At 69.2% G+C, this 227653-nt stretch carries 211 protein-coding genes, 2 tRNA genes and 4 pseudogenes (1 of these 217 cut by a window edge); 117 read left to right on the top strand and 100 right to left on the bottom strand.

Translation table 11 applies throughout. The features are described 5' to 3' along the window. Both ACHAAC_RS14130 and ACHAAC_RS14125 read right to left on the bottom strand, forming a co-directional pair. Positions 1-829, bottom strand: the 5' portion of a protein-coding gene (locus ACHAAC_RS14130) for a transketolase family protein (protein WP_435716921.1). Its footprint begins 236 nt before the window's first position; 829 of the gene's 1065 nt are visible here — the first part of the coding sequence; it begins with the start codon at positions 827-829; its stop codon lies off the left edge, out of view. A gap of 8 nt (positions 830-837) precedes the next feature. Then, on the bottom strand, positions 838-1680 hold the full coding sequence (locus ACHAAC_RS14125) for a transketolase (RefSeq protein ID WP_435716920.1): 843 nt from the start codon (positions 1678-1680) through the stop codon (positions 838-840). A gap of 108 nt (positions 1681-1788) precedes the next feature. On the opposite strand from ACHAAC_RS14125, the gene ACHAAC_RS14120 reads away from it, so the two are divergent. Next, a complete protein-coding gene (locus tag ACHAAC_RS14120; RefSeq protein ID WP_435716919.1) occupies positions 1789-2901 on the top strand; it encodes a glycerol dehydrogenase in 1113 nt (370 codons plus the stop codon). A gap of 162 nt (positions 2902-3063) precedes the next feature. Here ACHAAC_RS14120 and ACHAAC_RS14115 read toward each other — a convergent pair. Continuing rightward, a pseudogene (locus ACHAAC_RS14115) lies at positions 3064-3411 on the bottom strand (transposase); the annotation flags it as partial. Between the two features lie 116 nt (positions 3412-3527). After that, positions 3528-5039, bottom strand: coding sequence for a toll/interleukin-1 receptor domain-containing protein (locus tag ACHAAC_RS14110; RefSeq protein WP_435716918.1), 1512 nt, complete (start codon positions 5037-5039; stop codon positions 3528-3530). 474 nt (positions 5040-5513) lie between these two features. Between ACHAAC_RS14110 and ACHAAC_RS14105 the strand changes: the two genes are divergently transcribed. Both ACHAAC_RS14105 and ACHAAC_RS14100 read left to right on the top strand, forming a co-directional pair. Beyond that, complete coding sequence (locus ACHAAC_RS14105; RefSeq protein WP_435716917.1) at positions 5514-6557, top strand: GNAT family N-acetyltransferase; 1044 nt, start codon at positions 5514-5516, stop codon at positions 6555-6557. Positions 6558-6583: 26 nt separating this feature from the next. Next, complete coding sequence (locus tag ACHAAC_RS14100) at positions 6584-6910, top strand: hypothetical protein (protein ID WP_435716916.1); 327 nt, start codon at positions 6584-6586, stop codon at positions 6908-6910. A 7-nt stretch (positions 6911-6917) separates the two neighbouring features. Here ACHAAC_RS14100 and ACHAAC_RS14095 read toward each other — a convergent pair whose 3' ends face one another. Next, positions 6918-7397, bottom strand: coding sequence for a DUF4188 domain-containing protein (locus ACHAAC_RS14095; RefSeq protein WP_435716915.1), 480 nt, complete (start codon positions 7395-7397; stop codon positions 6918-6920). Positions 7398-7483: 86 nt separating this feature from the next. Here ACHAAC_RS14095 and ACHAAC_RS14090 point away from each other — a divergent pair, with 86 nt between their 5' ends. The 5 genes from ACHAAC_RS14090 to ACHAAC_RS14070 all read left to right on the top strand — a co-directional run bounded on the left by ACHAAC_RS14090 (position 7484) and on the right by ACHAAC_RS14070 (position 14208). Next, positions 7484-8158 (top strand): MerR family transcriptional regulator, encoded by a 675-nt coding sequence (locus ACHAAC_RS14090; protein ID WP_435716914.1) that lies wholly within the window; start codon positions 7484-7486, stop codon positions 8156-8158. 4 nt (positions 8159-8162) lie between these two features. Then, positions 8163-9371, top strand: a complete 1209-nt coding sequence (gene purT / locus ACHAAC_RS14085) for a formate-dependent phosphoribosylglycinamide formyltransferase (protein WP_435716913.1) — start codon at positions 8163-8165, stop codon at positions 9369-9371. A 90-nt stretch (positions 9372-9461) separates the two neighbouring features. Further along, positions 9462-9908: an OsmC family peroxiredoxin gene (locus ACHAAC_RS14080; RefSeq protein WP_435716912.1), complete on the top strand. Its 447-nt coding sequence runs from the start codon at positions 9462-9464 to the stop codon at positions 9906-9908. 371 nt (positions 9909-10279) lie between these two features. After that, positions 10280-13993, top strand: coding sequence for a multifunctional oxoglutarate decarboxylase/oxoglutarate dehydrogenase thiamine pyrophosphate-binding subunit/dihydrolipoyllysine-residue succinyltransferase subunit (locus tag ACHAAC_RS14075; protein ID WP_435716938.1), 3714 nt, complete (start codon positions 10280-10282; stop codon positions 13991-13993). Between the two features lie 41 nt (positions 13994-14034). After that, entirely contained in the window at positions 14035-14208 is a 174-nt protein-coding gene (locus ACHAAC_RS14070; RefSeq protein ID WP_435716911.1) for a DUF6104 family protein, read from the top strand. A 72-nt stretch (positions 14209-14280) separates the two neighbouring features. On the opposite strand, the gene ACHAAC_RS14065 is transcribed toward ACHAAC_RS14070, so the two are convergent. The 4 genes from ACHAAC_RS14065 to ACHAAC_RS14050 form a co-directional block, all read right to left on the bottom strand. Continuing rightward, positions 14281-15285 carry a hypothetical protein gene (locus ACHAAC_RS14065; protein ID WP_435716910.1) on the bottom strand — a complete coding sequence of 335 codons (1005 nt, stop codon included), beginning with the start codon at positions 15283-15285 and terminating at the stop codon, positions 14281-14283. 226 nt (positions 15286-15511) lie between these two features. Further along, complete coding sequence (locus ACHAAC_RS14060) at positions 15512-16480, bottom strand: zinc-binding dehydrogenase (protein WP_435716909.1); 969 nt, start codon at positions 16478-16480, stop codon at positions 15512-15514. Positions 16481-16501: 21 nt separating this feature from the next. Continuing rightward, positions 16502-17713 (bottom strand): NAD(P)-dependent malic enzyme, encoded by a 1212-nt coding sequence (locus ACHAAC_RS14055; RefSeq protein WP_435716908.1) that lies wholly within the window; start codon positions 17711-17713, stop codon positions 16502-16504. Between the two features lie 108 nt (positions 17714-17821). Beyond that, positions 17822-18256: a hypothetical protein gene (locus ACHAAC_RS14050; protein WP_435716907.1), complete on the bottom strand. Its 435-nt coding sequence runs from the start codon at positions 18254-18256 to the stop codon at positions 17822-17824. Positions 18257-18455: 199 nt separating this feature from the next. On the opposite strand from ACHAAC_RS14050, the gene ACHAAC_RS14045 reads away from it, so the two are divergent. Next, positions 18456-18707 carry a WhiB family transcriptional regulator gene (locus tag ACHAAC_RS14045; protein ID WP_435716906.1) on the top strand — a complete coding sequence of 84 codons (252 nt, stop codon included), beginning with the start codon at positions 18456-18458 and terminating at the stop codon, positions 18705-18707. Between the two features lie 75 nt (positions 18708-18782). Here the strand turns inward: ACHAAC_RS14045 and ACHAAC_RS14040 are convergent, their stop codons facing one another. Then, complete coding sequence (locus ACHAAC_RS14040) at positions 18783-20225, bottom strand: sensor histidine kinase (protein ID WP_435716905.1); 1443 nt, start codon at positions 20223-20225, stop codon at positions 18783-18785. 58 nt (positions 20226-20283) lie between these two features. Here ACHAAC_RS14040 and ACHAAC_RS14035 point away from each other — a divergent pair, with 58 nt between their 5' ends. The 6 genes from ACHAAC_RS14035 to ACHAAC_RS14010 are packed head-to-tail and all read left to right on the top strand — an operon-like array spanning position 20284 to position 27057. Then, on the top strand, positions 20284-21201 hold the full coding sequence (locus ACHAAC_RS14035; RefSeq protein WP_435716904.1) for a DUF2785 domain-containing protein: 918 nt from the start codon (positions 20284-20286) through the stop codon (positions 21199-21201). A gap of 55 nt (positions 21202-21256) precedes the next feature. Next, complete coding sequence (locus ACHAAC_RS14030; protein ID WP_435716903.1) at positions 21257-22960, top strand: acetolactate synthase; 1704 nt, start codon at positions 21257-21259, stop codon at positions 22958-22960. Positions 22961-23013: 53 nt separating this feature from the next. Next, positions 23014-24777, top strand: coding sequence for an ABC transporter ATP-binding protein (locus tag ACHAAC_RS14025; protein WP_435716902.1), 1764 nt, complete (start codon positions 23014-23016; stop codon positions 24775-24777). Then, a complete protein-coding gene (locus tag ACHAAC_RS14020) occupies positions 24774-26537 on the top strand; it encodes an ABC transporter ATP-binding protein (RefSeq protein ID WP_435716901.1) in 1764 nt (587 codons plus the stop codon). Before ACHAAC_RS14025 ends, ACHAAC_RS14020 begins: the two co-directional genes overlap by 4 nt. Before the next feature lie 36 nt (positions 26538-26573). Next, complete coding sequence (locus ACHAAC_RS14015) at positions 26574-26954, top strand: thioesterase family protein (RefSeq protein WP_435716900.1); 381 nt, start codon at positions 26574-26576, stop codon at positions 26952-26954. Positions 26955-26982: 28 nt separating this feature from the next. Beyond that, positions 26983-27057 carry a 50S ribosomal protein bL37 gene (locus ACHAAC_RS14010; protein WP_407921984.1) on the top strand — a complete coding sequence of 25 codons (75 nt, stop codon included), beginning with the start codon at positions 26983-26985 and terminating at the stop codon, positions 27055-27057. Between the two features lie 78 nt (positions 27058-27135). On the opposite strand, the gene rsrA is transcribed toward ACHAAC_RS14010, so the two are convergent. The 3 genes from rsrA to ACHAAC_RS13995 form a co-directional block, all read right to left on the bottom strand. Next, complete coding sequence (rsrA, locus tag ACHAAC_RS14005) at positions 27136-27399, bottom strand: mycothiol system anti-sigma-R factor (RefSeq protein WP_435716899.1); 264 nt, start codon at positions 27397-27399, stop codon at positions 27136-27138. Next, the gene (locus ACHAAC_RS14000) at positions 27396-28076 is read right to left on the bottom strand and encodes a sigma-70 family RNA polymerase sigma factor (protein ID WP_435716898.1); all 681 of its coding nucleotides are present in this window, start codon (positions 28074-28076) and stop codon (positions 27396-27398) included. Before ACHAAC_RS14000 ends, rsrA begins: the two co-directional genes overlap by 4 nt. Before the next feature lie 147 nt (positions 28077-28223). Then, entirely contained in the window at positions 28224-28943 is a 720-nt protein-coding gene (locus ACHAAC_RS13995; protein ID WP_435716897.1) for an SOS response-associated peptidase, read from the bottom strand. Positions 28944-29081: 138 nt separating this feature from the next. On the opposite strand from ACHAAC_RS13995, the gene ACHAAC_RS13990 reads away from it, so the two are divergent. Genes ACHAAC_RS13990 through arfB form a run of 6 tightly spaced genes read left to right on the top strand, consistent with a single transcriptional unit; the run spans position 29082 to position 33823 of the window. Then, positions 29082-29567 carry a DoxX family protein gene (locus tag ACHAAC_RS13990; protein WP_435716896.1) on the top strand — a complete coding sequence of 162 codons (486 nt, stop codon included), beginning with the start codon at positions 29082-29084 and terminating at the stop codon, positions 29565-29567. Between the two features lie 50 nt (positions 29568-29617). Continuing rightward, positions 29618-30907 carry a 3-phosphoshikimate 1-carboxyvinyltransferase gene (gene aroA, locus ACHAAC_RS13985; protein WP_435716895.1) on the top strand — a complete coding sequence of 430 codons (1290 nt, stop codon included), beginning with the start codon at positions 29618-29620 and terminating at the stop codon, positions 30905-30907. A gap of 26 nt (positions 30908-30933) precedes the next feature. Beyond that, positions 30934-31932, top strand: a complete 999-nt coding sequence (gene rsgA / locus ACHAAC_RS13980) for a ribosome small subunit-dependent GTPase A (protein ID WP_435716937.1) — start codon at positions 30934-30936, stop codon at positions 31930-31932. Positions 31933-31963: 31 nt separating this feature from the next. Continuing rightward, positions 31964-32908: an inositol monophosphatase family protein gene (locus ACHAAC_RS13975; protein ID WP_435716894.1), complete on the top strand. Its 945-nt coding sequence runs from the start codon at positions 31964-31966 to the stop codon at positions 32906-32908. Between the two features lie 52 nt (positions 32909-32960). Then, positions 32961-33395 (top strand): CBS domain-containing protein, encoded by a 435-nt coding sequence (locus ACHAAC_RS13970; protein WP_435716893.1) that lies wholly within the window; start codon positions 32961-32963, stop codon positions 33393-33395. 26 nt (positions 33396-33421) lie between these two features. Next, positions 33422-33823, top strand: coding sequence for an alternative ribosome rescue aminoacyl-tRNA hydrolase ArfB (arfB, locus tag ACHAAC_RS13965; RefSeq protein ID WP_435716892.1), 402 nt, complete (start codon positions 33422-33424; stop codon positions 33821-33823). Between the two features lie 12 nt (positions 33824-33835). Here the strand turns inward: arfB and ACHAAC_RS13960 are convergent, their stop codons facing one another. Further along, the gene (locus tag ACHAAC_RS13960) at positions 33836-34171 is read right to left on the bottom strand and encodes a hypothetical protein (protein WP_435716891.1); all 336 of its coding nucleotides are present in this window, start codon (positions 34169-34171) and stop codon (positions 33836-33838) included. Positions 34172-34266: 95 nt separating this feature from the next. Next, the gene (locus ACHAAC_RS13955) at positions 34267-34677 is read right to left on the bottom strand and encodes a cyclic nucleotide-binding domain-containing protein (protein WP_435716890.1); all 411 of its coding nucleotides are present in this window, start codon (positions 34675-34677) and stop codon (positions 34267-34269) included. A 173-nt stretch (positions 34678-34850) separates the two neighbouring features. On the opposite strand from ACHAAC_RS13955, the gene ACHAAC_RS13950 reads away from it, so the two are divergent. After that, positions 34851-36443: an adenylate/guanylate cyclase domain-containing protein gene (locus tag ACHAAC_RS13950; RefSeq protein WP_435716889.1), complete on the top strand. Its 1593-nt coding sequence runs from the start codon at positions 34851-34853 to the stop codon at positions 36441-36443. Positions 36444-36567: 124 nt separating this feature from the next. Beyond that, positions 36568-37032, top strand: a complete 465-nt coding sequence (locus tag ACHAAC_RS13945; protein ID WP_435716888.1) for an SRPBCC family protein — start codon at positions 36568-36570, stop codon at positions 37030-37032. 30 nt (positions 37033-37062) lie between these two features. Here the strand turns inward: ACHAAC_RS13945 and ACHAAC_RS13940 are convergent, their stop codons facing one another. The 4 genes from ACHAAC_RS13940 to ACHAAC_RS13925 form a co-directional block, all read right to left on the bottom strand. Continuing rightward, the gene (locus ACHAAC_RS13940) at positions 37063-38211 is read right to left on the bottom strand and encodes a YihY/virulence factor BrkB family protein (RefSeq protein WP_435716887.1); all 1149 of its coding nucleotides are present in this window, start codon (positions 38209-38211) and stop codon (positions 37063-37065) included. A 122-nt stretch (positions 38212-38333) separates the two neighbouring features. Then, positions 38334-39107 (bottom strand): cyclase family protein, encoded by a 774-nt coding sequence (locus tag ACHAAC_RS13935; RefSeq protein ID WP_435716886.1) that lies wholly within the window; start codon positions 39105-39107, stop codon positions 38334-38336. A gap of 29 nt (positions 39108-39136) precedes the next feature. Then, on the bottom strand, positions 39137-40315 hold the full coding sequence (locus tag ACHAAC_RS13930) for a glycerate kinase (protein ID WP_435716885.1): 1179 nt from the start codon (positions 40313-40315) through the stop codon (positions 39137-39139). Beyond that, entirely contained in the window at positions 40312-41343 is a 1032-nt protein-coding gene (locus ACHAAC_RS13925) for a LacI family DNA-binding transcriptional regulator (protein WP_435716884.1), read from the bottom strand. Before ACHAAC_RS13925 ends, ACHAAC_RS13930 begins: the two co-directional genes overlap by 4 nt. Positions 41344-41543: 200 nt before the next feature. On the opposite strand from ACHAAC_RS13925, the gene ACHAAC_RS13920 reads away from it, so the two are divergent. From ACHAAC_RS13920 to ACHAAC_RS13855, 14 genes are all read left to right on the top strand, one after another. Continuing rightward, entirely contained in the window at positions 41544-42812 is a 1269-nt protein-coding gene (locus ACHAAC_RS13920) for an amino acid ABC transporter substrate-binding protein (protein WP_435716883.1), read from the top strand. Between the two features lie 84 nt (positions 42813-42896). Beyond that, on the top strand, positions 42897-43781 hold the full coding sequence (locus tag ACHAAC_RS13915; RefSeq protein ID WP_435716882.1) for a branched-chain amino acid ABC transporter permease: 885 nt from the start codon (positions 42897-42899) through the stop codon (positions 43779-43781). Beyond that, on the top strand, positions 43765-44901 hold the full coding sequence (locus ACHAAC_RS13910) for a branched-chain amino acid ABC transporter permease (protein WP_435716881.1): 1137 nt from the start codon (positions 43765-43767) through the stop codon (positions 44899-44901). The genes ACHAAC_RS13915 and ACHAAC_RS13910 overlap by 17 nt, the downstream gene beginning before the upstream one ends. After that, a complete protein-coding gene (locus tag ACHAAC_RS13905; RefSeq protein WP_435716880.1) occupies positions 44898-45674 on the top strand; it encodes an ABC transporter ATP-binding protein in 777 nt (258 codons plus the stop codon). Before ACHAAC_RS13910 ends, ACHAAC_RS13905 begins: the two co-directional genes overlap by 4 nt. Continuing rightward, on the top strand, positions 45664-46485 hold the full coding sequence (locus ACHAAC_RS13900; RefSeq protein WP_435716879.1) for an ABC transporter ATP-binding protein: 822 nt from the start codon (positions 45664-45666) through the stop codon (positions 46483-46485). The genes ACHAAC_RS13905 and ACHAAC_RS13900 overlap by 11 nt, the downstream gene beginning before the upstream one ends. Further along, positions 46478-47632 (top strand): Gfo/Idh/MocA family protein, encoded by a 1155-nt coding sequence (locus tag ACHAAC_RS13895; protein ID WP_435716878.1) that lies wholly within the window; start codon positions 46478-46480, stop codon positions 47630-47632. The genes ACHAAC_RS13900 and ACHAAC_RS13895 overlap by 8 nt, the downstream gene beginning before the upstream one ends. Then, positions 47629-48786, top strand: coding sequence for a dihydrodipicolinate synthase family protein (locus tag ACHAAC_RS13890; RefSeq protein WP_435716877.1), 1158 nt, complete (start codon positions 47629-47631; stop codon positions 48784-48786). Before ACHAAC_RS13895 ends, ACHAAC_RS13890 begins: the two co-directional genes overlap by 4 nt. Then, positions 48783-49709, top strand: a complete 927-nt coding sequence (locus tag ACHAAC_RS13885; RefSeq protein ID WP_435716876.1) for a sugar phosphate isomerase/epimerase family protein — start codon at positions 48783-48785, stop codon at positions 49707-49709. Before ACHAAC_RS13890 ends, ACHAAC_RS13885 begins: the two co-directional genes overlap by 4 nt. 57 nt (positions 49710-49766) lie before the next feature. Beyond that, positions 49767-52712, top strand: coding sequence for a PQQ-dependent sugar dehydrogenase (locus ACHAAC_RS13880; RefSeq protein WP_435716875.1), 2946 nt, complete (start codon positions 49767-49769; stop codon positions 52710-52712). A gap of 70 nt (positions 52713-52782) precedes the next feature. After that, positions 52783-53526 carry a SurA N-terminal domain-containing protein gene (locus ACHAAC_RS13875; RefSeq protein ID WP_435716874.1) on the top strand — a complete coding sequence of 248 codons (744 nt, stop codon included), beginning with the start codon at positions 52783-52785 and terminating at the stop codon, positions 53524-53526. A 48-nt stretch (positions 53527-53574) separates the two neighbouring features. Then, positions 53575-54591, top strand: coding sequence for an LLM class flavin-dependent oxidoreductase (locus ACHAAC_RS13870; protein ID WP_435716873.1), 1017 nt, complete (start codon positions 53575-53577; stop codon positions 54589-54591). A 135-nt stretch (positions 54592-54726) separates the two neighbouring features. After that, positions 54727-55641, top strand: a complete 915-nt coding sequence (kdgD, locus tag ACHAAC_RS13865) for a 5-dehydro-4-deoxyglucarate dehydratase (protein WP_435716872.1) — start codon at positions 54727-54729, stop codon at positions 55639-55641. A gap of 1 nt (position 55642) precedes the next feature. After that, entirely contained in the window at positions 55643-57238 is a 1596-nt protein-coding gene (locus ACHAAC_RS13860) for an aldehyde dehydrogenase (NADP(+)) (RefSeq protein WP_435716871.1), read from the top strand. Positions 57239-57240: 2 nt separating this feature from the next. Beyond that, complete coding sequence (locus ACHAAC_RS13855) at positions 57241-58449, top strand: L-talarate/galactarate dehydratase (RefSeq protein ID WP_435716870.1); 1209 nt, start codon at positions 57241-57243, stop codon at positions 58447-58449. Positions 58450-58458: 9 nt separating this feature from the next. Here ACHAAC_RS13855 and ACHAAC_RS13850 read toward each other — a convergent pair whose 3' ends face one another. The 5 genes from ACHAAC_RS13850 to ACHAAC_RS13830 are packed head-to-tail and all read right to left on the bottom strand — an operon-like array spanning position 58459 to position 62926. Next, positions 58459-59439 (bottom strand): zinc-dependent alcohol dehydrogenase, encoded by a 981-nt coding sequence (locus tag ACHAAC_RS13850; RefSeq protein ID WP_435716869.1) that lies wholly within the window; start codon positions 59437-59439, stop codon positions 58459-58461. Further along, positions 59439-59828, bottom strand: a complete 390-nt coding sequence (locus ACHAAC_RS13845) for a universal stress protein (RefSeq protein WP_435716868.1) — start codon at positions 59826-59828, stop codon at positions 59439-59441. Before ACHAAC_RS13845 ends, ACHAAC_RS13850 begins: the two co-directional genes overlap by 1 nt. Continuing rightward, complete coding sequence (locus ACHAAC_RS13840) at positions 59825-61327, bottom strand: tripartite tricarboxylate transporter permease (RefSeq protein ID WP_435716867.1); 1503 nt, start codon at positions 61325-61327, stop codon at positions 59825-59827. The genes ACHAAC_RS13845 and ACHAAC_RS13840 overlap by 4 nt, the downstream gene beginning before the upstream one ends. 10 nt (positions 61328-61337) lie before the next feature. After that, on the bottom strand, positions 61338-61919 hold the full coding sequence (locus ACHAAC_RS13835; RefSeq protein WP_435716866.1) for a tripartite tricarboxylate transporter TctB family protein: 582 nt from the start codon (positions 61917-61919) through the stop codon (positions 61338-61340). Continuing rightward, positions 61916-62926: a Bug family tripartite tricarboxylate transporter substrate binding protein gene (locus ACHAAC_RS13830; protein WP_435716865.1), complete on the bottom strand. Its 1011-nt coding sequence runs from the start codon at positions 62924-62926 to the stop codon at positions 61916-61918. The genes ACHAAC_RS13835 and ACHAAC_RS13830 overlap by 4 nt, the downstream gene beginning before the upstream one ends. 133 nt (positions 62927-63059) lie before the next feature. On the opposite strand from ACHAAC_RS13830, the gene ACHAAC_RS13825 reads away from it, so the two are divergent. Together ACHAAC_RS13825 and ACHAAC_RS13820 are read left to right on the top strand one after the other, a co-directional pair. Further along, the gene (locus tag ACHAAC_RS13825) at positions 63060-63932 is read left to right on the top strand and encodes a LysR substrate-binding domain-containing protein (protein WP_435716864.1); all 873 of its coding nucleotides are present in this window, start codon (positions 63060-63062) and stop codon (positions 63930-63932) included. A 101-nt stretch (positions 63933-64033) separates the two neighbouring features. Further along, positions 64034-65371, top strand: coding sequence for an enolase C-terminal domain-like protein (locus ACHAAC_RS13820; protein ID WP_435716863.1), 1338 nt, complete (start codon positions 64034-64036; stop codon positions 65369-65371). 10 nt (positions 65372-65381) lie between these two features. Here the strand turns inward: ACHAAC_RS13820 and ACHAAC_RS13815 are convergent, their stop codons facing one another. Both ACHAAC_RS13815 and ACHAAC_RS13810 read right to left on the bottom strand, forming a co-directional pair. Next, the gene (locus ACHAAC_RS13815) at positions 65382-66128 is read right to left on the bottom strand and encodes a sulfite exporter TauE/SafE family protein (RefSeq protein WP_435716862.1); all 747 of its coding nucleotides are present in this window, start codon (positions 66126-66128) and stop codon (positions 65382-65384) included. Beyond that, positions 66125-67069, bottom strand: coding sequence for a 2-hydroxyacid dehydrogenase (locus ACHAAC_RS13810; RefSeq protein WP_435716861.1), 945 nt, complete (start codon positions 67067-67069; stop codon positions 66125-66127). The genes ACHAAC_RS13815 and ACHAAC_RS13810 overlap by 4 nt, the downstream gene beginning before the upstream one ends. A gap of 163 nt (positions 67070-67232) precedes the next feature. On the opposite strand from ACHAAC_RS13810, the gene ACHAAC_RS13805 reads away from it, so the two are divergent. The 3 genes from ACHAAC_RS13805 to ACHAAC_RS13795 all read left to right on the top strand — a co-directional run bounded on the left by ACHAAC_RS13805 (position 67233) and on the right by ACHAAC_RS13795 (position 70515). Next, positions 67233-68156: an AEC family transporter gene (locus tag ACHAAC_RS13805; RefSeq protein ID WP_435716860.1), complete on the top strand. Its 924-nt coding sequence runs from the start codon at positions 67233-67235 to the stop codon at positions 68154-68156. Positions 68157-68224: 68 nt separating this feature from the next. Next, the gene (locus tag ACHAAC_RS13800) at positions 68225-69772 is read left to right on the top strand and encodes an ABC1 kinase family protein (RefSeq protein WP_435716859.1); all 1548 of its coding nucleotides are present in this window, start codon (positions 68225-68227) and stop codon (positions 69770-69772) included. 50 nt (positions 69773-69822) lie between these two features. Further along, on the top strand, positions 69823-70515 hold the full coding sequence (locus tag ACHAAC_RS13795; RefSeq protein ID WP_435716858.1) for a histidine phosphatase family protein: 693 nt from the start codon (positions 69823-69825) through the stop codon (positions 70513-70515). Positions 70516-70572: 57 nt separating this feature from the next. Here ACHAAC_RS13795 and ACHAAC_RS13790 read toward each other — a convergent pair whose 3' ends face one another. Beyond that, complete coding sequence (locus tag ACHAAC_RS13790; protein ID WP_435716857.1) at positions 70573-71946, bottom strand: DUF222 domain-containing protein; 1374 nt, start codon at positions 71944-71946, stop codon at positions 70573-70575. A gap of 172 nt (positions 71947-72118) precedes the next feature. On the opposite strand from ACHAAC_RS13790, the gene ACHAAC_RS13785 reads away from it, so the two are divergent. From ACHAAC_RS13785 to ACHAAC_RS13750, 8 genes are all read left to right on the top strand, one after another. Continuing rightward, positions 72119-72667 carry a DUF3090 domain-containing protein gene (locus ACHAAC_RS13785; protein ID WP_435716856.1) on the top strand — a complete coding sequence of 183 codons (549 nt, stop codon included), beginning with the start codon at positions 72119-72121 and terminating at the stop codon, positions 72665-72667. After that, entirely contained in the window at positions 72664-73431 is a 768-nt protein-coding gene (locus ACHAAC_RS13780) for an SCO1664 family protein (RefSeq protein WP_435716855.1), read from the top strand. Before ACHAAC_RS13785 ends, ACHAAC_RS13780 begins: the two co-directional genes overlap by 4 nt. 52 nt (positions 73432-73483) lie before the next feature. Beyond that, positions 73484-74308, top strand: a complete 825-nt coding sequence (locus ACHAAC_RS13775; protein WP_435716854.1) for a hypothetical protein — start codon at positions 73484-73486, stop codon at positions 74306-74308. Between the two features lie 148 nt (positions 74309-74456). Further along, a complete protein-coding gene (locus tag ACHAAC_RS13770) occupies positions 74457-75542 on the top strand; it encodes an alkene reductase (RefSeq protein WP_435716853.1) in 1086 nt (361 codons plus the stop codon). Positions 75543-75596: 54 nt separating this feature from the next. Next, positions 75597-76025 (top strand): hypothetical protein, encoded by a 429-nt coding sequence (locus tag ACHAAC_RS13765; RefSeq protein ID WP_435716852.1) that lies wholly within the window; start codon positions 75597-75599, stop codon positions 76023-76025. Between the two features lie 215 nt (positions 76026-76240). After that, entirely contained in the window at positions 76241-76537 is a 297-nt protein-coding gene (locus ACHAAC_RS13760) for a WhiB family transcriptional regulator (RefSeq protein WP_435716851.1), read from the top strand. 20 nt (positions 76538-76557) lie between these two features. After that, on the top strand, positions 76558-76860 hold the full coding sequence (locus ACHAAC_RS13755; RefSeq protein WP_435716850.1) for a hypothetical protein: 303 nt from the start codon (positions 76558-76560) through the stop codon (positions 76858-76860). 82 nt (positions 76861-76942) lie between these two features. Then, positions 76943-77365 carry a pyridoxamine 5'-phosphate oxidase family protein gene (locus ACHAAC_RS13750; protein WP_435716849.1) on the top strand — a complete coding sequence of 141 codons (423 nt, stop codon included), beginning with the start codon at positions 76943-76945 and terminating at the stop codon, positions 77363-77365. A gap of 11 nt (positions 77366-77376) precedes the next feature. Here ACHAAC_RS13750 and ACHAAC_RS13745 read toward each other — a convergent pair whose 3' ends face one another. Further along, positions 77377-78102, bottom strand: a complete 726-nt coding sequence (locus ACHAAC_RS13745; RefSeq protein ID WP_435716848.1) for an ANTAR domain-containing protein — start codon at positions 78100-78102, stop codon at positions 77377-77379. A 717-nt stretch (positions 78103-78819) separates the two neighbouring features. On the opposite strand from ACHAAC_RS13745, the gene ACHAAC_RS13740 reads away from it, so the two are divergent. Both ACHAAC_RS13740 and ACHAAC_RS13735 read left to right on the top strand, forming a co-directional pair. Beyond that, positions 78820-79764 (top strand): iron-containing redox enzyme family protein, encoded by a 945-nt coding sequence (locus ACHAAC_RS13740; protein WP_435716847.1) that lies wholly within the window; start codon positions 78820-78822, stop codon positions 79762-79764. Continuing rightward, positions 79761-79943, top strand: a complete 183-nt coding sequence (locus ACHAAC_RS13735; protein ID WP_435716846.1) for a CDGSH iron-sulfur domain-containing protein — start codon at positions 79761-79763, stop codon at positions 79941-79943. The genes ACHAAC_RS13740 and ACHAAC_RS13735 overlap by 4 nt, the downstream gene beginning before the upstream one ends. A 40-nt stretch (positions 79944-79983) precedes the next feature. Here the strand turns inward: ACHAAC_RS13735 and ACHAAC_RS13730 are convergent, their stop codons facing one another. Further along, positions 79984-80604, bottom strand: a complete 621-nt coding sequence (locus ACHAAC_RS13730; RefSeq protein ID WP_435716845.1) for a methyltransferase — start codon at positions 80602-80604, stop codon at positions 79984-79986. A gap of 290 nt (positions 80605-80894) precedes the next feature. On the opposite strand from ACHAAC_RS13730, the gene ACHAAC_RS13725 reads away from it, so the two are divergent. Both ACHAAC_RS13725 and ACHAAC_RS13720 read left to right on the top strand, forming a co-directional pair. After that, positions 80895-81545: a sigma-70 family RNA polymerase sigma factor gene (locus ACHAAC_RS13725; RefSeq protein WP_435716844.1), complete on the top strand. Its 651-nt coding sequence runs from the start codon at positions 80895-80897 to the stop codon at positions 81543-81545. Between the two features lie 68 nt (positions 81546-81613). Beyond that, positions 81614-82063 carry an SRPBCC family protein gene (locus ACHAAC_RS13720; protein WP_435716843.1) on the top strand — a complete coding sequence of 150 codons (450 nt, stop codon included), beginning with the start codon at positions 81614-81616 and terminating at the stop codon, positions 82061-82063. Between the two features lie 67 nt (positions 82064-82130). Here ACHAAC_RS13720 and ACHAAC_RS13715 read toward each other — a convergent pair whose 3' ends face one another. The 7 genes from ACHAAC_RS13715 to ACHAAC_RS13685 form a co-directional block, all read right to left on the bottom strand. Next, a complete protein-coding gene (locus ACHAAC_RS13715) occupies positions 82131-83318 on the bottom strand; it encodes an alcohol dehydrogenase catalytic domain-containing protein (protein ID WP_435716842.1) in 1188 nt (395 codons plus the stop codon). Then, positions 83315-84841, bottom strand: a complete 1527-nt coding sequence (locus ACHAAC_RS13710; protein ID WP_435716841.1) for an FAD-dependent oxidoreductase — start codon at positions 84839-84841, stop codon at positions 83315-83317. Before ACHAAC_RS13710 ends, ACHAAC_RS13715 begins: the two co-directional genes overlap by 4 nt. 158 nt (positions 84842-84999) lie before the next feature. Continuing rightward, positions 85000-85185, bottom strand: a complete 186-nt coding sequence (locus ACHAAC_RS13705) for a hypothetical protein (protein WP_435716840.1) — start codon at positions 85183-85185, stop codon at positions 85000-85002. Between the two features lie 305 nt (positions 85186-85490). Next, positions 85491-86093, bottom strand: a complete 603-nt coding sequence (locus tag ACHAAC_RS13700; RefSeq protein WP_435716839.1) for a cation diffusion facilitator family transporter — start codon at positions 86091-86093, stop codon at positions 85491-85493. An 86-nt stretch (positions 86094-86179) separates the two neighbouring features. After that, on the bottom strand, positions 86180-86620 hold the full coding sequence (locus tag ACHAAC_RS13695) for a methyltransferase family protein (RefSeq protein WP_435716838.1): 441 nt from the start codon (positions 86618-86620) through the stop codon (positions 86180-86182). Continuing rightward, the gene (locus tag ACHAAC_RS13690; RefSeq protein WP_435716837.1) at positions 86617-86985 is read right to left on the bottom strand and encodes an ArsR/SmtB family transcription factor; all 369 of its coding nucleotides are present in this window, start codon (positions 86983-86985) and stop codon (positions 86617-86619) included. The genes ACHAAC_RS13695 and ACHAAC_RS13690 overlap by 4 nt, the downstream gene beginning before the upstream one ends. Before the next feature lie 113 nt (positions 86986-87098). Continuing rightward, positions 87099-87530, bottom strand: a complete 432-nt coding sequence (locus ACHAAC_RS13685) for an SRPBCC family protein (RefSeq protein ID WP_435716836.1) — start codon at positions 87528-87530, stop codon at positions 87099-87101. A gap of 251 nt (positions 87531-87781) precedes the next feature. Here ACHAAC_RS13685 and ACHAAC_RS13680 point away from each other — a divergent pair, with 251 nt between their 5' ends. After that, positions 87782-88093 (top strand): hypothetical protein, encoded by a 312-nt coding sequence (locus ACHAAC_RS13680; protein WP_435716835.1) that lies wholly within the window; start codon positions 87782-87784, stop codon positions 88091-88093. Between the two features lie 34 nt (positions 88094-88127). On the opposite strand, the gene ACHAAC_RS13675 is transcribed toward ACHAAC_RS13680, so the two are convergent. Both ACHAAC_RS13675 and ACHAAC_RS13670 read right to left on the bottom strand, forming a co-directional pair. Then, positions 88128-88799 (bottom strand): DedA family protein, encoded by a 672-nt coding sequence (locus ACHAAC_RS13675; RefSeq protein ID WP_435716834.1) that lies wholly within the window; start codon positions 88797-88799, stop codon positions 88128-88130. Between the two features lie 170 nt (positions 88800-88969). Then, positions 88970-89887, bottom strand: a complete 918-nt coding sequence (locus ACHAAC_RS13670) for a DUF368 domain-containing protein (protein WP_435716833.1) — start codon at positions 89885-89887, stop codon at positions 88970-88972. A 247-nt stretch (positions 89888-90134) separates the two neighbouring features. On the opposite strand from ACHAAC_RS13670, the gene ACHAAC_RS13665 reads away from it, so the two are divergent. From ACHAAC_RS13665 to ACHAAC_RS13655, 3 genes are read left to right on the top strand one after another with little or no spacing between them, the layout of a single operon-like run. Next, positions 90135-90767, top strand: coding sequence for a TetR/AcrR family transcriptional regulator (locus ACHAAC_RS13665; protein ID WP_435716832.1), 633 nt, complete (start codon positions 90135-90137; stop codon positions 90765-90767). A 3-nt stretch (positions 90768-90770) separates the two neighbouring features. Then, on the top strand, positions 90771-91565 hold the full coding sequence (locus tag ACHAAC_RS13660; protein WP_435716831.1) for an SDR family NAD(P)-dependent oxidoreductase: 795 nt from the start codon (positions 90771-90773) through the stop codon (positions 91563-91565). Between the two features lie 60 nt (positions 91566-91625). Beyond that, on the top strand, positions 91626-92201 hold the full coding sequence (locus tag ACHAAC_RS13655; protein WP_435716830.1) for a hypothetical protein: 576 nt from the start codon (positions 91626-91628) through the stop codon (positions 92199-92201). 24 nt (positions 92202-92225) lie between these two features. Here ACHAAC_RS13655 and ACHAAC_RS13650 read toward each other — a convergent pair whose 3' ends face one another. Further along, positions 92226-93077, bottom strand: coding sequence for an alpha/beta fold hydrolase (locus ACHAAC_RS13650; RefSeq protein ID WP_435716829.1), 852 nt, complete (start codon positions 93075-93077; stop codon positions 92226-92228). Between the two features lie 298 nt (positions 93078-93375). Here ACHAAC_RS13650 and ACHAAC_RS13645 point away from each other — a divergent pair, with 298 nt between their 5' ends. Genes ACHAAC_RS13645 through ACHAAC_RS13635 form a run of 3 tightly spaced genes read left to right on the top strand, consistent with a single transcriptional unit; the run spans position 93376 to position 95057 of the window. Next, complete coding sequence (locus tag ACHAAC_RS13645) at positions 93376-94119, top strand: Ltp family lipoprotein (RefSeq protein ID WP_435716828.1); 744 nt, start codon at positions 93376-93378, stop codon at positions 94117-94119. A 51-nt stretch (positions 94120-94170) separates the two neighbouring features. Continuing rightward, complete coding sequence (locus ACHAAC_RS13640) at positions 94171-94809, top strand: RNA polymerase sigma factor (protein ID WP_435716827.1); 639 nt, start codon at positions 94171-94173, stop codon at positions 94807-94809. A gap of 5 nt (positions 94810-94814) precedes the next feature. Then, a complete protein-coding gene (locus ACHAAC_RS13635; protein ID WP_435716936.1) occupies positions 94815-95057 on the top strand; it encodes an anti-sigma factor family protein in 243 nt (80 codons plus the stop codon). Here ACHAAC_RS13635 and ACHAAC_RS13630 read toward each other — a convergent pair. The 3 genes from ACHAAC_RS13630 to ACHAAC_RS13620 form a co-directional block, all read right to left on the bottom strand. Next, on the bottom strand, positions 95014-95439 hold the full coding sequence (locus tag ACHAAC_RS13630) for a hypothetical protein (RefSeq protein WP_435716826.1): 426 nt from the start codon (positions 95437-95439) through the stop codon (positions 95014-95016). The two genes, ACHAAC_RS13635 and ACHAAC_RS13630, sit on opposite strands and share 44 nt — an antisense overlap. Further along, positions 95439-96587, bottom strand: a complete 1149-nt coding sequence (locus ACHAAC_RS13625) for a molybdopterin-dependent oxidoreductase (RefSeq protein WP_435716825.1) — start codon at positions 96585-96587, stop codon at positions 95439-95441. Before ACHAAC_RS13625 ends, ACHAAC_RS13630 begins: the two co-directional genes overlap by 1 nt. A gap of 165 nt (positions 96588-96752) precedes the next feature. Continuing rightward, the gene (locus ACHAAC_RS13620) at positions 96753-97181 is read right to left on the bottom strand and encodes a winged helix-turn-helix transcriptional regulator (RefSeq protein ID WP_435716824.1); all 429 of its coding nucleotides are present in this window, start codon (positions 97179-97181) and stop codon (positions 96753-96755) included. 132 nt (positions 97182-97313) lie between these two features. Between ACHAAC_RS13620 and ACHAAC_RS13615 the strand changes: the two genes are divergently transcribed. Then, positions 97314-98186 (top strand): oxidoreductase, encoded by an 873-nt coding sequence (locus tag ACHAAC_RS13615; protein ID WP_435716823.1) that lies wholly within the window; start codon positions 97314-97316, stop codon positions 98184-98186. Positions 98187-98626: 440 nt separating this feature from the next. After that, on the top strand, positions 98627-99136 hold the full coding sequence (locus tag ACHAAC_RS13610) for a SanA/YdcF family protein (protein ID WP_435716822.1): 510 nt from the start codon (positions 98627-98629) through the stop codon (positions 99134-99136). A 66-nt stretch (positions 99137-99202) separates the two neighbouring features. Here ACHAAC_RS13610 and ACHAAC_RS13605 read toward each other — a convergent pair whose 3' ends face one another. Further along, positions 99203-100057 carry a fumarylacetoacetate hydrolase family protein gene (locus ACHAAC_RS13605; RefSeq protein WP_435716821.1) on the bottom strand — a complete coding sequence of 285 codons (855 nt, stop codon included), beginning with the start codon at positions 100055-100057 and terminating at the stop codon, positions 99203-99205. Positions 100058-100118: 61 nt separating this feature from the next. Between ACHAAC_RS13605 and ACHAAC_RS13600 the strand changes: the two genes are divergently transcribed. Beyond that, complete coding sequence (locus ACHAAC_RS13600) at positions 100119-100817, top strand: FadR/GntR family transcriptional regulator (RefSeq protein WP_435716820.1); 699 nt, start codon at positions 100119-100121, stop codon at positions 100815-100817. Further along, positions 100814-101203 carry a nuclear transport factor 2 family protein gene (locus ACHAAC_RS13595; protein WP_435716819.1) on the top strand — a complete coding sequence of 130 codons (390 nt, stop codon included), beginning with the start codon at positions 100814-100816 and terminating at the stop codon, positions 101201-101203. The genes ACHAAC_RS13600 and ACHAAC_RS13595 overlap by 4 nt, the downstream gene beginning before the upstream one ends. An 18-nt stretch (positions 101204-101221) precedes the next feature. On the opposite strand, the gene ACHAAC_RS13590 is transcribed toward ACHAAC_RS13595, so the two are convergent. Both ACHAAC_RS13590 and ACHAAC_RS13585 read right to left on the bottom strand, forming a co-directional pair. Continuing rightward, positions 101222-101677, bottom strand: a complete 456-nt coding sequence (locus ACHAAC_RS13590) for a DedA family protein (RefSeq protein ID WP_435716818.1) — start codon at positions 101675-101677, stop codon at positions 101222-101224. Between the two features lie 52 nt (positions 101678-101729). Beyond that, complete coding sequence (locus ACHAAC_RS13585) at positions 101730-102932, bottom strand: glycosyltransferase family 4 protein (protein WP_435716817.1); 1203 nt, start codon at positions 102930-102932, stop codon at positions 101730-101732. 164 nt (positions 102933-103096) lie between these two features. Between ACHAAC_RS13585 and ACHAAC_RS13580 the strand changes: the two genes are divergently transcribed. Genes ACHAAC_RS13580 through ACHAAC_RS13570 form a run of 3 tightly spaced genes read left to right on the top strand, consistent with a single transcriptional unit; the run spans position 103097 to position 106402 of the window. Beyond that, a complete protein-coding gene (locus tag ACHAAC_RS13580) occupies positions 103097-104506 on the top strand; it encodes a VTT domain-containing protein (protein WP_435716816.1) in 1410 nt (469 codons plus the stop codon). Between the two features lie 13 nt (positions 104507-104519). Further along, positions 104520-105767, top strand: a complete 1248-nt coding sequence (locus tag ACHAAC_RS13575; protein WP_435716815.1) for a histidine kinase — start codon at positions 104520-104522, stop codon at positions 105765-105767. Then, positions 105764-106402, top strand: a complete 639-nt coding sequence (locus ACHAAC_RS13570; protein WP_435716935.1) for a response regulator transcription factor — start codon at positions 105764-105766, stop codon at positions 106400-106402. The genes ACHAAC_RS13575 and ACHAAC_RS13570 overlap by 4 nt, the downstream gene beginning before the upstream one ends. A 58-nt stretch (positions 106403-106460) precedes the next feature. Here ACHAAC_RS13570 and ACHAAC_RS13565 read toward each other — a convergent pair whose 3' ends face one another. Further along, positions 106461-107117: a TetR/AcrR family transcriptional regulator gene (locus ACHAAC_RS13565; protein WP_435716814.1), complete on the bottom strand. Its 657-nt coding sequence runs from the start codon at positions 107115-107117 to the stop codon at positions 106461-106463. 260 nt (positions 107118-107377) lie between these two features. Between ACHAAC_RS13565 and ACHAAC_RS13560 the strand changes: the two genes are divergently transcribed. Next, positions 107378-108853, top strand: a complete 1476-nt coding sequence (locus tag ACHAAC_RS13560; protein ID WP_435716813.1) for an MFS transporter — start codon at positions 107378-107380, stop codon at positions 108851-108853. A 376-nt stretch (positions 108854-109229) separates the two neighbouring features. Here ACHAAC_RS13560 and ACHAAC_RS13555 read toward each other — a convergent pair whose 3' ends face one another. Further along, positions 109230-110840 (bottom strand): SLC13 family permease, encoded by a 1611-nt coding sequence (locus ACHAAC_RS13555; protein ID WP_435716812.1) that lies wholly within the window; start codon positions 110838-110840, stop codon positions 109230-109232. 34 nt (positions 110841-110874) lie between these two features. After that, positions 110875-110988 (bottom strand): annotated as a pseudogene (locus tag ACHAAC_RS13550) (hypothetical protein); the annotation flags it as partial. Positions 110989-111416: 428 nt separating this feature from the next. Between ACHAAC_RS13550 and ACHAAC_RS13545 the strand changes: the two are divergent. Further along, positions 111417-112508, top strand: coding sequence for a mandelate racemase/muconate lactonizing enzyme family protein (locus tag ACHAAC_RS13545; RefSeq protein ID WP_435716811.1), 1092 nt, complete (start codon positions 111417-111419; stop codon positions 112506-112508). 141 nt (positions 112509-112649) lie between these two features. On the opposite strand, the gene ACHAAC_RS13540 is transcribed toward ACHAAC_RS13545, so the two are convergent. From ACHAAC_RS13540 to ACHAAC_RS13530, 3 genes are all read right to left on the bottom strand, one after another. After that, positions 112650-114389, bottom strand: a complete 1740-nt coding sequence (locus ACHAAC_RS13540) for a CocE/NonD family hydrolase (protein ID WP_435716810.1) — start codon at positions 114387-114389, stop codon at positions 112650-112652. A gap of 7 nt (positions 114390-114396) precedes the next feature. Continuing rightward, complete coding sequence (locus ACHAAC_RS13535; RefSeq protein ID WP_435716809.1) at positions 114397-115929, bottom strand: long-chain-fatty-acid--CoA ligase; 1533 nt, start codon at positions 115927-115929, stop codon at positions 114397-114399. A 151-nt stretch (positions 115930-116080) separates the two neighbouring features. Further along, positions 116081-117247: an alpha-hydroxy-acid oxidizing protein gene (locus tag ACHAAC_RS13530; RefSeq protein ID WP_435716808.1), complete on the bottom strand. Its 1167-nt coding sequence runs from the start codon at positions 117245-117247 to the stop codon at positions 116081-116083. Positions 117248-117600: 353 nt separating this feature from the next. On the opposite strand from ACHAAC_RS13530, the gene ACHAAC_RS13525 reads away from it, so the two are divergent. From ACHAAC_RS13525 to ACHAAC_RS13515, 3 genes are all read left to right on the top strand, one after another. Then, positions 117601-118422, top strand: a complete 822-nt coding sequence (locus ACHAAC_RS13525; RefSeq protein WP_435716807.1) for a class II aldolase/adducin family protein — start codon at positions 117601-117603, stop codon at positions 118420-118422. Between the two features lie 163 nt (positions 118423-118585). Further along, positions 118586-119302: a FadR/GntR family transcriptional regulator gene (locus tag ACHAAC_RS13520; protein ID WP_435716806.1), complete on the top strand. Its 717-nt coding sequence runs from the start codon at positions 118586-118588 to the stop codon at positions 119300-119302. Positions 119303-119349: 47 nt separating this feature from the next. Further along, positions 119350-120552 (top strand): CaiB/BaiF CoA transferase family protein, encoded by a 1203-nt coding sequence (locus tag ACHAAC_RS13515; protein ID WP_435716805.1) that lies wholly within the window; start codon positions 119350-119352, stop codon positions 120550-120552. 435 nt (positions 120553-120987) lie between these two features. Here ACHAAC_RS13515 and ACHAAC_RS13510 read toward each other — a convergent pair whose 3' ends face one another. The 9 genes from ACHAAC_RS13510 to ACHAAC_RS13470 form a co-directional block, all read right to left on the bottom strand. After that, on the bottom strand, positions 120988-121764 hold the full coding sequence (locus ACHAAC_RS13510; RefSeq protein ID WP_435716804.1) for an amino acid ABC transporter permease: 777 nt from the start codon (positions 121762-121764) through the stop codon (positions 120988-120990). Between the two features lie 59 nt (positions 121765-121823). Continuing rightward, positions 121824-122480 carry an amino acid ABC transporter permease gene (locus ACHAAC_RS13505; protein ID WP_435716803.1) on the bottom strand — a complete coding sequence of 219 codons (657 nt, stop codon included), beginning with the start codon at positions 122478-122480 and terminating at the stop codon, positions 121824-121826. 66 nt (positions 122481-122546) lie between these two features. Beyond that, the gene (locus ACHAAC_RS13500) at positions 122547-123416 is read right to left on the bottom strand and encodes a glutamate ABC transporter substrate-binding protein (RefSeq protein WP_435716802.1); all 870 of its coding nucleotides are present in this window, start codon (positions 123414-123416) and stop codon (positions 122547-122549) included. Between the two features lie 60 nt (positions 123417-123476). After that, positions 123477-124286, bottom strand: coding sequence for an amino acid ABC transporter ATP-binding protein (locus tag ACHAAC_RS13495; protein ID WP_435716801.1), 810 nt, complete (start codon positions 124284-124286; stop codon positions 123477-123479). 560 nt (positions 124287-124846) lie between these two features. After that, positions 124847-126820 carry a 3-hydroxyacyl-CoA dehydrogenase NAD-binding domain-containing protein gene (locus ACHAAC_RS13490; protein WP_435716800.1) on the bottom strand — a complete coding sequence of 658 codons (1974 nt, stop codon included), beginning with the start codon at positions 126818-126820 and terminating at the stop codon, positions 124847-124849. Positions 126821-126881: 61 nt separating this feature from the next. Then, positions 126882-128945, bottom strand: coding sequence for an acetate--CoA ligase family protein (locus ACHAAC_RS13485; RefSeq protein WP_435716799.1), 2064 nt, complete (start codon positions 128943-128945; stop codon positions 126882-126884). 104 nt (positions 128946-129049) lie between these two features. Further along, positions 129050-130204, bottom strand: a complete 1155-nt coding sequence (locus tag ACHAAC_RS13480; protein ID WP_435716798.1) for an acyl-CoA dehydrogenase family protein — start codon at positions 130202-130204, stop codon at positions 129050-129052. Between the two features lie 148 nt (positions 130205-130352). Further along, positions 130353-131747 (bottom strand): MmgE/PrpD family protein, encoded by a 1395-nt coding sequence (locus ACHAAC_RS13475; RefSeq protein ID WP_435716797.1) that lies wholly within the window; start codon positions 131745-131747, stop codon positions 130353-130355. Between the two features lie 144 nt (positions 131748-131891). Next, positions 131892-132908: a carbon-nitrogen hydrolase family protein gene (locus tag ACHAAC_RS13470; protein WP_435716796.1), complete on the bottom strand. Its 1017-nt coding sequence runs from the start codon at positions 132906-132908 to the stop codon at positions 131892-131894. Between the two features lie 528 nt (positions 132909-133436). Between ACHAAC_RS13470 and ACHAAC_RS13465 the strand changes: the two genes are divergently transcribed. Next, the gene (locus ACHAAC_RS13465) at positions 133437-134069 is read left to right on the top strand and encodes a GntR family transcriptional regulator (RefSeq protein WP_435716795.1); all 633 of its coding nucleotides are present in this window, start codon (positions 133437-133439) and stop codon (positions 134067-134069) included. Between the two features lie 239 nt (positions 134070-134308). On the opposite strand, the gene ACHAAC_RS13460 is transcribed toward ACHAAC_RS13465, so the two are convergent. The 7 genes from ACHAAC_RS13460 to ACHAAC_RS13430 all read right to left on the bottom strand — a co-directional run bounded on the left by ACHAAC_RS13460 (position 134309) and on the right by ACHAAC_RS13430 (position 142113). Next, positions 134309-135793 carry an aldehyde dehydrogenase gene (locus ACHAAC_RS13460; RefSeq protein WP_435716794.1) on the bottom strand — a complete coding sequence of 495 codons (1485 nt, stop codon included), beginning with the start codon at positions 135791-135793 and terminating at the stop codon, positions 134309-134311. 5 nt (positions 135794-135798) lie between these two features. Beyond that, on the bottom strand, positions 135799-136227 hold the full coding sequence (locus tag ACHAAC_RS13455) for a thiamine pyrophosphate-dependent enzyme (RefSeq protein ID WP_435716793.1): 429 nt from the start codon (positions 136225-136227) through the stop codon (positions 135799-135801). A 202-nt stretch (positions 136228-136429) separates the two neighbouring features. Beyond that, positions 136430-136963 carry a hypothetical protein gene (locus tag ACHAAC_RS13450; RefSeq protein WP_435716792.1) on the bottom strand — a complete coding sequence of 178 codons (534 nt, stop codon included), beginning with the start codon at positions 136961-136963 and terminating at the stop codon, positions 136430-136432. 99 nt (positions 136964-137062) lie between these two features. Further along, positions 137063-138214 (bottom strand): pyridoxal phosphate-dependent aminotransferase, encoded by a 1152-nt coding sequence (locus ACHAAC_RS13445; RefSeq protein ID WP_435716791.1) that lies wholly within the window; start codon positions 138212-138214, stop codon positions 137063-137065. A 792-nt stretch (positions 138215-139006) separates the two neighbouring features. Next, a complete protein-coding gene (locus ACHAAC_RS13440; RefSeq protein ID WP_435716790.1) occupies positions 139007-140554 on the bottom strand; it encodes a tripartite tricarboxylate transporter permease in 1548 nt (515 codons plus the stop codon). Positions 140555-140567: 13 nt separating this feature from the next. After that, entirely contained in the window at positions 140568-141044 is a 477-nt protein-coding gene (locus ACHAAC_RS13435; RefSeq protein ID WP_435716789.1) for a tripartite tricarboxylate transporter TctB family protein, read from the bottom strand. A 40-nt stretch (positions 141045-141084) separates the two neighbouring features. Next, positions 141085-142113, bottom strand: a complete 1029-nt coding sequence (locus ACHAAC_RS13430) for a Bug family tripartite tricarboxylate transporter substrate binding protein (RefSeq protein ID WP_435716788.1) — start codon at positions 142111-142113, stop codon at positions 141085-141087. Between the two features lie 109 nt (positions 142114-142222). Between ACHAAC_RS13430 and ACHAAC_RS13425 the strand changes: the two genes are divergently transcribed. The 4 genes and pseudogenes from ACHAAC_RS13425 to ACHAAC_RS13410 form a co-directional block, all read left to right on the top strand. Next, entirely contained in the window at positions 142223-142615 is a 393-nt protein-coding gene (locus ACHAAC_RS13425) for a universal stress protein (protein ID WP_435716787.1), read from the top strand. Between the two features lie 349 nt (positions 142616-142964). Beyond that, positions 142965-143633, top strand: a complete 669-nt coding sequence (locus tag ACHAAC_RS13420) for a GntR family transcriptional regulator (RefSeq protein ID WP_435716786.1) — start codon at positions 142965-142967, stop codon at positions 143631-143633. A 356-nt stretch (positions 143634-143989) separates the two neighbouring features. Continuing rightward, positions 143990-144265: a hypothetical protein gene (locus tag ACHAAC_RS13415; protein ID WP_435716785.1), complete on the top strand. Its 276-nt coding sequence runs from the start codon at positions 143990-143992 to the stop codon at positions 144263-144265. A 131-nt stretch (positions 144266-144396) separates the two neighbouring features. Further along, a pseudogene (locus tag ACHAAC_RS13410) lies at positions 144397-144714 on the top strand (integrase core domain-containing protein); the annotation flags it as partial. Positions 144715-145077: 363 nt separating this feature from the next. Here the strand turns inward: ACHAAC_RS13410 and ACHAAC_RS13405 are convergent. From ACHAAC_RS13405 to ACHAAC_RS13380, 6 genes are read right to left on the bottom strand one after another with little or no spacing between them, the layout of a single operon-like run. After that, on the bottom strand, positions 145078-146049 hold the full coding sequence (locus tag ACHAAC_RS13405; protein WP_435716784.1) for a zinc-dependent alcohol dehydrogenase: 972 nt from the start codon (positions 146047-146049) through the stop codon (positions 145078-145080). Continuing rightward, entirely contained in the window at positions 146049-147974 is a 1926-nt protein-coding gene (gene iolC, locus ACHAAC_RS13400) for a 5-dehydro-2-deoxygluconokinase (protein WP_435716783.1), read from the bottom strand. Before iolC ends, ACHAAC_RS13405 begins: the two co-directional genes overlap by 1 nt. Before the next feature lie 40 nt (positions 147975-148014). Further along, the gene (locus tag ACHAAC_RS13395) at positions 148015-149025 is read right to left on the bottom strand and encodes an ABC transporter substrate-binding protein (protein WP_435716782.1); all 1011 of its coding nucleotides are present in this window, start codon (positions 149023-149025) and stop codon (positions 148015-148017) included. 26 nt (positions 149026-149051) lie between these two features. After that, positions 149052-149906 carry an ABC transporter ATP-binding protein gene (locus ACHAAC_RS13390; protein WP_435716781.1) on the bottom strand — a complete coding sequence of 285 codons (855 nt, stop codon included), beginning with the start codon at positions 149904-149906 and terminating at the stop codon, positions 149052-149054. A gap of 2 nt (positions 149907-149908) precedes the next feature. Then, complete coding sequence (locus tag ACHAAC_RS13385; RefSeq protein WP_435716780.1) at positions 149909-150739, bottom strand: ABC transporter permease; 831 nt, start codon at positions 150737-150739, stop codon at positions 149909-149911. Beyond that, positions 150736-151551 carry an ABC transporter permease gene (locus ACHAAC_RS13380; RefSeq protein WP_435716779.1) on the bottom strand — a complete coding sequence of 272 codons (816 nt, stop codon included), beginning with the start codon at positions 151549-151551 and terminating at the stop codon, positions 150736-150738. Before ACHAAC_RS13380 ends, ACHAAC_RS13385 begins: the two co-directional genes overlap by 4 nt. 212 nt (positions 151552-151763) lie before the next feature. Between ACHAAC_RS13380 and ACHAAC_RS13375 the strand changes: the two genes are divergently transcribed. The 3 genes from ACHAAC_RS13375 to ACHAAC_RS13365 are packed head-to-tail and all read left to right on the top strand — an operon-like array spanning position 151764 to position 154233. Then, the gene (locus ACHAAC_RS13375; RefSeq protein WP_435716778.1) at positions 151764-152564 is read left to right on the top strand and encodes a GntR family transcriptional regulator; all 801 of its coding nucleotides are present in this window, start codon (positions 151764-151766) and stop codon (positions 152562-152564) included. Next, positions 152561-153361: an SDR family NAD(P)-dependent oxidoreductase gene (locus ACHAAC_RS13370; protein ID WP_435716777.1), complete on the top strand. Its 801-nt coding sequence runs from the start codon at positions 152561-152563 to the stop codon at positions 153359-153361. Before ACHAAC_RS13375 ends, ACHAAC_RS13370 begins: the two co-directional genes overlap by 4 nt. Next, complete coding sequence (locus ACHAAC_RS13365; protein WP_435716776.1) at positions 153358-154233, top strand: sugar phosphate isomerase/epimerase family protein; 876 nt, start codon at positions 153358-153360, stop codon at positions 154231-154233. Before ACHAAC_RS13370 ends, ACHAAC_RS13365 begins: the two co-directional genes overlap by 4 nt. A gap of 261 nt (positions 154234-154494) precedes the next feature. On the opposite strand, the gene ACHAAC_RS13360 is transcribed toward ACHAAC_RS13365, so the two are convergent. Beyond that, a tRNA-Val gene (locus ACHAAC_RS13360) sits at positions 154495-154605 on the bottom strand. A 318-nt stretch (positions 154606-154923) separates the two neighbouring features. Here ACHAAC_RS13360 and ACHAAC_RS13355 point away from each other — a divergent pair. From ACHAAC_RS13355 to bla, 3 genes are all read left to right on the top strand, one after another. Then, positions 154924-155529 (top strand): TetR/AcrR family transcriptional regulator, encoded by a 606-nt coding sequence (locus tag ACHAAC_RS13355; RefSeq protein ID WP_435716775.1) that lies wholly within the window; start codon positions 154924-154926, stop codon positions 155527-155529. Then, complete coding sequence (locus ACHAAC_RS13350; RefSeq protein WP_435716774.1) at positions 155526-156695, top strand: SGNH/GDSL hydrolase family protein; 1170 nt, start codon at positions 155526-155528, stop codon at positions 156693-156695. Before ACHAAC_RS13355 ends, ACHAAC_RS13350 begins: the two co-directional genes overlap by 4 nt. Positions 156696-156979: 284 nt before the next feature. Continuing rightward, complete coding sequence (gene bla, locus ACHAAC_RS13345; RefSeq protein ID WP_435716773.1) at positions 156980-157846, top strand: class A beta-lactamase; 867 nt, start codon at positions 156980-156982, stop codon at positions 157844-157846. Between the two features lie 33 nt (positions 157847-157879). Here bla and ACHAAC_RS13340 read toward each other — a convergent pair whose 3' ends face one another. Beyond that, positions 157880-158899: an aldo/keto reductase gene (locus ACHAAC_RS13340; RefSeq protein ID WP_435716772.1), complete on the bottom strand. Its 1020-nt coding sequence runs from the start codon at positions 158897-158899 to the stop codon at positions 157880-157882. A 146-nt stretch (positions 158900-159045) separates the two neighbouring features. On the opposite strand from ACHAAC_RS13340, the gene ACHAAC_RS13335 reads away from it, so the two are divergent. Further along, the gene (locus tag ACHAAC_RS13335; RefSeq protein ID WP_435716771.1) at positions 159046-159657 is read left to right on the top strand and encodes a TetR/AcrR family transcriptional regulator; all 612 of its coding nucleotides are present in this window, start codon (positions 159046-159048) and stop codon (positions 159655-159657) included. Positions 159658-159779: 122 nt separating this feature from the next. Here ACHAAC_RS13335 and ACHAAC_RS13330 read toward each other — a convergent pair whose 3' ends face one another. The 3 genes from ACHAAC_RS13330 to ACHAAC_RS13320 all read right to left on the bottom strand — a co-directional run bounded on the left by ACHAAC_RS13330 (position 159780) and on the right by ACHAAC_RS13320 (position 163522). After that, complete coding sequence (locus tag ACHAAC_RS13330; protein WP_435716770.1) at positions 159780-161300, bottom strand: flavin-containing monooxygenase; 1521 nt, start codon at positions 161298-161300, stop codon at positions 159780-159782. Positions 161301-161421: 121 nt separating this feature from the next. Beyond that, complete coding sequence (locus ACHAAC_RS13325) at positions 161422-162990, bottom strand: alpha/beta hydrolase (RefSeq protein ID WP_435716769.1); 1569 nt, start codon at positions 162988-162990, stop codon at positions 161422-161424. A gap of 106 nt (positions 162991-163096) precedes the next feature. Next, complete coding sequence (locus ACHAAC_RS13320; RefSeq protein WP_435716768.1) at positions 163097-163522, bottom strand: hypothetical protein; 426 nt, start codon at positions 163520-163522, stop codon at positions 163097-163099. 408 nt (positions 163523-163930) lie between these two features. On the opposite strand from ACHAAC_RS13320, the gene ACHAAC_RS13315 reads away from it, so the two are divergent. Beyond that, the gene (locus ACHAAC_RS13315; protein WP_435716767.1) at positions 163931-164548 is read left to right on the top strand and encodes a TetR/AcrR family transcriptional regulator; all 618 of its coding nucleotides are present in this window, start codon (positions 163931-163933) and stop codon (positions 164546-164548) included. A 150-nt stretch (positions 164549-164698) separates the two neighbouring features. Further along, positions 164699-166111 carry an FAD-binding oxidoreductase gene (locus ACHAAC_RS13310; protein WP_435716766.1) on the top strand — a complete coding sequence of 471 codons (1413 nt, stop codon included), beginning with the start codon at positions 164699-164701 and terminating at the stop codon, positions 166109-166111. A 243-nt stretch (positions 166112-166354) separates the two neighbouring features. Here the strand turns inward: ACHAAC_RS13310 and ACHAAC_RS13305 are convergent, their stop codons facing one another. From ACHAAC_RS13305 to ACHAAC_RS13295, 3 genes are all read right to left on the bottom strand, one after another. Next, on the bottom strand, positions 166355-167725 hold the full coding sequence (locus ACHAAC_RS13305) for a sodium:solute symporter family protein (RefSeq protein ID WP_435716765.1): 1371 nt from the start codon (positions 167723-167725) through the stop codon (positions 166355-166357). A gap of 173 nt (positions 167726-167898) precedes the next feature. Further along, complete coding sequence (locus ACHAAC_RS13300) at positions 167899-169545, bottom strand: AMP-binding protein (protein ID WP_435716764.1); 1647 nt, start codon at positions 169543-169545, stop codon at positions 167899-167901. Then, positions 169542-170327 (bottom strand): enoyl-CoA hydratase/isomerase family protein, encoded by a 786-nt coding sequence (locus tag ACHAAC_RS13295; protein WP_435716934.1) that lies wholly within the window; start codon positions 170325-170327, stop codon positions 169542-169544. The genes ACHAAC_RS13300 and ACHAAC_RS13295 overlap by 4 nt, the downstream gene beginning before the upstream one ends. Before the next feature lie 119 nt (positions 170328-170446). Here ACHAAC_RS13295 and ACHAAC_RS13290 point away from each other — a divergent pair. From ACHAAC_RS13290 to ACHAAC_RS13275, 4 genes and pseudogenes are all read left to right on the top strand, one after another. Beyond that, positions 170447-170866: pseudogene (locus ACHAAC_RS13290) on the top strand (PucR family transcriptional regulator ligand-binding domain-containing protein); the annotation flags it as partial. A 42-nt stretch (positions 170867-170908) separates the two neighbouring features. Further along, entirely contained in the window at positions 170909-172111 is a 1203-nt protein-coding gene (locus tag ACHAAC_RS13285) for a PucR family transcriptional regulator (RefSeq protein ID WP_435716933.1), read from the top strand. Positions 172112-172495: 384 nt separating this feature from the next. After that, positions 172496-173407 carry a phosphotriesterase family protein gene (locus tag ACHAAC_RS13280; protein ID WP_435716763.1) on the top strand — a complete coding sequence of 304 codons (912 nt, stop codon included), beginning with the start codon at positions 172496-172498 and terminating at the stop codon, positions 173405-173407. A gap of 429 nt (positions 173408-173836) precedes the next feature. Next, positions 173837-175090, top strand: a complete 1254-nt coding sequence (locus tag ACHAAC_RS13275) for an amidohydrolase family protein (protein ID WP_435716762.1) — start codon at positions 173837-173839, stop codon at positions 175088-175090. Positions 175091-175224: 134 nt separating this feature from the next. On the opposite strand, the gene ACHAAC_RS13270 is transcribed toward ACHAAC_RS13275, so the two are convergent. Next, positions 175225-178638 (bottom strand): proline dehydrogenase family protein, encoded by a 3414-nt coding sequence (locus ACHAAC_RS13270; RefSeq protein ID WP_435716761.1) that lies wholly within the window; start codon positions 178636-178638, stop codon positions 175225-175227. 114 nt (positions 178639-178752) lie between these two features. Between ACHAAC_RS13270 and ACHAAC_RS13265 the strand changes: the two genes are divergently transcribed. From ACHAAC_RS13265 to ACHAAC_RS13245, 5 genes are all read left to right on the top strand, one after another. Next, positions 178753-179652: a LysR substrate-binding domain-containing protein gene (locus ACHAAC_RS13265; RefSeq protein WP_435716760.1), complete on the top strand. Its 900-nt coding sequence runs from the start codon at positions 178753-178755 to the stop codon at positions 179650-179652. Positions 179653-179980: 328 nt separating this feature from the next. Then, entirely contained in the window at positions 179981-180412 is a 432-nt protein-coding gene (locus ACHAAC_RS13260; RefSeq protein WP_435716759.1) for an Rrf2 family transcriptional regulator, read from the top strand. Between the two features lie 102 nt (positions 180413-180514). Beyond that, positions 180515-181126, top strand: a complete 612-nt coding sequence (locus tag ACHAAC_RS13255; RefSeq protein WP_435716758.1) for an NADPH-dependent F420 reductase — start codon at positions 180515-180517, stop codon at positions 181124-181126. A gap of 71 nt (positions 181127-181197) precedes the next feature. Further along, positions 181198-181614: a nuclear transport factor 2 family protein gene (locus ACHAAC_RS13250; RefSeq protein ID WP_435716757.1), complete on the top strand. Its 417-nt coding sequence runs from the start codon at positions 181198-181200 to the stop codon at positions 181612-181614. 204 nt (positions 181615-181818) lie between these two features. Next, complete coding sequence (locus ACHAAC_RS13245; RefSeq protein WP_435716756.1) at positions 181819-182280, top strand: nuclear transport factor 2 family protein; 462 nt, start codon at positions 181819-181821, stop codon at positions 182278-182280. A gap of 403 nt (positions 182281-182683) precedes the next feature. On the opposite strand, the gene ACHAAC_RS13240 is transcribed toward ACHAAC_RS13245, so the two are convergent. The 4 genes from ACHAAC_RS13240 to ACHAAC_RS13225 form a co-directional block, all read right to left on the bottom strand. After that, positions 182684-182760, bottom strand: a tRNA-Met gene (locus ACHAAC_RS13240). A gap of 50 nt (positions 182761-182810) precedes the next feature. Then, positions 182811-183194, bottom strand: a complete 384-nt coding sequence (locus tag ACHAAC_RS13235; protein WP_435716755.1) for a hypothetical protein — start codon at positions 183192-183194, stop codon at positions 182811-182813. A gap of 2 nt (positions 183195-183196) precedes the next feature. Further along, a complete protein-coding gene (locus ACHAAC_RS13230; protein WP_435716754.1) occupies positions 183197-184384 on the bottom strand; it encodes a fatty acid desaturase family protein in 1188 nt (395 codons plus the stop codon). Positions 184385-184424: 40 nt separating this feature from the next. After that, positions 184425-185510, bottom strand: a complete 1086-nt coding sequence (locus tag ACHAAC_RS13225; protein ID WP_435716753.1) for a ferredoxin reductase — start codon at positions 185508-185510, stop codon at positions 184425-184427. Between the two features lie 291 nt (positions 185511-185801). Here ACHAAC_RS13225 and ACHAAC_RS13220 point away from each other — a divergent pair, with 291 nt between their 5' ends. Then, entirely contained in the window at positions 185802-189206 is a 3405-nt protein-coding gene (locus ACHAAC_RS13220) for a S8 family serine peptidase (RefSeq protein WP_435716752.1), read from the top strand. An 81-nt stretch (positions 189207-189287) separates the two neighbouring features. On the opposite strand, the gene ACHAAC_RS13215 is transcribed toward ACHAAC_RS13220, so the two are convergent. The 5 genes from ACHAAC_RS13215 to ACHAAC_RS13195 all read right to left on the bottom strand — a co-directional run bounded on the left by ACHAAC_RS13215 (position 189288) and on the right by ACHAAC_RS13195 (position 194947). Next, on the bottom strand, positions 189288-189701 hold the full coding sequence (locus ACHAAC_RS13215) for a hypothetical protein (RefSeq protein ID WP_435716751.1): 414 nt from the start codon (positions 189699-189701) through the stop codon (positions 189288-189290). Positions 189702-189711: 10 nt separating this feature from the next. Further along, complete coding sequence (locus ACHAAC_RS13210) at positions 189712-192759, bottom strand: UPF0182 family membrane protein (protein WP_435716750.1); 3048 nt, start codon at positions 192757-192759, stop codon at positions 189712-189714. 75 nt (positions 192760-192834) lie between these two features. Further along, on the bottom strand, positions 192835-193380 hold the full coding sequence (locus ACHAAC_RS13205) for a PPA1309 family protein (RefSeq protein ID WP_435716749.1): 546 nt from the start codon (positions 193378-193380) through the stop codon (positions 192835-192837). Beyond that, positions 193371-194471, bottom strand: coding sequence for a YlbL family protein (locus tag ACHAAC_RS13200; RefSeq protein ID WP_435716748.1), 1101 nt, complete (start codon positions 194469-194471; stop codon positions 193371-193373). Before ACHAAC_RS13200 ends, ACHAAC_RS13205 begins: the two co-directional genes overlap by 10 nt. Before the next feature lie 50 nt (positions 194472-194521). Beyond that, entirely contained in the window at positions 194522-194947 is a 426-nt protein-coding gene (locus ACHAAC_RS13195; protein WP_435716747.1) for a molybdenum cofactor biosynthesis protein MoaE, read from the bottom strand. Between the two features lie 67 nt (positions 194948-195014). On the opposite strand from ACHAAC_RS13195, the gene ACHAAC_RS13190 reads away from it, so the two are divergent. Together ACHAAC_RS13190 and ACHAAC_RS13185 are read left to right on the top strand one after the other, a co-directional pair. Then, a complete protein-coding gene (locus tag ACHAAC_RS13190) occupies positions 195015-196361 on the top strand; it encodes a zinc-dependent metalloprotease (RefSeq protein WP_435716746.1) in 1347 nt (448 codons plus the stop codon). Between the two features lie 4 nt (positions 196362-196365). Then, a complete protein-coding gene (locus tag ACHAAC_RS13185) occupies positions 196366-196941 on the top strand; it encodes an NUDIX hydrolase (protein WP_435716745.1) in 576 nt (191 codons plus the stop codon). On the opposite strand, the gene ACHAAC_RS13180 is transcribed toward ACHAAC_RS13185, so the two are convergent. After that, positions 196898-197383, bottom strand: coding sequence for a M48 metallopeptidase family protein (locus ACHAAC_RS13180; protein WP_435716744.1), 486 nt, complete (start codon positions 197381-197383; stop codon positions 196898-196900). The genes ACHAAC_RS13185 and ACHAAC_RS13180 overlap by 44 nt on opposite strands. A gap of 408 nt (positions 197384-197791) precedes the next feature. Between ACHAAC_RS13180 and ACHAAC_RS13175 the strand changes: the two genes are divergently transcribed. The 3 genes from ACHAAC_RS13175 (at position 197792) to ACHAAC_RS13165 (ending at position 200202) form a co-directional block, all read left to right on the top strand. Continuing rightward, positions 197792-197950 carry a DUF5679 domain-containing protein gene (locus ACHAAC_RS13175; protein ID WP_435716743.1) on the top strand — a complete coding sequence of 53 codons (159 nt, stop codon included), beginning with the start codon at positions 197792-197794 and terminating at the stop codon, positions 197948-197950. Positions 197951-198025: 75 nt separating this feature from the next. Then, positions 198026-198832: a hypothetical protein gene (locus ACHAAC_RS13170; protein WP_435716742.1), complete on the top strand. Its 807-nt coding sequence runs from the start codon at positions 198026-198028 to the stop codon at positions 198830-198832. 23 nt (positions 198833-198855) lie between these two features. Next, positions 198856-200202: an ABC1 kinase family protein gene (locus ACHAAC_RS13165; protein ID WP_435716741.1), complete on the top strand. Its 1347-nt coding sequence runs from the start codon at positions 198856-198858 to the stop codon at positions 200200-200202. Between the two features lie 126 nt (positions 200203-200328). Here ACHAAC_RS13165 and ACHAAC_RS13160 read toward each other — a convergent pair whose 3' ends face one another. Beyond that, positions 200329-201723: an MFS transporter gene (locus tag ACHAAC_RS13160; protein ID WP_435716740.1), complete on the bottom strand. Its 1395-nt coding sequence runs from the start codon at positions 201721-201723 to the stop codon at positions 200329-200331. Beyond that, positions 201723-202988, bottom strand: a complete 1266-nt coding sequence (locus tag ACHAAC_RS13155) for a hydroxyacid-oxoacid transhydrogenase (protein ID WP_435716739.1) — start codon at positions 202986-202988, stop codon at positions 201723-201725. Before ACHAAC_RS13155 ends, ACHAAC_RS13160 begins: the two co-directional genes overlap by 1 nt. 183 nt (positions 202989-203171) lie before the next feature. Here ACHAAC_RS13155 and ACHAAC_RS13150 point away from each other — a divergent pair, with 183 nt between their 5' ends. The 12 genes from ACHAAC_RS13150 (at position 203172) to ACHAAC_RS13095 (ending at position 217170) form a co-directional block, all read left to right on the top strand. Beyond that, positions 203172-204149, top strand: a complete 978-nt coding sequence (locus tag ACHAAC_RS13150) for a phosphate acyltransferase (protein ID WP_435716738.1) — start codon at positions 203172-203174, stop codon at positions 204147-204149. Then, a complete protein-coding gene (locus tag ACHAAC_RS13145; protein ID WP_435716737.1) occupies positions 204146-204940 on the top strand; it encodes an IclR family transcriptional regulator in 795 nt (264 codons plus the stop codon). Before ACHAAC_RS13150 ends, ACHAAC_RS13145 begins: the two co-directional genes overlap by 4 nt. A gap of 20 nt (positions 204941-204960) precedes the next feature. After that, positions 204961-206430 (top strand): PLP-dependent aminotransferase family protein, encoded by a 1470-nt coding sequence (locus ACHAAC_RS13140; protein ID WP_435716736.1) that lies wholly within the window; start codon positions 204961-204963, stop codon positions 206428-206430. Between the two features lie 90 nt (positions 206431-206520). After that, positions 206521-207891, top strand: a complete 1371-nt coding sequence (locus ACHAAC_RS13135) for an aspartate aminotransferase family protein (protein WP_435716735.1) — start codon at positions 206521-206523, stop codon at positions 207889-207891. 28 nt (positions 207892-207919) lie between these two features. Continuing rightward, entirely contained in the window at positions 207920-209047 is a 1128-nt protein-coding gene (ald, locus tag ACHAAC_RS13130; RefSeq protein WP_435716734.1) for an alanine dehydrogenase, read from the top strand. Between the two features lies 1 nt (position 209048). Beyond that, complete coding sequence (locus ACHAAC_RS13125; RefSeq protein ID WP_435716733.1) at positions 209049-210104, top strand: phosphate acyltransferase; 1056 nt, start codon at positions 209049-209051, stop codon at positions 210102-210104. After that, the gene (locus ACHAAC_RS13120; protein ID WP_435716732.1) at positions 210097-211026 is read left to right on the top strand and encodes an ABC transporter permease; all 930 of its coding nucleotides are present in this window, start codon (positions 210097-210099) and stop codon (positions 211024-211026) included. Before ACHAAC_RS13125 ends, ACHAAC_RS13120 begins: the two co-directional genes overlap by 8 nt. A gap of 43 nt (positions 211027-211069) precedes the next feature. Continuing rightward, positions 211070-212140: a taurine ABC transporter substrate-binding protein gene (locus ACHAAC_RS13115; protein ID WP_435716731.1), complete on the top strand. Its 1071-nt coding sequence runs from the start codon at positions 211070-211072 to the stop codon at positions 212138-212140. Further along, complete coding sequence (locus ACHAAC_RS13110) at positions 212137-212961, top strand: ABC transporter ATP-binding protein (protein WP_435716730.1); 825 nt, start codon at positions 212137-212139, stop codon at positions 212959-212961. The genes ACHAAC_RS13115 and ACHAAC_RS13110 overlap by 4 nt, the downstream gene beginning before the upstream one ends. A gap of 128 nt (positions 212962-213089) precedes the next feature. After that, the gene (locus tag ACHAAC_RS13105) at positions 213090-214529 is read left to right on the top strand and encodes a sodium:solute symporter family protein (protein ID WP_435716729.1); all 1440 of its coding nucleotides are present in this window, start codon (positions 213090-213092) and stop codon (positions 214527-214529) included. Positions 214530-214558: 29 nt separating this feature from the next. Then, on the top strand, positions 214559-216238 hold the full coding sequence (locus ACHAAC_RS13100; RefSeq protein ID WP_435716728.1) for an amidohydrolase: 1680 nt from the start codon (positions 214559-214561) through the stop codon (positions 216236-216238). Continuing rightward, positions 216235-217170, top strand: a complete 936-nt coding sequence (locus tag ACHAAC_RS13095) for a CobW family GTP-binding protein (RefSeq protein WP_435716727.1) — start codon at positions 216235-216237, stop codon at positions 217168-217170. The genes ACHAAC_RS13100 and ACHAAC_RS13095 overlap by 4 nt, the downstream gene beginning before the upstream one ends. Before the next feature lie 6 nt (positions 217171-217176). On the opposite strand, the gene ACHAAC_RS13090 is transcribed toward ACHAAC_RS13095, so the two are convergent. The 4 genes from ACHAAC_RS13090 to ACHAAC_RS13075 are packed head-to-tail and all read right to left on the bottom strand — an operon-like array spanning position 217177 to position 221316. Beyond that, entirely contained in the window at positions 217177-217905 is a 729-nt protein-coding gene (locus ACHAAC_RS13090; protein WP_435716726.1) for a sulfite exporter TauE/SafE family protein, read from the bottom strand. Beyond that, complete coding sequence (locus tag ACHAAC_RS13085; protein ID WP_435716725.1) at positions 217902-219554, bottom strand: cobaltochelatase CobT-related protein; 1653 nt, start codon at positions 219552-219554, stop codon at positions 217902-217904. Before ACHAAC_RS13085 ends, ACHAAC_RS13090 begins: the two co-directional genes overlap by 4 nt. 5 nt (positions 219555-219559) lie before the next feature. Next, positions 219560-220537, bottom strand: coding sequence for an AAA family ATPase (locus ACHAAC_RS13080; RefSeq protein ID WP_435716724.1), 978 nt, complete (start codon positions 220535-220537; stop codon positions 219560-219562). After that, positions 220534-221316 (bottom strand): IclR family transcriptional regulator, encoded by a 783-nt coding sequence (locus ACHAAC_RS13075; RefSeq protein WP_435716723.1) that lies wholly within the window; start codon positions 221314-221316, stop codon positions 220534-220536. The genes ACHAAC_RS13080 and ACHAAC_RS13075 overlap by 4 nt, the downstream gene beginning before the upstream one ends. Positions 221317-221453: 137 nt before the next feature. On the opposite strand from ACHAAC_RS13075, the gene xsc reads away from it, so the two are divergent. Then, a complete protein-coding gene (xsc, locus tag ACHAAC_RS13070; RefSeq protein WP_435716722.1) occupies positions 221454-223262 on the top strand; it encodes a sulfoacetaldehyde acetyltransferase in 1809 nt (602 codons plus the stop codon). Here xsc and ACHAAC_RS13065 read toward each other — a convergent pair. Further along, positions 223253-224176 (bottom strand): LysR family transcriptional regulator, encoded by a 924-nt coding sequence (locus ACHAAC_RS13065; RefSeq protein WP_435716721.1) that lies wholly within the window; start codon positions 224174-224176, stop codon positions 223253-223255. The genes xsc and ACHAAC_RS13065 overlap by 10 nt on opposite strands. Positions 224177-224246: 70 nt before the next feature. On the opposite strand from ACHAAC_RS13065, the gene ACHAAC_RS13060 reads away from it, so the two are divergent. Further along, the gene (locus ACHAAC_RS13060; RefSeq protein WP_435716720.1) at positions 224247-225296 is read left to right on the top strand and encodes a YeiH family protein; all 1050 of its coding nucleotides are present in this window, start codon (positions 224247-224249) and stop codon (positions 225294-225296) included. Between the two features lie 16 nt (positions 225297-225312). Here ACHAAC_RS13060 and ACHAAC_RS13055 read toward each other — a convergent pair whose 3' ends face one another. After that, the gene (locus ACHAAC_RS13055; protein WP_435716719.1) at positions 225313-227322 is read right to left on the bottom strand and encodes an ATP-dependent helicase; all 2010 of its coding nucleotides are present in this window, start codon (positions 227320-227322) and stop codon (positions 225313-225315) included. 77 nt (positions 227323-227399) lie between these two features. Between ACHAAC_RS13055 and ACHAAC_RS13050 the strand changes: the two genes are divergently transcribed. Beyond that, positions 227400-227642, top strand: a complete 243-nt coding sequence (locus ACHAAC_RS13050) for a mycoredoxin (RefSeq protein ID WP_435716718.1) — start codon at positions 227400-227402, stop codon at positions 227640-227642. The last annotated feature ends 11 nt before the right edge of the window (positions 227643-227653 follow it).

Here is a 227653-nt window from a genome sequence, read left to right as displayed (position 1 = left end):
TCGCGGACTGCTCGGCGGCAGTGAGCACCGCGTCGATGTCGATCGGCTTCACTGTGTGCATGTCCACGACACCGACGTCGACGCCGTCCGCTCGCAGCCTTTCCGCCGCTTGCAACGTCGGGTGCAGCGACGTCCCGCCGGTGATGATCGCGAGGTCCGCACCGGTTGAGTGGACGATCGCACGGTCGGGGGTAAAATCTGAGTCCTCCTCGTAGACGATCGGCTCGCGGCCGCGGCCCATACGGAAGTAGACCGGCAGTGGGTGGTCGGCGTAGGCGAGAAGAGCTTGGCGCATCTGCACCGAGTCCGCGGGCGTCACGACGGTGAGGTTGGCGATCGTGCGCAGGATGCCGACGTCCTCCGTCGCGTGGTGCGAGGTGCCGTAGAAGCCGAAGGAGATGCCGGCGTGATGCCCGATGATTTTCACCGGCAACTGGGTGTAGGCGATGTCGGTGCGGATCTGTTCGATGCAGAGGAGAGCCGTGAAGCAGGAAAAGCCCGCCACATAGGGCTCGACGCCGGTGGTCGCGAGACCAGCTGCGACCGAAACCATGTTCTGCTCGCTAATGCCCATCTGCAGGAAGCGCTCCGGATACTTGTCCCGGAAACCCCACAGGCCGTTTGAGAAGGCGAGGTCGGGCGTCGTGACGACAAGCGGTCGACCGTCCTCGATCATCTGCCCGAGATCACGCCCGAGCTCGAGCAGACCACTCGACTGGGTGAGCATGCTCGGAATGTGCCACGAACCGCCGGTCATGGGGGTGCCATCCCCGCGACGGGCCGTCATCCGCTCCCGCAACTCCGGGGACAACGAGGTGTCGTCGGTCATCCGGTTGCTCATCGGTTCTTCTCCAACTCCGCGTAGACCGCGGCCTCGTCCTCTTCCGACAGCCAGCCCAGATGCCAACCGAAGTCACGCTCCATGAATCCCACTCCCTTGCCCTTCATCGTCTTCGCGATGACGACGGCCGGCTTGGATCGTTCGCAGTCGTCGCGAATCGTGCGGAAGGTGCCGACAACCTGCTCAACGTCATGACCGTCGATCTCCCACACGTCCCAGCCGAACGACTCCCACCGGTCACGCAGCGGCTCGATCGAAATGACGTCCTCGACCTTCCCGTCGAGGCAGTACCCGTTGCGGTCAATGACCGCGACCAGATTGGACACGTCGTAGTGGCTTGCCACCGCGGCTGCCTCCCAGACCTGGCCTTCCATCTGCTCCCCATCTCCGAGTAGCACCCAGGTGAGGAAGTCCCGGTTTGTGTATCGGCCGCCCAAGGCGATGCCAAGACCCACCGACAGATTGTGTCCGAGCGACCCGCTGCTGAAGTCGATGCCGGGCACTTTGGTCATGTCGGGGTGGTCTCCGAGCGGGTTCCCGAGGCGCGTGTAGTTGTTCAGCACTTCGCTGTCGAGGTATCCACGTTCGGCCAAAAGCGGGTACTGCCCCACCGCAGCGTGGCCCTTGCCCATCAGGAATCGATCGCGATCAGGGTCTCGCGGGTCGGTCGGATGGAGTCGGAGCGTGTCGTGGTAGAGCGCAGCCAGGATCTCAGCGCACGAGAAGGTCGACGAGTAGTGACCCGTCTTCGCGATGGAGATCAGGCGTACCGTCTCAGTCCTCACGAAGTGCGCGCGATCCCTGACCTTCGCGATGGTCTCTTCATCGACCTTCAACACGCGACCTGGTGTGACAGGCACTTGGCCACCCTCTTTCAACTCTGTGCCATTCAATGGACATATGTCAGTATGATGGCACAAACCTACCCTGATGTGAAGGAGCTGACCGTGACCACCTCCACCTCCGCCAGAATTGCGGGCTTTCCGCACCGCTACGTACAGGGCTCGGGCGTCCTCGACGCGATCGGGGAGCATGTGAGTCGAGCCTTGATCGGAGGTGTCACCGACGCGGCGATCGTCATCGATTCCGAGCTCCGCCCCCGTCTCGAAGCACGCATCACGACATCACTCATGTCTCATGGCGTCGCACCTCTGGTGCTGGACTCCACCGACGAAGTGACCCACCAATCGGTGAACATCCTGGCTGACGCGATTCGTTCCCACATTTCCCCGCGTTCCGTAGTGGTCGGGATAGGAGGAGGCAAGACCATTGATCGCGCACGTGCCGCCGCACACATGTGCGACGCGCCCTTGGTGACGGTTCCCACGATCGCATCGAACGACAGTCCCGCCGCCATGGCCGTGGCCCTTTACGGGGAGGATCACCAACTGGTAGAGGTCCTTCAGACCGGCCACAATCCGTCACTCGTCTTGGTCGACACAGCTCTGGTCGCCAGCGCACCGGCTCGTCTTCTGTCTGCTGGGATCGGAGACGCCATCTCGAAGAAGTTCGAGGCGGCCGCATGTGCCACGGTGGGTGGTCTCAACTCTCACGGCACAACGCCGCTCATCACCGGCCTCGCGATCGCGAACGCTTGCTACGACACTCTCCGTGAACACGGCGCCGAGGCGGTCAGAGACGTCACGCGCGGCACCAACACCACCGATGCAATCGAGGCCACGGTCGAAGCCACCGTGTTGATGTCCGGGTTGGCCTTCGAGAACGGCGGCCTGTCGATCGCGCATTCCATGACGAGAGGGCTCCAGGCCATCCCGCCCAGCGCGGAAGGCATGCACGGCGAGCATGTCGCATACGGGCTACTTGTACAGCGCGCCCATGAGCGTGTTGACGACGATGAACTCGAGGATCTACGACGCTTCCTCACATCGGTGAACCTGCCGATTCGTCTCGGCCACTACTCGGGCACGGAGCCGACCGCGGATGACATATCAGAGCTGGTCGATCGGACCATGAACGCGCCCCACACGCACAAGTCACTCCACCCCGTCTCCCCGAAGACGCTGCGGGAGGCCGTCGATCGCGTCGAGCGCCGCGAATAGAGCTCACCGCTCCAAAGCGCCGGAGTGTCGATCGTTGGCCAACGACAAGTACAGCAACACACCATCGCTTCTGCGCTCGTCGGAGGACGACGACGAGGACTGCCAGGGTTTGGTTGACACTCTGACCTGCCCCATGGTCGTTTCCAGATTTGCTGTGAAGTCTCAAGCGGGGATGGGGTTCTTCTCGGAGAGTAGTTCGTGCTCGATGGGCGTGCGGTAGTCCAACGAGGAATGGCGGCGTTGTCGGTTGTAGAAGATCTCGATGTAGTCGAAGATCGCGTTCGACAGCTCGAGGCGGGTCTTCCACTTCCTGCGGTTGAGGAGTTCGATCTGCATCGATGACCAGAACGATTCCATCATCGCGTTGTCGAGACCGTCACCGACGCTGCCGAATGACGGCATGAGTCTTGCTTTGCGGATCGCGTCGCCGAAGGCCCAGGACGTGAACTGGACGCCGTGGTCGGCGTGGACGATCCCGCCCGGCTCGGGTCGGCGGTTGCGGATGGCCAGTCCCCGATAGGCGAGAGGCGCCGTGATGATCCTGGCCAGAGAGAACGTCTAAGGGTCCGCCTGTTTGCAACAACGCCGCCGCCGAAGCTTGGGTAGCGTCGTTGCATCTGAGCGCCCTACCAACGCCGCGACGCAACCTCATTGAAGGTCGTTGCGTAGGACTCGACTGCTGCCTTCGCACGCTCTAAGTTCCCGCCGAACAGACCCGCCTTGAGCGGACCCCACTCTGAACCGTCGCGCTCGAGCTCGTACGCCCACGCTGTGACAGGACCGTTTTCCATCCGGAGCCCGTCGCGGGCGGCGCGGCCGAACCAATGACTGCTGCGGTGGCGGCGGCCACCCTCAGCCACCGGACTAGTCAGGTAGGCGTCATCAGCGAGGATGCCCACGAACACCTCGGCGCGTTCGAACTCGGCCTCCCAAGCCTGGTCATCGGCATGCTGGTCCACGAACTGCGGCTTCAAAACTTTAAACATCCAGTTGAACTCGGCCGCGTATCCGGCCCGCATGTGCTTGTTGTCACCGAGCTCGACGAGCACGTCGTCGATGGTTCGACCGTCGTCTGCGGCGTAGGAGAGCATTGCCGCGACTGCACTGCCCTGCCTAAACGCCTGGTACGGGTCGGTGAGGTCGAGCAGCCCCATCGGACTTCCGCCATAGCGTGAGTGAACGACGGTGGGGTCGACCACCAGCGCGCGCAGGTTGTCCCAGCGTCGGTCAGAGACAGTGGCGATGGCGGCTGTCATGACGGCGAAGCTTCCTGGAAGGCGGCGCTGGTCGGTGAACACGTCGTATCCGCCCATAACGGCGGTCGACGCCTCGACCATGCGGCGGATGCCGGTCACCCACGGTGTGAGAGCAGGGGGCTCAGCCCAACGAGCCGCAACGCGCAGGGACGCACAGAAGGGTTCGGCCAGGAGCCATGTGTTGTGGGCGTGCTTGGCGACGATGCCGGCCTGCTCGTTGTTGGTTCCCGAGATGTTCCCGGTGCCGAACGCGTCATCGCGCAGGGTCGCGACGACGCGGTTGGACTCCTGTGTGATGAGGTCATCGAGGGCGATGCGTCGGCTTGAGTCGGGCAGCATCTCCTTGGTCAAGGAACGGAGCATGTCGGACCGGGCAGCCTCGGTGGCCTCGGCGACGGCGGCCATGGTGGCGGTCGGGCTGAGCGTCCGCTCCCCCATGAGCCGAGTGATGGTGGTGACGAGCGAGGCGGCCTCGGCGGCGAGGCCGGACCCGAACAGGTCGACGTAGTTGAGGTGGTCGAGGCCACGGCCGGCGCCGAGGTCCCACTCGGGCAGGTCGCCGTTGTCGAACCGGACGGGAATGAGCCACTTGTGGCCGGGCGGGAGCTGGCGGAACTCGTCGACGGCCAAGGTCAGCTCTTCGTTCATGTGGGACTTCCCCTTGGTGCGCGACTCCCCGGAGAAGCAGGCAAGGAAGACTAGGGATCCGTTGCGAATCGCGCGCCTGATCTCGGCTCGCCAGTCGTCACCGGGGGCGAGGTCCTTCCGATCGCGCCAGTATGGGATCTGCGCAGCTTCAAGGACGGCGCACAGCTGGTCGACTTGGTCGTTGTTCTCGTGCACGTAGGAGATGAACACATGCTTTTCGCTCGCGGGGGCCACGAGTTCAGCCTAAATCTGACCACTGACACGGGTGCGACAGCGAAGGTCGCGGGTCGGCGCGTTCTTACGCCTGCTCGCCGACTGACCTTCCACCGTCGGCGCACACCGTCACTCTGGCGCCTCACCACGGCGCAGTGGTCTTACGCACTGCCGTTCCAAGGTTTTCCTTACGCATGGACTGAGATCGGTAGGTTACATGGACTGGGGTCGACGGGGCGCCAGCGTCGCTGCAGGCCAGGGGGTTTCGCAAACACCCCACCGTGTGATCTCTCAAGAGATCGGAGACACCTGAACCTGCAGCGGCGGGTTCGGGTGTTCTCGTTCCTGGAGTTGTTCGTCTCGCTCTGGGTCGATGGTCGGCCCGCAAGGAGCCCACCGCAGCGGCGTCGACGACGCTGGTGTGGGCGGTCATGTCGTGGGGTGCCGACCTACTGCCGGACCCGCCTGAGCCCTGGGATGGAAAGGTTGGGGTCGATGAACCCGACCGATCCCGTCACTCCCCAGGCCGACCCGAGCATCCCGGAGCTCCCGGCACCGTGGGTCGCGCGCGTGCCCACCTACGGTGACGTCGAGGCCCTGGTGCAGCTGCGCCACCTCGATGAGCTGCAGGGCACCGGTGAGGCCCACGTCGATCCCGAGGGCATCGAGAACGAGGTGGCCGGGCAGGCCTCCTGGACGAGACGCCAGCTGATCGCCGTCGGCCCCGACGACGTCCCCCGCGCCTGGATCACGGTGCACGACCGGGCGGCCGGCCGTGCCCTCGTCTGGGGCTACTTCGACCGGGACGTCGAGGAGGTCGACGAGATCGCCGACGTCCTCTACGCCTGGGCCGAGCAGGCCGCCGTCGTCATGGCACGCCTGCGTGCCGTCACTGAGACCCGGCTCGACGAGAGCCCGTTCGGCGGCGACGAGCGCCAGGTCGGCTGGCTGCGACGGACGGGGTACTCCAAGCGCCGCACCTGGCTGCACATGGAGCGCCCCGTGCACCCCGAGGACGCCGAGCTCGAGCCCCGCGCGGGTGTGTTCGTGCGGACGGTGGACAAGCACGAGAACGGACAGCCCGTCGCTGCGGAGCTGCAGGTCGTGCACCAGATGCTCGAGTCCTCCTTCGAGGACCACTTCAACAACTACCGGGAGTCCTTCCCCGAGTTCGTGCAGCGCATGCGCGAGGAGACCGGCCACCGGTGGGACGGGTGGTGGCTGGCCTACGTCACCGACGAGCAGGATGAGTGGGTTCCCGCCGGCGCCGTCGTCTGCTCGGTCCTGCCCGGCAAGGACGGCGGCCCGGAGGGCTCCTACATCGAGTACATCGGGGTCAACCGGCACGCCCGCGGCCGGGGCGTGGCCAAGTCGCTGCTGGCGGCCGTCATGGCCGACGCCGCAGAGCGCGGCCGCAACCGCATCGGCCTGGAGGTCGACGACGACTCCCCCACCAGCGCCGACCAGCTGTACCGGTCCCTGGGTTGGGAGACCGACTACGTCACCGACTCCTGGTTCAAGGACCTCGTCGTCGACTGACCAGGTCCGTCGGGAAGGACACGGGAATGACGAGCGGTCGCAGCGGGGACGAGACCACCGACGACGAGCGATGGATGGTCATCAAGGGTCGCCGGTGGCGGCGCACGGACCCGTCCCTGCCGTCGGAGGTCGTGGAACGGCTCACCTCCCACCTCGGCCGCGGTCGCTCTGCCGTCGGGCCGGCGCGCAAGGCCGGCGACGAGGAGCGGCTGGCTGGCGCGCGGACGCGGGTCGGGCTCGCGAAGCTCGGCCTCGGCGAGCGCGGACCGTACTGGTGGGAGGTCGATGAGTCCGACCGGCTCGCCCAGGCCGAGCAGGCCCTGCGCGACCTGGACCGCCTGGACGACGCCTGAGCGGAATTCACCCGGAGCCGAACCGTGCCCGGGCCGTCTCGCTGTTCCGGCCGATCGGCTCGGACCGACCCGCCGCGGCGAGACCCGTCACCGGCATGTTCCCGTAGAGCGACTCGTGCCGCCCGGGGCCGACGAGATAGGTCTCGTGGTAGATGCCGACGTCGCCGTTGCCGCCGGTTCGTCGGTTGAAGCGTCGCCAGGCCGGCAGGTGCGGGTCATCGGGGTTCTTGGCGAACCGTTCGAGCTGATCGACGCTGCGCCAGTACTGCACGAGCGTGATCGAGCGCCACCCGATCAGCAGCTGGCTGGCGAGAAGGCCACGCTCGGGATCCCTCGTGAGCTCGATGAGCATGCGCGGCATGGCCACGAAGACCGGGAGCCACTGATGGACCTTCCAGATCTTGTTGAACCGCATCCCGATCAGGAAGACCACGAACTCGCCGTCGATGCGGGCCGTGTACCTGCCGGGCTGAACCTGTGTCGCCATCGTGGACCTCCGTCGCCGTTCATGGATAGTGCGTTGATCCATAATGGATACTGCTACTATCCATCCATGATGTCAACGGCGGCCGCGTGAAGGTCTCCGAGCTCGCCAAGCGCAGCGGAGTCTCGATCCCGACGATCAAGTACTACCTGCGCGAGGGACTGCTCCCGACCGGGACACCCACGGCGACCAACCAGTCCAGCTATGACGACGAACACCTGCGGCGTCTGCGCCTGGTCCGTGCCCTCATCGACATCGGCGGGCTGCAGATCGCCCAGGTGCGCGCGACGCTCGGCGTGGTCGACGACGACTCCGCACCCCTGCACGAAGCCTTCGGCGCGGTGATGACCGGGCTCGCCGAGCTGCCGTCGTCCCCTCCACCTGACGACGTCGCGGTCGCCGAGGTCGACGTGGACACGTGGCTCGAGTCTCGGAGCTGGACGGTCGCGCCGGGCGCCCCGGCGCGACGACGCCTGGCCGAGGCTCTGACGACCCTGCAGCGGTTCGGCATCGCGATGGGGGCGGCTGACCTCGACCAGCACGCCGACTTCGCCGAGCAGGTGGCACGCCTGGAGGTCGACTTCGCTCTCGCCGCGCCCGATCGCGTTGCCGCCGTGGAGACGATGCTCGTCGGCACCGTCGTGCTGGAGCGCGCACACGCGGAGGTCCGACGGCTCGCGCTCGAGGCGGTGAGCGCCGCGGCGCGCCCCGACCCCAGCCCGCCGCCGACCTCGAGCCGGAGCCCCTCACCTCCCCCAGGGTGACGCCGTGACGATCTTCGGAACCCCCTCGACCGACGGGGCGACCCGTGTCCTCGTGCTCGGCTCCGGCGAGCTCGGCAAGGAGCTCGTCATCGAGCTGCAGCGCCTCGGCGTCGAGACGATCGCCGTCGACCGCTACCCGAACGCCCCCGCGATGCAGGTCGCGCACCGCAGCCACGTCATCGACATGCTCGACCCGGCCGAGGTCCGCCGCGTCGTCGAGCTCGAGCAGCCGCACTGGGTGGTGCCGGAGATCGAGGCGATCCACACCCCGACCCTGCAGGAGCTGGAGGCCGAGGGGGTCACCGTCGTGCCCACCGCCCGGGCCGCGCGCCTGACGATGGATCGCGAGGGCATCCGCCGGCTGGCCGCCGAGGACCTGGGCCTTCCGACGTCGCCCTACCGCTTCGCTGGGACGTTCGAGGAGGTCTCCGCCGCCATCGAGGAGATCGGGACGCCGTGCGTGGTCAAGCCCGTCATGTCCTCCTCCGGCAAGGGCCAGTCCGTCGTCCGCGGCCCCGGCGACATCGAGCCGTCGTGGGCCTACGCGCAGGAGGGCGGTCGCGCCGGGGCCGGTCGGGTGATCGTCGAGGGCTTCGTGCCCTTCGACGTCGAGATCACGCTCCTGACGATCAAGCACGCCGCGACCGACGGCGGGCCCGACGTCGTCTCCTTCTGCCCGCCCATCGGCCACGTGCAGGTGGACGGCGACTACCGCGAGTCCTGGCAGCCACAGGCGCTGCCCGACGGCGTGCTGGAGCGCGCCCAGGAGGTGGCCGCCGCCGTGGTCGGCGATCTGTGCGGGGAGTCCGGACGTGGCCTGTTCGGCGTCGAGCTGTTCGTCCACGGCGAGGAGGTCATCTTCTCCGAGCTCTCCCCCCGCCCGCACGACACCGGCCTCGTCACGCTCGTCTCCCAGGACCTTTCGGAGTTCGCCCTGCACGCGCGCGCAGTGCTGGGGCTGCCGATCCCCAACGTCCGCACCCGCGGCGCGGCGGCGTCGTGCGCCGTGCTGCTCGAGGGCGAGATCGACGCACCTCGGTTCACCGGCGTCGAAGCGGCCCTCGTCGACCCCGACACGAGCCTCCGGCTGTTCGGGAAGCCGGCGGTGTCCGGACGCCGCCGGATGGCCGTCACCCTGGCCCTCGGCGACGACGTCGAGGCCGCCCGCGACCGGGCTCGACGAGCCGCCGAGCACCTGCACGTCGTGGACTGAGCCGGTCACCCGTCGTTCATCGTCCTGCGGTTGCGCCCGACCACAGGCTCAGTAGCGTCGGATTCAACCACCCCCGACGGAAGGCTCACCATGCCCACACGCTCCGCACGCACTGCCTGGGACGGCGGCTTCGAGGACGGCTCCGGCCAGGTCGAGCTGTCCAGCTCCGGACTCGGCACGTTCGAGATGTCCTTCCCCAAGCGCTCCTCCGAGGACGGTGGGGGCGCCACCAACCCCGAGGAGCTGCTCGGCGCCGCGCACTCGGCGTGCTTCACGATGCAGCTGACCGCCGTGCTCGGCCAGAAGGGCGGCACCGTGCAGTCCATCGAGACGAAGGCCGACGTGTCCCTGGGTGAGGACCCGGCCGGTGGCTTCAAGATCCACACCATCGCCCTGACCGTGCGCGGCCAGGTGGACGGCGTCGACGAGGCAGGGTTCATGGAGGCGGCCGAGGAGGCGAAGACGAGCTGTCCCCTCAGCAAGGCTCTCGCCGGCGTGGACACCATCACGCTGGACGCGACCTTCGAGAGCGCCTGACTCCAGCTCCACCGATCACCACGACGACGCCGGCGCCCGCGCGCCGGCGTCGTCGTGCGTGCCCGGTCGAGACCGGGGGCGGACGAACGCGACCAGAGGGCCCGATCGCTCCCAGCGGGAGTGCGTCCGGGCCGCGATGCCGGTCAGCTCCCCGGCCCCGACACCCGGGTTCCGGTGGCCGCCTGAAGAGTCGAGACCACCGTCCACCGACAGGCCGAAGCCCAGCCCGGATCGGCGAGGTCGTCGCGCTAGGATTGTGGTGCACCGCGTCCGGGTGCGCAGGCGAAACGACGGAAGAGGCGATTCAGGCCGTGGCCGAGTCCTCACAGTCATCCCCCGACTTCGGCACGAACCAGTGGCTGGTCGAGGAGATGCGCGACCGATACAAGTCCGACCCCGAGTCGGTCGACACCTCCTGGCAGGAGTTCTTCCAGGACGGTGCCGGCTCCTCGACCAACGGCTCGGCCCCGCCCTCGGCCACCGAGCCGGAGGCTGCGAAGGACACCGAGCCCGCGGGCACGTCGACCGAGGCCGGCAAGGCCACGGCCCAGCGGACCGAGTCCGAGAAGACCGAGGAGCGCAAGGAGCCCGAGGCCGAGAAGCCTGCGGACGTCAAGCCACCGGCAGCCAAGAAGGACCCGGCGCCCGAGCCCAAGAAGCCCGAGCCGAAGAAGTCCGAGGCCAAGAAGCCCGGATCCACCGGCGACCAGCCCACGGGTCCCGGCGAGGTCGAGCGCAAGCCCATGCGCGGTGCCGCCGCCCGCACTGCGGCCAACATGGACGCCAGCCTGGAGGTCCCCACCGCCACCAGCGTGCGCTCCGTCCCGGTCAAGCTCCTGTTCGACAACCGGGTCGTCATCAACAACCATCTGGCTCGGGCCCGAGGCGGCAAGGTCTCCTTCACCCACCTGATCGGCTACGCCGTCGTCAAGGCACTCTCGGCGATGCCGGAGATGAACACCGGCTACGACGTCGACGAGAAGGGCAAGCCGGTCCAGCTCAAGCCCGAGAACGTCAACTTCGGGCTCGCGATCGACCTGCCCAAGTCCGACGGCACCCGCCAGCTTCTCGTGCCGTCCATCAAGGCGGCCCAGACGCTCGGCTTCGCGGAGTTCTGGCAGGCCTATGAGGCCATGGTCAAGAAGGCCCGCGACGGCAAGCTCCAGGTCTCGGACTTCCTCGGCACCACCGCCAGCCTCACCAACCCCGGCGGCATCGGCACCAACCACTCGGTGCCGCGCCTCATGGCCGGCCAGGGCGTCATCATCGGCGTGGGCTCGATGGAGTTCCCACCGGAGTTCCAGGGTGCGTCGGACCACACCCTCGCCCAGATGGCGATCTCCAAGATGATGACCCTCACCTCCACCTACGACCACCGCGTCATCCAGGGCGCCCAGTCCGGTGAGTTCCTGCGTCGCATCCACCAGCTCCTGCTCGGCGACGAGGAGTTCTACGACGAGATCTTCCGCGCGCTGCGCATCCCCTACGAGCCCATTCGTTGGGCCCGCGACATCCCCGTCAGCCACGACGACGAGGTGCACCGCCAGGCCCGCGTCCTGGAGCTCATCCACGCCTACCGCGTCCGCGGTCACCTGATGGCCGACACCAACCCGTTGGAGTACCGCCAGCGCAGCCACCCCGACCTGGACGTCGCCCAGCACGGCCTGACGCTGTGGGACCTGGACCGCGAGTTCGCCACCGGCTCCTTCGCGAGCGGCTCGGGCAAGCGCTTCATGAAGCTGCGCGAGATCCTCGGCGTCCTGCGCGACTCGTACTGCCGCACCATCGGCCTGGAGTACATGCACATCCAGGACCCCGACGAGCGCCAGTGGCTGCAGGACCGCATCGAGATCGGTCACACCAAGCCTCCCCGCGAGGAGCAGCTGCGGATCCTGCTGAAGCTGAACCAGGCCGAGGCCTTCGAGACGTTCCTGCAGACCAAGTTCGTGGGGCAGAAGCGCTTCAGCCTCGAGGGCGGCGAGACGACAGTCCCGCTGCTGGACGAGATCTGCGAGGAGGCCGCCGGCGACGGCCTCGACGAGGTCTGCATCGGCATGGCCCACCGCGGCCGCCTCAACGTGCTGGTCAACATCGCCGGCAAGAGCGCCGGCCAGGTGTTCCGCGAGTTCGAGGGGAACATCGACCCCCGGACCGTGCAAGGCTCCGGCGACGTCAAGTACCACCTCGGCGTCGAGGGTGAGTACTCCTCCGAGCACGGCGACACGATCAAGGTGTCCGTCGCGGCCAACCCCTCGCACCTGGAGGTCGTCGACCCCGTCCTCGAGGGAATCACCCGCGCCAAGCAGGACCGGCTCGACCAGGGCGAGGCCTTCCCCGTCCTGCCGGTGCTCGTGCACGGCGACGCGGCCTTCGCCGGGCAGGGCGTGGTGGCCGAGACGCTCAACCTCAGCCAGCTGCGCGGCTACCGCACCGGCGGCACCATCCACGTGATCGTCAACAACCAGGTCGGCTTCACGACGAGCCCGTCCTCGTCGCGCTCCTCCACGTACTGCACCGACGTCGCCCGGATGGTCCAGGCGCCGATCTTCCACGTGAACGGCGACGACCCCGAGGCGTGCATCCGTGTGGCGGAGCTGGCCTACGCCTACCGCAAGACCTTCAAGAAGGACGTCATCATCGACCTCGTCTGCTACCGCCGACGCGGTCACAACGAGGGCGACGACCCCAGCTTCACGCAGCCCCTGATGTACGACACGATCAACGCGAAGAAGTCGGTGCGCAAGCTCTACACCGAGGCGCTCGTCGGACGTGGCGACATCACGCTCGAGGAGGCCGAGGAGGCGCTGTCGGACTACCAGGCCCAGCTCGAGCGCAACTTCGCCGACGTCAAGGAAGCCGCGGCCGACCACTCCTACACCCGTGCGCCGGACTACCCGGAGAAGCCCGAGGAGCCCGAGGCCGGTCTGCAGACCGCGGTCACCCCGGAGATGCTCAAGGCCGTCGCGGAGTCCTACACCGCGGTGCCGGAGGGCTTCGCGGTGCACCCCAAGGTGCTGCCACAGCTGCAGCGACGTGCCGCGTCGATCACCAGCGGCCCGATCGACTGGGGCACCGGCGAGATCATCGCGATGGGCTCCCTGCTGCTCGAGGGGCGCCCCGTGCGCCTGGCGGGGCAGGACTCACGCCGCGGCACGTTCTCCTCGCGGTTCGCCACGATCATCGACCGCGTCAACGGCAGCGAGTGGACTCCGCTCGCCCACGTCGGCGAGGAGCAGGCGACGTTCTACGTCTACGACTCGCTGCTGAGCGAGTACGCCGCGCTCGGCTTCGAGTACGGCTACTCCGTGGCCCGTCCCGAGGCCCTGACGATGTGGGAGGCGCAGTTCGGCGACTTCATCAACGGTGCCCAGATGGTCATCGATGAGTACATCAGCGCCGGCGAGACCAAGTGGGGCCAGAAGTCCGGCGTGGTGCTGCTGCTGCCACACGGCTACGAGGGGCAGGGCCCGGACCACTCCTCAGGTCGGATCGAGCGCTTCCTGACGCTCGCCGCCAACGACGAGATGACCATCGCCCAGCCGTCCAGTCCGGCGTCGTACTTCCACCTGCTGCGCAAGCAGACGTTGGAGGCCGAGCACCGTCCGCTCATCGTCTTCACGCCGAAGTCGATGCTGCGCAGCAAGGCCGCGGCCTCCCAGCCCGAGGACTTCACCGCCGGCACGTGGGAGCCCGTGATCGGCGACACCTCGGTGGACCCGGAGTCCGTCGACCGCGTCCTGCTGTGCTCGGGCAAGATCGGCTGGGAGCTCTTCGCCGACCGAGCCACGCGCGAGGGCGACGACCCCCGTACCGCCATCGTGCGGGTGGAGCAGCTCTACCCACGGCCGATCGAGCAGATCAAGGCCGAGCTCGCACGCTACTCCGGCCTCAAGGAGGTCCGGTGGGTGCAGGACGAGCCGGCCAACCAAGGCCCCTGGCCGCACGTGTCGCAGCACTACCAAGGTGAGCTGGGCGGTCAGTCCATCGTGCCGATCACGCGTCCGGAGTCCTCCACGACCGCGGTGGGATCCAAGTCCCGCCACGACGAGGAGAACAAGGCGCTCATGGATGCGGCCTTCGGCTGACGGTCACGTCGACGCCGGCCCTTCGAGAGGCGCTGAGGAACATGTACTTCACGGACCGCGGCATCGAGGAGCTGCAGACCAGGCGGGGTGACGAGGAGGTCTCCCTCGCCTGGCTGGGCGAGCGCATGATCGAGTTCGTCGACCTCAACCCTGATCTGGAGGCCCCGGTCGAGCGCTTCGCCACCTGGCTCGCCCGCCTGGACGACGAGGACTGATCACCTCCCCGGTTCCGCCGAGTGGCGCAGATCTGCGATTTCGAGACGGCGTGTCGCGCAGATTCGCGCCGCTCAGGGTCGGTTTTGCGCCACTCGAGAGGTGGGCTCACCGGGACGCCGCGGTGGGCTCTCGCGGACGAAACGCGCCAGCCTTCGGTCCAGGGCTCGACGACCCGACGGGGACAGGCTCGATGCCGCCACCTCCCGCCGCCACGACTCCACCCGCGTGGGGTCGTGCCGCCTCTCCAGGGCCTCGTCGGCGTCGCGAAGGATGCGGTCGGGGTCGCGCAGGATCTCTGCGGCGATGTAGCCGTATCGTTCGAAACCCCGCCTGATCAGCTCCTTGTCCCGGGTCAGATCCCGCTCGTGCTGCCGTCGGTCTCGGTGGTCTGACCCGTCGTACTCAGCCAGGCGACGAGTTCCCCTGATCCGCAGGTCGGCGCGCGCGATGACGACCCCCATCTCGTTCGTGATGACGGCCTGCGGCTGCACCGCGACGCCACCCAGCACGTGCAGCAGCCGCAGGAAGGTCTCCCACGGGGACTCGCTGCGCTCGTCGACGATGTCGAGGGCTCGCCGGAGAACTCGAACGCCGCGCCGCCCGGGGACCATCGTGCTTCGAAGCTCGGTGACCGTGAGGTCGCCGTGATGCAGGGCCCCGTCGATCACCGCGACCAGATCGATCAGCCTCAGGTGCTCGGCGAGCTCGACGACCGTCCAGGCCGGGGAGGCGACCGGCACGCCGTCGACGTTCTGTCGGTGGGTCCGTGGGATGCGACACCGACGGACGTAGACGCCGCGCCGGTCGTGGTGCGGCGCCTTGCCGTCGCTGCACGCGATGATCAGGGGCAGGTCAATCTGCGGCAGCCACCAGCCCCGGAGGCGTGCACTCGTGAGGTGGGTGAAGACCGCGTCGTCCGGAAGAACGAGCCTGACGGCGCGGCAACGACTGGCGAGGTCGTCCACCTGCGACCGGAGCATCGCGACGCCGTCGACGGGGCGGGCGAAGTCATCGGTGCGCAGCAGGGCCGCGCTCCAACCGTGCGCCGTGGCCTCGCGGCTGAGAAAGGGTTCCATCCCCCGATGGTGTGGCCGCGAGCCGTCTCAACGGCACTGTCGGGCGCGTACCTGTGGACGAGGCCGGCACGCCGACGTCGATGTGGACGAACCCTGATCGGTGCGAGCACACGACACCCCACACGACGATCTCGCCGACTGGCGCAAACTCGTCCCCCACTGGCGCAGATTCGTGCGACGCGCCGTCTCAGAATCGCGAATCTGCGCCACTCGGCGAGAACCGGGGTCAGAGGGTGAGGACGATCTTGCCGAAGACGTCGCCGGAGGCGACGGCGCCGATGGCCTCGGCGGCCCGGTCCATCGGGATCTCGCGGTCGATGAGCGGGCGCGTGCCGGTGACGTCGAGGAACTCGACGAGTCGGCGCAGCTCCTCGCGCGTGCCCATCGTGGAGCCGTGCACCCGCATCTGCTGGAAGAAGATCCGGGTCAGCTCGGCCGCCTTCGGGGCGTCGCCCGACGTCGCGCCGGCGATGACGATCGTGCCGCCGGGACGCATGGACTTCACCGAGTGCGACCACGTGGCGGCGCCGACGGTCTCGATGACGGCGTCGACCTTCTGCGGCAGCCGCTCCCCCGAGTCCAGCGCCTCATGGGCACCGAGCTCGAGCGCCCGCCGGCGCTTCGCCTCCTCTCGACTCGTGGCGAAGACGCGGAAGCCGGCGGCCCTGGCCAGGGTGATCGCGGCCGTGGCCACACCGCCTCCGGCGCCCTGCACCAGGACGGCGTCGCCCTGCTTGAGGTCGGACTGGGTGAACAGCATGCGGTAGGCCGTCAGCCACGCCGTCGGCAGGCACGCCGCCTCGGAGAAGGACAGGCCCTCGGGCTTGGGGACGACGTTGCGGCGCGGGACGGCGACCTTCTCGGCGAAGGTGCCCGGATGCTTCTCCGAGAGCAGCGAGCGCTTGGGGTCCAGCGTCTCGTCGCCGGACCAGGACGGCTGGCTGATGACCGCGTGGACGACCACCTCGTTGCCGTCCTCGTCCAGGCCGGCGGCGTCGCAGCCCAGGATCATCGGCAGCGACTCCTCGCGCAGGCCGACGCCTCGCAGGCTCCAGACGTCGTGGTGGTTGACCGAGGCCGCCTTGACGGTGACCGTCGTCCAGCCGTCCGGCACCTCAGGATCGGGCTGCTCCCCCACGACCAGGCCCTTGATCGGGTCCTCGGGGTTGATCTCACCGGCATAGACAGCGAACATCGGCACTCCTGGGTGTGGGGGTCAGTAGGGTCTGCGCGCCAGGCCCTCTCGGCGGGCCGTGTCGGTCACGGCCCTCGCGACGGCCGTCGCGACCCTGGGGTCGAACGGCGAGGGGATGACGTAGGTCTCGGTGAGGTCGTCCCCCACCAGGTCGGCGATGGCGTGGGCCGCGGCGAGCTTCATGCTCTCGGAGATCGTGGTGGCCCGCACGTCCAGAGCACCACGGAAGATGCCGGGGAAGACCAGCACGTTGTTGATCTGGTTCGGGAAGTCCGAGCGGCCCGTGGCGACGACCCGCGCGTGACGCTGCGCGACGTCGGGGTGGACCTCGGGGTTGGGGTTGGCCATGGCGAACACGATGGCGTCCGGTGCCATCGCGGCCACAGCCGACTCCTCGACGGTGCCGCCGGAGACGCCGATGAACACGTCGGCATCCACGAGGGCGTCGTCGATGGTGCCCGGTTCGGCCCACGGGGCACACTGCTCGGCGAGCAGCTCCTTGACCGGGTTCATCCCCTCGCGCCCGGGCACGAGGACGCCCGTGCGGTCGACGACGCTGATCTTGTGCACTCCCGCCGAGCGCAGGATCGCGCAGATGGCCACGCCGGCCGCCCCGGCCCCGGAGATGACGACCTTGAGGTCCTGCAGGTCCCGGTCGGTCAGTCGCGCGGCGTTGACGAGCGCGGCGAGCGTCACGACGGCGGTGCCGTGCTGGTCGTCGTGGAAGACGGGGATGTCGAGCCGCTCGATCAGGCGGCGCTCGATCTCGAAGCACCGCGGGCTGGAGATGTCCTCCAGGTTGATGCCGCCGAAGGTGGGGGCGAGCCGCACCACGGTCTCGACGATCTCGTCGATGTCGGTGGTGTCAAGCGCCACGGGGATGGCGTCGACCCCGCCGAACTGCTTGAAGAGGACCGCCTTGCCCTCCATGACCGGCATGGCGGCCGAGGGGCCGATGTCCCCCAGCCCCAGCACCGCCGTGCCGTCGGTGACCACGGCGACGGTGTTGGAGACCCACGTGTAGTGGTGCGCCATCTCCGGGTCGGTGGCGATGGCCTCGCACACACGGGCGACCCCCGGCGTGTAGGAGAGGGAGAGGTCGTGGGCGTCCCGCAGGGGCACCGTCGCGGCGACCTCCATCTTCCCCCCGCGGTGCAGGGCGAAGACGGGATCATCGGGATCGGGCGCGGTGACGTCAGGGGGGACGTGCGCGCCGCTGTCAGTGGCAACCATGAGCGTGAAGAAGGTCCTCGGGGGCGGTCCGGGAGTGGCGCTCGGTGGGACCGGTCTGGTCCGACGGCGCCAAGGGGATGGAACGGGTCGTGCCCATCGAGGAGTCTTTCACATGCCCGGATCCGCGTTCAGGGCGCGGGTGACCGGCGGCGAGAGCAGGCAGCCGAGCGCGAGGAGGGCGCTCACCGCGAGGGTGGTCGGGATCCACCAGACGTCGCCGCGGAAGTTGTAGGAGAGCAGCAGCTGGATGAGCTGGGAGAACACGAGCAGCCCTCGCGCCCACGCCTCGCCCTTGAGCACCCGCGCCACGCCCACGAGGAGCAGGACGCCGAAGAACCCGAGGAAGATCGCCGTGCTGATGCCCAGCCCGGCGCGGCCGGGGTCGATGAGCGTGGCCTCGGTGACCCCGAGCGCGATGAGTCCGAGCGCCTCGGCGCTGATCACCACGGCGGCCACGAGCAGCAGCCGACGGGCCGCGCCCCGCGGAGGCGTCGGCGCGGCCGAGGGGTCGTGGCCGATGGGGTCGTCGGGCTGCGCATCCACACCCACCAGCGTACGGGCCACCGTGGGGCCGGCGTTCACACCGACGTCACCTCCGTGTGACACAACAGACAACCCTGCAGGCCTCGACAAGCCTTGTGTTCACGGTGCTTTGTTGAAAACATGAGCAGTGCGCCTCGGAGCGTCCTGCCACAGCGGGCCGACCGGGTTTGCATTCACCACACGGGAAGGAGACATCGTCATGGACTGGCGCCATCACAGCGCATGCCTCGACGAGGACCCTGAGCTCTTCTTCCCCATCGGCAACACCGGCCCGGCCATCATGCAGATCGAAGAGGCCAAGGTCGTGTGTCGCCGTTGTGACGTCCGTGATCAGTGCCTGCAGTGGGCACTGGAGTCCGGTCAGGACCATGGCGTCTGGGGAGGCATGAGCGAGGACGAACGTCGTGCGCTCAAGCGCCGCAACGCCCGGGCACGCATCCGCACCGCCTGAGCTTGCCACGCAGCGATCGAACCCCGTACCCCGAGTGGGTACGGGGTTCTTTGGCGCCAGGGCACGTCTCCCGATTCAGGCCCCGACGGTGATGGACACGGTCGTCCCTCCCCGAGGGCCGCGCTGGAAGGCGAGGGTGCCGCCGAGCTCGGCCTCCACGAGCGTGCTGACGATCGACAGGCCCAGGCTGGCCGTCGGGTCGAAGTCCACAGGCAGGCCGATGCCGTCATCACTCACCCGCATGCGGATGCGGCCGCGGATGCGGTTGACGGCGACGGTGACACGGCCCGCGCCCTCGGGATAGGCGTGCTCGGCGGCGTTCTGCACCAGCTCCGTCAGCGCCATGGCCAGCGGGGTCGCACGCTCTCCGGCGACCAGACCGAAGGTCCCGATGCGCTCGCCGCGGACTCCCGGGCTGCCGACGTCCAGGACGGTGCGCAGGAGCCTGTCGGCGATGGTGTCGAACTCCACCTGCTCGTCGAAGGACTGGCTGAGCGTCTCGTGGACGAGGGCGATGGAGCCGACGCGCCGCACCGCCTCCTCCAGCGCCTCTCGCGCCTCGGGGACGTCGAGGCGCCGACCCTGCAGCCGCAGGAGTGCTGCGACGGTCTGCAGGTTGTTCTTCACCCGATGGTGGATCTCGCGGATCGTGGCCTCCTTGGAGACCAGCTCCCGTTCCCGCAGCCGCAGCTCGGTGACGTCGCGCAGCAGCACCACGGCGCCGTCGGGGCGCGGACCGCGGCGCAAGGGGATCACCCGAAGCAGCACGGCCGCCGAGGCGTTCTCGACCTCCATCTCCCCCGACACCGCTCCGCTGAGCACCGCATGACCGCCGCGGTGCGTCGGACGACGATCCAGGGTCGCGGTCAGGCCGCCGAGGTCGGAGCCGACGAGGTCGCCGGTGATCCCCAGCCGTCGGTAGGCCGACATCGCGTTCGGGCTGCCGTAGCGAGCGACCCCGGAGGCATCGACCCGGATGAAGCCGTCGCCCACCCGCAGGGAGTCCGCGAGGTCGCTGCGGGTTCCCGGCACGGGGAAGTCACCCTGCCCGATCATGGCGACCAGGCGGGCGGCGCACTCGCGATAGGTCAGCTCCAGGTCGCTCCCGGAGCGTCGACCACCGCCGGGAGCGCGCAGGGCGAGCGCAGCCACCACCTTCTCGCCCCGACGCACCGGGGCGATCTCGACGACGACGGCGCCACGGTCGGTGGACCCCGCCTTCCCCGGCGCGGCGGAGACCCGGCTGCCCGTGGCCAGGACCCGCTCGAGCTCCGGCTCCCCTCCGGACGGCACGAAGGTCCCGACGACGTCCTCCAGGAGCGTCGTGGGGCCTGTCGTCGGGCGGATCTGGGCCGCGGCCCACGTCCCCTTGGACTCCGCGTCGCCCACCCACAGCACGACGTCGCAGAAGGACAGGTCGGCGATGATCTGCCAGTCCGAGACCAGCGCGTGCAGCCAGTCGAGGTCGGCCGGCGTGAGCGCTGTCTGGAACCGGGCGATGTCGTCGAGGCTCGGCACGGGACCAGCCTACGGCCGGGCCGCACCGTCGCTGGGTTGCTCTGGCACGATGGGAGGGATGTCCGAGGCGTACTGGCAGTCCGTGATGCAGACCGGCAAGCGGGTGCCACCTGACCGCTCGCTCGATGAGTCGACCGTGGAGCTCGTGGAGATGCTGGGCCATCCCAACCCCCGCATGCGCGAGGACATCGCGTACCCGCTGCTGACGACGTGGCTCTCCCAGGGCGTCTACGACGAGCTGCTGTCCGGCCTGGGCAACGGCATCGTCCCTGGACTGCGCTACGGCCTCGGGCACGACGGCGACGTCTCGGTGATCCGGCGCTCCTACAGTGCGCTGATGCTGGCCGAGATCCTCGGGCGGGACAACAACGAGCACCTGATGAGCTCCGCGACCGTGCTGGAGTGGGGCGACCTCGCCACGAGCTGGTACGTCCGCGAGCTGGATCACCGGGGCTGGGTCCCCGAGCAGGGTTGGGCGCACGCCATCGCGCACGGCGCCGACCTGCTCGCCGCGCTTGCCCGCTCCCGGCACTTCGGCCGCCTGGAGCTCACGGTGCTGCTCGACGTGATCGCCGACCGGGTCCTCACGCCCACGGCCTACGTCTGGCGCCACGGCGAGGACGACCGGCTCGCCTACGCGGTCATGACGCTGCTGCACCGCAACGCCCTCGACCCCGGCATCGTCGAGCCGTGGCTGGCCCGGCTCGGTGACGGCATCCAGCCGCCACGCACCAGAGGTCACCTGGAGACCGAGTGGCCCTCCCCCGCAGCCGGCAACACCTCGGCGTTCCTGCGGGCGCTGCACCTGCAGCTCGCGCTCGGCGTCCAGGGACGCGCCGATCTGCGCAGCGACGCCGAGCTGTTCGCGGAGCAGCCCGCGCACCGTGCGGACATGCTGCTCGCAGTCCTGGACCAGATCCGTGGCGAGAGCCCGTGGCTGTACCGCCCCACCACGCGGGCCAAGCCGGTCCAGTAGTTGGCTCGGTCTTCGTCCCCTCGGGGTGACTCCCCCCACGGTTAGGCTGCCGTCCATGAGCGACGAGCCCACGACCGAGGCCACCCCAGATCCCGCCGCCGATGCCGGACGCACCGGCCATGGTGGTGTCCACGCCGTCGACGTGGCCCGCGCCCACGGCGTGGAGACGATGTTCACCCTCTCCGGCGCGCACGTCTTCCCGATGTACGACGGTGCCGTCACGGCCGATCCGGCGATGCCCATCATCGACGTCCGGCACGAGCCCACCGCCGTCTTCGCGGCCGAGGCCGTCGGCAAGCTCACCCGCACGCCCGGTCTGGCGGTCCTGACGGCCGGTCCCGGCGTCACCAACGGCGTCAGCCCGGTGGCCCAGGCGCACTTCTCCGGCTCGCCCCTGGTGGTGGTCGGCGGCCGTGCCCCTGCCGGTCGCTGGGGCACCGGCAGCCTGCAGGAGCTGGACCACCCGCCGATCTTCCAGACGGTCTCCAAGTCCGCGACCACGGCGCACGGTGTCGACGACATCGCCCCGACGCTCGACGAGGCGTTCACGCTGGCCGGCTCCTCGCACCGGGGCCCGACGTTCGTCGACGTGCCGATGGACCAGTTCTTCAGCCACACGACCGTGTCCTCGCCCTCGGCCGGCAACACCACCGAACGGATCGAGCCGGACCCCGACGCCCTCGGCGCCGTCGCCCGACTGCTGGCCGATGCGCAGCGGCCCGTCGTCGTGCTGGGCACCGACGTGTGGGCCGACCGGGCGGAGGAGGCGGCGCTGCGCTTCGTCACCGAGACGGGCCTGCCCGCGATCGCCAACGGCATGGGTCGCGGCATCATCCCCGGCGGCCACCCCCAGCTGGTCACCAAGGCCCGCTCCAAGGCGCTCGGTCAGGCCGACCTCGTGGTGGTCGTCGGCACGCCCCTGGACTTCCGCCTCGGCTACGGGGTCTTCGGCGGCAAGGACGAGGCACCGCAGGCCCGCGTGGTGCACCTCGCGGACTCCCCCGGCCAGGTCTCGGCCCACGCCGACCTCGCAGCCAGCGCCGCAGGCGACCTGACCACCTGCCTCGACCACGTCCTCGCGGCGCTGCAGTCGACACCGGGCTCCCGCCCGGACTGGAGCGGCTGGCTCGGCGGGCTGCAGGAGGCCGTCGCCGCCGCGGCCCAGCGTGACACCGAGCTGTTCAGCGCCGAGGCCGACCCGATCCACCCGGCACGCATCTACGGCGAGCTGCTCCCCCGCCTGGCCGACGACGCCGTCGTCATCGGCGACGGAGGTGACTTCGTCTCGTTCGCCGGCAAGTACGTCGAGCCGCAGCGGCCCGGCGGCTGGCTCGATCCGGGCCCGTACGGCTGCCTGGGTGCCGGCATGGGCGCCGCGATGGCCGCGCGCATCACCCGGCCCTCCAGCCAGGTCGTCCTGCTCTACGGCGACGGCGCCGCGGGCATGTCCCTCATCGACGTCGACACCCTCGTGCGCCACGGCCTGCCCGTGGTCATGGTCGTGGGCAACAACTCCGCGTGGGGCCTGGAGAAGGGACCGATGCAGTTCCTCTACGGCTACGACGTCGCTGCCGACCTCGCGCCCAGCACCCGGTACGACCAGGTCGTGACGGCGCTCGGCGGCGGTGGCGAGATGGTCACCGACCCGCGACAGATCGGGCCGGCCCTGGATCGCGCCTTCGCCTCCGGCGTGCCGTACCTCGTCAACGTCATCACCGACGTTGAGGCGATGTACCCGCGCAACACCACGGGTGTCTGACCGGGACAGGTCCCGACTGTCGCGGTGACGTCGAGTGAGGTTACCCTCACTCGGTGTCTGAACCCGCTTCCCCCGACCCCCGGTCCGCAGAGGCCCGGCCGCCGGAGGCAGAGCCCGCCGGCTCGGACTCCACCTCCCCGACCTCCGGGATGCGGCTGATCGGGCGCGCACTCGGCCGGCACCGCCGGCGTCTGCTGGTCGGGTACCCGCTCATCATCCTGTGGCAGCTGAGCGAGACCCTCGTACCGGTCGTCATCGGGCTCGTGGTCGACCGGGCGATCGACGGCGGGAGCTGGGTCGACCTCGCCTGGACGCTCGGCGTCATGGTGGCGCTGTTCCTCGTGCTCAGCAACGGCTACCGGTTCGGCAGCCGCTTCGTCGTGCGCGGCATGGAGACCGAGTCCCACCTGCTGCGGATGGAGATCTCCTCGCACGTGCTGCACCCGCGCGGTGCGCGCACCGACCGGCTGGCGGGCGAGACGCTCTCGATCGCCACCTCCGACGCCGGGCTCGCCCCCCTCGTGATGCGTCAGCTCGGGTTCGCCGTCGCGTCGCTCGCGAGCATCCTCGTGGTCGCCGGGTACGTCCTGCAGGTCGACGTGCTGCTCGGCCTGGTGATCCTGCTGGGTGTGCCCCTCGTCCTGGCGCTCATCCAGGCCCTGGCCCCGATGGTGGCGGATCGCACCCGCCGCCAGCAGGAGAGCACCGCCCGGGTGGCAGGGCTGGCCGATGACCTCCTGCAGGGCCTGCGCCCCCTCAAGGGCATCGGCGGTGAGGACGTCGGCCTGCGCCGCTACCGCACCGCGAGCGGACAGGCTCGCGACGACACCATCGGGGTCGCCCGGTCATGGGGCTACCTCTCCGGCCTGACGACACTGCTCGGTGGTGTGCTGCTGGCCGTCGTGGCCCTGCTCGCCGGGCGCCGCGCCCTCGACGGGGAGATCAGCCTGGGTGAGCTGATCGCCCTGATCGGCCTCACCCAGTTCCTCGCCGAGCCGATGCGCATCCTCGGTGACCTCAGCGCGCAGTTCGCCGCCTGCCGCGCCTCCGCCGGCCGCATCGCGGAGTTCCTGCGTACCCCCCACGTGCTCGGCCCCGGGTCCCGCGCGCCTGATGAGGCCGCCCCGCCCCTGGTCCTGGAGTCCGTCGCCACCGGCCCCCTGCGTGAGGTCAGCCTGCAGCTGCGTCCCGGCGAGCTCCTCGCGGTCACCGTCGACGACCCGGCGACCTCCGACGCCCTCGTCGCGCTGCTGTCCGGCGAGCGCCCCCCGGAGTCCGGCCGGGCGCGGCTCGGCGACGTCGACCTCACCGACCTCACCGTCGAAGCACGCCGCCGCCACCTGCTCACCGTCTCCCACCTCACGGACGTCTTCGAGGGCTCGTTGCGCACCACCGTCGACCCGCGCGGCACCCGCAGCGACGACGAGCTCGCCGCCGTCCTGGCCGCCTCCGCCGCCGACGAGGTCGTCGCCCTGCACCCCGACGGGCTCGACCGCTCCGTCCGCGCGGGTGGTGCCAGCCTCTCGGGTGGTCAGCGTCAACGCCTCACCCTCGCCCGTGCGCTGGCGGCCGATGCCCCGACCCTCGTCCTGCAGGACCCCACCAGCGCCGTCGACGCCGTGACCGAGCAGTCCATCGCCGAGGGCCTGCGGACGGTCCGCGCCGGCGGGCGGAGCACCCTGGTGATCACCTCCAGCCCGGCACTGCTGCAGCGCGCGCACCGCGTGGTCGTCGTCCGCGCCGGTCGCTCGGTGGCCGAAGGCGACCACGCCACGCTGCTGGCGGACCCGGCCTACCGAGAGGCGGTCCTGCGGTGAGTGGCCACGACGTCGCCGTCCACCGGCTCCTGCCCGTGGCCTCGGGCCGCGACACCACGAGGCTCGCCTGGCGTCTCGTGCGGACCCGCACGGCGAGCCTGGCCCTCACGGTGCTCACCTTCGGCGTGGCCGGTCTCGCCGGCATCATCCCGGTCCTGATGATCGGCCGCATCGTCGACGTCGTCCGCGATGGTGGGGACGCCGGCGAGATCACCACCGCCGTGCTCGTCATGCTCGTGAGCGCCCTCGTGGCCGGCCTCTCGACGACGTTCTCCTACGCCGCGCTGTCCATGACCGTCGCACCAGCCCTCGCCGAGCTGCGCGAGGACGTCCTCGACCGTGCCCTGCACCTGGACTCAGAGCGGGTGGAGGCCGCCGGAGCCGGTGACGTCCTGGGGCGGGTGGGCGACGACGTCCGCCGGATCACCGAGGCGCTCGACGAGGCCATCCCGATGCTGCTCACCTCTGTCGCGGCCATCGGCTTCACGGTGGGTGGCCTGTTCTCGCTGGACTGGCGGCTCGGGCTTGCCGGACTCGGCGCCGCTCCCCTGTACGTCATGAGCCTGCGGTGGTACCTGCCGCGCTCCGCTCCCTACTACCGGGACGAGCGCACGGCGGAGGGCGAGCGCGCCGACGCCCTCGTCACCGGGATCCGTGGGGCACCGACCCTGCGCGCCTTCGGTGCGGAGCAACCCGCGCTGGACCGCATCGAGCGCCGCTCGAGCGATGCCCTGGAGATCACGCTCGGCGTCTTCCGCCTGTTCACACGGTTCGGGGCCCGGATGAACTGGACGGAGTGCGTCGGGCTCCTGCTCGTGCTGGGAGCGGGCTTCGCCCTCGTCCGATCCGGTCTCGGCAGCGTCGGCGACGCCACCGCGGCCGCTCTGTTCTTCCACCGGTTGTTCAACCCGATCGGCGCGGTGCTGTTCGTCTTCGACGCCGTCCAGGCCAGCGGTGCCGCCCTCGCCAGGCTTGCCGGCATCGCGCTCCTGCCGTCGACCGCCGCCACCCAGGGTGCCGTGGGCGAGGCCCCCACCCTGCGGCTCGACGGCGTCGCCCACGCGTACGAACCGGACCGACTGGTCCTCTCCGGCATCGACCTGCAGGTCATCCCCGGCGAACGTGTCGCCGTCGTGGGGGCGACGGGGGCCGGCAAGACCACCCTCGGGGGCATCGCCGCCGGCTCCATCACCCCCACCAGCGGCGCCGTCCGACTCGGTGGCCTGGACGTCGTCGGGGCGTCCGAGCCGGTGATCCGCCGCCACGTCGCGCTGGTCTCGCAGGAGGTGCACGTCTTCGCCGGCAGCGTCCGCGACAACCTCCTCCTCGCCCGCGGGGACGCGAGCGACGAGGAGCTCTGGGCCGCCCTGGCCCAGACGTCGTCCGCACCGTGGGTGCGTGGCCTCCCCGAGGGGCTCGACACCCGGATCGGCGACCTCGGCCACCCGATCACCCCGGCACAGGCCCAACAGCTCGCCCTCACCCGCGTCCTCGTGCTGGACCCGGTGGTCGTCGTGCTGGACGAGGCCACCGCCGAGGCCGGCTCGTCCGGTGCCCGTGAGCTCGAGCAGGCGGCCGCCGCGGTCACGGCTGGCCGCACCGCGATCGTCATCGCGCACCGACTCACCCAGGCGATGACGGCCGATCGGGTGCTCGTCATGGAGGCGGGCCGCGTCATCGAGCACGGGACGCACGACCAGCTCGTCGCCGCCGACGGCCGCTACGCGGAGCTGTGGGGCGCGTGGAACGCCGGACGGTGAGCAACGCCTCCGCAGACCGCGTGAGAGGCTGCTGGGATGGACGAGCCCGCCAGCGCCAGCATCCGCCACGTGGTCACCGAGGCCGACACCGCGGCCGCTCTCGGCAGCGGTGACCTCGCCGTCCTCGGCACGCCTCGCCTGCTCGCCTGGTGCGAGGAGGCGACGTGCGCGGCGCTCGAGCTGCCGCAAGGGCGCACGAGCGTCGGGACCCGGGTCGAGGTCGAGCACCTCCTCCCCTCGCCCGTGGGAGCGACCATCTCCGCTCGTGCAGAGCTGGTGCGCAGCGACGGGCGCATGGTCACGTTCCGCGTCGTGGCGCTCGACCAGCACGAGGCAGTCGTCGGCACCGGCGAGATCCGACGGGTGGTCGTGGACCGAGCGCGATTCCTCGACCGGTTGCGACCTGTGGAAGACTAGGGCGTCGACCGTCGTCCGAGGAGGAACCATGGGCAAGACCGGCCGCAAGCGCCGCTCGCGTCGCAAGAAGAACGCGAACCACGGCAAGCGCCCCAACGCGTGAACACACCGAAGCCCCCGCCGCTGGCGGGGGCTTCGTCGTGCTGGGTCCTCGTGCTGGGTCCTCGTGCTGGGCCGGGAGCTAGCGCTGCTCGGTGATCTGCACCTGCACGGTGCGGATGGAGTACAGCACCTTGTCGCGCAGCGGCTGCGGTGCCACCTCGCTGCACGAGCGCGAGACCAGCGTCTTCACGAGCCGCTCGAGGTCGTAGGCGCTGAGGCAGTCCGAGCAGCTGTCCACGTGCGCCTGGATCTCCTCGCAGCTGGCATCGTCGATCTCGCGGTCGAGGAAGAGGTAAAGACCCTCGAGCACCTGCTCGCAGTCCGTTCCGTCGTCGCAGCTCACGAGGTCTCACCCGCCCCGCTGACAGCCGCCATCCCCCGGTCACGGGCGTAGTCGGAGAGGAGCTCGCGCAGCTGACGCCGGCCGCGGTGCAGGCGCGACATCACGGTGCCGATGGGAGTGTCCATGATCTCCGCAATCTCCTTGTACGGGAAGCCCTCGACATCGGCGAGGTAGACCGCGTACCGGAAGTCCTCGGGCAGCTTCTGCAGCGCATCCTTGACGTCGCTGTCGGGCAGGTGCTCCAGCGCCTCCATCTCCGCGGACTTGAGCCCGCTGGAGGAGTGCGCCTCCGCCGCCGCGATCTGCCAGTCCTCGATCTCGTCGGTGATCTGCTGCGGCTGGCGCTGCTTCTTGCGGTAGGAGTTGATGTAGGTGTTCGTGAGGATCCGGTACAGCCAGGCCTTGAGGTTGGTGCCGGGCTTGAACTGGTGGAACGCCGTGAACGCCTTGGCGAACGTCTCCTGGACGAGGTCCTCGGCGTCCTGCGGACTGCGGGTCATGCGCAGCCCGGCGGAGTACAGCTGGTCCAGGAAGGGCAGGGCGTCAGCCTCGAAGCGAGCCTGGCGCTCGGCGGTCGTCTCGGTCTCGAGGTCGACGACGGGCGCGTCGTCGGCCGACGGGCCGTCGACGGGAGTGTCCCCGGGGTTGGAACTTGCGGGGTCGGGAGAGTCGGTCATCGTGGACCAGCCTACCGTTGACGTCTGACCCCCGCGGGTGGTCGACCCGGTGACGGATCGTTCTGCAGTGACGAGCATGTGTACCTCCTCTGCGCAGGTTCAACGAGGCGGCCGGTCCCGGTATTCCGCGGGGCCGTCGCAGAGGCTCTACTGCTGCAACGGCAGGGGCTCGATGAGCTCCGGTCCGTTGTTGCGCACGTTGCCCACCGCCCGGTCGACCGGGTAGGCCGTGAGCGGACCCGGCGTGGCCGGCGTGAGCATCTCGCGCAGCTCCTCCCCGGGCCGGCGGACCGGCTCCAACCAGGCGTCGACGGCGTCGGCGTGCACGAGCATGGGCGCCCGGTCGTGCAGCCGGCCCTGCGCGTCCTCCGCGCTGGTGGTGAGGATCGTGAAGGTGATCAGCCACTCCTGCTCCGGTGAGGCCCGCCAGAACTCATAGAGCCCGGCCAGGGCCAGCACCGAGCGGTCCGGCGCGGTGATGAAGAACGGCTGCTTGGGCTGCTTGGGCGCGTCCTGCGGCCCGGCGTACCACTCGTAGTAGCCATCCGCCGGGACGAGAGCGCGCCGGCTGGCGAAGGCCCGGCGGAAGGCCGGCTTCTCCGCGACGGTCTCCGAGCGTGCGTTGATCATCTTGCTGCCGATGGCCGGGTCCTTGGCCCAGCTGGGGACCAGGCCCCACGTGGCCGCAAGGAGCTCGCGCTGCACCCCGGGGGCACCGTCCTCGGTCCGCCCGACCACGAGCGGCGCCAGCTTGGTGGGCGCGACGTTGTAGTCGGCCTCCAGCCGCGCCGTGGAGTCGGGCAGGCGGAGCCCGAAGGCGTCGTCGAGCTCAGCCGGGGTCCGGGTGGTGGCGTAACGACCGCACATGGGCCCAGCCTGCCACGAGCATCGGACGCCGGGGGTCGGAAGCCGGGTGGTCGGATGCTGGGCTGTCGGATGCTGGGTCGTCGGATGGTGGCCCGCCCTCGCGTTGTGCGAGCCGCCCATGCTTGCTTTGATGAGGCCATGACTCTCCTGCGCACCGTGGCCCGTCCGTTGCTCGCGTCGATGTTCGTCTACGGCGGTGTCAGCTCCCTGCGTCACGCCAAGGCGATGGGCCCGAAGGCCGAGCCGGTCGCCAACGCCCTCGGCTCCGTGGCTCCGCAGGCCAAGACCTCCCCGACGAACCTCGTCCGCATCAACGGAGCGATCCACGTCGTCGCCGGCACCGCCCTCGCCACCGGCCACCTGCCGCGACTGAGCTCCTTCGTCCTGGCCGGGACCCTCGTGCCCACCACGGCGGTCGGCCACCAGTTCTGGAACGAGTCCGACCCGCAGTCCCGCCAGAACCAGGCGATCCACTTCACCAAGAACCTCTCGCTCATCGGTGGCCTGCTGATGGCGACGCTCGACCCGGACCCGCACAAGAAGTTCATCGGCCGCCGCGCCAAGGACAAGGTCGCCGACGGCGCCCACGCCGTCACCGAGCGCATCGACGACCTGCGCGGCTGAGTCCTCGGGCCGGGCACGCACCGGGCCGTCCGCCGATACAGTGGGCCCCGATGGATGCTCCGCTGCCCTGGCTCGCGCCGTACCGCGACGCGCCGCTCGACGCCCGGGTGCTGGTGCCGAGCTCGAAGTCACTGACCAACCGCGCCCTCGTGCTCGCCGCCCTCGCCGACGGTCCCTCGGTGGTGAGCCGGCCCCTGGGCTCACGTGACACCACCCTCATGGCCGACGGGCTGACCGCGCTCGGCGCCACGGTCGAGCGAACGCCCGGCGCCTGGACGGTGAGCCCGGGCCTGCGCACGAGCCCGAGTCCCGTCACGGTGGACTGCGGGCTGGCCGGCACGGTCATGCGCTTCCTCCCGGCCGTCGCGGCGCTCGGGTCCGGCGCCGTCGTCTTCGACGGTGACGAGCGGGCCCGCGAGCGCCCCATGGGCACCACCATCAGCTCCCTGCGGGCCCTCGGCGTCCACGTCGAGGACGAGGAGCGGAGCAGGCTGCCCTTCACCGTCCACGGCACCGGCGGGGTGGACGGCGGCGTGCTGGAGGTCGACGCCTCGGCCTCCAGCCAGTTCGTCTCCGCGCTGCTGCTCGCCGCCCCGAGGTTCGCCGCGGGGCTGGACCTGCGCCACGTGGGGGCCTCGCTGCCCTCCCTGCCCCACGTCGACATGACCGTGGCCGAGCTGCGCCGTCGCGGCGTCGCGGTGGACGACTCCGAGCCGGACCGCTGGCACGTGCTCCCCGGCCCCGTCGAGTCGCTCGACATGGAGATCGAGCCCGACCTCTCCAACGCCGGCGTGTTCATCGGTGCGGCACTGGTCACCGGCGGCCGGGTCGCCGTCCGTCGCTGGCCCGAGCGGACCCAGCAAGCCGGTGACGCCTGGCACCGGATCGTCGAGGCCTTCGGCGGCTCCTCTGCCCGCGACGACTCCACGTCCGACGGGGACATGGTGTTCACGGCCGGGCCCGAGCTGCGGGGCGTCGACCTCGACCTGCACGACGTCGGCGAGCTCACGCCCGTGGTCGCCGCCGTCGCGGCGCTTGCCCAGGGCCCCTCCCACCTGCACGGCATCGCCCACCTGCGGGGCCACGAGACGGATCGTCTCGCCGCTCTCGCCACCGAGATCAACCGCCTCGGTGGTGAGGTCACCGAGACCGACGACGGCCTGCACGTCGTGCCCCGCCCCCTGCACGGGGAGGTCTTCCGCACCTACCACGACCACCGGATGGCCCATGCCGCCGTCGTGCTGGGCCTGCGCGTGCCCGAGCTGTTCGTCGAGAACGTCAAGACCACGGTCAAGACCTACCCCAACTTCGCCCCGGTCTGGGAGCGTCTGGTCGCGTGAGCCGGGGATCCACGGGTGGTGGTGCGATGGGACGTCGGGACGAGCATGCCGCGTTCGAGCGCCCGGGACGCCGCAGTCGCCCCCGCACCAAGGAGAGACCCGACCACGCCGACGCCCGGCTGGCCCGGGTCGTCACGATCGATCGGGGTCGCTACACCCTGGCCCTGGACGGACGCCCCCTCACGGCGGTGAAGGCGCGGGCGATCGGTCGCACCGGCGTGGTCGTCGGCGACGAGGCGCACGTGGTCGGTGACGTCAGCGGCGAGGAGGGCACCCTCGCCCGCATCGTCGACGTCACCGAGCGCCGGACCGTGCTGCGGCGCACCGCCGACGACGACGACCCGATCGAGCGGATCATCGTCGCCAACGCCGACCAGCTCGTCATCGTCACCGCTTTGGCCGACCCGCCCCCGCGGGCCGGGCTCGTCGACCGCTGCCTCGTGGCCGCCTACGACGCGGGGATGGACCCGCTCGTCGTGCTCACCAAGGCCGACCTCGCCTCACCGCAGGAGATGCTCGGCCTGCTGGAGCCGCTGGAGGTCCGCACCGTCGTCACCGAGCGCGGCGCCGACCTCACCCCCGTGCGCGACGCCCTGCGCGACCGCACGAGCGTCCTCATCGGCCACAGCGGCGTCGGCAAGTCCACCCTGGTCAACGCCCTCGTCCCCGACGCCGACCGCTCCACCAGCCACGTCAACGAGGTCACCGGCCGGGGACGCCACACCTCCACGTCGGCGATGGCGCTGAAGCTGGACAGTGTCGAAGGCAGGGGCGGGGGCGGCTGGATCATCGACACCCCCGGCATCCGCTCCTTCGGGCTCGCCCACGTCGAGTCCGAGGACATCGTGCGCGCCTTCCCCGACCTCAACGAGCTGAGCATCACCTGCCCCCGCGGATGCACGCACGCCGCGAGCGAGCCGGAGTGCGCGTGGGACCGTGCCGTCGCCGCCGGCTCGCTGGGCGCAGCCCGGGTCGCATCGGTGCGGCGGATCCTGACCGCGAAGGACTCGGCCGCCTCGTGGTGAGCCGCGCCGCGGCGTCGATACCCTGAACGGCATGGCCCACTCCTGGAACGACGACGTGCGTCTGGCCCACGTCCTGGCCGACAACGCCGACAACCTCTCGATGGACCGATTCGGCGCGATCGACCTGGCCATCGCCACCAAGCCGGACCTGTCCTACGTGACCGAGTCCGACGAGGCCGTCGAGGACGCGATCCGCCGCCACCTGAGGACGGCCCGCACCCGCGACGACGTCCTCGGCGAGGAGCACGGGTCCGTGCAGAGCGCCTCCGGCCCCCACGAGCGACGCTGGATCGTCGACCCGATCGACGGCACGTCCAACTTCGTCCGGGGCGTCCCCGTCTGGGCCACCCTCATCGCCCTGGAGGAGGCCGGCGAGATCGTCGTCGGATGCGTCTCCGCCCCTGCCCTGGGGCGTCGCTGGTGGGCGTCCAAGGGTGGCGGAGCGTTCACCGGCAAGTCCTTCATGCACGCTCGGGAGATCCGCTGCTCGCGCGTGGCCGACCTCGCCGACGCGTCACTGTCGTACAGCTCGGCCGCCAGCTGGGAGGACATCGGGCAGGCCTCGGCGTTCGCCGCCCTCGCACGACGGTGCTGGCGCACCCGCGGCTACGGCGACTTCTGGTCCTACATGCTGGTGGCCGAGGGGGCGGTGGACATCGCCGCCGAGCCCGAGCTCAAGGTCTGGGACATGGCGGCGCTCGACGTCATCGTCCGTGAGGCCGGCGGGCGGTTCACGAGCCTCGCCGGCGAGGACGGGCCGTGGGGCGCGAACGCACTGGCCTCCAACGGGCGCCTGCACGAGGCGGCGATGGCCTACCTCGGTCACTTCCCCGACGACGGCGAGACACCGGCGGACTGGCGCGACGAGGACCACGACGCCGAGGCCGGCCCGACGCCGGGTCCGCCGGGCGAGCCCAGCAACGTCCGCACGCTCGACTTCGGCCGCACCGTCGGCCCGCAGGACGACCCCTCGTAGAACGACTGTGACCTGGCCTACACTGCGGGGCATCGAACCCCCAGGAGGAGTCATGCGCGTCAGCGACGTCCTGTCGTCCAAGGGCAGCACCCACGTCCACACCATCGCCCCCGAGGCCACCGTCGCCGAGCTGCTGGACGCCATGGCCGAGCACAACATCGGGGCCCTGGTCGTGAGCGACAACGGCACGACGATGCTGGGGATCGTCTCCGAGCGCGACGTGGTGCGCAAGCTCCGAGCAGTGGAGCAGGCCCGCTCCGCCACGGTCGAGAGCATCATGACCACCGACGTCCACCAGTGCCGTCCCGACGATGAGTTCAACACCCTGATGGTGACCATGACCGAGCAGCGTGTCCGTCACGTGCCCGTGGTCAGCGACGACGGCCGCCTGATCGGGGTGCTGAGCATCGGCGACGCCGTCAAGCACCGCATGGAGCAGCTGGAGTTCGAGCGCGACCAGCTCAACAGCTACGTCTCCGGCGGCTGACCGGCCCTGCCGGGTACCGTCACGGGGTGTCCCGGTTCCACCTGCCCGACGACGAGCTCTCGTGGCGGTTCAGCCGCTCCTCCGGCCCGGGTGGCCAGCACGTCAACACCACCGACTCCCGCGTCGAGCTGAGCTGGAGCCCGGCGCGGACGAACGCCCTCACCGAGGACCAACGCGCCCGGGTGCTGCACGTGCTGAGCCCGCGGCTGCGCGACGGCGTGCTGACCATCAGCTCCTCGCGCTACCGCTCCCAGCACCGCAACCGCGAAGCCGCCCGGGCTCGCCTGGAGGAGCTCGTCGCCGCTGCGACGGTGCCTCCGCGACGGCGCAGGCCCACCCGCGCGAGCACGTCCTCCCGGTCACGTCGACGTGACCGGGAGGAACGGCGCTCGGCCGTCAAGCGCGATCGGCGAGCCGACTGGTCCTGAGCGCTGTCGGGATCAGCTGGCGGGCTCGGCGGGCTTGGTCGGGGCGCCGATGTCAGCCGGCCCCTCCCCGGACGTGGCCGGGTCCTCGGACTCGTCACCGGAGTCGCTGGAGTCGTCGGAGCTCTCGACGTCACCGACCTGGGCGATGCCCTCGTCGGTGGAGTCGTCACCGGACTCCTCCTCGCCCTTGTCCACGCCCTCCGGCTGGTCCTCGGTGGGGTGCCCGGGGACGTCCGTGGACTCACCGCCCCGAGACTCCTGGGGCACGTCCGGGCCGGGCGGGTCGTTCGGGACGCCGGCGTCCTCGGAGCGGACCTCTTCGCCGGGTACTGGCTCGTTCTCGGACATGAAAACCTCCATCCCGGGGCGCGGCGCCCCGACCCCTCCATCGTGCGACGGGCTCCGGGCACGCGCGAGCCGAAGTGGTGGTCCCGCCGCGGGGGTCAGTCCTGGGTCCGGCTCTCTGCGGCGTGCTTGAAGAGCTCGGAGAAGGCCGGCACGTTCTTGACGAGGTCCTCGATGGCCTCGGCGGTGAAGTGGATGGCCTCGATGGGCGTGGCGGCGACGACGGAGGCGCTGCGCAGCTTGCGATTCAGCAGACCGATCTCGCCGACGACACCACCGGGCCCGACCGTGGCGATGGTCTCGCCGGACTTGCGCACGTCGACCTCGCCGTCCAGCAGGATGTAGGCCTTGTCCGAGGGCGTCGTCTCGAAGATGATCGACCAGCCCTCGGGCACCCGGACGCTCTGTCCCGCCTTGGCGAGCGTGTTGGCGTCCTTGCTGCTCAGCCCGGTGAGCTCCGCGAGCCGGGCGACGAGCTCCTTGTCGACCTTGTCGGACTTGAATGGCATGGGTGGTCCTCTCTGCGTCCCGCGACGGGCATGGATACCGCTCGGGTCGGATCTTCCCACGTGCGTGCGGGGGTGTCCACGCGCCACTTCCGGGTTCGGACGATCATCGGGTCCCCGTCCGCGCGGCCTGCACGGACTACGATCGGCACGTCCCACACCGAAACGAGCCCGCCATGAGTCATGGACAGATCCGCGGCGCCCGCCTGCTGGGCCCACCGGAGCAGTCGACGCGCCGCCTTCGGGTGCGCATCCAGCTCCTGCTCACCGTTCTGCTCGTCATCACCAACCTCATCGGCGCGGCGATCGTGCTGGTGCTGCGGTTGTGGGTCCTGCCCGGCGGGAGCCCCAACGATGCCTACGCACTCAGCCTGGCCATCGCGACTCCGGTGTACGTCGGGGTCGCGGTGCTCGTCGGGGCCACCGTCGGCACCATCGCCTGCGTCCGTCCGCTGCGCTGGGCCCTGCAGGACCGCCAGCCGACGGAGAAGGAGCGACGCACCGCACTGCGGCTCTCGATCCGGCTGACCGCGATCCAGGTGGTGCTCTGGGGCGCGGCCGTCGTCGTGTTCACGGTGCTGTCCACCGTCCTGCAGCCGGCCGCCGCACTGAGCGCCGGCCTGTCCGTGGCGATCGCCGGCACCGTGGTGTGCACCATCGCCTACCTCATCAGCGAGTACGCCTTCCGCCCCATCGCGGCGCGCGCACTCACCGACGGACCACTGGAGAACGTGCACGGCACGGGACTGCTGCGTCGCATGGTCGTCTTCTGGATCCTGGGCACGGCCGTGCCCGTGGGCGGGATCGTCGCCAGCTGCATCGCCGCCATGACGTGGCAGCCGATGACCGTCGAGCGGCTCGGCCTGGTCGTGCTGTGCCTCACCGCCGTGATCCTCGTCTTCGGCCTGCTGGTGACGGTCCTGGACGGGCGAGCCGTCGTCGGGCCGGTCACCGCCCTGCGCGAGGGCGTGGACCGCGTGCGCGACGGCGACTACGACATCGACGTGCCGGTCGACGACAGCACCGAGCTGGGTCTGCTCCAGGCGGGGTTCAACCAGATGGCCGACGGTCTGCGCGAGCGCGAGAGGATCCGGGACCTCTTCGGACGCCATGTGGGCCGGGACGTCGCCGCGAGCGCCACCGAGGACGTCGCGCTCGGCGGCGGGGCGAGCACCGTCACGACGCTCATGGTCGACCTCGTGGGATCCACCACGTATGCCGCCCGGCGCGAACCCGCCGAGGTCGTCGAGGTCCTCAACCGGTTCTTCGCGGTGATCGTCGAGGAGGTGGACGCCCAGGACGGGCTGGTCAACAAGTTCATGGGCGATGCCGTGCTCGCCGTCTTCGGCGCGCCCACGGTGCTCGAGGACCATGCGGGCGCGGGCCTGCGCGCCGCCCGCAGCATCATCGACCGATTGACACGGGAGGTGCCTGAGATCCGGGCCGGGATCGGTGTGTCGACCGGCGACGTCGTCGCGGGGAACGTGGGCCATGAGTCCCGCTTCGAGTACACGGTGATCGGCGACGCGGTGAACGCGGCGGCGCGTCTCACCGAGCTGGCCAAGGACGTGCCCGGTGGTGTCCTCGCGACGTGGCGAACGGTGGAGGAGGCTCTCGGCGACGAGTGGCGCGAGTGGCAGCAGGAGGGCGAGCCCACGCTGCGGGGTCGTGAGGAGCCCACCCCGGTGGGACGGCTCACTGACCCGCCCGGAGCTGCGGCGACGGCTCCCTCGCAGGCCGCCACGGCCGACCAGCCGGCCTCGACCTGATCCCTCGGGTGGCCCCGTCACCATCACCGCGTCACGGTGGAGGCAGTGAAGGAGCGCCAGCGAGTGAAAAGGAGACAGTCATGCGAGCACAGTCCTACGGTGGTTCTTCTGAGGATGTGGTCGCATGACCGACACACGCAGGCTCACCGTCCAGCGCACGATCGACGCACCCCCGGCGGCGGTGTTCGACGTCCTCTCCAACCCGCACCGCCACCCCGAGCTGGACGGCTCGGGCTTCGTCCGGAGCCTGGACCAGGGCGACCGGCTGCAGGAGACCGGCCAGGTCTTCCGGATGAACATGGCCGGCGACCACATGGGCGGGGACTACCAGACCGACAACGTCGTCACCGGGCTGGACCCGAACCACCTGATCGCCTGGCAGACCGCGCCCGCCGGTCAGGAGCCCCCCGGCTGGGAGTGGCTCTGGGAGCTGGAGGCCAAGGGCACCGACGCCACCACGGCCACACTCACCTACGACTGGTCGAAGGTGAGCGACCCCGAGCTGCTCGCGAAGATCAGCTTCCCCCTCGTGCCCCAGTCGGCACTGGAGGAGTCCCTCGGGGCGCTCGCGGCGGCCGTCGCCCGCTGAGCCGCCCCCGCACGTCGAGGGCGTCGGCGCTCAGGCGTCGGCGTCCTCGTGCTGCTCTCGCAGCGCCCGGGCCTGGGCAACCTCCTCGCGATCCTTCTCGGCCTGCTTGTCGATGCCTCGGGTGTCGCGCGGAGGCAGGAGGATGTCCTCCTCCGCCGCCATCCCGGCCTGGAGCTCGCGGCTGCGCTCGATCTCGGCGTCCAGCTCGGCGCCCAGCAGCAGGGCGATGTTGGTGATCCACAGCCAGAGCAGGAACACGATGATGCTGGCGAGCGAGCCGTACGTCGCGTTGTAGTTGCCCGCCATGGACACGTAGAGGCCGAACAGTGCCGAGGCGAGGATCCAGGTCACCACGGCGACCGCCGCCCCGATGCTGACCCAGCGGAACCGCGGCTGCTGCACGTTGGGCGTGGCGTAGTAGAGGATCGCCACGATCGCCATGACGATGAGCAGCAGGACGGGCCACTTGGCGATGCCCCACACCTGCACGGCGGTGTCGCCGAGCCCGACCACGTCTCCGACGGACTGGGCGACGGGTCCGGTCAGGACGAGCGAGAGACCGGCGACGGCGCACAGGACCACGGCCACGAGCGTCACCAGCAGCATCGTGGGGCGGAGCTTCCAGATCGGCCTCCCCTCCTCGACGTCGTAGATCCGGTTCATGGCACGACCGAACGCACCCACGTAGCCCGAGGCGGACCACAGCGCACCGAGCAGACCCACCAGCAGGCCCAGGCCCGCGGCCGGCGTCTCGGTCATCGAGGTCACGACCGGCTCGATCGTGTCGAGCGTCGCGGCGGGGACGAAGTCACCGGCGATGTCCAGGACGGCGTCGACGGTGCTGGCGCCCTGCCCGACGACGCCCAGCAAGGAGACGAGGGCGATGAGCGCCGGGAACAGTGCCAGCACCGAGTAGTAGGTCAGGGCAGCGGCGAGGTCGGTGCACTGGTCCCTGGAGAACCCGCGCAGCGCCTTGGTGAACGCGAACTTCCACGTCGCTCGCCGCATGTCGGTCGGCTCCGCGACGTCGTCGTCGGGGACGGCGCCCGGCACCGCCTCCGGAGCCTCGAGCTCACGCTCTGCCCGCCGGCGACGTGACAGCACGGCAAGATAGCCCGCCGAGGCCCCCGCCACGATCCAGGCGACGGCGGTGGGGACCGGGTCACGCGACGACGACATGGCACTGCCTTTCCTCGGGCTGACGACCCTCGCACTGTGTCAAAGTCCCGGATGTCGCGCACTCCCGGACGCCCGCGCCGCATCGCCGCGGGGCCGGTACGACGACGGCCGGGTCGATGGCCTCAGGCCGGGTGGATGGCGAAGACCCGGGCCGGGAAGCCCGATCCACCGCGCGGCTTGGGCCACGTCGCCACGATGATGGCGCCGACCTCGGGCACGAGGTGCAGGTTGGTCATGAGCTCGACCTGCCACTTGTCCTGCTGCAGGAGATAGAGCTCCAGCCCGTAGTCCCCTGCCGACGTCGCGCTGCCGGGGTCGGTGTCGGTGGTCTCGTGGCCGATCGCCTGGACGCCGACCCGCTCCACGAGGTCCTGGACCACCTCACGGGACCAGCCCGGGTAGTGGGCGACGCCCTCGTCGTCGTGGTTGGCCACGGCGTCACCGTCAGGCCAGCGGTGGCTCCAGTCCGTGCGCAGGGCGACGAAGGAGCCGGCAGGCATCGGGCCGTTGCGCTGCTCCCAGGCCTGGACGTCCTGGACGGTGGGCGTGGCGTCGGGGTCCACGCGGACCCGCTCGGAGATGTCCAGCACGACGAGCGGCAGGATCATCTGCTCGACGGGGATGTCATCGAGCGTGCGTGCACCGTCGACGAAGTGCGAGGGCGGGTCCACGTGGGTGCCCCACTGCCCCACGATCGTGTGCCGGTGGACGGCGAAGCCGTTCGCCTCGACCTCGAAGTACTGCTCGCGCTCCTCGTCCGGGAAGGCCGGGAAGTGCGGCATCCCGGGGAAGAAGGCATGGGTGAGGTCGGTGAACACGTGGTCGCTGACCAGCTCTCGCTGGAGCTCCCACAACGGGTGGCGAGGCGAGCTCGCATCGTCGGACGGTGTCGGCATGGTGGTCCCCCTTCGTCGACAACACCCTGTCACGGGCGGGGGTCGCCGGCCGCTCGGCCACGGTGGGAGAGGAAGCCGTGCTGCAGCAGGAGCGGGGCGACCTGCTCGAGCAGGCGTCCGGCCTCGGCGATGCTCCGCTCCGGGTCGGGCTCGAGCTCGCTGAGGGCGTGAGCCGCGAGGATGCCCGCGGCGCGGAGCTGCTCGTCGGTGACCTGCCGGCGACCGCAGACCGCGACCACGGGGACCCCGGCTCGTCCGGCGGCCGTGGCCACGCCGACCGGGGCCTTGCCCCGCAGGCTCTGCTCGTCGAGCGACCCCTCCCCCACGACGACGAGGTCCGCTCCCGCGACGTGCGCGCCGAAGTCGACGAGGTCCAGCACCAGCTCGACCCCGGGCCGCAGCACCGCCCCGAGCACCGCGACGGCCGCCAGGCCGACCCCTCCGGCCGCCCCTGCGCCCGCGAGGTCACGATGATCCGTCCCCACCGTGGCCGCCACGACGTCCGCCCATGACGCGAGGGCCGCGTCGAGCACCTCCACCTCAGCGGGCGTGGCACCCTTCTGCGGGCCGTAGACCGCTGCTGCACCCTCCGGGCCGGTGAGCGGGTTGTCCACGTCGCACGCCACCAGCACCTCGACCTCCCCGAGTCGCTGCGGCAGGCCGGAGAGGTCCAGCGCGACGACGTCGGCCAGCGCACCACCGCCGTCGGTGACCACCCGGCCGTCCCGATCCAGCAGACGGGCGCCCAGGGCTGCGAGCATGCCCGCTCCGCCGTCGGTGCTCGCACTGCCACCGATGCCCACGACGACGCGGTCGACGTCGCTGCGCAGGACGTCGTGCAGCACGTCACCCAGACCTCGGCTCGAGGCCGCCAGCGGCGCCGGGGCCCCGGGGAGCCGCTCCAGCCCGCAGGCGTCCGCGAGCTCGACGACGGCGGTGGCACCTTCTCGCGCCCAGCAGGTCGACACCTGCTCGCCGGTCGGTCCCGTCACGGTCACGGGCACGCGCTCGAAACCTGCGGCCAGAGCGGCGGACACGGTGCCGTCGCCTCCATCGGCCACGGGAACCGAGCGGACGACGACTGTGGGGTCGGCGGCGCGCAGGCCCGTCTCCAGCGCCACCACGACCTCACGGGCGGACAGGGATCCCTTGAACTTGTCGGGCGCCAGCAGGACGGTGGCGGGTCCGGCCGGCCGCGAGGGGCTCATGCCCCGAGCCCCTCGGTGGAGCCCCGCACGACCAGCTCGTGGCCGGTCGTGCGTCGACGGGGCCGTGACGAGGGCTCCAGCAGCGCCAGGGAGAGCGCGATCTCGCCCATCTCGACCATGGGCAGGCGCACGGTCGTCAGCGACGGAGCGAGGTCCTCCGCGACGTCGATGTCGTCGAATCCGGTCACCGAGACGTCCTCGGGCACCCGCACCCCGCGCGAGCGCAGCGCCGAGAGCACCCCGATCGCCATGTCGTCGTTGAGCGCGAGGATCGCCGTGGTGCGCGGGTGCTCGTCCATGAGGCGATGGGTGGCCTCCTTGCCACCTTCCCGGGTGAAGGCGGCCTCCAGCACCGGCAGGTCGTCCAGGCCGGTGCCGTGGGCCTGCAGGGCCTGCGCCGCCCCGGCCAGGCGGTCGGCGACCGTCGTCAGCTGTCGTGAGCCCGTCACGAACGCGAGCTCACGGTGACCGAGCGAGAGAATGTGCTCGACGATCGAGCGACCTCCGCCGACGTTGTCGGGCAGGACGGCGTCGACCCCGAGGTGGTGCCGTCCGATGACCGACACACGGCCACCCAGCGTGCGGAAGGCGCTCAGGTCGCGCTTGGCCTCGGCCTGCATGCCCGGGTCCACGAACCCTGATCCGGCGATGATGATCCCGCCGACGCGGTGGGCGATGAGGGACCTGATCTGGGTCAGCTCTTCGTGCGGGTCGCGCCCGGTGTGGCAGACCTGCACCGTGAGGCCCTTCTGGGAGCCGACGCGCATGACCCCGGAAGCGATCTCGGCGAAGTACGGGTCCCCGATCTCGTGGACGACCAGCCCGATCGAGGTCGTCGGACCCCCCGCGAGGGACCGGGCGTGCACGTTGGCGACGTAGCCCAGCTCCTCGGCCACGGTCCGGACCCGCGCGGCCACCGTGTCACTGACGCCGGAACGCCCGGCCAGGGATCGCGACGCCGTCGCGATGGAGACCCCTGCGCGCTCCGCCACGTCCTGCAATCGCAGGACGCCCGACGCTCCACTCATCCGTGCTCCTTCGACTCGAGTTCGCTGTGACGCTTGACACATGCCCGGGGCAGGGGTCTACGGTAGCGCAAGCGCTTACGCAAGCGCTTACGTCCCACCGGGCACCACGCTCGGACCGGGACCGGGAGAGCGGCTTCGGACCGCCACCCCGACGGTGGCCCCCCGCCCACCGCACACGCAGCAGAGCCCGAGGAGCACTGATGTCCCACCCCCAGCGAATCCAGCCCACCACGCGCCGAGCGCGGTCGGTACGACGACGCCTGCGGGCGATCGCCGCGACCGGTGTCGCCGCCCTCACCCTGACCGGGTGCCTCAGCGGCGGGTCCTCCGGCGGTGGCGGAGGCGACGACGACCCGATCGTCATCGGCATCTCCCTGCCCCTGACCGGAGACTTCTCCGAGCCGGGCAAGGGTGTCCAGCGCGGCTATGAGGCCTGGGCCTCCTACGTGAACGAGAACGGCGGCCTGCTCGGCCGCGAGGTCGAGCTGGAGATCCTGGACGACCAGTCCAACGCCGACCGCGTCGCGTCCGACTACGAGAAGCTCATCAACCAGGACGGTGTCGACCTCGTCTTCGGTCCGTTCTCCACGCGTCTCGTCGTGCCCGCGGCCCAGGTCGCGAAGGACTACGGCTACCTCTTCGTGGAGCCGGCCGGCGCTGCGGAGGAGATCTTCACGCAGGGCTTCGACAACCTCTTCTACGCCGCCCCCGCCGTCGCGCAGGACCACTACGCCTACCTCGCCGACCACATCGAGGCGATGCCCGAGGACGAGCGCCCCGAGACCGCTGCCTACGCCGCCATGGACGACCCGTTCGCCCAGGGCACCGCCTACGGCCTGAAGGACCGGCTGGAGGAGATGGGCGTCGAGACCGTCGTCGACGAGGTCTACCCGCCCAACACCACCGACTTCGGCTCGATCGCCAACAAGATCTCCGACTCCGAGGCGGACATCGTCGTGGGCGGAACGCAGTACCAGGACGCGGTCAACCTGATCGTCGCGCTGCGCCAGCTCGACTACCAGCCCGACATGGCCACGTTCTCCACCGCGCCGACCAACCCGGAGTTCCCCGAGGCCATCGGCGACCAGACCGAGGGCATCCTGTCCCCCACCGGGTACACGCCGGAGGCCGAGTGGGAGACCAACGCCGAGTTCGTCGAGTACTACACCGAGCTCAACGACAGCGAGCCGAACGAGGACGAGGCCAACGCCTGGACGACCGGCCAGGTGGTCGCCGCGGCCGTCGAGGCCGTCGGCTGCGCCGAGGCGGACCCCGAGTGCCAGCAGCAGCTCATCGACTGGCTGCGTGACAACGAGGTCCAGACCGTCGTCGGGCCGCTGACGTGGGACGGCGAGGGCCGCCCCCAGGGCGCCCACCTGATCCAGCAGTACGTGGACGGCGAGATCCAGATCGTGCTGCCCGAGGACGCCGCCGAGGCCGAACTCATCACCGAGAAGCCGGAGTGGTGACTCAATGAGTGAGCGCCAGCGAACGAACGATCGACACCTCATCGCGGGACCGACGTACCCTGCCCTTCCCACGGGGGTTCCGCGATGAGCGCATCCCTCATCCTGCAGAGCGTCGTGCTCGGGCTGCTCCTCGGCGGCCTGTATGCACTGCTCGCTGCCGGCCTGACGCTGTACTTCGGCGTCATGCGGGTGGTGATGATCGCCCACTCGGCCTTCCTGATCCTGGCCGCCTACCTCGCGTGGTACTTCACCTCGCAGACCGGTCTGGACCCGCTGCTGTCCCTCGTGGTCACCGTGCCCCTGTTCTTCGGGATCGGGGTCCTGCTCCAACGGGGACTGATCGCCCGACTGCGCCCGGCGACGCTCACGATGATGTCGGTGCTGCTGACCTTCTCCATCGCCCTCATCATCGAGGGGATGCTGGGGTTCGTCTTCACCGGCACGCAACGGCGCGTCCAGCTGCCGTACTCGGGCTCGAGCTTCGAGGTCTTCGGCGCCAACATCGCCGCGGTGAAGCTCATCGCCTTCGGGCTGGCCGCCGTGTCGCTCCTGGCGCTCTTCGCGATCATGAAGCTGACCCGCTTCGGGCAGGCGCTGCGGGCGACCATCCAGCACCCCGAGGCGGCCCGGCTCGTCGGCATCAACACCGAGCGCATCGCCGGCTACGGGTTCGGCCTGGGGCTCGCGACGGCTGCCGTCGGCGGCACCGCGCTCGCGCTGGACTCGACGATCTACCCGTCCCTGCACTGGCACTGGATCGGTCCTCTGATGGCGATCATCGTCGTCGGCGGGCTCGGCTCGATCCCCGGTGCCGCCATCGCCGCGATGGTGCTCGGCATGGGGCAGTCCCTGCTCCAGCTGCCGCTGGGCACCACGTGGGCCCAGACGCTCTTCTACGTCGCGCTCTTCGCGACGCTGATGCTGCGTCCCCAAGGATTCTTCGGAGGCCGCCTTGCGCAACGTTTCTGACCCCACCGGGGTCGCCGACCATCCGTCCCCCCGAGACCCCGCCGGGTCGAGGGCGACGACCGTCGCCAAGGGAGTGGGCCTCGTGGCGCTCGTCGCGCTCGCGGTGGCCTTCCCGCAGATGGCGGCCGACCCGTTCATCCTGTCCGTCGGTGTCGTCATCATGAGCTACGCCGTCCTCGCGACGTCGTGGAACTTCGTCGGCGGATTCACCGGCTACATCTCCCTGGGCCACGCCGCCTACTCAGGGTTCGGCGGCTACGCCACCGGGCTGCTCATCCTCGAGACGGGGATGAACCCCTGGGTGGCGCTGATCGCCGGCGCGCTCGTCGTCGCGGTGCTCGCCGTGCCGATCGGCATCGCCAGCCTGCGCGTCCGCGGCGCGTCCTTCGTGATCGTCTCCATCGCCCTCGTGCTCATCATGCTGCTGGTCTTCCAGAGCTGGGGCTCGGTGTCCGGCGGCTCGAACGGCCTGCGCATCCCGCGCCCGTTCGGTGAGGACGTCCTTCGACCCGAGCAGCACGAACGCTTCTTCTACCTGCACGCCGTGCTGCTGGCCATCGCCCTGTTCACCTGGTGGGCGATCGACCGCTCCCGGTTCGGCATGGGCCTGAAGGCGATCCGTGAGGACGAGGACAAGGCCCAGGCGCTGGGCGTCCCGACCTTCAGCTACAAGCTCGTGGTCTTCGTCATCTCGGCGTTCTTCACCGCGCTCGGTGGCGGCATGTACGCCCTGTGGTTCGGCTTCCTGGACCCGATCTTCCAGTTCTCGATCCTCATCGGCTCCTACATGGTGCTGATGAGCCTGCTGGGCGGGATCCGCAGCCTGTTCGGTCCGTTGCTCGGCGCCGTGATCGTCGGCTACGCCCTGGAGTTCTTCAAGGCGCAGTACGGCGACACCCAGTTCCACCTCGTGGCGCTGGGGATCCTGCTCGCCCTCGTGGTGCTGTTCATGCCCGACGGGATCATCCCGGCGGTCGGCTCCCTGCTGGCCAGGTTCAGGCCCCAGGCCACGTCCATCCGCGAGCAGACCCAGGCCGAGATGGCCGACGAGCGTCGCAAGACGTCGCCGGCGAGCGCGGACGACCACGACTCCCACGACCCTGAGGAGGCACTGCGATGACCGCGCCCACCACGGACGTCGGCACCGAGGCCGGGACCACGGTCCGCAGCCTGGAGACCGTCGAGCTCAAGAAGGCCTACGGGGGCGTCAAGGCGCTCGACGGGGCGTCGGTGACCTTCCAGCACGGCAAGGTCAACGCCCTGATCGGTCCCAACGGCTCCGGCAAGACGACGTTCTTCAACTGCGTCACCGGCATGATCAAGGCCGACTCCGGCAGCACCACGTACCGCGGCAAGGACATCACCGGTCACGCACCGCACCGCATCGCCCGAGCCGGGGTGGGGCGCAGCTTCCAGCTGTGCCGGATCTTCCCGCGCCTGACGGTGCTGGAGAACCTGCTGGTCGCCGTCCGGCCGGGAGGCCTGGCGCGGATGATCCTGCCGTCGCGCGACGCGACGGACATCGACCGGGCGCGCGGCCTGCTCGCGCGGGTCGGCATCGAGCACCTCGAGGGGACCGAGGCCCGCGACCTCTCCTACGGGCAGCAGAAGCTGCTCGAGCTCGCGGGCGTCCTGATGGCCGACCCCGAGACGATCATGCTCGACGAGCCCGCCGGAGGCGTGAATCCCGCGCTCATCGACCGGATCGCCGACCTCGTCCGATCGCTCAACGCCGAGGGCAAGACCTTCATCGTCGTCGAGCACAACATGGAGCTGGTGATGAGCCTCTCCGACCACGTCGTGGTCTTCGACCGCGGCCGCCCGATCTGCGAGGGCACCCCTTCGGTCGTGCAGAACGACCCCCGAGTCCTGGAGGCCTACCTTGGCATCTGACGCCCCCCACGCCAACGAGCCCTCCGTCCCGGAGACGGAGAACCTGCTCGAGCTCAACGACATCGAGGCCGGGTACGGCCGGGCGGCACTGGTGCTGCGCGGCCTGACCGTCAAGGTCCCGCCGGCCAGCGTCGTCTGCCTCGTGGGCCCCAACGGGGCCGGCAAGTCCACGGTCCTCAAGGTGGCCAGCGGCATGCTGACGCCACGATCCGGGACCATCCGGGTCGCCGGGCAGGACGCCACGCGCAAGGGCCCCCAGGCCATGCTGGAGTCCGGCCTCTCCCACGTCCTGCAGGGACACAGCGTCTTCCGCGAGATGACGGTGGAGGAGAACGTCCGCCTCGGCGCCTACACGGTCCGCGACAAGGCCCACATCGCCGATCGGATCGACTTCGTCAAGACGCTGTTCCCGGTCGTCGGCGACCGCTGGGACGCCCTCGCCGGCGCCCTGTCCGGTGGCCAGCAGAAGCAGGTCGAGTTCGCCCGGTCACTGATGGTGAACCCGCGCGTCGTGCTGCTGGACGAGCCGTCCATGGGGCTGGACCCCAAGGCGACGTCGACCGTCTTCGAGCAGGTCGTGCGGATGCGCGACGCCGGGCTCGCCGTCCTCATGGTGGAGCAGAACGCCCGCCGTGCGCTGGAGACGGCCGACCTCGGCTGCGTCCTGGACCTCGGCCGCGTCCACATCTCCGGCCCGGCCGCCGACCTGCTCGCCGATCCGCAGCTGGCCGAGCTCTACCTCGGCGGCCGCCCCCGACCGAGCTCGGGCGACGACGCCCCGACCACCTCCGAGGAGCACACCCATGCCTGAGACCACCTACCGCATCATCATGAACGGCGTCACCGGCCGGATGGGCTATCGCCAGCACCTGCTGCGCTCGATCCTCGCGATCCGCGACGCCGGTGGTGTCGTGCTCGACAACGGTGACCGCATCCAGGTCGAGCCGATCCTGGTGGGCCGCAACGAGGACAAGCTCTCCCGCCTGGCCAAGGAACACGGCATCGCGGAGTGGACGACGAACCTCGCCGAGGCGCTGGCCGACCCGACCGCGCCGATCTACTTCGACGCCCAGGTCACCAGCGAGCGCACGAGCGCGATCCTCGCCGCGATCGCTGCCGGCAAGCACGTCTACACCGAGAAGCCGACCGCGGAGTCGGTGGCCGACGGGCAGTCCCTCGTGGACGCCGCCGAGGCCGCCGGCATCGTGCACGGGGTCGTGCACGACAAGCTCTACCTGCCCGGTCTGGTCAAGCTCAAGCGGCTCATCGACAGCGGCTTCTTCGGCCGGATCCTGTCGGTCCGTGGCGAGTTCGGCTACTGGGTCTTCGAGGGTGACTACCTGCCCGCGCAGCGCCCCAGCTGGAACTACCGGGCCGAGGACGGCGGCGGGATGGTGCTCGACATGTTCTGCCACTGGAACTACGTCCTGGAGAACCTGTTCGGCCGGGTCGAGGCCGTCACGGCCAAGGCCGTCACCCACATCCCCGAGCGCTGGGACGAGCAGGGCCGCTCCTACACCGCGACGGCCGACGACGCCGCCTACGCGATCTTCGAGCTCACCGGCGACGTCATCGCCCAGGTGAACTCCTCCTGGGCCGTGCGGGTCGAGCGCAAGGAGCTCGTGGAGTTCCAGGTCGACGGCACCCACGGCTCGGCCGTGGCCGGGTTGTTCGACTGCCGGGTGCAGCCGCGTGTGCGCACCCCCATGCCGGTGTGGAACCCCGACCTGCCGACGACCGAGGACTTCCGCGGGCAGTGGGACGAGGTGCCCGACAACACCGAGTTCGGCAACGGGTTCCGGGCCCAGTGGGAGCAGTTCCTGGCCGACGTGCACCACGGCCGTCCCCATGCCTACGACTTCTCGGCCGGTGTCCGTGGCCTGGAGCTCGTCGATGCCGGGTACGCCTCCTCCCGCGAGGGTCGTCGGGTCGAGATGGGTGGCGAGGGACGCTCATGACGACGATCCACCTGCCCTCGGCCGACGGCACGTGGCGCGAGCGGACGCTCGCCGAGCCACGCGCCTGGGCCCAGCATCCCGAGCCCTTCGCGTCGCGGGTCGCCTTCGCCGCAGCCCACGTCGTGGCCGACCCGCTGGGTGAGAACGTCCCCGGCTCGGCAGCCGCGATCGACTGGGACTCCACGCTCGCCTTCCGCCGCCACCTGTTCCGCCACGGCATGGGCGTCGCCGAGGCGATGGACACCGCCCAGCGCAACATGGGCCTGGACTGGCCGGCCGTGCAGGAGCTGATCCGACGCAGCGCAGAGCAGGCCCGTGACGCCGGCGCACGGATCGCCTCCGGCGCAGGCACGGACCACCACGACGAGCTCCACGACGTCGCGGCCGTCACCGCCGCCTACGAGGAGCAGGTCGGCTTCGTGGAGTCGACCGGCTCGCAGGTCATCGTCATGGCCTCGCGCCACCTGGCTGCGGTGGCCCGCGACGCCGACGACTACCGCACGGTCTACGACGCCGTGCTGCGTCAGGTGCGCGAGCCGGTGGTCCTGCACTGGCTGGGAGAGGCCTTCGACCCCCACCTGCGCGGCTACTGGGGGTCGAACGACGTCGCGAAGGCGACGGCCACCTTCCTGGAGCTCGTGCGCGACCACGCCGACCGCATCGACGGCGTCAAGGTCTCCCTGCTCTCCGCCGAGCACGAGACGCAGCTGCGAGCCGTCCTCCCCGAAGGGGTGCGGCTCTACACCGGCGACGACTTCCACTACCCGGACCTGATCCGTGGCGACGGACGTCATCACTCCGACGCCCTGCTCGGCGCGTTCGCGGCCATCGCCCCCGCTGCAGCCGCAGCCCTCGCGGCCCTGGACGCCGGCGACACAGAGACCTACGACGCCGAGATGGCACCCACCCTGGCGTTGTCTCGGCACGTCTTCGAGACCCCGACCTGGTTCTACAAGACCGGCATCTCCTTCCTGTCCTGGCTCAGCGGGTACCAGCCCGGCTTCACGATGGTGGGTGGCCTGCAGTCCGGCCGCAGCGTCGTGCACCTGGCGCGCGTGCTGGAGCTGGCCGACGACGCACAGCTGCTGCCGGACCCGGCGCTGGCGGCGCACCGGATGCGGCTGTGGCTGGAGAGCGCGGGGCTGCGTCGATGAGCACGGGACCGGACCACACCACGCTGGAGGACACGGGGCACGACGTCCCGTCCGGGCAGCCGGCGCGGATGCCCACCCCGCGTCCCGGCGACCCTCGCCTGGCCCGGCTCTCGCTCAACCAGCGCACCACGGCGCACTGGTCGCTGCGCGAGGCCATCGACGGCTGCGTCGAGGCGGGGCTGCCGGCCATCGGCCCCTGGCGAGAGCCCGTCGCCGAGGTCGGGGTCGAGACGGCCGCCGGCTGGCTGCGCGACGCCGGGCTGCGCGTCTCCTCGCTGTGCCGGGGCGGCTTCTTCACCGTCCGTGAGCCCACCGAGCGCCGAGCCGCTCACGAGGAGAACCTGCGCGCGCTGGACGAGGCGGCGGCCCTGGGGGCCGCCACCCTCGTGCTGGTCCCTGGCGGACTGCCCGACGGGGACCGCGACATCGACGCCGCCCGGGAGCGTGCCGCCGAGGCGATCGCCGACCTCGTCCCGCACGCCCTCGATCGTGGAGTCGTGCTCGGGATCGAGCCGATGCACCCGATCTTCGCCGCCGACCGCGGCGTCGTCTCCACGCTCGAGCAGGCACTCGACCTGGCCGAGCAGCACCCGGCCGATGCCGTCGGGGTCGTCGTGGACACCTTCCACGTCTGGTGGGAGCCCGGCGTGCTGGGGCAGGTCGCACGGGCCGCGGGTCGGATCGCGTCCTACCAGGTGTGCGAGTGGATCACCCCGCTGCCACCGGACGCCCTGCTCTCGCGCGGGATGATGGGCGACGGCCACATCGACTACACGTCCTTCACCCGCGCCGTCTCCGCCGCCGGCTACACCGGCGACGTCGAGGTCGAGATCTTCAACGCCGACGTGTGGGCTGCGCCCGGCGCGCAGACCGTCGCGACGCTGACCCGCCGCTTCGCCGAGCTCGTGGAGCCGCACCTGTAGACCCATCCATCACCATCAACACCCCGTGCCGAAATTTCGGGGGGAAGGAACGGCACCATGAGGAAGAACCGAGCACGAACACGCCTGATCGCAGGACTGGGCGCCCTGGCCGTGGGGCTCGCCCTCGTCCCTGGCGTGGCAACGGCCGATCGGGACGAGGAGGCGAAGAAGCCTCGTCCCGTGACCGTCGTCCCGGGGCCCACGGCCCAGCACTGGGACCCGCTCACGCCCGAGAAGTGGGCCTTCGAGAAGGGGCAGGTCGTCCAGACGGAGCGGGGCGAGCAGCCCGAGGGTCCACGCCGGCCGTTCGAGTACGCCACCGTGAGCAAGGGGCCGGACCTCGCGTCGTTGGACCTCTCCGCGCAGGTGCGCATCGACGAGCCCGTCTCGCGCGACGACCGTGACGTCGTGCTGATCTGGAACTACCAGTCCCCCACGCGCTTCTACTACGCGCACCTGTCGCAGGACAACGGGATCTACGCGCACAACGGGATCTTCGTCGTGGATGACGAGGACCGGCGGCGCATCGATGACCAGTGGGACGGCGAGCGTGGCGCGGAACCGGCCATCGACGACCTGGACTGGCACGACGTCCGCCTCACCTACGACGCCCCCAGCGGGGAGGTCGCCGTGCGGATGGACGGTGAGCGTGAGCCGCTCATGACTGCCACGGACACCACCTTCAGCGGTGGTCGCATGGGCTTCGGCTCCTTCGACAACCACGGCCGCATCAAGGGCCTGAAGGCCAAGGGCGTGAGTGCCGCCGACCAACCGGACCCGGACGCGCCGATCACCGACCCGGTGCCCGAGGACCCGGCCCCGGCCGACCTGGCGCTGGAGCTGGAGGAGGTCGCGCAGCTGCCCGAGAGCGAGCCGACCCCCGAGCCCACGGACCCGCGGATCATGCGGCACAACCGCATCAACTTCATCGGCGAGGTCCCCGACGACTCGGGGCGTCGCTACGTGCCCGACCTGAACGGGCCGATGTACCTGCTCGACGAGGAGGGTCGGGAGACCGAGTACCTGGACGTGCGCGAGCACGACGAGCACTTCTTCTCCGGGCGCGGCATGGGCAGCGGGTTCGGCTTCGTGACGTTCCATCCGGAGTTCGCCGAGAACGGGAAGTTCTACACGACCCACACGGTGAGCACCGAGGGCATCGAGGCGAACGAGCCGACCTACCCCAACCAGCCGGACGCCTTCGTGCAGTCGGTCGTGACCGAGTGGACGGCCGACGACCCGGCGGCGCAGAGGTTCTCCGGCACGACCCGTGAGGTCTTCCGGTTCGGTTTCACCCAGCAGATCCACGCGATCCAGCAGATCGACTTCAACCCCACCGCCACGAAGGGTGATGAGGACTACGGCCTGCTCTACCTGGCCGTCGGCGACGGCGGCATCGGGGTCGGTTCCGACGTCCCCCAGGACATGGGGACCCCGGCCGGCAAGCTGCTGCGCATCGACCCGCTCGGCGACGACGGGCCGAACGGGCAGTACGGCATCCCGGACTCCAACCCGTTCGTCGGCGACGAGGGCGCCCTGGGCGAGATCTATGCCCTCGGCTTCCGCGATCCGCACCGCTTCAGCTGGGACCCAGCGAACGGACGGATGTTCCTGGGCCACATCGGCCAGCACGCCATCGAGGCGGTCTACGAGATCGACAAGGGCGACAACGCCGGATGGAGCGAGATCGAGGGTCGGCTGCGCTACGACAACGACACGCAGTGCCACCTGTTCCCGCTCACCGAGGAGCTGCAGGACGCCGGGTACATCTACCCCGTGGCCTCCTACGACCACGACGTCCCCGCCAACTGGGACTGCAACGCCGACTCCGGACATGCGATCAGTGGCGGGCAGGCCTACCGCGGCCCGGTCAAGGAGCTGCGGGGGCGCTACGTCTTCGGTGACCTGGTCAACGGCTCGGTGTACTCCACCGAGGTCAAGCGGATGCGTCAGGGCTCGACCACGGAGGCCCCGATCACCGAGCTGGCGCTGCAGGACACCGACGGCAACCGGATGCGCATGACGGACTTCGTGGACGACGTCCGCGTCGACCTGCGCTTCGGCACGGACGCCGAGGGTGACCTGTACCTTCTGGCCAAGTCCAGCGGCACCATCTGGAAGGTCACCGACGCCGAGCGCGTGAAGCAGCGCGAGGAGGTCGACCCGAGGATCGCCGATCATCTCGTCTCCTTCTACGACTTCGAGCGTGGGTTCGCCCAGGACGCTGCCAAGGAGGAGGACCGCGGCTCGGCCAACCTGCTGCTCGACCTGGTGAACGGCGCCGGGGACATGCGGGTGCGCGACGCGGCCTACCCGGGCAGCGTCAACGCCCTGCAGACCCGACAGGTCTCCCCCACGGAGAACGGCAATGACGACTGGAAGGCCGGGCTCTGGGACGAGGACGGCATCGAGGCGCTCGACCGGTTCTCCGGCGCGAAGGGCATCTCGGTGATGGGCTGGTTCAAGATGACCGGCGACCACCCCGCCCCCGACAGCACCACGCCGGACACCGGCGACCGGTACAACGCCGTCGGGCTCGCCGGCTTGCTGTCCGGTGACAGCGACGGCCACGGCGTGCGTGCCCTGCTGGAGCTCATCGACGTCGACGGCGAGCTGCGCCTCGTCGCCCTCGGCCGGCGCCTGGACGAGGGGGCGTCACGAACGTTCGCCGCGGCCCAGGACTGGCAGGAGATCCTCCCGAAGGACGAGTGGGTCCACCTGGCCGCGACGTTCGACTACACCAGCGGCGAGATGGCCCTGTACCGCAACGGCAAGCCGCTGGAGGGCTTCTACACCGACGGCGGGGAGGGCGACCCCTGGGAGCTCGACGGCACCGGCACCTCGCCGACGTTGCCCAAGGGGATCAAGATCGGCGGCTCCTACCCGCAGAACTCCCAGGAGAAGAGCCCCTGCGACTGCCGGATGGACGCCCTGATGCTGCTCGACGACGCCCTCGACCGCGGGGACGTCGCCCGTCAGTACCGGCGGTTCGTCCGGCCCTGACCGGGTCTCTCCACGGCTCAGGTGCCGGTTGCTAGCGTCGGTCCGGTACCTGAGCCGAGAGGGGTCCCCTGTGTCCACTGCACTGAAGTCCATCGCCGCCGTCCTGGCCGCACTGCTGATGCTGGGCGGCCTCGCCGCCTGCAGCGACGACGACGGCGAGAGCGAGGACGACGCGGCGCCCGCAGCCGGCGAGCCGGACCTGCGGGGCATCCCCGACGTCGTCGCCACCGTCAACGAGGAGGAGATCTCCAAGGACGAGTTCGTCACCGCCTACACCGCGCAGTTCCAGCAGACCCAGCTCCAGGCGCAGCAGGGCGGCGAGCCCGTCGACCAGGACGCGCTCAAGGAGCAGACCGCTGAGGGTCTGGTGAGCAACGAGCTCCTGCTGCAGGAAGCCGACCGCCGCGAGTTCACCTCCAACGACGAGGAGGTCGACGAGCTGCTCACCGAGTTCGCCGAGCAGAGTGGTGCAGAGACGCCGGACGCCTACCTCGAGACGCTCGCGGAGCAGGGCCTGGACGAGGAGGAGGTCCGCTCGCAGCTGGCCGACCAGGGCCAGCTCGAGCAGCTGTTCGCCGACGAGGGCGCCGACGAGGAGCCCTCCGACGAGGAGCTCCGCGAGCTCTACGACACAGCGGTCGAGCAGCAGGAGGCGGCACCGCAGGCCGAGGGCCAGCCCGAGCAGGAGATCCCCTCCTTCGAGGACTCCCGCGAGCAGCTGGTGGAGCAGGCGCGCACGCAGCAGCAGAACGAGGTCGCCGAGGCGCTCCTGGGCGACCTGCGCGAGGACGCCGACGTCGAGATCGCTCTCTGAGGAACCACTCGAGGGAATGGTGAGCGCGGCCAGTGCCTTGAACCCGACATGAAGCACATCGGTTTCCTGTCCTTCGGGCACTGGTCGCCCTCGCCGCACTCGGCGACCCGCTCGGCCTCGGACGTGCTCCTGCAGTCCATCGAGCTCGCGGAGGCCGCCGAGGAGCTGGGCGCTGACGGTGCCTACTTCCGCGTGCACCACTTCGCGCAGCAGCTGGCCTCCCCGTTCCCGCTGCTCGCGGCCGTGGGTGCGCGCACGAGCCGGATCGAGATCGGCACGGGCGTCATCGACATGCGGTACGAGAACCCGCTGTACATGATCGAGGACGCCGGGTCGGCCGACCTCATCGCCGGTGGTCGCCTGCAGCTGGGCATCAGCCGGGGATCACCGGAGCAGGTCATCGAGGGGTACCGCCACTTCGGGCACGTCCCGGCGGACGGCGAGGACGACGCAGCGATGGCACGACGCCACACGGCGATCTTCCTGGACCTGCTGCGCGGTGACGGGTTCGCCGAGCCCAACCCGCGACCGATGTTCCCCAACCCACCGGGCCTGCTGCGCCTCGAGCCGCACGCCCCCGGACTGCGCGAGCGCATCTGGTGGGGTGCCGGGAGCCGGGCGACGGCTGAGTGGACCGCCGAGCAGGGGATGAACCTGATGAGCTCGACGCTGCTCACCGAAGACACCGGCGTGCCGTTCCACCAGCTCCAGGCCGAGCAGATCCAGCGCTTCCACGACGCCTGGCGCGAGGCCGGCCACGCGTGGGAGCCGCGGACCTCGGTCAGCCGCAGCATCTTTCCGATCGTCGACGACCGCGACCGCGCCTACTTCGGGGGCTCGGGCGGCGAGGACCAGGTCGGCTTCCTCGACGGTGGCAAGGCACGGTTCGGCAAGACGTACGCTGCCGAGCCGGAGGCACTGGTCGAGCAGCTGGCGCAGGACGAGGCGGTGGCCGCCGCCGACACGCTGCTCCTGACGGTGCCCAACCAGCTCGGCGTGGAGTACAACGCCCATGTCATGGAGAGCATCGTCAAGCACGTCGCTCCCGCGCTCGGCTGGCGCTGAGCACGAGGTGGGCCCGGTCTCGCAGCCGATGCACTGTGGGTATCAATTCATCCAGAAGTAGTGTTGGACGTGGATGACCGATGCTTCCTAGGGTCGTGGCACACGCCACATCCACCGCTCGAGGGAGCCACACCGATGACCACGCTGACGCCGCAGGAGCTCGCCGCCCGTCTGGGCCAGGGCCTGCTGTCGTTCCCTGTCACCCACTTCGCCGCCGACCTCAGCGTCGACGAGAGCGCCTACCGCGAGAACATCGCGTGGCTCGGTCAGTACGAGGTGGCGGGACTGTTCGCCGCGGGTGGCACCGGGGAGTTCTTCTCCCTCACGCCCGCGGAGGTCGAGCAGGTCGTGGCCGCGGCGGTGCAGAGTGCACCAGAGAGCACCCCGGTCCTCGCTCCTGTCGGCTACGGCACCGCCACCGCGATCCAGCTCGCCCAGGCGGCCGAGCGCGCCGGAGCCGCCGGCATCCTGCTGTTTCCGCCCTACCTCACCGAGACCAGCCAGGACGGCTTGTTCCACCACGTCAAGGCGGTCTGCGACGCGACCTCGCTCGGCGTCATCGTGTACAACCGCGCCAACGCCATCTACGCCGACACGACGGTCGCCCGTCTGGCCGAGGCGTGCCCCACGTTCGTCGGCTTCAAGGACGGCGCCGGTGACATCGACCAGATGACCCGCATCTTCTCCCAGGTCGGCGACCGACTCCTCTACGTCGGTGGCCTGCCGACCGCCGAGATGTACGCCCTGCCCTACATCAGCCTTGGCCTGACGACCTACTCGTCGGCGATCTTCAACTTCGTGCCGCAGTTCGCGCTGGACTTCTACGGTGCCGTCCGCGCCGGCGACCACGAGCACATCCGCACCGCGCTCAACGACTTCGTGATCCCCTACTGCAACCTGCGCAACCAGGGCACGGGGTATGCCGTCAGCATCGTCAAGGCGGGCATGACGGCCGTCGGACGCACTGCCGGCCCCGTCCGCCCGCCGATCACCGACCTGACCGAGAGCCAGCTGGCCGACCTCACCGACCTCGTGAAGAAGGTGTCCTGACATGACCCTCCAAGGAACATCCATCCTCGGCGCCAACGACCTGCGCCCCGAGGGCGCCACGTTCCGTGCCGTCGACCCCGCCACGGCGAGCCCGATCGAGCCGCCGTTCGGCGAGTGCGGTGCCACCGAGGTGGCCGAGGCCGCCGCCCTGGCGTGGACCGCCTTCGCGACGTTCCGCGAGACGCCACCCGACGTGCGTGCCGCGTTCCTGGAGAGCATCGCCGCCAACATCGAGGCGTCCACCGACGAGCTGTGGCCGCGCGTGCAGGCCGAGACCGGTCTGCCGCTGGGCCGCGTCCAGGGGGAGACGGGGCGCACCTGCGGACAGCTCCGCCTGTTCGCCCGTGTCGTGCGCGACGGCGGCTGGCGCGGTGTCCGCATCGATCCGGCGCTGCCCGACCGCTCCCCGCTCCCCCGTCCGGATCTGCGCCAGCGAGCAGTGCCGCTCGGACCGGTGGCCGTCTTCGGTGCCAGCAACTTCCCGCTCGCGTTCTCCGTCGCGGGCGGGGACACCGCCTCGGCGCTCGCCGCCGGGTGCCCCGTCGTCGTCAAGGCCCATCCCGCGCACCCCGGCACGTCCGAGATCGTCGGCCGGGCCATCCGCGACGCCGTGGCCGAGCACGGACTGCCCGAGGGCACGTTCTCGCTGCTGCAGGGCACCACGCACGAGCTCGGCACCGCCCTGGTGACCGATCACCGGATCCGGGCCGTGGGCTTCACCGGCTCCCGTCGCGGCGGGCTCGCGCTCGTGGCCGCCGCCCAGTCCCGCCCGGTTCCGATCCCCGTGTTCGCCGAGATGTCGGCCGTCAACCCGGTCTTCGTCCTGCCCGGCGCCCTGGCCGAGCGCGCCGAGGACGTCGCACGCGGCTTCGTCACCTCGCTCACGGGAAGCGCTGGCCAGCTGTGCACCAAGCCCGGCCTGGTCTTCGTCGCCGACGGTGAGCCCGTGGACACCTTCGTCCGAGCCGCCTCGCAGGCGCTGCAGGACGTCGCGGCCGGACCGATGCTGACCGAGGGCATCGCCGGAGCGTACCGGGACGCCAGCGAGCGCACGAGCACGACGCCGGGCGTCCGGACCGCCGGCGACGGCACGGCCCCCGACGATGCCGCCGTCTCCGCCACGCCGCGCCTGTTCGAGACCACCGAGGAGGTGCTCGCCGAGCAGCCGCACCTGCACGAGGAGATGTTCGGCCCGGCCGCCCTCGTCGTCCGCGTCAAGGATCCCGCCCGGCTTGCCCAGATCGCCTCCGGGCTCGAGGGCCAGCTCACGGCCACCGTCCACCTCGGCACCGACGACGACGCCGTCGCCGGCCCCCTGCTCGGCGAGCTCGAGCTCGTGGCCGGCCGGGTGCTGGTCAACGGCTGGCCGACGGGTGTCGACGTCGGTCACACCATGGTGCACGGCGGCCCGTTCCCGGCCACCTCGGCACCGTCGACGACGTCGGTGGGCAGCCGGGCGATCGAGCGCTTCCTGCGTCCCGTCGCCTACCAGGACGTCCCGCCCGCGCTGCTGCCACCGGAGCTGCGCGACGAGAACCCCTACCGCCTCCCCCGCACCGTCGACGGCCACCTCGAGCCGTCGCCGACCCAGGAGTGACCATGACCAGCCAGCCGACCCCCACCAGCAGCGCGCTCTCCGGCCCCGAGGCGGCGCTGGTCGCCGCATCGGCCGGGCCCGCCACGATCGACCGCATCGCGCACGTCGCCCTGTCCAGCGTCGTCCTGCCGCTCGCGACCCCGATCAGCGACGCCAAGGTGCTCACGGGGCGCCAGAAGCCGATGACCGAGGTCGTGTTCCTGGTCGTGGAGATCACGACCACGGGCGGTCACAGCGGCGTGGGCTTCTCCTACTCCAAGCGCGCCGGCGGCCCCGGCCAGTTCGCGCACGCCAAGGAGATCGCCGACGTCCTCGTCGGCGAGGACCCCAACGACATCTCCAAGCTGTGGGTCAAGCTGTCCTGGGCCGGTGCGTCCGTCGGGCGCAGCGGACTGGCGACCCAGGCCATCGCCGCCTTCGACGTCGCGCTGTGGGACCTCAAGGCCAAGCGGGCCGGCCTGCCGCTCGCCAAGCTCATCGGATCGCACCGTGACTCCGTCCGCACCTACAACACCTCCGGCGGGTTCCTGCACACCCCGATCGAGCAGGTCAAGGAGAACGCGGCGGGATCGCTCGAGGCCGGCATCGGGGCCATCAAGCTCAAGGTCGGGCAGCCGGACTGGCGTGCCGACGTCGCCCGGGTGACGGCCGTCCGTGAGTTCCTCGATGACGACGTGCCGCTCATGGTCGACGCCAACCAGCAGTGGGACCGGGCCACCGCCATGCGGATGGGCCGCATCTTCGAGGAGTTCAACCTGGTCTGGATCGAGGAGCCGCTGGACGCCTACGACGCCGAGGGCCACGCGAACCTCGCCCGCGCCCTCGACACCCCGATCGCGACAGGCGAGATGCTGGCGAGCGTCGATGAGCACCTGCGACTCATCGAGGCCGGTGCCCAGGACATCGTGCAGCCGGACGCCCCGCGCATCGGCGGCATCACCCAGTTCCTGCGGCTGACCACCATCATGGAGTCCAAGCAGCTCGAGCTCGCACCGCACTTCGCGATGGAGATCCACGTGCACCTTGCCGCCGCGTACTCCATCGAGCCGTGGGTGGAGCACTTCGACTGGCTGGACCCGCTGTTCAACGAGACCCTCGAGACCCGCGACGGCCGGATGTGGGTCTCGGACCGCCCCGGGCTCGGCTTCACCCTCAGCGACCAGGCGCGGGCATGGACGGTGGCCACCTCCGAGCACGGCGCCCGCCCCTGAGCCTGCGGCTCAGCGGCCGGCGGGCAGCACGAGGTTGACCTTCGTGGCGCCGCCGCCGTGCGCCCGGGCCACGGTGATGGCCCGTGCCGCGTCCTCCAGGTCGAGCCGGAGTCCCAGGCACTGGCCGACCTCGATCGCGTCGGCCTCGATGAGACCCATGGCCTCGTGGAAGGAGGCGAGTCCGGGCTCCAGCTGGGCGCCGTTGATCCATGCGAGGGTCGCGTTGCGCCGGAAGGCCAGGAATGCCGGGTAGGCCGCGTCGCCGTACCGCTCGGGGTACCCGAAGAAGCCCGCCGTGCCGCCGTGGCGCAGCGCCTCGATGGCGTCGGCGCGGCACGCGTCGTACCCGGCGGCCTCGATCACCAGTCCGGCACCGGCCCCGCCGCTGAGGTCTCGGACGGCTTCCACGACGGACGCGTCGCGTGCGTCCACCGTGGTCGTCGCTCCCAGGGCTGCCGCGGTGGCGAGCCGGTTCGGATCGAGGTCGGAGACGACGACGTGCTCGTAGCCGAGCCGGCGCAGGTGCTGGACGAAGTACGAGCCCGCGGACCCCGCCCCGATGACGGCTGCGACGTCGCCGGGCGGACGCCCGAAGCGCTTCATCGCGAAGACGGTCGTGCCCAGCTGCTGAGCCATGAGGCCACGCTCCAGCGTGACTGCGTCGGGCACCGGCACGAGGTACTGCTCCGGGACGACCTGCAGCTCGGCGTAGCAGGCACCGAGCCAGCCCGGCGGCACGGTCAGCACGCGCTCACCCTCGCTGAAGTGCGTCGACCGGGAGACCTCCACGACGCCCACCCCCTCGTGCCCGGGATAGCCGGGGACGCCCAGGCGTTCGGGGCGGTGGAAGCCGTCGTGCACGACGTGCGTGTCCGACCCGCAGATCGAGGCGTGGTGCATCCGCACCAGGACCTCGCCCTCGGCGGGAGCCGGGTCCGTGAAGTCACCGACCTCGACGACGCCCGCGGCCGGCATGAAGGCCGCGCGCATCAGGGCTTGACGGCGAGCACCGGTCGGGACGAGTCGAGCAGGATGCGCTGGGCGGTGCTGCCCATCAGCAGCTTGCCGACGGCGCTGCGGTGCCTCAGCCCGATGACGATCACGGACGCGTCGACCTCGTCGGCCACCGTGAGCACCATGTCCACGAGGTCGTCGGCATGGGCGTCCTGGCGGACCTGGAGCGTGACCCCCGCCTCCAGGCCTTGGCGCTCCAGCCCCGCGACGTCGTCCTCGTCGGCCCGGGTGGCCGTCATGGGCGACCCCGACCGTGGGGAGTTCAGCACGAGGAGGTCCTCGCCCCGGCGACGCGCCTCGGACAGTCCCGCGAGGAACGCGGCGGCTCCCTCGGCTCCCGGCAGGTACCCCACGAGGACGGTCATATGAGCTCCTTGCTCTTGGACGTGCGGCCGCGGACGATCCGCAGCACGAAGGGAAGAATGATCACCGTGAGCAGGATGGCGACGAGGGTGCCCGAGACCGGCCTGGTCATGAAGCCCGTGGGGTCGCCGTCGAAGAGGATCAGCGAACGACGCATCGAGCTCTCCAGCAACGACCCGAGCACGAAGGCCAGCACGAGCGGCCCCGGCTCGAAGCCGAACTTCTTCATCAGGTACCCGATGCCGCCGAAGATGCAGACCAGGAGGATGTCGAACACGCTGTTGGCCACCGTGTAGACGCCGATGAGGGTGATGAGCACCGTGATCGGCGCCAGGATCGAGGCCCGCACCTGCAGGATCCGCACGAAGACGCCGATCAGCGGGATGCTCATGACCAGCAGCAGGAGGTTGCCGATGTACATCGAGTTGACGATGCCCCAGAAGAGCTCCGGATCCTCGGTGACCAGCTGCGGGCCGGGCGTGACGCCCTGGATGAGCAAGGCACCGAAGATCACCGCGATGGTCGCGTTCGCCGGGATGCCCAGGGTCAGCAGCGGGATGAAGGAGGAGGTCGCCGCGGCGTTGTTGGCGGTCTCCGGGGCGGCCACTCCCTCGATCGCACCCTTCCCGAAGCGCTCGGGGTGCTTGGACCGCTTCTTCTCATAGGCGTAGGCCGCCATGGACGACAGGACGGCGCCGCCGCCGGGCAGGATGCCGAGGAAGAAGCCGATCACCGAACCACGGCCGATGGCCCCGGAGGAGTCGCGCATGTCCTGACCGGTCGGCAGCACCCGCTTGGGTCGCTTCACCGAGCGGGTCAGGTTGGTGCGGTCCTCGAGGTTGTAGAGGATCTCGCCGAGGCCGAAGATGCCCATGGCGATCGGCACGAAGTCGATGCCGTCGCTGAGGGCGAGGTTGTCGAAGGTGAACCGCTCGGCGCCGGTGAACCCGTCGCGGCCCACGGTCGCCAGGAGCAGGCCGACCGCGGCGGCGGCGATCGCCTTGCCGCGATGGCCGCTGCCGACCGTGGAGACCAGCAGGATGCCCAGCAGCGCCAGGATGGTGTACTCCGGCGGTCCGAAGTCGAGCGCGAAGCTCGCCACGAACGGGGCGAAGAAGGTGAGCCCGATGATCGCGACCGTGCCGCCGATGAAGGAGCCGAGCGCCGCGATGCCGAGTGCCGCACCCGCACGTCCTTGTCTGGCCATGGCGTAGCCGTCGAAGACCGTCACGACCGATGACGCCTCCCCCGGCAGCCGCAGCAGGACGGAGGTGATCGTGCCGCCGTACTGGGCGCCGTAGAAGATGCCGGCGAGCAGGATGATGGCGGTGACGGGCTCGACGTTGAACGTGAGCGGCAGCAGGATCGCGACCGTGGCGGCGGGACCGAGCCCCGGCAGGACGCCGACCAGCATGCCGACCGTGACACCGATCAGGCAGTAGAGCAGGTTCTCCGGCTGCAGGACGACCGCGAAGCCGTCGAGCACGGGGGCGAAGTCCATGACAGGTCCTTTAGAAGAGGTGGGGGATCGGCGTGCCGAGCGCCAAGACGAAGATCAGGTAGAAGGCCACGGTGACGAGCAGGCTCGTGACGACCGACGTCCGCCAGCCCTCTCGACCGAGCACCTTCAGCCACACGAAGGCCAGCAGCGCCGCGGGGATCTCGAAGCCGACCGTGCCGACCGTCATCGCGAAACCGACCATCGTCGCCAGGCCGAGGACGACCAGCCAGCTCGTGCCGCTGAACTTCTCCGCGTCGTGGTTGCGGGGGGCGGTGATCGCCAGGCCCACGGCGAGCAGCACCATCGCGGCGCTGACCAGCGCAGGCCACGTGCCGGCTCCGGGGGCCGAGGCCGCGCCGACGCCGAGGTCGAGCGAGCCGAGCAGCCCGAGGACGCCGAGCAGGCCGACCACGACGGCCGCCGCGACGTTGCTCGCCGTGCCGGCGGCGGGCGGCTTCTCGGCCTCCCACTGCTCGACGAGCTCGTCGACCGTCGCGGCCTCGTCGGCCTCCGAGTCGTCGGGAGCCTGCGCCCCGGAGGCGTCGGTGGGGACCGACGCCTCCGGGGACTGCGAGGACCCGGCAGAGGTCACTGCTCGCCGCCGAGGTCGATGTCGTACTCCTCGATCAGCGAGCGGTAGCTCTCCAGGGCCTCGCTCCAGGTCTGCTGGACCTCGTCACCGGTGATCTCGGTCGGGGTGAGCAGGTTCTGCTCGTTGAAGTCCTGGTAGGCCTCGGTCTCGTAGGCCGCCTCGAAGGAGGTGCGGAGCTTCTCGATGATGTCCTCCGGCGTGCCCTTCGGCGCGGCGATGGCGCGAGCCTGGGAGACGAGCACGTCGTAGCCGCCCTCGACCGCGGTCGGCACGTCGGGCATGAACTCGTTGCGCTCCTCGGAGAACGTCACGACGGGCGTGATCTCTCCGGCCTCGATCTGCGGCATGGCCTCGCCGAGCTGGACCGTGGCCACGTCGACCTGGTCGCCCAGGACGGCGGTCAGCGCGGGTGCGCCGCCGTCGAACGGCACCGAGCGACCGGGGATCTCAGCGAGCTGGAACAGCAGCTCAGAGGCCAGCTGGCTGCCGGTGCCGACGCCCGTCGTGGCGTAGTCGAGCGTGTCACCGGCCTCCACGAGGTCGTCGACGGATGCAAGGTCGCTGGAGGCGTTGGAGACCATCACGTAGTCGTCCTGGGAGATCCCGGTGACGATGTCGTAGTCAGCGATGTCGATGGCCTGGTCCTCGGGCACGGCGAGCGGCGTGATCGCGGCCAGGGAGAGGTTGATGACCATGAGCTCCTGGCCGTTCGGCTCCTGGCCGTCCAGCTCCTGGGCGGCGAGCCCGCCGTTGGCGCCCGGGACGTTGACGACCGGCATGGGCACGCCGAGGTCGTCGGAGACGGGCTCGGCCAGGGCGCGGGCGATGAGGTCGGTGCTGCCGCCGGGGTCCTGGCCGACGCTCAGGTTGATCGCGCCGGAGGGAAAGTTCTCCGAGGCCTCGTCCGAGCTCTCGCTGCCGAGGTTGCCGCCGCACGCTGACAGGCCGAGGGCGAGCGTGGCGACGCCGACCAGGGCGCGGGTGCGACGGGGGTGGGTGGACGTCATGGTGACTCCTTCGGGGGACAGGTGGCGATCGCGCTGTGAGCGGGGTCACGCCTGGGGGATGCGTTGCACTTTAGGAGCCGCAATCATGCGTGTCCAAGCCCGGTTCGATATCAGGTGATACCTTGCCTGCATCATGTTCTCACTGGACCAGCTGCGTGGCTTCGTCGCCGTCGCCGAGGAGCTGCACTTCGGCCGGGCAGCCGAGCGTCTGCAGATGACCCAGCCACCACTCAGTCGGCAGATCCAGAAGCTCGAGCGCTCGGTGGGGGTGCGCCTGCTGGACCGCGACAACCGCCGGGTCTCGCTCACCCCCGGCGGGACGGTCTTCCTGGACGAGGCCCGCCGCCTGCTCGCCCTGGCCGACGTGGCACCGGATCGTGCCCGCCGGATCCAGGCCGGCTCGGCCGGCACGGTACGCATCGGGTTCACCGCCGCCTCCACGTACGGCACGCTCACCCGGCTGCTCAACGAGATCGGCGCCGCCCTCCCGGACATCGACCTGGACCTGTACGAGATGGTCACCGGGCAGCAGGTCGCCGGGCTGGCCTCCGGCGAGCTCGACCTCGGCCTGGCCCGCCCTCCCTTCGACACCGAGCAGTTCGCCTCGCGCCTGCTGCACCGCGAGGAGATGGTCCTCGCCGTCCCGGTGGACCACTGGATGACCATGCTGGATCGTGACGTCGTGGCGACCGACCTCGTGCAGGAGCCGATCATCATGCACTCACCGACGAAGGCGCGGTACTTCTACGACCTCGTCGTGCGGATGGTGCCGATCGCGCACCAGAACGTCGTGCACACCGTCAGCCAGATCCTCACCATGACCTGGCTCGTCGCCGGAGGTCGAGGTATCGCCTTCGTGCCGGAGTCGGCGATGGGACTGCACGTGGACGGTGTCACCCACCTCTCCTTGCGCGCCATCTCCGACCAGCCGGCCGAGCTGCACCTGCTGTGGGGCCGCGGGACCGACAACCCGGCCCTGCAGTCCGTGCTCGACGTGCTCAAGTGATGCTCCGGACGCATCACACCATCCGTGATGGGTCTTGGACGAGAATCGTTCACAGCCTCTAGCGTGGAACGGTCAGCCACCCCGCAGGCCAGGAGACCGTCATGCCAGGACCCACCATCGCCTCCGTGCGCGCCGTCCCGGTCGCCGGTCACGACAGCATGCTGCTGAACCTCAGCGGGGCACACGGGCCCTTCTTCACCCGCAACCTGGCCATCGTGACCGACAGCGAGGGTCGCACCGGCGTGGGCGAGGTGCCCGGCGGGGAGGCCATCCGTCGCACGATCGACGATGCCGGGGCCGTGCTGCGGGGGCGGCCGGTGGCCGAGCTGGGCAGCCTCCTGCGTGAGGTCGCCCGGCGCTTCGCCGATCGCGACGCCGGTGGTCGGGGCCTGCAGACCTTCGACCAGCGCACCACCATCCACGCCGTGACGGCCCTGGAGTCCGGGCTGCTCGACCTGCAGGGCCAGCACCTGGGGGTGCCCGTCGCCGAGCTGCTGGGTGAGGGCGTGCAGCGGCACAGCATCCCGATGCTCGGCTACCTGTTCTACGTCGGCGACCACGCCCGCACCGATCTGCCCTACGTCGTGGAGGACACCGGGCAGGAGTCCGGGGCCGATGACTGGGAACGGCTCCGACGTCGCGAGGCCATGGACCCTGACGGGATCGTCGAGCTCGCCCGCGCCGCGGCACAGCGGTACGGCTTCACCGACTTCAAGCTCAAGGGTGGAGTCCTTCCCGGGCACGAGGAGGCCGAGAGCGTCCGCGCGCTGAAGCAGGCCTTCCCCGACGCCCGGATCACGCTCGACCCCAACGGCGGGTGGCTGCTGGCCGACGCCATCGAGATCGTCAGCGGTCTGCGCGACGTGCTGGCCTACGCCGAGGACCCGTGCGGCGCCGAGGGACGCTTCTCCGGTCGCGAGACGATGGCCGAGCTGCGTCGCGCCACGGGCCTGCCCACCGCCACCAACATGATCGCCACCGACTGGCGCGAGATGGCCCATGCCGTTCGAGAGCAGGCCGTCGACATCCCCCTCGCCGACCCGCACTTCTGGACGATGCGGGGCTCGGTCCGGGTCGCGCAGATGTGCCAGGACTTCGGCCTCACGTGGGGCTCGCACTCCAACAACCACTTCGACGTCTCCCTGGCGATGTTCACCCAGGTGGGTGCCGCGGCGCCGGGCGAGATCACCGCGCTGGACACCCACTGGATCTGGCAGGACGGCCAGCACCTCACCACCGACCCGCTGCGCATCGAGGCCGGCGCGATCGCGCTGCCCGACGTCCCCGGGCTCGGCGTCACCCTCGACGACGACGCCGTGGCCGCCGCCCACGAGCTCTACCTCGAGCACGGACTGGGCGCGCGGGACGACGCCGCCGCCATGGCGCACCTCGTCCCCGGATGGTCCTTCGACCCGAAGCGCCCGGCGCTCGTCCGCTAGCGGGCAGCCCCTACCGGGCGAGGGAGATCGCCAGCCCGAAGCCGGCCAGCGCGATCGCCCACCGCAACGGTCGCTCGGGGAGACGTCGCACGACCTTCGGCCCGATCCACGCCCCCACCACGGCGCCGGACCCCAGCAGCAGGGCGGCCCGCCAGTCGACGTCCGCGACGAGCACGAACAGCAGGACCGCGGCCGCGTTGGAGGTCCCGGTGGCGACGTTCTTGACGGCGTTGGTGACGGCCAGCGGCTCGACGTGTCGCACCGCGAGCGCGGCGAGGGCGATCACGCCGACACCGGCGCCGAAGTATCCGCCGTAGGCGCCCACGACGACCATCACGACGGGCCAGACCCAGCCGGGCCCGGGGCGCCCCCGCCGAGCCACCACCCGCTGCGCCCACCGGCGCAGGCCGTCGCGTGCCAGCAGCAGCACCGAGCCGAGGGCGACGAGCCACGGGACCACGGCCTCGAAGGCCTCGGCCGGCATGGTGAGCAGCAGACCGGCGCCGAGCAGCCCACCGACCGAGGTCTGCGCGACGAGCGCCGCGATGCGACGCCCCTGCCCGCGCAGCTCGGGCCGCGAGCCCGCCACCGAGCCCGCGGCCGTGCCGACCATCGCCGTGGTGTTGGTGACGTTGGCGACCAGTGGCGGGAGGCCCGACGCCAGCAGGGCCGGGTAGCTGACGAGCGAGGCGAGCCCTGCCACCGACCCGCAGAAGCCGGCGCCGACGCCCGCGACGACGAGAAGGAGGCCGCTCACCGTCGCACAGGGGTGAGGAGCTCGCCGCGCTCGAGCCACGAGGCGACGTTGTCCAGCACGAGCTCGCTCATCGCGGCCCGCGTCTCGTGCGTCGCCGAGCCGGCATGCGGGGCCAGCACGACGTTCTCCATCGTCAGCAGCGGCTCGGGGACGTGCGGCTCGGCGGCGAAGACGTCGAGCCCCGCACCGGCGATCGTCCCGTCCACGAGCGCCGCCACGAGGGCCGGTTCGTCGACGACGCTCCCCCGTCCCACGTTGACGAGCACACCGTCCGGGCCCAGGAGCCGCAGCTCCTCGGCACCCACCAGTGCCGCGACCCCGCCTGGCGCCGTGAGCACGAGCACCTCGGCCCACTGCGCGAGCTCGGCGACCGACGGCCACCACTGCAGCTCGACCCCCTGCGCAGGACGCCGGTTGTGGTAGCCGATCTCGCAGCGGAACCCGGTCAGCCGCTCGGCGACGGCCGTGCCGATGCGACCGAGGCCGACGACACCCACGCGACGCCCCGTGACCTGACGGGTCAGGGGCGGCGCTCCGTCTCGCGCCCATCGTCCCGATCGCACATGACGATCCCCGGCACTGACGCCGCGCAGCACGTCGACCAGCAGCCCGACTGCCTGGTCCGCGACGGCGTCGGTGAGGACGTCGGGTGTGGTGCTGACGACGATCCCGCGGTCAGCGAGGGCGTCGAGGTCGAGCGCATCCGTCCCGACACCGAAGCTCACGACCGCTCGCAGCTCGGGAAGCGCCGCCAGGTCGGCGCCGTCCAGGCCGTACCGGGCGGTGGTCACGGCCACCTGGGTCGAGGAGCCGAGGGCGGCCAGGGCGCGGGGGCGTTGCGGGTCTCCCGGCGGTGGCACGGTGACGGCGGCGTGCCGCAGGGCGAGTGCGGACGCGAGGTCGGGCTGCAGGGGCGCTGCCACGAGCACGGCGGACGACATCGCTCTCCTCCTCGACGGGCGACTGACGCTAGCAGCGGCCACGCACCGAGGGAGGCTCACGCCAGAGCGTTGAGACGGTGATGACCAGACGGCATCACGTCATGCGCAGATGGTTGCGCCAAGCACCCGGTACCCACGGCACGAACCTGTGAGGATGTCGGTGATGACAGGAGTCCTGGAGGGGTTCGCGACGATCGGCGTGCTCATCGCCCTCGGCGCCCTGCTGGCGCACCTGGGCCTCTTCGACCTCACCGCCCAGCAGGTGCTCTCCCGGCTGGCGTTCTACGTCGCGAGCCCTGCTCTCCTGATCACGGTGCTGCAGGACACCGACGTCGACTCGGTGATCTCGACGAACCTGGTGGCCACTGGCGTCGCGGTGCTCGTCGCGGCCCTCCTGTACGTCGGCGCTGCGGTCCTGGTGTTCCGTCAGCCCGTGGCGGAGTCGACGATCGGAGCGCTGTGCGCCTCCTACGTCAACGCGGGCAACCTGGGCCTGCCGATCGCCGCCTACGTGCTCGGCGATGCGGCTCTCGTGGCCCCGACCCTCCTGCTGCAGATGCTCGTGCTGCAGCCGATCGCCCTGACGGTGCTGGACCTGGCGGTGGCGGAGGGGCGTCCCACCTGGCGTCGCGTCGTGGCCAGGCCGTTCCGCACCCCGCTCACCGTGGCGTCCCTGCTCGGCCTCGCGCTCGCCGTGACCGACACGACCGTGCCACCGCCCGTCGAGGACCCGCTGACCCTCATCGGCGCCATGGCGGTCCCCGGGATGCTGCTCGCGTACGGCATCTCGCTGAGGCTGGGGCCGCGACCGGGGTCCGGGGGTGGGCCCGCCGTCCTGACGACCATCGTGCTGCTCAAGCTCGTGGTGCAGCCGGCGGTCGCCTACCTCGTCGCCCGCTTCGCCCTCGGCGCGCAGGACGAGACCCTGCTCGCCGTGACGGTGCTCGCCGCCCTGCCGACCGCGCAGAACATCTTCGTGCACGCCACCCGCTACGGGCGGGGCGAGGTGCTCGCGCGCGACGCCGTCTTCGTCACGACGGTGCTCTCCGTCCCCGCCGTCGTGGTCGTCACCGCCCTGCTCACGTAGACGCTCGTGACGAGACGCACGCGGCCGAACGCTCGCGTCATACCCGGAGTATGTGACATTCTCTCGGTATGTCCGCGCCCGAGAGCACGACGCAGAGCACGACGCAGTGCACGACTCCCCCGCCCCTGCCGAGCACCACGGCGCTCATCCGCGCCTCGCAGCGACTGTCCGGACTGCCCGGCCTGACCGAGCAGTCCCTGCACTGGACGCACGAGGCGCAGGCGCGGCGCGCCACGGTGGCGCGCGACGCCCAGCGCCTGGCCAGCCCCCGGGTCTGGCCGGACACGATCGTCGGCCTGCTGAGCACCGGCCTGCGGGTCCTCACGACGGCGGCGCCGGGCGCTCCCTTCCACCTCGTCGCAGCGGTGGCCTCGGCCGCCGGGCTACGCGTCGAGCCGCCCAACGCCAGCGCCGGCACCCTCGCGCGCGCCCAGAGCCTGGTGCGCGCGGGCGGGCCTGCCTACGTGAAGCTGGGCCAGTTCATCGCGACGGCCGAGGGGCTGCTCCCCCAGGAATGGGTGCAGGCGTTCGCGTGGTGCCGGGACGAGGCACCACCGCTGGAGCCCGGGGTCGCGCAGCAGGTCGTCGAGCGCGAGCTCGGCGACCTGACCGATCGGTTCTCCTGGTTCGACGCCGAGCCTCTCGCCGCCGGCTCGATCGGGCAGGTGCATCGCGCCCGGCTCCTGGACGGGACCGAGGTCGTCGTCAAGGTGCGACGCCCCGGGCTGCGGGCCCGCTTCCGGGCCGACATCGAGACCCTCGCCCTGGCCACCGCGGCAGCCGAGCGGCTGCACGGAGCCGCCCGCTCGGCCAACCTCACCGGCTTCGTGGAGCTGTTCGCGCAGCTGTCGCTGGAAGAGCTGGACTTCCGGCTCGAGGCGGCCAACCTCGTGGACTCCGCCGCCGTGCTGGAGTCCCTCGGCGCGGACCACATGATCACGCCGCGGCCGTTCCCGGGCATGGTCACCGAGCGCGTCCTCGTCATGGAGCACCTGCCGGGCATCTCCTACACCCGACTCGGACCGGTCCAGGAGGTCGACGGGGCCGAGCTGCTGCACCTGGGCATCAAGGGTGTCGTCGAGGCGACGATCAGGAACGGCGTCTTCCACGGCGACCTGCACGCCGGCAACGTCCTCATCGACGCGCCGAGCGGCACGTTCTCCCTGGTCGACTTCGGCATCGCCGGGCGTCTCGATGCTCGCCAACGTGCCGGCCTCGTGCAGTACCTCGCGGCCTGGGCCGGGGGCGACGCCGCAGGCCAGATCGCAGCCATGCAGTCCTTCGGTGCCATCGACCACGACGCCGACGTCACCCAGGTGGTCGCCGAGCTGCAGGTCGAGCTTGACCTGCTGGCCGACCGGGCCCGCGGCGAGGTCACGTTCGACCAGCTCGGGATCACGCTCGGTCGCCTGCTGCAGGTGCTGGCCCGCAACGGGTTCCGCATGCCCAAGGACCTCGTCCTCTTCTTCAAGAACCTCCTCTATCTCTCCGGGTTCGCCGCCAGCGTCGCCCCCGAGGCCGACGTGCTGGCCGTCGTGCAGGAGATCCTGATGGACCTGCTGGCCGACCCGAGCACGGGATTCGGCCAGATCCTCGGCCTGGAGGCCAGCGCGTAGCGACCCGCGGACGACCGACCCTCGCTGGCACCCACGACTAGGCTCACGGCATGGCCACCGTCATCCTCCTTCGTCACGGCCGCACGACCGCCAATGCCAGTGGCGTCCTCGCCGGCCGCACCCCCGGCGTCGTGCTCGACGAGACCGGGCGGGAGCAGGTCGCCCGCGCGGGCGAGCGGCTGGCCTCCGTACCGCTCGTCGGTGTCGTCTCCAGCCCGCTGGAGCGCTGCCGCGAGACGGCGCAGGCCGTGCTCGAGCGTCAGTCCGGGCCGACGCCGTTGTCGATCGAGAACGGCGTCAACGAGTGTGACTACGGCGACTGGCAGGACCGGTCCCTCGCCGACCTCGCCAAGGAGGACCTCTGGTCCGTCGTGCAGAACCAGCCGTCTGCCGTGACCTTTCCCGGCGGAGAGTCGATGCCCGCGATGCAGGCTCGTGCCGTGGCTGCCGTCCGCGAGAACGATGCCGCCTTCGAGGCCGAGCACGGGTCCGGCGCGGTCTGGGCTGCGGTGAGTCACGGCGACATCATCAAGGCGGTCCTCGCCGACGCCCTCGGCATGCACCTGGACCTGTTCCAGCGCATCAGCGTCAACCCTGCCTCGGTCTCGATCGTGCACTACTCGAGCGCCCGCCCCACGGTCGTCCTGATGAACACGGACGCCGGCGACCTCTCCTGGCTGGCCGCGGCCGCACCCACCACGGACGCCGCCGTCGGCGGTGGCGCCGGCCACGCCACCACCTGACCGGCCCACCGGCGCACCCGGACGACGCCCGAGGCCCCGGGCAGAGCTCTCCTGCGGTCAGACCGTGACGGGCCTGAAGCGGTCGTGCAGTCTCGGTCGTCGTCGGGAGTCGAGCGTGGGTGGCGGGACGAGGGCGGGGTGTCCGCGTTCGTTGAAGGTGATGTCCCAGCCGTCGGCGTGCAGGATGCGGTGGTGGTGGGGGCAGAGGAGGACGCCGTCCTGAAGGTCGGTGCCGCCGCCGTCGGCCCAGGTGCGTCTTGCGTGGTGGGCGACGCACCAGCCGGGTGGTCTGTCGCAGCCGGGAAAGACGCAGCCGCGGTCGCGCAGGGCGAGGCCTTGGCGCTGGTGGAGGGTGAAGAGTCGCTTGTCGCGTCCCAGGTCCAGCGGGAGCGACTCACCGCCGAGGACCGCGGGAAGCAACCGGTGCTCACACGCCATCCGCCTGGCTTGGCCGGCGGAGATCCTCTCGCCGGTCGACAGCGTCGCCACCTTCATCTTCTCGATGAGCGTCTGGTGGTCGAGGTTGATGGTCAGGATCGGTCCGAGGTTGTTGGTCTCGGGCAGCTTCTCGGTGGGCAGGAGCTCGCACAGGTAGGTGAAGGCCCAGCCTTGCCGGGTCCGGTAGCTCGGTCGCTCGTCGAGGAGGACCTCGCCGGACCTTCGGGAGAGTCGCGTGGGGCTGGCGATCTCGACCTGGGGTGCGCACAGGGCGTCCATCGCGACCCGAAGGTGGGCGGCTTGGGCTTCCGGGATGGTGAATCCGCCCTTGACCAGCCCGTCCACGGCCGGGCCCATCCAGAAGTCGGCGTTGTCCCAGGCTCGCTTCTCACGCGCCGCAACGAGATTGTTCTCCGCTGCATCCAGGTCGGACTTGTCCCCGGTCTCGTCCTCGGTGGTGGTGAGGAAGTGGCCCACGACCCGGTCGGCGTGGCGCTCGAACAGCTTGAGGTCCATCCGGGGTGCGTCCTCGACCAGCTGCGTCTCACACGCCTCACGTTGCACAGGGGTGACGGTCTTGGGGAGCTGGTCCAGGGCCCGGCTGATCGACCTCACCTGCCGCGCACTCAAGCATCCGTTGGCCATCGCCTGATGGGTCTGGGGCGTCGTGGTGATCTGCTTGGCCTGTCGCACCACGGCATCGGCACCACGACGGTCCCGGCCGAAGTCACCAGCCAACAGGGAGCCGGTGCTGCTCGCGCCCTCGCGACGGGCCGCTCCGGAGGACTCCACCGCGGCCACGGCCGCCAGCTCATGAGCAGTCACTCGGGCCTTGAGCCTCGCCAGCGAGCCAGCCGCCTCACGCTGCTCCCGGCCCGCCAGACCCGAGTACACCTGAGTGGGAAGCGCATCGAGCAGGGCATGCACCCGCGCGAGCGTCGCCACCACGTCACCAGCGGTGACGGGCTGCTGCTCCAGCAGGGGTGCGGCCATCGGGCTCTGCCTCCGAACATCCGTTATCGAGTGGATGTTCCCATCATAGAACCCACCACCGACACCCACCACAGCCATGAAACCGACCTGTGGGCCACAATCCCAGCCCCCGGCACAGCGACGGTGCCCCCGGCGCACGGTGGAGGTCGGCACCTCGTCCTAGCATGGAGGCATGGCCACCACCGTCCACGGATTCGACTGGCCCGACCGCTTCGTCGTCGGCACCGTCGGCAACCCCGGGGAGCGAACGTTCTACCTCCAGGCCCGGGCGGGTGAGGAGATGATGTCGATCGCCTTGGAGAAGGAGCAGGCGGCCGCCCTGGCCGAGCGCCTGGAGGAGGTGCTCGACTCGCTCATGGCCGAGGACGGCAACCCCTTCAGCATCCCGGCCCTCACTCCCGACGGCCTCGTGGACAACGATCCGCTCGACCAGCCGGTCGTCGAGCACTTCCGTACCGGGGTCATGAGCCTGGGGTGGGACCCCACCACCGCTCAGGTCGTGATCGAGGCGTTCCCCCTTCCGGTCGTGGACGACGAGGCGATCGACGCCGACGAGTCCGAGCCCGCGGAGGTCTTCGTCGTGCGCATCCCCGTCGGAGCGGCCCGAGCCTTCGCCAAGCGCACCCGTGAGGTGGTCGGCGCCGGCCGCCCCATCTGCTCGCTGTGCAAGGTGCCGATGGACCCCGACCACGTCTGCACGCTGCCCGACGAGTTCCAGTGAGCGGTGGCCTGGACCTGCCGGACGGAGAGCTCGCGCTGACCGGTCGGATCATGCCGGCGTCCAACGCCACCTTCGTCGGGGAGATCGACGGGGTCACCGTCGTCTACAAGCCGGTGGCGGGAGAGCGCCCACTCTGGGACTTTCCCGACGGCAACCTGGCGCGTCGCGAGGTCGCGGCCTTCGTCGTGTCGGAGGCGTTCGGCTGGGACGTCGTGCCACCCACCTGGCTGCGCGAGGGGCCGCACGGCGTCGGCATGGTTCAGCTGTGGCGTGAGCCCGACGTGGAGCAGGAGGCCGTGACGATCGTCCCGGAGGGGACGGTGCCCTCGGGATGGAAGCACGTCTTCGACGGCGTCGACGGCCACAACACCGCCGTCTCCCTCGTCCACGAGGACTCCCCCGCCCTGCGTCGCATGGCAGTGCTGGACGTCGTCACCAACAACGCCGACCGCAAGGGTGGGCACGTGCTGGAGATGACCGACGGTCACCGGCACGGCATCGACCACGGCCTGACCTTCCACACCGACCACAAGCTGCGCACGGTGCTCTGGGGCTGGCTCGGCGAGCCGCTGACCGACGACGAGGTGGACGGCGTGCAACGCGTCCGCGACCTGCTGGACGGGCCCCTCGGCAAGGCCCTTCGAGCGCTGCTCACCGAGACCGAGGTGACGGCGCTCGTCGCACGCTGCGACCACCTGCTCGCCCTTCGAGCCTTCCCCGAGCCCGCCGGGGAGATGCCCGCCGTCCCCTGGCCGCCGTTCTGACGAAGCCCTCGCCCGACGAGCCGCCTCCCGGTCCCCCACGTAGCCTCCTGCCATGACCTCGGACGTGCTGCTCGTCGGTTGCGGAGAGCTCGGGTCCGACATCGGGCTGCGGCTGGTCGACCTCGGGCACGAGGTCGCGGCCATTCGCCGCGACGTCGCACGGGTCCCGGCCCCGCTGCACGGACTGGCGGTCGACCTGACGCGCGAGGCCCCGCGCCTGCCCGACCTCGACCTCGGGCTCCTCGTCGTGGCCCTCACCGCACGGCCCCGCACGGAGGACTCCTACCGGGCGACCTACGTCGAGGGGATGGGCCGAGCCCTCGACGCCCTCGATCGAGCCGGACAGGTGCCGCGCCGCGCCGTGCTGGTCTCCTCCACCGCAGTCCTCGGCTCCCAGGACGGCGACGCCCCCACGGACGAGCACACACCACCTCGTCCGGCCGACGGCCCGGGCCGCATGCTGCTGGAGGCCGAGCGGCACTTCGTGCAGCGTGTCCCGACGGGCACCGTCCTGCGGCTCTCCGGTCTGTACGGCCACGGCAGCCGGAACCTGCAGGACCGTGTGCGCGAGGGCCGCATCCAGGACCCCCACCGCTGGACCAACCGCATCCACCGCGACGACGCCGCGGCTGCCGTCGTCCACCTCCTGACCCGCGAGGAGCAGCCCGCCCGTCTCTACCTCGGCACCGACGACGAACCGGCACAGCTCGGCGAGGTCGCCGCGTTCCTGGCCGAGCGGCTCGGAGCGCCGACTCCCCCACCGGCCGACCCGGCCCGCGGGCACGGCAAGCGGTTGTCCAACGCCCTGCTCCGCTCGAGCGGCTGGGAACCGGCGTTCCCGACCTTCCGCCAGGGCTACGCCCACGGCGAGGCGTAGCGCGACCACGCCAACACGCCGGAAGCCGGACATGTTCCGCTCCCAGGGTGTCGCGAGGACCACAGCCGTGGATGGAATCGTGGCCCGATGAGGTTGTTGAACCTTCACGGTGTCCACCGCCGCGGCACCAGGACGTGAGGAGCAATCGATGAGTGACGTGTTCGAGCCGATCAAGGTCGGGACGTGGGACCTGCCGCAGCGCTTCGTGATGGCCCCGCTGACCCGCAACCGCGCGGGCGAGGGCCAGGTGCCGGGCGATCTCGCCGCCACCCACTACGCGCAGCGCGCCGGTGCCGGTCTCGTCATCAGCGAGGGCACCCAGCCCAGCGCCGTCGGTCAGGGCTACCTGGACACCCCCGGCATCCACACGCCCGAGCAGGTCGAGGGCTGGCGGGCCGTGGCCGACGCGGTCCATGCCGAGGGCGGCCACATCGTCGTGCAGCTGATGCACGCCGGACGCATCGCCCACCCGGCCAACAAGGGCGGCCTCGAGACCGTCGCCCCCAGCGCCATCCAGACCCCGGGCGTGATCGTGACTGCCGAGGGCAAGGTCGAGCATGCCGTGCCCCGCGCCCTGGAGACCAACGAGCTTGCGAGCATCGTCCAGGAGTTCGTCCACGCCGCCCGCTGCGCCGTCGCGGCAGGCCTGGACGGGGTGGAGCTGCACGCGGCCAACGGCTACCTGCTGCACCAGTTCCTCGCCCCCTCGGCCAACGAGCGCACCGACACCCACGGCGGCTCGCCGGAGAAGCGCGCCCGCCTGGTCATCGAGGTCGCCGAGGCCGTCGCCGACGCCATCGGCGGCGACCGCGTCGGCATCCGGATCTCCCCGGCGCACAACGTCCAGGGCGCCATCGAGGAGGACCCGACGGACGTGGCGGACACGTACGGGCACCTCGTCGACGCTCTCGCACCGCTCGGGCTCGCCTACCTCAGCGTCCTGGCCGACCCGGCGTCGGACCTGGTCAAGGACCTGCGCACCCGCTTCGGTGGCACGCTCATCGCGAACACCGGGTTCGCCGACGTGACCGACCTGGCCGAGGTGCAGCAGGTCATCGACGGCGACCTGGCCGACCTGGTGGCCGTCGGACGGCCGTTCCTGGCCAATCCCGACCTGGCTGCGCGCTGGAAGTCCGGTGCCGAGCTCAACGAGCCGGATCCCGCGTCCTTCTACGGCGGCGGCGCGAAGGGCTACACCGACTACCCGTTCCTGGACGGGGCCTCGACCGCCTGACCAGGGCGTCCCGCACGACGTGCGACGGCCTCGTCGCGCGACTACCGTCGAGTGATGCTCATCTCCGGCCACGAGATCATCTCGGGCCTGACGTGCGAACAGCTCTGGGCCGAGCTGGTCGTCCTGGAGAGCCTGGACCAGTGGAGCCCGCTCGGCAGCTGCATCTCGACCCAGGGTGACCAGCTCCAGCCGGCGGCGTCCTACCTCTGCGTGCACGACGCCGGGCAGGAACCGATCGAGGCCAACGTCATCGTCACGACCTTCGAGCCGTCTGAGCTGCTCTCGCTGACCACCTGCACGACGATGGCCACGCTGGAGGAGCACCTCCTGCTCGCCGAGCATCCACAGGGCTGCCTGGTCACCTACTCAGCCGACGCGACCTCGGGCGCGTTCGGCCCTGCGGCCACGTTCTGGCTGCGACACCACGTGAACACGGTGTGCATGAGGTTGCAGGCGTTCGCCCGCGGCCGGCTCGTCGAGTGACGCACCCCAGCCAGCTCGATCCTGCGGAGTCGGGCGGCCTCTCCGAGCCCGCGAGCACGGTCTCCCTGGACGCCGAGGTCCTGCACCACCTTCGCCCGAGACATGCGTCACCTCGACCCGTGGGAAAAAACTTGTTCATTGTGTTGTCCAGTTGAACAAGTTTGTCTAGGTTGGTCTCAGGCACCCCCGCCTCCCTGCGCGAAGGACTGATCTCGATGGCGAACCTCTCCCGACTCCCCAAGGTCCTGCAGTCCTCCTACGAGTGGCAGTACGAGGGCGCCTGCATGGGCCTGGACTCGGCCCGCTTCTTCTCCCCCGACGCCGAGCGCGGCACCGCCCGCAGCGACAGGGAGGGTGCGGCCAAGGCCATCTGCGCGACGTGCCCCGTGATCGATCAGTGCCGTCAACATGCCCTGGAGGCCCGGGAGCCCTACGGCGTGTGGGGCGGGCTCACCGAGCGCGAGCGCACGGAGATCCTGAAGGAGTCCGACCGACAGCGAGTCGCCTCGTGAGCGCGGCGCACAGGTCGTCGATGGACTGCGACGCGTGGTCGATCCAGATCTTCTCCACCACCGACCCGGCCGGCTTCGGGCCAGCGCGGGCGATGCTGGAGGTGGCCCTGCTGGGAGAGCACCAGCACGTGGTGGAGTCCGGGGACGGCCTCCGCAGCTACCTCATCGTCGAGACCCGGGACGACCCGACGCTGATGCGTTCGGTACGCCTGGCCGTCGAGACGGTCGGCATCGACGCTCGTCTCGACCAGGTGCACGGGTCAGGTGCCGATCGGCGCGACGCCACCGCCGTGCCACGGCCCACGGGAGAACGAGCAGCCTGATCGGCCCGACCCCCGGACCGAGTTGTCCTCCGGGCGGCGCAGGAGGAGCATCGACAGTGCCACCCGACGCCGAGGAGACACCATGCCGAGCCAGGCCGACCACCACGACGGACTCCACGAGCTGGACGGCGTGGAGTGTCGCGAGCTGCTCGGCACGACCACCGTCGGTCGCGTGGCCTTCGTCGACGACTCCGGCCAGCAGCTCCTCCCCCTCAACTTCGTCGTCAAGGACGACGTCGTCTACTTCCGCACGAGCGAGCACGGCCCCCTCGCGAACCTGGTGGACGCGCCGGACGTCGCCTTCGAGGTCGACCACCACGGAACCGTCTCTCGAGACGGATGGAGCGTCGTCGTGAAGGGCTCCGCTGCCACCGTGCAGGACCCCGCGGTGCGCGAGGAGGTCCTTGCCGACCCCAGGCTGCGCCCCTGGGCCGGTGGCGAGAGAGAGCTGTTGATCGCGCTGACGCCCCGGACGATCCAGGGGCGACGCGTCCACGACCGCTGACTCCTGACGGGTCAGTCGCCGGCCGGGGAGCCTGAGTCACCAGGCGGGGACGACGGCTCGGTCGGCAGGTCCGAGGACCGGATGAGGCCCTTGGCCACCTCGATGAGCTTGATGTTGTGGTCCTGGGAGTAGCGGCGCAGGATCGCGAACGCGCGGTCACCGTCGACGCCGTAGCGCTCCATCAGGATGCCTTGGGCCTGACCGATGACGTTGCGGGAGTCCAGCGCGATGGTCAGGCCCTCGATCTCCCGAGCCGCTCGGAGCGCGGCGGACGCGTGGTAGGCGAGCAGCTGGGCGAGCTCCATCTCCTCGCGGGTGAACTCGCGAGGCCGCAGGTCGAAGATGTTCAGGGCCCCGATCCGCCGACCGCCGGCGTGCAGCTCGGTCGACAGGACGCTCCGGATCCCGAGATCCACGACCGCGGAGGCCCAGCGGGGCCAGCGCGGGTCCTCGGAGAGATCGTTCGCCACCACCATGCGGCTCTCGACGGCCGCATCGACGCAAGGCCCCTCGTGCAAGGAGGTCTGGAGAGCGTCGACCGCCTTCGCGACGGGCGTGCTGGTGCCGCTCGACTCGAACGTCTTCCCCTCCTCGCGGATCAGGAGGATCGCGGCGTGATCGGTACCGAACGTCTCGGCCGCGAAGTCGACGATGTGCTTGACGGACGCCCCGAAGGTCCTCGTCTCTGCCAGCTCGGCCGCGAGCCGCGCCAACGACAGGTCGTTCGGTGAGATCAAGGGTCCTCCACAGGTCGGGCAGCACCCACCACACGTCTGGACCGCAGGGTGGGATCCTGAGTATCGCAGACCTTCACGAATGCACCGAAAGGCTCGTCACCCCGGGGACGGGTGACGTCACGCTCGGACCGGTGCCCAGCAGCCTTGCAGCGGCGGCTGTGAACGCCTCGTCCACGACTGAACCCACCATCCGTGGGCTGCGTGCACGTGTCGCGGACGCCCCCGCCCGCGCCGGGGTGCGCACCACGACGAGGACGCACTGCACGTCCGGCTTCCGTGCGGGCGGGTCGAACCAGTCAGGTGGTTCGGCGTCGCTCGCGAGCAGGCACACGACCACGGCCGGCAGGACCGATGCGGGGTTCCGGAGGTAGGCACGGTCCTGTGCGTCGTGGAGATCGATGACAAGACCGGTCCTGTCGGACGGGAGGGGTGCAGCGCTCGCGACGACATCACCGGACGTGGCCTTCATGTCCTTCTCCTTCGGCATGACCTCTTCGGCGCGGTCGGGCCGGCGCCAATGGTGGAAGGACGACGATGCCGCCGACTGCGCAAGCCTTGGCAGCACCGCGTCCTTCCAGCGTTCTCGTACCCGCGGCGAACGACGTCAAACGCCATGCATCGTGGGGGAGCTTCTGGGTACTCCCGGGACATGATGATCTCCACCTCCCCCGCCGGGGCGGACCACCCGGCCCCGTGCACCGCTGAGGGTCTTGACGCATGAGGCTCCCCGAGCCCAGGGGGCCTCTGAGCCGCTCCGTGCGCGACCGACTGGCATCCGGGGACACGCAGTCGAGCGTCCTGACGTCGACGGTGCACCCGGACATCCGGGCCGACGACGAGGCGTTGGCGCTGTGGATGCTGTTCGAGCTCTTCTACCGGGGTTTCGACGAGGTCGACGACGACATGGAGTGGGACCCCGACCTCCTGCGCCTGCGTGGCCGGCTGGAGCGCACGCTGGAGGGCCGCCTGCGAGCGGACTTCGAGTCCTGGACCGGTCCCGCCACCGTCCAAGCACTGCTGGACCATCACGCGCAAGGCCCGGGGGTGGCCGGCTTCGTGCGCGATCACGCCACCGTCGACGACGTCCGGGAGATCCTGGTGCAGAAGAGCATCAACCACCTCAAGGAGGCGGATCCGCACTGCTTCGTGCTGCCCCGCCTGAGCGCCGGGCCCAAGGCGGCACTCGCCGAGCTGCAGTACGACGAGCTGGGCAACGGGCACCCCGAGCGCGTCCACTCCCAGCTGTTCGCCGACGCCCTGGAGGCCGCCGGCCTGGATCCGTCCTACGGCGCCCACATCGACCGGGCGACCACCAGCACCCTCGAGATCAGCAACGCCCTCTCGATGTTCTGCCTGCGCCGCCGGCTGCGCCACGCCGCGATGGGCCACCTGGCCGCGTTCGAGGCCTCGAGCTCCCTGCCGTGCGCCGACATCGTGCGCGGCCTGCGCCGGCTGGACCTCGACGAGGCCGTGGTGCGCTACTACGACGAGCACGTCGAGGCCGACGCCGTCCACGAGCTCTTGGCGATGGACGACATCTGTGGGCGCATGATCGCCGAGGAGCCCGAGGCCGAGCGGGAGGTCCTCTTCGGCGCCTTCGTCTGCCTCGAGCTCGAGGCGCGGGCCGGGAACGACCTGCTCGCAGCGATGAGTCCGGCATGAGCGTCCCGGGACCGCGTCTCGTGCGAGGCGTCGGATTCGTGGTGGACGCCGCGGGCGCGACCACGCGCGCCCAACGTCCCGTCGTGGCGATCTGCCGCTGCGAGGCCAGCGCACGGGCGCCGTGGTGCGACGGGACGCACAAGGTCCTCGCGGAGCGCGAGCGCAGGTCACGGTCCTGAGACGACCGGCGGCCCGGCCTCGCCGGGCCGCCGCGTCCGCCTAGTCGGAGATGTTGCGTCGTTCGATCAGGACGAGCACACCGCGGTCGAACGCGGCCCGCCGGCAGATCGCCAGGTCGGCCGAGTCCAGATCGAGCTCCAGGGCATCGGCCTGCTCCGACGTGCCGAGCTGCAGCAGGGCATGGCCGTCAGGGAGCAGGTGACGCCCGATGACGTCGACGCACTCCCTGGCGATGTCCAGGCCGTCAGGGCCACCGTCAATGGCCCACACCGGGTCCTCCCGGAACTGCCCCGTGCCGGCGGACGGCACCCACGGCGGATCCGCGATCACCAGGGCGAAGCGCTCGTCATCGGCCATGACGGTGGCTGCCGTGCCGTGACGGACCTCGACCGGGTGGTCGGCCCCCTCGGCGTTGACCCGTGCCAGCTCGCAGGCGTGCTCGTCACGGTCGACGAGCACGAGAGCGCGACCGGTGCCGTGCACCGCAGCGAGTCCGATGTGCCCGACGCCGGCGCAGAGCTCCAGCACCGATCCGGAGGGCAGCTCATCGAGCAGGCGCCGCGCCCACTCCGACTGGGCGAGGGTCCAGGGCCTGGGTGTCAGGACCGAGGCGTCGTGGACCACGCGCAGTGGGCCGAAGTCCATCGTCTCGAGGGGCATGTGGGTGGGGTACCCAGAGCCCTCGTCCTCATGCGCGGTCGCGATGAGTGGACGCGATGAGTGAGCGCGGCCCTGCTGTGGTCTCAACAGGGCCGCTGCAGGAGGTGTACCCCGCAACCCTGCGGGCTCACGTCCCGGCGCCCACCGATTCGGCCGGGGCCCGCGCAGCCGCCCGTGGGGACGGTGCCCACCGGGTCGCCGGCTCGACTTGCCTGGTCGCCGGTTCGGGAGCATGGTGGGAAGTGGTTGAGCCACAGCCATCCGGCACCACCCACCCTTCGGGAGTCCTGATGGCTCATGCCCTCGAGCACGACGATCTCATCCTCGACCACCTCACGATGGCGTCCCGCCTGGCCCGCGTCTTCCGCGGCCGCGGCGTCGAGTCCGAGGATCTGGAGCAGGTCGCCCGCCTCGCCCTGGTGAAGGCGGCCCAGAGCTACGACGAGGAGCGCGGTGCGTTCGCGCCGTTCGCCGCTGCCACCATCCGCGGTGAGCTCAAGCGGCACTTCCGCGACAAGGCCTGGGACGTCCGTCCGCCCCGCCGCCTGCAGGAGCTCCAGGCGCAGATCAACGCCGAGTGGGAGGTCCACCCCCGCGACGACGACTACCGCAGCGTGGCCCTGCGGCTCGGCGAACCGGCCCACGAGGTCCGCGAGGCCATGGGGGCGAGGGGGTGCTTCACCTGCGACTCGACCGAGGCCGCGCAGGAGGCCGGGCATCCGTTCGCCCTCGAGGAGCCCGGATTCCAGCGGGCCGATGAGTGGGTGACGTTCCGGGCACTGTGCCGCGACCTGACCGACGACGAGCGCCGGCTCCTGCAGTGGCGGTTCATGGACGAGATGACCCAGAAGGAGATGGGGATGCGGCTCGGCATCAGCCAGATGCAGGTCTCGCGCCGTCTGTCGACCCTGCTCGGTCGGCTCCAGCGCGCTGCCGCGTGAGCAGCACCGGTTCGCGCGTCATCCTTGCACCATCGGGCACACCGCCCGCACCCACGAGAGGAGTCACGATGAGCACCATCACCCAGTCGGTCGACGTCGCCGTCGGCCTGCGCAGCGTGTACGACCAGTGGACGCAGTTCGCGTCGTTCCCGGAGTTCATGGACGGCGTGGACGAGGTCCGCCAGGTCGACGACGTCCACCTGCGATGGAAGATCTCCGTCGGGCCGGTCAGCCGTGAGTTCGACGCCACGATCACCGACCAGCAGCCCGACCGCCTCGTGTCCTGGCGGTCCGACGACGGTCCGCAGCACGACGGGACCATCACCTTCGAACCGATCGACGGCGACCACACCCGCGTCACGGCCCACATGACGATCGACCCCGAGGGGCTCGTGGAGAAGGTCGGGGACGCGAGCGGCTTGCTCGAGGCGAGGATCGAGGGCGACCTGCTCCGCTTCAAGGACTTCATCGAGGCCCGCGACGGGCACGAGACGGGCGCTTGGCGCGGCGACGTGTGACTGGCTGCCCGGGACGACGACGGCGCCGTGACCCTCCGGTCGCGGCGCCGTCGTCATGTCCGGCCGCTCAGCCGCCGGCAGGCTTGAAGACGACCTTCACCGCCCCGTCGGCCTTGCGCTGGAAGATGTCGTAGGCGTGGGCCGCGTCCGCCAGCGGGAGCCGGTGCGTCGCGAACGACTCCAGGCCGAGGGGGTCGTCGGAGCGCTCGACCAGCGGGACGAGGTCCTCCACCCATCGGCGAACGTTGGCCTGCCCCATCCGCAGCGTGACCTGGTGGTCGAAGAGGTACTGCAGCGACATCGGGTCCATCGTGCCGGCGTAGACACCGGAGATGGACACCGTCCCACCGCGGCGGACCAGGCTCGTGGCGAGGTGGAGCGCCGACAGGGGGTCCACGCTGCCGGTGCGCATCGCCATTCGAGCGACCGGGCCGGGAAGCAGCCCCACGGCCTTCTGCAGCACGGACGGTCCTGGCGAGCCGTGGGCCTCCATGCCGACGGCGTCGATGACTCCGTCGGCGCCGCGGCCCGACGTCAGGGCCTGCACGGCCTCCACCGGGTCGCCCTCCTGCACGTTCACCACGTCGGCGCCGCGAGCCTGGACCCGGGCGAGCCGCTCGGGGACGAGGTCGAGGCCGATCACGCGGATCCCCTGGTGCAGGGCGAGGCGGGCGGCCATGTCGCCGATGGGTCCGAGCCCGACGATGGCGAGCGTGTCGCCCTCGTGGACGTCGGCGTAACGCACTCCCTGCCAGGCGGTCGGCAGCACGTCGGACAGGTAGACGTAGCGCTCGTCAGGCAGGTCCTCGGTGACGCGGATGGCGCCGTAGTTCGCGTGTGGCACGCGCAGGTACTCCGCCTGCCCACCGGGAACGCTGCCGTAGAGCGAGCTGAACCCGAAGAGCGCGGCACCCATCCCGCTGGAGCGGACCTGCGTGGTCTCGCACTGCGTCTGCAGGCCGCGCTCGCACATGAAGCAGTGCCCACACGCGATCTGGAACGGGATGACGACCCGGTCCCCGATCTCCAGCGAGTCGACGGCGCTGCCCTTCTCGACCACCTCGCCCATCGTCTCGTGACCCATGACGTCGCCCTGGTGCATGAACGGGCCGAGCACCTCGTACAGGTGCAGGTCCGAGCCGCACAGGCCGGTCGTCGTCACTCGGATCACGATGTCGTCGGCGTCCTGGACCTGCGGGTCGGGCACCTCCAGCACCTGGACGTCGCGCTTTCCTTGCCATGTTGCTGCCTTCATCGAGATTCTCCTTCCGTCGTCGGCGCCACGTCGTCGGGCGTCGGGTGGTCGGGGGTCAGGCCCCGGGTCGCGGGGCCTTCGAGCACACGGCCGTCCGCGGCGAAGCGGGAGCCGTGCAGTGGGCAGTCCCACGACTGCTCCACGTCGTTCCAACGGACGATGCCGCCCAGGTGTGGACAGACCGCCGACACCGTCCGTCGGCACCCGTCGACGGTCGAGGTGGCGTCGGGACGCAGCCCCCGGCTGACGACTCCCTGCCCCTCCCCCGGCGGCGCGGCGGCGCGCGTCTGCGCGCCGGCCCAGCCGGACGTGAGGTGGGCTCCGACCTCGGCGTTCCACCCGGCGACGGCGAGCATCGACCCGGGCCGCAGGAGGCGACCGGAGGGGACCGAGGGCACGTCCGCACCGTCGGCGATGGCCGTGGCGAGGCGGCGTGCCACGCCGATCCCGGCGAGCAGACCCCACTTGCCGAACCCGGTCACCGCGTGCACCGGCGCCGGTCCCGGGACCCGGCCCGCGAGGGGCTGGGAGTCGGGGCTCATGTAGTCCTGAGCCGACCAGGCGGCGAGCTCCGCGCCCACGTCCAGGTAGGTGTGGGTCCACTGCCGCAGTGACTCCAGGTGCTGTCCGGCCGGGTGCTCGCGCCCGACGGGGTGACCGTGGCCACCCACCAGCACGACGTGCGACTGCGTCCCGTCCCCCGGAGCGCCGCGCAACGAGAGGCCCGGCGCGCCCGCGGAGAGCGTCATCGGCTCGAAGTCCGACGCTCGCTCGAAGGCCAGGATGTAGGACCGCTGCGCCTTGGTGGTGGCGAAGGCGACGCTGCGATCCAGGATGGGGGCACCGGTGGCGAGCAGCACCTGGGCGGCCACGAGCTCGAGGCCGTCCTCGCACGTCACCGTCACAGGGCTCCCCTTGCCGACGGACCGCACTCGACGGCCGAGGAGGACGTGGGCTCCCGCGGAGACCGCCTCACGACACAGTCCCTCCGTGTACTGCAGCGCGTCGACCTGCCACTGGTCCTCCAGCACGACCGCTCCGTGACCGGGCAGGCCTCCGGGGACCTCCCGCTGCCACCGGGTCGTCAGTCCCGCTCGGCGCGCCGCCTCGTCCTCGGCACGCGTCGACGGGATCTGGCTCTGCTCGACGGCCCAGGTGGCCGCGGGCCGGCGTTGCACCGGGACGTCCCACCGGTCGAGCACGCCCTCGACCCAGTCGACGCCCTCGCGACAGGTCGTCAGGTAGGCACGAGCCGCATCCGGTCCGCCGGCCTTCTCGATCGAGGAGAAGCGGGTGCCCTGCAACAGGCTGAGCTTGCCGGTGGAGCGGGCGGTGTTGCCGTCCCCCAGGGTCTCGTGTGCCTCCAGGACCACGACGCGTCGGCCCCGGGCGGCAAGCTCGGCCGCGGCCGCCAGGCCCACGGCACCGGCGCCCACGACGACGTCGTCATAGCTGTCCAGGGGCTCGACGGCCGGCGGGTGGAAGCGAGCGTGGCGCTGCTCCCAGAACGTCGCTCTCGCCATCAGGTCTCACCTCGAGGGATCAGGATCGTGCTGGTCCGGTGACCGGTGCTGCGCATGGAGATTCCGTCCTGTCTGGTGGGGATGAGGTACCCCTTCGCGCCGGGCGCATGCAGCACGGGGACGAGCGCCCCGGCGACGTGAGCCCGGGCGGTCCGGGATCAGCTGTTCGAGGGTCCGGCGCCGTCGTCCTCTGAGTCGGCGGGCGCGTTCGCGTCTGCGTTCGCGGACGGTTCGACCGGCGGCTCGTCGGTGTCGGGCTCGGTGTCGGGCGATGTGGCCGGGTTGACCGGGGCACTCTCGTCGGCCCCGGGTCCGGACTTCGTGCGCTTGGAGAAGAACTTCATGCATCCGGTGTACCCCGTGCCACCGCGAACATGCACGGAGGCGACGTCGAGGCGGGCCGGCGCCGTCGAGGGGCCCGCCCGAGGGGAACGCCGCGCCGGCAGAGGACGCTGGCGCGCGGGTGACCGGCAGGACCGGCGAGGAGGACGTGACGATGATCTGGGGTGGTCGCTGTGGGACTTGCCGACGAGCCGAAGGGCCTCTACCGAGCGTTCCGGTCAAGAGTCTCCCCGCACCGAAGGCTGGACCACCGCTCATGCTTCGGGCATCTCGGACGTCGAACGTGGATGTGTCGAAGCGGGCTGGTTCAACAGCGTCTCGAGGCGCACGTCGACTCCGAGCTCTCTACGGTGAACAGCGGCGGTGTGCAGCAGTGCTTGCCGCGCCAGGCGTCCACACCCTCCTTGGCTGCGACGCCCGCGATGATGAGGGCCGCGAGCGGATCGGCCCATCCCCATCCGAGCGCGGAGTTGAGCACCAGCCCCACGAGGAGCACTGCTGACAGGTAGGTGCACAACAGGGTCTGCTTGGAGTCGGCCACGGCGGAGGACGAGCCAAGCTCACGGCCGGTGCGGCGTTCGAACCAGGACAGGAACGGCATGATCGCCAGGCTCACGGCGGCCAGGACGACGCCGATCGTCGAGTGGTCGGGGTCGGGGGCGCCGAGCAGTGCGCGCATCGCGTCGATGCCGACGAAGACCGCGAGTCCGAAGAAGGACAGTGCGATCAGACGGAGCGCGATACGTTCTCGGGCCTCGGGGTCGGGTCCTGCGAACTGCCATGCCACCGCGGCCGCTGACATGACTTCGACGATCGAGTCCAGACCGAAGGCGATCAGCGCACTGGAGGAGACCATGTGTCCAGCGGTGATCGCGATGACGGCCTCGATGACGTTGTACGTGATCGTCACCGCCACGATCCACCGCACGCGACGTTGGAGGAGAGCCTGACGTGCGGTGGTGAGCCCCCGGTCTACGGTCGCGTCGGGTCGGGAGCTCAGAGCCATCGCCGAGTGCTCTGCTCGTACTGCTCGTACTGGGTACCGAAGTGCGTGCGCAGGAAGGCTTCCTCACCGGGGATCTGCACGGCATCGATCCAGGCCACGAAGGCGACCGTCGGTATGAGGGCCCGGGGTGAGCGTCGCCCGAGGGCGTGAGCGATGAGCACTCCGGCCATCCCGAGGTACATCGGATTGCGGCTCCGTCGATGGACGCCGGTGGTGACCAGCTCTGAAGGAACGGCTCCCGGTCGAGGATCAACCGTCGTCGATCGGCGACGAAAGGTTGTCACGGCTGCGACGAGCGTGATCGACGAGGCCGTGGCCAACGCTGTCGCGCCGACACGAGAGAGAGCGGTCGAACGCCGGCCTCGGGAAAGGGCTGCCTGCCCCAGAGCGCATGTCACCGCCACGAGGCCGGGAGGCGCTTGGGGCCTCATCGAGGCCCCGAGTCGAGCTGCAGGTCCGCCTCGATGCCGCAGGTGCAGCCGCCGGGTGAGCAGCAGTCGGGCTCGACCTCGAGGACGAGCTCCAGCATCGACCCCAAGACCTCCGCGAGGACGGGGTCGGCCAGGCGGTACCAGCTGTTCCGACCGTCCTGCACCTTCTCGACCAAGCCACACCCCCGAAGGCAGGCCAGCTGGTTCGACATCACCTGTCGACTCACGCCCAGCGACTCAGCCAGGTCCGACGGAACCGCCGGAGCCTCGCGCAAGCACATCAGGATCCTCGTGCGGGTCTGGTCCGACAGTGCGTTCCCCAGGCGCGTCATCGCGGCGGCATGGCTCAAGGTCACGGAAGGCATGACGAGCACGATACATGATGTGCTGTATCAATTTGGGCGAGAGAGCGTCCGCGACCTTTGACCGGGAGATCCTCCGGAGGTGAAAGGCCCTTCCTCGGTTCGAGCTCGCGCTGTCACAGCCGGTTGAGGACCGTGGTCATGTCCTCCTCGGTGTCCGTGCCGATCTTCTCGAAGAGGAGCTTGACGCCCGGGGTCGCCAGCTTGGCCGCGCCCTTCATCTCGATCACGGCCTCGTAGGTGATCTCGCTGCCGCCCTCGTGGGGCAGGACGGTGATGTCGTCGATCGTCGAGGCGGTCTCGTTCTCGCCCTTGAAGACCACCTTGGCGTCGGTCAGCTCCAGGAGCTCGTACACCAGCTCGGTGGAGACCCCGGCGATCTTGGAGGTGTTGTCCCACGAGCTGCCCACGACGACCGGGCCGGAGTCGCGGCGTGTGCAGGACTCCGTTCCCGGGTCCCACTCCGTCGCGTGGGAGAAGTCCTTCAGGTAGTCCAGGACCACCTGGGGCTGGGGCGTCACGGTGAAGGTTCTGCTGATGGTTGTCATGCCTCCAGCCTGCGTGCGACCTGCCCCCGGCGCGAGTCGAGCATCGTCGCGCCACGACGCGGCGCACGAGCACTGCTTGGCAGGATGCCGATGGATCGAGACGCTCATGCCTCTGGTCGTCCGGGCGCCGGGTCAGCACGCTGGGGACGTGACACCAATCCCCTGAGCCGCTGCGTGCACAGCGCCGTCGGAAGCCTCATGCCGTGGAGCACGGCCCACACCCACACCCACACCTCTGACTGGAGTCCAGCATGCAGTTCTTCGACGCCCGCACGTACACCGCCGACCGCGCCTGGGACGCCCTCGACATCGCCTCCATCCAGGACGCGACGATCCGCATGCACTGGACCGACGAGCCCTACGTGTGGCACGTCAACGACGGGCCCGAGGTCTTCGTCGTCCTCGACGGCGCCGTCGACATGCACTACCGGCACGCTGGTGACGAGGTGGTCCGGCGACTCGTGCCCGGGCTCGTCTGCTTCGCCGAGCCGGGCGACGAGCACGTCGCCCATCCCACCCCGCAGGCGCGTGTCCTCGTCATCGAGCGCAGGGGCAGCATCTGACGGCTGGGGCCTCGTCGACCTCGCCCGAGGGACATCAGCTCGAGCCGGCGAGGGCCGCCGCACGATCGGCCTGGTCTCGATGCTCACGGGTGGGCACTGCCACGGAGGACCGCCTGCGCAGGACCCGGACGGCCAGGCCGACGCCGGCGACAGCCGAGAGGACGACCCAGGCGACGGGGCTGTCCAGGAGGCCGGTGGTCGCGGCCGACACCCCCACGCCGACCCAGAGGGTCGCCCAGAGGATAGCGCCGAGGACCGAGGCCAGCAGGAAGATCGGGTATCGCAGCCGTCCTGCCCCCGCCACCACCGGAGTGACCGTCCTCACGACAGGGAGGACCCGGCTCACGAGCACGGCCCAGAAGCCACGGCGTCGGATGAACGAGGACGCCCGGTCCCACCGATCGACGCCCAAGCGTGCCACCATCCGGGAGCCGCGCACCCTGACTCCCGCGAAGCGACCCAGACCGTATCCGAGGTGGTCCCCCACGACGGCTCCCGAGGCGACCGCGACGACGAGCGCGACCGCGGCGACCGGTCCACGATCGAGGGCAGCGAGGCCAGATATCGCCACTTCGCCCGGCAGGACGGCGCCCAGCCCGATCCCAGACTCCGCGAGGGCGAACGCGAACCCCAGCAGCGGTGCGAGGCCCATCAGGACGCTCCCGGGCGCACGCCGGCAGCCCGTGCCGGATCGATCATCGTCCATGCAGCAGTCATGGCTCCACCGTCGCCGTCTCGGCGGGCCCGCCGGTAGTGCGAAGTGTCAAGAGTCGAGGCCCGAGACCTCACGCCATCTCGATGACAAACGTCATTTCACGCCGGACGCACACTGAGAGGCGCGACGTCGAGTCCTGCGGACGCTGTCCCCGACAGCACCTACGCGGGTGGGTCGGCGAGCTCCTCGATGCGCCGGCGCGAGACGGCGTCGACCAGCAGCAGGGTCAGGACCAGGGCTCCCCCGACCAGGAAGACCAGCCCCACGCGGACGGCATCGTCCGCGGGACCCATCAGGTCGCCGCCGTCGTCCTGCCAGGGCCAGAGGGCCCGCAGCGATCCCACCATCACCCCGGTCATGACCACCAGCGTGGTGCGACGGTGTCGGTGCAGCAGCCAGCGCAGCACCTGCACGAAGGCCCCCAGGCCGACGACGGCGCCGAGCGCGAAGACCGCGATGTAGGTGAGGTCGCGCTCGTTGAGTGCGTCGAGCGTCGGTGCGTAGACCCCCAGGACCAGCAGGATGAAGGAGCCGGACAACCCGGGGAGCACCAGGGCGCAGATCGCCACCGCAGCAGCCACCCCGACGAACCACAGGGACGGCTCCGGCGTGGTGGCCGCCGGCAGGCTGGTGACCAGGAAGGCCGCGACCGCCACGACGAGCGCGAGGACCAGCTCCGGGACACGCCAGCGTCCCCCGACCATGCGGGCCGGCACGGCGATCGAGACGAGGATCAGCCCGGCGAAGAAGGCGCGCGACTCGTTCGGATGCTCCTCGATCAGAGGAGCCACGACTCGGGCACCGGCCAGCACGGCGACCACCATGCCGATCCCCACCGGGACCAGCAGGTTCCAGCGCACCGCACGCAGCTCCGCCACGCCGTCGGAGACCCCCCGGCCGCGCAGCGGGCCGACGAGAAGACCCAGAAGGCCACGCACCGTGTGTCCCGCAGAGTCGATCAGGTCCTCATAGATCCCGACGATGAGGGCGATCGTCCCGCCGCTGACGCCGGGGATGATCTCCACCACGCCGATGAGCGCGCCGCGGCCGACGTCGAGCACGGTCCTGCCTGGTTTCACGTTGCGTCCTCACGATCGGGGTGGCGGCGCCACCGGGTCGGCAAGGCGTCGGGGCACCCGGCCCTCGGTGCACCATCGGCTCTGCGCCGCGCCACGCTCGGCCCCGACCCTAGCCAAGCACCGCCAGAGCGACGCGCGGCGCTCCCGTGACTCGGCGGGCGATCCATCGAACGCTCTCCGCCCACCGGACACGGTGATCGTGCTATCGTCATTACGTACCGATCGATACGAAATAGAGAGGCACTCCATGGCACCCGTCGGACGACCTCGCGGATTCGACCCGGACGCCGTGCTTGACGCAGCCATCGACACGTTCTGGCAGCACGGCTACGAGAGCACCGGTCTGGCGGAGCTCACCGCCGCGATGGACATCAGCCGGCCGGCTCTCTACCGAGCGTTCGGCGACAAGGGGCAGCTGTTCCGCACCGCGCTGGAGCGCTACATCGCCCAGAACATGGCCTACGTCGATGCCGCCCTCGCCATGCCCACCGCGCTCGCAGCCGCGGAGGCGTTCCTGACCGGCAACGCACGAGCGGTGACGACGCCGGGCCGGCCTCCCGGGTGCCTGTCGGTGCAGGCCATGGTGACTGACGAGGCGGATGCCTTCTCCCTGCTCGCGGAGAACCGTTGGCTCATCCAGGAACGGCTCGCCCACCGCTTCACCCAGGCACTCTCCGACGGAGACCTTCCCGCGGATGAGGACCCGGACGAGCTCGCCCGGTTCCTCATCACCCTCACCACCGGCTTCGCCATCCGCGCCGCCGACGGCGAGCCACGACAGGCCCTCCTCGCCCTGGCGCACCGCGCACTCGCCGTGTTCACCATGTCCGATCGCACCCCGTCGGAACCGGACTCGACTCCTTCGACCCGAAAGCACTGACCCATGACCGCATCCATGAACCTCACGACCGATCAGCAGGGCGTCACGGACGGCCGGGAGCACCGCCACGCAGGAAAGACCGCACTCGTCACCGGAGGCGCCCGCGGCATCGGATCGGGCATCGTGCGCCGACTCGCCGCCGAGGGCGCCCAGGTGACGTTCACCTACGCATCCGCGAAGCCCGAGGCAGACGCTCTCGAGGCCACCGTCAGCGCAGCGGGCGGTGACGCCATGGGGATCCAGGTCGACAGTGCCGATCGGGCGGAGATCCGTGACGCCATCTCCAGCATCGTCGCTCGTGAGGGACGCCTGGACGTCGTGGTCTCCAACGCCGGCGGCGGGACCCTGAAGCCGGTCCAGGAACTGTCCGACGAGGAGATCGACCGGATGATCGCGGTGAACATCCGCGGCACCCTGGACACCATCCGCTTCGCAGCCCCGCACCTGCAGGACGGTGGTCGGATCATCACGATCGGCAGCGTCACCTCGACCCACTTCCCCAACGACATCTCGTCGCTGTACGGCATGACCAAGGGTGCGATCGCCAGCCTCGTCCGCGGCATGTCCCGCGAGCTGGGCCCACGAGGGATCACGATCAACAACGTCCAACCGGGACCGGTGGACACCCCGGCGAACCCCGCCAGCGGACCGGCGGGCGACGCGTTGCGCGCCACCATCCCCGTCGGCCGGTTCGGCACCGTGGAGGAGGTCGCTGCACTCGTCTCGCACCTGGCCGGCGAGGAGGGCGCCTACATCAACGGCGCATCACTGGACATCGACGGCGGCTACAGCGCCTGAGCGCTCCCCCATCGGCGGGCTCCACCCTGCCGACGGCCACACCACGAAAGGCACGAAGCCATGGCAACCACACCTCACCTCCACGCATCGGATGCCCCCGAGCACGTCCGCGCCCCGGCCACGACGTACGCGTCGATCCTCGGATCCGGGTCACCAGGGACCGATGAGTTCTACCGCAAGAAGACGGTCATCGGTGACCTCGCCCGGCAGATCAACGACGGCGCGGAACCGGCCATCGAGATCCAGTACTGGTACCCCGCCGGGTCGATTCCTGTGGAGATCGCCGACTTCTACACCGTCAACCCGATCCCGTCGCTGCAGTACCGCGTCCTCGCCGTCGTTCCCGACGGCACCACCTCCGAGGAGCTGACCGAGGCACGCGCCCGCGTCGCCAGCGCCTCAGATCGCAGCAGCGAGACCATCGAGCTGCACACCACGCAGGAGCAGGACGTCGTGCAGGTCATGCACCACGGACCGTTCGCGGAGGAGCTTGCCACGCTCGGACGACTGGGCTCCTTCGCCCAGGAGCGAGGCCTGCACCGATGCGGGCCCCACCACGAGCTCCACCTCGACGGGTTCACCCGCGAGACCCCGCAGCACACCCTGCGCACGATCCTGCGCGACCCCGTGGCCTGACCGGCAGGGCCTCGCCGCCCACTGCTAGCCGCGCAGGAACGACGCGACCGTCGGCGTGACGGCGGTGCGGAGCTCGTCGAAGTAGCCGTGCCGGCCACCCTCGACCAGCTCGATCTCGGCACCGGGGATCCGGTCGGCGATGTTCTCGGCGTTGACCTTCGGCGTCATCAGGTCCTCGGTGCCGTGCATGACGAGCGTGGGGCACACGATCTGGTCGAGCCGCTCCCACGCATCGTGTCGCCGACTGATGCGCAGGTGGCGGCGCGCGTCCGCGCTGCTCATTCCCGGGTCGCCGAACAGGTGGCGCGGAACGGCCTCCACTCCGCCGAAGGACTCCACGTACTCCGGCGTGTAGAAGAGGTCGACGGTCGTGCGCAGACGCTCCTCGGGGTCGGGATCGGCGAGCGCGCGGCGCACCGACTTCTCGCTCCTCACCGCCCCCGCGCCGCCAGGCGCGGTGCACCCGAGGACCATCCGGCGCACCATGTCGGGGCGAGCGATGGCCAGCTCCTGGGCCACCCGACCACCCATCGACGTCGCGTACACGTCGGCACGCTCGTGGCCCAGCGACTCCACCACGGCGGCAGCGTCCGCAGCGAAGGACGTCGACGACCACGCCCTGCGTCGCGGAGGCGCGGGGGCTGTCGTGGTGCCCGCTCCCCGGTAGTCGAAGGTGACGGTCAGCCAGTCCCTGGCGAAGTCGTCGCGCAGCCGGTCCCACCAGTGGTGGCTGTTGCGCTGCCCCGGCAGAAGCAGGAGCAGCGGCGCCGTCCGCGGCCCGTCCAGCTGGACCGCGAGCCGCGCACCGTCGGGTCGGGTCGTCCACGCTCGGAGCTCACCGTCACCCGCTCGGCCAGGCTTGCCACGTTCATCCACGCCCCCACTGTGCCAGCGCGACCCCCGAGGGGCCGACATCTTCGACACCGACCAGCAAGAAGCCACCTTTGACTCTGGTCAGCATCTCTCCTGATCGGGACTCTTCGGTGACCGGGCAGGGCTCGAACGGACGACACGGCGACCGTCACGGAGTCTCGCCGCACATGGTTCGAACGAGCCATCTTCGATGGTTCTGAGTACGGCCACCTGCCGCACGATTCAGGGTGGCCAGGTACAGACAACGTCGGGGCGATCATCATGACGCGGGCTCGCCCTCCTGGCAATGAGGGAGCGCGCCATGACCGATCAGAAGACACCTCCCGGGTACTACCCGGACAACGCTGGAACGATGCGCTGGTTCGACGGGACACAGTGGACCGAGCACACCCAGGCAGCGGAGGCGACGGGAACGGTCGTCCAGGAGACACCCGCCGCGTACTACCCCGACAACACTGGAACGATGCGCTGGTTCGACGGGACACAATGGACCGAGCACACCCAGTCTTCTGCCGCGACGGCGACCGGCACGACTCAGACCGAGCGGGCGTGGTTCAAGAAGAAGCGCTTCATCATCCCTGGTGCTCTTGTTGCGCTCATCATCTTCGGTGCCGCCCTCAGCGGAGGCGCCGACGACAGCGCGCCAGTCGCGTCGCCGGACACCTCTTCCTCGGACGAGAGCGACGCCGCCGTCGAGGAAGAGCCTGAGCCGGAGCCCGAGCCGGAGGAACCGTCCATGACGTCGGGCCAGGAGAACGCTCTGAAGGCCGGCGAGAACTACCTCAGCTTCGCGCCCTTCTCCTACAAAGGGTTGATCCGTCAGCTGTCGTCCGACGCCGGGGACGGCTACTCCGTGGAGGATGCGACGTTCGCTGCCGACAATGTCGGTGCCGATTGGAAGGAACAGGCCGCGAAGGCGGCGGAGAACTACCTCGACATCTCCCCCTTCTCGCGGGCAGGCATGATCCAGCAGCTGTCATCCGATGCAGGCGACGGCTACACGCAGGAGGAGGCCGAGTACGGCGCCACCCAGGCCGGTCTCTGACCACGCGTCCGTCGAGCTCTGGCTGGCGGCGCCCGCTCGTAGACTGGATCCGTGACCGACGCCGACCCCGATCTCCACGCACTGCGGTGTGGCGACGAGACGGCCTTCGTCCACCTGGTGCACCGGTGGTCGGGTCCGATGCGATCGGTCGCTCGAGGTTTCGTGACCACCGAGGCGTCGGCCGAGGAAGTGGTGCAGGAGACGTGGCTCGCCGTCGTCCGTGGACTTGACGACTTCGAGGGTCGTTCGACGCTGCGCACCTGGGTCTTCCGGATCCTGGTCAACACGGCCAAACGACGTGGGGCCCGCGAGCAGCGGGTGCTGCTGTGGTCGGACCTGTCCGACGAGCACGGCCCCACGGTCGATCCGAGCGCCTTCCAGGGGGTCGACGACCAGTACCCGGGCGGGTGGAGGACCTTCCCCCAGACGTGGCGTCCGGTCGACGAGGCCGTCCTGGACGCAGAAGTGCGCGAGCAGCTGGGGCAGGCCGTGTCGCGACTGCCGGATCGGCAGAGGATCGTGGTGACGTTGCGTGACGTCCTCGGGCACAGCTCCCGCGAGGTGTGCGACCTGCTGGACATCTCGGCCGCGAACCAACGCGTGCTGCTGCACCGGGCTCGCGCCTCCCTCCGCACGACCTTGGCGTCGTACCTCGCTCCAGAACCGGTCACGAAGGGAGGTCACCCGTGAGCCACATGTCCTGCCAACAGCTCGTCGAGCTCGTCACCGAGTATCTCGAGAACGAGCTCGACCCGGAGACCCGACGCCGCTTCGACGAGCACCTCGAGCTGTGCCCCGGATGCGTCGTCTACGTCGAGCAGATGCGCGAGACATCACGCCGACTCGGCTCGGTCCCCGTCGACTCCGTCTCGCCGGAGGCCGAGCACGTGCTGCTCACCGCCTTTCGCGACTTTCACCGCCGACCCGGCGACGACTGACGAGAGCCGCCGCCACGACGGCCACCACCACCGTCACCGCGAGCCACCACCAGCTGTTCACGTAGTCACGCGGCAGGAGCGTCGGGTTGTCGGAGCGTGCGCCGAAGCGGCCCAGCACCGGGATCGCGACGATCGAGACGGAACCGAGCACGACGAACCCGGTCGCTGCGGCCGGGCGAGACCAGCCCGGCAGCGCGCGAGCGGCCAGCCACATGACGGCCAGCACGACGGGTGCGAGCACGGCGTCGTGGAGGAGAACACCGGCCGCCAGCCAGATCCCGGCGCTCACCAGCTGGTCGACGTCCTGACGGCTCAGCAGGAGGTAGGCGCCGTAGAGGCCCACCCCGACACCTGTGGTGCCCAACGCCAGACGCGTGCGCATCACGCCACCTCCAGTCGGCTCAACCACTTGGTCTGCAGGACCCCGGGCCGGTTCGGGGCGATCAACCGGGCGGGCTCCCCGTGGTCGCGTGACAACGGCTCGCCATGCAGCGCGAGCGCGACCAACGTCCGCTCGTCGTCGGCGAAGTTGCCCTGCAGCACCGTGCGCCGAAACGGTCCTGACGGCTGGAGCGACAGCACCTCGACGTCGCGTCCCTGCGGTGCGTCGACGAGGTCGAGCAGGTCACGAACCCGCACACCGGTCCAGTCGGCGGTGGCGCTCCATCCCTCCACGCAGGCGATCGGCAGCCGCTCGGTGCGCTGCGACATCCCCGCGAGGTCGGCGCGAGTGAGCGTGACCGTGCGTCCCCCGTGGACGACCTCGAGCCGGTAGGCGTCGCCGACCATCTCGCCGGTGACTCCCGCAGCCGCGGCGCTCTTGTTGACCGGGACGCCCTGCGGGCCCTCCCCGTCACGCACGGCGAAGACCGAGATCCGGCGGAAGGCGGGGACCGTGTTGCCCACCGTCGCCACGACGACGGCGGCAGCGGCCAGCGCCGCGACGCCCAGCAACCCCCGGCGCGAGACCGGCCCGGGCTCGGTGGCCGCCGGCCGATCGTGCGTGGTGTCGTCGATGTCGTGGGTCAGGGCGTGCCTGATGATCGGCAGCTTGACCGCGATGTGCACGACGAGCGCGCCGATCGTGATCCATGCGAGCGCGAAGTGGGTGGTGCGGAAGGAGAAGTCCCACGGGTACCACTGCGCCGCGTTGGCCACGCCGCTCGCGAGCAGGAAGATGGCTCCGGCCACCAGCACGCCGATGGACGCACGTTCGAGCCCGTCGACGACGAAGGCCCGCCGGCCGCGCGGCGGTCGCTTGAGCAGCTTCGGATAGACGGTCCACAGCTTGACGAGAAGCAGCGGGATCGACGCGTACCCGGTGACGACATGCACTCCCTGCGTCAGCCGATACCCCCACGACGGGCTGGTGGGGAACGGGACCGGCTGGACGACGTTCTGCGCGTAGTGGCTGATCAGCCCGGTGATGAGGGCGATGGTGAAGCAGATGCCGAGCCAGCTGCCGACCCGGGCCGCAACAGCGGCGCTGCGCAGCCGCGAGGTGAACGAGGCTTCCGAGGGAGGGTGCATGGCCGTCAGTGTCATCTCGTGGCCGGATCGTTGCACCGCCGAGCCGATCCGATCAGCGGCCGACCCGTTCCAGTGCCTCACCCGGCTCGCGGGAGGCTCGAGGTGCAGGGGCACTTCGCGGTCGCGGGGCTGCTCCGGAAGGTGGGCGCCCGTGAGTGCAAGTCGTCACGTCGTGCGAGCGTCGTACGTCTCGCGGTGGGCGAGCACCTCGCTCATGTGCGTCTGGGCCCAGCTCCTGAGGCCACGCGTCATGTCATGGAGAGAGAGGCCGAGATCGGTCAGCTCGTAGGTGACGGTGACCGGGACGGTCGGCGTGACGGTGCGGGTGAGCATGCCGTCGCGCTCCAATGACCGCAATGTCTGGGTCAGCATCTTCTGACTGACCCCGCCCAGGAGGCGGGAGAGCTCGGAGTAGCGCATCGCCCTGGGGGCGTTCGTCGATGCGGTTTCGCCAGAATCGTCGCCGCCCAGTGCGCAGAGGATGAGGACCACCCACTTGTCCGAGATCCGGTCGAGCAGCTGGCGGCTGGGGCACACCGCCAGGAACGCGTTGTACTCCACCGCGGCCTGTGCCTTCTTCTGGGCCGACGTCATCGCGGACCCCGTCCTACTTTTGGGTGGGTTACGCACTTCAAGGTGCCTACTTCCTCTCAGAGGGTTTGCTGCTGATACTGGTGCACGACGCTGGAAAGCGCCACCCCGACCACACACGACGAAGGGCACACGTTGAGCACCTCCTCTGCATCACTTCCCGGCGGCACCCGGAACCTCGGCGACCTGACCATCACCCGATTCGGTTTCGGCGCGATGCAGCTCGCCGGCCCATGGGTGATGGGCCCGCCTGCCGATCGGGGCGGTGCGCTGGCGGTGCTGCGCGCCGCCGTCGACCTGGGGATCACCCACATCGACACCAGCGATGCCTACGGGCCACGCATCACCAACGAGCTGATTCGCGAGGCGCTGCGCCCCTACCCAGGATCGCTGCACATCGTCACGAAGGTGGGCGCCAACCGTGACGCACAGGGTGGCTGGCCCACGGCTCGGCGACCCGAGGACCTGCGCCAGCAGGTCCAGGAGAACCTCCAGACGCTCGGGGTCGAGGCGCTCGACCTGGTCAACCTGCGGATGGGCAACGCCGAGGGGCCGCAGCAGGGTTCCCTCTCCCAGGCGTTCGAGACCCTCGTCGAGATGCAGCAAGCAGGTCTCATCCGCCACCTCGGGGTCAGCAACGTCACCGCCGAGCAGGTCACCGAGGCACAGGGCGTCGCCCCGATCGCGTGCGTCCAGAACATGTACAACCTCGCCCACCGCCACGACGACGACCTCATCGACCGGCTCGACGCCGAAGGTGTCGCCTACGCGCCGTTCTTCCCCCTCGGAGGCTTCAGCCCCCTGCAGTCCTCGGCACTCTCGGCAGTCGCCGGCCGCCTGGAGGCGACTCCGATGTCGGTCGCGCTGGCCTGGCTGCTCCAGCGTTCACCCAACATCCTGCTCATCCCCGGCACGTCGAAGACGGCGCACCTGCGGGAGAACGTCGCAGGCGCCGGCCTCACCCTCTCCTCCACGGATGTGGCGGAGCTGGACGCCATCAGCAGCTGAGCACCTCGGGACCGTAGCCGATGTCGCTCACCCAGCGCATTCGCAGGACGACCTGATCCGAGGATCGTCCGCCGAGGCCGACCCACCCGGCGCGGCCCGGCCCGTTCGGCGCCGGCGTCACCACGCACACAGAGTGGGTGGGAGCGAGAGTCCCTGAACAGCGCGATCTGTTTCGGCCATCCTTGGATGCACACCCAAGACTTCGAGCGCGACCGGCGCGGACATCATCGACCTGCAGGAGACCACCGCCATGCCAGAGGCCAACCATCGCTCATGCCGTCCCCTCGCCGGATGAGGCGGCGGTGGATCCGTCGCGCCATGCTCCTGGGTGCCGTCGGCGCCTTGCTCGGCGCAGCTCTCGTCGTCAGCGCCAACGTCATCGTGGTGACGCGTACCGCGATGACCTGACGAGCGACATCGACGACGTCGACGACGCCCAGGTGGTCATCGTGCCGGGCGCAGGGGTGCGCAGCGACGGCTCGCTCGGTCAGCCCGTCGGTGAACGTGTCGCGGCCGCGGTCGCGCTCCACGAGGCCGGTGTCGTGGAGAAGATCCTCCTGTCCGGCGACAACGGCTCCGAGACCTACAACGAGCCCGACGCGATGCGTGAGGCCGTGCTCGAGGCCGGAGTGCCCGCAGCCGACGTGTTCACCGACTACGCCGGCTTCAGCACCTGGCACACCATGCGGCGGGCCCGCGACGTGTTCGGCGTCGACACCGCCGTGGTCGTCACCCAGGGCGTCTACGCCGCCCGCACGGTCGACCTCGGACACGCTGCAGACATCGACGTCCAGGGGTACGTCGTCCGCGACGGCGGACGCCGGGGCCGCGAGTGGCTGGCGCGCGTCCGCGGCCTCGGCGAGGCAACCTGGCGCCCCACGGTCACCTCTGGCCCACCGATCCCGATCACGGGCGACGGTCGGACCTCGTGGTCCGAACCTGTCGACTGAACCCACGCGCGCGAGTCAAGAGACTCGAGCACCACACCACCGAACGCCGCCACGCAGAGTGACGCCCTATCTTCCTGTTGATCTGGCAACCACCGTGTTGCGCAGGACGCCGAGTCGCTCGACCTCGACCTCGACGACGTCGCCGGGTTGCATCAGCCAGGGCGGGGTGCGTGAGTAACCCACGCCCGACGGCGTCCCCGTTGCCAGGAGATCGCCGGGATGGAGAGTGAAGGTGCGACTGATCAGCGACAGGGTGTCGCCGACGGTGTACACCATCTGATCTGTGCTGCCCGCCTGCACCAGCTCGCCGTTGACCCGGGTCCTGAGCTCCAACCCGTCTCGCAGGTCCCCCACGTCCTCCGCGGGGACGAGTGGCCCCAACGGTCCCGAACGGTCAGCATTCTTGCCGAGGGTCCACTGGGACGTCAGCTTCTGCGCCCGCCGTGCCGTGACATCGTTGAACGTCGAGTAGCCCACCACCGCCGAGAGTGCCTCGTCCGGTGTCGCGTCGGAAAGGGTGGTCCCGACGTAGGCCATCACTTCGCCCTCCCAGTCGAGCCCGTCCTCGTCCATGGGTACCGGGATCTCGGCCTCACCGACGGTGAGCGAGGCCGGCCATCGCGCGAACAGCGTCGGATGCGGCGGCACCCCCTCCGCAGCATATGAACCCTCCGCCACGTGCTTGAGATAGTTCAGACCGACGCAGATCACGCGCGCACCGGGCAGGACCGGCGGCACCAGCAGGACCTCGGTCGTCGGCACGGCCCACTGGTCGACCACGCGCTGCTTCATGAAGCGACGCGGATCGGACCAGAACTCGGCCACCCCGGCCAAGGGGACGACCTCCGTGCCGTCCTGCGTGAGGCTGCCGATCATCGTGACGTCATCAGCACCGCGGAAGCCGACCAGACCGACGCTCATCGCGTTCTCCTTGAACTTGAACCCTAAACGTTCTATATGGTTACAGATGTATCATGTCGACGTGATCTCTCGCGCGCCGATGTCCCGATCCGAGCACCTGGCTGCCAGCATCGAGGAGCAGATCCGACTCGATCGACTCTCCCCCGGAGACGCGATCGGCACGCTGGACGAGCTGCGGACAGCCAGCGGCTACTCCAAGCCGACGGTCAGCGAAGCGGTCCGGCTGCTGCGCGACCGTGGGATCCTGACCATCAGGCCCGGTCGCGGTGGAGGGCTGTTCGTCACGGACCGGGGCCCGGTGGTACGACTGCGGCACACGCTCCTGTCGGTTGCTGAGGCCCCGACCACCGTGGGCGACGCGGTCGAGCTGCGCGAGCACCTCGAGCTGCTGGTCGACCAAGGTGCTGCCCGGTGCCGGACCGACTCCGACGTGCGCGAGCTCCGAGACCTGGTCGAGACGATGGGAGACGCACCCGACTGGGCGGGGTTCATGGCGGCGAACTGGGCGCTGCACGAACGGATCGCCCTGATCTGCCCCAACGAGATGGCTCGCGCTGTCTACATCTCGACCCTCGGCCACCTGACCCCGACCACCCCGTCCTTCGACGGCGAGACCGACGTCGACGGATATCGCGAGATGCGGCAGCGAGCACACGTCGACCTGGTCGAGGCGATCTCCTCCGGGGAGGTCGATCGTGTCGCCGGCGCTGTCGCCGCACACGCGGACACGGCGAACGCACCGACGGAGCCGCAGTCGTGAACCCCGCCGAGGCCCGGCACCTGGGCGCGAACCTGCTGCACACCTACACCGAGATCGCCGACACCCAGGACGTCGACGCCGCTGTGGCACTTCTCGGCGACGCCGAGGTGCGCTTCCCGTCAGGTGGCTTCGACCGACCGGAGGACGCACGTCCCTTCTTCGAGCGGATCTGGTCCGCCCGCACGACCCACAGGCACGACGTCACGAACCTCGTCGTGCAGCCTGAGGGACATGACTGGCACGCCCGTGCGCACTACGTGCGATGGATGTACGAGGACGAGCCTGCCGTGCACACCCTCGGTCGCTACGACCTGCTGCTCGCGACCACCCGTGACACTCTCGCCGTCCGTCGCTTCACGGTGGCGAGGGAATGGTCCCGAGCCTGAGGCACGCAGCTCCGACGATCAGGCGAGGAGGGTGAGTGCGCCGCCGGCGAGTGCGGATCCGCCGCCGGTCCATACCCCGGCCCACAGAAGTGATCCGGCGCCGGCGACCACGCAGAAGTGCGTGCGGGTCATCCGGAGCTCACGAGCCATGAGCGCCGTCGGGGTACGCCCTCCGGGGACGAAACGCAGACCAGCAACGCCGACGTCGCGCCACAGCGGCTTCGCGACGAGCGCGCTCAACATCGCAGCGACGCGTGGTCGGTTGGCCCAGCGAGGTCGAGCGCGGTCCAGCATCGGGCCGGCGGCCGCGTAGACCAGGTAGTCGCCGAGGAGCATGCCGATGGCCACGGGGAGGACCGCCACCCACAGTGGCACCAGGCCGGTGTGGGCGAGTGTGCCCGCGGTGACGGCAGCGGCCTCCACCGGGCCGAAGGGGATGATCGTGACGAGGCCGATGAGAAGGAGCGCGGTCATCACGGGAGCATGGGTGTCCAACCTCGTGACATCGGGAGGCAGGCTGAGGAGATCAGCTGGCCAGGTCATAGGGAGTGTCGGCGGTCTCGACAGTGGTCGAACCCGACAGGACGTCTCGATAGTGGTCCAGGAGACGGTCGTTGACGTCCTCCCAGGTTCGGCCCGCGACTGATGCGTGTGCTGCAGCTCCGAGACGTCGGCGAAGGGAGCCGTCGCCGACCAGACGTCGGACGGCGGACCTGAGGAGGTCGGGGTCCCCCGCGGCATATCGGAGTCCGTTGATGCCGTGGTCGATCCGGTCGATCAACCCCCCGGCATCGGGACCGACGACCGGGACCGCGCTCGCCTGCGCCTCCTGCACCGCCTGGCAGAAGGTCTCGTCTGCGCCAGGGTGGACGAAGATGTCGAGGGAGGCGACGATCTCGGCGAGCTCGACCCCTTCCTTGAGCCCGAGGAAGGACGCTTGAGGAAGGGTCTTGCGCAACGCCGCCTCCTCGGGGCCGGCACCGACGAGCACCAGCCTGACTCCCGGCAGGTCCTGGATCGCCCGCAGCTGGTGCAGACCCTTCTCCTTGGACAACCGGCCCACGTACCCGACGAGCACGTCGGCACGAGTGCCTGCCTGCCCCTCCGGCGACTGGAGCAGGTCTCGCCGCAGCTGCTCGTCGCGACGATCGGGGGTGAACCGCACGGCATCGACTCCGCGCGGCCAGTAGTGGACCCGCGGGACACCGAGGGAGTGGAGCTGCTCGAGGCTGGCCGACGAGGGGGCGAGCGTGCGGTCGGTCAACCTGTGGATGCGACGTACGTGGCGCTCGATGGCCGGCGCGACGGCACCTCCGAGGAAGTACCGGCGGACGAACCCGACCAGGTCGGTCTGGTAGATGCTGACCGTTGGGATCCCGAGCGTGCGCGCGGCGCGTATCGCGGCTGCGCCGAGCAGGAAGGGGCCCGCCACGTGCACCACGTCGGGCCGAAGCTCCACCATGACCTCCTGGAGCCGGCGTCGGGTGGCCAGGCCCACCGTGAAGCCGCGGTTCATCGGCAGCTCGACGCCGGCAACGTGATGCACCTGGGCACCCGCGTACGTCGCCGGTCCCGTGGGAGCCACCACGGCGGCGGTGTGCCCCCGCTCGGCGAGGTGCTCGAGAAGCCGGCGCACCGAGTTGGTGACGCCATTGACCTGGGGGAGGAAGGATTCGGTGACGACCAGCACCCGGAGCGGCTGGTGGGGTCGAAGCGCTGTCTTGATCATGCTTTCCACCCTCGCCCTGAGCGGGTCGGCGGAGAATCCGGCTACGGCCCTTCCTGGGGTGGGGTTTTCCCCACCCCAGACGGGAGCTCAACACGATTCCGGGCGCCCCGGGACCTACCTAGGCTCGACATCATGAATCAGATCCAGCCCTGCCAGGAGATGTCATGGACGCGTTGAGCCAGATCGGCGAGGCGCTGTCGGGCCTCGAGACCGCTGTCGTCACGCTCGGCACCTCGCCCCTGATGTTGTTGGTGGTCATCCTGCTGTGCTGGGTGGACGGCTTCTTCCCGCCGTTCCCGAGCGAGTCCGTCGTCATCGCCGTCGCCTCGGCGCTCATCGGCTCCGGCGGATCCCCAGTGGACGTCGCACTGCTCGCTGCGGCAGCGGCCCTCGGCGCCTTCATCGGAGACGTGACCGCCTACGCACTCGGCTCACGCTTCGGGGTCGAGCGGTGGCGGCTGTTTCGCACCACGCGGGGCCGAACGGCGCTGACCGGGGCACGCGCCTCGCTGGACCGGCACGGCAGCTCGTACGTCCTGGCCGGTCGGTTCGTCCCGGTCGGGCGGGTGGTCATCAACATGGCCGCGGGAGCAACCGGCTTCTCCAGGGCGCGGTTCACGGCCCTCGCCGCGGTGGGGTCCGTGCTGTGGGGCGCGTGGGCGACCTTGCTCGGCGTCGCGGCAGGTCAGGTCCTCGGCGACCAGCCGCTCGTGGCAGCGACCGTGGGCGTGGTGTTCGGCGTGCTGATGGGTCTGCTCATCGATCGGCTCCTGCGCGCATTCCAGGCTCTGAGGCGCATCGGTCCGCCCGACGTGGGCTCGCGCCCTCGGGCGATGCTCTCCGCTCACCGCGGCGCCGCGCAGCAGTCGGGATCCCGGGACAACTCGTGGGAGTCGCTGAGGGCGGCCGTCCGCATGCCCGTCGAGTACGTCGAGCTCGATCTCCATCGCACCGCCGACGGAGAGTTCGTCCTTCATCACGGCGGCAGGGTGCTCGGTCTCGATGGACGCCACCGCCGGATCCGGGCGACGACCTACGCCGACCTGCTAGCCACCGGGACCTACCCGCTACCGCGCTACCGCGATGCCCTGGCGCTGCTCCGGGCCCACGGGAAGCGTGCCCACATCGACCTCAAGCTCGTCGACTCGGGAGGACGTGAGGCTGATGAGATCACGGCGGCCGAGATCGCCCTGGACGCCATGGAGGACAGCTCTGCCTTCCTCATCACCACGCTGGCCGACCGGTCCGTCCGGGTGCTGCGGGCATGGGCCGAACGTAGGTCCCCTGGCACCCTGGTGGGGCTCTCGCTCGGACCGCACCGATGGCTGACGGCGCTCTTCCCGGGCGGACGACTCGATCGCTGCGGTGCCACCCTGGTCGCTGCCGACCACCGCATCGGTGGCACCCGTCTGCTGGCCTGGGCACGCCGTCGCAACGTGCCGGTCATGCTGTGGTCCGTCGACGACGTCCCCACGTTGCGTCGGCTGCTCGACGATCCTTGGGTGTGGATGGTGGTGACCAACCACCCGGGGAGAGCGATCCCAGCCGTGACGCCTGTGGACCTGGCGGCGTAGAGGACAGCGGCCGATGAGAGACACTGGTGTGGTGGTGATCGACTGGACCAGGCCTGTCGGACCGCTGCGTCCGCAGCCGGTCAGCGCCGAGGGGATGGTCGAGCGGCTGCGCTTGACCGGCATCTCGGCGGGGTTCGCCGTCATGGCGGTGCCATCCCTGCTCCTCGGCGCGCTGGCCGTCCTCTCCGTGCTTGCGGCTCCGATCGGGCTCGGGCTTGCCGTGGCGCTGGGTGTCGTTCCGGCAGCGCAGAAGATCGCGGCAGCGCATCGGGCCGTGTCCGCGATGTTGCTGGGCGAGCAGATCCCCGCCGCCTCCTACCGCGACGTCGGGGAGCTCTCGCCGATGAGGCGGCCGCTCACGTGGGCGCGTGAGCGCGCCAGGTGGCGCGACGTCGCCGGACTGTGGTTCCGCGCCACCGGCGGGTTCGTGCTGTCCCTTCTGCCCGTGGCACTCCTCGCGGTGCCCACGACCTTCCTGCTCATGGGCGTGACCGCCGATGCCTCAGGCCTCGTGCTCGCCGTCGTCCTGGGTGGGCCGGCGGCGGTCGTGTGGTGGTTGAGCACGCCGGCGCTCGTCAAGGCCCGCGCGCTGGCCGAGCGCAGGATCCTCATCGACCCGTCCGCTCGACTCGCGGCGCGCGTGAGCGAGGTCGAGGAGACCAGGGCGGAGACGTTGGACCACTCGGCCGCGGAGATCCGCCGGATCGAGCGTGACCTGCACGACGGTGCACAGGCCAGGATCGCCGCGGTCGGGATGAGCGTCGGCCTGGCCGAGAAGCTGATGGGAACGGACCCCGACGCTGCCGCGACCCTCCTGCGCGAGGCGCGCCAGAGCACCGTCTCGGCGTTGGAGGACCTGCGTGGAGTCGTCCGTGGCATCATGCCTCCGGTGCTCGCCGACAAGGGTCTGTCCGAGGCGATCGAGGCGCTGGTCGCCAGCCTGCCCCTCCACGTCACGGTCGACCTTCCGCTACCGCGGCTGCCCCAGCCGATCGAGTCGGCGGCCTACTTCGCGGTGGCCGAGTGCCTGGCCAATGCCGTCAAGCATGCCGAGGCCTCCACCGCGTTCGTGCACGGGTCCCACGACGGCACCCGGCTGCGGTTGGTCGTCGGTGACGACGGGCGAGGGGGCGCGGTGGCCGACGGGGGCGGACTGACCGGTCTCGCCCGCAGGTTGGCCGCCTTCGACGGAACGGTCGCGGTCAACAGCCCGCTGGGCGGTCCGACCGAGATCACCATGGAGCTGCCGTGCCAAGTCTGAGAGCCGTGCTGGCCGAAGACCAGGCCCTGCTCCGCGTCGGACTCACCCGAATCCTCGAGAGCGGAGGCGTCGAGGTGGTCGAGTCGGTCGACAACGCTCCTGCGCTCGTTCGCGCGCTCGCACGCGACGACATCGACATCGCGGTGGTCGACGTCCGCCTGCCACCGACCTTCACCACCGAGGGACTCGAGTCCGTCATCGCCGCCCGAGCCCACCGCCCACTCCCCGTCCTCGTGCTGAGCCAGTACGTCGAGCCTCTCTACGCCCGGAACCTGCTGGCCGATGGAGAGGGTGCGGTGGGCTACCTCCTCAAGGACCGGGTCTCCGACGTCGACTCGTTCCTCGCCGCGGTCGACCAGGTGGCCGGCGGAGGGACGGTACTGGATCCCGAGGTGGTCGCACGCCTTCTCACCCGGCGGCAGCAGCCCCTGGACCGCCTCTCCGAGAGAGAGCGCGACGTGATGACGCTCATCGCCGAGGGCCGCTCCAATGCCGCGATCGCGGCCCGTCTCTACGTCTCAGAGGGCGCGGTCGGCAAGCACATCAACTCGATCTTCGGCAAGCTCGACCTGCCCACCGCACCTGACGCAAATCGTCGAGTGCTCGCTGTCCTGGCGTGGCTCGACCACGGTTGACGTGGAGAAGCTGCCACGCGACGTGGCGCGGCGCCCGTTGCGGCCGTGCCCGCGCAGATCACCTTGCAGTGCCGAGATCCTCGGGCGTCCGAAGGTAGGCCAGGACCATGTCGGTCAGCTGGTCGGCGTAGCGGATCCAGTCCTCGGCAGCGAGCCTCCCCGGTGCTCCCTGCGCTCGCATGGCGCGGTGGACGAACGACGCCATGATCGTCTCAGCGACGGCGCGCACGGCATAGCTCACGTCGGACCGTTCGATCGTGGACCAGTACGGCTCGGTGACACTCGCGAAGTAGGCATACGCAGTCTCCAGGGCGGCCTGCCCGCGGTCACTGAGGTTGCGACGGTCCCGACGGCCGAAGAGGTCCGGGAGCACGGCCGAGTCGTTGGAGAAGGCGACCGCGAGTGCGTGGACATAGGCTCGGGTGATGTCGTCCAGGTTCTTGGGAGCGGCGTCGACAGCGGCCACGATGCGGGCCTCGAGATCGCTCAACATGCGCTCCTTCAGGACCGCCAGCAGCTGGTCTCGTCCTTCGAAGCGTCGGTAGATCGAGCCGACCGAGACACCGGCTCGTTCAGCCACGGCCACCATCGTGCACTCCTCGTACCCGACCTCTGCGAGAACTTCCTCGGCGGCGGTCAAGAGCTTGCGGAGCGCTTCGCGACTGCGGGCCTGCTGCGGTGGCCGAAAGCCAACGGCGTCGATGTCGCGGTCCATGCGGGAATTCTAACGTTCGGCCGCCGCATCGTGGCCCCCCAGCCACCGGCTCGCGCCAGGACTTCAGAAAAGGTGCTCGCTGGTGATTGACGTCACATGGTGACACCCCACATACTGACGGCAACGCGAACGCGAATGTCGGTTCGCGTCAGCGATCAGCCACAGGCCTCCCCCACTCGCGTGGTTCGCGTCACGCGGCCGGGCGCTCGCGCTGAGCCCGTGTCGTCATGACCCGACCACTATCGGAAGGTTTCACCCTGATGGAAACTGACACCCAGTCAGCCGCCACGCCACCGCCGTCCAGCCAGGTCGTCCCGCGACTGGCGAAGGTGATCGGGTTCCTCGTCTTCACCGAGATCGTCTACGGCATCCTGCGGGGCTTCTATGGCCCGCTTGTCAGCGACATCTCCGTCCGTCTCGGCATCTCCGACGGCGCATTCAACTGGTTCGAGACGGCCCAGCACACCATGGCGGTGCTCATGGTGATCGTCTTCGCGCGCCTCGGTGACGTGCGGGGGCTCAAGCGGGTGCTGCTCTGGACGACGACAGTCACGGCGGCGGGGGCCTGGATCCTGGTGTTTGCCCCGTCGTTCACCACGTTCCTCGTCGGCTACGTCCTGATGGGCGCATGCGCCGTCTGGCTTCCGCTCGAGATCGCGATCGTCTACAAGCGGACCGCGGGATCAGAGCACCAGCACCGCCTGAGCCGACGTGCGGCAGGCATCCTGGTCAGCGCGTTCTACCTCTCGATCGTCCTGGGGGCCGTCTTCGGCGGCGCCCTGGCGGACGCCGTGCCCCTTCCGGTCGTCCTGTCAATCCCAGCTGTCCTGGCCACCGCCGCCACCGTCGTCGTCTGGTTCGGCATCGAGAACGACGAGCCGACTGCCACTGCGACGAACCTGGACTGGGTGGGGCTCGGGCTCCTGATGGCGTCGCTGGGATCGTTCCTGGCAGGAATGGTCGCCATCCACCTCCAGGGTGTGACGAGTCCGCTCGCCTGGGCGCTCGTCGTCGTCGGCCTCGCCATCCAGATCCCGTTCGCACGCTACGAGTCGCGCCAGAGCGAGCCGATCATCGACGTGCAGCTCCTCAAGATCCGGGCGCAGTGGCCCGTGCAGGTAGCAGGGTTCTTGTACGGGCTCGCTCTCATCGGTGGCGAGATCCCGAACATCACCTACTTCGGGACCGACCCGGACGCCGTGGGATACGGGTTGGGCGTCGGCGCGGGATTCGTGTCCCTCGGGATCGCGAGCCAAGTCGTCTGCATCGCGATCGGCGCGCTCAGCTTCCCGACGATGGCCAATCTGCTCGGAGCACGTCGCGCGGTCGTCCTCGCAGCTTTCGTCGGAGCGCTGGGAGCGGGTCTTTGGCTGCCCTTCCACGACTCGCCGGGCATGGCACTGGTCAACCTGGGCATCACCGGCCTGGGAGCCGGCGCCGTCATGGCAGCTCTCCCCGTCCTGGCAGCCACGGCTGCACCACCGGATCGGACGGGCTTCGCCACGGGCATGAACAGCGTGGTCAAGAATCTCGGCGGCACCATCGCGACAGCCATCTTCGCCATCGTGCTGTCGGCGACCGGCTCACTCGACGCAGCCGCCGACAGGTTCGCGCCCTTCTCGGGATACGTCACCGTGTGGTCGACCTGCGCCGCTGCAGCGCTTCTCGCCGGCTTCGTGCTGATGCTGCTGCCGCGTTCGATCGACCGAGAGCCCGTGGCATCGAAGGCGGACTGATCCGTCGCGCACCCGGGACGTCGCTGATCCCATGGGCCGTGTGCTGCGGAACCACGGCCATGGTCGCCAGTAGAGCTTGGTAGCGGTCACGAAGATGTCGTGCCCGGTCTTCAAGGCATCTTGCCCAGGGTCCCTGAAGTGGCGTCACTCCCGTAGGCCGAAGACGTCCGGGTGAACGGCCGAGCCGCTCGAGAAGGCGACCGCACGTGCATGGGCACAGGCGCGGATGGCCCCCTCCGGGTTCTCGGGAGCGGCATCATCGACGGCGACCACGATGCGGGCCTCCAGCTCGTCAACATCGCTCCTTCAGGGCCAGCAACTGATCTCGCCCTTCGAAGCTTCGGCGTGACGATGCGGGCCGGTCACGGCGGCTCCGTTAGTAGGCGAGTGTCAGCAGGATGACGAAGGCGAGAGCCGCGACCGAGGCCACCGAGCTAGTCAGGGTGACGATCTTCAGAGCACCGCTGGTGCTCAACCCCAACAGCGAACGGACGAGCCAGAAGGCGTTGCTGCTCACGTGGATGGCGAAGAGCGATCCAGCGCCCACGGCCAAGGCGACGACAACGGCAGCTACCTCGCTTGCTGAGATCAACGGCGACACGATCCCGGCCGCAGTGATCGCCGCGACGGTGATCGATCCGATACCGAGGTGGGCGAGGGCAGCGACCGTCCAGGCAAGCAGGACGATGGCAACGGCGCTCGTCGTGCTGGCACCGGTGAACCAGCTGCCGAGCGCACTGGCGATGTCGGTGCTCGCGATGACGGACCCGTAGACGCCACCAGCGCCGGTGACCAGCAGGATGCTGCCAGCCCGACTGAAGGCCTCGTTCACTACCTTCCCGACCTCGACCCTTCCCAGGCGCCGACGCGCGAACACATAGGCGACGAGAGCACCGATGAGGAGCGCAACGGTCGGACTGGACAGAAGATCCATGACGGGCGGGGTGGGCAGGCTGGTGACCTGCAACACCGTGCCGGCGATCATCAGGGTGACCGGCAGAAGGATTGCGACGAGGACGATGCTCTGCGAGAACTGTGTACGAGCCCCGACCGCGACCGTCGAGACGAAATCCACGTCCGACTTCTCTTCCGCAAGGCCGATGACGTCGTTCGGCTCCAGGTCTCGTTCAACGCGCCACATCTTTCCTGTGAGCCACGCCGCCACGAACGTCGTCACGATCACGGTGAGGGGTGCGAGCACGATGCCATGCAGAAGCATCGTCCCCAACGGGACGTCGAAGATCCCCGCAATTGCGACGCACGCCACGCCAGGCACCATCAGGCCTAGACCGACGACTGCGCCGGCCACCATCGCCGTGGCCGTCCTGGGCAGAGCGCGGTCGCCACCGTTCTTGGCGGCCTCGCGGACCACAGGCGAGGCGAGGACGTAGAGCACGTCGGAGAAGACCGAGGGAAACACCGTGCCCAGGGCCGTCCCGAATGCGTACGGGAATCGGCGGATTCCCGTGAGCCTCAGCAATGATCGAACCATCCGTTGGAGCTCGCCGGTGGACACGAGTAGCGACCCCAGCAGGGTTCCGAAACCGATGAGTAGTCCGAGGTCGGCCATGGTCGATCCGAAGCCCGACGTGATCGACTCGACTGTCCCTGAGGCACCGAGGCCTCCCGTGAATCCGAGATAGATCGATCCGAGGATCAGCGAGATGGTCGGGTCCAGATGTGCAACCAGAATCAGTGCGATCACTATCGCCGCGGAGATCGTCACGTGGAGGACGATGAGGTTGTCGAACATAGAAATGAGCTCCTTGATGGACGAGTTGCTAGAGAAGGTGCTGGTCTCGAGATCGGCGATCTCGACAAGTGGCAGGCTCAGCTCTTCCAGCACCTCGTCGGTGTGCTGCCCAAGGGCTGGAACCAGATGATCGACACCGTCGTCTGAGGCGTCGGCGATGCGAGGAACTGGGATCTCTACACGCAGCGAGCCCGGTTCGTGATCCTTCGCATCCACGAAGACTTCGCGCGACATGAACCACCACCTCGCCTTCCCAGTCGAGCGTGTCCTCGTCCGCGGCTACCGGAATGTCGGCCTCGCCGACGGTGAGCGAGGCCGGCCATCGCGCAAGACGCATCGGATGCGGCGGAACGCCCTCGGCAGCGCCGGAGCCCTCTGCCACGTGCTTGAGGTAGTTCAGGCCGATGCAGATCACGCGTGCACCGGGCAGGGCCGACGGCACCAGCACGACCTCGGTCAGGCGGACGCCCACAGCTTCTCCTCTCGCCCGACGGGAACACCCTCAACGTTCTATATGGTTATAGATGTATCATGGCGACGTGATCTTCCGCACACCCAATTTCCCTGGCCGGGCATCTGGCTGCCGGCATCAAGCCGTGGTGCGCGGGCAGGTCGTCGGCTCCGGACTTGGTGCGTTGACAGGCGTGCCGCAAGTCCACGAAACTGAACACGATTTTCGGTTCGCGTTTGCTGAACCCCAGCGGCAGATCGCACTGAGAGCGCAGGGACGCCACCCGGTCACGCGCTCGCCGAACAGCTCGCCCCAGCGCCTCCACAGGCGCACCAGTCCAAAAGAAACAGGAGCCCCCCGTGGCCGTCATCACCCATGCCGAGGTGCATCACCTCGCCGTCCCCCAGCCCCACCCGATCCGGAACCAGTACGGGTTCGCCCTGGACGTTCTGGGTGTGGTGGTGGTGCGAGTCACCGACACCGAGGGACGGGTCGGTGAGGGGTGGACCAACGTCATCGGCGGCGGCGGCGCCTCCGTGGCATCCTTCCTCAGCACCGAGCTGGTCCCGCTCGTGATCGGGACGGACACGGCACAGGTCCGCGACCTGTGGCAACGCATGTTCATGCACTCGGCGAGCCGCGGCCGCAAGGGGGTGGCCATGTACGCCCTCTCGGCGGTTGACATCGCCGTGTGGGACCTGCGCGCCAAGACGGCCGACCAACCGATCCATGCCCACCTCGGCAGCGTGACCACCGAGGTCCCGGTCTACGGGGACGGCTGCTGGGTCTCCTTCACTCACGACGAGCTACGGGCGGCCGCCGAGGCCTACGTCGACCGCGACTTCTGGGGCGTCAAGGTGAAGGTCGGCGCGGACCTCGACGACGCGGTCCGGCGCGTCGAGATCGTCCGCGACGTCGTCGGGCCTTCCGGTCGGGTCATGGTGGACACCAACCAGCGCTACGACCTGCTCACCACGCGTCGGTTCGCCGCGGCCGTCGCAGACCTGGACGTCACCTGGCTCGAGGAGCCGATCCTCGCCGACTCGATCCACGACTACGCCCGGCTCCGTGGCACGGTCGACGTGCCGATCGCCGCCGGGGAGAACGAGTACTCGCGCTACGGGTTCCGCGAGCTGCTCGAGCACGAGGCGCTCGACATCCTGCAGCCCGACATCCACCGGGTGGGCGGCATCACGGAGTTCATGCGCATCCTCGCGCTCGCCGACACGTGGAACATCCCGGTGGCTCCCCACACGTCCTGGGAGCTGCACAGCCAGGTGGCGTGCTGCGGCACCACGACCATGGTCGTGGAGTACTACGACTGGCTGCCGGACGACTTCTTCTCGGTCCGCCCCGAGATCGTCGACGGGATGATTCCGGTGTCCCAGGTCGCCGGCACCGGTGTCTCGATCGACCCTGCCTCGCTCGAGAAGTACCGGGTCACGGAGTAGTCGCGCGGAGAAACACGAAGGGGCCCTCCGTTCGGAGGGCCCCTTCGCCGTTCGCCCCGCCGCCCCAGACGAACGACGGGCACCTCCGCGACCGTGTCGCTGAGGTGCCCGTCCACCGTGGTCGACTTCGTGCCGGAAGGCCTACGACGCCGGGATCGCCGGAAGCAGCAGGTACGAGGGCGCATCGGGACCGAAGTGCACCGTGACCTCACCGCCGAAGATCTCCGCCGGGCGATCCTCCGGGTCGGTGTGGGTGAACGGCCCGACACCCGTCATCGTGTACATCGCGTTCTCGAAGTCCGTGCCTTCGTTGCTGTAGTCACGACCAGCAATGCCCAGCTGGAGGACGTAGCCGGCCGGGACCACGATGCTCATCGGCCAGATCTCGACGTCGACGTCGACGGGCTCGTCCGGGACGAGCAGCTCGATGGCGTCATGGCTGTGCACCGGTCGGTAGGGCTCGGACTTCTCGACGTCGAGACGCCGGTGGGAGGCGCGGAGCCACCCCAGCCCGACGGGCACCTTCGGGTCGTTGGAACCGACGAACGTGACCTCTGTGCCCTGCGGATCGTAGAGCCTCAGGCTCAGGAACAGATCAGCATCGACCGTGGCGGAGGAGATTCTCAGCTTCGCTGCGGACGGACCGGTGAACTCCCGATCGTGATCGACGGGCGGGAGCGAGAAGCGCAGGTCCTCGTGCTCCGGCTCGTAGCTCAACGTGCCCGAGGCGCCCGGCGAGGTGCGCAGCTCCATGGTCCCCGGGCAGAGATGGAGCTCCGTCCACTCGGTCCGGGCGATCGGCCACTCCTGCTCGAATCGCGGTTCGAACCTCTCGCCCGGGTGGCGCACGAGAAGCTCGACGGGAGGCCGCTCCATCCAGCCGTTCTGCTCGTCCTTCAAGAAGGTGCCGAAGAACTGCTTCTGCAGGGCCAGCCCGCGATCGTTGTAGAACGGGCTGAAGTGGGTGTCCCCGTGCATCTCGAGCCACTTGAGCTCGGATCCGGCACCCAGGTACCCCTCGACGTTTCCGCGCGTGTGCAGTCCCATCCCGCCCCAGTTGCCCGAGGACAGCAGGGGCACCTCGATCCGGGAGAGATCGGCGGAGCGCTCCTGGTAGAACGCCCCGTTCACCGGACGCGCAAGGAGCTCGGAGTAGAGGTCGCGTCGGTTCTGCCGCAAGACGTCGTCGTCGAGGTCGACGTCACCACCGACAGGACGGCCGGTGTTGCGGTCAGTCGGTCCCCGGCTGCCCATGCCGTGCTGGACCGTGTTCATCTGGCGCGCCTGTGCGCCCTTGACGAACTCGCACGCGATGCCGCCGTGGCGGCCACCCTCGCGGTAGTGGTCGCAGAAGCCCTCCCATGCACAGATCGCCGCGAGATGAGGTGGCCGCAGAGCGGCCACCTGCCACTGGTTGGCGGCGAAGTAGGAGATGCCGAGGAGCCCGACCTTGCCGTTGCTCCACTCCTGCTCTCCGGCCCACTCGATGCACTCATAGAGGTCGCGGGTCTGCAGCGCAGTCAGGATGTCCATGAACCCCGGAGAGCGCCCACTCCCCCGTGAGTCGACACGCACACACACGTATCCGTCCGGGACCCACTTCTCGGGGTCCGCGACCTCCCAGTTCTGGTACCGACCCGTCGACTCGTGCCCGACCTCCGGGAACGACTCGTGCATGCGTCGCCAGTTGGCCGGGTATCCGTCGGCCAGGTGCAGGCCCTTCCCGTAGGGGCCCATGGCCAGGATCACCGGGTAGTCACCGGCCTGCGTCGGACGGAACACGTCCGCGCGGAGGACCGTGCCGTCGCTGACGCCGATCGGCACGTCCCAGTCGACCGTGATCCCGTCCACCTCGGTGGCTTGCTCTTGCGTGATGGTCATCGTCAGCTCAGCTCAGCTCTCTCTTGAGGATCTTTCCTGTGGACGTCATGGGCAGCTCGTCGCGGAGCTCCACCAGACGGGGGTACTTGTAGCCGGCGAACTGCTCCCTGCCCCAGGCGACGAGCTCGTCCACGGTGACCTCGGCACCGGGCTCGGTCACGACGACGGCCTTGATCTCCTCACCGTGGGACTCGTGCGGGACGCCGATGACCGCGACGAGGGAGATCGCGGGATGCGTCATCAGCACCTCCTCGAGCTCGCGGGGGTAGACGTTGTACCCGCCGCGGATGATCATGTCCTTGGACCGGTCGACGATGGAGTAGTAGCCGTCGTCGCTCTTCTTGGCCAGGTCGCCGGAGCGGAACCACCCGTCGCGGATCGCCTCGGCCGTCGCCTCGGGTCGGCCGTGGTAGGACTTCAGGATGTTGGGGCCCTTGATCGCGATCTCGCCGATCGCACTCTGCCCATCTTCCTGGAGGTCGCCGGTCGGCACGTCGCTCCAGTCGTCGTTGATGAGCTTCATCTCGACGCCCGCGATCGGCTTGCCGACGGTGCCGACGCGTGGTTCGTCGCCGAAGACGCTGAACGAGGCGATGCCCGAGGTCTCCGACAGCCCGTAGCCCTCGAGGATCGTGACGCCGAAACGCTCCCGGAAGTTCTTGTGCACCTCGACCGGCAGGGCTGCGCCACCCGAGGACGCGACGCGCAGGTTGGCGGCGAGCTCGGTGATCGGCACCTCGGGGGTCAGCGCCCCGAGCAGGCCCCAGTACATCGTGGGCACACCCGCGAAGAACGTGACCTTCTCACGCAGCATGAGCTGGATCGCGGACTCGGCGTCGAAGCGTGGCAGCAGCACCATGGTGCCGCCGAAGGCGAACGCGGCGTTCTGGATGACCTGCTGGCCGAAAGCATGGAACAACGGCAGCACGCACAGGTACGTGTCGGGGTGGTCAGCGTCGGCGTCGTACATCGTCTCGCCCGACAGCGCGACGTGGTGCATGTTGCCGTGGCTCAGCTCGGCACCCTTGGGCTGGCCCGTCGTGCCGGAGGTGTACAGGATCACCGCGGTGTCGTCAGCGTCGCGCTCGACCGTCTCGAACACGGGCGACTGCTGTGCCCACGGCGTCGGACCGGCCGTGAACGCCACGAGGTCGACGTCGGTGCCGTCGATCGCCTCGCGCGCCGTGTCGCCGATGGGCAGCTCTGCGGTGCCCTCGAACGCGAAGTAGGCCACGGCGCCGGAGTCCTTCAGGTGGTAGGCCACCTCGCGCGCCTTGAGCAGCACGTTGAGCGGCACGACCGTCGCGCCCGCCTTCAGGATGCCGAAGTAGATGAACGGGAAGAACGGCAGGTTCGGGCACGAGAGCGCCACCTTGTCGCCCGGCTTCACCCCTCGCTCGACCAGCAGGTTCGCCACCTGGTTCGCCGCCCCGTTCACCTGGGCGTAGGTCAACCTGCTGTCGCCGAAGACGACCGCAGTGCGCTCCGGATACGTCTCGGCCGAGCTCTCCAGCAAGCCAGCGAGGTGGCGCTCCGTCATGGGCAACTTCCTTCCGATGGGGCGGACCACACCGATCCGAGGGGATCGTCTGATCCATCAATGTGAACCGACATTCGCGTTCATGATGCGGTATGCCTGCCCCCCTGTCAATGGCCCGGCACGACTCACGACGACCGCAGCCCCCTCGGTCTCATCCCACCCGGACGAGCGCATCCCGGGTGAGGTCCGTGATGCCGGCATAACCGTTGAGGCCCATGGTCAGGTCTGCCTCGGCGAGCAGGCTGGAGAGGACGAACTCGATGCCTGCCTGGCCTCCGACCGCGGCGCCGTAGCCGTAGGGGCGGCCGATGCCGACGGCGGTCGCCCCCAACGCGAGCGCCTTGACGATGTCAGGACCTGAGCGAGGACCGGAGTCGAAGATCACCGGAACGCCGTCGGCGGCTTCGACGACCGCGGGCAGCAGATCGAGGGTGGGGGCGGTGGCGGCCTGTCGGCCACCGTGGTTGGAGCAGTAGATGCCGTCGACGCCACCGTCACGCGCGCGGCGCACGTCGTCCGGATGACAGATGCCCTTGAGCAGCAGTGGGAGGTCGGTGAGACCGCGCAGCCACGCAAGATCGTCCCAGGTCAGGGTCGGATTGCCGAAGATCGAGGCCCAGTGCATCGTGGCGGCACCGGGATCCTCCTCCGGCGGATCCACGAGCCGCGAACGAAAGACCGGATCGCTGAAGTAGTTGGCCAGGCAGTAGCCGCGCAGCTGGGGGAACGTCGCGTGCTGCAGGTCGCGAGGCCGGTAGCCCAGGGTCCAGGTGTCGAGGGTGACCACGATGCCCTTGAAGCCGGCGGCCTCGGCGCGCCGCACGAGGCTCTCGGCGATCTCCCGGTCATTGGGTGTGTAGAGCTGGAAGAAGCCAGGAGTGTCGCCGAGCGCGGCGGCGACGTCCTCCAGCGGGTCCTGCATCAGGGTCGAGGCGACCATCGGCACTCCCGAAGCCGCCGAGGCGGCGGCCGTGGCGAGGTCGCCGTGCTCGTCGTCGGTCATGATGCCGATGACGCCGATCGGCGACATCAGCAGCGGGGTGGGCAGCCGATGGCCGAACAGCTCGATCGACAGGTCCCGCTCGGCCGCGCCGGCGAGCATCCTCGGCACGATTCCCCATCGCTCGAACGCGGCGACGTTCGCGCGCTGGGTGTACTCGTCGCCGGCGCCGCCCGCGACGTAGTCGAACAGTCGGTGCTCCAGCTTCTCCGCCGCAGCCGCCTCAAGGCCGGCAAAGGTCATGGGGAACGGCGGCAGGTTGTCTCCGCCGAGTCCCGCAAAGTAGACACCGAGGTTGAAGTCCGCATAGTTGGCCATGGTTGACTCTCGCTCCTGTTGCCGATTGATCCGCTGGGAATGGTTCGCGGCGTCGGAGGACTCCCGCGAGAAGGCGTCGAGAACGGCCGGCAGAGCCCACCGCTCCATGAGTGCCCCCGTTGGAAGCCGCGCTCGGCGAAGACCTCGGCGGCGCCCTCCAGGAGCCGGGCGGTCGTCACGGCCCGCTGACCGGTTGATCCTCGTGGCACCGCTCCTCCTCTTGGGCGCTCGAGATTCGACACCACATCGTGAAAGCTCCGGCCCCGACGACCGCACACTTGACAAGTCTGACCATAAAGCGAATATTGATTCACGTTAACCGTACAGTAATGCATCTCACAGAGAGGCCCGCCATGAGCAGCACCGTCACACCGGACATCCTGGAGATGGTCCGCGCCAGCATCGGACCGGCTCCCGACGACTTCGAGCTGCCGCTTCCTCCGATCAACCTCACCGTCGAGGAGGAGCGGGAGCACCGCAAGCGTGAGCTCGCAGCCGCGTTCCGGGTCTTCGGCAAGCTCGGCTTCTCCGAGGGAGTGGCCGGCCACATCACCGCCCGCGATCCGGAGCATCCCGAGACCTTCTGGGTCAACCCGTTCGGCATGAGCTTCAACCAGATCAAGGTGTCGGACCTGATCCACGTCGACCACGACGGCACGCTGCTCCACGGCAAGCGGCCGGTGAATCGAGCAGCCTTCTGCATCCACTCCGAGGTCCACAGGGCGCGGCCGGACGCGGTCGCCGCGGCCCACGCTCATTCGATGAACGGCAAGGCCTTCGCATCACTGGGCATCCCTCTCTCGCCGATCACGCAGGACGCGTGCGCGTTCTATGAGGACCACGGGCTCTACTCCGACTTCCGCGGCGTCGTCAACGACACCGAGGAGGGCCGTCGGATCGGTGTCGCGCTCGGCGACGCGAAGGCGGCCATCCTTCAGAACCATGGTCTCCTCACAGTGGGGCAGAGCGTCGCAGCCGCCGCGTGGTGGTTCATCACGATGGAGCGCTCCTGCCAGACCCAGCTGCAGGCGATGGCTGCCGGCTCGCCGACCCTCATCGACCACGACACCGCGGTGGACGTGCGCAACCAGATCGGGAACCCCGTCGCCGGCTGGTTCCAGTTCCGGCCCCTGTGGGACCAGGTCGTCGCGGAGTCACCCGACCTGTTCGACTGACCCCGCCGCTGGTTCTGGAGCGAGCTCGAGCGGGAGGTCGCCGGCCTCCCGCTCGATGCCCGCCGGCGCTGTCACCGGCCCCTTCACCACACCCGCGAGCCCCAGGACGACGACGGCTGCCGACGATCCCCACCCGGCGAACCCGAGTCTCTAGAGTGTCGGCATGACCCAGCCGATCGGCACCCCTCCCCCGCCTCCCGTGGTCAGGACCCGGCTGTACGAACAGGTGGCCGACCAGATCATCCATTGGGTCCACACCCAGGGCCTCGCCGCCGGGGACAGGCTGCCCCCGGAGCGCGAGTTCGCCACCAGCCTCGGCGTGAGCCGGGCGACCCTCAGCCAGGCACTGGTCGCGCTGGAGGTCATCGGGGTCGTCGGCGTGCGGCACGGGGACGGCACGGTGCTCAACCGGACCGACCCGTCCCTACCGATCGTCCACGCCATCCGGGCCCACGCCGACCGGCTTCCCGAGATCATCGACGCGCGCGACGCCCTGGAGACCAAGATCGCCGCCCTCGCCGCCCAACGACGCACGGCGAGCGACCTCGAGGCGATCCAGCACGCCCTCGACGAGATGGAGGCCGAGATCGACGGCGGTGACCGGGGCGTCGTGGGCGACGAGAAGTTCCACGCGGCCGTGACCGCCGCGTCGCACTCGGCGCTCCTGGCCGAGATGATGAGGACGATCAGCGACCTGGTTCGCGAGAGCCGGATCGAGTCGCTCTCCCAGCCCGGGCGGCCCCAGGACTCCTTGGCCGGCCACCGGCGGATCGCGGAGTCCATCGCCGCCGGGGATCCGGACGCTGCCGCGGCCGCCATGCGCGCCCACGTCGCCCAGGTGAGCGACATCGCGCTGCTGCGGGAGGCGAACGACCGCTGAACAGAATTGGCTAGGCCAATGGGCCACTGAGGCTCTATGCTCGGCCCATGACCGGACCCCTGCAGGACCTGCTCGTCGTCGACCTCTCCCGCGCGCTGGCCGGACCCCACGCCACGATGATGCTCGGCGACCTCGGAGCCCGGGTGATCAAGGTCGAGACGCCGCACGGCGGTGACGACACCCGCGGGTGGGGCCCGCCGTTCCGCTGGCCCGCCGACGGCTCTCACGCCGGCCACCGGGTCGATGACGTCCACCCCGAGTCGACGTACTTCCTCTCGGCGAACCGCAACAAGGAGTCCATCGCCCTCGATCTCAAGGACGATGACGACCGAGCGGTCCTCACCCGGCTCATCGATCGTGCCGACATCCTCGTCGAGAACTTCCGCACCGGAGTCTTGGACCGCCTCGGCTTCGGGCAGGCGCACCTGGAGAAGCTCAACCCCCGGCTGATCACCCTGTCGATCTCGGGGTTCGGCCACGACGGTCCGGAGGGCGGGCGTGCGGGCTATGACCAGATCGCCCAGGGCGAGGCCGGCCTGATGTCCCTGACCGGCTCACGCCCCGACGACCCGCAGAAGGTCGGCACCCCGATCTCCGACTTGCTGGCCGGCATGTACGGGGCGTTCGGCCTGATGAGTGCGCTGCACGAGCGTGGGCGCACCGGCCGCGGGCAGGTGGTCCGCACCTCACTGCTGGCGGCGACGGTCGGCGTCCACGGCTTCCAGGGCACCCGCTGGACGGTCGCCGGCCAGGTCGGCCGCGCCCAGGGCAACCACCATCCGTCGGTCTCTCCCTACGGCCTCTTCAGGTGCGCTGACGGCGTCGTGCAGATCGCGGTCGGCAGCGAGGGCCTGTGGCACGACTTCTGCGCCGGCTTCGGCCTGGACCCCGACCTTCCGGGCCTGACCACCAACCCCGAGCGAGTCCCCCGACACGAGGAGGTCATCGCGATCGTGGAGCAGGCGTTCTCCGGATGGAGCGTCGAGCCGCTGCTCGTGCGGCTCGCGGAGATCGGGGTGCCGGCCGGGCGGATCCGGTCGCTCGACGAGGTGTACACGTGGGACCAGACCGCCAGCCAGGGCCTGCTGATCGACGTGGACCACCACAGCCTCGGGACCGTGACCCTGCCCGGACCACCCCTGCGCTTCTTCGCGCCCGATGGCGCGGAGACCACTCCCGGCGGCCACCGTGCACCGCCGGTGCTGGACGAGCACGGAGAGCAGGTGCGGGAGTGGCTGGACCAGTCGTGACCACCGGACCCCGTGCGCACGACGTCATCGACGCCCTGCTCGACCCCGGCTCTCACCGGAGCTGGGACCACCGGATCGATCTGACGACCACGCCCCCCGGAGTACCGGCACGAGCTCGAGCAGGCCGAGCGGGACGCCGAGACCGACGAGGCAGTCATCGCCGGGGAGGCACCGTGAACGGCAGCCCGGTCGCCATCATCGTGAGCGAGTTCGCCTTCTTGGCCGGATCGATCGGACGGACGTCGAATCTTGGTGGAGGTCGACCTGTCGGTCGGCTCAAGCTCTGACGCGATCTTCAACGTCGGCAGATGAGAGTGACTGTCCCACCACGAGATGGACCAGAACATGAACTGACCCGCGACGTCATTGGTGGTCGAGCACTCTTCGGCCACACGGTCGGCGGCGCGTGAGCCGGTTCTAAGTGACCACCGGGGCTCAGCGCCTCACTCCGCGTACGTGCTGCAGCTGGATGGTCCCCCCGCCCTTCCGGCGTAGCCTGGCTTCGAGGCCGACCGCGACCTTGGACAGCGCGTAGTTGATGATGAAGAAGACGGCAGCCAAGAAGATGCCGACCGCAAGTGGATTCCGGTACTCGGGCGATATGTAGATCCGTTCCGCGACGTTCACGACTCCTGGTGCGCCGATGATGTAGCCCAGCGCGGTGTCCTTGAGCACCACCACCAGCTGAGCGATGATGGCGGGCAGCATCGAACGCACTGTCTGAGGCGCCAGGATCAGAACCATCACCCGGGACTTGCGAAGCCCGATCGCATAGCCCGCCTCTGTTTGCCCGCGCGGCACGGACTGAAGTCCCGCCCGGAAGATCTCTGCCATGACAGCCCCGTGGCAGAGCATGATCGCGAGCACAAGTGTCCAGAACGATCCGACCCGATCACCGACGACGCTCAAATAGAGAAACAGGATGAGCAGCAGGAGCGGCACGGCACGGAAGAATTCAACGATCGCATGGCTTGGCCAGCGCAGCCACTTGTGCTCAGATAGGCGTCCGGCTGCCAGGACCGCTCCGAATATGAGGGCGAGAGCGATGGCAGCCACCGCGGCGCTCAGTGTGTCCACGAGGCCCTCGAGGAGCGCAGAGGCAATGGCAGGTTGCACGAAAGCCTCCCACTGATCCGGCGTGATCTGCTCCTGCTTCCAGAGTTCCCTCAGGATCCAGGCGGCGAGGCCGGTCAACACGATGGAAGCCAGCACGGTGTACCAAAGCTGCCGACGCCTGCCCCGGGGCCCCGTCACGTCGAAGAGAACTGTTGTCATCGCGCAGTCACCAACCGTTGCTCCAAGAGGTGGCCAATGATCGACAATGCGCCCACGATCAATGCATAGCCAAGGGCGATGCCGAGGAAGTTGTAGTACAACGAGCCGGGAAACTCCTCAACAAGCTGTTTGAATTGGTAGGTGGCTTCGGTGATGCCGAAGGCAGCGGCAACCGCGGTGTTCTTGCTGAGTGCCATGTACACACTGACCAGTGGAGGAATCACCGCCCGGACCGCCTGCGGGAGCACCACTAGCCCAAGAGTGCCGCCGAAGCCCATGCCGATCGCTCGCGCAGCCTCGGCTTGGCCGGGCTCAACAGTGTTGATCCCGGAGCGGAGCACCTCGCAGACGAACGCAGCAGTGTAGAGCGACAGAGCTACTACCGCTCGCGAGAAGAAGCTGTCGCGCAGCAGACCCAGCTCCGGTAGCCCCACGACTGCGAGGATGAACAGCACCACCAGTGGGGTGTTTCGGAACACCTCGACGTATGCAGCGCCTGCGGCCCTGAGGGGGGCGATCGGGGAGACCCGCATGGCACCCAGCAGCGTTCCCAACACGGTGGCGAACATCGCCGACAACCCGAGCAGTTGCAACGTCACGAGGAATCCCTCAGACAACTGGTCGACCAGTACCGACAGATACTCGGGATTCAACGTGGCACCTCTTCCTCCTCCCCGTCGGGAGGGCTGGTACGCCCGCCCGACGGGGACGACCGTCGATCAGCAGTTCTCGTCGACCATGGGGGGCTCGGGGGTCTCGACACCGGACTCGCCGAGGGTGGCCTCGAAGGCCTCCGCCCAGCTGCCGTCCTCGTGCGACCGCTGGAGGGCGTCGTTGAGGAACTCGCACATCTCCGGGGCGTCGGGGGAATAGCCGATGCCGTAGCGCTCCTCGCTAAACGGTTCGCCGACCACCTCAAGCTCATCCGGTTGCTGGGCTGCGGAGCCGAGGAGGATGGCACCGTCGGTCGTGACCACGTCGACCGAACCATTGAGCAGCTGCGTCACGCAGTCTGCGTAGCTATCGAATGGCACGGGTTCTGCCCCGTACTCTTCAGTCACGGTCTTGATCGAGGTGGATCCCGACACCGCGCAAACCTTCGCGCCCTCGAGATCCTCGGGGCCCGTGATCCGATCTTTGTCTTCCTCCCGCACCAGCAGCTGCTGGCCGGTCAGGTAATAGGGACCTGCCTGTCCGACGAGCTCTCGCCGCTCGTCACTGATGGAGTAGGTGCTCAACACCAGGTCCACGGCGCCGTTCTGCAGGAACGGTTCACGGTTCTCCGTCACCGCCTGCTCCCAGACGATGTCCTCGGGCGCGATGCCGAGCTGGCCCGCGATGATCTTGGCCATCTCGACGTCGAACCCCTCGGGCGTGTCGGCGCCCGGCGGAAGGTAACCCAGACCCGGTTGGTCGTACTTGACGCCGATGGTGATCTTGCCGGCCTCGGACAGCCCGTTCATGACCGTGCCGGCCTCGAACTCTGGATTCTCCTCAACCTGTACCTCCGTGCCGCCATCGTCGCCGCCGCAGCCGGCGAGAGCCAGCACGAGGCCGCCGACGAGAGCCGCAGCCTTGGTCCGCTTCATGCGCATCCTTGTCTCCATTCTCGGTATGGACATACTTTCTGCGAGCAGGTCGATCCTGCGTCAGTGGTTGAGGATCTTGCCGAGGAAGTCCTTGGCCCGGTCCGAGCGAGGGCTGGTGAAGAACTCGTCGGGGGTCGCCTCCTCGACGACCGCGCCGTCGCACATGAAGACGACGCGGTCCCCGGCGGTGCGCGCGAACCCCATCTCGTGGGTGACGACGACCATCGTCATGCCCTGCTTGGCGAGGTCGACCATCACCTCGAGCACCTCGGCGATCATCTCCGGGTCGAGCGCGGAGGTCGGCTCGTCGAAAAGCATCACCTTGGGGTTCATCGCCAGCGCGCGGGCGATCGCGACCCGCTGCTGTTGCCCGCCCGACAGCTGGGCGGGGTATTTCTCCGCCTGTTGGCCGACCCCGACCCGGTCCAGCAGCTCCCTGGCGCGCCTTTCGGCGTCGGCCCTCTTCAGTCCACGGACCCTGATCGGCCCGAGCGTGACGTTCTCGAGGATGGTCTTGTGGGAGAAGAGGTTGAAGCTCTGGAAGACCATGCCTACCTCAGCGCGCAGGTTCGCAAGCTCCTTGCCTTCCTGCGGCAGGGGGACCCCGTCGAGGGCGATGCTGCCATGGTCGATGGTCTCGAGCCGGTTGATGGCCCGGCACAGCGTGGACTTGCCGGACCCCGAAGGTCCGATCACCACGACGACCTCGCCCCGCTTCACGCTCAAGTTGATGTCCTGCAGCACGTGCAGCTCGCCGAACCACTTGTCCACGTGGTCGAGCACGACCAGCGACTGCGTTCCAGCTCCCGGAGCGGCGCTCGGTACGAGTTCGGGCACGGGACCACCTCCGTCGACGTTGTTCAGCGGCATTGAACGATCACCACGGGCGGGCCATGCGCTACCTGCTGTTGGTCGACCTCCACTGCGGATTGCCGACCTTTCGCTGAGACACACAACACCGTGTACAACTGCATGCATGAGTATGCCGAGCGGTGTGACGAATGTCAAGCAGCGTTCGTTCAGCGCCGGCGCTCGTCTCAGTCTCGCCAGTTCAGCTCTTCGCACTTCCCACCCGTGTGGCGCGCCCGAGCGCAGGTGGAGCCCTCCGCCGGGTGAGGAGATCCAGTGGGACTGGGGCGAGCGGCCCGACCCGCCGAACTTTGACGTTGGGGTCGACCGCGATGCAAGGGCGTCTCGTGGCGGAGGGGACCGGTGCCAGCGCTTCAGCTTTGCTTGACCTTGACCTTGACCTTGACCTTGACCTTGACCTTGACCTAACACCGCGTGGACCTGCTGGAGGTTCATCTCGTCGGTCAGGCTTTGCCAACAACACTGTGTGGCGGCGTGGTGGGCCTCTTCACCACGCCCTTGCGGGATCTCTCGACGCAGCTCGCCCCGAAGCGAGACCGCGCTGACCTGGCAACAGTCCTTCAGTTGAGGAGCTTGTCGAGGTCGCCCCGTTCGTGGGTGACGCCCTCGGCCGCAGCAACCAGGTGCAGGTACTGCTCCAGCTCCGTTCGCGGGATGTTGCGCGCCCACCACACCGGCCCACCGTGATGCCGTGGGAAGCCGAAGCCGTTGACGGCTGCCACGTCGACATCGTCCCCGTTCCTGGCAACCCCCTCCTCCAGCAACAATGCCGCTTCGTTGACGATTGCTGCGACCGCGATCCAAGCGATCGTGTCTGCCGACGGGGGTTCAGCGCCCAGCGTTCCGTGGCGGCGTCGCGCGGACTCGATGACCTTGTCAGTGATCGGATCGTCTTGTCCTTGCGAGAGTCCCGGACCGTACCGGTAGTACCCCGCCCCCGTCTTCACCCCGAGACGTCCGGCCTCGCAGAGTCGGTCCGGAATCTCCACGTACCGTGCCCGAGGATCCCGACCAGCTGACAGTCGCTGCCGCATGGCATAGGCAATGTCCAGGCCCGAAAGATCGGCAACCGCGAACGGGCCCATCGGGAAGCCGAAGGCAAGCATGGCTTCATCAACGAGTCGTGGTGATGCCCCATCGAGAAGCAAGTACTCACAGTGCCGACGGTAGGCCGAGAACATCCGGTTCGCGATGAACCCCTCCCCCACCCTGGCGATGACCGGCTTCTTGCCAAGCTTGCGCGCCATCGTCAAGGCCGTGGCCAGCGTCATCGGCGACGTCGCCTCGCCGCGGATGATCTCCAGCAGGGGCATCCGCGTCGCGGGATTGAAGAAATGCATCCCGAGCAACCGATCTGGGTGCTCGGTGTGCTGTGCGAGCAGGTCGATGTCCAGGTACGACGTGTTCGTCGCCAGCACGGCGTCACCCGTCAACACCCGGTCAACTGAGGCAACCACGTCCGCCTTCACGTCCATGTCTTCCACGACGGCCTCGACGACGAGCTCACATTCGGCAAGCTCATGGACCCGATGGACGGCGTGCATCTGGGCCTCGATGCCCTTCTCGGCCAGGTCTCGACGAATACAGACGGCCTGCTCCTCGGCTCTCCGGTGATCGGAGTCGAGCAACATGACCTCGAAACTTTCGCGCGCGAAGAGCTCGGCAATCGAGGCGCCCATGCTGCCAGCGCCCACCACGCCCACGCGGCGCACCAGGGTCGGCTCGATCTCCGAGAGGTCGGGAGCCTTGCCGGCCGCTCGCTCAGCGAAGAAGAGGTGGCGCAACGCTGCCGCTTCCTCGCTCAGCCGAAGCTCGTTGAAGGTGGCGCGCTCCTCAGCGAGCAACTCGGCCAGAGGTTCGGACCCCGCCCGCACGACCAGGTCGATCGCCTTGAGGGCGGCGGGGCGACCACGGGCGCGTCTGGCGGCCGTCCCCACAGCTGCCGTGACTGCTGCTCCACCCTCGTCCGGACAGGGGAGACCCGCCAACGATGACTTGCCCGGTTGCGCCCGCACCAGATCGATCGCCGTCGACAACAACTCGCTCGCGCTGGTGACCGCCGCGAGAAATCCCCACCGCAGTGCGTCCGGCGCGGCGAATCGGCGACCGGAACAGATGAGCTCGATAGCACGGACACGCCCGACGGCGCGGGGCAGACGTTGGGTCCCGCCCGCTCCCGGCACCATCCCCAGGGTGACCTCAGGCAGTCCCAGTACAGCGGTCGACGTGGCGACACGCGCGTCGCAGGCCAATGCCAGCTCGAGGCCACCACCCAACGCGTATCCGTCGATTGCGGCAACCACAGGCACCGGACACTGCTCAACGGTCTCGATGACCTGCGGCAGCGACGGGTCGGCAATCGCACCGGTGAACTCCCGAACGTCGGAGCCAGAGATGAACGTACCGCCCGCACCGACAAGGACCACGCCCTCCAGGCCGGGAGTCTGACCGGCTTGCTGGAGCGCGTCCGCCATGCCCGCACGGACGCCGTGACCTCCCGCGTTCACCGGAGCATGATCGATGATCACGACCATGACCTGATCTTCCACGACAGTCCGCACCGGCGGCCCGGAAGGCCAGCGGGACAGGTCGACATCAGTCCTCGGCATGGACATCCTTTGTTGACGGCTCGTCCTCTTCGGAGGTCGCCAGGACCGCCAGACAGTCAACACCGAGGACACCCTCGCCCTCCGGGTACACCATCAGCGGATTGACCTCGGCCTCGAGCACGAGGTCGTCGTTCGCAGCGAGCTTGGAGATCGCCACCACGGTGTCCGCCAGCGCGTCGAGGTCGCCCTTGGGAGCGCCACGGTATCCGGCAAGGACCTTGAGTCCCACCACCTCTGCGATCATCTCCTCGGCACTCGACTTGGACACGGGTGCCGGCCGCAGACTGCGATCGTCATGGAGCTCTGCCGTGACGCCGCCCGACGCGAGCATGACCAGTGGCCCGGCCTCCGGATCGAGCCGGTACCCGACCAAGACCTCACCCAGCGGCTTCACCATGGGTTGGACCAAGACGTTGGCGACGCGAATCTGAGCACGTTCTGCCACTGCCGTGACGATCTGAGAAGTGGCCTCGCGCAGGCGCTCTGTTCCGACCACGCCGATGACCACGCCCCCCGCGTCACTCTTGTGAGGCAGGTCAGCGGTCAGGGCCTTGACCACCATCGGACCGTCGAAGGGGGCCGACGTGATCTCGTCGTCGATGCTCAGCACCTTGTTCGGTGAGATGGGTACATGGTGTCGACGGAGCAAGACCGCGGACTGCTCCTCGTCGAGGACGCGCTGCCCCGTCCACTCTCGTCGTTCGGTCACCACCGCCGTCGCCCGGGGTCGACGGCGAGCAAACACCGCAGCCACGGCGTCCGCGCACGACTCAGGGGTCCGGAACGCCGGCACACCGGAACGATGCAAGAGCTCGAGCGCGTCCGGTGCGTGCGGCACCACGAAGGCGGCGAGCGGCGTTCCGATGGACACCGAGTCGGCGATGGGCCTGACGGCGAGCTCAGGATGGTTCCTTGCCGAGGATCCGGCCACTGCGACAACCAAGTCGAACTCGGGAGCCGTGAGGATCACCTCCAGCGCCGCCTTCATGACCTCATACTTGGTGCCGGCAAGCGTCAAGTCGATGAGGGCGCCACTGCCGGCGTCGATGCCGCGCTCGGCCAGCCGCGCGCGCGTCTCGTCCGACGCCCCCACGACGTCGACACCAGCGACGGCGAGCTGGTCCACCACCATGGCTCCACCACCGCCAGTGGTCGTGATGACACCCACGGTCGAAGGACGCTGGGAGTCGTCGGGCAGGGGAACGAGACGTGCAAGCTGCTGTCCTTCCAAGAGGGCTTCGAAGGTGTGCACGCGAGCGATGCCGAGATCTGCGAGCACGGTCGCGGCGACCGCGTCATCGCCGGCGAGGGCGCCCGTGTGCGAGACGGCGAGATCGGCCGCGGCCCTGGATCGGCCGAGCTTGTAGGCGACGATGGGCTTGCCGCGCTGAGCTGCCGCGACACTGAACGCGCGGAGGTCCCCGAGCCCGGCCAGAGACTCGATGAAGAGCGCGTAGCTGGCGACACCGGGATCATCAAGAGTGGCCGCGCAGATTTCACCCAGAGTCAGGTCGACCTCTCCGCCGGTGGAGATCAGACCGGCGAAGCCCACGCCCATTGCCTTCCCGCGCGAGACGAGCGCTCCGATGACACTGCCGGAGTGCGATGCGACGAAGGTGGATCCGACCGGCAAGCCCGTCTCGGCGAACGCGGCGTTGGCCGTCAGGACCAGGTTGCATCGAGGGTTCACGACGCCGAGGCTGCTCGGCCCAACGACCCGCAACGAGCTGTGGGCCACGATGTCCGCGAGCTCGCGGTGGCGGGCAACGCCTTCCGGGCCAGACTCCGCGAAGCCGCTCGCCATCACCGTGGCGACGGTGACTCCGAGATCGGCACACTCGCGCACGGCGTCCAGGGCGAGGCTCGAGTCCGTCAGGATGAAGGCGTGCTCAGGGACCTCGGGCAAGGCTGCCAGGGAGGCCCAGGCGCGCTCCCCCAGCACGGTGTCCCGCCGAGGGTTGACGGGGTAGATCCGGCCTTGCCAACCGGCGTCACGCAGATACTTCAGCGGCCGTGCGCCCACCTTCGCCAGGTCGTCCGAGGCACCCACGAGCGCCACGCTCGACGGAGCGAACAGAGCCCTGTTGAGAGCATCGGCGGAAGGCCGACCGGTGCCGTACGCAGCGGAGGACGTCGGTGATGCCCCATGAACGGTCATGCGTTGGCTCGCTGGCTGAACCTGCGTCCGAAGACGCCCTCCGCGATTCTGTTCTTGAGCATCTCGGTCGAGCCGCCGGCGATCATCCAGCCACGCGTACGCCGGACGCAATACTCGACGAGTGACTCCTGGCTGTAGCCCAGTCCGCCCATGGTCTGCATCGCGGCGTTGGCGACGTCGAAGCCAGCCGCGTTGCACGCGAACTTTGCGAGGGCTGTGTCGTGCGCCGAGGGCAACCCGTTCTCGTCCACCTGAGCGGCAGCGCGGTACAGCAGCAGCTGAGCAGCCTCGAGCTTGACCGCCATCTCAGCGAACATCCACTGCAATCCCTGAAACTCTGCCAAGGGGCGCCCGAACTGATGGCGCTCGAGCACGTGTGCACGCGCCTCCTCGAAGGCATACCGGCCGAGAGCCAAGGACCGGGCCGAGTTGCCGATGCGCTCGACATTGAATCCACTGATCTGCTTCTTGAAGCCACCTTCGCCGAGCAGCAGGTTGTCGAGCGGCACGCGGCAGTTGTCGAAGTACAGCTGGCTCCACTCCTCGCCGCTCATGAAGGCAGCCGGTTTGCCCACGGCGAACCCGGGGGTGTCGCGCTCAACGATGAGGGACCCGATGCCGTTGACCCCGGGCCCGAATCGGACATAGACGAGGAAGATGTCGGCGTCCGGGCTGTGCGTCGAGAAGACCTTGCTGCCATTGACGACGTAGTGGTCCCCGTCGAGCTTGGCCGTGGTCCGGAGCTCAGTTGCTGCCGAGCCAGCCTCGGGCTCGGTCATGCCCAGGGCGATGACCTTCTCGCCCGCAAGCAGCTGCGGGAGGTACCTCGCGCGCAGCTGAGGTTCGGCGTACTCGGCGAAGGTACGAAGCGGCCCGAAGTTGCCAGCCTGCACCACGTCGGCCGCCTTGGGGCAGGCGGTCGCGACGGCCTGGATCGCGATCACGGCGTCCATCAAGGTGCCGCCCTGCCCACCCTTGTCCTCGGGGATCGTGAGGCCGAGCAGGCCCTGCTTGCCCAGTGCTCGCGCGACACCTCGGGGAAATTCGGTCTCGTGCGCGCGCTCGAGCGCGCCAGCTGCGAAGTTGTCGTGGGCGTAGGCGGTGACGATGTCGCGCAGGCTCGCCTGAGTCTGGCTCAACTGAAAGTCCATCTCCACTCCTTGTCTGTATGCAGTCGTATACTACTGCATGGATCAGAATACCGAAAGGCGACCCTGTGGTGGTGGACATGTAGTCGACCGGGCCACCCTCGACGCGCAGCCCTCTCCGCGTCGTGGGCGCGGCTCCGTGGGGACGAGCTCAGTCGGTCCCTGGGCCCAGGCGAAGGGTGCGCACGTCCGGCATGGCCTTCATCGATCGAAGCTGAACCGCAAGCTCGGACCCACAGTCGGGGCCGAGGATCGGGCCCACCAGACCCGAGAACTTCTGGCTCATCTGCACCGGCGAGACCGGGTTCGACGGATCACCTCGCCGGTCGGCCACGACGGAACCCGACAGATGCCCGCCATGCATGTCCAGTGCGTCGACGCGTGCCCCGCGACGATCTGGAAAGGCGTCGACGAAGGTGGGATCGGGTCGCATGACCACGCGCGCCATCAGACGTTGGATGTCGGCATCGTGCAACTTTCCGTCACGAAACGAGCTCGCGTCCACGACGCCATCGGAGAGGGCGCAGGCGACCACGAAGGGGATGCTGAACTTGGCCTCGTACGGTGTACGGGGCGCCGGGTTGCCGGCGACGTCGATGGCCGCCGTATAGGTATGAACCTCCACCCGGGCGATGTCGCCAAGGGACAACCCACGGTTGCTGAGGTCGATCGACGCGTCGATCGCCGCGAAGGTGTGGCCGCAGCACGGGTAAGGCTTCACCGTCGTCTGCTCAACGAGGAACGCAGGTCCGAAGGGGCGAGCTGCCGCCGCCCAGTCGGGCGCCGACGACATGGCCACGCCCATTCCGATCTCGCCGTCAAGAACGTCGAGGGTGCCCGTGAATCCTTCTGCAGCAGCCAGGCCCGCAACGACGCCCGCGTGCGCTGCATGACCACTGTGCAGGGGCTTCCCCATGGAGTCCGACCGCAGAGTCTGCTGCAGTCCGGCGCCCATGGTCGCTGCGACGGCGAGGGCGTTGGCAGACGCTCTCTCGTCCAGTTGCAAGACTTCGGCGACGGCCGCCGCCGCCCCGATGCTGCCAACCGTGCCAGTGGTGTGCCAAGCCTTGTAGTGGTCGGGGCCCAGGACCTGTGCGACGCGGTTGCCAATCTCGTAGCCGACCACGATGGCGCGCAGGAGAGATTCGCCGCCGGTGCCCGCGGCCTGAGCAACCGCCAACGCTGCGGCGATCGTCGGCGCCCCCGGGTGGTAGGTGCCCGGCGAATAGATGTCATCGAGCTCCAGGGCGTGAGCCGCTGTTCCGTTGATCAGTGCTGCCGTGGGAGCTTGCGCACGGAGCGTGGTGCCCACCACCTGGGAGTGGTCGTCGGATCCCGCGAGCGCGGCAGTCAGCATGCGGGCGGGGGGTGTGGCACTGCCCCCGATCGTCACGCCGATCCAGTCCGTGAACGCCGCGGTGGCCGCCTCATAGGCAGCATCAGGCAAGGGCGTGCGACGCGAGCCCACAGCGCTGCCAGCCAGGACCAACGTGATGGGATGGTCGTTCAACCGGCTCAACCCCTCGGGGTCGCGAGCGGCCGCCATCGGCGTTCTTGCGTGCCCGTGCTGGCACGGCCCCAGGGGACGGCAGCTGTCGAACGTGGTGACGAAGGGCGCGATCGCTCCGGTTCGGCACAACTGACTCGCTCACCGCGACGGTCGGCGTAGACGAGCGAGGGGGTCATGGCCTCAGGCATCGGCCGGACCCTCGCCACGGCCAGCGTCACGACCGGCCTCGTTCGGGTTGATGTCGGTCATCCTGGCGTCCGAGGCGACGTCGTGTTGTGTCGTCACGGGAGGCTTCGACCGCTCATCGACGCGCAGGTTGAAGATGTCCGGCCGGGAGTAGTGGCCGGCCACGTCGAAGTCGAACTTGCCCTCGGCGATGCGTCCCAGATCCAAATCGGCCCGCAGAATCGCCTCACCGGACGCTTCCGGACCGGCCATGACATTCCCCAAGGGATCGATGATGACCGACCTGCCAGCGGACACGACGTCATCCTCGATCTCGAACGGGTAGTCGTCTGGATAGTCGGCCCGCTCGGCGTACTGGCAGGCGGACAGTACGAAGCACCGTCCTTCCAAGGCGATGTGCCGCATGCTCGACACCCAGCCTTCGCTGTGGGCCATGGTCGGCGCACAGTAGATCTCCACGCCCTTGCTGTACATGTGCATCCGCAGCATGGGCATGTAGTTCTCCCAGCAGATCACGGTGCCGATCTTTCCGATGGCAGTGTCATAGACCGGCAGCGTCGAGCCGTCCCCGAACCCCCAGACCAGGCGTTCAGCACCTGTCGGCATGAGCTTTCGGTGCTTACCCAACAGGGACCCGTCCGGGCCGAAGGTGAGCGCGGTGCAATACAGCGTCGAGCCACCGCGCTCGATCACTCCGATCACGAGATGCGACCCGTGACGTGCAGCCACACGCCCGATCCGGTCGGTGGCGGGCCCCGGGACCGTGATCGACGACTCCCAATACCGGCGATACATGCGCCGACCCTCGTCGGTCCGCGAACCAACCAACGCGCCGAAGGAGATTCCGCGCGGATAGCAAGAGACAAAGGCTTCGGGGAAGACGATCAGGTCCACGCCGGGCTCCGCGGCCCGCGCCGCGAGGTCCTCGACCTTCGCGAGGGTCCTCTCCAGGTCCAGGGCAACGGGGGCGGACTGAACGACGGCAACTCGCACAGGAGACTTCTTCATCATGCAGCGTCCTCTCTCGGGGCAGAGATCTGTGGCAGGGGAACGTGACATGGCGCCGTCAGATGCGTGGCCTTCCCGGTGCCATGACCCATTTCTGGCGACCCGCCGAGCTCCGCGACGCCCAGCGCGCCGTTTCGAACCGGGCACGAGAGATGGCTACCGGCACTCGCTGAGCCTGGCGTGCCCTGGCGGCCCGCCGGTCCCTGCTGTCGGACGACCTTCACTCCGGAGTGCCCCTACCTTCCGTGAGAAACGACCGCGCGACCGTGTACAACTGCATGCAACAGCATGCGACCCGATCCGACCGATGTCAAGCACCGTTCTCCCGGAGCCAAGGGGCCGCGGGCATCGCGACGCCACCATCCGCCTGCCCGGAGAGACCCCCACACATACCTGTGCAGAGCGTATGCACATGTACACTCGGCCGCGGACTGGTTCGGTCGCCAGCGACGCAGTGTGGCGGCGCCGCTTCGCTCGGGCGTGAGCTTGCCCGGGTATATCGAAAGGGAGACGGTCAGGATGGTTGGTCGCGTGCGCGCCGACGTGTATCCACGGCTCGTCAACGAGATCGCGGACGGAACTCTGGCGCCGGGCACCGCGCTGGTCGAGACGGTGCTCGCCGACCGGCTCGGGGTCAGCCGCACTCCGGTGCGCGAGGCGTTGAACCGTCTCGAGCAGGACGGGCTCATCGAACGACATGAGCGCGGTCTCAGAGTGAGAACGCGCAGCGCGGAGGAAATACTCGAGATCTACGAGATTCGCGTTGCCTTGGAGGTGTTGGCGGCCACTCGAGCTGCCGACCACCGCACGGAGATGGATCTCGTCCGACTGCGGGGGGCACAAGAGCAGATGCGGCAAGCGACCGCCGTCGATCCTGGCACTCGCATCGAGCTGAACCGAGACTTTCACCATGCTCTGTGGCGTTCTAGCCACAACGCCACACTGGTCGACCAGCTGGTGCGTCTGACCCGGCAGATCCACCGCTACTCCTCCACGACACTCAGTACCGCCGATCGGTGGCACGAGGCGATCAGCGAGCACGACGAGCTCATCGCGGCGATCGAAGCGCGGGATGGATCCTCGGCCGGCGCGATCGCACGTCAGCACATCGAGAAGGCGCGCAGCCTGAGACTCCAGATGTTCGTCCGCGATGCGCGCGTGTGAACGTTCTAGACCGTCAGGCGCCGCGTACGCGCGTTGATACAGCGTCCGCCGCCCGTCGCTCGAGCTGAAGCCCCTACGGCTGCGCTGAGGACAGCAGCCGTCCGTACCCTGGGGCAGCTCTCGAGCCCGACGGCGTCACCGTCGACCCGCCCTGCCGGAACCACGCCCATCGCCGAGCTCGAGCAAGGTGAGCCAGACCCTGGTCCAGAGCACGTCGCGAGACTCGGTGCGCCGTCGCCTCATGCCTCATTCAGGTCTGCGACGTTCATCCACACGGTCTTCACCTCGGTGTACTCGTGGACGGCTTCCAGGCCATTCTCGCGCCCGATCCCGCTCTGCTTGAAACCTCCGAACGGTACGGCGTAGTTGGTGCTTCGATAGGTGTTGACCCACACCGTCCCTGCGCGGACGGCCGCGGACACTCGATGCGCCCGGCCAAGGTCATTTGTCCAGATACCTGCAGCCAAGCCATACTCGGTGTCATTCGCGATCCGAATCGCCTCGTGCTCGTCAGCGAAGCGAATCAGTGACGCCACCGGCCCGAACACCTCTTCCCGCGCTATCCGCATGTCCATGCTGACGTCCCCGAAGACGGTCGGCTCGACGAAGAGCCCGTCACCAAGCTCAGCGCCTTCGGCGCGCTTTCCACCGGCCAGGAGGGTGGCGCCGTCGTCGTGTGCGATATCGATGTAGTGCAGGATCTTGTCGTACTGGGTGCGGTTGGCAACCGTTCCCATACGAGTGCTCGGCAGCAGCGGATCGCCCACCTGGATGCCGCGCGCCTTCTCCGTGAGCCCTTGTGCGACTTCGTCGTAGATGCGCTCATGGAGAAGTACTCGGGAACCCGCGACACAGGACTGACCCGTCGCGGAGAAGATGCCCGCCGCGATGCCATCGACCGCGCGCCCGAGGTTCGCGTCGTCGAAGACGATGTTCGGCGACTTTCCGCCCAGCTCCAAGGACACCCTCGTCAAGTTCTCGCCCGCTGTCCGCGCGATGGCGCGACCCACCTCGGTCGAACCGGTGAAAGCGATCTTGTCGACTCCCCGAGACTCGACCAGCTGTCGTCCGACGTCCGGTCCACCCGTCACCACGTTGAGCACGCCGCTCGGCAGGCCGGCTTGTTCGGCCAGCTCGGCGAACAGAAGGCTCGACACCGGAGTCGATTCCGACGGCTTCACCACCATCGTGTTGGCAGCCGCCACGGCCGGCGCGAACTTCCACATCAGCAAGGCCAGCGGACTGTTCCACGGGCATACCGCCGCGACAACCCCGACCGGCTCACGCCGCGTCATGGCCACCGTGTCGGGCACACTCACTGGCTGCGCGATGCCGTGCAATGTCTCGGCGATGCCTGCGAAGTAGTAGCAGAACTGAGCAAGTCCAGCAGTCTGCGGACGCACCTCAGAGTATGGCTTGCCGTTCTCGCGGATCTGAGTTGACGTCAAGATCTCGACGTTCTCCTCGATCAAACGACCCAGCTCGCGAAGAATCGTCGCGCGCCTCGCCGGAAGGGTGGTCGACCAGCCCGCGTCGAAGGCCGCGCGCGCAGCCGCGATCGCCTCGTGCACGTCGTCCCGTGTCGCGTCGGGCACCGTTGCCCACACTCGGCCGTTGAACGGGTCGATGGACTCCAGCAGTGCGCCGCTTCGCGCATCACGGAGATCCCCATCGATCCACATGGGGAAGTGACGCACGGCGACGTCGCGGTCGGCCGCTGACATCAAGCTCACCGGGTCAACACCGCATCCCGGAATCGGACGCGGTTGACCGCCGCATCCATGCTGCGTCGCGCCTTGGGCGGCTCGCTCTCGTCGACCCTGAGCACGACGAAGCTTGCGTGCTGCGAGTCCAGGAGCACGTCGTGGCCGTGCGCGATGTCATCGTCGATGTCGACGGTTGCCGTGGAACGGAATCCGGCGCCAGCAGCGATGCGCTCGAGGTCGACTCCTCGTCCGGTATGGCTGACCTGGTTGCCGGTCTCGCCGTAACGCCCGTTGTCCACCACCAGGATCGAGAGGTTGCCGGGATCAAGGACGGCGATGGTGGCCAATGCACCGACATTCATGAGCAGCTCGCCGTCCCCCGTGACGACGCAGACGCTCCGCTCGGGGCGGGCCAGCGCGAGCCCAAGCCCGACTGTGGTGGACGCCCCCATCGCTCCACCCAGGGCGAAGAGGTTGGGGCTGTCGCCGATGTGGCTCACCACATCTCGGCTCGGCCCACCCAGGCTGCTGATGAAAAGCCTGTCGCGGGGGTCACCAATGACCCTCGGTACCGAGTGCGAACGGTTGAGCCCCCTGGTCGCGGCGGCGCCAGGTCGAGGGTTGATCGTCGGTGAACTCATGGTGCAACACTCCTTAGAAGGCTTTGGCGCCGAGAAAACTCTGGCTGAACAGGACCGCGACCGCTTTGCCGCCCTGGAACGCGGACGTCATGGCGGCGCTGACCGTCTTGATCAGGTCAGCTTCGGTGGAGACCTCGTAGACCATCAGACCCATCGCTTCACACACCTGGCGCGTCGCCTGGCCCATGGGGTACTGCCACGGATTCCCTTCCCCGAAATCGCCTCGCATGCTGACGAGGGTCAGGAAGGGGAAGCGGCCCAGCTGCAGGAGGGACAACAGGTTCACACAGTTGCCGATGCCGCTGCTCTGAACGAGCAGCACCGCCTTCTCTCCACCGAGGTGGGCACCGCACACCAGTCCGATGCCCTCCTCTTCGGTGGTCAGCGAGACCGCACACACGTCCGCGTCGGCGATCGACCGGTTGATCATCGTCTTGTGGCCGGCATCCGGAACGTACGCGAACTGGGTGACGCCCCCTTCGCGCAACAGGTCGTACAACCGGTCAGGCCACGCTGGCACGTCAGGGGCTGTGGTTTGGCTGCTCATCGCTCTCCTTCTTGCTCACATTGTATTCATTCGTATGCTGAGGTCGTGACGGAGGTGTCGCTGCCAGCACCGCCCGGCCGTCGCCTGGGGGGACGTGTGTCACCTGAGCGACGCGAGGGCTGCCAGCAACCGACCCGCGCCTTCCTCCAGCGTCTCCATGTCGACCGAGTAAGAGATCCGGATGTTGCCCTCACCGGCCGGACCGAACTCCCGGCCGGGCCTGACGCGAATCCCACGCGCCTCGAGTTCACGCACCAAGTCCACGGACGCCTGGTTGCCGTCGTACCGAGCGAAGAGATAGAAGGCCCCCTCCGGTCGCTCGAACCGCAACCCCTCCTGGCCTTCGAGCAGCTCCATCAACCGGTCGCGTCGGCGCCGGTACTCGTCCACGTACGGCGCCACCAGCGCGGCACGGTTGCGGACGGCATAGAGGCCAGCGCGTTGGACCGCGGCGTTGACGCCCCCGTTGATCGTCCGGTGAGCGGCACGAACGGCGGGCATCAACTCTGACGGGCCGGCCACCGAGCCGAGACGCCACCCAGTCATGGCGAAGGACTTGGAGAACGTGGTGCACACCAGGAGCCGGGGACGCAGAGCCTCCACGCGCGACGAGGGAACAAAGGTGCCGTCGTAGACCAAGTCGGCGTACGCCTCATCAACGAGAACCAAGACATCGGTGCCGTTGAGCAGATCGGCCAGTTGCTCCAGCTGTGGGCCGGGGATCACCGCCCCCGTCGGATTCCCGGGGTTGCAGAGGATAATCAGGCGGGTCCCGTCGAGGGCCGACGCCACGGCGTCGAGATCCAGGTGAAGCGATCGATCGAGGGGCACGTACACCGGCTCCCCGCCGGCGAGCTGGACAAGGTCGCCATAGAGCGAGTAAGTAGGCTGCGGGATGATGACCCGGTCCCCGGGGCTCACGGTGGCGAGGATCGAAGCCGTCAATCCACCACACCCCCCGTGGGTGATGGCGATGTCTTCAAGACCGTAGCCGCCGCCGGTCTCATCGGCCAGTGCGCTGCGGAGCTCCGGGTCGCCGCTGCTGTCCGGGTAGTGGGTGTATCCCGCGGCCAGAGCCGCGTTCATCGCCTCCACGATGCCTGGCGGCGTGGCAAAGCCAGGCTCGCCGACGGCGAGGGAGACGGCACCGGCGCCGGCGGGAGTGATGCTGGTACGCAGCGACGTACCCATCACCCGCCGCATGCCAGCCGCCACGTGGTACGACGGCGTGTCGTCGACATCGCCAGCCATTGTTCTCAAGGTATCCACCGCTCAAATCGGCTCGTGCCCGCCCGACACGAGAACGGTCACTTGGTTCATTGCGACGCGAGGACTCGCGCCCGAAAGACTTCGACGATCCGACCGTCATCCATGAACACCGCCCTGGCGACCGCTTTGCGGCCGAACCCCAGTTCGTGGGTCACGATCACCATGGTCATCCCAATCTCGGCAAGGTCCTTCGTCCCAGAGCCCTACGGCAAGGCGTTCAGGTTGACAACACTTTCGTATCCGCCTGTACACAACAGTGTACCGCATGGGGCCCTTTGTCAAGGGGGCGACGAGACTCACGAAACTGCTCGCGGAACGGTGAGCGTTTTCGGGTATGAGGGATGAGTTGTCGGTCCGGCGGCGCTCAACGGCTCGACCGCGACGCTCGACGAGGACTCCTCCATCGACGCCGCCCGCGGCCCGTTGCGCGAGACCGCCGCAGCGATCGGCGCGGACCTCACCATCCAGTCGGGCGCCGACCAGCCCGCTGCAGGAGGGGTCGATCCGACCCGCGACCTGGCGCTGTAGACCACCCGGGCGAGCCAGGGACGGCAACACTTCTTCCAGCCTGACTGACTGACTGACTAATCCATTGATCTCAGGTGCTGCTCGCTTGGTTTGCCCTGACGCCTCGACACGGAGGGACATGGGCGCAGGTTCCGGTCCTGAGCCTGTGGCCTGGAACGTGGAGGATCGCCGCCGCGGCGCCCGAGCGCCGGTGCTCCTTGGGTGGTCGGCGGCTTTCCTCCTTGAGCTCACCCGGTGCACTTGCTCTCAAGATGCGTTGACGTCCCCGAACTTCGCCACCTCATCATCACTTCTGTCACGCAGCTTGCGGCGCCTGTTCAACCGATCCAGTACCGGCCCGATCACCATGCCCAGGCCCACGAGGACCAAGATGGTGACAGCTATCGGCGACGAGGACAGCGCGTCGCCAAGACTTCCCCCGTGCAGAAGCATCACTTGGACGAAGTACTTCTCGACCAGCGGGCCCAGGACCAAACCTACGAGTAGCGAGGCAAGGCTGAAGTTCAGCTTCCTGAGAACGTAGCCGATGACGCCCATCACCAGCATGATTCGGATGTCGAGATGGTTGTTGTTGATGCTGTAGGCGCCGATGACGGCAAGCAGCATGACTCCGGCGATCAGGAAGTGCCATGGCGTCCGCAGCACCCTGACCCACATACCCACCAGCGGAAGGTTCAGCACGAGCAGCATCACGTTGGCCACGAGGATGGAAGCGACGACAGACCAGAACAAGTCCGGCTGCTGGGTGATGAGCAACGGCCCCGGCTGGATACCCTGCACCGTCATGGCCGAGATCATGAGCGCGAGGGTTGCCGAGAAGGGGAGCCCCAGCATGAGAACCGGGACGATGCTGCCAATGGCCGCAGAATTGTTGGCGGCCTCGGGACCAGCCAACCCTTCGACGGCTCCCTTGCCGAATTCTTGAGGCTTCTTCGAGATGGCCTTCTCAATCCTGTACGACGCGAAGGTCGAGAGCGTCGCTGACGGGCCAGGAAGGATCCCGAACAAGAAGCCGAGGAGGGATCCCCTGCCCCACGGCGCAGCTGCTCGTCGAAATTCACTTCGCGTCGGCAGGAGTTCTTTCATCCGCACCCTGAGCGGTGCCTTCGGTGCGTCCTTCTCCTCAATCATGTAGAGCAGCTCGGAGATCCCGTAGATGCCGACGGCGACCGGGGCGAGTGCCACGCCAAGTGTCAGATCGAGATTCCCGAAGGTGAACCGGTTCGCGCTCGATGACGGTTCGGTTCCAACTGTTGCCAGAGCAAGGCCGAGGACCATGGGGAGGAGCCCTGAGCCGAGGCTGCCGCCAGTGATTCGCGCAAGAAGCAGAAGTCCACCAGCCGTGATGACAAGAAACTCAACGGCTCCGAACTTCAGAGCCACACTCGAAACGATGGGGATCGTCAAGAGCAGGATGGCGACCCCGATCAGCCCGGCGATGAACGATCCGACGGCCATGATCGTCAGTGCGGCACCTCCTCGCCCAGACTTGGCCATCTGGTGCCCGTCGAACGTTGCCACGATGGCGGATGCATCCCCCGGAATATTGAGCAGTACCGAAGTGATCGATCCGCCGTACTGAGCACCGAGATACACACCGGCGATGATGATGATCCCGATGACGGGCTCATAGGCGAACGTGAGCGGCAAGATGAGGGCCGCCCCTGCGACAGGCCCGAGTCCGGGGAGCACTCCGATCAGGGTGCCCGCGAGAGCGCCCACCAGTGCCGCAAGCAGCAGTTCGGGGGTAAGAGCAAGGCTGAGACCGTACAGAAGCCCTTCGATGGCATTCATGGTGTCCCTCCCCTCACCAGCCGGCCACTGGGAGCGGCACTGCCAGAAGCCACCCGAAGACGAAACTCACTACGACGCCCATGGCGACGCCGTAGACAATCGAACGCACCCACGTCAATGCGCCCAAGAATTTCAGGCATGCAACCGCGTAAAGTGTTGCCGCAATTGGAAATCCAATGAGGGGGAGCACCAACACGAAAACGACCAGAGTTCCCATGAAGATGAGTGCCTGCCGGCGCGCGCGTCCTATCGGCAAATCGACGTCACCGACATCAGCTTTGCTGAACAGGGCTTCCCCCAGCACGACTGCGGACGCCAGCATCCACAGCACGCCGACTCCCATGGGATACATTCCGGGCCCGGGAGACCGCATATCTCCCAACGGCAACTGACCTGCCTGCCACATGTAGCCGACCGCACCAGCGAGACTCATGAAACCCACCACGAGCCGGCCCTGGCTACGTTGATCGAGATGACGCACGCTCTCCATGAGATGCCTTCCTGTCACACGGGGATCCACTACGGGGGATTCAGCCCTCACTGGTATCCGAAGTTTCAATGGCCTGCTTGATCCGCTCGCGCTGCTCGGTCAGGTACCGCGTGAGCTCGTCGCCCACGACAGCAGTGGGCACGTCGCCCTGCTTCTCAGTCCAGCTCACCCACTCATCACCGGAGGCGACCTTCTCCGCAGCGGCCACGATCTTGTCCCGGACATCACCGGAGACGCCAGCAGGACCGAAGACGACGTAGTCCGTACTGAACGGGATGTCATATCCGGCCTCCTCGAATGACACGGCGTCGGGAAGTACATCCCCATAGCTGCTGCCGGTGTAGGCCAGCGCGCGGAGGTCACCGGACTCGACGAGACCCAGCTGGCCCGATCCTGCCGCGATGAGGGCCTCGATCTCGCCGCCCATCGCCGCCAGCGCGGACTCACCCGCACCTCCTGCGGAGGGGATCATCGTCATGTCCACCTCTGCCTGCTCCTGGAGGAAGTTGAACGCGAATCCGTTGTTGCCGATGGTGTTGGCTACGCCGACGCGGACCTCGCCTGGGTTTTCTTTGGCATCCTGGACGAGGTCGTCGACACTCTCGTACGGGGAGTCCGCCGGCACCAAGAGCACGAAAGGTGTGTCTGTCATCTGCACGACCGGCGTGACGTCCTCGTACCCCCCGTACTGGAGGGAGTCGTTGACGAGGGGTTGCGCAAGAAGCCCCGGCGAGGACGCAAGACCCAACGTGTAGCCGTCCGATTCCGCGGCCACGACCTCGCTGATACCGATCGACTCGTCGCCGCCAGGCTTGTTGAAGACGTTGACGCTCGTTCCCATTTCCTCGGCAAGCTGGCGTGAGAACTCCCGCGCCACAGGGTCGGCGCTCCCGCCCGGCGCATACGGCACGATGAACTCGATGGTTTCGGCCGGGTAGTCCGCCGTGGGGGTCTGGCCCCCGAGTGCCGAGCAAGCCGTCAGGGCCGCGCAGGCGCTGAGAGCCGCCGCGACAGCGACCGCCCGGTGCGCAGCACGACGCCGAAGAGCTCTGGAGTTCGTGATCTTCATGATGCGATTCTCCCTGTTGTGGACCAACCACTGAGATTGATCTTTTGAAGGTACATACTCTATAGACTGTTGTCTAGGGTTCTCGACGTCCGACCGAAAGGAAGCTGGCATGAGCGTTGTGTTGGCGTATGTCCCTACCCCCGAGGGCGAAGCCGCCCTCATTCAGGCCCGCACCGAAGCACGATCGAGAGAGTGCAAGATTGTCGTCGTCAATACGTCCCGACAGGACGCATACGTGGACGATCGATGGGTCCAAGACGACGCCTGGAAGGCTCTGGCCGACGATCTGGATGTGTCTGACCTGCCGCACGAAATGGTGCGAGGGAATGGGCACCAGGACACCGCGAGCGAGCTCCTGGATGTCGCCGAGAGGCACTCCGCCGAGCTCTTGGTGATCGGGCTCCGCCGACGCTCGGCGGTCGGCAAGCTCATCCTTGGCAGCACCGCGCAAAAGGTGCTCCTGCAGGCCCCCTGTCCGGTGCTGGCAGTCAAGTCCGACTGAGTCTCGCGTCGGCAGGGCGTGTGCGGGTCGACCGGCCCCACGCCCTGCCGTTGCGCGACTCAGACCGCCGCGGTCACTCCTGCAGACTTGGCCTCCGACGGCGCTGCCGTCGCGCGCCCACGTAGAAGTGAGTCCACCGCGACCATTCAGCCACCGACATAGTCAATCCGTGCACCCATCTCCACACCCTCCTGCGTCGGTTGTGCGGGTTACATACTCCATAGACTGTTGTCCACGGCCAATTTTCTATCACCGCACAGTAGGGTTGGTGCTCTGAGCTAGCCGAACGAGAGGATCCGCCATGACGTCCCCACGGGACTCGTCTCCTCCGCAGAGTCGCACGGAGTATGTGGCTGCACGGCTCCGGGAGGACGTTGCCAACGGCGTCATCACACCCGGGGCGCTGATCAAGCAGACCCTCTTGGCTAAGCGGTACGGCGTAAGCCCCACGCCGGTGCGGGAGGCCATGCGGATCCTGGAGGCCGACGGCGTGATCACCTACTCGCCGCATCGCGGCGCTTCGGTGCGTGAAATGACCCCCGAGACGGCCATGGACCTCTATCGGCTGCGTTCGGCTGCCGAGGGTGAAGCCGCTCACATGGCGGTCGGGCGCATGACCCCCGATGGCGTGGCGGCGGTGCAACGGGCATTTGACGCACTGACCACCGCTCTCGATCTTCCCGGAACGACCCCTGCTGAGATGTCCGTGCTCAATCGCGAGTTCCATTTTGCGATCTACGAGCACAGTTCACCCCTGGTGGTGCAGTTCTTGGAGCTACTGTGGTCCAGGTTCACGCCACCGGCGACGCTCTTCGCGGATCGCGCAGTGGCGCAAGAGCTGCACGAGGAGCATCGGGACATTCTCCAGGCGGTCATGGCCGGCGACGCACATGCTGCTCGACAACTGACCTCGGACCACATCCAGGGCGCCTCGCATCGACGCGCGCGAGATCCTCGCCTGCGTGCTGTGGGTACAGATGTCCGAGAGAACTTCGACGAAGCCTCGTCGCAGGACTGACCGCGTGAGACGAGACACGATCAGACTCGCACCTCGTCGTGGGCACCCAGATGGGCCGTCGCAACCAAGGCTTCTTGGGCGCGAGCAGGCCGTCCTCGTCGGAATGCCCATGCGCCCCTCTTCCAGCATCCCGTTCATGGTGGAGAGCCGACGCCGGGACAGCCCAGACATTGCTCGCTGCACCGCGCGCCGACTCGACCGGGCTTGTGATCCGTGAGGCCCTCGGTCTGTTGGAGCTCCCGCCGCGACTCCTTCATGCCGCAGGCCGAGAACAGACGGCTGCGTGAGAACAACGAGATCCTGCGCAGGGCCTCGATTTTCTTCGCGGGGGAACTCGACCCCCGCAACCGCTGATCATGTCCTTCGTCGAGGACATGCGAAGCGAGGGCCACGCCGTCGAGTCGACATGCAGGGTGCTCAGCGAGCACGACTGCATGGTCGCGGCGCGGACGTACCGGGCCTGGCGACAGACCAACCGCCCCGTCGCGACCAGGACCGTGAGCGATGCGCTGGTGATCGACGCGCTGCTGGCCACCCGCGGCACGCCCGAGGGCCTCTACGGACGACGCACGATGACCGCGCACCTGCGCGCCAAGGGCTGGTCGTGGCTCACTGCACAGTGGATCGGTTGATGCGCGATCTGGGCATGGACGGTGTGCGCCGAGGCAAGAAGCTCCGCACCACCACCGCTGGAAAGGACGGACACCGGGCCAACGACCTGCTGGAACGCGACTTCACCGCCCCGGCACCCAACACGCGGGCGGGCAGTCAATACACGTCGCTGCGCTACACCGAGCACCTCGCCCTCGAGTGCATCGCACCCTCGATCGGCACAGTCGGCGACGCCTATGACAACGGCCTGAGGGAATCGATCATCGGCCTGTTCAAGACCGAAGCGATCTCCACAGACGTCTTCCACATCGGCCCATTGAAGACCATCGTCGATGTCGAGTACGCCACCGCCGGCTGGGTCGACTGGTGGAACCACCGCCGCCTGCACAGCTCGATCGGCCACATCCCGCCCGCCGAACACGAGCAGGCCTACTACGCTGCCCTCAACAGAGAGCCGCGCCCCGTATAGGAACGGCAGAGAACCCGTGACGGTTCAACTTGCCAGCTCGAACCAGCGCGAGCCCGAAGCTCTATGGATTAAGCACGGGGCATGGTGCTTTGCCTTCCGAAAAGGCTGCGACTTGGTCACCGAATCTAGAACCTAACCGGTGGGGCAGGTCAGTGTGTCAAAGTTCCCAACAGCAGCCCTGTTTGCTGCGGACCTTCGCGTGGTGGGGTCTTCGGGGCCTGCAGGGGCGGGGGTCGGTGAGGTTGCGTCAACGACCTCTTCGCTGGATGCGGTTTCCTCTGAGGGAGGCTTGCGAGTGGTGGAGTTGCCGTCCTCGCGAGCGATGGACGTTGGGGACCCCTGATGCCGTGTGCCCGGGGATGCTTAGGCGCGTGCATTCAGTAGCACCTTCACCTCGCCGCCCGCGGCCAACCGGGTGAAGGCGTCTTGCACGGCCTCGAGCGGCAGCACCGCGCTCACCAACGAGTCCGCGGGCAGCACCGCCGAGGCGATTAGCTCGATCGCCGCTCGCACGTCGGCGGGTCGGTAGACGTGGGTGCCTCGCACGGTCAGCTCCCGACGCATCACGTCCGGCAGGTCGACAGGGACGGGGTCGCGGTGCAGGCCGACCTGCATCAGCGTGCCGCCGCTGGCAACACGGCCCAGGACGGTGGCCGTGACGGCGGGGTGCGCAGCGCAGTCGTAGACGACGTCGAACCGTTCCCCGGCCCCGACCTCACGGACCTCAAACCCCAAACTCCTCGCCGTCTCGGCCCTCGACTCGCTCGGCTCGGAGACGGAGATCTCCGCCGGGCCGGCCAGCCGGGACGCGAGCGCGACCAAGAGCCCCACCGGGCCGGCCCCAACGACGTGGACCCGGTCGCCCAGGCCCTGGCCGCTCCGGCGGACTGCCCGCACAGCCACGCTCGCCGGCTCGGTCAGGCCAAACGGCCGAAGGTCGACCCCGCGCGGAAGCGGGACGAGACTCGCGGTGGGCACCGCAACCGATTCCGCCGCACCCCCGGATGCGTCGATGCCGGTCAGCCGGACGCGATCGCACACGTGGTCCGCACCCTCGGTACACGAGCGGCAGAGGCCGCAGCCCCGCAGAGGGTTGACGAAGACCGGTGTGCCTGTGCCGAGCTCTCCGGCGGGATGGGTCAACGTCCCTACGAACTCGTGGCCCAGGATGAGGCCAGGCCGCGCCCGGGGGTGGTGGCCGGCCCAGATGTGCAGGTCGGTACCGCAGATGCCGGCGTAGGCTGGCGCCACGAGCACCTCGCCCGGCCCCGGCTCCGGTTCCTCGACGTCGCGACACTCGGCGAAACCGGGACCGGTCCAGACCGCTGCTCTCATCAGTGGACCCGCTCGCCAGACTGTGCTCGGCACCACGTGCTGATGACGTCGTCATAGGTCGCGATGATTCGCTTGCCTGCTTGCTCGTCGTCAACGCGCCCCGCGAACCAGTCGACCGCGACGTCGTGAAAGATCGGCCTGCCGACGGCGAACCCCTTGACCGCGGGCTCCTCGCGCGCTGCGGCGAACTGGTCGGCGAGCATCTCGCGCGACGTGCCGCCGCCGAGTACGAGCAGCCCGCGGCAGTCGGGGTCGTGACCTTCGACGAGCCGCGCGACCTCGTGCCACTCCTCAGCGCTTCGCAGGGCGGGGAGCTTCCACCAGTTCGGGCGCACACCGGCGCAGTACCACTGGTCGAGAAAACCGACAAGCTCGCGCGCGCCGTTGTGCCGGCCAGGTGGCGGGAGGATCTCAATCAGCACGTCGCGACGTAGGTTGCGGGCCACCTCGGTCAACGTCCGCAGCCGCTCCTGGTTGGTGAACCTGAGCACCGCGTCTTGGTCGGGGGAGGAAACGACCAGGACCTTGACCACCTGGTCCCGGGGCCACGAGCGCAGGAACCCGGCGACGTCCGGCTCGTGATGGAACTGAACCGGCGCGCGGCCGCTGACCTCAAGGGCGCGCGCGTTCCAGACGCCGGAGTCGTTGATGCGCTCGCGCGTCGCGGACGAGACGTAGGTGTCATCAACCAGCACTCCGGCACCCTCGTCGCCCGCACGTTCGGCGAGGAAGGCGTTCAACACGACGTCCTTGAAGGTCGCGACGTCGGCCACCGGGCGTCCGGCCTGCTGAGCCAGTCGCTCCAGGTGACCGCGGTGGTCGATGGCGAAGACGAACAGCTTCTCGCGGTCGCGGAAGCGTGTCGCGGTCTGAAACTGCGCGGGCGTGGTCGACCGAACCGGCGCGAGGGAACCGGCACTGCGGGTCATGAACTCCTTCAGCTCGGACATGCTGGGCGAGTCCCCGCAGCATCCCAGTCGCCCGACCACGACCGCGCCCGCGGCATTGGCCCACCGCAGACAGGTCGGCAGGTCCTGGTCACGCAAGTAGCCGCGCAGGAATCCGGACATGAAGGCGTCTCCAGCACCGACGGAATTCACCACGGAGACCGCGAAGCCCGGGGAACGCACCGCGTCGTCGATGCGCGCCGGGATCGCGCCCTCGAAGGCACGGCACCCTTCGGCGCCGTCCTTGCAGACGATCAGCGCGTCAGTCAGCTCGCGGATGCGGCGCAGCGAACTCAGCAGGTCCGGGTCGCCCCCGAGTGCCCGCAGCTCGGCGTGCGTGCCGACGACGACGTCGCAGTCCGCGAGGACGGTCTGGAGCCGTTCGGTCACCTCGGGGGTGACCTCCGACAGATTCTCGCCTCGGGTTGGGTTGACCACTCCCCAGAAGGCCGGGCGGTAGTCGATGTCGAACACGACCGCGGTCCCGCCCTCGCGAGCCGAGTCGAGCGCCCGGCGCGCGGCCCGCTCGAGTCCTGGCCGGGAGAGCAGGGTCCCGGTCAGCACGAGGGCCCGCGCCTGCCTGATCTGCTCGGGACGGACGTCAGAAGCCTCCAGCGCGAACTCCGCCGGGTCGGCGACCAAGAAGGTACGCGGGAAGTCGCGTGCCTCGTGCATCGCGAGTGCGATCGTGCCGGTGGCGCGCTCGGGATCGCGGACGACCCCGGCGGTGTCGACCCCCTCGCGATCAAGCTCGGCGACCAGATAGTCGCCGAACCCGTCGTCACCGACCCGCGCCGACATCGCGACCCGGAGGCCGAGCCGGGAGGACCCGACCGCGATGTTGGCGGCGCTGCCGCCGACGAAGCGGCGGAAGGTTGACGTGCTGCCGAGGTCGGAACCGACCTGCTCCCCGTAGAGGTCGACGCTGATGCGTCCGACGCTCACGAGATCGGCGACGGTGGGGTCTGCGGGTTTCACGAGGTCCCTTTCGGTGGTGGCGGTTTGGTGTGGCTCTGCTTCAGTCCTGGGCGCTCTCGAGCGCTGGCGTGCCGGCCTCAATCAGGGCGTCCACGTCCGGGGCGGACTCGAACACGCCCAGGTCGACGAAGGTGTCGGACAGCCCGTTGAGCGAGTCGGCCATCTCCCCGCTCCGGTACGACTCGAGCGCGTCCGCGGCCGAGGGCCACGTGCGCTGCTCGATCTCGCGCGCGGCGGCCTCCTCGGTCGACTCGATGCCGTTCTCGTCGTAGAACTCGACGAGCATGCTCGACGCCTCGTCCGGGTTGTCGGTGATGTAGTCGTTCGCGGCGTACGTCGCCGCAAGCCACTGGCCGGCCAGCTCAGCACGCTGGTCGGCGAAGTCCGGGGTCAGGGCCAGCATGTTCCAGACCTGCACACCGGCCTTCGAACCGTCGCACAGCGGCATGTACTCGCCCGAGTCGACGAAGGCGGCGTCGAACGGCGGCCAGGTCATCGCCGCGACCCCCTCTCCGGACTCGAACGCACCGGGAATTGCGTCCGCTTCAAGTGGGAGGACGTTGACGTCGCTCTCGTCCAGCCCGATTGATTGCATGCAGGCGAGCATCGAGTAGTGCTGGGTGGAGTTGGTCTTGACGAGGACGTCGCCGCCGCGCAGCACTTCGGCGGTGTCCTCGCCCTCGAAATCCGTGGTGCGGCCCCACATGATCTGCGACTTACTCTCCTCGGCGTCGGCGCCTGTGACGACGAGGTCCCACTTGTCGCTTGAGGTCATCGCCGGGGGCGAGCCCAGCGCTCCGGCGTCCCACGCGCCGGTGATGCCCGATTCGGACATGGCGGCCCCGTTCGGGTAGTAGGTGAAGTCCACCTCTACTCCGTTGTCCTCGTAGTAGCCCTGCTTCTCGGCGAGCCACATCGGGAATCCGGTGGCCGTTGGCTGGATGGCGACCCGGACCACGTCGGAGTCGGCGTCCGGTCCTCCCCCGGCACATGCCGTTAGACCGAGAGTCGCCGTGGCGACAGTGGCGATCACGAGGACGGAGCGTTTCATGGCTTTCTCCTTTGTTTGACTGACGTTCACGGCCGAGCCGTGCTGTGCGACATCTCTTCACGGACTGAGCGCCAGATAGCCGAGTGCAGACTGGCGAATTCCGGGTCCAACATGGCCTCGTCGACGGTGCCCCGCTTCCATGCGGTGTCCTTGGCGATCGCGACCTCCTCCTTGACCCCTCCCGGGCGCGCGGTCATCACGATCACCCGGTTGCACAGATACACGGCCTCGTCCACGGAGTGAGTGACCAGGAGGACGGTGAGGTCGAGCTCGCGCGCGAGCCGCGCGATCTCCTCCTGCATCGTGATGCGGGTCTGGGCGTCGAGCGCACCGAACGGCTCATCCATCAGCAGAACCTCAGGGCGCACGATCAGGGCGCGGGCGAGCGCGACGCGCTGCTGCATCCCCCCTGACAGCTCGTGAGGGTAGGCGTTCTCGAATCCGTCGAGGCCGACCTGCTCGATGAGGCTGCTGACACGCTGCTTGCGCTCGGCCTTCGGAACACCAGCCATCCGAAGCCCGAACCCCACGTTCCCCGCGACCGTCTTGGTGGGGAAGAGTGCGAACCGCTGGAACACGACGCAACGATCAGGTCCCGGGCCACTCATCGGCTCGTCGCGCATGAGGACCTGACCCCCGCTTGGCCGGTCGAGGCCGGCGATGATCGACAGCAGTGTCGACTTGCCGCATCCGGACGGGCCGACGATGCCGAGGAAGTCGCCCTTGGCGATCTCGAGATCGCTGGGTAGCACGGCCGCGACGGTTCCGCGCCGTGTCACGTACTGCTTCTCGACCTGCTGCAGGCGCAGGATCGGGGTTCCCTGTCCGGGGTCATAGGTCGGGCTGGACGTCACGTGCGGCCTCCGGCCGTGGGTCGACATGGTCATAGCTCCTCAAGTCCCTTTCTCCATCGCGTCAACGGTGATGCGGCCAGCACCACGAGTCGGTCCACGGCCGCGCCCAGCAGACCTATTGCGACCATCCCGGCGATCACCGTCGTGGAGTCGTTGCTCTGCTGGCCGGACAAGATCACGTACCCCAGCCCAGAGCGGCCGACGATGAGCTCGGCGCCCATGAGGGCCATCCAGCCGTTTCCCAGGGCAATCCGGAGCCCCGCCACCGACGACGGCGCGCTGGCCGGGATGACGGTGTCGACGAGCGTGCGCGTGCGGCTGGCACCGAGCACGCGACTGGCGCGGATGACCAGCTGATCGACCGTACGGACACCGAGCTCGGCGTTGAGCACGACCGGCGGCAGGACTGCGATGAAGACGATCGCCGCCTGTGCGGCGTACCCGGGGCCGAACCAGAGGATCGTGAGGGGTATCCAGGCGAACGGCGGGATGTACCGCAGGACCTCGAACGCGGGGAGGACCGCCGAGCGGAAGGACGGCCACCACCCGAAGGCGTACCCGAGGGGGAGACCGAGCGCCGCGGCGATCAGGAAGCCGCCGGCCCACTTGCCGATGGACGCGATCGAGTGCCCGCCCAGGGTTGAGCCCGCGAGCGGGGTGACAGTGAGCTCGACGAAGCGTGTGAGAACCTGCAGCGGGCTGGCAAGGGTCGAGCTGTCGACCAGGGTCGAAGCCAGCGCCCACACCAGGACAAAGGCGACGACACCAAGGCTGGAGAACACCGCGGTGCGCGGGTCGAGCCGGCGTCGCCGCGAAGGCGTCAGATCGGTGACGGTTTCGGTGCGAGTCAGGGCGCTCATCGGTCCACCTCCGGCCGCCACTTCGACAGTGCCCGCTCGAGCGTTCGCAGCCCCTCGGAGAAGAGCACTCCCAGAACCCCGATCAGAAGCATCGCGGCAAGCATGATGTCCGAGTCCAGCGTCTGGCGCGCCGTGAGCGCGACGTAGCCGAGACCTCTCGTCGCGCCCAGCAGCTCAGCGGCGACGACCGTCATCCATGCGTTCCCGAGGGCGATCCGGGCACCGCCGGCGAGCACGGGCACGCTGGTCGGCAGCACGATCTCGACCAACGTCCGCATCGGGCTCGCTCCGAGCGTCCTGCTCGCTCGGACCAAGAGCTTGTCCAGGCCCGCCACCGCCTCGTAGGAGTTCAGAACCCAAGGCACCACGGCGGCGATGAAGACCACGAACACCCGCGCAGGATCGCCTAGGCCGAACCACAGGATGGCGAGCGGGATCCACGCGATCGGCGGGATCGGCCGCAGCAGATTGAACAATGGCGAGACCGCCTGGCGGACTCGCTCGTTCCAACCCATCGCCACCCCGAGTGGAAGCCCGACGAGGCTTGCCAACAGCCAGCCCACCACCACGATCCGGACACTGGCCAAGACATGCCCGACGAGGGTCTCGCCCTGGTACGGCTCGGATGCGTACTGGACCAGGCGATCGACAACCGCGGTAGGAGAGGGCAGGAACAGCTCGGAAACCATCTCGGTGCCATCAGTCGCCAGCCACCACAGTCCCAGCAGTGCCAGCGTCATCGCCCCGCCGATACCGAACGAGCGTGCTCGTCGACGCATCACTTGGACCCGCCAGGCCGTCGTTTCCGCCATGCGCGTGCCTCCTCGATCCTGCTCATCACGTCGTCAGATGCTGTGGCAAGCCTCACAGTCGAACTCAGTGGTGTCAAGTTTGATATGACAAACTTTTTGCCCTGTGGCTCGTGCCTGCATAGGGGAAAGCACTGGCGATCAAGGGAGTGAGGGCCCTGGGACGAAGAAAGAATAGGTATGTGCTTACAATGTTCCAAAGGATGGTGGTAGTCATGGCGCCCCGGATCAGCAGGACGGCGCGACCCGAGCACCGGATCGTCGTCGACCGCACAAGCAAGGTCCCGATCCACGGACAGGTCAGCCGGCAACTAACGGCCGCGATCGTCGATGGGACGCTCGCGCCGGGGGACATGATCGAGAACGAGGTCGACCTCAGCATGCGGCTCGGCATCAGCCGCCCAACGCTGCAGAAGGCGATAGCCGAGCTCGTCAGTGCTGGGTACGTAACTCGAAAGCCTGGCCGCGGGACGGTGGTCCTGCCACGCACCATCCCGCGTCGGGTCTCGATCGGCAGCCTCTACGACGATCTCGCCGCCGCGGATCGCGCACCGACCACCTCGGTCCTCGCGTTTGAGCGGTCGGCGTCGCCGCCGCCGCGGTTGGCGACTCGCTCGGGTGGGCCCGTCGATGACCTCGTGTACATCCGGCGAATCCGCACCGCCGACGGGGAGCCGCTCGCGATGCTGCGCAACTGGCTTCCGGCGGGGCTGGTCACCTTCGGTGCGGCAGATCTCGAGCAGCGGGGCCTGTACGACATCCTTCGCGACCAGGACGTGTTACCGCATCTCGCCGAACAGCGAATGGGCTGCCGTCGTGGGGACGAGTCCGAAGTCACCCTCCTTGAGCGCGTCGGAGACCCGGTAATGACTGTCGAGCGTCTGGTCTTCGACGCGAAAGCGTCGTTCATCGAGTACGGCGAACACTCGTACCGTGCGGGTCGCTACTTCTTCGAGACGGTGCTTGTAGGCGATGACCTGCGCGGTGAGCACGTCCCGGCCCCGGAGCGGCGATGAAGGCCCCGGCGGCCACGCACGAGGGTCGGGTCGCCATGGTCACCGGTGGCGCGCGCGGCATCGGCCTCGCCACCGCACGTCGGCTCGCCTGCGACGGCGCGAGCATCGCCATCGTTGACCTCGATGCCGAGGCGGCGAGTGACGCCGCCCGGCAGCTCGGCGCCGAGACCGACGCCGTCGTGCGCAGCTACGGTGCTGACGTTTCGGAGGAGTCCCAGGTTGGGGCCGTGTTCGACGCCGTGGAACGAGATCTCGGTCCCGTTGCCCTTCTGGTCAACAACGCTGGGATCGTGACCCCCGAGTTGCTCCCGGTCGAACAGGTCCCCGCCGTCGAGTTCGACCGAATGCTGGCGGTCCACGCGCGCGGATCTTTTCTGTGCTCGGCGCGGGCGATCCCCGAAATGAAGACGGCCGGGTACGGGCGGATCATGATGGTCTCCTCGCTCGTCGGGCCGTTGGGATTCGCTGACCGCGTCGCGTACGCCACCGCTAAGTCCGGGCTAGTCGGCATGACGCGCGCTCTGGCGGTCGAGGGCGGGCCGTACGGGATCAGCGTCAACGCGGTGGCGCCCGGCTGGATCCTCACGCCTGTGATTCAGCAGCGAGTCGCGGCCGGCACCCTGGACGAGCAGCAGCTGTTGCGGCGGACCGCCCAAGGCAGATGGGGCCGCCCTGAGGACGTGGCGCGTGTCGTGGCGGCGATGTTCTCACCGGCGTTCGACTACGTGACCGGGGCCGAAGTACCGGTGGACGGCGGGTACCGCATGCGCGGCGACGACGCCGAGGTGGTGGCGTGAGCACGTCGCGCCGGCCTGGGCTCAGCCTGCACCCGGCGGTGGCTATGTCCGGGTGGGACGCGGAGCTCGCGGTCGGAGTTTTGGACCGCGCCGCTGAGCTCGGGTACCAGCACGTGATCGTCCCGCTGCGACGGCCCCAAGACGTCGATGTGCCGACCACGGCGCGGTGGTTCGCCGAGCGTGGGCTTACCCCGATCACCAGTGGCAACCAGGTTCACGGAGCGGACGTGTCGTGCGACGACCCTGACGTCCGCGCCGCGGGCCTGGCGCGGCTCCGGTACATGATCGAGATGACGACCGACCTCGGCGGTGACCAGATGCAGGGTGTGCTCTACGGAGTGCTCGGCAAGCCGGCCGGCCGTGTCGCGCCCGAACGGTTCCGGCGAACCGCCGAGCTGCTCGGCGAGCTCGCGGATTCGGTTCCCGCGGGAGTCACGGTCGCGTGCGAGATCGTCAACCGCTACGAGACGGCGATGATGAACACGGCCGCGGACGGGCTGCGGTTCCTTGAGGCCTCCGGCTCGGACCGCCTTGCTCTGCACCTCGACACGTTCCACATGAACATCGAGGAGACTGACCCGACCGAGGCGGTGCAGGCCGCGCTGCCACGGCTGGCCTACCTCGAGATCGGCCAGAGTCACCGTGGGGAGTTGTCTCACGGCACCGCCCCGGTAGAGCAGGTGCTCGACGCCGCGCTAGCCGCCGGTTACAGGGGCCGGGTCGGCGTCGAGGCGTTCAGCGCCGCCGTGCTGGACGAGGAGGTCGCCGGGGGGTTGGCTATCTGGAGAGACGTGTTCGGTGCGGACAACCGCATCGCTGAGCAAGCTTCGGCCCTATTGAAGGCAGCGTGCGACCGAGCGGGTATTGACTGACCGGTGGCGGTGGCAACGAGCATCCCTAGGGCCGGGCCGCACCGAGCGAACTGGGCCAACACGCGGGCGTCAATCGAAGCCTGGACTCAGCGCCATCGACCAAGCCCCACCGGCAAGAGACGCCCGGATCCACTCATGTCCGCGGTCAAAGCGATCGCACCTGCCGAGCGCGATCCATCAACACCACGTCAACCCGATCGGCACCGCCAAGGCAAAGCGAAGGGCCCTGATCAGCATGTCTGCTGATCAAGGCCCTCCGGGTGGTAGCGGGGACAGGATTTGAACCTGTGACCTCTGGCCGAAACCCTCGTGTGAGGCGCAGGTCCGGGCGGTCGGCAATCGACGACCCGAGGTCCAAGCGAGCACCCCGCGGGTCTGAAACCTTGGGTCGACGCATCCCAACTTCGTAACACCCCCTTGACCCACTCCCTGTCCCCTTCACACCTGCATCAATCATTAGGCAAAACCTAATGGTGTTAGTTTCGCTGCTAGTGTGAGTGCATGCGGATCTTCGAGCCCCGGATGTGGTCGCGGACCGCCAACGAGACTCGTCACAGCGGTGCCGCTCGGTTGCCGCCCCTTCCCCTCACGGGACGTGAACGACTCCTACCCTCTGAGCCGGCCAGCAGCCTCGAGTCCCAGAAGGGGCACCACGTTGTTCTCGTCGGCCACGCTAGAGCGGCCTAGATCGTGGCGAGGGCAGGACTGACGACTGGCAAGGTGGCCCGGGCCGGCGCGGACCTCGCCGACGAGGTCGGCTTCGAGCGGGTGACCATCTCAGCGCTGGCGCGGCGGCTCGGCGTCCAGGTCGCCAGCCTCTATTCCCACGTACGAGGCTCTGAGGACCTTCGGACACAGATCGCTCTGATCGCGCTCGAGGAGCTGGCCGACCAAGGGGACGAAGCACTCGCGGGACGCTCCGGTCGGACGGCACTGAGTGCTCTGGGCGAGGTTCACCGCAGGTACGCCACGGAGCATCCTGGCCGCTACGACGCCGCGAGGCACCCGCTCGAGTCCGCTGTCGCCGCCTCCTCCGCCGGACCGCGACACTCGCGCATGCTGCGGTCGGCTCTTCGCGGCTACGAGCTACCCGAACCGGAGCAGACGCACGCAGTACGCATGGTGGGGAGCCTCCTGCACGGCTACATCACCCTCGAGCGCAGCGGCGGCTTCGACCACAGCGAGCCCGACTCCGCGGCATCGTGGATGAGCATCCTCGATGCACTCGACGCACTGCTGCACGATTGGCCCACACCTTCTCATCCTCACCCCCTCCGCTCCGGGCAGGACCCATGACCACCGACCGACTCCCGTTCGCCACACCCATCACCGCCGACTTCCTTCGGGGTGCGCTCGACGTCGAGCGCACCGAGCTGGGCATCCTCCCCCACCGCCTGCCGGCCAATGCTCGCGCCCAGCTGCCGGACGGCCAGGTTGCGATGGCGGAGTCACTACCGTCCGGCGTACGGCTCGTCCTTCGCACCTCCTCGACGGTCATCGAGCTGGAGACCCGGCCCACGAAGGTGGTCTACGAAGGGGCGCCCGCGCGACCCGACGGGATCTACGAGCTGCTCGTCGACGGCGAACCGACCGCGCAGGGGGTCGTCCCGCAGGGCAGCACGATGACCATCGACCTGCAGGCGGGATCCGCGCGGACGACCGAGGGCCCGACGGGCACCGTGCGGTTCGATCGACTTCCGGCCACCGACAAGATCGTCGAGGTGTGGCTCCCCCACAACGAGACGACCGAGCTCGTCGCGCTGCACACCGACGCGACGGTCGAGCCTGCCCCTCGCCCGACGGGTCGCACTTGGCTCCATCACGGGAGCTCCATCAGCCACGGCTCGAACGCGACGCATCCCACTGGCACGTGGCCGGCCGTCGCCGCCGCCCGTGCAGGAGTCGAGCTGGTCAACCTCGGCCTGGGCGGAAGCGCCCTCCTCGACCCCTTCACGGCCCGAGCCATGCGAGACGCTCCGGCCGACGTCATCAGCGTCAAGATCGGGATCAACATCGTCAACACCGACCTCATGCGCCTGCGAGCCTTCGTGCCGGCAGTCCACGGGTTTCTCGACACCATCCGCGAGGGCCACCCCGACACCCCCCTCCTGGTGGTGTCCGCCATCGGCTGCCCCATCCACGAAGGCACACCTGGTCCGTGCGCCCCGGACTTCAGCGACGGCACGCTTCGGTTCGTAGCGACCGGCGATCCGGACGAGGTCCCGGCCGGAAAGCTGACGCTGCGCGTCGTCCGAGATCAGCTCGAGCGCATCGTCGCCCATCGGGCGACAACCGACCCGGCCCTGCGACATCTCGACGGAACGGACCTCTACGGCGACGCCGATGCGTCAAAGTTCCCGCTGCCGGATGCACTCCACCCCGACGCCGCGACCCACGTCCTCATCGGCGAGCGATTTGCCAACGTCGCATTCGGCGACGGGGGCGCCTTCGATCACGGCTGATCACCGGTCCCCGCGCCCGGACGCCGAACGCCTCCCTCTCGGACGGCTTGCCGAGCGCAGACTCACGAGTCGAACGCCCAAGCCGCCCCTTCACCTCGATCCACCTGACCATGTCGAACATCTGCTAGCTGAGGAGAACCGAGATGACTGAATCGCAGCGACGACGGACCCGATGGCCCGACCGCCCGACCCACTTTCCACGCCCTGATCGTCCTGCAGCAGACAGACTCGTCGCCGGGAAAGGCACCGGCAGCACCTACACGTCCGACCGTCGGTGGACGCCTGTGGCGATCATCCTCGCCACCATCCTCGTCCTGGCCGGATGCTCTCAGAGCATCGACGGCGCAGACGATCCTGCACCGCAGGACGATCTCACGACCCGGCTCGAGCAGCTCGAGGCCAAGCACGACGCACGGATCGGGGTCTCCCTGATCGATGTCGACGAGGACGTCACCCTGGGCTTCAACGAGGACGAGCGGTTCGGCTTCGCCTCGACCATGAAGGCCTACGCGGCCGCCGCCCTCCTCGACGCGACGAGCGCCGAGGAGCGAGCCGAACTCGTCCGGTGGACGTCCGACGACGTGGCGGCGGCCGGCTACTCACCGGTCACCGAACGCTCCGTGGACACCGGCCTGAGCCTTGAGGAGCTGGCCGAGGCTGCGGTGAGGGAGAGTGACAACACCGCGATGAACCTGGTGCTCCGGCGCCTCGGAGGACCCGAGGGCCTCGCAGCCGCTCTCCGGAACGCCGGTGACTCCACCAGCCAACCGGTTGATATCGAGCCCGGCCTCAACGACGTCGTGCGCGGCGAGGAAGCCAACACCAGCACCGCCGCCGCCTTGGCCGCCAACTTGGAGCGCATCATCACCGGCGAGTGGTTGGCCGCCGACGACCGCGCTCTCTTCCTGGACTGGATGAGCGGCAACGCGACCGGCGACACACTCGTCCGCGCCGGCGCGCCGGCCGAATGGGAGGTGGCCGAGAAGTCCGGGGGCGCGGGGCCGATGCGCAACGACGTCGCCATCCTCCAGCCTCCACGGGGTGGACCGATCGTCCTGGTGGTCCTCACCGAGCGCAACGACCCCGAAGACACCTACGACGACGTCCTCATTGAAGACGTCACCCGGGCAGTGCTGTCGCAATACTTCTGAGGTGCGACAGCACCGACACCGGGCTCGTCCGCCTCAACGTCGGCGGGCCACCGCCTCCAGCACGGCCGGCGCCGCGTCGTTCTTCTCACCGGGCGCGAGGTCGACACCCGGGGGCACGATCGCATCGATCGCGTCCAGGACGTCGCCGGACAGCGTGATGTCGGCTGCGGCGAGCTGGGAGTCCAGGTGCTCCATCGTGCGTGGTCCGATGAGGGCGGCGGTGACGCCGCGATGGGCCGTCACGAAGCCGAGCGCGAGCTGGATCAGGGTGAGCCCGGCATCGTCGGCGACGGCGACGAGCTTCTCGACGGCGTCCAGCTTGGCGCGATTCTGCGGGTCGTCGAGGTCGAAGCGCGACGTCATGAAGCTCGATCGACTGGTAGCGATCTCCTGGCCCTCGCGCACTGCGCCGGACAGCCATCCGGAGGCGAGGGGGCTCCACACCAGCACGCCCATGTCGTACTCCTCGGCGACGGGGAGCACGTGGGCCTCCGCGCCGCGTTGGAGGATCGAGTACCCCGGCTGCTCGGTGACGTACCGCGTGTGGCGACGCTCGCTGGCCACCCACTGTGCCTGGACGATCCGGTAGGCCGGGAACGTCGAGCTCCCCGCGTAGCGAATCTTGCCCGCTCGCTGCAGGTCGGTCAGTGTCGCGAGCGTCTCGTCGTCACTGGTGGTGGGGTCCCAGCGGTGCATCTGGAACAGATCGATGTGATCCACGTCAAGGCGACGCAGGCTCGCCTCGACCGCGGTGGTCAGCCAACGACGCGACCCGCCGCGGTGGTTGATGTCCTGGCCCATCGGCAAGGATGCCTTGGTCGCCAGCACGACCTCGTCGCGACGACCGGCCAGCGCCTTGCCGAGCATCTCCTCGGACTGGCCGCCGCTGTAGACGTCGGCAGTGTCCACGACGTTGACCCCCGCGTCGAGTGCGGCACCGACGATGGCGGTCACCTCATCCTGGGTGGTCCGGCCGATCTGGCCGAAGTTCATCGCGCCGAGCGCGAGAGAGCTGATCTGGACGCCCGTGCGTCCTAGCGGTCGATACTGCATGGTTCTCGAGTCCTTTCCCGAGTCGGGGCCCGGCCAGTCGGTCTGTCCGGGGGCGAGGCTCTGGCACAATGAACCGGAGCGGCGTTCCGCATGAAACAATACGGAGCAGTGCTCCGTTTTGCAAGCTCTCGAAGACGGTGGAGATCGTGGATGCAACATCAGGTGCAGGGTCGAGGGCGAAGCGCTCCGACGCGGCGCGCAACGAGAGGGCACTGCTGGACGCCGCAGCGGCGGTGTTCGGCGCCTCGGGGGTCGACGCGCCGGTGCGCGAGATCGCCGCGCGTGCCGGCGTGGGGATGGGCACCATCTACCGGCACTTCCCCACGCGAGCCGACCTCATCGTCGCCGTTTACCGGCACCAGATCGCCGCCTGCGCCGACGCCGGGACCGGCCTGCTCGCGCGACACACCTCGCCCCTGGCGGCGCTGGTGAGCTGGGTCGACCTCTTCGTGGACTTCCTCGCGACCAAGCACGGTCTAGCAGCTGCCCTGGGCAACGACCAGGCCAGGTTCGAGGCCCTTCACGCCGAGTTCATCGAGCGGCTCGTGCCGGCCTGCGAGGACCTGCTCGACGCGAGCGAGGCCGCCGGTGAGCTCACGACGCGGATCAGCGCCTACGAGCTGATGCGTGCGATCGGCAACCTGTGCATCCACGCCGGCGACGACCCACGGTACGACCCTCGACGCCCCGTCCACCTGCTCGTCGCCGGCATGAGCGCCCGACCCGAGGACGACGACGCACACGAGCGCGAGGCCTGACAGCGCGAACGACGTGCGCCACAGGTCACGTGCTCACCAGGGCGTGCCAGACCCCCGCGTGGCAGCCCTGGGAGATGGCGGCAACGCTGATGAGCATTCTCCGGCGGAGTCTGACGCGCTCTTCATCGATACACGAGGCCATCTGAGACATCAGCCTGCGGCAGTGCGGTTCGCTCGTGGTCGTGCTCGTGCATGTGCGTCCACGGTTCACGATCGCCTTGGCGGAACATCTTGTGCTGCGACCGCTGAACGTAGCCGGCGTTGAAGTTCTCCGCCGGCATCCAGGGCAGCAATCGCATGTCCGCGTCTTGCGAGCGCACGGTGGGTGTGACGACGGACGCACCCTGCTCACGCATGTGATGGAAGATTCGAGTGGTCACATCGAGGATCAGGTCGAGGCGGAGAGTCCAGCTGTGGCGGAAGTACCCGAACGCGTAGGCCATGTTCGGGATGCCGCTGATCATGAGGCCGCGCCATGTGATGCGGGTCGTGAAGTCGACCTGGGCGCCATCGACGATGAAGGGGATGTTACCGAAGACCGCCAGGTTGAAGCCTGTCGCGGTGACGACCACGTCCGCGGGCAGAAGATCTCCGGACGAGAGTCGGACGCCATCTTCGACGAACTCCTCGATCGTGTCGGTGACGACGGAGGCTGTTCCTTTTCTCATCTCGGCGAAGAAGTCGCCGTCCGGCGCCATCGCTATTCGCTGCTGCCAAGGTCGGTATTTCGGCATGAAATGCGTGGAGACATCGATGCCCTCCGGCAGCAGCGGCCGTATGGCATCCATCAGGAACTCGCGCATGGAGTCTGGATCGTCCCGGCTCGTGGTGGCGAACGTCTCCAGCTGCTGCACGTAGGCGCGGCGCATGATCTCGTGTCTCCACTCGGCCGGGAGCCCGAGCGGTTCCAGCAGCACGTCCAGCTCGTGCTTCGTCGGGAGCGGGAACCAGTAGGACGGTGAGCGCTGCAACATCGTGACGTGCTCTGCGTCCCGAGCAAGAGCAGGGACCAGCGTCGCCGCGGTAGCACCGGAGCCGACGACGAGTACTCGCTTGCCTGTGACATCCAGGTCCGAGGGCCAGGTCTGCGGATGAACCACTGGGCCGCCGAAGCGCTTGAGTTCCGGCCAATCTGGCGTGTGTGGTGTTTCGTGATCGTAGAAGCCCTGGCACATCCAGAGGAAGTCCGCAGTGACCTGCAGCTGCTCTCCGGTGTCAACGCAGCTGACCTGCGCAGTCCATCGCTCGTCGCTGGAGGACCACCGCAGTTCCGTGACTCGGCGGTGATAGTGGATGTGTGGGGTGAGATCGTCCTCGGCGATCACCTCGTCGAGATAGTCGAGGATCTCCTCCCCGTCCGCAATGGCCGGGCCCCGCCAAGGCTTGTGTCGATAGCCGTAGGTGAACAGGTCGCTGTCCGAACGGACCCCGGGGTATCGATGCGTCCACCACGTGCCGCCCTGATTGCCTTGGGCCTCGAGAACCACGAATCCGAGTTCCGGGAAGTCAACCTGCAACCGGTGGGCGGCACCTATGCCGGAGATTCCCGCGCCGATCACCAGGACATCGGTGTGACTGCCGTGCAGGCGATGGGGGCCATCGCCTGCAGCCGGCTTGCTGTGGGTCGGACTGTCGGGGTTCACGGGTTCTCCTCGTGTCGTCGTGGCTGCCGGCCCTCCGAGCACCATCGGGGGCGGTGGTCACCATCACGCGTCATCGAGACGTTCTCGATGACGCCTCGCTGCGGTTCCTGGGCGGGCGCGATCAGAGGCTGCATCGGGATCCGGCGGGCGGCGTCTCGAGCTGGAGCAGGTAGTCACTGACCACTCGGTCGACGCACTCGTTGCCGCCTACGAGATAGGCGCCATGCTGCTTGCCCTCGACCGTGAGCAGACTCCCGCCGAGGGCCTCGGCCAAAGCGATGCCACCCTCGTGCGGAGTGCCAGGGTCACCGGTGACGGACACGATGAGTGTCTCGGGCAGGTCGGTGCCACCCTCGAGCCAAGGCTCGTCGCGTGTGGGCGGTGCGGGCCATGCCTCGCACTCATGGTGGTACTGCCCACCAGTGAGCGCCTCAAGGTCGAACATCGGCGCGATCTCCCCGAGCTCTCGTGCGGAGTCGGTCCTCTCCTGCGGTGTCAGACGGGGCCAGTCCATGCAACGCACGATGGTGTTCGTATCGAGGTCGATCGTGTGGACGCCGTCCGCAGTACGGCTGTAGAAGCTGTCGCGCAGAGCGAGGATCTCGTCGGGGTTCCCCTCCTTGAGCTCACTCAAGGCAGAGATGATCGTGGGCCAGTTGGCCTCTGAGAACAGCCCAGCGTTGATCCCGTTGTAGACATCCCAGATGCTCACCTCCCGGCCGTCCGTGCTCTGTGCCGGGGAGTCGACGAGCGGCTCGACAATGTCGTGCAGGCGGTCGTTCACGGCGGTGGGATCGAGGCCGAGCACGCATTCGGGCGATTCTGCACAGAGCGCGGCGAGCTCGTCGAAGCGGTCCTGGAGGACCGCGTACTGGGCAGCCCGCAACTCCGTCGGTGTCATGTCGGGCGAGACAGCGCCGTCGAGCACGACAGCACGGACATTCTCGGGATAGGTCTCGGTGTACATCGCGCCGAGCTCGGACCCGTAGCTGTAGCCGAGGAAGGTCAGCTTCTCGTCGCCGAGGACCTCACGCATGAGGTCCATGTCGCGCACGACGTTGGTCGACCCGGCGTTGACCACATTCTCCACACCGCCGGAACCGTCGATGCAACGCTCGGTGAACTCCGTCGCCTGCTCGGCATCAGCGATCTCGTTCACGGCACCGAATCGCAGACCGTTCCCTGCGTCGTACTCCTCGTCGGTGTAGCAGTCCAGCGCCGGGGTGGATCCTCCGATTCCGCGCGGGTCGAAGCCGACGATGTCGAAGCTCTCGAGGACGGGGCTGTCCTGCCACAGAGGAAGATTGGCGGCAACGAAGCTGGTGCCGGCGCCCCCAGGTCCGCCCGGGTTGATCAGCAGGGACCCTTGGGCTTCACCCGACGCGGGAATGCGCAGCAGCGCGATCTGCGCCCTGTCGCCGTCCGGCTCGTCGTAGTCGATGGGAACCTCCACGGACGCACACTCCAGAGCAGGGTCCGCGAACAGCTCGGCGTCCACGCTGTTCGTCGCGGTGTCCTCGCACGTGTCCCAGTCAAGCGACTGCTCGAGGTAGCCACCGATCTCTGCATTATCTTCTGACTCCTGTGACGCCGAGGTGCAGGCGGCGAGCAGGAGTGCTCCGGTGATGGCCGCGATGACTCCTCTCGCAAGGCGTCTGTGCGCGTTCCGGTACCGGTGCTGCGTTCGCATGTTCTTCTCCTTGGTTCGACGCCTCTCGAGCACGAGAGACGGTGCGACGTGGCGATCATGGGGACTTTCTCGAAGCGGCCATCCGCGCTTCGAGATGCGGGGAACGTCAGGCCTCGATCCCGTCGGTCTCGACGTCCAGGACCCGGTGGTGGCGGAAGGTGAGCGCTCGTTCGATCCCCGCGAGCCCAGCAGTGACGGTCAGGACGGAGTTCGTCCATGCCGGCAGGCTGACGGGTGAGCGGAACGGCTGGAAGCGATCCGACCAGAGCGGCAGATGGGTGAGCAGCTCGAGCATCTGCGGTGCGAGCAGGATCAGGTTGATCGTCAGCACCATGACGGCGCAGACGGACAGGGCTCGGCTGATCCTCGGGTGTCGACGGGAGAGTCGGGCGCGCCAGAACTCAGGAGTTCCGGGCGCCGGGTCGAGGCGCCGCCGGCTGCCGTCAGCCCCGACCAGGTGGATCCTCTGCATGCCGTACCTGCTCGCGACGACGTCGATGCTGTCCGATCCGAGCGGGAACCGGACCGGCATGTCGGAGGTTCGCGTGTGTCGACCGTCCCGGTAGAGCGATGCTCTGCCCAACGAGTGATCGACATCGACTGTCGCGATCGACGCGTCCGGTAGGTCGATGGAGAATCGGGTGCGCTGCAAGGACAGCGAGGGGCGGAACCGCGGCAGCGCCGCGCCCGGCGCCGGAGCGGACGCGGACCATTCCTCGCCGCCCTCGAGGTCTTCGAGCCCATCGGAGCCACCGACACCGCCAAGTCCGTCGACATCGCGAGAACCGTGCTGTGATGCCCTCCCCCAGGGATCGAGCCAGTCACTCATGTCTCGCCCTCTCCGGCATCGGTGCGACAGGTGCATCGTCCCGAGATCTCTCTAGCATGAACATGCTAGAAACAGTAGCACGTTCATGCTAACTACCGCTACGCTGGGAAAATGCCTCAACGAGTCGACCCAGACACGCGCCGGGAACAGGTCGCCGACGCGGTGATCGACGAGATCGCCGAGCATGGCCTCCCGTCAGTGACTCTCGCCCGCATCGCCGCGCGCACTGGCTTGGCCATCGGGAGCATCCGTCACTACTTCGGCAACAACGTCCGAGAGCTCATGCGCTTCACCTTGAGCGTCCTGATCCAACGCGCAGAACAGCGCGCCCCGACCCTGTCCGACGACCCAGCGACACGGATCGTGGACGTGATCACCTTCACCGCTCCGACCAGCGAGCAGGAGCGCAAGGAGAACGTCGCCCTCGTCGAGTACCGGGTCATGGGACGGGCGGACGCTGAGATCGCTGCCGAGATCGCTGCCGCGAACGACGCGGCAGCAGCCGCGATCGGCTCGCTCCTGCGCGCCGCGCTGACCGACCGCGCCATCGACAAACAGGCGCTGCAGCGCGAGACGCTTCTGCTCATCACCCTGGTCGAAGGATTCTCGCTCAGCTCCGCCCTTGCTCCTACTCCGTTGCACACGGCAGATGTCCGAGCCGTGGCGGAGGCCACCATGCAACGCCTCCTTGATGCCTACCCACCATCGCCGAGGCTTCACGAGGCCTGACGCGTGAACGTGTCCGGGAAAGCGCTCACGAGACTGGCGCCCGTCGGGTGCGGCGATCGTGAGTGGCGCTGTGCATCTGAGGAGGTACATGCGAACTGATTCATAGTCAGCAGCCCCTTGGGTCCTCATCACTAGATCACCGGAGATCACATGCCTTCCAACTCACCCGGTCCCCTCACACGGCCATCCACCACCTCAGACCTGGTCGCTGACCTGCGGGCCACTGTCCGCGCTGGTTCGGTCCACACCAGGGGCGCTCATTTCGCCAGCGCAGCGAACCTCTTCAATGCGGCCGCCGAGTCCGAGCCGTACGTCGTCGTCAGGTGCACGAGCGCGGCCGACGTGCAGGCCTCTGTGCGAGTGGCTCGCGAACACCAGGTTCCGCTATCGGTACGCGGCGGCGGACACGACTTCTGGGGACGTGCGATCCGCGCCGACGGCGTGGTCATAGATCTGGCCGGCATGCGGGAGGTCCAGGTCGACGCCACCGGGCACCAGGCCGTCATCGGAGGAGGAGCGCTGTCCTCAGATGTCGTGTCCGCTGCCGAAGGCGTGGGACTCACCGCTGTCACAGGCACGGCCGGAGCCGTAGGGATGGTCGGTCTGACCATCGGTGGCGGCTACGGTCCGCTGATCGGACGCTTCGGTCTCGCGGCTGACAATCTGCTCCAAGCAGAGGTCGTTCTCGCCGACGGGACACTGGTGCGAACGGACGCCGAACACCATCCGGACCTCTTCTGGGCCCTGCGGGGCGGCGGCGGGAACTTCGGCGTGGTCACCTCAGCGAGGATCCAGCTTCACCCGGTCCCCACCGTGGTCTCCGGCACCATCCTGTATCCCGCCGAGCACAGTCGTCGCCTGCTGGCCGATCTAGGCCAGGTCCTCCACGAGAGTCCTGACGAGCTATCGGTAGACATCGGATTTCTCCCCGGCCCGAACGGAGATCCTGTGGTCTACGTGGCCCCAACCTGGTCCGGTGACGTCGAAGCGGGGAACTCCGATGATGGTCCGGTACACGCGCTAGCTCGCCTAGCGACACCTTTGAGCGCAGAAGTTGGGCCAGTGGCACGATCCGCAACCTTGGCCGCAACGGACGCCATGTTCCCTGTCGGTCGACGAGGGGCCATCCGAACGAGGAGCGTACGAGACATCACCGAACCGATCGGCGGCCATCTCGGACGAGCTGCGGACTCCTTCAGCTCGCCGTTCTCGGCCATCGTCGCTCATGATTTCCACGGAGCAGCAACACGAGTGGGCCAGGCAGAGACCGCTTTCGGCCATCGCAATGCTCACCGGATGGTCGAACTCATCGCGATGTGGGAGAACGATGGCCGCAGCGACGAACAACATCTACGGTGGGTCGACGGGATCCACGAGGCACTTGCCTCACACTCCCTCCCGGGTGGATACGTCAACTTCCTCGGCCCCGAACATCAGGACCAGGTCTGCGCAGCCTACGGCGCCAATGCAGACCGGCTGCTCACCATCAAGTCGGCCCTCGACCCGGACTCAGTTTTTGCTGCCACCCCGTTGCCCTCCGATGAGCGGACACGAACAGCCTGAGCTGGGGGAGACACCTCCCGAAGGTTTGGACCTTGGAAGGGGTCGCGGCGAGCCGGCATCTCCTACCGGGGGCGCCCTAGGGACGCCCCCGGCTGAGTCCGTCCGGCGGCAAAGCCCAGGTGCTGGTTCGGTTCATCGGAGGCCGTCTGACCAGTGGCCTGCATGTCTCGCAAGTCCCGGTGCAGCCCACTCATCACCGTCACGGCCACGAGCTCATCACGCCCCGGCTCCGATCAATCCATCTCACGCAGCATGTTCAGTGCCTCCGTGCGACGCTTCGGGCGTCGGGCGGGTCAGCAGGCTGACCCCGATCAGGCACGCGAGGGCGACCGGCAAAGACACCAACACCGAGTTGACGCCCCCCGGCTGCCCCAGTTGCTCCCAGGTGATGGTCACGACGGTGCCGAGGATCATGCAGCTCAAGGCACCGGCCTTGGTGGCACGACTCCAGAAGAAGGCGGCGAGGACCGGTGGCGCGAGCGCGACGCCGTAGACGGTGTACGAGTACAGCTGCAGCTCCAGCACGGTCGGGAAGAATCGACCGAGGATGTACGCGCTCGCCGCGATCACCAAGACGGTAATGCGATGAATCCACAGTCGGCGGCTGCCCGAGAGCTCCTGGCGGGAGAAGCGGGCGAAGCCGTCGTACACGACGTTGCTGGCGCCGGAGAGCAGGAAGGACGATCCGGTAGTGATGACGAAGGCCAGCGCTCCGGCGAGGACGAGGCCGCCGATGATCGCCGGGAGGTAGTGCTCGGAGGCCAGCGAGAGGATCGCCGTGTCGGGGTTGATGTTCGGCATCAGGATCGCAGCTGCGGAACCAAGGATCGCTACTGGAACGATGATCAGGAAGCTGCTGAGAAAGAAGCCCGCCGTCGAGCTGCGGGCCGTGCCTTCGTCCTGCGCGGCGGTGAGTCGCTGGTACATGTTCTGGTCCGCGAGGATCAGCAAGAACAGCGGCAACGTGTACCCGAGCAGTTGGACGGCACTCAAGCCGCCGGAGAAGGTCTTCGACGTCTCGGGCAAGCTGCTCGCGTAGTTGCCGAGCCCTCCAAGGTCGCCGCCGATGACAAGCGGGATGGCGATCACCAAGCCGAGCACGATCACCAGGGCCGACACGAAGTCGGTCCACGCCACCGACGACAGTCCGCCACTGACTGCGAGGAAGGTGACGAGCACAGCGGCGATGACGGCGCCCTGGCCGGGCGACAACGGGGTGATCAGACTGAGGACGTAGCCTCCGCCGGTGAACTGGAACGCGGTGATGCCGATGTAGGCGAGCAGGGTGATTCCGGCGGCGATGAGCCGGGTGGACAGGCCGAAACGCTCTTCGAGCAGCTCCGGAACGGTATAACGCGAGGCCGCACGGATCTTGCGAGAGATGAAGTACAGCGCCAGGATGCCTAGCGGGGTGCCGGCGAAGAAGAAGATCGAGGCCAGCGGACCGTAGGTGTAGGCGAAGTTGGCCCCACCGATGATCGTGCCGGAGCCGACCCAGGTCGCCAGGAGGGTACCGATGAGAACCGGCAGGGGGAGCTTCCTGCCAGCGAACATGAAGTCGTCGCCGGAACCGACGTGGCGGCGCCGGCTGAACCAGGCGCCGACCAGGACCATGACCGCGAGGTAGCTGATCAGGATGCTGATGTGGACGGTTTGCATGAATACCTCCAGTTGAGTGTCATCCGCTCAGAGGGGACAACTCGTTCACAGCCCCTGCTGTTGGGTCGATGGACGATGTGAGAGTCGCTCGGGAAGAGCGCCTGGCCCCTGCACAGTGGGCCCATCTCCTAGACCTCTCCTTGTCGAGCCGGTGGGTCAGGTTCAGAGTCCCGGTGATCAGGGAAGGGACTGTCGCGCCAGGTCCGTTCGATCCGGTCGTACACATCGCTCCCGTCGTTGAGCGTTGCGACGAGGTGCCGCCGTTCGACTCGTTCCGACGCCGTGCGCGGGAACTCATCAACAAAGACCCAGTAGCGTGGCACCTTGAATCCGGCGAGGCGTTCGGCTGTGTGTTCCGCGAAGATGTCGGGGCTTGGCAGGGACGTGTCCTGGAGCCTCAAGAATGCGAGAACTTCCTCACCGCGAAGCTCATCCGGAACCGGCACGCATGCGGCCTCGATCACCGCTGGATGAGCCACCAGGGTCGTTTCGACCTGGGCCGCTGAGATGTTCTCCCCCGCACGACGGATCATGTGCTTCTCACGGCCGACGAAGTACACCCTGCCCTCGCCGTCCATCCGGGCGATGTCTCCGGTTCGCACCCAGTCATCGACCAACGTCCTCGCGGTGGCCTCCTCGTCGCGAAAATAGCCCGACATGGTCCAACGTCCCCGGATGGCCAGCTCCCCCACCGTGTCGGCGGGTAGTTGCTCGCCGGTGACCCCAAGGATGGCCACGTCGCGGTCCGCGGCCGGGCGGCCAATGCAAGCGCTGCCCAGCAGGGCGTCATGCTCGGAAGCTCTCATGCGGATGTCCACACCGGTCTCTGTCATGCCGTACAGCTCGTACCAACGGACTCCCCACCTCTGCTCGAGGACCTCGTGGAGCTGGGGCGGGATCGCGGAGCAGAGAATGGCGCGCACCTGATGGTGACGTTCTTCCGGGGTTGTGGGCATCTTCAGCAGAAGGGTTGGCATGGCGCCCAGGCAGTAGAAGATCGTGATCTGGTGCTTGCGGAGCTCACGCCAGAAGCTGCTGGGGTGGAACCCGTCAAGGACAACCAAGGTGGCGCCGGACATCAGCGCGGTGGCCAGGTGCCACTGCGGGTCCATGTAGTGCATCGGTTGTGCTGTCAGAAAGCGATCGTCGTGCTGGATCGTGACCGTGGTGTCTCCGTCGGGATCCGGCCGAGTCAGCTCCTCGGCTATGCGAGTCCAGTAGCCATGGGGAAGCAGACACCCCTTGGGGCGGGCGGTCGTTCCCGAGGTGTACTGGATGTTGAGCGTGGTGTCCGGATGGACGCTGTGGCGCACGGTCGTCCTGCAGGCCAGGTCTTCCGGGCTGGGAATCGGGACGCTCCTGCAGTCCATGATCGGGACGGACACGCCCGCGAGTACCTCCGCGTGGTCCGGCTCGGAGATCACGAGAACAGCACCCGAGTGCTGCACGACGTACTCGACCTCAGGTTGTGTGAATCGAGTATTGATGGGTACCACTCGCGCTCCGAGCTTCGCGGCTGCCAACCACGCTCCCGCGAACTCGGGACGATTTCGAAGCAGCAGGGCCACGCTGTCGCCGGCGCCGACTCCGCGGCGACCCAGTTCAGCAGCGAACAGGTTCGCCGACCCGTTGATCTGGCCGAAGGTGAGCTCGACACCCTCACGGGGGAACACCAGTCCCACCTTCTCCCGCCACGACGCGGCCGCCTGCTCGACGAGATGATGCAGATCCTCGATCGGGCCAGCTGGTCCAGGTTCGAGATGCGTCGCGGTCACTGAGCGAGCCCCGACCCCTGGACGTCGCCGCGTCGCGCCCCGGCGTCCTCCGAGGACTGCGTGGCGATCGCATACCCGCTCTCTATGGCGTAGGCGGTCTCGAGGTCACCGGGTGCTGCGCCATTGAGGGTCGCCTTCGCGACCGCCATCGAGAATGCTGGCTTCCCCGCCAGTCGCATCGCGAGCCTCTGCGTCTCTTCGTCGAGGCTGTCGTCGTCCACGAGGAAATTGACCAGGTGGAGATCCTTGGCCTGGGCCGCGGAGAGGTGATCGCCCAGGAGCACCAACTCCTTCGCCTTCGCCAGACCCACCGCGAGAGGCAGCAGGGTGGAGATGCCACCGGTCACCGACAGATTCACGTCAACCTCGGGGAAGCCGATGCGCGCTCCTTGAGAGGCAATGATCAGATCACAGCAGAGCGCGAGCTCGGCTCCTGCGCCGAGTGCATGCCCTCGGACGCTCGCGATGACCGGAACCTGGGCACGTCGGATCGAACGTGTCACGTCATGCAGGAGCTCCACCTTCGCTGCGAGCTCGAACTCGTTCGCGGTGCCTTGGTCGACCTTCAGGTCGAAGCCGGCACAGAAGGAGCGACCCGCTCCGGAGATCACGACGACCCTGACGTCGCCATGTGACGAGACGTCCGACAGGGCGACGACGAGTTCTGAGAGCAGCCCCGGTGTGATCGCGTTCAGTGAAGCAGGGCGGTTCAGGGTGATCGCGTAGACCCCGTTCTCGAGTGCCGTCGTGACCGACGGTTCTTGTGGAGAATGCTGTACCACTGACACATCCGACCCCTTCTGCTGTGAGCTTGCTCAGACCGCGCTGTCTTGAGCGATTGCTGGATCGTATGACGCTGCCCTGATTCCAGAGGGATGCAACTGTGTAGGGTTTGCCCCCTATGTTTGACGCTTCTGCATCACTTGAGTCCTACGATCCTCACGAGTCGATCCTGCCCACCGTCCGCGAGATCCTCGAGATGCCAGCCGTGGTCGCGGGCGGACCAAGGCTGCTCGTCGACGACGAGAGGGCGGGCAACCGCGTGCGGTGGGTCCACGTGTGCGAACAGCCGGATCTGGCTCGCTTCATTGATCCCGGCGATCTTGTCCTCACCAGTGGCATGGGCCTGCAAGACCACCCCGAGGATTGGTTACCGGTGCTGGAGGTGCTGGCCGAACGAGGGGCATCCGGGCTCTTTCTCGAACTCGGGCTCTTCTTCGACCACATCTCACCTGAAGTCGTTCGCCGCGCTGACGAGCTGGGCATCGCATTGGGCGTCCTCGAACGGTCGACGCGGTTCGTCGAGGTGACTCACAGCGTCCATCGCTTGATCCTGTCCCGTCATACTCGCGAGCTCGAACGTATGACCCGGACTCACACGGCGTTCAACCGGCTCAACCTCTCGGACCCGACGCCGGACGACATCCTGGGGCACGCATCCGGACTCCTGCGCAGCCCGGTCTTCCTGGAGGATCGAGCCCATCGACTGATCGCCTTCGCGGACTCCGGCGACAACGCCGCAGAACTGGTGGCGCGCTGGAGAGAGCTGTCGGTGCGCTGGGGGTCCGAGGCGGACTCTTCCTACGACCGCAGCACGGGAACGCTCCTGGTCTCAGTACGGACCCGCGACGACCAGTGGGGACGCGTGGTCGTGCCACTCGGCCATGACCCGAGCCCTTCCGAGCGGCTCGTCGCCCATCGGACCGCCGACGCCCTGGCCCTCCATCGACTCCTCGAAGCCGATCACCACGCTCTGGAGTGGCGTGCACGCGAGACGCTGCTCGACGTGTTGTACGAGCAGCAGTACGACGGCGAGGACGACGTCTTGGCACGGTGCCGAGCGCATGGCATCCAGCTCGAGGGCCAGCTGCTCGTGGGCGGTTGCGTGCGGCTCAGGAAGATGTCCGACGCCAAGACCCGGACATCGGCCACGGAGGTGCGCGACAGCCTGGCCTGGGTGAACCGCATCATGCGCAATCACCATCTGCCGGGACTTGCAGGGCTCATCGCGCCCGGCCAGATCCGGCTGCTCCTGTTCGGGCCCCACGAGAAAGCACTCGAGAAGACGATGACACGGTTCGCCGAGCACTGCCGCGACGACGAGTTCCCCGCTGAGTCGGAAGCACCCGTGATCGGCTTCGGTTCCACCACCGTCCGGGTCGGCGACGTCCGGCGATCGTGCGACGAGGCCGGCGACGTCGTGACGGCGGCCCGTGCGGCCGAGCCACAGCTGTACTACCGGCTGCACAACGTGCGGCTGCACGGCCTGCTCCAGCTCATGCAGGAGGACTCCCGTCTGCAGACCTACACCGAGCGGCAGCTCCTGCCCCTCATGCGATTGGGGACTGCCGAGAGTGACCTGCTGATGACGACCCTTCGCACCTACTTGGACCTGGGCCGGAACAAGGCAGCAACGGCGCGCGCCCTGCATCTGAGCCGGCCGACACTCTACGGACGGCTGGACACCGTTCAACGCGTTCTCGCTGTGGACATCGAGGAACCGCAGACGGCGTTGTCACTGCAGTTCGCGATCCACGCTCACGACATCATCAGCTCAGCCGACTAGGTGTGGCAGTCGGGCCTGGGGATGAGCCCGGCGGCGACGCCCCGTGAGCAGCGGTGCACTCGTCCACGTCGGACGAACGGCACGACGGGCGACTCGTCGCAGACGGGCCTGCACCGCAGGGGCGAAGGCAGAAGTGTCAAGAATCTCCGGCGGTGCTGCACAGGATCGTAGGGGCGCGGGACGCTACGCCGCCCTAGGCTACTGACGTGTCAATGTTCTCCGTCGTCCCACGAGCGCAGCACGCACCCGCGTGAGGTCGGTCCGTTGCCTGGCTCTCAACGGGCGACGCCGCACCGACCCTGATAACGAGAGTGCCTGAACCGACAGCGGTCCCTACGCTCCGCACGACGGGCGCCGCGACCCTTGGCAGATCTGAGGAGATCCATGATCCAGACAGTGCTCGGACCCACCGTGGCCGATGATCTCGGCTTCACCTTGCCCCACGAGCATGTGTTCATCAACCTGATGCCCGAGTACCGAGGGGACGGACTCCTCAACGATCCGGATCTGATGGTCCACGAACTCGAAGCGTTCCGTCGCGCCGGCGGAGCGTCCATCGTGGAGACCACGAGCAGCGGGCTCGGCCGCGACCCAGAGGCACTGAAGGCGATCTCCGAGCGTTCGGGGGTCAGCATCGTCATGGGATCCGGCTACTACAGGGATCCGTACCTGCCGGACGACCAGATCGACCGGACGAGCTCCGACGGGCTCAGCGAGCTCATCGTCCACGATATCGAGATCGGAGCGGAGGGCACGGGTGTGCGCGCGGGGATCATCGGCGAGGTCGGCTGCGACAAGTCGTACATCAGCGCCCGAGAGGAACGGTGCCTTCGGGCGGCCGCCCGCGCCCAACGCCGTACCGGGCTCGCCATCACCACCCACGCGGCCAGGTGGCCCGTGGGCCACGCGCAGCTCGACATCTTCGAGGAAGAGGGCGTCGATCTCCGTCGGGTCATCGTCGGCCATTGCGACTCCGTCCCCGATCCCGCCTACCACCTCGCGCTGGCCGATCGCGGTGCCTACGTCCAGTTCGACATGCTCGGCATCTACACCTCCGAGTACGAACAGGCCAAGCGGGCACGGTTCGTGCTCAACCTCGTGGAAGCAGGCTTCCACGACCGGATCCTCCTCTCGCACGACGTCTGCCTGCGCAGCGCGCTCACTGCCAACGGCGGGGTCGGGTACAGCCACATCGCCACGTCCTTCCTGCCGCGGCTCCGGGCGGCAGGTGTGAGCGAAGACCTGATCGAGGAGTTCACCGTGCACAACGTCGCCCGCGGCATCGACCAGCAGTGAACACGGCCGAACCGGCGTAGCAGCCCTCGCCACGCAGGCATGCCCGCTCCGCGAACCGATGCTGGACTGCCCGGTGCCAGGTCAGCGCCGATCACGGCGCAGACATGCCCCCAGACGATGCAGGCGCAAGTCCCATCGGACGGGATGCAGAACAGTCAAGACAGCGTCGGAGAAGGTACAGAACTGTACGAGGCTGGACCAGGGCGCGACCGTATCGTCAGCGATGCGTAAAACTCGTGGCCGGCGGGTCGCCGTACTGTTCCTGCCGCCGTCGCGGACCAAGGAGTCACGCCATGTCCGAACCGGTCACCTTGCCATCTCGTGGATCGCCGGCGCATGGCTCGAACGGTCTCTCCCCTACCGACTCGTCCTGGACCCGATCCCCGAGAACCGACCCATCATCACCGATTCATGCAGGAGGATTCCTCGATGGCTTCATCATCGCCTGACCGGCTCGTGGTGCTCGACGCCGCCGTGCTCGACCCGATCGACGGCAGTCGCAGCGAAGGCTGCGTCGTCGTGGAAGACGGTGTGATCGTCGACATCGCCGACGTCCCACCAGACCTGACCGATGCTGAGGTGATCCGCGCCCGCGGACGCACCGTGATGCCAGGTCTGATCGACTGTCACGTGCACGTGCTGAGTGTCGAGACCGATCTCGGTCACGCGACCGTGGGTTCTCCTCTCTACCTGGCAGCCCGGGTCTCCCTACTGCTGGGAGACATGCTGGGGCGCGGGTTCACCACCGTCCGCGACGTCGCCGGCGCCGACTACGGCATTGCGCGGGCCGTCGACGAGGGACTCGTGGCCGGACCACGGATCATCTACGGCGGTCCCTCCCTGTCGCAGACCGGCGGTCATGGCGACTACCGCGAGACGGGTGAATTCTGTTGCCACTCTCTGCCCGGCGGGCCCGCCATCGCGAGGGTCTGCGACGGCGTCAGCGAGGTACGTCGCGCCTGCCGAGAGGAGATTCGCAACGGCGCGGAGCACCTGAAGCTGTCCGTCAGTGGTGGCATCTCCTCCCCCACCGACCGCATCGACTCCCTGCAGTTCTCGAGCGAGGAGATCTCGGCAGCCGTCGAGGAGGCCGACAATGCCAACATCTACGTCACCGTCCACGCCTACACCGCACGGTCGATCAGTCGAGCGCTTCACCTGGGAGTGCGCTGCGTCGAACACGGGACGCTCCTGGACCAGGAGTCCGCCGAGCTGCTGCGCTCCAAGGACGCCTTTCTCGTGCCCACCCTCGGCATCGGACGCCTGCTGGCCTCGCCCGAGAGCGCCGAGCACGGTGTGACCCCGGATCTCAGGGAGAAGGCCGAGTACGTGGTCTCACGCGGGCTGGAGAGCCTCGAGCTTGCGCATCGGAACCAGGTGAACATCGCCTTCGGCACGGACTTCATCGGTTCCATGCACCCCCACCAGCTTGACGAGTTCCGGGTCCGAGCCGAGGTACTCAGCCCGCTCGATCTCGTGCGTTCAGCCACCACCACCGCAGCCGAGCTGGTCCGCAAGACAGGCGAGATCGGCACAGTCGCTCCCGGAGCCCGTGCCGATCTCCTCGTGGTCGACGGCAATCCCGCGGAAGACATCTCAGCGCTGCTCGACCCCGAGCACCGCCTGCTCAGCATCATCGCCGGCGGACGGGTCGTGAAGAACCTGACAGAAGAGGACCGGTGAACCGGACACGCTGACCCTGTCGGCCCGCCTCGTCTCGCCGTGGACATCGGTGACGCTGAGCACCGGGCACCTGTGGCGGAGTCGTCGCTATTCCGCCCGTGTGATGCACTCTGGTGCGCTGGTGCCGTCGGTGCTCACAGGATCCCTCGTGACAGTTCGTCGGGTGTGCCGAATCGGTGGGCTGTGATGCTGATTGCCTGCTCACGCAGGAACGGAAGCATCTCCAAGCGACCGGACTCGGTGACCGGGCTGGCGTGCAGGGCAATGTCTGGACGTGACGCGAGGCGCTGGGCGACCGCTGTGGCGTCTGCAGCGATGAGGCGTACGCGACCGACAGGACGGGCGAGAAGTCCGTCGATCCACAGGTCATCGGACTCCACTGTCACTTCTCCGACCGCCCGCTCGATCTCCGGTGAGAGAGGCACGGCCGACGACACGTGCGGGGAAGCGCCCGCACGACGCGCCGTACCAATGACCCGGACCAGGTCGGCCGGGTTCCCCTCGCGTGCGAGCCGCACCTCGACCTTGGTCGGGAGATAACGGAAGATGTTTCGCTCGGCACTGAGCTCGCTCACGTCGCGCGTCCGCCCGAACTCTTCCTCCCAGGCCCGAGCATCGCTGAGGAAGGACCGCCGGACACGCTCGACCTCGTCTGCGGGAAGCAACTGCAGCAGCTGCATGACCGAGGGGTCGAGGACCCTTTCGAGCGGTGGGTGTTCGGCTGAGACCCAGTCTCCCAACCCGAGGAGGTAGTTGGGCCCGCCGGCCTTGAAGCCGGTACCGACAGCCGACTTCTTCCATCCGCCGAACGGCTGGCGCTGGACGATGGCTCCCGTGATGCCGCGGTTCACGTACAGGTTCCCAGCCTCAACACGGTCGAGCCAGGTGGCGAGCTGCGTCGGCTCCAGAGTATGCAGGCCAGCAGTGAGGCCGTAGTCGACCTCATTCTGGATCTCGATCGCCTCGTCGAGATCGCGCGCCGTCATGATGCCCAGCACGGGACCGAAGAACTCGGTGAGGTGGCGACGCGATCCGCGCGTCACGTGGTCGACCACGCCCGGGCTCCAGAGGCGTCCGGTCTCATCGAGCTGCTCGGGCTCCAGGACCCACCGCTCCCCCGGGTCGATCGTCGTCAAAGCGTCAAGCAGCTTCCCGGTCGCGGGCTCGACGATCGGGCCCATCTGAGTCGTGGGGTCCTGTGGATAGCCCACCGTCAACGATCCGACCGCGTCGATGAGCTGGTCACGGAACCTCCGCGACCTTGCGGCAGAGCCGACAAGGATGACCAGAGAGGCGGCGGAGCACTTCTGACCTGCGTGTCCGAAGGCCGAGTATGCGACGTCCTTCGCGGCCAGGTCCAGGTCGGCCGACGGCGTGACGACGATGGCGTTCTTCCCGCTGGTCTCCGCAAGGAGGGGGAGGTCAGAGCGGAACGTGCGGAACAGTTCGGCCGTCTCATAGGCACCGGTGAGAATGACGCGATCGACGGACGGGTGAGCAATCAGCTCGCGTCCTAGGGCGCCTTCGTCGACGTGGACGAGTTGCAGCACGTCGCGAGGTACACCCGCCTCCCAGAGCACCTCTGCCACGAGCGTGCCACACCGGGCAGCCTGGACGGCGGGCTTGAGGATCACTGCGGAGCCAGCCGCCAGGGCCGCCAGCGTGGAGCCGGCCGGGATGGCCACAGGGAAGTTCCACGGTGGCGTGACCACGGTGAGAGCGGACGGCACGAAGGTTGCACCGTCGATCGCATGGAGCTCGAGCGCGCGTGCTGCGTAGTACCGGGCAAAGTCGATGGCCTCGGAGATCTCCGGGTCGGACTGATCAAGTGTCTTGCCGGTCTCCGACGCCATGACCTCGGCGAGTTCGGCGCGTCGGGCCTGCAGGGTCTCCGCGACGCGGTGCAGGATCGCAGCACGGTGCTCGCCTGTGGTGCGTCCCCAGGTCTGCCCGTGCTCGGCTGCCGACACGACGATCCTGTTCAACGCCGCGGCGTCGCTGACGGTGTGCTCCGCGGTGCCGCTACGTCCCAGGTCGGAGTCGGCGATCCGCGCGACGATGTCGCGGGCCCAGGCCCGATTCGCCGGCAACGACGGGTCGGTGTCCGGCGTGTTGGCGAACTTCGTGGACAGCGTCTCCGGCACCGCCGTGCGGTCCTGTGTTCGCCGCGGAGCCGGCACCGTGCCGTCCAGCGCCCTGAGGGAGGCCAGGAACCGGTCGCGCTCGCGCGCGAACAGCGTGTCGTCCTCGTGCAGCTCGAACACGGCCGACATGAAATTTTCGTGACTTGCTCCCTCTTCGAGGCGCCTGATCAGGTAGGCGATGGCGACGTCGAACTCCTGGGGCCGGACGACCGGGGTGTAGAGCAGGAGGTGGCCGACCTCGCGTCGGATGACGGCAGCCTGCCCCTGTGCCATGCCAAGCAGCATCTCGATCTCCATGTCCTGGCGTACGCCTCGCTCGCCGGCGAGAAGCCAGGCGTATGCGAGGTCGAAGAGGTTGTGACCGGCGACGCCGATGCGTACGTTTTCGATCCGCGCCGGGCGGAGCGCGTAGTCAAGAACGCGCTTGTAGTTGGTATCGGATTCTTGCTTGCTGGGCCACGTCGCCAGAGGCCAATCGTGCAATGAGGCCTCGACCTGCTCCATGGGCAGGTTTGCCCCCTTGACGATGCGCACCTTGATGGCCGCCCCGCCGCGGCGACGACGCTCAGCGGCCCATTCCTGCAGCCGGATCATGGCTGCCATCGCATCCGGAAGGTACGCCTGCAGCACGATGCCCGCTTCAAGCTCGAGGAACTCGGGCTTGTCGAGGATCCGGGTGAAGACCTCCATGGTGAGGTCGAGGTCCCGGTACTCCTCCATGTCCAGGTTCACGAACTTCCGCTCACTCGCGGCAGCTGCGATCTCATAGAGCGGCGTGAGCTTGGCGACGACGCCCGTCACCGCCTCGTCGAACGCCCAGGGCGAGTGGGGCGCCACCGTGGACGACACCTTGATCGAGACGTAGTCCACATCGTCGCGCGCCAGGAGACGCAGGGTCCCGTCCAGCCGACGATCTGCCTCGCGTTCACCGAGAACAGCCTCGCCAAGCAGGTTGAGATTCAACGCCGCGCCATGTCGCCCGATCCTGGCGATCGACCGGCCGATACGTGAGGCGGTCGCATCGATGATGAGGTGTCCGACCATCGACCGCAATGCCCGGCGCACGATCGGGACCACCAGCCGCGGGGCCAGCAGGCCGGCTCTCGACCCGAGTGCGACAGCAGCACGCAGGTGGAACGGCAGGAACTCGGGGACGTCCCGCGCCAGCACGGCGAAGTTCCTCGCCGCAACAGCATCGTCTTCGGGGCGGATGACACCGTCGATGAAGCCCACAGTGAAGGGAAGTCCACGAGGGTCCTTGAGTACGCCGGCCAACCGGGTGGCGGCCTTGTCGGCAGGCTCCTTCGCCGCCTCGGACACCCAACGCTGCACGAGCGTGATGGTCTCGTCGGCAAGGGGAAGGTCGTCGGTTCGGGTGAGAGTCGTTGGGGTGTTGCTCGCCATCTGGATCGCTCCTCATCGGGTACAGGTGATGAGTGTTTCCTTAATCATTGGGTAAGGTAAAGCGAACTCTTTTGACGATTACTCGTTACCGAAACTGAAGGGTGGTGGAGTTCGTTGCTCGAGGTCCGCCGCCTCCGCCTCCTGCGTGAGCTGAAGTTGCGCGGGACGCTCGCTGATGTCGCTCTGGCGCTGCACCAGAGTCCGTCATCGGTCTCGCAGCAGCTGTCACTGCTCGAGAAGGAGGTGGGCGTCGCACTGCTGCGCAAAGCCGGGCGGCGCGTCCAGCTGACACCGCAAGCCGAGATCCTGGTCGAGCACGCGAGCCTCGTTCTCGACCAGCTCGAGCGCGCGGAGTCTGAGGTCAACGCCTCGCTGGAGGTCGTGACCGGCCACATCCGTCTGGCGATCTTCCAATCGGCGGCATTCGCACTGCTCCCGTCCACGCTGACCACCCTGTCCGAGGCCCATCCCCTGTTGCGGGTATCGATGAGCCAACAAGAGCCTGGCGCCGCGTTGTCCGAGGCACGAGCACGAGACTTCGATCTCGTGGTTGCCGAGCAGTACCCGCATCACGCCGCCCCGTGGTTGGTCGAGCTCGACCGAGCCGACCTGTTGACAGACGCCATCCGGCTCGCGGTTCCTCCCGGCGGTCCTCTCGGTCGCATCGGGACCATCTCGCAGGCGCGGGATGCTCCGTGGGTCATGGAGCCCGACGGCGTGGCCTCGCGTCACTGGGCCGAGCAGGCCTGCCGGCAGGCGGGCTTCGAACCGGACGTACGGTTCGAGACGGCCGACCTGCAGGCCCACATCCGACTGGTTGAATCAGGAGCGGCAGTGGCCCTGCTCCCTGATCTGCTTTGGGAGGGACGTCGACCGACCGTCGCGCTCCGCGACCTGAACGGCGACCCCCGGCGGACGGTCTTCACCGCCACGCGACACACAGCGGCTCGGTCGCCGGCTGTCGTGGCGGTACGGCGCGCTCTGGTGAGTGCGGCCGATTTCGCATCGCCCTAGCCGGACGCCCGCAGTCGGCGGGCGCGGTGCCATCACCCCTCGATCGCCACGCGAACCACCGGCGCACTCATCGGGCGCTGAGGCCATCCGCCGCTGGCGCCACCTGCACCGGACACTCCGCAGGCGCATCGTGGCAGCTCACCGCTGCAAACACAGGCCGGTCGTACATGGTGGCGAGACGCGGGTACGGCGAGGCACCTGTCATCGCAGCCCGATCACGCCGGGCCCTTCACCGGCTCAGAACACCAGAGGGGGTAGTACTCGCCGGGTTGATCGTATCCATTACGGTTACATCAAGTAGATATCGCTAGCGGCCGGAGGAGGAGACGTGAGCGCGAACAGCAGGCTGACCGTGGCAGCCCACACCCTGACCTGGATCGGGCTCTACCAGCGGCGCGGCCATGAGGTCGCCACCTCCGAGCAGATCGCGACGAGTGTCAACACGAACCCCGTGGTGATTCGGCGACTGCTGGCTCAACTTCGCAAGGCCGGACTGGCTGAGTCCCGACGGGGAGCAGGTGCGGGCTGGGGGCTCTCACGAGACCTGTCCTCAATCACGCTGCTCGACGTCTACCGGGCAATCGAGCCTGGACAGGTCTTCGGGATGCACCGGTCGACCCCAGATCTCGAATGCGTCGTCGGCCGGGGCATCAAGCCGGCCATGAAGACGGTGTACGACAGAGTCGAGTCCGCCCTGAGTGAGGAGCTGTCAGCAGTCACGCTCGAGGACCTCCTGCGTGAGGTTCTCGCAACGGCCTGATGCCGTCGTTTCGTCCCGTCGACGCGATACCACTGACGTAACAACAACGGTTACCTCCAGTTCTAGAGGGATCCAACTACCGATCGAGAGGAAGAGGTACACGTGAAGTTCGGAACGATCGGCACCGTCGGGGCAGGGTCTGCTGCACAAGCTGTCGCCGCTCACGCTGTACGCGCCGGGCACCGGGTCTTGCTCAGCAACAGCCGCGGCCCCGAGTCACTGTGCGCCATCGCCGACGACCTCGGCCCCGGGGCATCGGCGGCCACCTTCGAACAGGCCGTGGATGCCGACGTGGTGCTGCTCGCCGTCCCGTTCGGCCAAGTCCCCACCGTCGGGCGACGTCTCGGGAACTGGACCGGTCGCGTCGTGCTCGACCTGACCAACCAGTTCGCCGAGTCGAACCCCTACCGCGGCTACGCCGATGTCGCGCCGCTCACGGGCAGTGAATGGGTCGAGCAGCGACTGCCTGGAGTCACTCTGATCAAAGCGTTCAATGCGATGTTCGCCCGCCTCATGGCGGCCGACCCTCGCCACGCCGAGGGCACCCAAGTGGTCTTCTACGCCGGGGACGACGAGACGGCCAAACTCGCCTTTGCGCACATGGTGACCGGGGTCAGCTTCGCGCCCGTCGACCTTGGTCGCTTGCGCGAAGGCGGCGCTCTCATGCAACTAGGAGGCCCCTTGAGCGGCAAGTACTTCCTGCTACAGCAATGACACCACGCGCCCCGTCCAGCGGTCGCGACGACAGAACACACGACACAAGAAAAACAGGAGAGGGCACAACAATGGCAACAGACACAGAGACCTCGCGCGCCGTGATGGAGCGCTTCGTGGAGCGATTGGGCAGGCAGGACGCTGATGAAATTCAAGAGCTGTTCGCAGCCCAGATCGACTGGTACGTCCCGGGCAGCGACAGACTGCCGTGGACCGGCCGTCGCGCCCGACGCGAAGACGTGGCTACCTTCTTCACCACCATGTGGCCCTACTACGTGCCAGGCAAAAGCATCGTGGCCTTGGAAAGAACCGTCGTCGATGAGGGTGACGTAATTTTGCTCGGGACCTTCACCCACACCATCGCGTCGTCCGGCAGGGAATTCACCACCCCGTCGGCAATGCACCTGGCAGTCGAAGACGGCGAGATCGTCCGGATGCACCTCTATGAGGACACCCTCGTCATAGAGCAGGCGTTCACCGCAGCGTGAGCGCAGCAAGGCCGCTCATTCGCGGGCACCAGAAGAGCCGGACCGCCCCCGCACGACGTTCCCACGCCCGCTCGATCAGCTTCGCACCCACTCGATCTGGGTGCATCCCCCACGAGCTGCTCGCGATGCCACGCCGAACCGCAGTCACGGAACCAGCCATCGTCGCCCTACCCCATGCAGTCGACATCATCGACGGAGAACATCATGATCGAACGCAACCTCAGCCAACTGAACGACCTCGAGGACATCGCACAGCTCAAAGCGCGCTACTGCCGGCTCATCGACCAGAAGAAATGGCGAGAGCTGGAAGACGCCTTCCTTCCCGGAGCTTTCATCGAGATTGCCGGCGCACCAGGGGGCCCCGACGACACTCGGACCTTCCGCGACGCGCACAGCTTCATCGAGGGACTGCGTCACCTCATGGACCCCCTCATGAGCGTGCATCAGGTACACGCTCCCGAGATCGCCCTGCTGGACCGGACCCACGCTCGAGGAACCTGGGCCGTCTCCGACCGATTGGTCTTCCCTCAGGGCGGCCCGCTGCGCATCCTGCAGGGCTGGGGCATCTATCACGAGCGCTACGAGAAGGTTGACGAGGCATGGCGCTTCGCTGAGATTCACCTCGAGCGCCTACTAGTCGAGCCCACGCCAAGCGAACTTGCTTGAGCGACCGCGTTGTGCCGTACCGGACTGCTGCCCCAGGCGGGAACGGTGTGGAGTCACGGCCCCCCAACCAGAAGAGCACCGGGTGGGGTCGCCGGGGACTGCTGCACGAGTAGCTGACATCTGATCTGTGGTGCCAGAAGGTGCCGCTGGAAGGATGCACCATGCGCAAGCCCAACCCCCCGAGTGAGGACATCGTTCGGGTCGCTGGTGGTCGCGAAGCCGGGAACCGAATGGCAGATAGCGCCCAACTGCGTGAAGCGAAGAAGCGGATCCGGCTGTTCGAGCAGGAGAACGACGTCCCGTGCCGAGATCGCTATCCATCAGCACCGCGCCAAGTCGAGTTTCTGCCCAGGGAAAGGCGGAGGGCCCTGACCAGCATCTCTGCTGATCAGGGCCCTCCGGGTGGTAGCGGGGACAGGATTTGAACCTGTGACCTCTGGGTTATGAGCCCAGCGAGCTACCGAACTGCTCCACCCCGCGTCGCTCCGTCTACCTTACAGACCACGGACCCGGGGTCCAAATCGAGTCGCTCAGCGTCCGGGGTCGCCGTCGCGGATGACCGAGTTGGCGCGGAAGGAGACGGCCTCGCCACGTCTGGCGGGCCGGATCAGGTCGAAGCCGGCCGTGGTGACGACGGCCGCCCCGCGTCCAGCCGCCAGGACGTCCTTCGCGCAGTCCACGTGGGCCGGTGGGAAGGCGAACACCTCGGCCGCGAGCTCGACCTCTCCCCCGACGAAGGCCAGCGGCCTGGACAACGGGTGCCCGCAGACGCCACAGATGCGGCTCAGGGCGCACTGGATCGCGCGTGGCTTGAGGACGACGTCGGGGTTGCCCGTGCCATCCTCGCGGCGGCACGCGAACGGCAGCTCGACGTCGCCGCCGACGCTGAGGTTGTCGACCGGTCCGGAGCCCACGGTCACACTTGGGCCGGGGCCGGCGACCACTTGCCGAGCTCGGAACGACGTCCGGGACGCTCGTGGTCGTGCAGACGACGGCTCCGGGGCGACGGGGCCTCCGGGTTCTCCTTCGTCCGCCGGTTGGGCAGCGAGAGCTTCATGATCGTGCGCAGCACCTGGCCGTACTGGCGGTGCAGCGGCCCGGTCGTGTACGGGATGTCGTACCGCTTGCACAGGTCCCTGACCTTCACCGAGATCTCCGCGTAGCGGTTGCTCGGCAGGTCCGGGAACAGGTGGTGCTCGATCTGGTAGCCCAGCTGACCGCTCATGACGTGCAGCAGCTTGCCGCCCTCGAAGTTGGCCGACCCCAGCATCTGGCGCAGGTACCACTCCGGACGCGTCTCGTCCTCGAGCTCCTCCTCGGAGAAGTGCACCGCACCGTCGGGGAAGTGGCCGCAGAAGATGATCATGTAGGACCAGAAGTTGCGCACGATGTTCGACGTGAAGTTCGCCGACAGGGTGTGGAAGAAGGCCGGTCCGGTGAGGGCCGGGTAGACCACGTAGTCCTTCAGGCCCTGGCGACCGATCTTGTCGGCGATCTGCTTGAGCTGCTTCTTCAGGACCTTGGGGTCCTTCTCCCGCTTGCGGATGGCCTCGATGTCCAGGTCGTGCAAGGCGACGCCGTACTCGAAGAACGCTGCGAGCAGGAAGTTGTAGACCGGCTGGCCCAGGTTGTACGGGGTCCACTTCTGGTCCCGCGACATCCGCAGGATGCCGTAGCCCACGTCGTTGTCGTGCCCGAGCACGTTGGTGAACTGGTGGTGCACGTAGTTGTGCGAGTGCTTCCACTGCTCGGCTGGCTGGGTGGTGTCCCACTCCCAGTTGCTGGAGTGGATCTCGGGGTCGTTCATCCAGTCCCACTGGCCGTGCATGGTGTTGTGGCCGATCTCCATGTTCTCCAGGATCTTGGCCGTGGAGAGCAGGGCCGTCCCCAGCAGCCACGCCGGCGGGAACATGCTCGCGAACAGCGTGATGCGACCGGCGGCGGCCAGACGCCGCTGCAGGGTGATGATCCGCAGGACGTAGTCGCGGTCTGCCTGGCCTCGGGAGGCCTCGACCTCGGCGCGGATCTCATCGAGCTCGCGCCCGATCTCCTCGACCTCTTCGTCGCTCAGGTGGGTGTACTCGCGGACGTCGGCGTAAGCCATGGTGCCTCCTTGCGATGGGGTGCGTGGGTGTCGGGGTGGGTCAGACGGTCAGGGTGACGTCGGTGGCGGCGACGGTGATGCAGGTCTGGACGTACTCGCCGGGCGAGTCGTGCTCCTCGCCGCTGCGCAGGTCCTTGATGCGGCCTGCGGCCAGCGGGACGTCGCACGTGTGGCAGATGCCCATGCGGCAGCCGAACAGCATGCTCACGCCGGCCTTCTCCCCCGCCTCCAGGAGGGTGGTGGCGCCGTCGACCTCGATGGAGGGACCTCCCTCGCCGAAGGTGACGGTGCCGCCCTCGGCGTCGCCGCCGCTCAGGTCGAGAGAGAAGCGCTCGACGTGCAGGTGCTCGTCGAGTCCGTGCTTCTCGTAGTGCTCGACGACGGCGTCGAGCATCGGCGCCGGACCGCAGGCCCAGGTCTCGCGCTGCTTCCAGTCCGGGCAGACGTCGTCCAGCTGGTCGGGGGTGAGGATGTCCTCGTCGTCGGTGAAGCGCTCGTAGAAGGTGAAGGTCTCGTGCTTCTCGGCGTAGGCACGCAGCTCCTCGACGAAGAGCATGTCGTCCTCGTTGGTCGAGGAGTAGGCGAGCACGACGTCGGGAACGGTCTCGCGACGATCGAGCGTGCGCAGCATCGACATGACCGGCGTGATGCCGCTGCCGCCGACGACGAACAGCATGCGCTCGGGCGGCGGGTCGGGGAGCACGAACTCCCCGCGGGGCGCGTCGAGCCGCACGATCGTGCCAGGCTCGAGCCCGGCGACCAGGTGCTCGGAGAGGAAGCCCTCCGGCATCGCCTTGACCGTGATGGCGACCGTCCCGTTGGACTCCACGGGGGCGGAGGACAAGGAGTAGGAGCGCCAGTGGAAGCGGCCCTCCATCTCCACACCGATGCCGATGTACTGGCCCGGCTGGTAGTTGAAGGACCAGCCCCAGCCCGGTCGAATGTGCAGCGTCGCGGCCCGATCGGTGACGGACTCGACCCGCTCGACACGGCCGCGCAGCTCGCGCGCGGACCACAGCGGGTTGATCAGCTTGAGGTAGTCGTCGGGCGCCAGCGGTGTGGTGAGGACCTTGCCGGCTGCCCTGACGCGTCGCAGCAGTCCGGATGTCTCGATTGCCTTAGCCATGTGGCCTCCTAGCGACGTTCACCCAACTGTGACACCCGTTTACACCTACGGCAACCGCTATGACCGTTGTTCGTGCCACAGGCTATCCGCGACACGCTCAGCGCGCCCGTTCCGTGTGGCCACCCACACACGTCGTCACCCCTGCCCAAGGTTCCGATGTGGTGAAGTCCGGCGGTCACCGACCGTCGACCTCTGGCCAATCCGGCCTCGCCAGTCCAGACTGACGGCACACATTTCCGTCCCACGGGGGGACGCCGGGCTCTGCCCGGACGTAGAGAGGACGCTCCATCCATGCGCACTCGTCGCACCGTCATGCTCCGAACCGGAGCATCCACGGCCATCGCACTCGCGTTGGCCCTCAGCCTCACCGCACCATCGTCCGCCGCACCGGACGACGACCCGCAGCCCCGGCTGTCCAAGGCACCTGTCGCCTCGGCGACCACCGACGAGGCCAAGAAGGCCCCCACCGATGAGACAGCCGACGACACGCTGGGCCAGCAGGACCGCGAGCTGCTCGCCGACGCCAAGCGTGAGGGCACCAAACGGGTGACCGTCATGCTCGCCACCGACCGCAAGGCCACCGCGAGCGTGGTCTCCTCGCTGGAGTCCGAGGGTGCCTGGGTCGGCAAGGTCGACGACAAGCTCGGCTACGTCCGAGCGAGCGTCCCGACCGCCCAGGTGCAGAAGATCGCCGGACTCTCCCGGGTCGAGGCCGTCGACCTCGACCAGACCGTCCCCATCGACGACCCGCAGCCCGGCAAGGCCTCCGGAGCCGGCTCGTCACCCTCGAGCGCACCGGGCCGCAGGACGCCCGACGCCAACCCGTACATGCCGACCCGCGAGACCGGCTCGATCGCCTTCAAGAAGTCGAACAAGAAGTACGACGGCCGCGGCGTGACGATCGGCGTCATCGACTCCGGCGTCGACCTCGACCACCCCGCCCTGCAGGAGACCACGACCGGCGAGAAGAAGATCGTCGACTGGGTCACCGGCACCGACCCGGTCCTGGACAGCGACCCGACGTGGCGCCCCATGGTCACCGACGTCGAGGCCGACCCGACCTTCACCTACCGCGAGGACTCCTGGACCGCTCCGGCAGAGGGCAGCTACTCCGTCAGCGTGTTCAGCGAGGAGATCACCGCCGACAGCGAGCCGGCCGGTGACGTCAACCGCGACGGTGACACCACGGACACCTTCGGCGTCCTCTACGACGCCGAGAGCAACGACATCTGGGTCGACGCCGACCAGGACCAGAGCTTCACCGACGACGAGCTGATGCGTCCGTACGGCGAGGACCAGCAGGTCGGGCACTTCGGCGAGGACGACCCGTCCACCGACGTCGTCGAGCGCACGCCCTTCGTGGTGGAGTACCGCGAGGACGTCAGCCTGGCGCCGTACGGCCTGCCCGGCACCGCCGACTTCGTCAACATCGGCATCACCGAGTCCGCCCACGGCACGCACGTCGCGGGCATCACGGCCGCGAACTCCATGTTCGACGGGGCGATGGACGGCCAGGCGCCCGGCGCGAAGGTCGTCTCCTCCCGTGCCTGCACCTGGGGCGGTGGCTGCACCGCCGCAGCCCTCATGGACGGCATGATCGACCTCGTCGCCAACCGCGGCGTCGACGTCGTCAACATGTCCATCGGCGGACTTCCTGCCCTCAACGACGCCAACAACGCTCGCGCCGTGCTTTACGACCGACTCATCGACGACTACGGCGTCCAGCTGTTCATCTCCGCCGGAAACTCCGGACCGGGCCTGAACACCATCGGCGACCCGTCGGTGGCCGGCGACGTCGTGAGCGTCGCCTCATCCATCTCCAAGCAGACCTGGAAGTCCAACTACGGCTCGGTCGTGTCGGCCGCCCTGGAGCTGCACCCGTTCTCCTCCCGCGGACCGACGGAGGCCGGTGGCTTCAAGCCGAACGTCGCCGCGCCAGGCTCGGCGGTCTCCACCGTCCCGCAGTGGCTGGAGCAGCCAGGCGTCCCGGAGGCCGGCTACGAGCTGCCCGTCGGGTACGCGATGTTCAACGGCACCTCCATGGCCTCACCACAGGCCGCCGGCTCCGCGGCACTGCTGCTGTCCGGCGCCTTCGACCAGGAGATCCCCGTGACACCGAAGCGGCTCCGCGACGCGATGTACACCGCCGCGAAGCCCATGAAGGGTGTCTCCGTGGCCGGGCAGGGCACCGGCCAGGTGGACGTGCCCGGCGCCTGGAAGCTGCTGCGCAAGAAGGCGACGACGCAGGACTACACGACCGACGCCCCGGTCTGCACGCCGCTCTCGGGGTTCCTGGCGACCCCCGATCGCGGCACGGGCGTCTACAACCGGTGCGCCGCCGACGAGGGCGGCCACGTCCAGGGCAAGGCCAAGACGTACGACGTCGACGTCACCCGGGCCACCGGGCCCGCCAAGGCCGTGAGGCACAAGGTCCGCATCGTCGGCAACGACGGCACCTTCAAGGCACCCAAGACGGCCACGCTGGCCAAGGGCACGGCGGTCACGCTGCCGGTCACGGCCACGACCCGCAGCCAAGGTGCCAGCTCGGCGATCGTGGAGATCGACGACCCGTCCACGCCTGTCGTCGACCACCGGGTCATGGTGAGCGTCGTGCAGGCGACCGACCTGGCCGAGCCGGACTTCGGCACCTCGGCGCGAGGCGAGGTGGAGCGCAACCGGTCCACGTCGTACTTCGTGTCGGTGCCCGAGGGCGCCAAGGCACTGCAGGTGAACCTGTCCGGAATCGCCACGCGGAGCCAGACGCGCTTCATCGCGAACAACCCGTACGGCGTTCCGGTGGAGTCGACCGCCTCGACGGCCTGCTTCACCAACTACAGCAGCACATCGGGGTGCAACCCGAACTCGCGCAGCTACGCCGACCCGCTCCCGGGCATCTGGGAGATCGAGGTGGAGTCGCGACGCACGTCGCCGCTGCTGGAGAACCCGTTCACGCTCAAGGCCGCGGCCCAGGGCGTCGAGGTGGACCCCGCCTCGCAGGAGGTGGAGTCGGCGGTCGCCGGTGAGCCCACGGAGCTGTCGTGGGAGGTCGAGAACACCTTCGGGCCGGTCACCATCGAGCCCACCGGTGGTGACCTCGGCAGCGCGGTCTCCGAGCGCCGGACCATCGCCGACGGCGCGCAGGAGACCTACGAGGTGGAGGTGCCCGACGGTGCCTCGAGCCTCACCGCCACGATCGGGTCGACCGACGACCCGGCGGCCGACCTCGACCTCGTCGTGCTCGCGCCCGACGGCTCCCAGGCCGGCATCTCGGCCGACGGCGACTCCGAGGAGAGCGTGACGCTGGACGCCCCGGCGGCCGGGACCTACACCGTGGTGGTCGACGGGTACGCCGTGCCGGCCGGCTCCACGGAGTACGACTACCTCGACGTGTTCTACTCCCCCGGTCTCGGCACCCTGGACGTGGCGGGGACGGCCGTGGAGCTGGAGCGTGGCGAGACCACCGAGGTCACCGGCTCGCTCACCGCGGACGGCACGCCACAGGACGGTCGCACCCTGTTCGGCGAGATGCAGGTGGTCTCGACCGAGGGTGCCGTGCTGGGGGCCGGGACGGTGCGGGTGCTGGCCGTGACCGACACCGCGCCCGAGGCGGCCGAGCCGGAGGAGGAGTCCGAGCCGGCGCCGGAGAGCACCGAGTCGCCGGCACCCGAGGAGGAGGCTGACGGCGGCGAGGGCTGATCCGCCCACCGCACCACGGACCGGCGGCCCGTCCCCAGCAGGGGGCGGGCCGCCGTCATGCGTGCAGCAGCAGGAGGAAGGTCAGCGCACCTCGACCTGATCGACCACGAAGACCGGCCCACGCTGGCCCGTGGTCGTGGCACCCGGGTCGGGCCGACCCACGACGGTGACCTCCGCGCCGTCCACCAGGCCGCCGACAGCACCGATGAGCACCCAGGTCCGTGCGGATCGCCCGGCACCGGCTCGCGCCTCGAGCACGATGCTGCGCTCCTCGGGGCTGCGACGCACGACCCCGCTCAGACGCACCTGCGTGGAGGGCGCCGAGGGCTTGAGCGTGGGGTCCGGGCGCTCACCCCCGGACGACGGCACCGCCCCGGACGGAGACGGGGACGGCGTCGTGGCGGACGGACTGCCGTCGTCGCGGTCGGCAGGACCGCCGCAGCCCGTGGTGGCGACGATCATCACCACCAGGCCCGCGACCCCCCGCCAGCCCACGACGACCGCCTCACTCCTCGTCCGGTCCGAGCGCGTCCTGGGCGTCCTCGAGCGCGCCGTTCATCTGGTCGATGCGGCTCTGGTACTCCGCGAGGTCGCCCTCCTCGAGGGCGTCCTGCGCCTGGCTGTAGAACTGCGAGGCGTCCTCGAGGTACTCGCTCGTGGTCTGATCGGCCGGCTCGCCTCCGGCGTCTCCCTCCTCGGGGTCGACCCCTTCCTCGGCATCGGGCACGGAGCCCTCCTCCAGCCCGAGGGCCACGTTCAGTGCCTCGTCCAACGTCTGCCCGAACCCGACCTCGTCACCGAAGGAGGCGGCGACGAACTGCAGCAACGGATAGGAGCCGTCCTGTGCCGTGCGTCGGATGTAGACCGGCTGCACGTACAGCAGCGCATCACCCACCGGCAGGGTCAGGAGGTTGCCGTTGAGCACCGTCGCGTCAGACTGACGGAACTGCAGCAGCGCCTGGGTCACGCCTCGGTCGGAGCTGAACTGGTTGGCGATCTGGCTCGGACCGGGAACCTGGGTCTCGCTCGGGAGCTCCAGGATCTGCATCGTCCCGTAGTCCTCGTCCGTCGCCTCGGAGTTCACCGACATGAACGACGCCAGGTTCTGCCGGCTCTCCGGCGTGTAGACGCTGGTCAGCGAGAAGGCCGGCGTCTCCTGGCCGGGTCGTGCAACGGACAGGAAGTACGGCGGCTGCAGCGTGGTGTCCTGGCCGGCCGGGTCCTCGGGGACCCGCCAGCGCTCGCCGTCCTCGTAGAACGTCTGGGCGTCCGTCACGTGGTAGCGGGTGAGGACGTCGCGCTGGACCTTGAACAGGTCGACGGGGTAGCGCAGGTGCTCCATGAGCCCCTCGCTGATCTCGTCCTTGTCCTTGACGACGCCGGGGAAGACCTTCTGCCAGGTCTCCAGCACCGGGTCCTCGGTGTCCCACTCGTAGAGCTCGACCGTGCCGTCGTAGGCGTCGACGACCGCCTTGACCGAGTTGCGCATGTAGTTGACCTGGTCGGTCGGCAGGGCCGCCTGGGCCGGCCCCTGGGTGAGCGTGTCCGCCGTGGCGTCGCGCAGCGAGCGGTGCTCGGAGTACGGGTACGCGTCGCTCGTGGTGTAGCCGTCGACGATCCACACGACGTTGCCGTCCACGACGGCCGGGAAGACGTCGCCGTCCACGGTCAGCCACGGGGCGACCTTCTCCACCCGCTGGCGGGGGTTGCGGTCGTAGAGGATCTTGGACTCGGAGTTGACGCGGTTGGACAGCACGATGTTGGGCTCGGCGAACTTGAAGCCGTAGAGCACCTTGCGGAAGAGGTTGTCGACGTCGACGCCGCCCTCACCGTCATAGGTGTTCTGGGTGACGTTCTCGTCGCCCTCGCCCTCGCCCTCTGGCTCGGGCTCGGGGGTCGCCTCGGCGTCCGGATCGACCTCGGCGTTCGGGTCCGCGTCCGGGTCGACCTCGGCCTCGGGGTCGGGCACGACCTCGGGGTCGGGCTCCTCGCCCGCCGCACCACCCCGGGGGATGTCGACCTCGACCGGGGCAGCGCCCTCGGGACGTCCCACGATGGAGTACGACGGTGAGTTCTCGCCGTAGTAGATCCGTGGCGGCCGGGTGGTGTTGAAGGCCTCCTCACCCGTCGACGGAATGTCCCGCTGCACCCACACGGGCTCGCCCTGAGCGCCGCGCTGGTTGCCGCGGGCCGCGATGATGCCGTACCCGTGGGTGTAGACCGTGTGGTCGTTGGTCCAGTTGCGCTGGTTGGGCTGCAGGCCGTCGAGGGCGAGCTCGCGAGCGGCGATGATGACGTCCTGCGGCTGCGGGTCGTCGTCGAGCTGGTAGCGACCGACGTCGAGCGTCTCGGGCACGGTGTAGTAGCCACGCACCTGCTGCAGCTGCTGGAAGGCCGGTGAGATGAGGGTCGGGTCCAGCAGACGCGTGTTGACGCGGGACTCGGCGGACTCATTGAGCTCGCCCGGCGTCAGGGTCGTCGTGGCCGTGTAGTTCTCGGTCTCGACGTCGGCCACGCCGTAGGCGTCCCTCGTCGCCTCGATGTTGCGCTCGAGGTAGGGGCCCTCACGGTCCGGCTCGGAGGGGCGGACCTGGAAGGACTGCATGACGGTGGGCCAGATGCCCCCGATGAGGATGGAGGTCAGCAGCAGCAGGCCGAGCCCGATGCCCGGGAGCACCCAGGAGCGGATGGCAGCCGTGGCGAAGAACAGCACCGCGCACAGGATCGCGACGCCGATCAGGATGTTGTTGGCCGGGATGCGGGCGTTGGCATCGGTGTAGCCGATGCCGTGGAACAGCCCGGAGGCGTCGATCGCCAGGCCGTAGCGATCGAGCCAGTAGGAGAAGGCGCGCAGCAGCACGCCGACGCCGATCAGGACCGAGACGTGGACCTGGGCGGCGCGGGTGAACTTCAGCCCACGGCCCCGCAGGCTGATGCCGCCGTACACGTAGAGCACGAACGCCACCAGCAGCACCGTCACCACCACGGCGGCGAAGGAGTACGACGCCAGGAAGCGCAGCCACGGGTAGTCGAAGACGAAGAACCCGATGTCACGCCCGAAGTGGGCGTCCTCCTGGCCGAAGGGGGTGCCGTTGCGCCACAGCTGGAAGGTCTCCCACCGGCCGGAGGCCACGGCACCGGCGAAGATCGTGAGCAGCAGGGCGACCACGGCGAAGGCCGGCTTGAGGATCGGCGAGAGCGCCTGTCGGTAGCGTGCCGCGGGATCGGCCCGGGTGGCCATCGGCACGGACACGGGACGGAAGCGATACGCCAGGTAGAGGTTGACCGCCGCGAAGGCACCGAAGGCGAGCCCCAGCACGAGGAAGAGCCCCACCCGGCTCAGGATCACGGTGTTCCAGACCTGCGCGTAGTCGACGGAGCGGAACCAGAGCCGCTCGGTGTACACGTTGGTGAAGATCGAGCCCAGGAAGAGCAGGATCGCCAACGTGACCAGCGTGGGCACGAGCACGCGACGACGCCTGTCGACGCCACCTCCACCACCCCGGGACGGGGGCTCGGGTTGCTGGCGGGGGGTTCCGAAGATGTCGCTCACGGTGCTCCTGGTGCGGGGCTGGGCTGGGCCGAACGGGTGTGGGCTCGGCGGGGGTGGGCGGGGTGGGACATGAGCCTATGTCAGGGTCCGGTGGAGGTGGTCGAGCAGGCTCGGGACGAGGTCCGGTCCCTCCAGCAGCGATGAATCGTCGGCGCCCCGTGCCCGGACGGTGCTGTGCCGGGCGCCGGCCCGGGTCACGGCCGCGACGATGCGCACCTCGCGCCGCAGTGGGTGCTCGGTCACGGCCGCACGCAGCGCCTCGGGGTCGTCGGGCAGGTCCTCCTCGGCGTCGGGAGGAAGCATGACCCGCTCCACCACGACGGCGCAGCCGCTGACGGCCTCGGGCCACTCGATGGCCTCCAGCAGCTCCTCCAGCCCGCGATCACGGGGCAGCGAGTCCTGCTCGACGGGGGTCAGCCCGTCGGGCGCGGCCTCCAGCTGGGCCCCCAGCTCCTCGGCGAGGGCGGGCTCGTGCTCCAGCAGCTGCGCCGTGGGGACGAGGGCGTACAGACGAGGGTGCTGGTCCCAGCCGTCCTCACCGACGTGGGACTCGATCTCCAGCGCCACGTCCCGCAGCGGCGTCGTCGGGTGCAGCGCGTCCAGCGGTGGATCTACCGACATGTGGGCACCGTCGCCTCGGGGTCGTCGGCCAACGTCTCGAGCGCCTCGATGGCATCGTCGAGGTCCTCCACGCTGACCAGGGTCATGTCGTGGTCGTCGCCGCGGCTCGCCTCGGCGCAGTTCTCGGCCGGGACGAGGAAGACCGTGGCCCCGTCGGCCGCGGCTCCGGCCATCTTCTGCCGGATGCCGCCGATCTGCCCGACCGTGCCGTCGCCGGCGACCTCGCCCGTGCCGGCGACGGTCAGGCCGCCGGTGAGGGGGCCGGGGGTCAGCCGGTCATAGATGGCGAGGGCGAACATCGATCCTGCGCTCGGGCCGCCGACCTGATCGCCGAGGTTGTTCTCGATCTCGACCGGGAAGTCGTAGGCGGTGCCGATGGTGATCCCGATCAGGGGGCGCTCGGGGTCGTCCGGCGAGGGCTGGGTGGTGAGGTCGACGCTGCGCTCCTCGCCGTCGCGGGAGATCCGGAGGGTGACCTCGTCGCCGGGCGTCACCGCGCCGATCGCGTCCACGACGTCGGTGGAGGTCTGCACGTCCTCACCCTCGGCCGTCAGGATGAGGTCCTCGGGCTCCAGCAGGTCGGCGGAGGCACCGTCCTCGACCACGTCGACGACCTGGGGTGTCTCGGGGACCTCGAACCCTGCTGCGCGCAGCCCGGCGGCCCGCGAGGAGTCCTTGGAGCTGGTGAGCTGGGCCGCGCCCTGCTCGCGGGACTCATCGGCGGACTCACCGTCGGGATAGACGACGTCACGCGGGACGACGGCGACGTCGCGCGAGAAGTAGGCGCCGACGGCGTCGGCCAGGAAGACACGACCGTTGGCCCGGGTGACCGAGACCGTCGTGAAGTCCAGCACCCCCTCGGTGTCGTAGGTCTGGACGTCCTCCCCGAAGGTGAACATCGGCGAGCCGTCGATCTCCCCGAGCGTGTCGAACGCGGGTCCCGGACGCATGGTCACGTAGGGGACCGGCACGAGGAAGGCAACGCACGTGAGTGCCACGAAGCTGACGGCGGCCACGATGATCGCGACGTAGCCGCGACTCAGCCGTGAGACGTCGCCGTCGGAACGCGCCGGCGGGGTGGGGTCGGACACACCGACAGCCTAGAGAACTACGACAACCACGGCCGATCGAGGTCAGCGGCTCACGGGCCGGGGTGGACCCACTCCGGCTCACCGGACGCGAAGGCCTGGTGCTTCCAGATCGGCACCTCGGACTTGAGCTCGTCGATGAGCCGGCGCCCGGCCGTGAACGCTGCGTCGCGGTGCGCGGCCGAGGCAGCCACGACGACCGCCAGGTCGCCGATCGCGAGGTCCCCGACGCGGTGGACGGCCGCGAGGGCGGTCACCTCCTCCTGCTCGGCGATCCGCTCGGCCACCCGGCGCAGCTGCGCGGCTGCCGTGGGGTGGCCGGAGTACGCCAGCGCCTGCACGTCCCGCCCACCGTCGTGGTCGCGGACGACGCCGGTGAAGAGCACCACCGCTCCGGCACCGTCGTCGCGGACGGCGTCGAAGACCTCGTCCAGGCTCAGCGCCTCGTCCCGGACGTCCGTCAGCCGCACCGTCTCCATGCGCCCACCCTAGGCCGACGCCCTCGCGCCCGACGCTCTGCTGGCTCGGGGTCGCTAGGCTGGTGCCATGCCTGATGACCGGAACCCCGACGAGCCCGACCCCCGGGAGAACCCGTTCGCGGGCACGCCCATGGAACCGCTCTTCAACGCGATGGGCGGGCCGAGCGGCCAGGCGCCGGACCTCAGCGCGCTGTTCGGTCAGATGCAGCAGATGTTCAGCGGGGCGCAAGACGGATCGGTGAGCTTCGACGTCGTGCGGGAGACCGCTCGCAAGGCGCTCGCCGCCACCGCCGACCCGACGCCGCACGCGGGCCAGCAGGGAGCGGTGGCCGATGCCGTGCAGCTGGCCGAGACCTGGCTGGACCGCGCCACCGATCTTCCCCCCGGCGCCACCACCTCCGCGGCGTGGAGCCGCGCGGAGTGGGTCGAGGCCACCGCGGGCACCTGGCAGCAGCTCATCGAGCCCATCGCCGACTCGGTCGTGGGCGCCATGGGCGAGGCCATCCCGGACGAGGCCCGCGCCATGGCCGGTCCGCTCATCGGGATGCTCAACCAGGCGGGCAGCGCCATGTTCGCCCAGCAGGTCGGACAGGCGCTGGCCGCGCTGGCCGCCGAGGTGGTGTCCTCCACCGACGTGGGCATCCCGCTCACCGCCAACCCCGTGGCCGCGGTCCTGCCCCAGAACGTCGAGGCCTTCGGCGACGGCCTGGAGCACAGCCCCGCGGACGTCCTGCTCTACGTGACGCTGCGCGAGTGCGCCCATCACCGGCTCTTCGCCCACGCCTCGTGGCTGCGCTCAGCCCTCGTCAGCACGATCGAGGAGTACGGCCGCGGCACCCGCATCGACCTCTCGGCCATCGAGTCCCAGGTCCGTGACCTCGACCCCTCCCGCCCGGAGCAGATCGCCGAGGCGATGCAGGGCGGCATGTTCGAGCCCGAGCGCACGCCGGAGCAGCAGGTGGCCCTGGACCGTCTGGAGACCCTGCTCGCGTTCATCGAGGGCTGGGTCGACGACGTCGTGGCCGAGGCCACGCGCGAGACCATGCCCGCCGCCGCCGCCCTCGCCGAGGCGGTCCGCCGTCGCCGGGCGACCGGCGGGCCCGCGGAGCAGACGTTCGCCTCGCTCGTGGGCCTGGAGCTGCGGCCGCGTCGCATGCGCGACGCCACCACCCTGTGGGCGGCCCTGCGCGACCGCAAGGGCCCCGAGGCCCGCGACGCCGTGTGGAGCCACCCGGACCTGATGCCCACCCGCGCGGATCTCGACGACCCGCTCGGCTTCTCCTCCGACGAGGCGACCACCCCCGCCGACCCCGACTTCGACGCCGCACTGGACGAGCTGCTCTCCGAGGGCGACTCGTCCGCCGCGACCGAGGAGCCCGACGAGGACGGGTCCACGCCGGACGCCGACCGCTGAGGCGGTGGCCGGCTCCTCCGAACCCGTGCTGCACGGGGACGCTCGGATCCTCCTCGCGCGCTGGGCCGCTCCCGACCCGGACCAGGAGAGGCTGCGCGAGACCTACCTCGCCCACCTCCGTGCCCGGCCGGACGCGATGTGGCGCAGCTGTCGACCCGACCACCTGACCAGCAGTGCGCTGATCGTCGATCACGACGAGCGAGTCCTGCTCGTGCGGCACCGCAAGGCCGGGTTGTGGTTGCAGACCGGCGGCCACTGCGAGCCCCTGGACGTCAGCCTGGCCGGAGCGGCGCTGCGCGAGGCCACGGAGGAGTCCGGCATCCCGGAGCTCGTGATCGACCCGGAGCCGTTGCGGCTCTCACGTCATGAGGTGCCGTTCTGCGGACCGGTGCAGCCGGCGCACCACCTCGACGTGCAGTTCATGGCCATCGCCCCGGCCGGGAGCTTCCCGGTCCGCGCCCCGGGCGAGGACCATGCCGCGTGGTTCACCACGAGTCAGCTGCCCGCCGAGACCGACGACGACGTGCGTCGCCTCGTCACCGCTGCCACGACACGCCTTCGAGGAATCCCTTCGCCCTGAGGTGGTGGGGGTACCGCTCCACCAACGCCTGGAAGCGCGGCCCGTGGTTGGACTCGATGAGGTGGGCGAGCTCGTGCACGAGCACGGCGTCCAGGACCCAGGGCGGCATGCCGACGAGCCGGTCGGAGATGCGGATGGTCCGATCCACCGACGTGCAGGATCCCCAGCGTCGGGTCTGGTTGGCCACCCAGCGCACCGACGCGGGGTCGGCGAACCCCTCGAGGTAGGTCTGCGACAGCTGCTCGGCCCGTGCGAGGAGCTCGTCGTCGCCGGGGTGCCGGCGGCGGTCCTTGGCGTCCAGCCTGGCCACGAGCGCGGTGACGTGACGCTGCTCCTCCTCCTGCGAGAGGTGCGCCGGCATGAGGATGACGGTGCGGCCCTCCTCGCGGCGAGCGGTGATGTTGCGCTTGCGGCGAGTGCTGCGCCGGATCTCGACCTCCATGGGGGCCAATCTAGTCCGCCCCTCGGACACCCTCCGGAGCCCGCATGCCATCCAGCGGGACACCAGGGATCGGCGGGACGTCGCCGCAGGTCAGCGGGGGCCTGCGCCCCACCCCCAGCGGCGGGTCCACCGGCCGTCCACCGAGTGTCCACACGGCCCTTCGGCGATTCGCACACGATGTCCCCATGGTTGTCCACAGGCGTGGACAACCATGGGCGCTCCGGTGTTGACGCTGCCTGCACCGCTCCCCTACCGTGACGTCGCCGGGCTCCCGGCCGAGGTCCGCAGGGGAAGGCTGACCCGGCCGGGGGCCCGCACTTCGTGCCGGCGTGCCGCGACGTTCGCCACCCGTGCCGAGCGCACAGGGCCTATCGTGGGTGTGATCGACGACACACACTGGGAGGCACCATGGCAGAGACCTGGAGCGGCGAGTTCTACTGCGTGAAGTGCAAGGACAAGCGCGAGGCCTCCGGCGAGGTGCAGGTGAGCGACAAGGGCACCCGGATGGCCAAGGGGACCTGTCCGGAGTGCGGCACCAGGCTGAACCGGATCCTCGGACGCGCCTGATCCTGCGCGCCGCGCGCCGCCGTCCCTGTGGACGAACGGCTCGTCAGGCGTGCCCGTGGCCACCACCATGCAGGGATGGCCGTCCGCCCCTGCCTCGCCCCGGGAACCGTCGTGGTGCGCCACGACGCCCGACGCCTGCGGATCGGCATCGATCCCGGCTTGGTCGTCCCTGACCGGCCCGGCCTGCTGGAGCTCCTGCGGATGGTCGACGGGATCCGTTCCACGCAGGGCCTGGCAGAGCTGGCCGACCCCTGCATCGCGCCCGACGTGCTCGCGGTGGTCGACGACCTGCTGGCCCGCGGGGCCCTCATCGACGCCAACCGGCCACGCCACCGCCCGCGCCTGGACGTCGCCGTGCGCGCCGACCGGTCCGCCCGCGACCTGGCCGCCGCCACCAGGACGGTCGTCGACGGCCTCGCGCTCGCGCCGGCCGGCCCGTCCGGACCCGGGCTCGTCGTGCACGTCACCGGGAGGGAGCCGGCGCGCAGCCTGCTCGAGCCGCTGGTCACCGCACGCCTGCCACACCTGCTGGTCACCGTGCTCGAGACCGGTGTGAGGGTCGGCCCCCTCGTCGTGCCCGGACTCAGCCCGTGCGTGTCATGCCTGGACCTCGCTCGCGGCGAGCGGGACCCGGCGTGGCCGGCCGTCCTGGCCCAGCTGGAGGGCCACCACCTCGCGACCGGTCCGACGCGCCTGCACGCCAGCACCGTGTGGTCCGTCGCCGCGGCGGCCGCCCGCGAGGTCTGGGACGTCGCCCGGGACCGGCGACCGTCCACCGCCGGGGGCACCGTCCTGCACGGTCCGGCAGGCGGACCGCCCCGGCGTGAACCACTCGCCTTCCACCACCGGTGTGGATGCTGGTTGCTCGACCGGCCCCGATGAGGGCCTGCGCGTACCCTGAGCCCATGGAGGACGAGGGTCGCGAGTCGCGCCGAAGGGATCGCTCGTTGCCCGCCTCGGCCATCGGCCGCGGGGCCCGCCTCGCCTCGCTTCCCGTCGGATTCGCAGGGCGCACGGCGCTCGGCGTCGGCCGGCGAATCGGCGGAGCGCCGGCCGATGCCGTGATGACCGAGGTGCAACGGCGCACTGCCGAGCAGATCTTCAGCGTCCTCGGCCAGCTCAAGGGCGGTGCGATGAAGTTCGGGCAGGCCATGAGCATCTTCGAGGCGGCGCTCCCCGACGAGATCGCCGGGCCGTACCGCGAGACCCTCACCAAGCTGCAGGATGCCGCTCCCCCGATGCCCCCGGCCGTCGTGCACCGGGTCCTGGCCCGAGAGCTCGGCGACGACTGGCGCGACCTGCTGGTCGAGCTCGAGGACACCCCGGCAGCCGCTGCCTCCATCGGGCAGGTGCACCGCGGCCGGTGGCACGACGGCCGCGAGGTGGCCGTCAAGATCCAGTACCCGGGGGCGGCCAAGGCACTGCAGTCCGACCTGCGCCAGCTGGCCCGCCTCTCACGGCTGTTCGGCGTGCTCGCACCGGGCCTCGACGTCAAGCCACTCATCGCCGAGCTGCAGGAGCGGGTCGCCGAGGAGCTCGACTACGAGCTGGAGGCCGCGTCCCAGCGGGTCTTCCATGCCGCCTACGTCGACCATCCGGTGGTCAGCGTGCCGGCCGTCGTGCACGCCAGCTCCCAGACGCTCGTGACGGAGTGGATGGACAGCCGCGCCTCGTTGGCCGAGATCATCAGGAGCGGCACCACGCAGGAGCGGGACCACTACGGCGAGCACTACGTCCGGTTCCTGCTGGAGGGACCCGAGCACGTCGGCCTCATGCACGCGGATCCGCACCCGGGCAACTTCCGGGTGCTGGAGGACGGCCGCATGGGGGTGGTCGACTTCGGTGCCGTCGCGCGGCTCCCGGACGGCCTCCCGCCGGCCATCGGACCCCTGCTGCGGATCGCCATCGACGGGGACGCCGAGGCCGTCAGCGCGGGACTGCGTGCCGAGGGGTTCCTGCGCCCCGGCACCAGCATCGAGCCGGAGGTCCTGGCCGCCTACCTCGGGCCGTTCTTCGAGCCCGCCGTCGCGGGAGAGTTCACGTTCACCCGCGAGTGGCTTCGTCGCCAGATGCAGCGCCTCAGCTCGCCCGGGGTGGAGGGCATGGCGACGTCGCTGCGGATCAACCTGCCGCCGGAGTACCTGCTGATCCACCGGGTCTGGATGGGTGGCATCGGCGTCCTGAGCCAGCTGGAGGCCACTGCACCGTTCAAGGCGATCCTGCAGGACACGCTGCCCGGGTTCGCCGAGTAGCCGGCTAAGAGATCCCGCGGATAGGGAGGTCGCCTGACGAGCAGAACGCTCCCTTGAACGGCGCCCCTACCCGCGGAACCTCCAGGGGTGCGCGGGCCCCGGAACGAGGCCCACGCACCCCTGCACTCAGACCGGCCGGTCCACGAGGTCGGGGATCTCGCTGTCCGCCTCGATCTGCTCCAGGTCCGATCGCCGGATCATCATGCAGCACACCGCACTGATGATGGCGACCACCACGAAGTAGGCGATCACGAGCGACGTCCCGCTGCCCTGGTCCAGCAGGTAGACCAGGATCAGCGGCGTCAGACCGGACGCGAAGATCCCGGAGAACTGGTAGACGAACGAGATGCCGGTGTACCTGACGTGGGCCGGGAACAGCTCGGAGAACAGCGCCGCCTCGGGCCCGTACATGATCGGGTAGATGATCCCGAGCGCCAGGACGAGCGCCAAGGTGATGACGACCGGGTTGCCCGTGTCCAGCAGCGTGAAGACCGGGTACGCGGTCAGGGCGGTGAGCGCGATGCCCACCGTGTAGGTCCGGCGCCGATCGAAGCGGTCCGAGAGACGTCCGGCCAACGGGATCGTCACGCCGAGCACCACCGCCGCGATCATGACGGCGACGAGCATCGTCTGTCGGGAGGTGCCGACGGTGTCGACACCATAGGTGATCGCGAAGACCGCGAAGGCGTTGAACGCCACGCCCTCGATCCACCGAGCGCCCATGCCGAGCCAGATGTGCCGGCGGTTGCGCTTGTCCTTGAAGAGCTCGACGGCCGGGACGGCCGCCTTCTCCTCACGCTCCTCGAGCTTGCGGAAGGCCGGGGTCTCCAGCACCTTGAGCCGGATGTAGAGGCCCACGAAGACGAGCACGGCACTGAGCAGGAACGCCACGCGCCAGCCCCAGGCCAGGAAGGCCTCGTCGGTCAGACCGAGCTCGAGCAGGGCGAAGACGCCGGTGCCGAGGATGAGTCCGAACGCGAGTCCCATCTGCGGGAAGCTGCCGAAGATGCCCTTGCGGTCCTTCGGCGCGTACTCCACGGCCATCAGCACCGCACCGCCCCACTCGCCGCCGATCGCGATCCCCTGCATGATGCGCAGGCAGATGAGGATGATCGGTGCCGCCACCCCGATCGACTCGTACGTCGGGATGAGGCCGATCAGGCAGGTCGCGAAGCCCATGATGAGCATCGTCATGACGAGGGTCTTCTTGCGACCGATCCGGTCCCCGATGTGGCCGAAGATCAGCCCGCCGATGGGACGCGCGACGAATCCGACGGCGAAGGTGGCGAAGGCGAGCAGCGTCCCGACGACCGGGTCCTCGCTGGGGAAGTACAGCTGGTTGAAGACGATGCCGGCCGCGACACCGTAGAGGAAGAAGTCGTACCACTCGACGGTCGTGCCGACGATGCAGGAGAGCAGAACTGTCCGGATCTCCGAGCGGGTGACCTCGGTGGTGGGGGCATCGCCCGCGCCGGGCTCGTTCTGCTCCACCGCGCCCTCGCGCGCATGATCGCCGGACATCAGAACGACCCCCGGTAGATCGACGCGAGCGCCTCGGGGGTGACCGGGCGCGGCACGACGGAGAGCTGACGCGTCTGCTTCATGCTGCCCGCGACGAGCGTGTCGACGTCCGCGTCGACGTAGCCGAAGTCGCTGAGGCTGCTGGGGATGCCGATGTCGGCCATGAGCTCCTTGAGCACGTGCGCGAGCGCATCGGCCCCGTCGGTGTGGGTGAACGTGCGGCCCGAGAGCAGCTCGGCTGCCCGCAGGTGCCGATCGGGGTCGCCGGGGTAGGTCCAGGCGAAGACCTGGGGCGCCGTCACGGAGACGGCCTGGCCGTGCGGGACCATCGGCATGTCGGGGTAGCCCTTGGCCTGGTAGTCCTTGACGGCACCCGCGATCGGGTAGGCGTTGGCGTGGGGCAGGTGGGTCCCGGCGTTGCCGAACCCGGTTCCCGCGTAGGTGGAGGCCAGGGCCATCTGGTGGCGGGCGTTGAGGTCGCGACCGTTCATCACCGCACGGCGCAGGTTGGCACCGACGAGCTTGAGGGCCATCTCGCACCAGACGTCGCTGATCGGGTTGGCGCCGCAGAAGGCGGGGCGCTTGCGGGGATCTGCCGGTGCGGGCTTGGCGTCGTAGGCGACGCTCGTGTAGCTCTCCAGCGCGTGGGAGAGCACGTCCATGCCGCTGGCAGCCGTGACCTCCGGGGGCAGGGAGACGGTCGTCGCCGGGTCGACGATCGCCAGGACCGGCCGCAGGGACGGGTGACTGATGCCGGCCTTGAGGTGCAGGCTCAGCATGTCGACCACGCAGATGGTGGTCGACTCCGAGCCGGTGCCCGCGGTGGTCGGGATGGCGATGAGCGGCTTGAGCGGGAGCCAGGGCGCGGTGCCCTGCCCGATCGGCGGCGTGATGAAGTCCAGGAGCTCACCCGGGTGCGTGGTGAGCAGGTTGACGGCCTTGGCTGTGTCGATCGCCGACCCGCCACCGATGGCGATGTAGCAGTCCCACTCCTGCTGACGCGCGTAGGAGACCGCCGCATCGATGCTCTCGTCGGTCGGCTCGATCGCCACACCGTCGAAGACCTCGGCCTTGATCCCCTCGCTGTTGATGCGGTCCGCGACCTCGTCCGGGATCCCGGTCTCCCGCACGCCGGCGTCCGTGATGATCAGGCAGCTTCTCGCACCGGCTGCGGCCACCTCGTGCCCGACCTCGTCCAGCGCGCCGTTCCCGAACTTCAACGGGGGGGCGGCCCACGTGAACACCGATTCGTTCGTGGATTGCATCACTAGCCTCGTTTCACATTGTGGCGTATCGAACTACTATGTGGCGGACACGTTACGACAGATTTCCGACGCTGTGAACCAGGTCACGGCAATAACCTTCGAGGACACCAGTTTCCTGACCACCACGTGATGGAGATCCGTGAGGCGCATAACGTCAGCTTCACCACATTGTGAGGACACTTCATGAAGAACTCGACACTTCTCGAATCCTGGATCGACCGGATCGCGGGCCGGGACGTCCGCATCGCCCTGGCCGACGGAGACGACCCCCGGTCGCGGGACGCGGCCGAACGACTCGCCTCGCTCGGCATCGCCTCGGTCCTGCTCTCCGACACCGAACGCTCCTCCGCTCGCGGTAGCATCTCCGTGATGAGCACCCGGGACCTCGCGGCGAGCGACGTGGGGCGCGAGGTCGTCCACGTGCTCCGGGAGCGGGGCAAGGACGAGGACTTCGCCCACGCCCGGGCCCACGACGCCACCTACCTCGCCGCCTGCCTGACGCGACGGGGCGAGGCCCACGCGACGGTGGCGGGGAGCAACCGGCCGACCTCCGACGTGCTGAGGGCCGGCCTGCACGTCGTCGGGCTGGAGCCGGGGACCGCCACCCTCTCCAGCTGCTTCATCCTGCACACGCGGGACGACCGCGTGCTCTGCTTCGCCGACTGCGGGGTCATCCCCGAGCCCACCGACGAGCAGCTGGCCGACATCGCCACCTCCAGCGCGCGGACCTTCGCCGGCCTGACCGGCGACCGGGCCGCGGTGGCCCTGCTCTCCTTCAGCACCAAGGGCAGCGCCACCCACCCGAGCCTGGACCGCCTGCGGCGTGCCCGCGAGATCGCCGGTGCACGTGTCCCCGACCTGCTCATCGATCACGAGCTGCAGTTCGACGCGGCCCTCGTCGAGTCCGTCGCGCGCACCAAGGCCCCGGGCTCACCGGTCGCCGGCCAGGCGAACGTGTTCGTCTTCCCCGACCTGGCGTCGGGGAACATCGGCTACAAGATCGCCGAACGGCTTGGCGGAGCCCGGTCCTACGGCCCCCTGCTGCAGGGTCTGTCCCGCGTGGTCAACGACCTCTCCCGCGGTTGCGACGTCGAGGACGTGGTGAACGTGGCCGTCATCAGCGCCGTGCAGGCACTGGACCAGGAGGACCCAGCGGCATGAACCAACGCGCGGCGTCCCAGGCTCCCCATGGCACCCAGGCCATCCAACGAGCGGTCTCGGTCCTGAAGCACTTCGCCGACCAGGAGGGCGAGGTGACGACCGCCCGCCTCGCGGAGGTGCTGGGGCTGTCGCAGGGCACCGTCAGCCGGATCGTCAAGGCGCTGCTGGCCGAGGGTCTGCTGGCCCGCAACCCGATCACCGAGGCCTACTACCTCGGCAGCACTGCCGTCCTGCTGGGCCAGGCCGCACAGCGCGCCTTCGGCCTCGACCGGGCCCTGCCGGTCCTGGAGGACGTCAACGCACGGACCAAGGAGTCGGTGAACCTCGCCGTCCGCGACGACGACGAGTCCGTCGTCATGCTGCGGGTCCAGTCCACCCTGCCGCTGCGCTTCGAGCAGCGCACGGGGGCCAGGTTCCCGCTGTACACCACGGCGTCGGGCAAGGCGATCCTCGCCTACTCCGACGATGCGGCCCGGTACCTCAAGAGCCTGCCGGTGACTCTGGAGAAGCTGACCCCCCACACGCTGGGCAGTCCCGACAAGGTGAGCCAACAGCTGAGCTCGACGTTTCGTCGCGGCTACAGCATCGACGCCGAGGAGAACGTCGAGGGCGTCCGGTGCGTCGGTGCACCGATCCTGGACGCCGACAGGCTCGCCCAGGCGGCCGTCGTGATCCAGGTCCCCACCGTCCGCATGTCCCGCGAGCGCGAGCGCGAGCTGGGTGCCATCGCGGTCCAGGCGGCTCGCGAGATCAGCCGCCTGATCCCCGTCAACCGGGCGATGTCGCTGTGAGCGGTCGGTAGGTCCACGCCATGGTGTTCACCCGCATCGAGATCGAGCGGGGCTCCGGGAAGCCCCTGTACCGCCAGCTGCGGGAGGCGCTCGAGCACGAGATCGCCATGGGAGCGGTGGACCCCTCCGAACGACTCCCCTCCTCGCGCGAGCTCGCGCACGAGCTCGGCCTCTCCCGCAACACCGTGAACGCGGCCTACCAGGAGCTGGAGTCCGAGGGCTTCATCGACGCCGTCCCACGCTCCGGGCTGTTCCTCAACCGCGAGATGGTCAGTGAGCTGCGTCGCGGCTCGGTGGCCGGCAACGAGTCCCGAGCCGTCTCCTGGTCGGATCACCTCAACGCCCTGCCGGACGCCGCGATGCCCGAGATCGAGAAGGTCGTCGACTGGCACACCCACCCGTACCCCTTCGTGGCAGGCCAGGTCGACGCCTCGTTGTTCCCGAAGCTGGCCTGGAGCCGGGCGCTGCGCGCGGCGCTGGAGCCACCCCACCTGCACTACAGCCTGCGCGACGGGGTCGACGAGGACGACCCCGCGCTGGTCGAGCAGCTCTGCCTGCGCGTCCTGCCCGCTCGTGGCATCGAGGCGACCCCCGAGCAGGTCCTCATCACCCAGGGCACCCAGCAGGGTCTTGACCTGCTGGCCCACGCGCTGGTGCGCCCGGGCGACGCCGTGGGCGTGGAGGACCCGGGCTACCCCGATGCCCGCCACATCTTCTCGCGGGCCGGCGCGCGCCTGGTCCGGATGCCGATGGACTCCTCCGGCGTCGTCCCGCCCGAGCACCTGGACGGGATGCGCCTGCTGCACCTCACGCCCAGCCACCACAGCCCGACCAACGTCACCTTGTCGATCGGCCGCCGCCACCAGCTGCTGGCCCTGGCGCACCAGCACGACAGCCTGATCATCGAGGACGACTACGACAGCGAGTTCCGCTACCAGGGCAGCGCGACACCCGCCCTGAAGGCCCTGCGCGGCAGCGAGCGCATCGTCTATCTCGGCACGTTCTCCAAGTTTCTGGCCCCCGGGCTGCGGCTGGGCTACCTGGTCGGCGAGCCGGAGCTGATCGCCGAGCTGCGGCGCCACCGCCGCTACCGGGTCCGGCACGGCGTGGGCCAGGTCCAGCGAGCCATGGCGCTGCTCATCGAGTCCGGCCAGTACGCGCGGACCGTCCGCCGGCGACGCACCCACCTGGCCCGACGCTGGACGGCGTTGCGCGAGGCACTGCGCGAGCACGTGGACCCGACCATCGACCCGCCACCGGGCGGGGTGAGCATCTGGATCCGTGGCACCCCGGACCTGGACTGCCGGGTCGTGGCCTCCGAAGCACTCGACCACGGCGTGGTCGTCGAACGGGGTGACGTCTTCTTCCTCGACTCCGCCGCGCATCGCGAGTACCTGCGCCTGGGGTTCGCCGCCATCGACCTGGAGTCCATCGAGCCGGGCGTCCGGGCGCTGAGCACGGTCTTGCGCCGGCACAACTGGACCCAATAAAGTCATCCTGATCTGGCTCTGGTCTGGACCCAGCCTCGGGCCCACAGTAGTGACTCACCGAACACCGCACGGTCGAGAGGAGTCACCCCCATGAGCCGGACCGACGTCAGGACGCTCGCCCAGCAGCATCTCTTCCCCCACTTCACCCGCGGCGACGTCTGGTACGGGGAGTCCGTCCCGATGATCGTCCGCGGTGACGACTGCTACCTCTACGACGACTCCGGCCGTCGCATCCTCGACGGGCTCGCCGGCCTGTTCTGCGTGAACATGGGGCACGGGCGCCACGACGTCCCGGCGGCCGTCGCCAAGCAGATGGACCAGCTCTCCTACTGGACCAACTGGGGCGCGGCGCACCCGTCGGCGGTGGAGGCCGCGACGCTCATCAGCGGCCTGGCCCCGGACGGCCTGGAGACGGTCTTCTTCGTCAACTCCGGGTCCGAGGCCGTGGAGTCCGCGATCAAGCTCGCCCGGCAGTACCACGTCAGCCAGGGCGAGCCCGGCCGCACCAAGATCATCTCGCGCGACATGTCCTACCACGGGACCACGCTCGGAGCCCTGGCCGTCACCGGCATCGCCAAGTTCAGGGAGCCGTTCGGCCCGCTGATGCCCGGCGTCTTCCACGTCCCCCACACGCACGGCGAGTCGGTGCCCGAGGGTGGCAGCGCGGCCGACCTGCCCAGCCTGCGGGCGATCGTCGAGGTCATCGAGCGCGAGGGTCCCGAGACGTTCGCGGCCATCTTCGCCGAGCCGGTGCAGAACTCCCGCGGTGCGCTCGTCCCGCCCCCCGGCTACTGGCAGGAGCTCCGCTCGATCTGCGACCGGTACGGCATCCTGCTCGTGTCCGACGAGGTCATCTGCGCCTTCGGCCGCCTGGGCGACTGGTTCGGCAGCGCGAAGTACGGCGTCACGCCCGACCTGCTGACCTTCGCCAAGGGCGCGACCTCCGGGTACGCCCCCCTCGGCGGCGTGCTCATCCGCGAGGACCTGGCACGGTCGGTGCTCACCTCCGAGCGCACCGGCGCGTTCACGCACGGATCCACCTGGGGTGGACACCCCGTGAGCACCAGCGCCGCCGTCGCCAACATCACGGCCATGCGCGACGAGCACGTCCTGGAGAACGTCCGCACGCTGGAACCGGTCTTCCAGGAGGGACTCACCGGCCTCACCGAGGCGCACCCGAGTGTCCGGGAGTGGCGCGGCACCGGCTTCTTCTACTGCCTGGAGCTGACCGGCGACCGTGACAGCGGCCGCGAGCTCACCGACCGACAGGCCACCGAGCTGGTGCGAGAGGTGCTGCCGGCCGCGATGCGTGACGTCGACCTGATCACCCGGCCGGACGATCGCGGCGCCACGATGCTGATGATCTCGCCGCCGCTCGTGGCCGATCGTGAGGTCCTCACCGACCTGTTCACCAAGCTCGACGCCGTCCTCTCCGCCGCCGACCACCACGTCGCCGGCTGACCCGGCCCACCCTCCAGGAGCACGCACCATGCGCATCGCCGTCCCCAAGGAAGTCAAGAACCACGAGTACCGTGTCGCCCTGACCCCGGCCGGCGCCCACGAGCTGGCCGGTCGAGGCCACGACGTGACGGTCGAGGCCGGAGCGGGCCTGGGCTCGTCCATCACCGATGCCGAGTACGTGGCCGCCGGGGCGACGATCGCCGGCACGGCCGACTCGACGTGGGCGGAGGCCGACCTCGTCCTGAAGGTCAAGGAACCGGTGGAGCAGGAGTACCACCGGCTTCGCGAGGACCTGACGCTCTTCACCTACCTGCACCTGGCCGCCTCCCGACCGTGCACCGACGCGCTGCTCGCCGCAGGAACGACGTCGATCGCCTACGAGACCGTGCAGCTGCCCGGTGGCGGCCTGCCGCTGCTCTTCCCGATGAGCGAGGTCGCAGGATGCCTCGCACCCCAGGCCGGGGCCCACGCCCTCATGAAGGCCCAGGGCGGTCGCGGTCTGCTGCTCGGAGGGGTCTCCGGGGTGACGCCCGCCAAGGTGGTCGTCATCGGCGCCGGAGTCTCCGGGACCAACGCCATCGCCATGGCGGTCGGGCTCTGGGGTGACGTCACGGTGCTCGACACCGACGTGGACAAGCTGCGAGCCGTCGACCGCCGCTACGACGGCCGGGTCAAGACGGTCGTGTCGAACTCCCTCGAGCTCGAGCGACACGTGCTCGACGCCGACCTCGTGATCGGCGCCGTCCTCGTCCCGGGCGCACGGGCACCGCGGCTCGTCACGAACGACACCGTGCGCAGGATGAAGCCGGGCAGCGTCCTCGTCGACATCGCCATCGACCAGGGTGGCTGCTTCGAGGACTCCCGCCCCACGACGCACGACGATCCCACGTACCGCGTGCACGACTCGGTCTTCTACTGCGTCGCCAACATGCCCGGAGCCGTCCCCGCGACCTCGACCCACGCGCTCACCAACGTGACGCTGCCGTACGTCACGAGGATCGCCGACCTCGGGTGGGCCGAGGCCCTGCGCCGCGACCCGGTCCTGGCACCCGGCCTCAACACGCACGCCGGCCGGGTCACGAACGCTCCGGTGGCGCAGGCCCACGGGATGCCGCTCCTACCACTGTCCGAAGCGCTGGCGGGAGTACTGGCCTGACATGAGCCACGCGACCAGCACGCACGTGGACCATCCGATCCTCGCCCGCTGGGCGGAGCGACGAGATGAGGCACGTCCCGTGCGGGTCGCCCTGGCCGACGGTGACGACCCCCGGGTGTGGGAGGCGGCGCCCCGTCTGCTCGAGCTCGGGATCGAGCCGGTCGTGCTGGTGCGCGAGCGCACCGGGTCCCCCGGCCGAGGGGTCGAGGTCGCGGAGCTCGGCGCCGTCGCCGCGGGACCCGCGGGTGACCTGCTCACGGACCTGGCCGATGCCCGCGATCTCAGCGCCGACGCGCGGACGACCATGCTCGAGAGCCCGGCACACGTCGGCGCCGCGATGCTCCGGACCGGATCGGTGCAGGCCTGCGTGGCCGGCAACGTCACCGCCTCGGCGGAGGTGATCCGCGCCGGCGTGCGGGTCCTCGGGCTCGCGGCCGAGCCCGGCCTGGTGTCCAGCTCGTTCCTGCTGGTGACCGAAGGTGGTGCCCTGCTGGCCTTCGGTGACTGTGCCGTCGTGCCCGAGCCCGATCCCGCACAGCTCGCCATGATCGCGGTGGCGACCGCGGAGACCTTCGCCCGGCTCAGCGGTGACGTCCCGCGGGTCGCGATGCTCTCCTTCAGCACCATGGGCAGCGCCGACCACACGTCCGTGAGTGCGGTCCGCGAGGCCACGGCCCTGGCCCGCGAGCTGCGACCCGGGCTCGCGATCGACGGCGAGCTCCAGTTCGACGCCGCCTCCGTCCCCGCCGTGGCGGCCGCGAAGGCCCCCCACTCCGAGGTCGCCGGCACCGCGAACGTCTTCATCTTCCCGAGCCTCGTGGCCGGGAACATCGGCTACAAGATCGCCGAGCGGCTCGGGGGTGCCCGTGCCTTCGGGCCGATCCTGCAGGGCCTGGCACGACCCCTGAACGACCTGTCGCGGGGATGCAGCCCCGACGACATCGTCAACGTCGGCGTCATCAGTGCCATTCAGACCCTGGACACCACGGTGACGGTGGATGATTCCGGCATGCACGCTCGGACGAGCGACCAGCGAACCAGGAGAACTCATGGCTGACCACCCCACGCAGACGACGACCGCCTCGACCGAGGGGTCATCGGCCGGGGCGCCCTCCGAGCGGCCGGAACGCTCCCGGGGACCCGGTCGATCCGCAGCGCCGACGTTCCTCACCCGCGACCGCCTGACCCGCACCGGGCTGACCGTGACGACGCTCATCGGCCTCGTGCTCATCTGGTGGGCCGTCACGGCGATCCTCGACGTGGACCCCATCCTCTTCCCCGGTCCCGGGAGTGTCTGGGAGGCGTTCCTGCGTGCCAACACCACGCACCCCGTTGCCGAAGGCATCTCCCGGGAGGTCAGGGGCGAGTACAACTACTTCCTCTGGGAGCACCTCATCGCCAGCCTGCAGCGCATCGGGGCAGGCGTGGGACTCGCGATCCTCGTCGGGATCCCCCTGGGCCTGGCCATGGCGTCCTTCAAGTGGGTCGGCATGATCATCGACCCCTACCTGAACTTCCTGCGCTCGCTCCCCCCGCTGGCCTACGTCGGCCTGCTCATCGTGTGGTTCGGGATCGGCGACATGTCGAAGATCTGGCTGCTCTTCCTCGCCGCGTTCCCGCCGGTCACGATGGCCACCATCAGCGGTGTCCGCGGTGTCCGCGAGGACCAGATCAACGCCGTCCTCTCGCTCGGTGCCTCCAAGGCCCAGGCACTGCGCACCGTCATGCTGCCGGCCACCCTGCCCGAGATCTTCACCGGAGTCCGGGTGGCCGTCGGCTTCGCCTGGACGACGGTCGTCGCCGCCGAGATCCTCAACGGCATCCCCGGCATCGGCGGACTGGCCTACCTCGGCGGAACGCAGAACCGCAGCGCCCTGGTCATCGCCTGCATCATCGTCATCGGTCTGACGGCGATCCTCCTCGACCTCGGCATCAAGCTGCTGGAGAAGATCCTCATCCCTTGGCGGGGCAAGGCCTGAGCACGAGCCCACCACCCATCCCACCCACCTGTAGGAGACCAGCATGAACACACACATCTCATCTCGGCGGATCGCCCTCGCCGCCTGCCTGCTCGTCCCCATGGCCCTGGCGGGCTGCGTGAGCTCGGACCGGTCCCAGTCCGGTGGGGAGCAGGTCGAGGACTGCCCCTGGGAGGCGGACGACTCGATCGACTCCAGCGTCACCATCGGGTGGCAGCGCATCCCCAACGGCGACCTGATCGTCCAGGACCAGGGCCTGCTGGAGGCCTGCATGCCGAACGCGACGATCAGCTGGACCGCCTACGACTCCGGGGCCGACGTCGTGAAGGCCTACTCCGCGGGATCGATCGACCTGGCGCTCATCGGCAACTCCCCCACCACCACCGCGATCTCGCCGAACAACGAGCTCGACGTCGACGTGGTCTGGATCCACGACGTCATCGGTGAGGCCGAGTCGCTGATCGTGAAGGACGAGGCCGACACGTCGCTGGAGGACCTGCGGGGCAAGACGATCGGGACACCCGAGGGGTCGACGGCGCACTACTCGCTCATCCAGGCCCTCATCGAGGCCGACATGGACCCGAGCAACGACGTCAACGTGATCAACCTGCAGCCCGACGCCATGCCTGCGGCCTGGTCCAGCGGCGACGTCGACGCCGCCTGGGTGTGGGACCCGACGCAGGCCAAGCTGTTGTCCTCCGGCGGCGCGCGCATCATGTCCTCGGCCGACACGGCGGAGGCGGGCTTCCCCACCTACGACCTGGGGACGGCCTCCTCGGCCTTCGTCGAGGAGAACCCCGACTTCATGGCGCAGTGGGGCAAGGCGCAGGACCACGCCGTCTCGATGATCAAGGACGACCCCGAGGCTGCCGCGGAGATCATCGGGGCCGTCCTGACGCTCCCCGCCGAGGACGTCGCCCAGCAGCTCGAGGGCTACACCTATCTCAACGCCGAGGAGCAGACCGGCCCGGACTACCTGGGCGGCGGAATGGCCGACGACCTCACCAGCACCGCGTCGTTCCTCGTCGACCAGGGCTCGATCTCCAGTGCCCTGTCCGACGAGGAGTACGCCGACCGCGTCGACGCCGGACCGGCCGAGGAGGGAGCCAAGTGACCTCCCCGGCGGCATCGCCTGACGAGGCACACACCCGGTCGGTCGTCCTCGACGGGGTGAGCCACGACTTCCACGTCAAGGGCAAGGACGTCCGGGCCCTCGACACCATCGACCTGACCATCCAGCCCGGTGAGTTCGTCTGCCTGGCCGGCCCCTCGGGGTGCGGCAAGACGACGCTGCTGCGCCTGGTGGCGGGCTTCATGAACCCCACCGGCGGGCGCATCACCGTCGGGGGCGAGGAGGTCCGCCGGCCGGGCGAGGAGCGGGGCGTGGTGTTCCAGCAGCCGACGCTCTTCCCGTGGTTGTCGGTGCGCAGGAACATCGAGCTCGGGCCCAGGCTGCGCGGGGTGGCCTCGGCGGACCGCTCGCAGCTGGCCGACACGTACATGCAGATGGTCGGGCTGAAGGACTTCGCGGAGCACAAGCCCTACGAGCTTTCCGGCGGCATGCAGCAGCGCTGCCAGATCGCCCGGGTGCTGGCCAACGACCCGGACATCGTCCTGATGGACGAGCCGTTCGGCGCCCTGGACGCGATCACCCGCGAACGACTGCAGAACGAGCTGCTGGACATCTGGCGCGCCACGGGCAAGACCATCCTGTTCATCACCCACAGCGTCGACGAGGCCGTGTTCCTCGGATCGCGTGTCATGGTGATGAGCCCTCGGCCCGGGCAGATCGTCCTCGATGAGTCGGCGGTGCTGGCCGAGGGCGAGGAGCAGCTGGCCCCGGAGCAGATCAGGAGTCTCCCGGCCTACACCGAGCTGCGCGACCGGGTGCGTCGGGCCATCCACGAGACCCCCCAGGGGGCGACGTCGTCCTGAGCAGACCGAGCCTCGCCCGACGCGCGCGGCTCATGAGATCGTCTCCCCCGAACCCCGTACCCGCCCCCGTCCCTGAGAACCCCGTGCGGCGAGAGCCCCACGCCACAGAGAAAGTCGGTGCGTGACCCATGAGCTGGTACCTGATCTGGATCCTCTCCTTCCTCGTCGTGCTGTTCGCCGTCAGCATCAGGTCGTCCCAGACGGTCAAGACGGCGGACGACTACGTCATGGGCGACTTCAAGATGGGGTTCTTCCCGATCTGTGGCTCCATCATCGCGACGGTGACCGGTTCGGCCGTCCTCATCGGTGGGGCCGGGCAGGGCTTCGAGCTGGGCGCCTCGTACGCCATCACGGTCATCAGCCTGACGGGCTTCACCATCGTCACCGTGCTGGTCCTGGGGCCGGTCATCCGACGCCTCAGGCTCTACACCGTGCCGGAGCTGTTCGCCCGCCGGTACGGGAAGATCGCCGCCCTCGTGCCCGCCCTGGTGGTCGCCCTGCTCTACATGACCCCCACCTTCGCCTTGCAGCTCGTGGGCATGAGCTCCATCCTGTCCTCCATCACGGACATTCCCTACTTCTGGGGAATCATCCTCGGCTTCATCGTCATCATCGCCTTCACCCTCATCGGCGGGCTGCCCAGCGTGGCCTGGACCGACGCCGTCCAGACGGTCGTCATCCTCGCGGGAGTGGTCCTGACGCTCATCCTGGGCATCGCCTACGTCGGCGGTCCAGCCGAGGTCGCGCGGTCCACCCCGGATGAGCTCCTGAGCTTCGGCAGCATCGGGTTCACCGGGATGCTGAACTGGTTCCTGGTGTTCGGCCCCTTCTACATCGTGTGGCAGACCACCTGGCAGCGGCTCTCGGCCGCCAAGTCGACCCGGGTCGGGATGTCGGCCGTGATCGTCGGCTTCATCATCTCGGGCGTGATCGGGATCCTGGCCATCGTCATCGGGATCACGGCCGTCCAGCAGTTCCCGGCGGGGACCAACCCGGACTCGATCTACACGTCGTTCATCACCGAGGTCTTCCCCGGCTCGATCGGCGGACTCTTCATGGTCTCGTTGCTGGCCGCCCTGATCACCGGAGGGACCTCCTTCCTGCTGAGCGGAGCGATCAACATCTCGATGGACATCTACCGGGGCTGGATCAACCCGGACGCACCCGATCAACGGATCCTGCGGGTGTCCCGTCTCTCCGTCGCCGGCATGGCCGTCCTGGGCCTGCTGATCGCGGTCCTCGTCGAGGACATCATCGCGATCTACCAGGTCGCACTCTCCTTCACCGCGGCTGCGTTGGTGATGCCGGTCCTCGCGGCGATGTTCTGGAAGCGCGCCACCAAGACGGGAGTCCTCGTCAGCACGATCGGCGCCCTGGTCGTCACACTGGGCTGGCGGTTCGCGGGGCAGCCGCTGGGCATCCACGAGATCGGGCCCGGCCTGGTCGTCTCCGCCGTCCTGCTCGGCGTCGTCAGCCTCATGACGGCCCACTCCTCGGACGAGCAGGTCGTGGCCTACTACCACGACCTGAAGCAGGAGCGTCGGCTTCGCGCGGCCGCCGAGGCCTGACCAACCCGATCGATCCGGAGAGGACATCCATGGAAGCGACCACCGTCTACCCTGCCCGCACGATCCACACGATGGACCCGGCCAACCCCACCGCCGAAGCCGTCGCCGTGCGCGGAACGAGGATCCGCGGCGTGGGCAGCGTGGCCGAGCTGATGACCCTGTCCGGCGCGACGCTGGACGAGCGGTACGCGGGTGCGGTGCTGATCCCCGGACTCGTGGAGGCCCACGCCCACGCCGGGTCCGGGAACGTCTGGGCCAGCACCTATGTCGGCCTCGTGGACCGCACGGACCCCGGCGGACGACACTGGCCGGGGTGCAGGACCATCGACGCGGTGCTGGACCGGCTGCGGGAGGCAGAGAAGGCCCTCGACGATCCCGACGAGCCCCTGCTCGCCTGGGGCCTGGACCCCATCCACTTCCCGGGAGAGTCCCTCGCGGCGGCCGAGCTGGACACGGTCTCCACCAGCCGGCCCATCCACGTCCTGCACGCCAGCGTCCACGCCTGCGTCGTCAGCACCGCGGCACTGCGTCGGTGCGGCGTCGACGCGTCGACCCCGACCTCCGGGGTGGTCAAGGACGACTCCGGCCAGCCCACCGGGCAGCTCCAGGAGTTCGCGGCGATGGCCCTGGTGCAGGACCTCGTCCGCGGGTCCGGTCCGCTCGACATCAACGCCGATGCCCTGCGCGCCTTCGCACAGGACGCGGTCAACACCGGGACCACGACGCTCACCGACCTGGGGTCGATGGTCCTGATGGACGACGAGGGAGTGGACCTCTACCGCTCCGTCGTCGGGCCGGACTTCCCGGCACGCCTCAACGTGTTCCACTTCGGGGCCGGGGTCGGCGAGGTCTCCCGAACCCTGCCCGAGGCGGCCGAGCGACTGACCCGGCTGCGGGAGCTCTCGACGCCGACGCTGCGCTTCGGCAACGTCAAGCTCATGCTGGACGGGTCCATCCAGGGCTTCACCGCGCGGCTCCTCGAGCCGGGCTACCTCGGCGACCAGCCCAACGGCATGTGGAACGTGAGCCCGGAGGAGTTCCGGGAGGCGTTCGAGACCTTCCACCGCGCCGGATCGCTCATCCACGTGCACTGCAACGGCGACCAGGCCACCCAGCTCTTCCTGGACACGCTCGAGGCCGTCCTGACCGTGGCTCCCCGGCCGGACCACCGGCACACGTGCACGCACTCGCAGCTGAGCACGACGGCACAGTACCGGCGCATGGCCGCCCTGGGCGCCTGCGCGAACATCTTCGCCAACCACATCTGGTCCTGGGGCGACCAGCACCTCGACGTCACGGTGGGGCCCGACCGTGCCAGGCGGATGAACGCCGCGGCGACGGCACTGCGACACGGTGTCCCGATCTCCCTGCACTCGGACTCCCCCATCACCCCCCTGGGCCCGCTCCACACGATCAAGCACGCCGTCACCCGGCTGACGATGTCCGGACGGGTGATGGGAGAGCACGAGCGGATCGGGGCCCGCGAGGCCCTCGAGGCCGTCACCCTCGGCAGCGCCTACATGCTGAAGATGGACCACGAGGTCGGGTCGCTGGAGTCCGGCAAGCTCGCCGACATCGCCGTGCTGTCCGACGACCCGCTCGAGGTGCCGCCGCAGGAGATCGGGGCCATCCAGGTGCTCGGCACGGTGGTCGGTGGGCGGCACCACTCCAGCCGCATCCCCGCCCCGGCGGAGGACGCCCACCGGTGAGCGCCCGGCTCGGCCTCGTCGGCGGGTACCTCGGGTCCGGCAAGTCGACCCTGGTCAACCGGCTGCTGGCCGGCGTGCTGCCCGGGCGTACTGCGGTCGTCGTCAACGACTTCGGCAGCGTCAACATCGATGCCGCCCTGATCGCCTCCGCGTCCGAGGACACCATCGAGCTGACGAACGGCTGCGTCTGCTGCCAGATCACCGACGACGTCACCCGCACCATGAGCGCCCTCGCCGCCCGGACGGACCTGGACCACGTGGTCTGCGAGGTCAGCGGCGTCGGCGATCCACGTCAGCTGGCGAGCTGGCAGGAGTTCCCGGGCTTCGTGCCGGGCCCCCTCCTGGTCTGCGCGGACGCCACCTCCATCCGGCGCCTCCTGACCGATGAGTACGTGGGTGACACGGTGCAACGCCAGCTCACGGCCGCCGAGGTCGTGCTCGTCACGAAGACGGACCTCACGTCCTCCTCGGAGGTGCAGGAGAGCGCCACGACATGCCGCGTGGCGGCCCCCGGGGCGCGGGTTGTGCTGCAGGACCCCGCTGACCCCGACGCCACAGCTCTGGAGGCCTTCGGCACCGAGCCCGGGAGGTCGGCAGCAGAGCGTCCCTCTCCCGCCGAGCCCGACGACCACGCCGAGCTGCACTCGTCCCTCACCCTGGACGGGTTCGGTCCCATCGACGTGGACCTCCTCGCCCGGGCACTGGGCCGGCAGGTCCGTGTGCTGGTCCGGGCCAAGGGCGTGGTCCTGGATCCGGACGGCCGGTGGCACGACCTGCAGCTCTCGAGCGGTCGCGTGGACCTGCGACCCCACGCGGTGGACCGCCCCGCCCCGGAGCGTCCCGCCCTGGTGCTCATCGCGGCCGGACCGGACGCCGAGGACGACCTGGCGACCGCGGCAGCCGAGCTCGGCCGGGTCCTGGGACGGACCTGAGGGACGTCAGCCCACGAAGGCCCTGACCAGCACGGCGACCCCCAGGACGGCGAGGGTGGCCAGCACGACCGGACGGAATCCCCGCCCGCTGGTGCGCTCGAAGAGGCGGTGCCCGAGGGCGATGCCCAGCAGCGCCACGGGAGCACACACGGCGGTGTGGAGCAGGACCTCGCGATCCACCAGGCCCACGCCGGCCATCATGGCGAACCCCGCCGCGTCCGTGCCCAGGAAGTAGGCGATCAGGGTCGCCCGCCCCACCGCCTCGTCACCGCGGTCGGAGAAGTACAGCAGGACCGCCGGTGGGCCACCGATACCGGTGGATCCGTTGACCACCCCGCTGATCCCTCCCGCACCCAACGCCGTCCCGACACGCTCGCGGCGCCCGAAGGAGACCCCGACCGCCATCGCGAGGGTCGCGACCAGGATCGAGACGGCGACCACGACCCGCATCGGCTCGGCCGGCAGCCAGGCGAGCAGGGCGATGCCGATCGGGGTCGTGGCCACGGTCGCTCCGAGCATCCACGACATCGAGCGCCACTCCACCTGGCGCCACACGGCAGGCAGCAGGCTGATGCTGGCCACCACCTCCAGCGCCAGCACGGTGGGCACGACCGTTGCCGGCGGGTAGAGCAGCGTCAGGCCGATGACCCAGAACATCGACGCGCCGAAGCCGCTGTAGCCGCGGACGACCGCGCCGATCGCCACGACCACGGCAGCCGCGACGATGGTGATCATCGGGACCTCAGCAGCGGCACCAGTGCGCTCAGGACCCCGGCTGCGTCTGCGGTGCTCACCTCCGTGCAGCGGTCGTAGAACGGGCTCAGGTCCACTCCCGCCTCGCCGCCGATCCCGAGCCCGACGATCTCCACGTCGCCGCGCCGATACTGCTCGGCCACGACCTCGCGCAGGTGGTGGTCCAGGTAGTGCTCGTCGTTCGTCTGGTGGGTGGCCGTGTCCATCGGCGAACCGTCCGAGACGACCACGAGGATCCGTCGCCCCTCCCGCGATCGCAGTCGCTCGCAGGCCCACTCGACGGCCTCCCCGTCCAGTCCCTCGCGGAACACGTGTCCCTGCAGCAGCCCGGCAAGACCACGCCGCGCCCTGCGACGTGGCACATCGGCCTGAGCCAGCACCAGGTGCAGACGCTCGTTGAGGCGACCGGGCTCGGCCGGCCGGCCCGCGCGACGCCAGTCCTTGAGCGCGCGGCCACCGGCCCAGGCCCGGGTCGTGAACCCGAGGACCTCGCAGGACGCGTCCACGAGCTCCAGGGCGCGCATGAGGACGTCGAGCGCGACCGCCAGCTGCGGCGCGTGGGCCCGCATCGAACCCGAGAAGTCCAGCAGCACGGTGACACAGGTGTCGACCCGCGGCTCGGGGACGCGGTCGCGGTGGATGAATGGGTCCCCCGGGGCGGTCACGACGCGTGTCAGCGCCCGCGGATCGAGCACGCCGTCCTCCATGCCGCCACGCCATGCCGTCGCGGCCGGAGTCTCCAGCGCGGTGCGCAGGTCCCGGGCGAGATGGGACACCGACAGCCCGCTCGTGCGCAGCAGGTCGTCGATCTCGTCGCGGGCCCGGTCCAGGGCAGCGGGCCGAACCGTGTCCTCGACGTGGCTCTCCAGGTCGTGCTCGCGGGTGAAGACGGCATACCCGGCGAGAGCCGGTCCGAGCTCTCCGTGCGCCGCGGCCGTGCCGGCGGGCTCCTCGTCGAGATCGAGCTCCTCCAGCAGCATGGGCAGTCCGCGCGAGGCCGCGCCGCGGTCGTCGACCAGGCCGTCCGGCGCCGCGGCCTCGACGAGTGCGGCGACCCGCTCGGCCAGCGCCCGGGCCTGCTCCAGGAAGGCCTGCTGGTCCTCGACGAGTCGCGGGAGGGCGCGCAGCGAGGCTCCGATCTCGGGCGCGAGCGCGAACCGGGCACCCTCGATGAGGTCGCTGACCCGATCGTCCATCGTCCTGCGGCTGATCCGAGCGCGGGCCATCTGCAGGGCCGCGAGGACCAGCATCCCGGCCTCGGAGTCCAAGGCTCCGGTCCGCTGCCACGTCGCGACCCACCCCTCGTGCAGGGCGTCCAGGTTGCTCCGGGCCCCCGGCCAGGCGACGAGCGTCTCGACGCGGATCTGCTCCAACGTCTCGACGATCATCGCCGCCACCGGCTCCGTGGGCATGCCGGCCGCGTGCACGGCCGGGTCGGTGTGGCGCGCGTGCTGGGCCCACGCATCCACTCGGCCCCGCGCCGCCGCTCGGCCGTCGACCTCGTGCAGGTGGGGAGCGCGGGCGAAGAGCCTGCGCTCACCGCGGAACGGACGATCGCCCCGCAGGCGAAGGGCAGGGTCGTCGGCCAAGGCCCTCAGCGTGGCCGAGGCGACCTCCGTGCCGCCGGCCATGTCGTTCACAGCGAGGCCGAGAGCCGCACGTCGGTGAGCAGCTCGCGGTCGAAGCAACGCTGGAAGTACTCCCCCAAGACCGTCCGCTCGGGCTCGTCGAGCTTGTTGACGAAGGTGAGGCGCAGAGCCGTGCCGAGGTCGCCGAAGACCTCCACGTTCTCGGCCCAGGTGATCACCGTGCGGGGGGACATGAGCGTCGAGAGGTCGCCGGCCCGAAAGCCCTTGCGGGTCAGGTCGGCCAGGGCCACCATGGCGCGGACCGTCTCCGGCCCGGCGCCCTCGGCGAACCCGGGGACCCGGGCGAGGACGATGTCGGCCTCCTCGGCCGCAGACAGGTAGTCCAGCGTCGCGACGACGTTCCAGCGGTCGATCTGGGCGTGGTTCAGCCGCTGGGCCCCGTGGTAGAGGCCGGACAGGTTGCCCTGTCCGACGGTGTTGGCGGTGGAGAACAACCGGAAGGCCGGGTGGGGGGTCAGCACCCGGCTCTGGTCCATCAGGGTGAGCCGGCCGTCGCGCTCGAGGACGCGCTGGATCACGAACATGATGTCGGGACGCCCGGCGTCGTACTCGTCGAGGACCAGCGCCACCGGCCGCTCGATCGCCCACGGGAGGATCCCCGGCTGGAACTCGGTGACCTGCTGGCCGTCGCGCAGCACGATGGTGTCGCGCCCGATCAGGTCCAACCGGCTCAGGTGGCCATCGAGGTTGACCCGCACGCAGGGCCAGTTGAGACGGGCGGCGACCTGCTCGACGTGCGTGGACTTCCCGGTGCCGTGCAGACCCTGGACCATGACGCGGCGTCCGTGCGTGAAGCCGGACAGGATCGCGATCGTGACGTCGCGGTTGAAGCGGTACGCGGGGTCGATCTCGGGCACGTGCTCGTCTCGGGTCGAGAACGCCGGGACCTTCATGGACGCCTCGATCCCGAAGGTCTCGGCGACGTCGACCATGGTGTCCGGTGTCTCGATCGGGTGGTTGCTCATCGGGGGGCTCCTTCGGACTCGATGTCGGCGATGGCCGCGGCCGCACGGCGCAGTGCGGGCAGGACCCGCTCGGCGTCCTCGACCTCCAGGCGCATCTTGGGCGCCTGCACCGCAACGGCGAGGTTGGAGGGCCGGCTCTGACGCGGGACGAGCACGGCGACGCAGACCAGGCCGGTCTGATACTCCTCGTCATCGACCGCGTGGCCGACCTCGCGGGTACGGCTGATCTCGGCCTCGAAGTCGGTCAAGTCGGTCAGCGTGTGCAGGGTGAGCTGCTCCAGGGCGGTGTGTCCGAGCAGGTTGCGTCGCTGGGCCGGCGTCAGCTGCGACAGGATCATCTTCCCACTCGCGCTGGCATGCACCGGGACCTTGGCCCCGGGGCGCAGGTGGAAGCGCAGCGGCTCGCTGGACTCGACCCGGTCCAGGTAGATGACCTCGTTGCCGGACAGCGCCGTGACGTTGCAGGTCTCCCCCAGCTCGGCCGCGAGCGCGCGCAGCACCGCGTGCCGGGCCCCGTGCTGCGTGGCGTTGAGCAGGATGGCCTCGGCCAGGTCGCGCAGCCTCGCTCCGGTGCCGAAGTGCCGGCCGTCGCTCTGGCGGATCAGCAGCCCTGCCGACTCCAGCTGCTGGATCATCCGGTGCATGGTCGGCTTCGGCACGCCCGTCTCGCTCACCAGGCCGGCAAGGGAGACGAAACCGTCCTTGGCGGCGATCAGCTCCAGCAGGCTGAACATGCGCATCGCCGGGGTCTCGTGGTCGGTCTGGGTCTCCAGCGCCATGGGATCACTGTCCTGTCTGCGTCGCGTGTCCGTGTCGATCATGCCGTTCGTTGACCGAACGGTGAGGACGGGGCTACCATCACCGTATCTCACAAAAAGAGATATTTCGTCTCATTTTCTAGAACCAAGGAGTCACGATGAGCGAGCGGCGCAACCAGGACGGACGCCCCGTGGTGAGCGGTGTCCAGAAGATGACGCCATCGGAGGCCTTCGTCGAGACGATGGTCGCCAACGGCGTCACCGACATCTTCGGGATCATGGGCTCGGCCTTCATGGACGCGATGGACATCTTCGCCCCGGCCGGGATCCGGCTCGTCCCCGTCGTCCACGAGCAGGGCGCCGCGCACATGGCGGACGGGTACGCCCGCGTGAGCGGACGCCACGGCGTCGTGATCGGGCAGAACGGCCCCGGCATCTCCAACTGCGTCACCGCCATCGCCGCCGCCTACTGGGCGCACAGCCCCGTCGTCATCGTGACGCCCGAGAGCGGGACCATGGGCATGGGCCTGGGCGGGTTCCAGGAGGCCCACCAGCTCCCGATGTTCCAGGAGTTCACCAAGTACCAGGCTCACGTCAACAACCCCAAGCGCATGGCGGAGTTCAGCTCCCGGGCGTTCGACCGGGCGATGAGCGAGATCGGCCCCACGCAGCTCAACATCCCGCGTGACTACTTCTACGGGGAGATCGAGGCCGAGATCCCCGAGCCCGCACGGCTGGACCGTGGCCCGGGCGGGACCCGGAGCCTGGACGAGGCTGCCGAGCTGCTCGCCAACGCGAAGTTCCCGGTGATCGTCTCCGGTGGTGGCGTCGTCATGGCCGACGGCATCAAGGAGTGCGTGGCCCTGGCCGAGCGGCTCGGTGGGCCGGTGGTCAACAGCTACCTGCACAACGACTCCTTCCCGGCCAGCCACCCGCAGTGGGCCGGTCCCCTGGGCTACCAGGGCTCGAAGGCCGCGATGAAGCTCATCAGCCAGGCCGACGTCGTCCTGGCCCTGGGCTCGCGCCTCGGCCCGTTCGGCACGCTGCCCCAGCACGGCATGGACTACTGGCCCACGGACGCCAAGATCATCCAGGTCGACGCCGACCACAAGATGCTCGGGCTGGTGAAGAAGATCTCCGTCGGCATCTGTGGCGACGCCAAGGAGGCTGCCGTCGCGCTGCTGGAGCGCCTCGACGGCCGCGAGCTGGACTGTGACGCGACGCGCGAGGAGCGCGCCACCACCACGGCGCAGCACAAGCAGGAGTGGGAGGACGAGCTCGACGCGTGGGTCAGCGAGACCGACGACTACAGCCAGGACATGCTGGCCGAGGCCGAGGGCGAGGAGGGCAGCTGGCTCAGCCCCCGACAGGTGCTGCGTGAGCTGGAGAAGGCGATGCCGGAGCGCGTCATGGTCTCCACCGACATCGGCAACATCAACTCCGTCGCCAACTCCTACCTGCGGTTCGAGGAGCCCCGCTCCTTCTTCGCCCCGATGAGCTTCGGCAACTGCGGCTACGCCCTGCCGACCATCATCGGCGCCAAGGCCGCCGCGATGGACCGACCCGCGGTGGCCTACGCCGGCGACGGTGCCTGGGCGATGAGCTGCGGAGAGATCATGACGGCCGTGCGCCACGACATCCCGGTCACCGCCGTCGTCTTCCACAACCGGCAGTGGGGTGCGGAGAAGAAGAACCAGGTGGACTTCTACAACCGGCGCTTCGTCGCCGGGGAGCTCGAGAACGAGAGCTTCGCTGCCATCGGACAGGCGATGGGTGCCGAGGGCATCGTCGTGGACAAGCTCGAGGACGTGGGCCCGGCCCTGCAGAAGGCGATCGACCTGCAGATGACGGAGGGCAAGACCTGCATCGTGGAGATCATGTGCAACCGCGAGCTGGGCGACCCGTTCCGTCGCGACGCCCTGTCCAAGCCGGTCCGGATGCTGCAGAAGTACCAGGACTACGTGTGATCCACCTCGTCGCGTCGTCGCTCGCGCTGCGTGCCGACGGCGACGTCGACGAGGTCGGCCAGCACGCCTGAGGGGGCTTCGTCCCTGCGCCAGATCGCTGCCAGCGGTCGGCGCAGGGACGCCTCCAGTGGCACCCGCACCAGTCGGCCGTCACCCAGCGGCCCCGCCAGGGCCAGCTCGCTCAGGACCACGGCCCCGAGGCCGGCGAGCGCCGCCGACGCCAGGGCGGTGTTCGAGGGCATCTCCACCGCCGGCTCGAACGTCAGCCCCGCCTGGTCAAAGGCCCGGTCGATCGTCTCGCGCGTGCCCGAGCCCGGCTCACGCACCGCGAGCCGGCGCCCTGCCGCCTCGGCGAGCGTCACCGGGTCGCCCCGACCGGCCCACGGGTGCGAGGGCGGGACCGCGACCACCAGGTCGTCCCACCCGACCCGTCGTCGACCGAGGCTCTCCCGCACCGAGGGCGCCTCCACGAAGCCGAGGGCCACCGCGCCACGATCCACCTGCTCCGCCACGTGCGTGCTGTTCAGGACGATGAGCGAGATCGAGACACCGGGGCGCCGCGAGCGCAGCGCCGCCAACCAGCTGGGCGCGAAGTGCTCGGCGATGGTCATGCTCACCGCCACCTCCACGCTGAGCCGGTGACCCCGCAGCGACTCGACCGAGTGGACGAACTGCTCTGCGGCGGCCAGCAGGCCCGAGGCCCAGTCCACGACCACCTGGCCCTCGGGAGTGAGGGACGTTCCGCGGCGCGAGCGGTGCAGCACCTGGACCCCCAGCCGGCGCTCGAGCGCCCCCATCCTGCGGCTCACGCTGGGCTGGGACAGCTGCAGCTCGGCAGCGGCCCGACCGATGCTTCCCCGATGCGCCACGAGCACGAGGATGGCGAGGTCGTCCAGGTCAGGCTGGTCAGGCATGCGCTCAGCGTATGACGTGATGCCGCATCGACGGCTACCGGACCCGGGGTCGAGCGCCGACGCTGGGCAGGTGAGCACATCGGACCAGCAGGCGACGACGCCGCCGCGGCAACGCGGAGCGGTCGCTCAGCGCGTCGTGCACCTGGGCCCCGGTCTGCTCGTGGCCATCCTGGGGGTCGCGGCAGCCTGGGCGGCGCACGCCCTCGTTCCCCAGGTCGGCATCCTCACGTGGGCCGTGCTCCTCGGGGCCGTGGTGGCCAACCTCCGCCTGCTGCCGGCCGCCGCCCGGCCAGGTCTGAAGATCAGCCTGAAGAAGCTCCTGCGCGTCGGCATCATCCTCCTGGGCTTCTCGCTGCCACTGGCGGCCATCGCCGCCCTCGGCCTGCCGGTGATCGCCCTGGTCGTGGGCACGTTGCTCGCGACCCTGCTCAGCACCTACTGGCTCGGCCTGCGGATGCGCCTGGGCCGGCCGCGCAGCCTGCTGATCGCCACCGGGTTCGCGATCTGTGGCGCATCAGCGATCGCTGCGATGGAGGACAACGCCGAGGCGGACGAGGACGAGGTCGCCACGGCCATCGCCATGGTGACGATCTGCGGGACCGTGGCCATGGTGGCGCTGCCCCTCCTGCAGGTCCCCCTGGGGCTCGACGACCGTCAGTTCGGCGTGTGGGCCGGCGCCAGCGTCCACGAGGTGGGCCAGGTCGTCGCCGCGGCGGGACCCGCCGGAGCCGCGGCCGTCGCCGTCGCCGTCGTCGTGAAGCTGACCCGGGTGCTCATGCTGGCCCCGGTCGTGGCCGGAGTGAGCCTGGTGAGACGCCGACAGGCTGCGCGCAACGGTGGGAACCTCTCTGGGTCCTCCCGCCCGCCGATCGTGCCGCTGTTCATCGTGGGCTTCCTGGTCTGCGTGCTGATCCGTAGTGCCGGCCTGGTTCCCGAGTGGTTGCTCGACCCGATCGCCACGGCGCAGACCGCGACGCTCGGCGCTGCACTGTTCGCCCTGGGGACGGGCGTCGACCTGGCCGCGCTCGTGCGCCACGGCGGTCGACCACTCCTGCTGGGGACCGTGTCCACCCTCGTGGTGGGATCGGTCTCGTTGGCAGGAGTCCTCGCCCTGGCCTGAGCCGCCGGGCACTCGATCAGGGTGCGAGGAGGGCCAGGACGTCGGCGCCGTACCGCTCTCGCTTGCTGGCACCGATGCCCGGGATGGATCCCAGGGACCTCTCGTCGGTGGGCTTGTGCTCGACGAGCGCGAGCAGGGTGGCGTCGGCGAAGACGACGAAGGCCGGGACCTTGGCCTCGGCGGCGGTCTCGGTGCGCCACTGCTTGAGCTTCTCGAACAGCGCGCGGTCCTCGGGCTCGAGCGCGTCGAGGACGGCGGAGGTGCGGCGCTTGGGGCGAGGCGCGTCCGGGGTGCCGCGCGAGGGGTGGTCCGAGGGCAGCAGCGTGTCGAGGAAGCGGGTGGGACGCCGCGTCTGCCGGCCGCCGACCTTGCGCGCCCTGGCCCAGGAGATCGAGAGACGTCGCTTGGCCCGGGTGACGCCGACGTAGAAGAGCCGGCGCTCCTCCTCGACGGCCGCGGGCGTGTCGGCGTGGACGGTGGGGACCATGCCCTCGTGCATGCCGACGCAGAAGACCGCCTCCCACTCCAGTCCCTTGGCGGAGTGCAGCGTGGCCAGGGTGACGCCGTCGGCCGTCGGCGCATGGGCGGTGGCGGCGCGGCGGTCGAGGTCCGCCACCAGCGAGCCGAGCGAGGCCGCGGGGTCGTCGTCCAGGAGGTCGACCGCCATCGAGACGATCGCGTTGAGCGACTCCCAGCGGTTTCGCGCCTCCCCGGCACCGGCCGGGGGCTTGGCGTCGTAGCCCAGGCTCGCCAGGACGGCTCGGACCTCGGCGTCGAGCGAGCCGTCGGCCTCCTGCTGGCCCCCGTGCGCCGCTCCCCGCAGCAGGGTGACGGCCTGGCGCACCTCGGCACGCTCGAAGAACCCGGTGACCCCGCGCAGCGTGTAGGGCACGCCCCGCTCACCGAGGGCCTCCTCGAACGCCTCGGACTGCGCGTTGATGCGGAACAGCACCGCCATGTCGCGGTAGGGCATGCCGCCCGCGTGCAGGGCCACGATGTCGTCGGCGGCGGACGCGGCCTCGCTGGGCTCGTCGGAGTGGCCGAGGTAGCGGACGGGCTCACCGGCCGGGTTCTGCGGCTCCAGCGGTCGACCGGGCGTGCTGCCGCGGGGAAAGACGGCGTTGGCCACCGAGACGACCTGGGGCGTGGAGCGGTAGTTGCGGACCATCTCCACTCGCTCCGCCTCGGGGTACCGACGGCCGAACTCGGTGAGGATGCGCGGCGAGGCCCCTGCGAAGGAGTAGATGGTCTGGCGCGGGTCGCCGACGACGCACACGTCCTCGCGGCCACCGAGCCACAGGTCCAGCAAGGTCGACTGCAACGGGTTGACGTCCTGGAACTCATCCACGACGAACCAGCGGTACTGCCGCCGCACCTGGGCCGCGATCCTGTCGTCGTCGCCGAGGATGGCGGCGGTGACCAGGAGGATGTCCTCCATGTCGATGCGGTTGGCCTCCCGCTTGACGTCCTCGTAGGAGACCATCAGGCCGGCCACCTGCTCCGGCGTCAGGTCCGCGACCTCCCGTCCCTGCTTCGCGGCCTCGGTGACGTAGTCGGCAGGCCGGACGTTGCTGACCTTGGCCCACTCGATCTCCGCTGCGAGGTCGCGCAGCACCGCCTGCTCCAGCCGGGTGCCGCCCCGCCGGGCCGCTCCCGCCACCAGGCCGAGCTTGGACGCCACGATCTGCGGGAACTCGGTGCCGTAGACGCTGGGCCAGAAGTACCGGGCCTGGCGCAGCGCCGCGGAGTGGAAGGTCCGGGCCTGGACGCCCGCGGCGCCGAGCCGGCGCAACCGGTCGCGCATCTCGCCGGCGGCCTTGGTGGTGAAGGACAGCGCGAGCACCTCGGTGGGCTCGTACACGCCGGTCGCGACGCCGTAGGCCATGCGGTGCGTGATGGCCCGGGTCTTGCCGGTGCCCGCGCCAGCGACGATGCAGACCGGCCCGCGCAGGGCGACGGCGGCGGCGCGCTGCTCGGGGTCGAGCGGCTCGAGCAGGGCGTCGGCGGAGGTGGTCGACTCGGTCACCGGTCTCCTGAGGTGGGAATCGTGGCGGTCTTTCAGACGTTGACCCCGACAACACTAGACGTCGAAGGAGACACACGATGAGCGGCCAGTTCACGATGTACTCGACCCCTTGGTGTGGCTACTGCCACCGCCTGAAGGGGCAGCTCACGCGCGAGGGCATCGAGTTCGACGAGGTCGACATCGAGGCCGATCCGGACTCCGCGCAGCTGGTGGAGCGGGCCAACGGCGGCAGCCAGACCGTCCCGACTCTCGTCTTCGCCGACGGCAGCGCCCTGACCAACCCCTCGGTCGCGCAGGTCAAGGCCAAGCTCGCCGGCTGAGAAGTCCCGCT

Origin of the sequence: Aeromicrobium sp. CF4.19 (assembly GCF_051262555.1) — a bacterium.
Taxonomy (GTDB): domain Bacteria; phylum Actinomycetota; class Actinomycetes; order Propionibacteriales; family Nocardioidaceae; genus Aeromicrobium.
This window is presented reverse-complemented; position numbering and strand designations above follow the sequence as displayed.

Coding starts and splice junctions, on each gene's coding strand:
- kdgD (WP_435716872.1), top strand. CDS start 54,727: ATGACCACGCTGACGCCGCAGGAGCTCGCCGCCCGTCTGGGCCAGGGC.
- ACHAAC_RS13720 (WP_435716843.1), top strand. CDS start 81,614: ATGAGCACCATCACCCAGTCGGTCGACGTCGCCGTCGGCCTGCGCAGC.
- ACHAAC_RS13990 (WP_435716896.1), top strand. CDS start 29,082: ATGACTCTCCTGCGCACCGTGGCCCGTCCGTTGCTCGCGTCGATGTTC.
- ACHAAC_RS13715 (WP_435716842.1), bottom strand. CDS start 83,318: ATGAAGGCAGCAACATGGCAAGGAAAGCGCGACGTCCAGGTGCTGGAG.
- ACHAAC_RS13740 (WP_435716847.1), top strand. CDS start 78,820: ATGAGGCTCCCCGAGCCCAGGGGGCCTCTGAGCCGCTCCGTGCGCGAC.
- ACHAAC_RS14060 (WP_435716909.1), bottom strand. CDS start 16,480: ATGTTCGCTGTCTATGCCGGTGAGATCAACCCCGAGGACCCGATCAAG.
- ald (WP_435716734.1), top strand. CDS start 207,920: ATGCGCATCGCCGTCCCCAAGGAAGTCAAGAACCACGAGTACCGTGTC.
- ACHAAC_RS13195 (WP_435716747.1), bottom strand. CDS start 194,947: ATGGAGACGGTGCGGCTGACGGACGTCCGGGACGAGGCGCTGAGCCTG.
- ACHAAC_RS13665 (WP_435716832.1), top strand. CDS start 90,135: ATGGCACCCGTCGGACGACCTCGCGGATTCGACCCGGACGCCGTGCTT.
- ACHAAC_RS13390 (WP_435716781.1), bottom strand. CDS start 149,906: ATGTCGACCCACGGCCGGAGGCCGCACGTGACGTCCAGCCCGACCTAT.
- ACHAAC_RS13805 (WP_435716860.1), top strand. CDS start 67,233: ATGACAGGAGTCCTGGAGGGGTTCGCGACGATCGGCGTGCTCATCGCC.
- ACHAAC_RS13905 (WP_435716880.1), top strand. CDS start 44,898: ATGACCGCGCCCACCACGGACGTCGGCACCGAGGCCGGGACCACGGTC.
- ACHAAC_RS13155 (WP_435716739.1), bottom strand. CDS start 202,988: ATGCAATCCACGAACGAATCGGTGTTCACGTGGGCCGCCCCCCCGTTG.
- ACHAAC_RS13845 (WP_435716868.1), bottom strand. CDS start 59,828: ATGACCGTCCTCGTGGGGTACCTGCCGGGAGCCGAGGGAGCCGCCGCG.
- ACHAAC_RS13620 (WP_435716824.1), bottom strand. CDS start 97,181: ATGACGTCGGCCCAGAAGAAGGCACAGGCCGCGGTGGAGTACAACGCG.
- ACHAAC_RS13555 (WP_435716812.1), bottom strand. CDS start 110,840: ATGTCGCGCGAAGTCTTCGTGGATGCGAAGGATCACGAACCGGGCTCG.
- ACHAAC_RS13315 (WP_435716767.1), top strand. CDS start 163,931: ATGCCTCAACGAGTCGACCCAGACACGCGCCGGGAACAGGTCGCCGAC.
- ACHAAC_RS13750 (WP_435716849.1), top strand. CDS start 76,943: ATGCCGAGCCAGGCCGACCACCACGACGGACTCCACGAGCTGGACGGC.
- ACHAAC_RS13475 (WP_435716797.1), bottom strand. CDS start 131,747: ATGGCGGCCGCTCGCGACCCCGAGGGGTTGAGCCGGTTGAACGACCAT.
- ACHAAC_RS13970 (WP_435716893.1), top strand. CDS start 32,961: ATGCGCGTCAGCGACGTCCTGTCGTCCAAGGGCAGCACCCACGTCCAC.
- ACHAAC_RS13575 (WP_435716815.1), top strand. CDS start 104,520: ATGAGAGACACTGGTGTGGTGGTGATCGACTGGACCAGGCCTGTCGGA.
- ACHAAC_RS13305 (WP_435716765.1), bottom strand. CDS start 167,725: ATGGTCCTGGTCGGCGCCTGGTTCAGCCGGCGCCGCCACGTCGGTTCC.
- ACHAAC_RS13960 (WP_435716891.1), bottom strand. CDS start 34,171: ATGTCCGAGAACGAGCCAGTACCCGGCGAAGAGGTCCGCTCCGAGGAC.
- ACHAAC_RS13450 (WP_435716792.1), bottom strand. CDS start 136,963: ATGAGCAGCCAAACCACAGCCCCTGACGTGCCAGCGTGGCCTGACCGG.
- ACHAAC_RS13340 (WP_435716772.1), bottom strand. CDS start 158,899: ATGCAGTATCGACCGCTAGGACGCACGGGCGTCCAGATCAGCTCTCTC.
- ACHAAC_RS14075 (WP_435716938.1), top strand. CDS start 10,280: ATGCGCGACCGATACAAGTCCGACCCCGAGTCGGTCGACACCTCCTGG.
- ACHAAC_RS13480 (WP_435716798.1), bottom strand. CDS start 130,204: ATGGACTTTCAGTTGAGCCAGACTCAGGCGAGCCTGCGCGACATCGTC.
- ACHAAC_RS13850 (WP_435716869.1), bottom strand. CDS start 59,439: ATGCGCGCGGCCTTCATGCCGGCCGCGGGCGTCGTCGAGGTCGGTGAC.
- ACHAAC_RS13645 (WP_435716828.1), top strand. CDS start 93,376: ATGACCGATCAGAAGACACCTCCCGGGTACTACCCGGACAACGCTGGA.
- ACHAAC_RS13145 (WP_435716737.1), top strand. CDS start 204,146: ATGAACCAACGCGCGGCGTCCCAGGCTCCCCATGGCACCCAGGCCATC.
- ACHAAC_RS13220 (WP_435716752.1), top strand. CDS start 185,802: ATGCGCACTCGTCGCACCGTCATGCTCCGAACCGGAGCATCCACGGCC.
- ACHAAC_RS13925 (WP_435716884.1), bottom strand. CDS start 41,343: ATGAGTGGAGCGTCGGGCGTCCTGCGATTGCAGGACGTGGCGGAGCGC.
- ACHAAC_RS13160 (WP_435716740.1), bottom strand. CDS start 201,723: ATGTCCGGCGATCATGCGCGCGAGGGCGCGGTGGAGCAGAACGAGCCC.
- ACHAAC_RS13820 (WP_435716863.1), top strand. CDS start 64,034: ATGCCAGGACCCACCATCGCCTCCGTGCGCGCCGTCCCGGTCGCCGGT.
- ACHAAC_RS13810 (WP_435716861.1), bottom strand. CDS start 67,069: ATGTCGTCCGCCGTGCTCGTGGCAGCGCCCCTGCAGCCCGACCTCGCG.
- ACHAAC_RS13955 (WP_435716890.1), bottom strand. CDS start 34,677: ATGCCATTCAAGTCCGACAAGGTCGACAAGGAGCTCGTCGCCCGGCTC.
- ACHAAC_RS14045 (WP_435716906.1), top strand. CDS start 18,456: ATGGACTGGCGCCATCACAGCGCATGCCTCGACGAGGACCCTGAGCTC.
- ACHAAC_RS13310 (WP_435716766.1), top strand. CDS start 164,699: ATGCCTTCCAACTCACCCGGTCCCCTCACACGGCCATCCACCACCTCA.
- ACHAAC_RS13710 (WP_435716841.1), bottom strand. CDS start 84,841: ATGGCGAGAGCGACGTTCTGGGAGCAGCGCCACGCTCGCTTCCACCCG.
- xsc (WP_435716722.1), top strand. CDS start 221,454: ATGAGCGAGCGGCGCAACCAGGACGGACGCCCCGTGGTGAGCGGTGTC.
- ACHAAC_RS13565 (WP_435716814.1), bottom strand. CDS start 107,117: ATGGACCGCGACATCGACGCCGTTGGCTTTCGGCCACCGCAGCAGGCC.
- ACHAAC_RS14100 (WP_435716916.1), top strand. CDS start 6,584: ATGACGAGCGGTCGCAGCGGGGACGAGACCACCGACGACGAGCGATGG.
- ACHAAC_RS13660 (WP_435716831.1), top strand. CDS start 90,771: ATGACCGCATCCATGAACCTCACGACCGATCAGCAGGGCGTCACGGAC.
- ACHAAC_RS13250 (WP_435716757.1), top strand. CDS start 181,198: ATGGCAACAGACACAGAGACCTCGCGCGCCGTGATGGAGCGCTTCGTG.
- ACHAAC_RS13225 (WP_435716753.1), bottom strand. CDS start 185,510: ATGGCTAAGGCAATCGAGACATCCGGACTGCTGCGACGCGTCAGGGCA.
- ACHAAC_RS13170 (WP_435716742.1), top strand. CDS start 198,026: ATGGCCGTCCGCCCCTGCCTCGCCCCGGGAACCGTCGTGGTGCGCCAC.
- ACHAAC_RS13540 (WP_435716810.1), bottom strand. CDS start 114,389: ATGACCATCACGCAAGAGCAAGCCACCGAGGTGGACGGGATCACGGTC.
- ACHAAC_RS13560 (WP_435716813.1), top strand. CDS start 107,378: ATGGAAACTGACACCCAGTCAGCCGCCACGCCACCGCCGTCCAGCCAG.
- ACHAAC_RS13105 (WP_435716729.1), top strand. CDS start 213,090: ATGAGCTGGTACCTGATCTGGATCCTCTCCTTCCTCGTCGTGCTGTTC.
- ACHAAC_RS13525 (WP_435716807.1), top strand. CDS start 117,601: ATGAGCAGCACCGTCACACCGGACATCCTGGAGATGGTCCGCGCCAGC.
- ACHAAC_RS13385 (WP_435716780.1), bottom strand. CDS start 150,739: ATGAGCGCCCTGACTCGCACCGAAACCGTCACCGATCTGACGCCTTCG.
- ACHAAC_RS13760 (WP_435716851.1), top strand. CDS start 76,241: ATGGCGAACCTCTCCCGACTCCCCAAGGTCCTGCAGTCCTCCTACGAG.
- ACHAAC_RS13725 (WP_435716844.1), top strand. CDS start 80,895: ATGGCTCATGCCCTCGAGCACGACGATCTCATCCTCGACCACCTCACG.
- ACHAAC_RS13275 (WP_435716762.1), top strand. CDS start 173,837: ATGGCTTCATCATCGCCTGACCGGCTCGTGGTGCTCGACGCCGCCGTG.
- ACHAAC_RS13975 (WP_435716894.1), top strand. CDS start 31,964: ATGGCCCACTCCTGGAACGACGACGTGCGTCTGGCCCACGTCCTGGCC.
- ACHAAC_RS14055 (WP_435716908.1), bottom strand. CDS start 17,713: ATGGTTGCCACTGACAGCGGCGCGCACGTCCCCCCTGACGTCACCGCG.
- ACHAAC_RS13520 (WP_435716806.1), top strand. CDS start 118,586: ATGACCCAGCCGATCGGCACCCCTCCCCCGCCTCCCGTGGTCAGGACC.
- ACHAAC_RS13635 (WP_435716936.1), top strand. CDS start 94,815: ATGTCCTGCCAACAGCTCGTCGAGCTCGTCACCGAGTATCTCGAGAAC.
- ACHAAC_RS13380 (WP_435716779.1), bottom strand. CDS start 151,551: ATGGCGGAAACGACGGCCTGGCGGGTCCAAGTGATGCGTCGACGAGCA.
- ACHAAC_RS13830 (WP_435716865.1), bottom strand. CDS start 62,926: ATGACGTCCACCCACCCCCGTCGCACCCGCGCCCTGGTCGGCGTCGCC.
- ACHAAC_RS13790 (WP_435716857.1), bottom strand. CDS start 71,946: ATGGCCGCACCCCTGCTGGAGCAGCAGCCCGTCACCGCTGGTGACGTG.
- ACHAAC_RS13405 (WP_435716784.1), bottom strand. CDS start 146,049: ATGAGAGCAGCGGTCTGGACCGGTCCCGGTTTCGCCGAGTGTCGCGAC.
- ACHAAC_RS13430 (WP_435716788.1), bottom strand. CDS start 142,113: ATGAAGATCACGAACTCCAGAGCTCTTCGGCGTCGTGCTGCGCACCGG.
- ACHAAC_RS13690 (WP_435716837.1), bottom strand. CDS start 86,985: ATGCCTTCCGTGACCTTGAGCCATGCCGCCGCGATGACGCGCCTGGGG.
- ACHAAC_RS13630 (WP_435716826.1), bottom strand. CDS start 95,439: ATGCGCACGCGTCTGGCGTTGGGCACCACAGGTGTCGGGGTGGGCCTC.
- ACHAAC_RS13320 (WP_435716768.1), bottom strand. CDS start 163,522: ATGCCGGTCCGGTTCCCGCTCGGATCGGACAGCATCGACGTCGTCGCG.
- ACHAAC_RS13270 (WP_435716761.1), bottom strand. CDS start 178,638: ATGGCGAGCAACACCCCAACGACTCTCACCCGAACCGACGACCTTCCC.
- ACHAAC_RS13115 (WP_435716731.1), top strand. CDS start 211,070: ATGAACACACACATCTCATCTCGGCGGATCGCCCTCGCCGCCTGCCTG.
- ACHAAC_RS13350 (WP_435716774.1), top strand. CDS start 155,526: ATGACCACCGACCGACTCCCGTTCGCCACACCCATCACCGCCGACTTC.
- ACHAAC_RS13375 (WP_435716778.1), top strand. CDS start 151,764: ATGGCGCCCCGGATCAGCAGGACGGCGCGACCCGAGCACCGGATCGTC.
- ACHAAC_RS13140 (WP_435716736.1), top strand. CDS start 204,961: ATGGTGTTCACCCGCATCGAGATCGAGCGGGGCTCCGGGAAGCCCCTG.
- ACHAAC_RS13730 (WP_435716845.1), bottom strand. CDS start 80,604: ATGCCCCTCGAGACGATGGACTTCGGCCCACTGCGCGTGGTCCACGAC.
- ACHAAC_RS13495 (WP_435716801.1), bottom strand. CDS start 124,286: ATGCCGCTGAACAACGTCGACGGAGGTGGTCCCGTGCCCGAACTCGTA.
- aroA (WP_435716895.1), top strand. CDS start 29,618: ATGGATGCTCCGCTGCCCTGGCTCGCGCCGTACCGCGACGCGCCGCTC.
- ACHAAC_RS13755 (WP_435716850.1), top strand. CDS start 76,558: ATGGACTGCGACGCGTGGTCGATCCAGATCTTCTCCACCACCGACCCG.
- ACHAAC_RS13395 (WP_435716782.1), bottom strand. CDS start 149,025: ATGAAACGCTCCGTCCTCGTGATCGCCACTGTCGCCACGGCGACTCTC.
- ACHAAC_RS13180 (WP_435716744.1), bottom strand. CDS start 197,383: ATGGAGGTCGAGATCCGGCGCAGCACTCGCCGCAAGCGCAACATCACC.
- ACHAAC_RS13125 (WP_435716733.1), top strand. CDS start 209,049: ATGAGCCACGCGACCAGCACGCACGTGGACCATCCGATCCTCGCCCGC.
- ACHAAC_RS13175 (WP_435716743.1), top strand. CDS start 197,792: ATGGCAGAGACCTGGAGCGGCGAGTTCTACTGCGTGAAGTGCAAGGAC.
- ACHAAC_RS13860 (WP_435716871.1), top strand. CDS start 55,643: ATGACCCTCCAAGGAACATCCATCCTCGGCGCCAACGACCTGCGCCCC.
- ACHAAC_RS13920 (WP_435716883.1), top strand. CDS start 41,544: ATGTCCCACCCCCAGCGAATCCAGCCCACCACGCGCCGAGCGCGGTCG.
- ACHAAC_RS13165 (WP_435716741.1), top strand. CDS start 198,856: ATGGAGGACGAGGGTCGCGAGTCGCGCCGAAGGGATCGCTCGTTGCCC.
- ACHAAC_RS14035 (WP_435716904.1), top strand. CDS start 20,284: ATGTCCGAGGCGTACTGGCAGTCCGTGATGCAGACCGGCAAGCGGGTG.
- ACHAAC_RS13370 (WP_435716777.1), top strand. CDS start 152,561: ATGAAGGCCCCGGCGGCCACGCACGAGGGTCGGGTCGCCATGGTCACC.
- ACHAAC_RS13840 (WP_435716867.1), bottom strand. CDS start 61,327: ATGGACTTCGCCCCCGTGCTCGACGGCTTCGCGGTCGTCCTGCAGCCG.
- ACHAAC_RS13935 (WP_435716886.1), bottom strand. CDS start 39,107: ATGCCGACACCGTCCGACGATGCGAGCTCGCCTCGCCACCCGTTGTGG.
- ACHAAC_RS13800 (WP_435716859.1), top strand. CDS start 68,225: ATGTCCGCGCCCGAGAGCACGACGCAGAGCACGACGCAGTGCACGACT.
- ACHAAC_RS13415 (WP_435716785.1), top strand. CDS start 143,990: ATGTCCTTCGTCGAGGACATGCGAAGCGAGGGCCACGCCGTCGAGTCG.
- ACHAAC_RS13245 (WP_435716756.1), top strand. CDS start 181,819: ATGATCGAACGCAACCTCAGCCAACTGAACGACCTCGAGGACATCGCA.
- ACHAAC_RS14070 (WP_435716911.1), top strand. CDS start 14,035: ATGTACTTCACGGACCGCGGCATCGAGGAGCTGCAGACCAGGCGGGGT.
- ACHAAC_RS13770 (WP_435716853.1), top strand. CDS start 74,457: ATGAGTGACGTGTTCGAGCCGATCAAGGTCGGGACGTGGGACCTGCCG.
- ACHAAC_RS13775 (WP_435716854.1), top strand. CDS start 73,484: ATGACCTCGGACGTGCTGCTCGTCGGTTGCGGAGAGCTCGGGTCCGAC.
- ACHAAC_RS13050 (WP_435716718.1), top strand. CDS start 227,400: ATGAGCGGCCAGTTCACGATGTACTCGACCCCTTGGTGTGGCTACTGC.
- ACHAAC_RS13585 (WP_435716817.1), bottom strand. CDS start 102,932: ATGATCAAGACAGCGCTTCGACCCCACCAGCCGCTCCGGGTGCTGGTC.
- ACHAAC_RS13605 (WP_435716821.1), bottom strand. CDS start 100,057: ATGAGCGTCGGTCTGGTCGGCTTCCGCGGTGCTGATGACGTCACGATG.
- ACHAAC_RS13680 (WP_435716835.1), top strand. CDS start 87,782: ATGCAGTTCTTCGACGCCCGCACGTACACCGCCGACCGCGCCTGGGAC.
- ACHAAC_RS13675 (WP_435716834.1), bottom strand. CDS start 88,799: ATGGACGATGATCGATCCGGCACGGGCTGCCGGCGTGCGCCCGGGAGC.
- ACHAAC_RS13825 (WP_435716864.1), top strand. CDS start 63,060: ATGTTCTCACTGGACCAGCTGCGTGGCTTCGTCGCCGTCGCCGAGGAG.
- ACHAAC_RS13445 (WP_435716791.1), bottom strand. CDS start 138,214: ATGGCTGGCGATGTCGACGACACGCCGTCGTACCACGTGGCGGCTGGC.
- ACHAAC_RS13855 (WP_435716870.1), top strand. CDS start 57,241: ATGACCAGCCAGCCGACCCCCACCAGCAGCGCGCTCTCCGGCCCCGAG.
- ACHAAC_RS13895 (WP_435716878.1), top strand. CDS start 46,478: ATGCCTGAGACCACCTACCGCATCATCATGAACGGCGTCACCGGCCGG.
- ACHAAC_RS14000 (WP_435716898.1), bottom strand. CDS start 28,076: ATGACCGACTCTCCCGACCCCGCAAGTTCCAACCCCGGGGACACTCCC.
- ACHAAC_RS14015 (WP_435716900.1), top strand. CDS start 26,574: ATGGACGAGCCCGCCAGCGCCAGCATCCGCCACGTGGTCACCGAGGCC.
- ACHAAC_RS13080 (WP_435716724.1), bottom strand. CDS start 220,537: ATGAGCAACCACCCGATCGAGACACCGGACACCATGGTCGACGTCGCC.
- rsgA (WP_435716937.1), top strand. CDS start 30,934: ATGGGACGTCGGGACGAGCATGCCGCGTTCGAGCGCCCGGGACGCCGC.
- ACHAAC_RS13915 (WP_435716882.1), top strand. CDS start 42,897: ATGAGCGCATCCCTCATCCTGCAGAGCGTCGTGCTCGGGCTGCTCCTC.
- ACHAAC_RS13890 (WP_435716877.1), top strand. CDS start 47,629: ATGACGACGATCCACCTGCCCTCGGCCGACGGCACGTGGCGCGAGCGG.
- ACHAAC_RS13085 (WP_435716725.1), bottom strand. CDS start 219,554: ATGGCCGGCGGCACGGAGGTCGCCTCGGCCACGCTGAGGGCCTTGGCC.
- ACHAAC_RS13735 (WP_435716846.1), top strand. CDS start 79,761: ATGAGCGTCCCGGGACCGCGTCTCGTGCGAGGCGTCGGATTCGTGGTG.
- ACHAAC_RS13090 (WP_435716726.1), bottom strand. CDS start 217,905: ATGATCACCATCGTCGCGGCTGCCGTGGTCGTGGCGATCGGCGCGGTC.
- ACHAAC_RS13655 (WP_435716830.1), top strand. CDS start 91,626: ATGGCAACCACACCTCACCTCCACGCATCGGATGCCCCCGAGCACGTC.
- ACHAAC_RS13870 (WP_435716873.1), top strand. CDS start 53,575: ATGAAGCACATCGGTTTCCTGTCCTTCGGGCACTGGTCGCCCTCGCCG.
- ACHAAC_RS13280 (WP_435716763.1), top strand. CDS start 172,496: ATGATCCAGACAGTGCTCGGACCCACCGTGGCCGATGATCTCGGCTTC.
- ACHAAC_RS13100 (WP_435716728.1), top strand. CDS start 214,559: ATGGAAGCGACCACCGTCTACCCTGCCCGCACGATCCACACGATGGAC.
- ACHAAC_RS13490 (WP_435716800.1), bottom strand. CDS start 126,820: ATGGTCGTGATCATCGATCATGCTCCGGTGAACGCGGGAGGTCACGGC.
- ACHAAC_RS13435 (WP_435716789.1), bottom strand. CDS start 141,044: ATGGAGAGCGTGCGTCATCTCGATCAACGTAGCCAGGGCCGGCTCGTG.
- ACHAAC_RS14030 (WP_435716903.1), top strand. CDS start 21,257: ATGAGCGACGAGCCCACGACCGAGGCCACCCCAGATCCCGCCGCCGAT.
- ACHAAC_RS13795 (WP_435716858.1), top strand. CDS start 69,823: ATGGCCACCGTCATCCTCCTTCGTCACGGCCGCACGACCGCCAATGCC.
- ACHAAC_RS13530 (WP_435716808.1), bottom strand. CDS start 117,247: ATGGCCAACTATGCGGACTTCAACCTCGGTGTCTACTTTGCGGGACTC.
- ACHAAC_RS13685 (WP_435716836.1), bottom strand. CDS start 87,530: ATGACAACCATCAGCAGAACCTTCACCGTGACGCCCCAGCCCCAGGTG.
- ACHAAC_RS13065 (WP_435716721.1), bottom strand. CDS start 224,176: ATGCCTGACCAGCCTGACCTGGACGACCTCGCCATCCTCGTGCTCGTG.
- ACHAAC_RS13590 (WP_435716818.1), bottom strand. CDS start 101,677: ATGACCGCGCTCCTTCTCATCGGCCTCGTCACGATCATCCCCTTCGGC.
- ACHAAC_RS13625 (WP_435716825.1), bottom strand. CDS start 96,587: ATGCACCCTCCCTCGGAAGCCTCGTTCACCTCGCGGCTGCGCAGCGCC.
- ACHAAC_RS13515 (WP_435716805.1), top strand. CDS start 119,350: ATGACCGGACCCCTGCAGGACCTGCTCGTCGTCGACCTCTCCCGCGCG.
- ACHAAC_RS13075 (WP_435716723.1), bottom strand. CDS start 221,316: ATGGCGCTGGAGACCCAGACCGACCACGAGACCCCGGCGATGCGCATG.
- ACHAAC_RS13425 (WP_435716787.1), top strand. CDS start 142,223: ATGAGCGTTGTGTTGGCGTATGTCCCTACCCCCGAGGGCGAAGCCGCC.
- ACHAAC_RS13205 (WP_435716749.1), bottom strand. CDS start 193,380: ATGTCGGTAGATCCACCGCTGGACGCGCTGCACCCGACGACGCCGCTG.
- ACHAAC_RS13695 (WP_435716838.1), bottom strand. CDS start 86,620: ATGAGGCCCCAAGCGCCTCCCGGCCTCGTGGCGGTGACATGCGCTCTG.
- ACHAAC_RS13190 (WP_435716746.1), top strand. CDS start 195,015: ATGCCTGATGACCGGAACCCCGACGAGCCCGACCCCCGGGAGAACCCG.
- ACHAAC_RS13930 (WP_435716885.1), bottom strand. CDS start 40,315: ATGAGCCCCTCGCGGCCGGCCGGACCCGCCACCGTCCTGCTGGCGCCC.
- ACHAAC_RS13135 (WP_435716735.1), top strand. CDS start 206,521: ATGAGCCGGACCGACGTCAGGACGCTCGCCCAGCAGCATCTCTTCCCC.
- ACHAAC_RS13535 (WP_435716809.1), bottom strand. CDS start 115,929: ATGACGGAGCGCCACCTCGCTGGCTTGCTGGAGAGCTCGGCCGAGACG.
- ACHAAC_RS14095 (WP_435716915.1), bottom strand. CDS start 7,397: ATGGCGACACAGGTTCAGCCCGGCAGGTACACGGCCCGCATCGACGGC.
- ACHAAC_RS13500 (WP_435716802.1), bottom strand. CDS start 123,416: ATGAAGCGGACCAAGGCTGCGGCTCTCGTCGGCGGCCTCGTGCTGGCT.
- ACHAAC_RS13580 (WP_435716816.1), top strand. CDS start 103,097: ATGGACGCGTTGAGCCAGATCGGCGAGGCGCTGTCGGGCCTCGAGACC.
- ACHAAC_RS13880 (WP_435716875.1), top strand. CDS start 49,767: ATGAGGAAGAACCGAGCACGAACACGCCTGATCGCAGGACTGGGCGCC.
- ACHAAC_RS13945 (WP_435716888.1), top strand. CDS start 36,568: ATGACCGACACACGCAGGCTCACCGTCCAGCGCACGATCGACGCACCC.
- ACHAAC_RS13120 (WP_435716732.1), top strand. CDS start 210,097: ATGGCTGACCACCCCACGCAGACGACGACCGCCTCGACCGAGGGGTCA.
- ACHAAC_RS13785 (WP_435716856.1), top strand. CDS start 72,119: ATGGCCACCACCGTCCACGGATTCGACTGGCCCGACCGCTTCGTCGTC.
- ACHAAC_RS13325 (WP_435716769.1), bottom strand. CDS start 162,990: ATGCGAACGCAGCACCGGTACCGGAACGCGCACAGACGCCTTGCGAGA.
- ACHAAC_RS13230 (WP_435716754.1), bottom strand. CDS start 184,384: ATGGCTTACGCCGACGTCCGCGAGTACACCCACCTGAGCGACGAAGAG.
- ACHAAC_RS13705 (WP_435716840.1), bottom strand. CDS start 85,185: ATGAAGTTCTTCTCCAAGCGCACGAAGTCCGGACCCGGGGCCGACGAG.
- ACHAAC_RS13765 (WP_435716852.1), top strand. CDS start 75,597: ATGCTCATCTCCGGCCACGAGATCATCTCGGGCCTGACGTGCGAACAG.
- ACHAAC_RS13995 (WP_435716897.1), bottom strand. CDS start 28,943: ATGTGCGGTCGTTACGCCACCACCCGGACCCCGGCTGAGCTCGACGAC.
- ACHAAC_RS13940 (WP_435716887.1), bottom strand. CDS start 38,211: ATGTCGTCGTCGCGTGACCCGGTCCCCACCGCCGTCGCCTGGATCGTG.
- ACHAAC_RS13440 (WP_435716790.1), bottom strand. CDS start 140,554: ATGAATGCCATCGAAGGGCTTCTGTACGGTCTCAGCCTTGCTCTTACC.
- ACHAAC_RS13285 (WP_435716933.1), top strand. CDS start 170,909: ATGACCCGGACTCACACGGCGTTCAACCGGCTCAACCTCTCGGACCCG.
- ACHAAC_RS14080 (WP_435716912.1), top strand. CDS start 9,462: ATGCCCACACGCTCCGCACGCACTGCCTGGGACGGCGGCTTCGAGGAC.
- ACHAAC_RS13885 (WP_435716876.1), top strand. CDS start 48,783: ATGAGCACGGGACCGGACCACACCACGCTGGAGGACACGGGGCACGAC.
- ACHAAC_RS14105 (WP_435716917.1), top strand. CDS start 5,514: ATGAACCCGACCGATCCCGTCACTCCCCAGGCCGACCCGAGCATCCCG.
- ACHAAC_RS14065 (WP_435716910.1), bottom strand. CDS start 15,285: ATGGAACCCTTTCTCAGCCGCGAGGCCACGGCGCACGGTTGGAGCGCG.
- ACHAAC_RS13460 (WP_435716794.1), bottom strand. CDS start 135,793: ATGTCAGCGGCCGACCGCGACGTCGCCGTGCGTCACTTCCCCATGTGG.
- ACHAAC_RS13455 (WP_435716793.1), bottom strand. CDS start 136,227: ATGGGGGCGTCCACCACAGTCGGGCTTGGGCTCGCGCTGGCCCGCCCC.
- ACHAAC_RS13150 (WP_435716738.1), top strand. CDS start 203,172: ATGAAGAACTCGACACTTCTCGAATCCTGGATCGACCGGATCGCGGGC.
- ACHAAC_RS13470 (WP_435716796.1), bottom strand. CDS start 132,908: ATGATGAAGAAGTCTCCTGTGCGAGTTGCCGTCGTTCAGTCCGCCCCC.
- ACHAAC_RS13950 (WP_435716889.1), top strand. CDS start 34,851: ATGAGTCATGGACAGATCCGCGGCGCCCGCCTGCTGGGCCCACCGGAG.